Annotated in this window: 188 protein-coding genes, 1 tRNA gene, 1 other RNA gene, 5 pseudogenes, 2 riboswitches and 1 other annotated feature; of the genes and pseudogenes, 142 read left to right on the top strand and 53 right to left on the bottom strand. The window is 37.7% G+C overall.

Annotated features, from left to right (window positions below):
- The first annotated feature begins 454 nt into the window (after window positions 1-454).
- From H0173_RS18455 to hisIE, 8 genes are all read left to right on the top strand, one after another.
- Window positions 455-1,639, top strand: a complete 1,185-nt coding sequence (locus H0173_RS18455) for an ATP phosphoribosyltransferase regulatory subunit (RefSeq protein ID WP_260631254.1) — start codon at window positions 455-457, stop codon at window positions 1,637-1,639.
- Window positions 1,636-2,283 carry an ATP phosphoribosyltransferase gene (gene hisG / locus H0173_RS18450; protein WP_221848096.1) on the top strand — a complete coding sequence of 216 codons (648 nt, stop codon included), beginning with the start codon at window positions 1,636-1,638 and terminating at the stop codon, window positions 2,281-2,283. Before H0173_RS18455 ends, hisG begins: the two co-directional genes overlap by 4 nt.
- 12 nt (window positions 2,284-2,295) lie before the next feature.
- The gene (gene hisD, locus H0173_RS18445) at window positions 2,296-3,567 is read left to right on the top strand and encodes a histidinol dehydrogenase (RefSeq protein ID WP_221848094.1); all 1,272 of its coding nucleotides are present in this window, start codon (window positions 2,296-2,298) and stop codon (window positions 3,565-3,567) included.
- Window positions 3,568-3,675: 108 nt separating this feature from the next.
- Window positions 3,676-4,260, top strand: coding sequence for an imidazoleglycerol-phosphate dehydratase HisB (gene hisB / locus H0173_RS18440; RefSeq protein ID WP_221848092.1), 585 nt, complete (start codon window positions 3,676-3,678; stop codon window positions 4,258-4,260).
- Entirely contained in the window at window positions 4,261-4,899 is a 639-nt protein-coding gene (hisH, locus tag H0173_RS18435) for an imidazole glycerol phosphate synthase subunit HisH (RefSeq protein WP_221848089.1), read from the top strand.
- Window positions 4,896-5,633: a 1-(5-phosphoribosyl)-5-[(5-phosphoribosylamino)methylideneamino]imidazole-4-carboxamide isomerase gene (gene hisA / locus H0173_RS18430; protein ID WP_221848087.1), complete on the top strand. Its 738-nt coding sequence runs from the start codon at window positions 4,896-4,898 to the stop codon at window positions 5,631-5,633. Before hisH ends, hisA begins: the two co-directional genes overlap by 4 nt.
- Window positions 5,627-6,385 (top strand): imidazole glycerol phosphate synthase subunit HisF, encoded by a 759-nt coding sequence (gene hisF / locus H0173_RS18425; RefSeq protein WP_221848085.1) that lies wholly within the window; start codon window positions 5,627-5,629, stop codon window positions 6,383-6,385. Before hisA ends, hisF begins: the two co-directional genes overlap by 7 nt.
- Window positions 6,382-7,023 carry a bifunctional phosphoribosyl-AMP cyclohydrolase/phosphoribosyl-ATP diphosphatase HisIE gene (hisIE, locus tag H0173_RS18420; protein WP_221848083.1) on the top strand — a complete coding sequence of 214 codons (642 nt, stop codon included), beginning with the start codon at window positions 6,382-6,384 and terminating at the stop codon, window positions 7,021-7,023. The genes hisF and hisIE overlap by 4 nt, the downstream gene beginning before the upstream one ends.
- 463 nt (window positions 7,024-7,486) lie before the next feature.
- Here hisIE and H0173_RS18415 read toward each other — a convergent pair whose 3' ends face one another.
- The 7 genes from H0173_RS18415 to H0173_RS18385 form a co-directional block, all read right to left on the bottom strand.
- On the bottom strand, window positions 7,487-8,968 hold the full coding sequence (locus H0173_RS18415) for an amino acid permease (protein ID WP_221848118.1): 1,482 nt from the start codon (window positions 8,966-8,968) through the stop codon (window positions 7,487-7,489).
- Window positions 8,969-9,041: 73 nt separating this feature from the next.
- Window positions 9,042-9,217, bottom strand: a riboswitch (Lysine riboswitch).
- 94 nt (window positions 9,218-9,311) lie between these two features.
- The gene (locus tag H0173_RS18410; protein WP_221848081.1) at window positions 9,312-10,448 is read right to left on the bottom strand and encodes a hypothetical protein; all 1,137 of its coding nucleotides are present in this window, start codon (window positions 10,446-10,448) and stop codon (window positions 9,312-9,314) included.
- Window positions 10,445-11,773: a F390 synthetase-related protein gene (locus H0173_RS18405; protein ID WP_221848079.1), complete on the bottom strand. Its 1,329-nt coding sequence runs from the start codon at window positions 11,771-11,773 to the stop codon at window positions 10,445-10,447. Before H0173_RS18405 ends, H0173_RS18410 begins: the two co-directional genes overlap by 4 nt.
- Window positions 11,766-12,617 (bottom strand): MBL fold metallo-hydrolase, encoded by an 852-nt coding sequence (locus H0173_RS18400; protein ID WP_221848076.1) that lies wholly within the window; start codon window positions 12,615-12,617, stop codon window positions 11,766-11,768. The genes H0173_RS18405 and H0173_RS18400 overlap by 8 nt, the downstream gene beginning before the upstream one ends.
- On the bottom strand, window positions 12,607-13,599 hold the full coding sequence (locus H0173_RS18395; protein WP_221848074.1) for an NAD-dependent epimerase/dehydratase family protein: 993 nt from the start codon (window positions 13,597-13,599) through the stop codon (window positions 12,607-12,609). The genes H0173_RS18400 and H0173_RS18395 overlap by 11 nt, the downstream gene beginning before the upstream one ends.
- A complete protein-coding gene (locus H0173_RS18390; protein WP_221848072.1) occupies window positions 13,596-14,732 on the bottom strand; it encodes an ATP-grasp domain-containing protein in 1,137 nt (378 codons plus the stop codon). Before H0173_RS18390 ends, H0173_RS18395 begins: the two co-directional genes overlap by 4 nt.
- Window positions 14,722-15,711, bottom strand: coding sequence for a beta-ketoacyl-ACP synthase III (locus tag H0173_RS18385; protein ID WP_221848070.1), 990 nt, complete (start codon window positions 15,709-15,711; stop codon window positions 14,722-14,724). The genes H0173_RS18390 and H0173_RS18385 overlap by 11 nt, the downstream gene beginning before the upstream one ends.
- 257 nt (window positions 15,712-15,968) lie before the next feature.
- On the opposite strand from H0173_RS18385, the gene H0173_RS18380 reads away from it, so the two are divergent.
- From H0173_RS18380 to H0173_RS18350, 7 genes are all read left to right on the top strand, one after another.
- Complete coding sequence (locus H0173_RS18380) at window positions 15,969-17,462, top strand: tetratricopeptide repeat protein (protein WP_221848068.1); 1,494 nt, start codon at window positions 15,969-15,971, stop codon at window positions 17,460-17,462.
- Window positions 17,463-17,596: 134 nt separating this feature from the next.
- Window positions 17,597-18,547, top strand: coding sequence for a thioredoxin-disulfide reductase (gene trxB, locus H0173_RS18375; protein WP_221848066.1), 951 nt, complete (start codon window positions 17,597-17,599; stop codon window positions 18,545-18,547).
- A 392-nt stretch (window positions 18,548-18,939) separates the two neighbouring features.
- Window positions 18,940-19,398, top strand: a complete 459-nt coding sequence (locus tag H0173_RS18370; RefSeq protein ID WP_221848065.1) for an NUDIX hydrolase — start codon at window positions 18,940-18,942, stop codon at window positions 19,396-19,398.
- Between the two features lie 26 nt (window positions 19,399-19,424).
- Window positions 19,425-20,318 (top strand): RNase adapter RapZ, encoded by an 894-nt coding sequence (gene rapZ / locus H0173_RS18365; RefSeq protein ID WP_221848063.1) that lies wholly within the window; start codon window positions 19,425-19,427, stop codon window positions 20,316-20,318.
- Window positions 20,315-21,298: a gluconeogenesis factor YvcK family protein gene (locus H0173_RS18360; protein ID WP_313770670.1), complete on the top strand. Its 984-nt coding sequence runs from the start codon at window positions 20,315-20,317 to the stop codon at window positions 21,296-21,298. Before rapZ ends, H0173_RS18360 begins: the two co-directional genes overlap by 4 nt.
- A 68-nt stretch (window positions 21,299-21,366) precedes the next feature.
- Window positions 21,367-22,308, top strand: coding sequence for a DNA-binding protein WhiA (gene whiA / locus H0173_RS18355; protein ID WP_221848059.1), 942 nt, complete (start codon window positions 21,367-21,369; stop codon window positions 22,306-22,308).
- A gap of 38 nt (window positions 22,309-22,346) precedes the next feature.
- Window positions 22,347-22,604, top strand: a complete 258-nt coding sequence (locus H0173_RS18350; RefSeq protein ID WP_221848056.1) for an HPr family phosphocarrier protein — start codon at window positions 22,347-22,349, stop codon at window positions 22,602-22,604.
- Between the two features lie 53 nt (window positions 22,605-22,657).
- Here H0173_RS18350 and clpP read toward each other — a convergent pair whose 3' ends face one another.
- Window positions 22,658-23,257 carry an ATP-dependent Clp endopeptidase proteolytic subunit ClpP gene (gene clpP, locus H0173_RS18345; protein ID WP_221848054.1) on the bottom strand — a complete coding sequence of 200 codons (600 nt, stop codon included), beginning with the start codon at window positions 23,255-23,257 and terminating at the stop codon, window positions 22,658-22,660.
- Between the two features lie 276 nt (window positions 23,258-23,533).
- On the opposite strand from clpP, the gene H0173_RS18340 reads away from it, so the two are divergent.
- The 9 genes from H0173_RS18340 (at window position 23,534) to eno (ending at window position 32,842) form a co-directional block, all read left to right on the top strand.
- A tRNA-Arg gene (locus H0173_RS18340) sits at window positions 23,534-23,605 on the top strand.
- A gap of 244 nt (window positions 23,606-23,849) precedes the next feature.
- Entirely contained in the window at window positions 23,850-25,187 is a 1,338-nt protein-coding gene (gene rpoN, locus H0173_RS18335; protein WP_221848052.1) for an RNA polymerase factor sigma-54, read from the top strand.
- 19 nt (window positions 25,188-25,206) lie between these two features.
- Window positions 25,207-25,452: a glutaredoxin family protein gene (locus H0173_RS18330; RefSeq protein ID WP_221848050.1), complete on the top strand. Its 246-nt coding sequence runs from the start codon at window positions 25,207-25,209 to the stop codon at window positions 25,450-25,452.
- A 136-nt stretch (window positions 25,453-25,588) separates the two neighbouring features.
- Window positions 25,589-26,611, top strand: a complete 1,023-nt coding sequence (locus H0173_RS18325) for a sugar-binding transcriptional regulator (protein ID WP_221848049.1) — start codon at window positions 25,589-25,591, stop codon at window positions 26,609-26,611.
- Window positions 26,612-26,649: 38 nt separating this feature from the next.
- Complete coding sequence (gap, locus tag H0173_RS18320; protein WP_221848047.1) at window positions 26,650-27,657, top strand: type I glyceraldehyde-3-phosphate dehydrogenase; 1,008 nt, start codon at window positions 26,650-26,652, stop codon at window positions 27,655-27,657.
- Between the two features lie 288 nt (window positions 27,658-27,945).
- Window positions 27,946-29,130 carry a phosphoglycerate kinase gene (locus H0173_RS18315; protein WP_221848045.1) on the top strand — a complete coding sequence of 395 codons (1,185 nt, stop codon included), beginning with the start codon at window positions 27,946-27,948 and terminating at the stop codon, window positions 29,128-29,130.
- Between the two features lie 49 nt (window positions 29,131-29,179).
- Complete coding sequence (gene tpiA / locus H0173_RS18310) at window positions 29,180-29,926, top strand: triose-phosphate isomerase (protein WP_221848043.1); 747 nt, start codon at window positions 29,180-29,182, stop codon at window positions 29,924-29,926.
- Window positions 29,923-31,458, top strand: coding sequence for a 2,3-bisphosphoglycerate-independent phosphoglycerate mutase (gene gpmI, locus H0173_RS18305; RefSeq protein WP_221848041.1), 1,536 nt, complete (start codon window positions 29,923-29,925; stop codon window positions 31,456-31,458). The genes tpiA and gpmI overlap by 4 nt, the downstream gene beginning before the upstream one ends.
- An 88-nt stretch (window positions 31,459-31,546) precedes the next feature.
- Entirely contained in the window at window positions 31,547-32,842 is a 1,296-nt protein-coding gene (eno, locus tag H0173_RS18300) for a phosphopyruvate hydratase (RefSeq protein ID WP_221848039.1), read from the top strand.
- A 71-nt stretch (window positions 32,843-32,913) separates the two neighbouring features.
- Here the strand turns inward: eno and H0173_RS18295 are convergent, their stop codons facing one another.
- Window positions 32,914-33,822 (bottom strand): selenium metabolism-associated LysR family transcriptional regulator, encoded by a 909-nt coding sequence (locus tag H0173_RS18295; RefSeq protein WP_221848037.1) that lies wholly within the window; start codon window positions 33,820-33,822, stop codon window positions 32,914-32,916.
- A gap of 461 nt (window positions 33,823-34,283) precedes the next feature.
- Between H0173_RS18295 and H0173_RS18290 the strand changes: the two genes are divergently transcribed.
- The 5 genes from H0173_RS18290 (at window position 34,284) to H0173_RS18270 (ending at window position 39,334) form a co-directional block, all read left to right on the top strand.
- Window positions 34,284-35,639 carry an amino acid permease gene (locus H0173_RS18290; protein ID WP_396021271.1) on the top strand — a complete coding sequence of 452 codons (1,356 nt, stop codon included), beginning with the start codon at window positions 34,284-34,286 and terminating at the stop codon, window positions 35,637-35,639.
- Between the two features lie 125 nt (window positions 35,640-35,764).
- Window positions 35,765-36,346 carry a YitT family protein gene (locus H0173_RS18285; protein WP_260631261.1) on the top strand — a complete coding sequence of 194 codons (582 nt, stop codon included), beginning with the start codon at window positions 35,765-35,767 and terminating at the stop codon, window positions 36,344-36,346.
- A gap of 261 nt (window positions 36,347-36,607) precedes the next feature.
- Window positions 36,608-37,468: an ABC transporter permease gene (locus tag H0173_RS18280; RefSeq protein ID WP_260631252.1), complete on the top strand. Its 861-nt coding sequence runs from the start codon at window positions 36,608-36,610 to the stop codon at window positions 37,466-37,468.
- Between the two features lie 18 nt (window positions 37,469-37,486).
- On the top strand, window positions 37,487-38,515 hold the full coding sequence (locus tag H0173_RS18275) for a taurine ABC transporter substrate-binding protein (RefSeq protein ID WP_221848031.1): 1,029 nt from the start codon (window positions 37,487-37,489) through the stop codon (window positions 38,513-38,515).
- Window positions 38,516-38,518: 3 nt separating this feature from the next.
- A complete protein-coding gene (locus H0173_RS18270) occupies window positions 38,519-39,334 on the top strand; it encodes an ABC transporter ATP-binding protein (RefSeq protein WP_221848029.1) in 816 nt (271 codons plus the stop codon).
- A gap of 164 nt (window positions 39,335-39,498) precedes the next feature.
- On the opposite strand, the gene H0173_RS18265 is transcribed toward H0173_RS18270, so the two are convergent.
- Window positions 39,499-40,479 carry an NERD domain-containing protein gene (locus H0173_RS18265; RefSeq protein WP_221848028.1) on the bottom strand — a complete coding sequence of 327 codons (981 nt, stop codon included), beginning with the start codon at window positions 40,477-40,479 and terminating at the stop codon, window positions 39,499-39,501.
- Between the two features lie 157 nt (window positions 40,480-40,636).
- On the opposite strand from H0173_RS18265, the gene secG reads away from it, so the two are divergent.
- From secG to ssrA, 6 genes are all read left to right on the top strand, one after another.
- The gene (gene secG / locus H0173_RS18260; protein WP_221848026.1) at window positions 40,637-40,870 is read left to right on the top strand and encodes a preprotein translocase subunit SecG; all 234 of its coding nucleotides are present in this window, start codon (window positions 40,637-40,639) and stop codon (window positions 40,868-40,870) included.
- A gap of 142 nt (window positions 40,871-41,012) precedes the next feature.
- Window positions 41,013-41,759: an alpha/beta hydrolase gene (locus H0173_RS18255; protein ID WP_221848025.1), complete on the top strand. Its 747-nt coding sequence runs from the start codon at window positions 41,013-41,015 to the stop codon at window positions 41,757-41,759.
- Between the two features lie 33 nt (window positions 41,760-41,792).
- Window positions 41,793-44,135, top strand: a complete 2,343-nt coding sequence (gene rnr, locus H0173_RS18250; protein WP_221848023.1) for a ribonuclease R — start codon at window positions 41,793-41,795, stop codon at window positions 44,133-44,135.
- A 277-nt stretch (window positions 44,136-44,412) separates the two neighbouring features.
- Window positions 44,413-46,386 (top strand): methyl-accepting chemotaxis protein, encoded by a 1,974-nt coding sequence (locus tag H0173_RS18245; RefSeq protein WP_313770669.1) that lies wholly within the window; start codon window positions 44,413-44,415, stop codon window positions 46,384-46,386.
- A 188-nt stretch (window positions 46,387-46,574) separates the two neighbouring features.
- On the top strand, window positions 46,575-47,042 hold the full coding sequence (smpB, locus tag H0173_RS18240) for an SsrA-binding protein SmpB (RefSeq protein WP_221848021.1): 468 nt from the start codon (window positions 46,575-46,577) through the stop codon (window positions 47,040-47,042).
- A 264-nt stretch (window positions 47,043-47,306) separates the two neighbouring features.
- Window positions 47,307-47,665: a transfer-messenger RNA gene (gene ssrA, locus H0173_RS18235) on the top strand.
- 308 nt (window positions 47,666-47,973) lie between these two features.
- Here the strand turns inward: ssrA and H0173_RS18230 are convergent.
- Window positions 47,974-48,975 (bottom strand): DUF3231 family protein, encoded by a 1,002-nt coding sequence (locus tag H0173_RS18230; protein ID WP_221848019.1) that lies wholly within the window; start codon window positions 48,973-48,975, stop codon window positions 47,974-47,976.
- A 903-nt stretch (window positions 48,976-49,878) separates the two neighbouring features.
- On the opposite strand from H0173_RS18230, the pseudogene H0173_RS18225 reads away from it, so the two are divergent.
- Window positions 49,879-50,490 (top strand): annotated as a pseudogene (locus tag H0173_RS18225) (DUF2785 domain-containing protein); the annotation flags it as partial.
- 636 nt (window positions 50,491-51,126) lie between these two features.
- Window positions 51,127-51,288, top strand: a complete 162-nt coding sequence (locus H0173_RS18220; protein WP_221848017.1) for a DUF3934 family protein — start codon at window positions 51,127-51,129, stop codon at window positions 51,286-51,288.
- Window positions 51,289-51,444: 156 nt separating this feature from the next.
- Here the strand turns inward: H0173_RS18220 and H0173_RS18215 are convergent, their stop codons facing one another.
- Window positions 51,445-51,885 (bottom strand): YaiI/YqxD family protein, encoded by a 441-nt coding sequence (locus H0173_RS18215; protein WP_221848016.1) that lies wholly within the window; start codon window positions 51,883-51,885, stop codon window positions 51,445-51,447.
- 179 nt (window positions 51,886-52,064) lie between these two features.
- Entirely contained in the window at window positions 52,065-52,442 is a 378-nt protein-coding gene (locus H0173_RS18210; RefSeq protein WP_221848113.1) for an SET domain-containing protein, read from the bottom strand.
- Window positions 52,443-52,811: 369 nt separating this feature from the next.
- Here H0173_RS18210 and H0173_RS18205 point away from each other — a divergent pair, with 369 nt between their 5' ends.
- Complete coding sequence (locus H0173_RS18205; protein WP_026574136.1) at window positions 52,812-53,012, top strand: cold-shock protein; 201 nt, start codon at window positions 52,812-52,814, stop codon at window positions 53,010-53,012.
- A gap of 263 nt (window positions 53,013-53,275) precedes the next feature.
- On the opposite strand, the gene H0173_RS22840 is transcribed toward H0173_RS18205, so the two are convergent.
- Together H0173_RS22840 and H0173_RS22835 are read right to left on the bottom strand one after the other, a co-directional pair.
- On the bottom strand, window positions 53,276-53,668 hold the full coding sequence (locus H0173_RS22840) for a methyl-accepting chemotaxis protein (RefSeq protein ID WP_260631259.1): 393 nt from the start codon (window positions 53,666-53,668) through the stop codon (window positions 53,276-53,278).
- Between the two features lie 33 nt (window positions 53,669-53,701).
- Window positions 53,702-54,034: pseudogene (locus H0173_RS22835) on the bottom strand (PAS domain-containing protein); the annotation flags it as partial.
- A gap of 77 nt (window positions 54,035-54,111) precedes the next feature.
- A riboswitch (cyclic di-GMP riboswitch) is annotated at window positions 54,112-54,197 on the bottom strand.
- A 218-nt stretch (window positions 54,198-54,415) separates the two neighbouring features.
- On the opposite strand from H0173_RS22835, the gene H0173_RS18195 reads away from it, so the two are divergent.
- A complete protein-coding gene (locus H0173_RS18195; protein WP_221848012.1) occupies window positions 54,416-55,282 on the top strand; it encodes a hypothetical protein in 867 nt (288 codons plus the stop codon).
- A gap of 380 nt (window positions 55,283-55,662) precedes the next feature.
- Here H0173_RS18195 and H0173_RS18190 read toward each other — a convergent pair.
- A pseudogene (locus tag H0173_RS18190) lies at window positions 55,663-56,291 on the bottom strand (YczE/YyaS/YitT family protein).
- Between the two features lie 115 nt (window positions 56,292-56,406).
- On the opposite strand from H0173_RS18190, the gene H0173_RS18185 reads away from it, so the two are divergent.
- The 8 genes from H0173_RS18185 to H0173_RS18150 all read left to right on the top strand — a co-directional run bounded on the left by H0173_RS18185 (window position 56,407) and on the right by H0173_RS18150 (window position 62,538).
- Entirely contained in the window at window positions 56,407-56,859 is a 453-nt protein-coding gene (locus H0173_RS18185) for a MarR family winged helix-turn-helix transcriptional regulator (RefSeq protein ID WP_221848010.1), read from the top strand.
- A gap of 25 nt (window positions 56,860-56,884) precedes the next feature.
- Window positions 56,885-57,397, top strand: coding sequence for a spermidine/spermine N(1)-acetyltransferase (gene paiA, locus H0173_RS18180; protein WP_221848008.1), 513 nt, complete (start codon window positions 56,885-56,887; stop codon window positions 57,395-57,397).
- A 206-nt stretch (window positions 57,398-57,603) separates the two neighbouring features.
- Complete coding sequence (locus H0173_RS18175) at window positions 57,604-57,825, top strand: hypothetical protein (protein WP_221848007.1); 222 nt, start codon at window positions 57,604-57,606, stop codon at window positions 57,823-57,825.
- 182 nt (window positions 57,826-58,007) lie between these two features.
- Entirely contained in the window at window positions 58,008-58,379 is a 372-nt protein-coding gene (locus H0173_RS18170) for a YciI family protein (RefSeq protein ID WP_221848005.1), read from the top strand.
- Window positions 58,380-58,525: 146 nt separating this feature from the next.
- A complete protein-coding gene (locus H0173_RS18165; protein ID WP_221848003.1) occupies window positions 58,526-58,993 on the top strand; it encodes a hypothetical protein in 468 nt (155 codons plus the stop codon).
- A gap of 364 nt (window positions 58,994-59,357) precedes the next feature.
- Entirely contained in the window at window positions 59,358-60,644 is a 1,287-nt protein-coding gene (locus H0173_RS18160; protein ID WP_313770668.1) for a histidine--tRNA ligase, read from the top strand.
- A gap of 235 nt (window positions 60,645-60,879) precedes the next feature.
- Window positions 60,880-61,434: a MarR family winged helix-turn-helix transcriptional regulator gene (locus H0173_RS18155; protein ID WP_221848001.1), complete on the top strand. Its 555-nt coding sequence runs from the start codon at window positions 60,880-60,882 to the stop codon at window positions 61,432-61,434.
- 75 nt (window positions 61,435-61,509) lie between these two features.
- Window positions 61,510-62,538 (top strand): serine hydrolase domain-containing protein, encoded by a 1,029-nt coding sequence (locus tag H0173_RS18150; RefSeq protein ID WP_221848000.1) that lies wholly within the window; start codon window positions 61,510-61,512, stop codon window positions 62,536-62,538.
- A gap of 258 nt (window positions 62,539-62,796) precedes the next feature.
- Here H0173_RS18150 and H0173_RS18145 read toward each other — a convergent pair whose 3' ends face one another.
- Window positions 62,797-63,246, bottom strand: coding sequence for an NUDIX hydrolase (locus H0173_RS18145; RefSeq protein ID WP_221847998.1), 450 nt, complete (start codon window positions 63,244-63,246; stop codon window positions 62,797-62,799).
- Between the two features lie 318 nt (window positions 63,247-63,564).
- Between H0173_RS18145 and H0173_RS18140 the strand changes: the two genes are divergently transcribed.
- The 4 genes from H0173_RS18140 to argS all read left to right on the top strand — a co-directional run bounded on the left by H0173_RS18140 (window position 63,565) and on the right by argS (window position 67,515).
- On the top strand, window positions 63,565-64,254 hold the full coding sequence (locus H0173_RS18140; RefSeq protein WP_221847996.1) for a hypothetical protein: 690 nt from the start codon (window positions 63,565-63,567) through the stop codon (window positions 64,252-64,254).
- Between the two features lie 149 nt (window positions 64,255-64,403).
- Window positions 64,404-64,916: a GNAT family N-acetyltransferase gene (locus tag H0173_RS18135; RefSeq protein WP_221847994.1), complete on the top strand. Its 513-nt coding sequence runs from the start codon at window positions 64,404-64,406 to the stop codon at window positions 64,914-64,916.
- Window positions 64,917-64,973: 57 nt separating this feature from the next.
- Entirely contained in the window at window positions 64,974-65,486 is a 513-nt protein-coding gene (locus tag H0173_RS18130) for a DinB family protein (RefSeq protein ID WP_221847992.1), read from the top strand.
- A gap of 97 nt (window positions 65,487-65,583) precedes the next feature.
- Window positions 65,584-65,801: a binding site (T-box leader), on the top strand.
- A gap of 37 nt (window positions 65,802-65,838) precedes the next feature.
- The gene (argS, locus tag H0173_RS18125; protein ID WP_221847990.1) at window positions 65,839-67,515 is read left to right on the top strand and encodes an arginine--tRNA ligase; all 1,677 of its coding nucleotides are present in this window, start codon (window positions 65,839-65,841) and stop codon (window positions 67,513-67,515) included.
- Window positions 67,516-67,631: 116 nt separating this feature from the next.
- Here argS and H0173_RS18120 read toward each other — a convergent pair whose 3' ends face one another.
- Window positions 67,632-68,798, bottom strand: coding sequence for a serine hydrolase domain-containing protein (locus tag H0173_RS18120; RefSeq protein WP_221847988.1), 1,167 nt, complete (start codon window positions 68,796-68,798; stop codon window positions 67,632-67,634).
- 350 nt (window positions 68,799-69,148) lie between these two features.
- Between H0173_RS18120 and H0173_RS18115 the strand changes: the two genes are divergently transcribed.
- The gene (locus tag H0173_RS18115; RefSeq protein ID WP_221847986.1) at window positions 69,149-69,589 is read left to right on the top strand and encodes an SRPBCC family protein; all 441 of its coding nucleotides are present in this window, start codon (window positions 69,149-69,151) and stop codon (window positions 69,587-69,589) included.
- Window positions 69,590-69,741: 152 nt separating this feature from the next.
- Here the strand turns inward: H0173_RS18115 and H0173_RS18110 are convergent, their stop codons facing one another.
- Complete coding sequence (locus H0173_RS18110; protein ID WP_221847984.1) at window positions 69,742-70,182, bottom strand: YybH family protein; 441 nt, start codon at window positions 70,180-70,182, stop codon at window positions 69,742-69,744.
- A gap of 105 nt (window positions 70,183-70,287) precedes the next feature.
- Here H0173_RS18110 and H0173_RS18105 point away from each other — a divergent pair.
- From H0173_RS18105 to H0173_RS18095, 3 genes and pseudogenes are all read left to right on the top strand, one after another.
- Window positions 70,288-70,644 (top strand): annotated as a pseudogene (locus tag H0173_RS18105) (DinB family protein); the annotation flags it as partial.
- Between the two features lie 114 nt (window positions 70,645-70,758).
- Entirely contained in the window at window positions 70,759-71,448 is a 690-nt protein-coding gene (locus H0173_RS18100) for a nucleoside deaminase (RefSeq protein WP_221847982.1), read from the top strand.
- A 268-nt stretch (window positions 71,449-71,716) separates the two neighbouring features.
- Complete coding sequence (locus tag H0173_RS18095) at window positions 71,717-73,390, top strand: ribonuclease J (protein WP_221847980.1); 1,674 nt, start codon at window positions 71,717-71,719, stop codon at window positions 73,388-73,390.
- Between the two features lie 112 nt (window positions 73,391-73,502).
- On the opposite strand, the gene H0173_RS18090 is transcribed toward H0173_RS18095, so the two are convergent.
- The 3 genes from H0173_RS18090 to H0173_RS18080 all read right to left on the bottom strand — a co-directional run bounded on the left by H0173_RS18090 (window position 73,503) and on the right by H0173_RS18080 (window position 75,743).
- Window positions 73,503-73,994: a GNAT family N-acetyltransferase gene (locus H0173_RS18090; protein ID WP_221847978.1), complete on the bottom strand. Its 492-nt coding sequence runs from the start codon at window positions 73,992-73,994 to the stop codon at window positions 73,503-73,505.
- A gap of 227 nt (window positions 73,995-74,221) precedes the next feature.
- Complete coding sequence (locus H0173_RS18085) at window positions 74,222-74,767, bottom strand: hypothetical protein (protein WP_221847976.1); 546 nt, start codon at window positions 74,765-74,767, stop codon at window positions 74,222-74,224.
- 142 nt (window positions 74,768-74,909) lie between these two features.
- Window positions 74,910-75,743: a MerR family transcriptional regulator gene (locus H0173_RS18080; RefSeq protein WP_221847974.1), complete on the bottom strand. Its 834-nt coding sequence runs from the start codon at window positions 75,741-75,743 to the stop codon at window positions 74,910-74,912.
- A 119-nt stretch (window positions 75,744-75,862) separates the two neighbouring features.
- On the opposite strand from H0173_RS18080, the gene norA reads away from it, so the two are divergent.
- On the top strand, window positions 75,863-77,056 hold the full coding sequence (norA, locus tag H0173_RS18075) for a multidrug efflux MFS transporter NorA (RefSeq protein WP_221847972.1): 1,194 nt from the start codon (window positions 75,863-75,865) through the stop codon (window positions 77,054-77,056).
- A gap of 224 nt (window positions 77,057-77,280) precedes the next feature.
- Here the strand turns inward: norA and H0173_RS18070 are convergent, their stop codons facing one another.
- Window positions 77,281-78,003 carry a DUF421 domain-containing protein gene (locus tag H0173_RS18070; protein ID WP_221847970.1) on the bottom strand — a complete coding sequence of 241 codons (723 nt, stop codon included), beginning with the start codon at window positions 78,001-78,003 and terminating at the stop codon, window positions 77,281-77,283.
- 807 nt (window positions 78,004-78,810) lie between these two features.
- Between H0173_RS18070 and H0173_RS18065 the strand changes: the two genes are divergently transcribed.
- The 7 genes from H0173_RS18065 to uptA all read left to right on the top strand — a co-directional run bounded on the left by H0173_RS18065 (window position 78,811) and on the right by uptA (window position 83,698).
- Window positions 78,811-79,374, top strand: coding sequence for a hypothetical protein (locus tag H0173_RS18065; RefSeq protein WP_221847968.1), 564 nt, complete (start codon window positions 78,811-78,813; stop codon window positions 79,372-79,374).
- A 96-nt stretch (window positions 79,375-79,470) separates the two neighbouring features.
- Window positions 79,471-79,974 carry a DinB family protein gene (locus H0173_RS18060; RefSeq protein ID WP_221847966.1) on the top strand — a complete coding sequence of 168 codons (504 nt, stop codon included), beginning with the start codon at window positions 79,471-79,473 and terminating at the stop codon, window positions 79,972-79,974.
- 394 nt (window positions 79,975-80,368) lie between these two features.
- Window positions 80,369-80,899: a YusW family protein gene (locus H0173_RS18055; RefSeq protein ID WP_221847964.1), complete on the top strand. Its 531-nt coding sequence runs from the start codon at window positions 80,369-80,371 to the stop codon at window positions 80,897-80,899.
- 323 nt (window positions 80,900-81,222) lie between these two features.
- On the top strand, window positions 81,223-81,930 hold the full coding sequence (locus H0173_RS18050) for a DNA alkylation repair protein (RefSeq protein WP_221847963.1): 708 nt from the start codon (window positions 81,223-81,225) through the stop codon (window positions 81,928-81,930).
- A gap of 188 nt (window positions 81,931-82,118) precedes the next feature.
- A complete protein-coding gene (locus H0173_RS18045; RefSeq protein WP_221847961.1) occupies window positions 82,119-82,517 on the top strand; it encodes a VOC family protein in 399 nt (132 codons plus the stop codon).
- Window positions 82,518-82,628: 111 nt separating this feature from the next.
- On the top strand, window positions 82,629-82,979 hold the full coding sequence (locus tag H0173_RS18040) for a VOC family protein (protein ID WP_221847959.1): 351 nt from the start codon (window positions 82,629-82,631) through the stop codon (window positions 82,977-82,979).
- Between the two features lie 122 nt (window positions 82,980-83,101).
- Complete coding sequence (gene uptA, locus H0173_RS18035; RefSeq protein WP_221847957.1) at window positions 83,102-83,698, top strand: undecaprenyl phosphate transporter UptA; 597 nt, start codon at window positions 83,102-83,104, stop codon at window positions 83,696-83,698.
- Between the two features lie 106 nt (window positions 83,699-83,804).
- Here the strand turns inward: uptA and H0173_RS18030 are convergent, their stop codons facing one another.
- On the bottom strand, window positions 83,805-84,797 hold the full coding sequence (locus H0173_RS18030) for an HAAS signaling domain-containing protein (RefSeq protein WP_221847955.1): 993 nt from the start codon (window positions 84,795-84,797) through the stop codon (window positions 83,805-83,807).
- Window positions 84,794-85,132 (bottom strand): PadR family transcriptional regulator, encoded by a 339-nt coding sequence (locus H0173_RS18025; protein ID WP_221847953.1) that lies wholly within the window; start codon window positions 85,130-85,132, stop codon window positions 84,794-84,796. The genes H0173_RS18030 and H0173_RS18025 overlap by 4 nt, the downstream gene beginning before the upstream one ends.
- Window positions 85,133-85,449: 317 nt before the next feature.
- On the opposite strand from H0173_RS18025, the gene H0173_RS18020 reads away from it, so the two are divergent.
- The 4 genes from H0173_RS18020 to H0173_RS18005 all read left to right on the top strand — a co-directional run bounded on the left by H0173_RS18020 (window position 85,450) and on the right by H0173_RS18005 (window position 92,310).
- Window positions 85,450-88,620 carry an ATP-binding cassette domain-containing protein gene (locus H0173_RS18020; protein WP_221847951.1) on the top strand — a complete coding sequence of 1,057 codons (3,171 nt, stop codon included), beginning with the start codon at window positions 85,450-85,452 and terminating at the stop codon, window positions 88,618-88,620.
- A 608-nt stretch (window positions 88,621-89,228) separates the two neighbouring features.
- Complete coding sequence (locus H0173_RS18015; RefSeq protein ID WP_221847949.1) at window positions 89,229-89,804, top strand: DeoR family transcriptional regulator; 576 nt, start codon at window positions 89,229-89,231, stop codon at window positions 89,802-89,804.
- 70 nt (window positions 89,805-89,874) lie between these two features.
- The gene (locus H0173_RS18010; protein ID WP_221847947.1) at window positions 89,875-91,233 is read left to right on the top strand and encodes a PepSY-associated TM helix domain-containing protein; all 1,359 of its coding nucleotides are present in this window, start codon (window positions 89,875-89,877) and stop codon (window positions 91,231-91,233) included.
- A 375-nt stretch (window positions 91,234-91,608) separates the two neighbouring features.
- Complete coding sequence (locus tag H0173_RS18005; protein ID WP_221848107.1) at window positions 91,609-92,310, top strand: ZIP family metal transporter; 702 nt, start codon at window positions 91,609-91,611, stop codon at window positions 92,308-92,310.
- A gap of 131 nt (window positions 92,311-92,441) precedes the next feature.
- Here the strand turns inward: H0173_RS18005 and H0173_RS18000 are convergent, their stop codons facing one another.
- From H0173_RS18000 to H0173_RS17980, 5 genes are read right to left on the bottom strand one after another with little or no spacing between them, the layout of a single operon-like run.
- Window positions 92,442-92,675 carry a hypothetical protein gene (locus H0173_RS18000; RefSeq protein WP_221847945.1) on the bottom strand — a complete coding sequence of 78 codons (234 nt, stop codon included), beginning with the start codon at window positions 92,673-92,675 and terminating at the stop codon, window positions 92,442-92,444.
- Window positions 92,676-92,706: 31 nt separating this feature from the next.
- A complete protein-coding gene (locus H0173_RS17995; RefSeq protein WP_221847943.1) occupies window positions 92,707-93,279 on the bottom strand; it encodes an HMA2 domain-containing protein in 573 nt (190 codons plus the stop codon).
- Entirely contained in the window at window positions 93,239-95,383 is a 2,145-nt protein-coding gene (locus H0173_RS17990; protein WP_221847941.1) for a heavy metal translocating P-type ATPase, read from the bottom strand. The genes H0173_RS17995 and H0173_RS17990 overlap by 41 nt, the downstream gene beginning before the upstream one ends.
- Complete coding sequence (locus tag H0173_RS17985; protein WP_221847939.1) at window positions 95,373-95,912, bottom strand: HMA2 domain-containing protein; 540 nt, start codon at window positions 95,910-95,912, stop codon at window positions 95,373-95,375. Before H0173_RS17985 ends, H0173_RS17990 begins: the two co-directional genes overlap by 11 nt.
- 16 nt (window positions 95,913-95,928) lie before the next feature.
- Window positions 95,929-96,237 carry an HMA2 domain-containing protein gene (locus H0173_RS17980; RefSeq protein ID WP_221847937.1) on the bottom strand — a complete coding sequence of 103 codons (309 nt, stop codon included), beginning with the start codon at window positions 96,235-96,237 and terminating at the stop codon, window positions 95,929-95,931.
- A gap of 333 nt (window positions 96,238-96,570) precedes the next feature.
- On the opposite strand from H0173_RS17980, the gene tatC reads away from it, so the two are divergent.
- The 7 genes from tatC (at window position 96,571) to H0173_RS17945 (ending at window position 103,809) form a co-directional block, all read left to right on the top strand.
- On the top strand, window positions 96,571-97,323 hold the full coding sequence (tatC, locus tag H0173_RS17975; protein WP_221847936.1) for a twin-arginine translocase subunit TatC: 753 nt from the start codon (window positions 96,571-96,573) through the stop codon (window positions 97,321-97,323).
- Window positions 97,324-97,680: 357 nt separating this feature from the next.
- Entirely contained in the window at window positions 97,681-98,835 is a 1,155-nt protein-coding gene (gene ftsW / locus H0173_RS17970) for a putative lipid II flippase FtsW (RefSeq protein WP_221847934.1), read from the top strand.
- A 105-nt stretch (window positions 98,836-98,940) separates the two neighbouring features.
- On the top strand, window positions 98,941-100,272 hold the full coding sequence (gene mgtE, locus H0173_RS17965) for a magnesium transporter (protein ID WP_396021269.1): 1,332 nt from the start codon (window positions 98,941-98,943) through the stop codon (window positions 100,270-100,272).
- A gap of 199 nt (window positions 100,273-100,471) precedes the next feature.
- The gene (ytaF, locus tag H0173_RS17960; protein WP_221847930.1) at window positions 100,472-101,104 is read left to right on the top strand and encodes a sporulation membrane protein YtaF; all 633 of its coding nucleotides are present in this window, start codon (window positions 100,472-100,474) and stop codon (window positions 101,102-101,104) included.
- A gap of 161 nt (window positions 101,105-101,265) precedes the next feature.
- Window positions 101,266-101,916, top strand: a complete 651-nt coding sequence (locus tag H0173_RS17955) for a DUF1232 domain-containing protein (RefSeq protein WP_396021268.1) — start codon at window positions 101,266-101,268, stop codon at window positions 101,914-101,916.
- A 78-nt stretch (window positions 101,917-101,994) separates the two neighbouring features.
- Window positions 101,995-102,591, top strand: coding sequence for an undecaprenyl-diphosphatase (locus H0173_RS17950; RefSeq protein ID WP_221847926.1), 597 nt, complete (start codon window positions 101,995-101,997; stop codon window positions 102,589-102,591).
- 24 nt (window positions 102,592-102,615) lie between these two features.
- Window positions 102,616-103,809 carry an FtsW/RodA/SpoVE family cell cycle protein gene (locus H0173_RS17945; RefSeq protein ID WP_221847925.1) on the top strand — a complete coding sequence of 398 codons (1,194 nt, stop codon included), beginning with the start codon at window positions 102,616-102,618 and terminating at the stop codon, window positions 103,807-103,809.
- 168 nt (window positions 103,810-103,977) lie between these two features.
- Here H0173_RS17945 and H0173_RS22430 read toward each other — a convergent pair.
- Window positions 103,978-104,073: pseudogene (locus H0173_RS22430) on the bottom strand (YjcZ family sporulation protein); the annotation flags it as partial.
- A 131-nt stretch (window positions 104,074-104,204) separates the two neighbouring features.
- Window positions 104,205-104,453, bottom strand: a complete 249-nt coding sequence (locus H0173_RS17935) for a hypothetical protein (protein WP_221847920.1) — start codon at window positions 104,451-104,453, stop codon at window positions 104,205-104,207.
- A 221-nt stretch (window positions 104,454-104,674) separates the two neighbouring features.
- On the opposite strand from H0173_RS17935, the gene H0173_RS17930 reads away from it, so the two are divergent.
- Window positions 104,675-104,884, top strand: coding sequence for a hypothetical protein (locus H0173_RS17930; protein WP_221847918.1), 210 nt, complete (start codon window positions 104,675-104,677; stop codon window positions 104,882-104,884).
- Between the two features lie 68 nt (window positions 104,885-104,952).
- Here H0173_RS17930 and H0173_RS17925 read toward each other — a convergent pair whose 3' ends face one another.
- A complete protein-coding gene (locus H0173_RS17925; RefSeq protein ID WP_221847916.1) occupies window positions 104,953-105,732 on the bottom strand; it encodes a DUF2268 domain-containing putative Zn-dependent protease in 780 nt (259 codons plus the stop codon).
- Window positions 105,733-105,883: 151 nt separating this feature from the next.
- On the opposite strand from H0173_RS17925, the gene H0173_RS17920 reads away from it, so the two are divergent.
- The 7 genes from H0173_RS17920 to H0173_RS17890 all read left to right on the top strand — a co-directional run bounded on the left by H0173_RS17920 (window position 105,884) and on the right by H0173_RS17890 (window position 112,062).
- Window positions 105,884-106,597: a class I SAM-dependent methyltransferase gene (locus H0173_RS17920; protein ID WP_221847914.1), complete on the top strand. Its 714-nt coding sequence runs from the start codon at window positions 105,884-105,886 to the stop codon at window positions 106,595-106,597.
- A 19-nt stretch (window positions 106,598-106,616) separates the two neighbouring features.
- Window positions 106,617-107,054 carry a GNAT family N-acetyltransferase gene (locus H0173_RS17915; protein ID WP_221847912.1) on the top strand — a complete coding sequence of 146 codons (438 nt, stop codon included), beginning with the start codon at window positions 106,617-106,619 and terminating at the stop codon, window positions 107,052-107,054.
- Between the two features lie 120 nt (window positions 107,055-107,174).
- A complete protein-coding gene (locus H0173_RS17910) occupies window positions 107,175-108,260 on the top strand; it encodes an AI-2E family transporter (protein WP_221847909.1) in 1,086 nt (361 codons plus the stop codon).
- Between the two features lie 187 nt (window positions 108,261-108,447).
- Entirely contained in the window at window positions 108,448-109,761 is a 1,314-nt protein-coding gene (locus H0173_RS17905; RefSeq protein ID WP_221847908.1) for a hemolysin family protein, read from the top strand.
- Window positions 109,762-109,943: 182 nt separating this feature from the next.
- Window positions 109,944-110,675 (top strand): SDR family NAD(P)-dependent oxidoreductase, encoded by a 732-nt coding sequence (locus tag H0173_RS17900; RefSeq protein ID WP_221847906.1) that lies wholly within the window; start codon window positions 109,944-109,946, stop codon window positions 110,673-110,675.
- Entirely contained in the window at window positions 110,675-111,709 is a 1,035-nt protein-coding gene (locus H0173_RS17895; protein WP_221847904.1) for an S-adenosylmethionine:tRNA ribosyltransferase-isomerase, read from the top strand. Before H0173_RS17900 ends, H0173_RS17895 begins: the two co-directional genes overlap by 1 nt.
- The gene (locus tag H0173_RS17890; protein WP_221847902.1) at window positions 111,706-112,062 is read left to right on the top strand and encodes a VOC family protein; all 357 of its coding nucleotides are present in this window, start codon (window positions 111,706-111,708) and stop codon (window positions 112,060-112,062) included. The genes H0173_RS17895 and H0173_RS17890 overlap by 4 nt, the downstream gene beginning before the upstream one ends.
- A 63-nt stretch (window positions 112,063-112,125) precedes the next feature.
- Here H0173_RS17890 and H0173_RS17885 read toward each other — a convergent pair whose 3' ends face one another.
- The 3 genes from H0173_RS17885 to H0173_RS17875 form a co-directional block, all read right to left on the bottom strand.
- Window positions 112,126-112,323: a hypothetical protein gene (locus H0173_RS17885; RefSeq protein WP_221847900.1), complete on the bottom strand. Its 198-nt coding sequence runs from the start codon at window positions 112,321-112,323 to the stop codon at window positions 112,126-112,128.
- A 126-nt stretch (window positions 112,324-112,449) separates the two neighbouring features.
- A complete protein-coding gene (locus H0173_RS17880) occupies window positions 112,450-113,043 on the bottom strand; it encodes a DUF421 domain-containing protein (protein ID WP_221847898.1) in 594 nt (197 codons plus the stop codon).
- A 79-nt stretch (window positions 113,044-113,122) separates the two neighbouring features.
- A complete protein-coding gene (locus H0173_RS17875; protein ID WP_221847896.1) occupies window positions 113,123-113,833 on the bottom strand; it encodes a DUF421 domain-containing protein in 711 nt (236 codons plus the stop codon).
- Between the two features lie 181 nt (window positions 113,834-114,014).
- Between H0173_RS17875 and H0173_RS17870 the strand changes: the two genes are divergently transcribed.
- From H0173_RS17870 to H0173_RS17760, 23 genes are all read left to right on the top strand, one after another.
- Window positions 114,015-114,335: a PadR family transcriptional regulator gene (locus H0173_RS17870; protein ID WP_221847894.1), complete on the top strand. Its 321-nt coding sequence runs from the start codon at window positions 114,015-114,017 to the stop codon at window positions 114,333-114,335.
- Window positions 114,328-114,927 (top strand): DUF1700 domain-containing protein, encoded by a 600-nt coding sequence (locus tag H0173_RS17865; RefSeq protein WP_221847892.1) that lies wholly within the window; start codon window positions 114,328-114,330, stop codon window positions 114,925-114,927. The genes H0173_RS17870 and H0173_RS17865 overlap by 8 nt, the downstream gene beginning before the upstream one ends.
- Window positions 114,928-115,890, top strand: a complete 963-nt coding sequence (locus tag H0173_RS17860; protein WP_221847890.1) for a DUF4097 family beta strand repeat-containing protein — start codon at window positions 114,928-114,930, stop codon at window positions 115,888-115,890.
- A 138-nt stretch (window positions 115,891-116,028) separates the two neighbouring features.
- Window positions 116,029-117,360, top strand: coding sequence for an aminotransferase family protein (locus tag H0173_RS17855; RefSeq protein WP_221847888.1), 1,332 nt, complete (start codon window positions 116,029-116,031; stop codon window positions 117,358-117,360).
- Window positions 117,361-117,398: 38 nt separating this feature from the next.
- On the top strand, window positions 117,399-118,820 hold the full coding sequence (locus tag H0173_RS17850; protein WP_260631251.1) for an aldehyde dehydrogenase family protein: 1,422 nt from the start codon (window positions 117,399-117,401) through the stop codon (window positions 118,818-118,820).
- Between the two features lie 519 nt (window positions 118,821-119,339).
- On the top strand, window positions 119,340-120,209 hold the full coding sequence (locus H0173_RS17845; RefSeq protein WP_221847884.1) for a 5-oxoprolinase subunit B family protein: 870 nt from the start codon (window positions 119,340-119,342) through the stop codon (window positions 120,207-120,209).
- Window positions 120,206-121,204 carry a 5-oxoprolinase subunit C family protein gene (locus H0173_RS17840; RefSeq protein ID WP_221847882.1) on the top strand — a complete coding sequence of 333 codons (999 nt, stop codon included), beginning with the start codon at window positions 120,206-120,208 and terminating at the stop codon, window positions 121,202-121,204. The genes H0173_RS17845 and H0173_RS17840 overlap by 4 nt, the downstream gene beginning before the upstream one ends.
- Window positions 121,197-121,445 (top strand): acetyl-CoA carboxylase, encoded by a 249-nt coding sequence (locus H0173_RS17835; RefSeq protein WP_221847880.1) that lies wholly within the window; start codon window positions 121,197-121,199, stop codon window positions 121,443-121,445. Before H0173_RS17840 ends, H0173_RS17835 begins: the two co-directional genes overlap by 8 nt.
- A gap of 30 nt (window positions 121,446-121,475) precedes the next feature.
- The gene (locus tag H0173_RS17830) at window positions 121,476-122,831 is read left to right on the top strand and encodes an acetyl-CoA carboxylase biotin carboxylase subunit (RefSeq protein WP_221847878.1); all 1,356 of its coding nucleotides are present in this window, start codon (window positions 121,476-121,478) and stop codon (window positions 122,829-122,831) included.
- 4 nt (window positions 122,832-122,835) lie between these two features.
- Entirely contained in the window at window positions 122,836-123,600 is a 765-nt protein-coding gene (locus H0173_RS17825) for a LamB/YcsF family protein (protein ID WP_221847877.1), read from the top strand.
- Window positions 123,601-123,723: 123 nt separating this feature from the next.
- Window positions 123,724-124,179: an SRPBCC family protein gene (locus H0173_RS17820; protein ID WP_313770667.1), complete on the top strand. Its 456-nt coding sequence runs from the start codon at window positions 123,724-123,726 to the stop codon at window positions 124,177-124,179.
- Between the two features lie 31 nt (window positions 124,180-124,210).
- The gene (locus H0173_RS17815) at window positions 124,211-124,726 is read left to right on the top strand and encodes a (2Fe-2S)-binding protein (protein WP_260631250.1); all 516 of its coding nucleotides are present in this window, start codon (window positions 124,211-124,213) and stop codon (window positions 124,724-124,726) included.
- Complete coding sequence (locus tag H0173_RS17810; protein ID WP_221847872.1) at window positions 124,723-127,068, top strand: xanthine dehydrogenase family protein molybdopterin-binding subunit; 2,346 nt, start codon at window positions 124,723-124,725, stop codon at window positions 127,066-127,068. Before H0173_RS17815 ends, H0173_RS17810 begins: the two co-directional genes overlap by 4 nt.
- 1 nt (window position 127,069) lies before the next feature.
- Window positions 127,070-127,927, top strand: coding sequence for an FAD binding domain-containing protein (locus H0173_RS17805; RefSeq protein ID WP_221847870.1), 858 nt, complete (start codon window positions 127,070-127,072; stop codon window positions 127,925-127,927).
- A gap of 78 nt (window positions 127,928-128,005) precedes the next feature.
- Window positions 128,006-128,338, top strand: a complete 333-nt coding sequence (locus tag H0173_RS17800; RefSeq protein ID WP_221847869.1) for an XdhC family protein — start codon at window positions 128,006-128,008, stop codon at window positions 128,336-128,338.
- Window positions 128,339-128,364: 26 nt separating this feature from the next.
- Window positions 128,365-129,186 carry an XdhC family protein gene (locus tag H0173_RS17795; protein WP_221847867.1) on the top strand — a complete coding sequence of 274 codons (822 nt, stop codon included), beginning with the start codon at window positions 128,365-128,367 and terminating at the stop codon, window positions 129,184-129,186.
- Window positions 129,183-129,812, top strand: a complete 630-nt coding sequence (locus tag H0173_RS17790) for a nucleotidyltransferase family protein (protein WP_221847865.1) — start codon at window positions 129,183-129,185, stop codon at window positions 129,810-129,812. Before H0173_RS17795 ends, H0173_RS17790 begins: the two co-directional genes overlap by 4 nt.
- 89 nt (window positions 129,813-129,901) lie before the next feature.
- Complete coding sequence (locus H0173_RS17785) at window positions 129,902-131,953, top strand: sigma 54-interacting transcriptional regulator (protein ID WP_260631249.1); 2,052 nt, start codon at window positions 129,902-129,904, stop codon at window positions 131,951-131,953.
- 17 nt (window positions 131,954-131,970) lie between these two features.
- Window positions 131,971-132,855 (top strand): 5-oxoprolinase subunit B family protein, encoded by an 885-nt coding sequence (locus tag H0173_RS17780; RefSeq protein ID WP_221847863.1) that lies wholly within the window; start codon window positions 131,971-131,973, stop codon window positions 132,853-132,855.
- Window positions 132,856-133,839 carry a 5-oxoprolinase subunit C family protein gene (locus H0173_RS17775; protein ID WP_221847862.1) on the top strand — a complete coding sequence of 328 codons (984 nt, stop codon included), beginning with the start codon at window positions 132,856-132,858 and terminating at the stop codon, window positions 133,837-133,839.
- Between the two features lie 67 nt (window positions 133,840-133,906).
- Complete coding sequence (locus H0173_RS17770; RefSeq protein WP_221847860.1) at window positions 133,907-134,254, top strand: PadR family transcriptional regulator; 348 nt, start codon at window positions 133,907-133,909, stop codon at window positions 134,252-134,254.
- Entirely contained in the window at window positions 134,235-134,873 is a 639-nt protein-coding gene (locus tag H0173_RS17765) for an HAAS signaling domain-containing protein (RefSeq protein WP_221847858.1), read from the top strand. The genes H0173_RS17770 and H0173_RS17765 overlap by 20 nt, the downstream gene beginning before the upstream one ends.
- A gap of 69 nt (window positions 134,874-134,942) precedes the next feature.
- A complete protein-coding gene (locus H0173_RS17760) occupies window positions 134,943-136,400 on the top strand; it encodes a DUF4153 domain-containing protein (protein ID WP_221847856.1) in 1,458 nt (485 codons plus the stop codon).
- 28 nt (window positions 136,401-136,428) lie between these two features.
- Here the strand turns inward: H0173_RS17760 and H0173_RS17755 are convergent, their stop codons facing one another.
- Window positions 136,429-136,989: a TVP38/TMEM64 family protein gene (locus H0173_RS17755; RefSeq protein ID WP_221847855.1), complete on the bottom strand. Its 561-nt coding sequence runs from the start codon at window positions 136,987-136,989 to the stop codon at window positions 136,429-136,431.
- Between the two features lie 211 nt (window positions 136,990-137,200).
- Between H0173_RS17755 and H0173_RS17750 the strand changes: the two genes are divergently transcribed.
- From H0173_RS17750 to H0173_RS17715, 9 genes are all read left to right on the top strand, one after another.
- On the top strand, window positions 137,201-137,548 hold the full coding sequence (locus H0173_RS17750) for a metal-sensitive transcriptional regulator (protein ID WP_260631248.1): 348 nt from the start codon (window positions 137,201-137,203) through the stop codon (window positions 137,546-137,548).
- Window positions 137,549-137,562: 14 nt separating this feature from the next.
- Window positions 137,563-137,769, top strand: coding sequence for a copper chaperone CopZ (gene copZ, locus H0173_RS17745; RefSeq protein ID WP_221847854.1), 207 nt, complete (start codon window positions 137,563-137,565; stop codon window positions 137,767-137,769).
- A gap of 77 nt (window positions 137,770-137,846) precedes the next feature.
- Window positions 137,847-140,060 carry a heavy metal translocating P-type ATPase gene (locus tag H0173_RS17740; RefSeq protein ID WP_221847853.1) on the top strand — a complete coding sequence of 738 codons (2,214 nt, stop codon included), beginning with the start codon at window positions 137,847-137,849 and terminating at the stop codon, window positions 140,058-140,060.
- A 438-nt stretch (window positions 140,061-140,498) separates the two neighbouring features.
- Entirely contained in the window at window positions 140,499-142,193 is a 1,695-nt protein-coding gene (locus tag H0173_RS22565; RefSeq protein WP_221847852.1) for a methyl-accepting chemotaxis protein, read from the top strand.
- Window positions 142,194-142,846: 653 nt separating this feature from the next.
- Window positions 142,847-143,443: a cell wall hydrolase gene (locus H0173_RS17730; protein WP_221847851.1), complete on the top strand. Its 597-nt coding sequence runs from the start codon at window positions 142,847-142,849 to the stop codon at window positions 143,441-143,443.
- 274 nt (window positions 143,444-143,717) lie between these two features.
- Window positions 143,718-144,422, top strand: a complete 705-nt coding sequence (locus H0173_RS17725; RefSeq protein ID WP_221847850.1) for a DUF421 domain-containing protein — start codon at window positions 143,718-143,720, stop codon at window positions 144,420-144,422.
- A 94-nt stretch (window positions 144,423-144,516) separates the two neighbouring features.
- A complete protein-coding gene (locus H0173_RS22415; protein WP_260631247.1) occupies window positions 144,517-144,651 on the top strand; it encodes an RAxF-45 family protein in 135 nt (44 codons plus the stop codon).
- A 205-nt stretch (window positions 144,652-144,856) separates the two neighbouring features.
- Complete coding sequence (gene abc-f, locus H0173_RS17720) at window positions 144,857-146,734, top strand: ribosomal protection-like ABC-F family protein (RefSeq protein ID WP_221847849.1); 1,878 nt, start codon at window positions 144,857-144,859, stop codon at window positions 146,732-146,734.
- 152 nt (window positions 146,735-146,886) lie between these two features.
- On the top strand, window positions 146,887-147,444 hold the full coding sequence (locus tag H0173_RS17715) for a YkoP family protein (RefSeq protein WP_221847848.1): 558 nt from the start codon (window positions 146,887-146,889) through the stop codon (window positions 147,442-147,444).
- A gap of 63 nt (window positions 147,445-147,507) precedes the next feature.
- Here the strand turns inward: H0173_RS17715 and H0173_RS17710 are convergent, their stop codons facing one another.
- The 4 genes from H0173_RS17710 to H0173_RS17695 form a co-directional block, all read right to left on the bottom strand.
- Complete coding sequence (locus tag H0173_RS17710; RefSeq protein WP_396021266.1) at window positions 147,508-148,359, bottom strand: metallophosphoesterase; 852 nt, start codon at window positions 148,357-148,359, stop codon at window positions 147,508-147,510.
- Between the two features lie 100 nt (window positions 148,360-148,459).
- Window positions 148,460-149,089 (bottom strand): TVP38/TMEM64 family protein, encoded by a 630-nt coding sequence (locus H0173_RS17705; protein ID WP_221847847.1) that lies wholly within the window; start codon window positions 149,087-149,089, stop codon window positions 148,460-148,462.
- 138 nt (window positions 149,090-149,227) lie between these two features.
- Window positions 149,228-150,208, bottom strand: a complete 981-nt coding sequence (locus tag H0173_RS17700) for a TIGR03943 family putative permease subunit (protein ID WP_221847846.1) — start codon at window positions 150,206-150,208, stop codon at window positions 149,228-149,230.
- Between the two features lie 16 nt (window positions 150,209-150,224).
- Window positions 150,225-151,220, bottom strand: a complete 996-nt coding sequence (locus H0173_RS17695) for a permease (RefSeq protein ID WP_221847845.1) — start codon at window positions 151,218-151,220, stop codon at window positions 150,225-150,227.
- A 243-nt stretch (window positions 151,221-151,463) separates the two neighbouring features.
- On the opposite strand from H0173_RS17695, the gene H0173_RS17690 reads away from it, so the two are divergent.
- Both H0173_RS17690 and rpmG read left to right on the top strand, forming a co-directional pair.
- Window positions 151,464-152,645: a GTP-binding protein gene (locus H0173_RS17690; RefSeq protein ID WP_221847844.1), complete on the top strand. Its 1,182-nt coding sequence runs from the start codon at window positions 151,464-151,466 to the stop codon at window positions 152,643-152,645.
- Window positions 152,646-152,670: 25 nt separating this feature from the next.
- Window positions 152,671-152,820, top strand: a complete 150-nt coding sequence (gene rpmG, locus H0173_RS17685) for a 50S ribosomal protein L33 (protein WP_221847843.1) — start codon at window positions 152,671-152,673, stop codon at window positions 152,818-152,820.
- Window positions 152,821-152,872: 52 nt separating this feature from the next.
- On the opposite strand, the gene H0173_RS17680 is transcribed toward rpmG, so the two are convergent.
- The 3 genes from H0173_RS17680 to H0173_RS17670 all read right to left on the bottom strand — a co-directional run bounded on the left by H0173_RS17680 (window position 152,873) and on the right by H0173_RS17670 (window position 156,674).
- Window positions 152,873-154,987, bottom strand: a complete 2,115-nt coding sequence (locus H0173_RS17680; protein WP_221847842.1) for an MMPL family transporter — start codon at window positions 154,985-154,987, stop codon at window positions 152,873-152,875.
- A gap of 119 nt (window positions 154,988-155,106) precedes the next feature.
- Window positions 155,107-155,682 carry a TetR/AcrR family transcriptional regulator gene (locus H0173_RS17675; RefSeq protein WP_221847841.1) on the bottom strand — a complete coding sequence of 192 codons (576 nt, stop codon included), beginning with the start codon at window positions 155,680-155,682 and terminating at the stop codon, window positions 155,107-155,109.
- 71 nt (window positions 155,683-155,753) lie between these two features.
- Window positions 155,754-156,674, bottom strand: coding sequence for a LysR family transcriptional regulator (locus H0173_RS17670; RefSeq protein ID WP_221847840.1), 921 nt, complete (start codon window positions 156,672-156,674; stop codon window positions 155,754-155,756).
- Window positions 156,675-156,794: 120 nt separating this feature from the next.
- Between H0173_RS17670 and H0173_RS17665 the strand changes: the two genes are divergently transcribed.
- The 15 genes from H0173_RS17665 to H0173_RS17595 all read left to right on the top strand — a co-directional run bounded on the left by H0173_RS17665 (window position 156,795) and on the right by H0173_RS17595 (window position 170,017).
- Complete coding sequence (locus H0173_RS17665; protein ID WP_221847839.1) at window positions 156,795-157,841, top strand: YeiH family protein; 1,047 nt, start codon at window positions 156,795-156,797, stop codon at window positions 157,839-157,841.
- A gap of 749 nt (window positions 157,842-158,590) precedes the next feature.
- A complete protein-coding gene (locus H0173_RS17660) occupies window positions 158,591-158,851 on the top strand; it encodes a metal-sensitive transcriptional regulator (protein WP_221847838.1) in 261 nt (86 codons plus the stop codon).
- Window positions 158,852-158,935: 84 nt separating this feature from the next.
- Window positions 158,936-159,415, top strand: coding sequence for a DsrE/DsrF/DrsH-like family protein (locus H0173_RS17655; RefSeq protein WP_221847837.1), 480 nt, complete (start codon window positions 158,936-158,938; stop codon window positions 159,413-159,415).
- Between the two features lie 38 nt (window positions 159,416-159,453).
- Entirely contained in the window at window positions 159,454-159,750 is a 297-nt protein-coding gene (locus H0173_RS17650) for a rhodanese-like domain-containing protein (RefSeq protein ID WP_221847836.1), read from the top strand.
- Between the two features lie 50 nt (window positions 159,751-159,800).
- Window positions 159,801-160,379 carry a sulfurtransferase TusA family protein gene (locus H0173_RS17645; protein ID WP_221847835.1) on the top strand — a complete coding sequence of 193 codons (579 nt, stop codon included), beginning with the start codon at window positions 159,801-159,803 and terminating at the stop codon, window positions 160,377-160,379.
- 14 nt (window positions 160,380-160,393) lie between these two features.
- Window positions 160,394-160,627 (top strand): glutaredoxin family protein, encoded by a 234-nt coding sequence (locus tag H0173_RS17640; protein WP_221847834.1) that lies wholly within the window; start codon window positions 160,394-160,396, stop codon window positions 160,625-160,627.
- Between the two features lie 364 nt (window positions 160,628-160,991).
- Window positions 160,992-162,119, top strand: coding sequence for an MBL fold metallo-hydrolase (locus H0173_RS17635; RefSeq protein WP_221847833.1), 1,128 nt, complete (start codon window positions 160,992-160,994; stop codon window positions 162,117-162,119).
- 42 nt (window positions 162,120-162,161) lie between these two features.
- Window positions 162,162-162,395: a sulfurtransferase TusA family protein gene (locus H0173_RS17630; protein ID WP_221847832.1), complete on the top strand. Its 234-nt coding sequence runs from the start codon at window positions 162,162-162,164 to the stop codon at window positions 162,393-162,395.
- A gap of 48 nt (window positions 162,396-162,443) precedes the next feature.
- Window positions 162,444-163,220, top strand: coding sequence for a sulfite exporter TauE/SafE family protein (locus H0173_RS17625; RefSeq protein ID WP_221847831.1), 777 nt, complete (start codon window positions 162,444-162,446; stop codon window positions 163,218-163,220).
- Window positions 163,221-163,625: 405 nt separating this feature from the next.
- Window positions 163,626-164,921 (top strand): sensor histidine kinase, encoded by a 1,296-nt coding sequence (locus H0173_RS17620; protein ID WP_221847830.1) that lies wholly within the window; start codon window positions 163,626-163,628, stop codon window positions 164,919-164,921.
- A 201-nt stretch (window positions 164,922-165,122) separates the two neighbouring features.
- Window positions 165,123-166,634: an MDR family MFS transporter gene (locus tag H0173_RS17615; protein ID WP_221847829.1), complete on the top strand. Its 1,512-nt coding sequence runs from the start codon at window positions 165,123-165,125 to the stop codon at window positions 166,632-166,634.
- A gap of 162 nt (window positions 166,635-166,796) precedes the next feature.
- The gene (locus tag H0173_RS17610; RefSeq protein WP_396021267.1) at window positions 166,797-167,651 is read left to right on the top strand and encodes an ABC transporter ATP-binding protein; all 855 of its coding nucleotides are present in this window, start codon (window positions 166,797-166,799) and stop codon (window positions 167,649-167,651) included.
- A gap of 13 nt (window positions 167,652-167,664) precedes the next feature.
- On the top strand, window positions 167,665-168,465 hold the full coding sequence (locus tag H0173_RS17605; RefSeq protein WP_260631246.1) for an ABC transporter permease subunit: 801 nt from the start codon (window positions 167,665-167,667) through the stop codon (window positions 168,463-168,465).
- A 23-nt stretch (window positions 168,466-168,488) separates the two neighbouring features.
- Window positions 168,489-169,142: a TetR/AcrR family transcriptional regulator gene (locus H0173_RS17600; protein WP_221847827.1), complete on the top strand. Its 654-nt coding sequence runs from the start codon at window positions 168,489-168,491 to the stop codon at window positions 169,140-169,142.
- Between the two features lie 107 nt (window positions 169,143-169,249).
- Window positions 169,250-170,017: a MerR family transcriptional regulator gene (locus H0173_RS17595; protein ID WP_221847826.1), complete on the top strand. Its 768-nt coding sequence runs from the start codon at window positions 169,250-169,252 to the stop codon at window positions 170,015-170,017.
- Window positions 170,018-170,067: 50 nt separating this feature from the next.
- Here the strand turns inward: H0173_RS17595 and H0173_RS17590 are convergent, their stop codons facing one another.
- From H0173_RS17590 to H0173_RS17580, 3 genes are all read right to left on the bottom strand, one after another.
- Window positions 170,068-170,985 (bottom strand): stalk domain-containing protein, encoded by a 918-nt coding sequence (locus tag H0173_RS17590; RefSeq protein ID WP_221847825.1) that lies wholly within the window; start codon window positions 170,983-170,985, stop codon window positions 170,068-170,070.
- 124 nt (window positions 170,986-171,109) lie between these two features.
- Window positions 171,110-171,439, bottom strand: coding sequence for an ArsR/SmtB family transcription factor (locus H0173_RS17585; protein WP_221847824.1), 330 nt, complete (start codon window positions 171,437-171,439; stop codon window positions 171,110-171,112).
- On the bottom strand, window positions 171,439-171,861 hold the full coding sequence (locus H0173_RS17580) for an SRPBCC family protein (RefSeq protein ID WP_221847823.1): 423 nt from the start codon (window positions 171,859-171,861) through the stop codon (window positions 171,439-171,441). Before H0173_RS17580 ends, H0173_RS17585 begins: the two co-directional genes overlap by 1 nt.
- A 360-nt stretch (window positions 171,862-172,221) precedes the next feature.
- On the opposite strand from H0173_RS17580, the gene H0173_RS17575 reads away from it, so the two are divergent.
- Window positions 172,222-173,502 carry an MFS transporter gene (locus tag H0173_RS17575; RefSeq protein WP_260631245.1) on the top strand — a complete coding sequence of 427 codons (1,281 nt, stop codon included), beginning with the start codon at window positions 172,222-172,224 and terminating at the stop codon, window positions 173,500-173,502.
- Window positions 173,503-173,675: 173 nt separating this feature from the next.
- Here H0173_RS17575 and H0173_RS17570 read toward each other — a convergent pair whose 3' ends face one another.
- Complete coding sequence (locus H0173_RS17570; RefSeq protein WP_221847821.1) at window positions 173,676-174,635, bottom strand: EamA family transporter; 960 nt, start codon at window positions 174,633-174,635, stop codon at window positions 173,676-173,678.
- 309 nt (window positions 174,636-174,944) lie between these two features.
- Here H0173_RS17570 and H0173_RS17565 point away from each other — a divergent pair, with 309 nt between their 5' ends.
- The 9 genes from H0173_RS17565 to H0173_RS17525 all read left to right on the top strand — a co-directional run bounded on the left by H0173_RS17565 (window position 174,945) and on the right by H0173_RS17525 (window position 187,826).
- The gene (locus tag H0173_RS17565) at window positions 174,945-175,430 is read left to right on the top strand and encodes a MarR family winged helix-turn-helix transcriptional regulator (protein ID WP_221847820.1); all 486 of its coding nucleotides are present in this window, start codon (window positions 174,945-174,947) and stop codon (window positions 175,428-175,430) included.
- On the top strand, window positions 175,423-177,147 hold the full coding sequence (locus H0173_RS17560) for an ABC transporter ATP-binding protein (RefSeq protein WP_221847819.1): 1,725 nt from the start codon (window positions 175,423-175,425) through the stop codon (window positions 177,145-177,147). Before H0173_RS17565 ends, H0173_RS17560 begins: the two co-directional genes overlap by 8 nt.
- Window positions 177,144-179,000, top strand: a complete 1,857-nt coding sequence (locus tag H0173_RS17555; RefSeq protein ID WP_221847818.1) for an ABC transporter ATP-binding protein — start codon at window positions 177,144-177,146, stop codon at window positions 178,998-179,000. Before H0173_RS17560 ends, H0173_RS17555 begins: the two co-directional genes overlap by 4 nt.
- Window positions 179,001-179,467: 467 nt before the next feature.
- Window positions 179,468-180,487 (top strand): C40 family peptidase, encoded by a 1,020-nt coding sequence (locus H0173_RS17550; RefSeq protein ID WP_221847817.1) that lies wholly within the window; start codon window positions 179,468-179,470, stop codon window positions 180,485-180,487.
- A gap of 158 nt (window positions 180,488-180,645) precedes the next feature.
- A complete protein-coding gene (locus H0173_RS17545; protein WP_221847816.1) occupies window positions 180,646-181,107 on the top strand; it encodes a MarR family winged helix-turn-helix transcriptional regulator in 462 nt (153 codons plus the stop codon).
- A gap of 3 nt (window positions 181,108-181,110) precedes the next feature.
- Complete coding sequence (locus tag H0173_RS17540) at window positions 181,111-184,239, top strand: MMPL family transporter (RefSeq protein ID WP_221847815.1); 3,129 nt, start codon at window positions 181,111-181,113, stop codon at window positions 184,237-184,239.
- Window positions 184,240-184,411: 172 nt separating this feature from the next.
- Window positions 184,412-185,494 carry a Fe(3+) ABC transporter substrate-binding protein gene (locus H0173_RS17535; RefSeq protein ID WP_221847814.1) on the top strand — a complete coding sequence of 361 codons (1,083 nt, stop codon included), beginning with the start codon at window positions 184,412-184,414 and terminating at the stop codon, window positions 185,492-185,494.
- A 2-nt stretch (window positions 185,495-185,496) separates the two neighbouring features.
- On the top strand, window positions 185,497-187,143 hold the full coding sequence (locus tag H0173_RS17530) for an ABC transporter permease (protein WP_221847813.1): 1,647 nt from the start codon (window positions 185,497-185,499) through the stop codon (window positions 187,141-187,143).
- Entirely contained in the window at window positions 187,140-187,826 is a 687-nt protein-coding gene (locus tag H0173_RS17525) for an ABC transporter ATP-binding protein (RefSeq protein ID WP_221847812.1), read from the top strand. Before H0173_RS17530 ends, H0173_RS17525 begins: the two co-directional genes overlap by 4 nt.
- Window positions 187,827-187,863: 37 nt before the next feature.
- Here the strand turns inward: H0173_RS17525 and liaG are convergent, their stop codons facing one another.
- From liaG to spoIIP, 5 genes are all read right to left on the bottom strand, one after another.
- Window positions 187,864-188,721 carry a LiaG family protein gene (gene liaG / locus H0173_RS17520; protein WP_221847811.1) on the bottom strand — a complete coding sequence of 286 codons (858 nt, stop codon included), beginning with the start codon at window positions 188,719-188,721 and terminating at the stop codon, window positions 187,864-187,866.
- A gap of 296 nt (window positions 188,722-189,017) precedes the next feature.
- On the bottom strand, window positions 189,018-189,146 hold the full coding sequence (locus H0173_RS22410; protein WP_260631244.1) for a hypothetical protein: 129 nt from the start codon (window positions 189,144-189,146) through the stop codon (window positions 189,018-189,020).
- Between the two features lie 592 nt (window positions 189,147-189,738).
- Window positions 189,739-190,485, bottom strand: coding sequence for a (S)-benzoin forming benzil reductase (locus H0173_RS17515; RefSeq protein WP_221847810.1), 747 nt, complete (start codon window positions 190,483-190,485; stop codon window positions 189,739-189,741).
- A gap of 62 nt (window positions 190,486-190,547) precedes the next feature.
- Window positions 190,548-190,733, bottom strand: coding sequence for a hypothetical protein (locus tag H0173_RS17510; RefSeq protein WP_221847809.1), 186 nt, complete (start codon window positions 190,731-190,733; stop codon window positions 190,548-190,550).
- A complete protein-coding gene (gene spoIIP / locus H0173_RS17505) occupies window positions 190,717-191,859 on the bottom strand; it encodes a stage II sporulation protein P (protein WP_221847808.1) in 1,143 nt (380 codons plus the stop codon). Before spoIIP ends, H0173_RS17510 begins: the two co-directional genes overlap by 17 nt.
- A 258-nt stretch (window positions 191,860-192,117) precedes the next feature.
- On the opposite strand from spoIIP, the gene H0173_RS22560 reads away from it, so the two are divergent.
- The gene (locus tag H0173_RS22560; RefSeq protein WP_221847807.1) at window positions 192,118-192,864 is read left to right on the top strand and encodes a FixH family protein; all 747 of its coding nucleotides are present in this window, start codon (window positions 192,118-192,120) and stop codon (window positions 192,862-192,864) included.
- Window positions 192,865-192,916 lie beyond the last annotated feature (52 nt).

Raw genomic sequence — 192,916 nt, 5'->3', positions numbered from 1 at the left:
AATCTGTCTACCTAATGGGGAGCATATCAAAAAGCTAACGGGGCTTTTTTTATTTTTGTCAGTGTTAAAGCAGTCAGTTGATATTTGCGCTTGTTGATTGGAGCGGAAGGTGCGAGACTCCTCCAAAATGCATGCGCATTTTCTCGTGCGGTGTAAATTCAAGGAAGTTTATTCAATGTCCTGCGGGAAAAGCGTGTCCAAGGGAGACCCCACAGGAGCGCTAGCGACGAGGAGGCTCCCGGGCCGCCTGCGGAAAGCGAGTGCCTGCAGCGGAAATCAACAACAACGTTTAAAAGAGCTTGTTTATAAAAAGCAGCCCGAAAAGTTCAGAACACTCCGAAATAATTTGGTTGACGAATACCTAAATTAGGGGTAAAATTACATACAACTTTATCTTACTACCATATTAGCGAACTAAAGGATTTTGTTGATATAGAATTTGAGGTGAACGGAATTGAGCCGCTTGTTTATGTTTGAGAAGCCGTTAGGAATGAGAGATACATTACCTGATTTGTACAATCGAAAGCGCAAAGTCAGAGCATTAATTGAAGAAGAAATGGAGCGCTGGGGTTACCAGTTTATTGAAACTCCAACACTAGAATACTATGAAACGGTAGGAACTGCTTCTGCGATATTAGATCAGCAATTATTCAAACTTCTGGATCAGCAGGGACACACACTGGTGCTGCGCCCAGATATGACAGCCCCAATCGCAAGGGTTGCGGCTTCGCGTTTGTTAAAAAATGATTTGCCGATCCGTCTTGCTTATTCGGCCAATGTGTTTCGTGCCCAGCAAAGAGAGGGAGGCCGGCCAGCCGAATTCCAACAGATTGGGGTAGAGTGCATCGGAGATTATACGATTAGTGCAGATGCTGAAGGGATTGCTCTAATTATTAACTCTCTCCAGGAAGCTGGGCTCGGAGACTTTCAGCTTTCTGTTGGCCATATCGGATTTGCCCGCAAGCTTTTTCTGCAAATTTTAGGGACAGAAGAACGAGTTGATGCGCTAACAAGATATCTATATGAGAAAAATTATGTTGGCTATCGCGAGCATGTCAAATGGCTGGCTCTCTCCTCCATTGATAAACAGCGGCTGCTCGACTTTTTAAAGCTGAGAGGCGGGAATGAGGTCATAGAAATGGCTTTTGACTTGCTTGAGAATGACTCGGGCAGAGAAGATGTTCTACAGCTTCAGCAGCTTTTTGAAATGATCGGTGACTACGGACTCCAGGAGAAAGTGAAGTTTGATTTAACGCTCGTAAGTCATATGAGCTACTATACAGGGATTCTTTTTGAAGTGTACGCAGGAAATGTCGGTTTTCCAATTGCAAATGGAGGCAGATATGATCTGCTTCTGCAAAAATTCGGAAAAATAACAGGGGCAACGGGCTTTGCTATCCGATTAGATCGATTATTAGAAGCATTAAATGATGAAGAAGTAAGCGTACCATCAGCATGTATTTTATTTAGCCAGGAGCGGCGGAAGGAAGCTTTTCAAACTGCTAGGGACCTAAGAAAGCTTGGAAATAGGGTGGTCCTTCAGGATATTAGCGGTGTGAAGGATATTGATCAATGCACGAATTCATATGACGATATTATCTTTTTAGTCGGTAAAGCGGGGAGGGAGACTGACGTATGAAAGATGTTTTAACGATTGCAATGCCGAAAGGGAGAATTTTCGAGGATGCGGTTGAGCTGCTTCGGCAGGCAGGCTTTCGTCTCCCTCCTGAATTTGATGACTCAAGAAAGCTGATTATTGATGTGCCGGAGGAAAGCTTTCGTTTTATTTTAGCCAAGCCGATGGATGTTCCGACTTATGTGGAGCATGGTGTCGCAGACCTTGGGATTGCCGGTAAGGATGTCATGCTGGAGGAAGAGCGGGATGTGTATGAGCTGCTCGATTTGAAAATTAGTGCATGCTATCTTGCAGTGGCAGGCTTGCCAAATACAAAGATGAATAACGTAGCTCCAAAGGTGGCGACGAAATATCCGAATGTGGCAGCCGCTTATTTCCGCGAACAAGGGGAGCAGGTTGAAATTATTAAGTTAAACGGTTCGATTGAGCTTGCACCACTTATTGGCCTTGCTGACAGAATCGTCGATATTGTCTCAACGGGACGAACTTTAAAGGAAAACGGCTTGGTTGAATACCAACGGTTCGTCGACATTACCTCCAGACTGATTGTGAATCCAGCGAGCTTCCGAATGAAGGATGAACGGATTAGCGAGCTTGTCGAGCGCTTAAGTGAAGTAACGAAATTGCAGAACCTTGATGCCCTCTAAGGAGTGAAAGAAATGCGGATATTAAAAATTGAAGATGGAGTATCGATTAAACGATCTGTTGATAGCGGAACTGAGGAACAGCGGTCGATTGTGAGGGGCATTATTGAACAGGTTCGTGCGGATGGGGATGCTGCTCTAAAAGCATTTACGGAAAAATTCGATGGAATCAGCTTAACAGAACTGACTGTTACTGAAGAAGAAAAACGGGAAGCCTATGAACAAATTGATGATGAAGTTCTATCCATCATAAGAGAGGCAGCGGAAAATATTCGCTCTTTTCACGAGAAGCAGCTCCGTCCGTCATGGATGACAACAGATGAAAATGGAACGATTCTTGGACAAAAAGTTACCCCGCTTGATTCAGTTGGTTTATATGTGCCAGGGGGAACAGCCGCATATCCATCGTCGGTCCTTATGAATGTACTGCCTGCTAAAGTAGCTGGTGTGAAACGAATTGTAATCACATCCCCTCCTGATAAAAAAACAGGAAAGCTGCCGCCGTCGGTTCTTGTTGCGGCTCAAGAGGCAGGAGCGGAAGAAATATATAAGGTTGGCGGAGCACAAGCGATTGCAGCTCTAGCTTATGGAACGGAAAGCATTTCTCCTGTCGATAAAATTACCGGTCCTGGCAATATCTTTGTCGCCCTGGCGAAGCGAGAGGTGTATGGAGATGTTGATATCGATATGATTGCCGGTCCAAGTGAAATTGCTGTTTTGGCAGACTATACAGCGAGACCGGATGAAGTGGCAGCAGATCTATTATCACAAGCCGAGCATGACGCTTTTTCCTGCAGTGTTCTCGTCACACCTTCGGAATCACTAGCCAAAGCTGTCTCCACTGAAGTGGATAAGCAATTAGCTGCTCTGCCTCGTAAAGAAATCGCTTCGCAGTCTATTGAAAACTTCGGAGCCATTTACGTAACCGAAACAATGGAAGAAGCGGTTGAAACGATCAATAGCTTGGCGCCAGAGCATTTGGAAATTGTAACAGAAAACCCAATGGAGCTTCTAGGGAAAATTAGACATGCTGGAGCGATCTTTTTAGGGCGTTACAGTCCCGAACCAGTCGGCGATTACTTTGCTGGCCCGAATCACGTACTGCCAACAAACGGAACAGCCCGCTTCTCCAGCCCGCTTAACGTCGAAGACTTCCAGAAAAAGTCCAGCATCGTCTTCTACAGCGAAAAAGCCCTAAAAGCAAACGGCGAAAAAATTTCAGCATTTGCAAGGTTAGAGGGACTCGAAGCCCATGCCCGCGCAATTGACATACGGTTGAAGAAGTAGGGACATCTTAGGGACACCGGGACGGTTCCTGTGTCCCACTAAGGGACATTAGAACCGTCCCCATGTCCCACTTGAACCCGATCCTAAGTACCAGGAGGAGAGATTAAGATGAGAACGTCTGAAGTGAAACGGAAAACGAATGAGACTGATATATATTTAGCTTTTAATATTGATGGGCAAGGTGAGAGCAAGCTGGAAACGGGGGTTCCGTTTTTGACGCATATGCTTGATTTGTTTACAAAGCACGGTGGATTTGATTTAACGGTGGATGCAAAAGGTGATATTGAGGTCGATGATCACCATACAACAGAGGACATTGGTATTTGCCTTGGACAAGTGCTAAGGGAGGCGCTTGGTGATAAAAAAGGAATTAAGCGCTATGGAAATGCGTTTGTCCCAATGGATGAAGCCTTAGCGCAAGTTGTGATTGACTTAAGCAATCGGCCTCATCTTGAAATGCGAGCGGAGTTTCCAAGCCAAAAGGTAGGCAGCTTTGATACGGAGCTTGTGCATGAATTTTTATGGAAGCTTGCACTTGAAGCAAGAATGAATTTGCATGTGATCGTGCACTATGGCCAAAACACGCATCATATAGTTGAAGCCATTTTTAAAGCATTAGGACGAGCATTGAATGAGGCAACAACGATTGACCCTAACATTAAAGGAGTGCCATCAACGAAAGGGCTGTTGTAAATGATTGGGATTATTGATTACGGAATGGGCAATCTTTTCAGTGTCAGTAAAGCACTTGAAAGACTTGGTGCTCCTTACTTTATTTCTGATAAAAGAGAAGAATTGCTGAAGGCGGATGGACTTATTCTTCCGGGAGTTGGCTCCTTTAAGGATGCGATGGAGCTGTTAAACCGTTTAGAATTAACTAATATGATTAAAGACTATGTTGAGCTCGGAAAGCCGCTGCTTGGAATCTGTCTAGGCATGCAGCTACTATTCGATGAAAGCGAAGAGAACGGATTAACGAAAGGACTTCAATTGCTTCCGGGATCTGTCAAACGATTTCCTGGCGTAACAGCTGAGGGAACTCAATATAAAGTGCCTCACATGGGCTGGAATAGCTTGCGCCTTGTTCAGTCGTCGCCAATCCTTCAATCTATCGAAGAAGGTTATGTATATTTCGTCCATTCTTATTATGTTGAAACAGGAGATCAAGAAGTAGTAATTGCCGAGTGCAGCTATGATGTAAAGGTGCCTGCTGTTGTCGGGAGAGGGAATGTATTTGGAATGCAATTTCATCCAGAGAAAAGCGGTGCATTAGGCATGAAGCTGCTAGGCAATTTTACGGAAATTGTACGGGAAGGGATGACCGGAATATGAGTTTTACCATTTATCCAGCAATTGATATGAGAGGCGGAAAATGTGTCCGACTGCTGCAGGGAGATTATAATCAGGAAACCGTTTATGGAGATTCTCCTTACGATATGGCGAAAAAGTTTGCTGATGAAGGGGCAAGCTGGATACATATGGTTGACCTGGATGGAGCAAAGGACGGGAAAAGAGTTAATGACGACTCTGTAATTAAAGCGGCACAAAATCTTAACGCTAAAATCCAAATTGGCGGAGGTATTCGGACGGAAACAGATATTGCGCACTATCTAGAAAATGGCGTTGCACGTGTCATTATTGGAAGTATTGCTGTATCGAAGCCCGATTTTGCTATCGAAATGATTCGAAAATATGGCAGCCAAATTGCTGTCGGACTTGATGCTAAAAACGGCTTTGTTGCCACACATGGCTGGCTAAATACATCCCAAGTAAAAGCAGTTGAGCTAGGGAAGCGGTTCGCGGATGCTGGGGCAGAAACTTTTATTTTTACCGATATTGCTACAGACGGTATGCTTTCCGGTCCGAATATTGAGGCAGTTCGATTGCTGGCAAAGGAGACTGGTCAAAGTGTCATTGCCTCTGGCGGAGTTAGTGGGCTAACTGATTTAGCTAGTTTAAAAGAGTTTTATGGAGACGGAGTGACCGGTGCAATTGTCGGAAAAGCCATCTATGAAGGGCGTTTTACAGTGAAGGAAGCGCTAGAAGAGGTGAAGGGGTCATGCTAACGAAGCGAATTATTCCATGTTTGGATGTAAAAGAAGGACGCGTTGTAAAAGGAATTCAATTTGTTCAGCTTCGTGATGCAGGAGATCCTGTAGAACTTGCAAGGTTTTATGATGAGCAAGGGGCAGATGAGCTTGTGTTTCTAGACATTTCTGCATCGGTTGAAGGCCGAAAAACGATGGTTGAGGTTGTTCGCTCGGTAGCCTCTGAACTTGCGATTCCATTTACAGTTGGAGGCGGAATTAACTCGCTGGAAGACATGAAAAGAATACTCCGAGCCGGTGCAGATAAGGTTTCTCTAAACACAGCTGCTGTAAACAATCCCCGTTTAATTGAGGATGGAGCGAAGTTTTTCGGCTCTCAATGCATCGTTGTGGCAATTGACGCTAAATATGATTCAGAAATTGGGACGTGGCGTGTATACACTCATGGAGGCAGAACGCCGACAGATTGGAAAGTGATCGAGTGGGCAAAGGAAGCAGCGGAGCTTGGGACCGGAGAAATCCTGTTAACAAGCATGGACTCGGATGGAGAGAAGAACGGGTTTGATCTCCTTTTAACAAAAGCAGTCAGTGAAGCGGTAACGATTCCCGTCATTGCTTCTGGAGGAGCAGGAAATGCCCAGCATTTTGCCGATGCCTTCATGGAAGGGAAAGCAGATGCTGCCCTAGCCGCGTCCATTTTTCACTATAAAGAAACATCCGTAACCGAAGTGAAGGCTTATTTGAAGGAAAAAGGAGTGCCTGTCCGATGAATATCGCAGAATTAACATTTGATGAAAAAGGCCTCATCCCGGCAATCGTTCAGGATGCGACAACAAAAGAAGTACTAACGCTTGCGTATATGAATAAGGAATCTCTTGAAAAATCGATCGAATCTGGCGAGACATGGTTTTTTAGCCGATCCAGACAAGAGCTGTGGCATAAAGGGGCAACGAGCGGGAACACACAAAAAATCGTTGAAATGAAATTTGATTGTGACAAAGATGCAATTGTTGTTTTAGTAGAGCCTGCAGGGCCGGCTTGTCATACTGGGGCAGTAAGCTGTTTTGAGGAAAGTTTCTATGAGTCAGGCGAATCCTCTGGCAGCCTATCCGACTACAGTATTCTGCTATCTTTGGAAAAGGTCATTAAAGAACGGGAAAAAGAAATGCCAGAAGGTGCCTACACAACGTACCTATTTGAAAAAGGCGTCGATAAAATCCTAAAAAAGGTTGGGGAAGAAGCAGCAGAAGTGATAATCGCTGCGAAAAACCGCGACAAAGAAGAATTGAAATGGGAAGCTGCTGACTTATTATATCATTTGCTCGTTTTATTGAGAGAACAAGATCTTCCGTTTAAGGAAGTACTGAGTGTTCTCGATAAAAGGCATGTGAAGAAATCAGAAGAATAATAACCAAGCTTTTCTAATTGGGGAATAGCTGTGAAAGACCATACTTTAAATAAGAAGTCGCTGATATATTTGGTAAGTGGCGGATATATCAGGGAAGTTGGCGGATATATCTGGGAAGTGGCGGATAAATTCGGGAAGTAGCGGATAAATTCGGAAAGTAGCGGATATATCCGGAAAGTAGCGGATATATCTGAGAAGTGGCGGATATATCTAGGAAGTAGCGGATATATTCAGAAAGTAGCGGATATATCAGGAAAGTGGCGGATATATTCGGAAAATCGCTGATATTTTGAGAATACCACAGATATTTCTAGTGCAAAACGTTGAAGAATGGCTGTTTTTTTAGAAAAGTTATAAAATTAGTAACAAAAAAGGGCGTCCAACTGCAAATCTGACTAGTTGGACGCCCTTTTTTATGTTTTAACTTTTCCTGGAGAAATTAAGCAATGCAAACATACTTCTCTCAATCAACCTTCTCAAAATCACAATCTTCCAAAGGAACTAGCTTCGTTTTATGCTTCATTTTATAGCCAAGCCAAACCACTAGAAAAAGTGGAATTCCAATATAGGCAGCAAATAAGCCCTGCCAATCAATTTTTCCGTCAGTGAAGGCTTGAAAGTTCTGTCCCAAAATAATAATCGTACATAGAGCTAATGCAAACAATGGACCGAACGGGAAGAATTTTGCCCGATATGGTAGTTCATTCATGTCGCGGCCTTGAGCAATATAAGCCTTGCGGAAACGGTAATGACTAATCGCAATCCCAAGCCATGTGACAAATCCAGCCATACCTGAAGCGTTTAATAACCAAATATACACCTGACCATCACCAAAGAAAGTAGATAAAAAGGCAAGAGAACCGACTAGAGTAGTAGCGATTAATGCATTAACAGGTACGCCTCGCTTATTTAACTTTCCTAAAAATTTAGGAGCGTTTCCTTCTCGTGCAAGATCCCAAAGCATTCGAGTTGAGGCATACATACCGGAATTACCCGCAGATAGTACCGCTGTCAAAATAACAGCATTCATAACCGATGCAGCAAAAGCAAGTCCGGCTCTTTCGAAAACAAGCGTGAAAGGACTTACGGAAACTGCTTCACTTAATAATCGTTCGTCTGTATAAGGAATGATCGCCCCAATGACAAAAATAGCAAAAATATAGAAAAGAAGAATTCGCCAAAATACCGTGTTAATGGCCTTTGGAATTGTTTTTTCAGGATTTTCACTTTCTCCAGCAGCTACGCCGAGTAATTCTGTTCCTTGGAAGGAGAAGCCCGCCGCCATAAATACGCCTAAAATCGCAAAGAATCCGCCATTAAAAGGAGCATCCTCAATAGTGAAATTAGTTAAACCAATGGCATCGCCGTTCATAATTCCAAAAATCATAAAAAATCCAGTAATAATAAAGATAAGAACCGTGACAATTTTTATAAGTGCGAACCAGAATTCAGCCTCGCCAAATCCTTTAACTGACAAGTAATTGAAGCCGAACATAAGGAGGAGGGAAAGTCCGCTCCAAATAAATGAAGGACTTTCTGGAAACCAGAATTTCATGATCAATACAACAGCAGCAAGCTCCGCCGCAATCGTAATGGCCCAGTTATACCAATAATTCCAGCCAATCGCAAAGCCAAAGGAAGGATCGACGAACTTCGTTGCATATACTTTGAATGATCCCGCAACGGGCATATATGCTGCCATTTCAGCAAGGCTCGTCATAAGGAAGTAAACCATAATAGCGACTGCCGCATAGGCAAGTAACGCCCCGCCAGGCCCAGCAGTATGAATCGCTCCGCCACTAGCTAAGAAAATACCAGTCCCGATCGATCCTCCGAGCGAAATCATTGTAAGGTGGCGCGCTTTAAGTGTTCTCTTTAATTGAGTTGGGTTCGATGATGTAGATGTTTTTGCCAACCTTAACACGTCCTTTTTTATATTATTCATAAGTATTTCCTTTTTAAAAAATAAAAACAGCCATCGAAAAAGATCGACGGCTGTTAAAAGTCCGATAAATCCTTCCGAAGATAGCTCGCCACGATTAACGTGACAGTGAAGTCCCTGTTCGGAAACTTCCCCAGCATAGACAAACAATGATTTATCTATACTTCGGCGGATTATCCTTTTAAGTGGAGTCAAAAATCTCATTGAATCTCGTCCACTCTACTCATATAAACCGCAACCTCTACCCCATCGGTGAATGGGAATATTTTTTTAATATAAAGAATTATAGACCATGCCCATCCTTATTGCAATGGATAATTCTGACTAGAAAGGATAGGGACGACGCTTAAAACCTCATCTTTCTCGCCATCGGTTCTACAACACTGTCCATCAAGCGCTTCAAAAAAGACCAAATCCATCGTGATCGGAAAGGTAAATGCTTATTATAGAAAAACGTATATTCAATTTCCTGAAGTGCTCCGCGGTTTCTTTTAAAATTACCCGCACCTGCACTGAAATGACCGATATAATCCTTTTCAAGAACTTCGCTCGCTATTAAATACGATAGAATCCGGTACAGACCATTAGTCTGACCCTTTTCCATTTCGTAGCCGAAAATGGGAGTAGTCAAAATGCCATCACGGTAAAAATAACCGATTACCCCATCATAGGAGTCATTCTGCTTTAGCAGTTTAAATTCCATTAATTGATGATCAAGCAAATTTTTAAAGAAGTCCAAAGTAAACTGCGGATTATGCTCAGAATATTTTTCAATATAGAGCTGTTCATAGTGACTTTTAATCCAGGGGATCATTTCTTCTGTCCCTTCAACAACCTTATACGGACTGTTCTCTAGCAGTGCTTGGTCACGGTAAAAATCCCTTTTCCGCTTTTTGCTAATTTCGCGAAAACGCTCAGGAAGGAAAAGATAGACAGACCGCGACATGATGCGCTGATACGAATTCCTTTCAAATCCTTCAAACATTTCTGGATACAATGCTTTCGAAATCGAACGAAATTGAATTGTATGCTTTGGAAATCGTTCCGTCAAAAACGCCGTTATACGCTGGATTTGTTTCGAACTCAACGGAAAATATAGATTTGTAGAAAGAAACCAATTATTCACGGAAACAATTTTATTAATTGAAGTTTGCCGAAAAATAAACCCAATCCCATCAATCACTTTAGATAAAGGCTTTTCTATCCGCGGCATGTTTAGCTCCCAAAGCTCCTCTTTGGCATAGGAAATATAATGCGTATAAGGGGAGCAAACATAGGAAGTGTCAAACTCCTTGTCATTTACCGTCACGGGTATAACAAGATTATCTATCTCTAATAAATACACTTCAGCACGAACATTTTTTATATAATGTTCAACCCCATTTCGTAAAATCGGGGAAAAATAATCCCGGACATAAGCTCCATCTCTTTTACTGTCCCAATCTATTTGCTCTAACGTGCTTTTATCATGAAGCCGAATCATAAATTCACAGGACCCTTCATCCCATTTTCAATCCGTTTCATTTTTTTATCGGATGGAAGAATATCATAGGGCGTAAAATTCACATGGGGAATCAGTAAGCCTTTCTCATCCCAAAGCTTTGTTAGCTCACGCACAATATCCTTCTGAACTCTTTCTTCATTCCCGCTAACCTTCACCTTAACCTCAAGCTGCTCTAGACTCTTCTGAATCACTTTATATTCCAAAATCTCTTCAGAGGAAAACATAATCGCCCGCCTTATAAAGTCAGGAAATAGAGGATGGAGTTCACCGTTTTCCGCATGCTTCCCGTAAAAAATATCGTCACAGCGTCCATCAATTCTGTCAAGAGCTAAAAAGTGAGACCCACAAGGACAAGGTTCCATCCTTTCAACTAAAATATCATTCAATCGATATCGAATAATCGGCTGAGTCGACCGGCTAAAATCAGTAATAATCGGAACAAAAACGCCCTCATCCAAGTATTCCTTTTCAATGGCAACAAGATCCTCATTGATATGCAATGTTCCATGTGAACAGGTCGCTGCTAAAAATCCCTCCGTACACTGATATACTTGGTGAAGAGTCTGCTGGAATACCGATTCTATATAAGTCCGATCGATATCTTCTAAAACCTCAGCAACAGAAACGATTTTCTTAGGCTGAATTCGAATTTCTCCGCTAGCCTGCCAGTCCGCCACTTTTCGTAAAATAGAAGGGGGGCCAATGACAATCGAAGGCTGTACCTTATTTAACTTGCGAATATGCTCTTCAAAATCATCCAATAAATCAAAAAAGTGAAAAGCAATCCGCCCATTTTGCGTCGACGTATAAAGGTTATTATTTGCTCTTAAGAAAAACGCAATTCCATGCTTTCCGAAAATACTGCCAGGCAAAAGCTTCGCTAAAACGGTTCCTGCCCACAGTGCACTCTCCTGTTCAGAAATAAGAAAAGCCCCGCGGTTTCCGCTCGTACCAGACGAGAGACCAACAGAGATTTCGCCAATCTTAGGTGTGAAATTTCTCGATGTCTCCGCCTCAAATGCAACCTGAAGGGCATCTTCTTTTTTGATCCCAACCGTGTTAAATGTATCAAAGTGATCCATCATGATCGACTTGTCAATCATCGGCAGCTCATTCCAGCGGTTTTCCCGTAACGCTTCTTCATACTCTTTGAAAAATTCCCGATAAAAAGGGGAGTGCTCCAAAACATACGCCAGATGCTGCTTAATTTTCCGATTTTGAAAATCTTCTAACGATTGTCTGGATGAAAATTTCCGTCCGAACTTTGTAACAGCATATTGCTTTAAGATGGCCATTTTATTCATAAACAAAACCCCTCTTGGCTTTTTCCCATGTAACGGAGCAATGAGTTGGCAAAATATCAATCTGGGGACGAGCTTTTGCTAATTCATGAAGCTTCATAATGTTACTTCTATATTTCGCTTTGTCCGCAATAAGCAAATTAGCAATACTATGGGGATAAATCAGCTCTTCAAAGGCTTCGCTCACCCAAACCGCATCTGCGCATAGGAAGACACGCTTCCCGCTAATTAACTTTATAAAAATCCCAAATTGCCCGATCGCATGTCCCGTTAAATCAACAGCAATAACAGAATCATCGCCAAAAACAGAGAAACCTTCCTGGAACTCTCCGAAGCTTTCATCTAAAGCAATCGGCGAGAACCGATCAAGAAAGGTAAACCTTTCTTCTAAATCCGCCGGCAGCAAATCCTTTAAGCATCCTTTTGTCAACGCCTTAAATTTGCTATCCTCCTGAATATCCTTATAAGCAGCTTCAAAAGTATAAACCTTTGCCCGAGGAAAATCGTGCAGCCCGGCCGTATGATCTCCATGGAAATGTGAAAGCAGAATGATACCGATTTGATCAGGTGATATCCCATCCGCCAATAATTGATTTTTAATCGATTTTTCCTCAGAAAAATAAACAGGGGTCAGCTTCGCATAAACCGAATAGGGGAATTTTCTTGTCGCCTTGAGAAAATGTGAAGCATACCCTGTATCAAATAGAATATATCCGAGCTCAGAATGCTCCAGTAATCCAACGATAGCCGGAAAAGCGATCGATTTAAACCCCCTATTCGGGTTGACAATTTTTTCAGGATGCGTGCAATAGCCGCATTCGTACAGCTTTAACATCTTAATGCTCATTTGATTTCCACCAATCTACAAAATGCTGTATTCCTTCTTCGATGCTAACTCGATGTTCATAGCCCAATTCTTTTTTTGCCCTTTCAATATTTAAAGTTTGTGATTTTGACAGGACACTTACGGTGTAGCGAGTAAGAATAGGTTCCTTTCCACCAAGAAATACTGTTGAGAAATACTCAAGCACTTTGGCGATAAAGAAAGCCTTTCGAAAGGAAATGCTTTTGTAAGAAAACGATTTTCCTAGCCTACTCATGACATCTTCAATCATTTCATACAAATTCACACGCACACCGTTTGTAATGTTGTATTTTTGCCCAAGCGTATGCTCACCGGAGTTCATGCAAAGGATTAAAGCGTCAACGACATTCTCCACATACGTAATATCCACTTCTACAGAACCGTTGCCGATCTTCGGAAACATGCCTTTTTCACAAACCTTCACTAATCGAGGCAGGATCGCATTGTCTCCAGGTCCAAAGATTGCCCTTGGTCGAATGGTCACAACAGGTAGACCATCTCGAAACGCCTGGTCAATTTCTTGTTCAGCCAAATGCTTTGTTCTGGCATAGTGATTGACGAATGTTTCGGGCAGCGGATCGGATTCCTTTACATCTAATCTTTCATCATAATGAAAATATAAGCTTGGGGTTGATACGTGAATTAGACGCTTCACATTCGCACTCTTGCAGCCTTCAATTATATTTCGCGTCCCAATCACATTAGATTTATAAAAATCTTCATATTTCCCCCATGGAGAAGAGAGGGCACCGCTATGAAACACGAAGTCCTGTCCCTGACAAAGAGCCAAAATACTGTCCCTATCCTCAAGTGAACAGGGAATAAATCGAACTCCTTGCTCTTTCAGTCCTTTCCCAATCGCTTGGTTTCTCCCGATGGCTGTCACATCATAGCCGATATTTTTCAGACGCAAAGCAAGCTTTTGACCTAAAAAACCGGTTCCGCCTGTTACTAAAACCTTCATATTCTATCATCATCCCAACTAATATCTGATGTTGATTGCCCAATCATACTTCTTTCGTTCCTCCTGCTTTCCTTCCAAAGTGAAAACATACTAAAGAATTGATAGAAAAAAGGACGAACATCATGGAAACTCCATATAATATCCCGGTATGTAAACAAGGTGCGCAGCCATTTAGAAAAAGGCTGTCGCTTCCAATTATCTAATCCGTATGCAACCATAGCTAGGCTGATCGCCATTTTCGTTTCCTTATCCGGATACAAAGTGCCTCCGGGATCGCCGAAAAAACTCTCTGCAATCTGATGATCAAACAGATGAAGTCCGCTCGTAGATCGGGGATTACATTCTATTGGAAAAGCCTGATCCTCTCTATTGACGATAAAATCAAACGAAATTTGTCCGGTAAATTTCAAATCCTTAACAACCGCCCTAACAAAGAGCTCAATATCCTTTCGCTCTGTATAGCTAAAAGCAATCGTTGCCCCAATACCTGCCGTAAAGGAAGTTTCATAGACAGAATGGGCAAGCAGCTTTCCATCTCTTGCTATCGCATAAGAGCAGTACTGTACGCCATCAATTTTTTCCTGAGCAATCCAAGAAGAGTCAAAAGAACCAGGTTCATAGTCATTACTATGAAGAAACACGACATGATCTGAAAATCGTGAATATATTCTTTTTAAAACAATCTCTCCATCAAAGATTTGCTGCACATTGTCAGCACTGCACTGGATCGTTTTGGGCGTATGGAACCCAAGCTCCTTCACATATTGGATAAAGTCAAACTTATGATGAAGCAGCATCATTTTGTCAAAATCACCTACAAAAACCTCGCAGTAAAGAGACAGCTTTTCTTTATACTTCGAAATGTAAAAGCTCTCTTCACATGTTGGAATTAAGAGATCGATTTTTCGAGCTTGAATGTAATCTATTAGTGAAGAGATAAAATTCTCAGTCTGAAACTTAGGAGAAGGAAAGAGAAAAAAATCCTTGATTGTATTAGATGCTTTCGTTAAAGCATATGAGACACTATCCGACGCATAAACCTCGTGCCCGCTTTCGTGAAGAACTCTGCATAAATGCAAAGTTACGGGGGCGCGTGCTCCTGTAATCAGTATTTTTCTCCTTTTAATACTCAAGGATCATTCCTCCAATAGATAAGCCAGCAGATGTACCTAATAACAACAAACGGTCACCACGCTGTATTTTTCCTTGTTTAATAGCTTCGTATAAAGCTAAAGGAATGGAAGCTGCAATCATATTTCCGTAGTTTTCAATAATGGACATGAAACGGCTATCAGGTACATTTAATTTTTTTCTAATAATTTTCATCGCAGCCGCACTTGCTTGATGAGGAATGACCATATCGATATCCTCCATCGACAAATCGGTTTGCCCGAATAATTGTTCAATAAAGCCAGGAATTAATTTCGACGACATTTTAAAAATAGCACGGCCATCCATATAGAATAAAAAGTCCTGCTTCGTTGCTTCACTATGCTCTCTAGGATGGATTTTCGTTCCGCCGCCGCGGATTTCAGATAAATGCGCCCCGGCACTGTATGTTTCCATGTGAGATGCTAAAATTCCTGAAGAACAATCTGATCGCGATAAAACAACGGCAACTGCCCCGTCTCCAAATAGAATACTGCTTTCATCCTGCTTCCAGTTGATGCCGACCGAAGAAATTTCACTCGATATTAAAAGAACGCGCTCATATCTTCCGGCTTCCATCACATATGAAATCATATCTAAAGCGGTCACAAAGCTTAAACATGTTGAATTCACGTCAAAGCAGGGGATACCGGAATGCTGCAAGCCCAGCTGTTCTTGAATTAAGGAAGCATTGCTTGGAATGGCTTGCTCCATCGTTCCGCTTCCGCTTATGATGCAATCAATTTGGGAAAGAGTTAATCCTGCGTCCTGAACAGCCAGCTTCGCTGCTTCCGCTCCCATATATGAAGCTGTTTCGTCTGTAACGAAGTGCCGCTGCTTGACTCCGGACTTTGACTCCGACCAGCCTTCTTTTGCGCCAATCATACTATCAATTTCTGAAGCAGTTACAATTCTTTTTGGCAAATAAGAACCAATTCCTTGTATCTTTACATTTCGTTTCATGCTGTCACACCTCATGTTTTGTTCATATAAAAATAAAATAACAGATAAGAATAAAAATTACTTTAATTTACAAAAAAAATACCGTTTTCCAAAATCCCCCTACCAGCTGCGTTATTGCCATTTGTATGCACGGGTTCTCTTTGTTGTACCAGTAAATTACGGTGAGTACTTTAGAACACGTAAAATACTCCAATCCCTTCTCCAACAGCTTGGTATTATGATATACTACTTGAGTTACTACGAAGGTGGAGGATTTCATGAGTAAAGACTCTAAAGCAAGAAAAACTAAAGGAAAAGTACTATTATTTAACCCGACAGGTGAGTACTATTTTGCAAAAGGCTTAAAGGCTTACCATAAAAGGGATTTATATAAAGCAAAGAAATATTTACAGCGTGCCATGCAGCTAGAGCCTGATGAGCCAATGATTGTATGCCAGCTGGCAGTGATTTGTTCCGAAATGGGCGATTATCAGCATGCAAATAGCTTGCTGCACAAAATTCTTGAAGAGCTTGATGAGGATATGGTGGAATGCCACTATTTTCTCGCTAATAATTACGCCTATTTAGGCTTCTTTAAGGATGCTTATCATCATGCTAATTTATATTTAGAATTAGATGAGGATGGCGAATTTGCTGATGAAACGATTGATCTTCTCGATTTGCTGACAATCGAAGCTGAGGAGATGGATGAAGAGCTTTATGAACAGGATGATCTCATTACGAAGCAGGAGCAGGCGCGAGAATTACTCGAATCTGGTCATTTTCCAAAAGCGGTCGAAATCCTTAATTCAGTTATAGATGAATATCCTGAATACTGGTCAGCTTATAACAACTTAGCCCTAGCTTATTTTTATCTAGGAGAAGTTCAAAAAGCAGCCGATATTCTGGAAAAAGTATTTGAAGAGAATCCCGGAAACTTACATGCACTATGCAATAAGCTTGTTTTCGCCTTTTACGAGCGTGACTATAAAGAAGTGAAGGCGCTTAAAGAAGTGCTGAAGAAAATCAATCCATTATTGATTGAGCACCAGTTTAAGCTTGGAGCAACCTTTGCATTAATTGGTGAATATGAGGCTGCTTTCACATGGCTTCGAAAGCTTCAGAAGAAAGGCTTTGACGGAGACGGTGCTTTTTATTATTGGCTCTCTTATGCCGCTTATTATACGGGGAGAGAAAAGATTGCTCAATCAGCCTGGGAAAAAGCGGTTGAATATAATCCTGATAAAGCTGGCTTTGAACCTTGGAATGAGGAAAAAACAACGATTAACGGATTTGAGAATCACAATGCTTCTATATTAAAAAAATTAGACAGTGATCATATTGAGGAACGACTTTTTGCTCTTTTCCTAACGGCTATGTCCGACGGTAAAGAAGACATTCTTGCTTCTAAGGAAATGAATCAAAACATCAAATTCTCACATTTAGAGCGGGAATACTTAGCTTCTATCCGTAAGGGACATGAACAATCTGTTCCGGTTCATGATATTGCTGCTATTTTATACAATACGTATCATCCGATCGGCACGGTTGAGGCAGGCTTATTTTTGTTATGGTTTGCAATATTTGTAGAAGCCGTTAACCAAAATCAACCTATAAAAAATAATGAAGCATGGGCAGCGGCAGTTGAATATACATGGCTCAAATTGAGACAAGGGAAAATATCACAGCAGGAAATAGCAGATAAATATGGAATTTCTACTTCTACATTAAGCAAGTATGTGAAGCTCTTAAAAGCACTTCCTTCATCATGAGCAGATATTTAGACATCCACCGGTAATTTTTATAGGATGATGGTAGAAAGGCCATAATAATACTGATTTGACTGGGAAAAGTTAATCACAACAATCGCCAGATGTGGTTACTGTTAATGAAGGAGTGAAACAACGTGTCTGAAGAAAAAATTTATGACGTTATTATTATCGGAGCGGGTCCTGCTGGGATGACTGCTGCTGTATATACATCAAGGGGAAGCCTATCCACTCTCATGATTGAACGTGGAGTTCCGGGCGGACAAATGGCAAATACAGAGGAAGTTGAAAACTATCCGGGATTTGACCATATTTTAGGACCAGATCTATCAACAAAAATGTTCGAGCACGCTAAAAAATTTGGTGCCGAATACGCTTATGGTGATATTAAAGAAATCATTGATGGTGAAGAATATAAAACAGTCATAGCAGGCTCTAAGGAATATAAGGCTCGTGCTATTATTATTTCAACAGGCGCTGAATACAAAAAGCTTGGTGCACCAGGCGAGAAGGAACTAAGCGGCCGCGGTGTTTCCTATTGTGCGGTATGTGACGGTGCTTTCTTTAAAGGAAGAGAGCTTGTTGTGGTTGGTGGCGGAGATTCCGCTGTTGAAGAGGGTGTATACTTGACTCGCTTCGCTACTAAAGTCACGATTGTTCACCGTCGTAACGAGCTTCGTGCGCAAAAAATTCTGCAACAGCGTGCCTTCGATAATGAAAAAATCGAATTTGTCTGGAACCATACAGTTAAGGAAATTAACGAAAAGGATGGCAAAGTCGGCAGCGTGACATTAGCTTCAACAGAAACTGGTGAAGAGCAAGAGCTGAAAACAGACGGTGTATTCGTGTATGTTGGTATGCTTCCGTTATCTAAACCATTTAAAAATCTAGGTATTACTAACGAAAACGGCTATATCGAAACAAATGAAAAAATGGAAACAAAGATCCCAGGTATCTTTGCTGCTGGAGATATCCGCGAAAAGCATCTTCGTCAAATCGTCACAGCGACTGGCGACGGAAGCATCGCTGCTCAAACAGCTCAGCACTATATCGAGGAATTAAGAGAAAAACTAAAAGTAAAAGCGTAATGAAAAAGGCCGCTATTGTGCGGCTTTTTGCTTTGTAGATAGAAACAAAAACAAATGCCAAGGGGGCAAGAAATAACTTTACAAAACGTAACTGCGTTTTAATTCTCCTGTAACAGAAGTGAAATAAAAATCAGGTATCATATAAATAGAAATTGACCCCCTTTTAAAGATATAACCCTTGTTTAAGCACAGATTCGTCTGTGCTCTTTTTTTTGTGATTATAAATTGTTAGAATATTCCTTTAGAGAATGCGATTGCTTTTGAAACCTGCACTTTATCCAAATGTTGAAACTTTCAATTCGTTGTTACCGTATAACAAAAATAGTATAATGAAGTGACATATGCAGACCTATAAAAATATGGAAGTTAGACCGAAAAAATGAGGTGAAATGATGCAGCGAGTCACCAACTGTGTTTTATTAAAGGATAATCAAGTGCTATTATTACAAAAACCAAGACGGGGCTGGTGGGTAGCACCGGGAGGCAAGATGGAGCCGGGAGAATCGGTGCGGGACTCCTGTATTCGTGAATTTAGAGAGGAAACAGGCATTTACTTGCGCAACCCGAATATTAAAGGGATTTTTACCTTTATTATGAAGGAAGGCGACAAGGTTCTTTCGGAATGGATGATGTTTACCTTTCTTGCCACGGAAGCGGATGGCTTAAATCTGGATGAATCAGAAGAGGGAAAACTCCGCTGGCACCCTTTTGAGGAAATAAAGAACCTGCCGATGGCTGCAGGGGATTATCATATTCTGGACTATATGGTTCAAGGCAAAGGCATTATTTATGGGACCTTCACATATACACCAAATTTTGAGCTAATTAGTTATCGATTAGATCCTAGTTAAGTTCGTAAGTGTCAGGGGGAAATAGAATGAGTACGGGTGCTGTGAATGAAACGCAAATCGTTATTATTACAGGGATGTCAGGTGCAGGAAAAACAGTAGCCATCCAAAGCTTTGAGGATCTTGGCTTTTTCTGTGTCGATAATCTGCCGCCGACGCTGCTGCCAAAATTCCTTGAACTTATGAGAGATTCAGGGAATAAAATGAATAAGGTAGCATTGGTTATGGATTTACGGGGACGAGAATTCTTTGATCACCTGTTTAAAGCACTCGATGATCTATCCGAAACTTCTTGGGTTACCCCGCAAATTCTGTTTCTAGATGCGGAAGATTCGACACTAGTCCGAAGATACAAAGAAACACGGAGATTTCATCCGCTTGCTCCTTCAGGACTCCCTCTAGAAGGAATCAAGCTTGAACGTGAACTATTGGAGGAGTTAAAAGGGAGAGCGCAAATTATTTATAACACAACCCAGTTAAAGCCTAGAGAGCTTCGTGAAAAAATTCTAACGGAATTCTCTATTAATAAAACGACGATGTTCACTGTCAATGTAATGTCATTTGGATTTAAGCATGGCATCCCAATTGATGCTGATCTCGTATTTGATGTCCGATTCTTGCCGAATCCTCACTATATTGAACATATGCGCCCAAAGACGGGACTTGACGAAGAGGTATATAATTATGTTCATAAATGGTCAGAAACAACAAAGTTTCTAGAGAAGGTAACTGACCTGCTGGGATTCATGCTTCCTCATTATAAGCGGGAAGGAAAGGCGCAGCTCGTTATTGCGATCGGATGTACCGGTGGACAGCATCGCTCTGTTGCTTTAACTGAGTACATTGCAAACTATTTTAAAGATGACTATCATACGCGAATTACGCATCGTGATATTCAGGGGAGAAAGGATAAAGGGGAATGAAAATGAACCGACAGCCGAGAGTTGTCATCATTGGCGGAGGGACAGGGCTGCCTGTATTGCTTCGGGGATTAAAGAAATATCCGGTAGACATCACAGCGATCGTGACCGTAGCCGATGATGGAGGAAGCTCCGGTCGGCTGAGAAGTGACTTGCATATTCCTCCTCCAGGTGATATTCGCAACGTATTAGCAGCTCTATCAGATGTAGAGCCGCTCATTGAAGAGATGTTTCAGCACCGTTTTACTACTTCGAACGAATTATCGGGACATTCGCTCGGTAATTTAATTCTTGCAGCGATGACTTCCATTACAGGTAATTTTGTTCATGCGATTCAGGAAATGAGCAAAGTGTTAAATGTAAGAGGGAAAGTATTGCCCGCTGCTAATCAAAGTGTTGTGCTGCATGCTGAAATGGAAGATGGCACAGTCGTTTCTGGCGAATCCAAAATTCCATACTCTGGGAAAAAAATAAAAAAGGTTTTCCTTACACCTAAACATATTAAACCGCTTCCCGAAACGATTTCAGCGATTCGAAAAGCGGATTTAATCATCATCGGTCCAGGCAGCTTATATACAAGTATTTTGCCAAATCTCCTCGTTCCAAAGCTTGGAGCGGAAGTTTGCCGAGCTAAGGCCAAAAAGGTATATATTTGTAATTTAATGACACAAGCTGGAGAAACCTATAATTATTCAGCAAGTGATCATGTTCAGGCGATTTACGACCATATGAACTGTTCTTTTATTAATACGATTCTTGTGAATAATGAGGATATTCCCGCTGAGGTTCGGGAGCGTTATAATGAAGAAATGGCTCAGCCAGTTATTTTTGATATAGACCGTCTTCATGCCCTAGGGCTAGAAGTTATTCATGGAGAAATTGTCAGCCTGAAAGATGGGGCAATTCGTCATGATACTAAAGAGGTGGCTTTAATGCTATACTCTATTCTAATGGACGAAATGGAAAAACAGTATAAAAAATAATGAAGGATTAGCGCCAATGAACTTATTAAAAGTGAAAGGTGCTGCCCGCTTTAGAAGGGGTGAAGGAATTGTCTTTCGCTTCAGAAACGAAAAAGGAGTTAACGAATCTGGAAGTCAAGGATTGCTGCGGAAAGTCTGAACTATCAGCGCTCATCCGGATGAATGGTTCGCTCTCCTTTTCCAACAGAAAGTTAATTGTGGACATCCAAACTGAAAATGCAGCGATAGCAAGAAGAATCTATGTCTTGATAAAAAAGAACTTTCATGTTCAAGTAGAGCTTCTTGTTCGCAAAAAAATGAGACTGAAGAAAAATAACGTCTATATAGTCCGATTATCAGAGCAAGCAAGAGAAATATTAGATGAGTTAAAAATCCTCAGCGATGGATTCGTGTTTACACATAATATTTCTGAAGAGCTGATCAAAAAGAAATGTTGTAAACGATCTTATTTACGTGGAGCCTTTTTGGCAGGCGGTTCGGTCAATAATCCAGAGACCTCATCTTATCACCTTGAAATTTTTTCACTATATAAAGAACATAATGATTCTCTTTGTGAATTGATGAATACTTTTGACCTAAATAGTAAAACACTAGAAAGAAAAAAAGGATTTATCACATACTTAAAGGAAGCTGAAAAGATTACTGATTTCTTAGGTGTAATTGGGGCTCATAATGCGCTTCTTAAATTCGAGGATATTCGAATCGTACGCGATATGCGTAATTCGGTCAATCGTCTCGTAAATTGTGAAACAGCGAACTTAAATAAAACAATCGGTGCCGCTCTGCGTCAAGTGGAGAACATTCGATTCATTGACGAAACGGTCGGCCTTCATATATTACCAGATAAATTAAGAGAAATTGCAGAGCTACGTGTAACATACCAAGATGTTACATTGAAAGAGCTCGGTGAAATGGTTTCAGGCGGTAACATTAGTAAATCAGGAATCAATCATCGGTTGAGGAAAATAGACGAGATAGCTGAAAAATTGAGAGCAGGAGAATCGATTTAACCATTAATGAAGGTTCTTATAGGGGAGGAAAGAGAAAAATGCTAGAAAAACAAGTAGAAGTTAAATTAAAAACAGGATTACAGGCAAGACCAGCAGCATTATTCGTTCAGGAGGCAAATCGTTTTTCATCAGATGTTTTCCTTGAAAAGGACGGCAAAAAAGTAAATGCAAAAAGTATAATGGGCTTAATGAGCCTGGCTGTAAGCTCAGGTTCTGTTATTACATTAATTTGTGATGGAAGGGATGAAGCCCAAGCCATCGAAGAGCTTGCGGAATATATCCAACAAGAGCATTAACAAAAAAACAACTCGCACTAAATTGAAACTTGGCGAGTTGTTTTTTTATGTTCTTATTTATCTTTCTTTTCATCTAAACGAGTAATAATTTTGTCAACTAAACCATACTCAAGAGCTTTTTCAGCTGTCATGAAGTTGTCGCGGTCTGTGTCGCGTGCAATGACTTCAAGCGGCTGGCCAGTGCGGTCTGCAAGAATTTGGTTTAACTTGTCGCGAAGGAATAAAATACGCTTAGCAGCGATTTCGATTTCAGTCGCTTGACCTTGAGCTCCGCCAAGTGGCTGGTGAATCATTACTTCACTGTTTGGAAGCACATAGCGCTTGCCTTTTTCACCTGCAGCCAGAAGGAATGCACCCATTGAAGCAGCCATACCGATACATACTGTTGATACATCTGCTTTAATGTATTGCATTGTATCATAGATCGCCATACCTGCTGTAATGCTTCCACCGGGGCTGTTAATGTACAATGTAATATCCTTTTCAGGGTTTTCCGCTTCAAGGAAAAGCAATTGAGCAACAATGGAGTTTGACACATGATCATCGATTGCACTTCCAAGCATAATGATACGGTCTTTTAGAAGACGGGAGTAAATGTCATAAGCACGCTCTCCCCTATTTGTTTGTTCAATAACTGTAGGGATTAAATTCATTTGTAAATTCCTCCTTTAAAGTAAGATAAACATTCAAAGTCTGTTAGACGAAAGATGTTTTTTCTTTATGTAATTTTATGATACACTGATGGTCAATAAAGGTCAAACAATTCACTTTTGATGGACAAAGTAATCGTTCGACACTGTTTGCTTGAAAATTCTCTCGTTTCCATCATACCCGCCTCACCAGATTTTAAACAAAGGTCAGCTTGCAAACTGTGAAAAAATATTATATAATATGTAATCGTAGCATAAAAAATACCTTATCCTATATTTGCCCTCGTGGTGCAACGGATAGCACGTGAGATTCCGGTTCTTAAGATGTGGGTTCGATTCCTGCCGAGGGCGCTAAGCAAAAACTCCTGTTCATTTTTGAGCAAGAGTTTTTTTGTGTGAATATGCCTATAACTAATAAGAAAAAAAGAAATTTCTTCTCCCTATCGAGGTCGGAAAATAAAAAATATTCTAGACCTATCAATGGTTTGGCCAGTTATGGCTTCACTTTTTCCGGTTAAAGCAGTAACTATGCCAGTATATTCCCATTCACCATTTGTTCTCCTTCATGTAAAATGGATGAGAGGGGGGATATGAGATGAAGTTACAGGCTGGATTATGGCAGCAGCAAACATTAAAGCTAACAATGACTCAAGAGCTGACTCAGGCGATTGCATTGTTACAATATAATGCGCAGGAGCTTTCTGAATTCCTTGAGAATAAAGCATTGGAAAATCCTTTATTGCAAATTGAATCCGGGAACGTTCAAGCGATGGACCCCCGCTTTGACCGAGCAAAGCCAACCAAGAAAAAAGTTGAAAAAGACAAACAAAATTGGATTGAGCAAATCGGAAAAATAGAGCCCTACTTAGATGAGCATATTAAGTCTCAGCTTGACTTTAAGCTCATACATTCCATTGTGAACGGGGAAAAGGTTCTTGATTATTTAATTCATTGCATTGATGAAAACGGTTACTTGCATGGGGAACCATCTGAGGTGGCTGCTCGTTTTCAAATTCCGTCCGAAGAAGTGGAGAAAGCCATCAAGCAAATACAGGGGGCGGAACCAGCCGGAATAGGTGCAAGAAATTTGCAGGAATGCATCCTTTTGCAATTGCAAAGGCTGGAGAATAGAAATAATTTAGCTGAAGAAATAATAGAAAAACATTTTGAACGCTTTGCGGACAAGAAGTGGAGGGAAATCTCAAAGGACCTAGGTATAAAACTGCCTGAAATCCAAGAGGTTTTTGATTTAATTCAAACATTAAATCCTCGGCCGGCCTCTTCCTTTCAGCATGAAAGATCTGCATATATTGTTCCGGATGTGATTATAGATTGGGATGGTACCTCATTCTCTGTGAGTGTCTTTGATGAAGCCTTACCGAAAATTAGTTTTAATGATGATTATTTTAAAAAGTTTTCTTCTCATAAAGATAAGCAGGTCAAACGGTTTTTGCAGGAAAACCAGCAGGACTATTATTGGATCATGAAAAGTATTGAGCAGAGAAAAGAAACACTGTCAAAGGTAGCATTAAAAATTGTAGAGAAGCAGCAGGAATTTTTCATGAAAGGTCCGACTTACTTAAAGCCGATGATCATGAAAGAGATCGCTGATGAGCTTGATATTCACGAGTCTACGGTTAGCCGGGCTGTAAGGGAGAAGTACGCCCAAACACCATTTGGCACCTTTGAATTAAGATCTTTCTTTTCAAGCACAATCAAAACGACTTCTGAAGAAAACACGTCTTCAACACAAGTTAAAACATTAATAACGAAACTGATTGAAGGCGAGAATAAACAGAAGCCTTTGTCAGATCAGGATTTAGTTGAGATGCTGAAAGACCAGGAGGGTATGGTTGTATCAAGGAGAACGATTGCAAAGTATCGTGATCAGCTAGGCATCCCATCTTCCTCTAAACGCAAACGATACGATTGATAATAAAGGAGAAATAGCATTGAACGAACGTACGCTTGTGCTTTATACACGTAATCGCTGTCCATTATGTGATAAAGCGAAAACGATTGTAATGGACCTTCAAGAAGAATTCGATTTTAATTATAGAGAAATAGATATTGATACTAGTGACGAACTGACAGAAAAATATGGACTGATGATCCCGGTTGTTGAAATTGACGGGAAAGAGGTTCAATACGGGCAAATTGATACCGTTACTCTAGAAGAAGAATTCAGAAAAAAATAAAAGCTTAATAGTTGTACTCTTAAATGACTCCTGTTAAAATAAATTTGAGCAGGGGTGATTTTTTTTACCCTTTATGGGACACAATATGACTACGAGGGACATATAATGTCCATATAAGACTAAAGGGGCAGAAGAAATGTACTCACTTATCGATATTCAAAAAAGATTATTACCTGATTTGCTTGCTGTTATGCAAAAACGGCATCAAATCCTCCATTACATAGGGTTAATGGAGCCTGTAGGAAGAAGGAGCTTAGCGGTTAGTTTAAATCTGACCGAAAGAGTGCTCAGAAGTGAAGTGGAGTTCTTAAAAAATCAAAACCTTTTAACGGTAACGAGTGCTGGAATGAGTTTAACTGAAGATGGTAAAAATCTTCTTGAAGAGCTCAGAGAAGCGATGCGAGATATAGCAGGTATTCATGCTTTAGAGGATAAGCTTCAAAGAAAGCTTGGGATTCAAAAGGTAATTATTGTACCTGGTAACAGCGATGAATTTCCATGGGTTAAAAATGAGCTAGGGCGAGCAGCAGCTGCATACATGAAATTGAAGGTAAACAGGAAAGATACGATTGCTGTTACTGGAGGCTCCACAATGGCTGCAATTGCTAATATGCTAACCCCTGATTTTTCAGAATTTGACTTACTATTCCTTCCGGCAAGAGGCGGGATCGGCGAGGATGTGAAAAATCAGGCAAATACAATATGTGCTGCGATGGCAGATGGAACAAAATCTAAACATAAAGTTCTCTACGTTCCGGATCAGGTCAGTCGAGATATGTACAACTCCATCGTAAAGGAACCGGAGATTAAAGAAGTTTTATGTTTGATTAAGTCAGCTAGCATGGTTTTGCATGGAATTGGGGACGCTATGACAATGGCAGAGCGTCGTAAATCAAGGGAAGAAGACCTGAATATCATTATGGATGAGGAAGCTGAAGGAGAAGCATTTGGGTATTACTTCAATAAGGCTGGCAAGGTAGTTCATAAAGTACAAACTATTGGACTTCAGCTGGAGGATTTGGCGAATATCCCGAATATTATTGCTGCAGCAGGAGGCGCTTCAAAGGCAAAAGCGATCGCTTCTTACATGAAACAGGCTCCAGCAGCAACGGTTCTGATTACCGATGAAGGAGCAGCTAACGAGTTATTAAATCAATAATTAACATATAAAATATAAAGGATTTGGGAGGAATTATCATGGCAGTAAAAGTTGGTATTAATGGGTTTGGAAGAATTGGTCGAGTTGTTTTTCGTGCAGCATTAAATAATCCGAATGTAGAAATCGTGGCAGTAAATGACTTAACGGATGCGAATATGCTTGCCCATCTTTTAAAATACGATTCTGTACATGGCACTTTAAATGAAGAAGTAACAGTAGATGGTGAATACCTGATTGTAGGAGGACATAAAGTTAAGGTTATCGCTGAACGTGATCCTGCTAAGCTTGGATGGGGTGATCTAGGTGTTGATGTAGTTGTTGAATCAACTGGCCGTTTTACAAAACGCGAGGATGCTGCGAAGCATTTAGAAGCTGGGGCAAAAAAGGTTATAATCTCTGCACCTGCATCAAATGAAGACATAACAATTGTTATGGGAGTTAACCATGACAAATACGATCCGGCAAATCACCACGTTATTTCGAATGCGTCTTGTACGACTAACTGCTTAGCACCATTTGCAAAAGTGCTGAATGATAAATTCGGAATAAGACGCGGAATGATGACAACCATTCACTCATATACAAACGATCAGCAAATTTTAGATTTGCCTCATAAGGATTATCGCCGTGCACGTGCAGCTGCAGAAAGCATGATTCCGACAACAACAGGAGCTGCAAAAGCTGTATCTCTTGTATTGCCTGAATTAAAAGGCAAACTTAACGGAGGAGCTGTTCGTGTTCCAACGCCAAACGTATCACTAGTTGATTTAGTTGCAGAGCTTGAAAAGGAAGTAACAGCTGATGAAGTAAATGCAGCGCTAAAAGAAGCAGCAGAAGGCCCATTAAAGGGAATTTTAAGCTACAGTGAACTTCCGCTAGTTTCTAGAGATTATAATGGCGACCCAAGCTCATCTACGATTGATGCCCTTTCAACAATGGTATTAGAAGGGAATATGGTAAAGGTTATTTCATGGTATGACAATGAAACAGGCTATTCAAACCGTGTAGTCGACTTAGTTGATTTCATTGCACAAAAAGGAATTTAAAAAACAGAAATTTCCTCTTGATTTTATTCATAAAAAAGATTTAAACCTATTGGAATTTAAAACAGTAAACGTCTATAATGATAGAGGGAAAAAGAGGAGCTGGGGTTCAACCACTCTTCTTTTTGTTGTAGGCGTTTTTTTGTGAATGATTTTGCTGGATACATAACATGCTTTACCTATAGGAGTTTAAGGCTTTTGTTACATAATCTCCTAAAAGCGCAGAATAAAATCATTGCCTATACAAAATAGAAGCCAGCTTATTAGGAAAATTAGGAGGATTCATTTTCTATGAACAAAAAAAGTGTTAAAGATGTGGAGCTAAAAGGGAAACGCGTTTTTTGCCGTGTCGACTTTAACGTGCCAATGGAAGATGGAAAAGTAACAGACGAAACACGTATTCGTGCAGCCCTTCCAACGATTAAATATTTAATCGAGCAAGGCGCTAAAGTTATTTTAGCCAGTCATCTTGGCCGTCCAAAAGGAAAAGTGGTTGAAGAATTACGCCTAACTCCAGTGGCTAGCCGTTTATCCGAGTTACTTGGTAAAGAAGTGAAAAAAGCGGATGAGGCTTATGGAGATACAGTAAAGGATATAATTTCAGCATTAGGAGAAGGAGATGTGCTTCTTCTTGAAAACGTCCGCTTCTATCCTGGTGAAGAAAAGAATGATCCGGAATTAGCGCAAGCGTTTGCCCAACTTGCAGACATCTATGTGAATGATGCATTTGGTGCTGCACACCGCGCCCATGCTTCTACAGAAGGAATTGCACACTATTTACCAGCTGTATCCGGCCTTTTAATGGAAAAGGAACTGAGTGTTCTTGGAAAAGCACTATCTAATCCTGAGCGTCCTTTCACAGCTATTATCGGTGGAGCAAAGGTTAAGGATAAAATTGATGTAATCGAAAACCTTCTCGATAAAGTAGATAATCTAATTATCGGCGGCGGACTTGCTTTTACATTCGTGAAAGCAAAAGGCTATGAGATCGGGAATTCTCTATTAGAGGAAGACAAAATTGAATTAGCAAAATCCTTTATGCAAAAGGCTGAAGAAAAAGGCGTGAAATTCTATATGCCAATTGATGCCGTTGTAGCTGATGAATTTTCACAAAATGCAAATGCTAAAACAGTAGAGATTAATGAAATTCCTGAAGGCTGGATGGCACTAGACATCGGTCCAAAAACAGCTGATCTATACAGCGATGTTATTCATGGCTCAAAGCTAGTGATTTGGAATGGACCAATGGGCGTATTTGAATGGTCTAAATTTGCTAATGGAACTAGAACAGTTGCGGAAACCTTAGCGGAAGCGAACGAAGCTTATTCTGTCATCGGTGGTGGAGACTCAGCAGCAGCCGTTGAAAAGTTCTTCCTTGCTGATCGCATGGATCATATTTCAACAGGTGGCGGAGCTTCTCTAGAGTTCATGGAAGGAAAGGCTTTACCGGGTGTTGTTGCTTTAAATGATAAATAAAATAGAATCATGGGATTCACCATTTTTCTAACAAAAAGGATGTGCCAGCATGCGTAAACCAATTATTGCAGGAAACTGGAAAATGCATAAGACCTTTTCAGAGGCGAAAGCATTTTTTGAAGAAATTGACGGTTCAATTCCGGATCAGGACAAAGTAGAAACAGTCGTATGTGCTCCGGCTTTGTTTCTTGAAGCACTAGTTGGGTATGGGATCGGAATTGGTGCTCAAAATATGCATTTTGAGGAAAGCGGTGCTTTTACAGGAGAAATTAGCCCTGTGGCTCTTGAAGATATCGGCGTAACATATGTGATTCTCGGACATTCAGAACGCCGTGAAATGTTTAATGAAACCGATGAAGCCGTGAATAAAAAGACATTGGCTGCTTTTAAATACAATCTAACTCCGATTGTCTGTGTTGGTGAAACTTTAGAACAGCGTGAAAATGGCGAAACGAATGCATTTGTTGGCTCACAGGTTGAAAATGCGTTAAACGGGTTATCTGAAGAGCAAGTGAAGAAGACTGTTATTGCCTACGAACCAATTTGGGCAATCGGCACGGGAAAATCATCTTCAGCCCAGGATGCGAATGAAGTTTGTGCCCATATTCGCCAAGTAGTGAAGGAACAGTTCTCACAAGCTGCTGCGGATGCGATTCGCATTCAATATGGCGGCAGTGTGAAGCCTGCGAATATTAAAGAATATATGGCTCAGCCTGATATTGATGGAGCCTTAGTAGGTGGAGCAAGCCTTGAACCACAATCCTTCTTGCAATTATTGGAGGGTGCGAGAGTATGAGTAAATCTCCAGTAGCTTTAATCATTCTTGACGGATTTGGCTTAAGAGGAGAGCATAAAGGAAATGCGGTGTACCAGGCGAAAAAGCCGAACTATGAGCGCTTTTGGAATACTTACCCGCATTCAACCTTAACTGCATGCGGAGAAGCAGTTGGTCTCCCGGAAGGACAAATGGGCAACTCAGAGGTCGGTCATTTGAATATTGGAGCTGGCCGGATTGTTTACCAAAGTCTCACTAGAGTGAATGTGGCCATTCGCGAAGGCAAGTTTGAAAAAAATGAAACCTTTTTAAAAGCGATGGATCATGTGAAAAAGAATGGGACTAATCTACATATTATGGGCTTGCTATCAGATGGGGGCGTTCATAGCCATATTCAACATCTGTATGCACTGCTTCATTTAGCTGCAGAAGAGGGAGTTAAGAACGTATATGTTCACGGTTTCCTAGACGGACGCGATGTTGGCCCACAAACAGCAGAAGGCTATATTAAAGAAGCGGAAGAAAAAATGAAAGAATATGGCGTTGGAAAGTTTGCGACAATTTCTGGCCGTTATTACTCGATGGACCGTGACAAGCGCTGGGAACGCGTGGAGAAATCTTATCGTTCCATGGTGTACGGAGAGGGTCCAACTTACACCAATGCGTTTGATTTAGTAGAAGACAACTACAGTCATGGAATCTATGATGAGTTCGTCATTCCTTCTGTCATTACAGAGGAAAACGGGGAACCAGTTGCGACGATTAAAGATAATGATGCAGTCATTTTTTATAATTTCCGTCCTGACCGGGCGATTCAAATTTCGAATACCTTTACGAATAAGGATTTCCGTTCATTTGATCGCGGACCTAAGCATCCCGAGAATCTATTCTTCGTGTGCTTAACCCATTTCAGCGAAACGGTTGATGGATATGTTGCTTTTGAACCTACGAACTTAGATAATACTCTTGGAGAGGTTATTTCTCAAAATGGGTTGAAGCAGCTACGCATTGCGGAAACTGAAAAATATCCTCATGTTACGTTCTTTATGAGCGGCGGGCGTGAGGCTGAGTTTCCAGGCGAGGAACGGATCTTAATTAATTCGCCGAAGGTTGCAACATATGACTTAAAGCCAGAAATGAGTGCGTATGAAGTAACGGATGCGCTTTTAAAAGAAATTGAAGCGGATAAATTCGATGCGATTATTTTGAACTTTGCCAATCCGGACATGGTTGGTCACTCCGGTATGCTGGAGCCAACGATTAAAGCGGTTGAAACGGTTGATGAGTGTTTAGGAAAAGTAGTTGATTCCATTATTGAAAAAGGCGGTAAAGTCATTATTACCGCAGACCATGGAAATGCAGATGAAGTTATAACCCTTGAAGGAAAGCCGATGACGGCTCATACGACAAATCCGGTGCCAGTGATTGTGACAGAAAAGGGTATTGAGCTTCGCGAAGGCGGCATTCTCGGTGATTTGGCACCAACTATGCTAGATTTGCTTGGACTTAAGCAGCCGAAAGAAATGACAGGAAAAACATTGCTTTTAAAATAGGTTATTGATAAATCGAAGTGAAAGTCGAGATTTAGCCTGTAGTCGAAATCCAAAATATAAAAGGTCTATTTAAAAGGAGAGAATGTAAATGCCATATATTCAACATGTATACGCTCGTGAAGTATTAGACTCACGCGGAAATCCAACAGTAGAAGTAGAAGTAATGACAGAGTCTGGTTTCTTCGGACGTGCAATTGTTCCATCTGGTGCATCAACTGGTGAATACGAAGCAGTTGAGCTTCGTGACGGCGACAAATCACGTTACCTTGGAAAAGGTGTTCAAAAAGCAGTAAATAATGTAAACAATCTGATTGAAGAAGCGTTAATCGGCATGGATGTAACAGATCAAGTGGGCATTGACCGCACAATGATCGAATTAGACGGAACTGAAAATAAAGGAAAGCTAGGCGCTAATGCGATTTTAGGCGTATCGATGGCTGTTGCTCATGCAGCTGCTGAGTCTGTGGGTCTTCCTTTATATCGTTACCTTGGCGGCTTCAACGCGAAGCAGCTTCCAACACCAATGATGAACATCATTAACGGCGGATCTCACGCTGACAACAACGTAGACTTCCAAGAGTTCATGATCATGCCTGTTGGCGCACCTACTTTTAAAGAAGCAATCCGCATGGGCGCTGAAGTTTTCCATGAATTAAAGAAGGTTTTATCTGGAAAAGGCTTAAACACAGCTGTTGGTGATGAAGGCGGTTTTGCACCAAACCTAGGATCAAACCGTGAAGCATTAGAAGTTATCATCGAAGCGATCCGCAACGCAGGCTATGAGGCAGGAAAAGACATTCTGCTTGCAATGGATGTAGCTTCATCTGAATTCTATAATAAAGAAACTGGCAAATACGATTTAGCTGGCGAAGGACGTACCGGCTTAACGTCTGAAGATATGGTTAACTTCTATGAAGAGCTTGTAAACGAATTCCCAATCATCTCAATCGAAGACGGTTTAGACGAAAATGACTGGGATGGCCATAAGTTATTAACTGAGCGCATCGGAAGCAAAGTACAGTTAGTTGGAGACGATCTATTCGTTACAAATACGAAAAAGCTTGCTCAAGGAATCGAGCAAGGCGTTGGCAACTCCATCCTAATCAAAGTAAACCAAATCGGTACGTTAACTGAAACTTTCGACGCAATCGAAATGGCGAAGCGCGCAGGCTACACAGCTGTTGTTTCTCACCGCTCTGGTGAAACAGAAGACGCAACAATCGCAGACATCGCTGTTGCTACTAACGCTGGCCAAATCAAAACAGGCTCAATGTCTCGTACAGACCGTATTGCGAAGTACAACCAACTTCTTCGCATCGAAGACGAGCTTGGCGATTTAGCAGTATATGATGGTTTGAAGAGTTTTTATAATTTGAAGAAGTAACTAGTTGGAGGTGACTGCACAAGGGCAGTCACCTTTTCTTAGTTTTTAAGCAGTAAATTCTTTCAAACTTTCTAGTGAACATTCTCTTTCACAGAAGTAATAAACAACTCCTTAAACGCATCGCTGGCTGGGGACAGGACTTGCTTTCTATTGATTAAATAAAAATTACGTTTTAACGAAATGCCTTTAATTCTTGTTTGTTTCAATAGCCCTAGGTCAAGTTCTTTTTGTATGGTTGTTTTGGAAATAATGGAAACCCCTAAACCAGATTCGACTGCAGATTTAATTGATTCGGTATGCCCAAGCTCCATAATAATATTTAATTGATCCAGTTCTAGCTGATGCTTTAATAAATTGGATTCCAATACCTGCCTGGTGCCTGACCCTTGTTCTCTGGCGATGATTGGCAGTGAAAACAGTAACTCCGGTTGAATTGTATCTTCTGCAAGATCAGGATGGGGGTGCCTGACAGATGAAATGATGACAAGTTCATCCTCTAAAAATGGTAGACTATCAATTTCTTTTCGGGGTATTGCCACCTCAATGAATCCTAAATCAATTTTTCCATCCAGCAGTTTTTCAATAATCTGATTGGAATTGTCTACTAGCAGACTTAAATGAACATTAGGATATTGCTTGATAAAATCGCCAAGAAAGTAAGGTAGTAAATATTCACCAATGGTTAGACTTGCACCTAAACGAAGGTCGCCGTGGATGCTGTCAGATAGAAGAGAAATATCTTTTTCCAGTTGATTAACAAGCTGGATTATTTGTTCTACAAAACTGAACAAGATGGTTCCGGCATGTGTCAGCTCCATTTTTTTCGTGGAACGGTCAAATAATGTTGTATTTAAATATTGCTCTAAATGTTTGATATGTAAACTGACAGATGGTTGTGAAAGGTGAAGGACTTTCGCTGCCTCTGAAAAATTCTTTTTTGTTGCGGCCATGTAAAAAACCTTAAGGTGTTCTAAATTCATTTATATCCCACCTAATCTTCTAAATTTATTCCCTATTATAAAAGAAACTAATGATAATCGCGACATAAATTAGTTGCATATATACCACTAATCTCTTATTTGGAAAATTAAGGGTGTAGAAAAGGAGTTTAAATCCAAAAAGTAGGATGGGCTCGGCAGCCAAAGTAAACGGCAGGCTGAAATAGAACTATTAATAATATTAATAAACGGTTTTTAAATACTAAATATTATTTATAGTTTGAATTTATTGAAAATTAAAGTTGTCTATGATTAAATTTTATTAAGGTTCTTGTTATCCAAACTGGTACGGATGATCTGATGTCCTGAATTCAATGTTTGGTGAAAGCGTTGTCATCCTAATAGGCTATATAGTATAAAACTAAAAAAATAGAAAGCTGGTGGATATGTTGGAGCAGCAAACCGAGAAGCTAAAGGCCGGACTTAAACAAAGACATTTGTCTATGATCTCCCTAAGTGGTGTAATTGGCGCTGGATTATTCGTAGGAAGCGGAATTATTATTGGAAAAACAGGTCCAGGGGCAATTTTATCTTACGCAATTGCTGGCTTAATCGTTGTTCTCGTTATGCGGATGCTTGGGGAAATGGCAACTGTTAATCCTAATACAGGATCTTTTGCTGTATATGCAAGAGACGGCATTGGCGAGTGGGCAGGCTATACGACAGGATGGTTATATTGGTTCTTCTGGGTTATTGTCATTGCGCTTGAAGCAGTAGCAGGGGCTGCAATTATCCATGAATGGTTCCCATCAATTCCAGTCTGGTTGATTGGTCTCGGATTAATTGTTTTATTAACAATGACCAATATTTATTCAGTTAAATCATTTGGAGAATTTGAATATTGGTTTTCCATTATTAAAATAGCTAGTATTATTCTATTTTTAGGCTTGGGATTAGCGATCATTTTTGGACTAGTACCAAGTATCAAATCTCCGGGCCTTTCTAATCTGACAAACTTCGGAGGTTTTATACCGAACGGAGTAGGTTCGGTGGTTGTTGGTATTGCAATTGTTTTTCATGCTTTCGTAGGTGTGGAAATACCGGCGATTGCAGCTGGTGAAACCTCAGATCCGGTGAACTCTGTAAGACGTGCATTAAATAGTGTAGTATGGCGGATTCTGATTTTTTATATCGGTTCAATTGCTATTCTTGTCACCCTTCTACCCTGGAATTCAGCATCATTATTAAAAAGTCCATTTGTTTCAGTTCTTGAAATGATAGGGATTCCTTCTGCAGCTTTACTTATGAATATAGTGGTCTTAACAGCACTGCTTTCATGCCTAAATTCAGGACTCTATACGAGCTCTCGTATGCTATTTTCTCTCGCACAAAAAGGTGATGCCCCAAAAATTTTATCAAAGTTAAGCAAAAATGGGGTTCCTGTTATTGCTGTAATCGCTAGTACCCTTTTTGCCTTTATCAGCACGATTTTCAGTTATGTTTCCCCAGATAAAATATTTTTCTTCTTAGTAAACTCTTCAGGTGGGGTTGGAATTCTTGTTTACTTAGCCATTGCGATTTCACATCTTCGTCTAAGAAAAAGAATGGAAAAGGAAAATTCAGACAAATTTAAAATAAAAATGTGGTTTTTCCCGTATCTAACCTATGCTACCATTTTCGCCATGATTTTTGTGTTAATACTAATGGCATTTATTGATTCACAGCGTCCACAGTTTATTTTTACATCGTTGTTTAGCACAATCGTTATTGCATCCTACTTTATAAATCGGCGGAGAAAAGAGAGTGATCAATTATCTATGAATTCTCCAATTTTAAATACCGATAAACAAAAGATTTAATAATACTTCAAAAGATAGGAAGGAAAATCCATAAAGTAAAAAGCTTATATTATGAAAATATAAGCTTTTTACTTTTTTATCCTAATAGAAAGGAAACAAAAACTGTGCATAATCTGTTGAAAATAATGATAGGAAACATTCTTATAACCATCGCTTATGCTATTTTAGTCGTCCCAAATGAAATAATAAATGGCGGGGTTACCAGTTTAGCGTTAATAGTAAATGCTTTAACTGGGGGCGGAATAGCTATGCTTGCAAATATAGTGACATTACTTTTATTAGTGTTATGCTTAATTTTCCTTGGGAAGGAATATTTTTTAAATTCTATTTTTAGTAGTTTATTTTACATTGTCTTCTTTAATTTTTTTTACTCATTTCATATGACAATAGATTTAAACATCATTGCTTCTATAATATTAGCTTCCATATTAATAGCCATTGGGTATTACTTATGTATATCTTCTCATTCAACAACTGTAGGGGTTGATGTTATTGCCCTTATTCTACATCATCGAAATAATAAAATTAATATAGCTATTGCAATAAGGTGTATTAATTTTATTGTGTTAAGTTTCGGATTCTCGTTTTTTGGTTGGACTTCAATTATGAAAGGAGTAGTATTTACTTTTGTCTATTCATTTGTACTAAAAAAACTATTGGCAAGAAATCAAGCAACTGTCAAAGGGACGATTAAAAAACTTGTATAAAGAATTGCAGTGCCATCAATAATTTAATCATTACTAATTGTACTTATAAAGTTTACTCATAGTTCCTATTTAAATTTAGAATAATCGTAATATTCACAAAACATTGACCACCTATTTTTCATCTAATATAATTCAAATTACATTCAATGCTTTTTTTAAACTCTATGGAAGCGGTTTCTATAGGTCAAAAGGATTGAATCAATGATGTAGAGAAAACCAAAAACAATTTAGATTATTGTATGGGAGAGTGAAGCACATTTTATGAATGGAAATATGAATAATAAAGTGGAACAAAATGGATTTCAACTTACACCACTAGAGAAACCGGCTATCATACGAAAAAAGAGAAAGTGGAAAATCATGCAAGAAACCGGCATCATGTGGAGTTCAGTTGTTTTCATATTTTTGCTATGGTATACAGTCACCAAACTTAATATTTTCTCCGAAGTCTTTATCCCATCTCCAGCAAAAACTTGGGCTGCCTTTACCGATTTACTTGTTAATGGTTATAAAGGGAATAGCTTACCATATCATCTGCTTGATAGTTTATACAGATTATCTGTTGCCTTCTTCTTCGCATTAATTACAGCAGTTCCTTTAGGATTAATTAGTGGTTATTCATCAAAAGTAAGAGCTGCATTAGACCCCATCCTAGAATTTTATCGTCCCTTGCCCCCTCTGTCATACTACACATTATTAATTTTATGGTTTGGAATAGGAGATCTTTCAAAAGTTGCTTTACTATATCTTGCCGCATTTGCTCCTATGTATATTGCCGCAGTATCCGGCGTAAAAGGTGTTTTGGAAGACCGGATCCATTCAGCTGCTTGTTTAGGTGCAAATAAATGGCAAACGTTCCGCTACGTTATTTTCCCGTCCTGTTTACCGGAAATATTTACGGGAATGCGAACAGCGATTGGATTTGCTTATACAACGCTAGTTGCCTCTGAAATGGTTGCTGCTGTTTCGGGTATTGGTTGGTTAGTGCTTGATGCAAGTAAATATTTACGCAGTGACATTATGTATGTTGGCATTATTTTGATGGGGGTAACTGGAATCCTGCTTGATCGAATTCTTCGTAAAATTGAAGTGAGAGCGATTCCATGGAAAGGAAAAGATTAAATAACTGGGGGTAATAGGATGAAGAATAGAACAAGCAAATGGTTTATGTGTTTGATGGTTGTTGTCGCACTATTTATGATTAGCGCCTGTGGAAACAAATCAACATCAAAATCCGCTGATGGTACTGTAGAGTTTCGAATTGGCTATCAAGTCATTCCAAATGCGGAGTTGTTAGCAAAAGCAACGAAAATGTTTGAGGAGAAATTCGAGGGTGTAAAGGTGAAATTGGTTCAGTTTGAGGCGGCTGTTGATGTGAATACGGCCATGGCTGCAGGGGAAATTGATGCAGGCTTAATCGGTTCTAGTTCAGTTGCATCAGGGGTAGCGCAAAACTTACCATACAAAGTCATTTGGCTTCACGATGTAATTGGTGATAATGAGGCATTAGTTGTAAAAAAAGACAGTGGAATTAAATCACTTCAAGATGTTGTTGGTAAAAAAATTGCCGTCTCTTTCGGTTCTACAACACATTACAGTTTGTTATCCGCCCTAAAATTAAAAGGAATTGATCAAAATAAAATAACTATATTAGACATGAAGCCAGCTGACATGTTAGCTGCGTGGAAACAAGGACAAATTGATGGCGGATATGTCTGGTATCCAACATTAGGGGAAATGGTGGCAGATGGAGACATCCTATTAACAAGCCGTGATCTTGCACAAGATGGCATTTTAACCGCTGATGTAGGGATTGCGACAAAGGACTTTATAGAGAATCATCCAGATGTATTAAAACAATATATCAAAATATTAGATGAAGCCGTCCAATTATATCGTTCATCAACAGACGAAGCGGCTGAAGCGATGAAAAATGAGTTAAATGTATCGAAGGATGAGACAACATTTTTCATGGATCAATTGATTTGGTTAGATGCCAAAGAACAGGCTTCGGAAGATTATCTTGGAACGAGCGATAAAAAAGGAGCTTTTGCCAAAGCATTAAAAGACACTGCAGAATTTTTAAAAACGCAAAAAGCAATAAATACTGTTCCTGATCTTAAGGTATATGAAGACGCCATTGAACCAAAGTTTCTCCAAAAAGATTAAGAGGTGAGTCCCATTAACAATAGGAATGCTCTTGCAGAAAACACATCCACATCTACAGTTATTCAAATAAATAATGTAGGATTAACTTATCAAACAGATAAACAAGTCGTTACGGCATTGCAAAATATAAATTTACAAATAAAAGAAGGTAGTTTCGTCTGTGTTTTAGGTCCTTCCGGATGTGGAAAAACAACATTATTACGTATTTTAGCAGGCTTCCATCAAGCTACATCAGGAGAGGTACTCCTCGATAACGAGCCCATTTCACCTAAACCTGATAGACATCGTGGAGTTGTGTTCCAGCAACAAATGCTGTATCCATGGTTGAATATTGAAGAAAATGTTGGCTTTGGGTTAAAAATGAGAAAAGTTCCACAGAAAGAAAGACAAGAAATTGTGGATCATTATTTAGAAATGGTAGGTCTTTCACAGTTTAAGAAATCGAAATCCTATGAGCTCTCTGGGGGTATGAAGCAAAGAGCCTCTATTGCTCGCGTGTTAGCAAATGATCCGCGCATTGTATTGATGGATGAACCATTTGGTGCATTAGATGCGATGACGAAGGAGCAAATGCAAGATAATATTAGGAAAATATGGAAAGAGACGCATAAAACGATTTTCTTTATTACACATGATGTGGAGGAGGCATTATTGTTAGGAACGCATATTATTGTCCTATCATCAAGGCCAGGTCGGATTCTTAAAGAAATGTACAGCGATTTACCCTATGAAATCGAAGAAGGGAAAAGCCGAATGTATCGGACAGAACTGGACTTCGTGAAAAGACGTGAAGACATCCTTAGTCTTATTTCTTCATAATCTTCTAATTTTGTTTATAAGTGCATATCAGATTGAGGGTGGCTGCTTTGGGGCAGTCACCTTTTTATTGTATTATGATGAACTGGCGGATATATTCAAAAAGTAGCGGATATCGTGTAGGAACTGGCGGATATAATGAAAAAGTAGCGGATATATTAGCAAAACTAGAGGATATCTTGAAATAAACCTATATCTAAGTAGTAAACTCTTCCTTTATTTTCCCCGGAATGAGGTAATTCCATCGATTTTAATAGTTTTTGACTGATATCTTCATTAGAAAGCTGCAAAAAACTACGAAATTGTTGATTACTTATCTTATTACCTAACAATAGATAGTAATCTAACAACGCTCTTTTATGTGCACCTCGTTCCTTATGCCCACAAACAGTACATTGCCAGCTGCCATAAATACGTTTCATCCTAGCCTCTTTGCATTTTGTGCATTGAACGCCGGTCACAAGGCTATTGGCGGAAATTTTATAATGATTCAGGACGTCAAAAGTCTCGGGGGTATGACTTTTAAATAAAGTTTTGGTGAGCTTATTCATTTCTCTTTTTGTTAATACCTCTTTTTTATAAGATGCTTTTATTTTTCCTACTCGTTCAGTCATTCCATGGGCGTGAAGCACATTTTTAAAAGCGAAATAATTTTGGGAGTCACTTTTGATGACAGTAGAGGGATTACTAATCACCACTAGAAACTCAATAGGAATCGAAACGTTATAGCGAAGGAGCCAGCTCAATAATTCCCTTTTCTGCCTATCAGCTTGGGAGATTGGATTCAAAAAGCCATCCTCACTATCATTTCTATAACGAATGAGCTGCTTAAATTTTGAGTCGAAAAATAAAGTGCCGGAAATGTTTTTTATTTCGAGAATGAGTGCAAATGTAGGGGAAATGATGAGTGTATCAATTTGGAAGTAGTCTTGCCCATTAGAAAGGCGAAGGTCATGGAGAATCGTGAATTCTTTTTTGGGGAGTTTGTGAACATAGTAATCAGTCGCAACTTCTCCGCGAAAGCCGGCTTTTCGTTTGGCCAAATCTTTTTCAATGAGTGGTCTCATCACAAAATCTGCGGGAAGCCTTCTCAATAACGCCTCACTGGCTAGAATTTTAATAGGTATCGTTCGTTCCTTAGCAATCAAAATTTCCACTCCTTATTTTAGTTTACATATGATTTCGTTACAATTTAGAAAATTCCTCTTTTATACATGTAAATCACTTGCCAATCCTATTGTACATCTTACGAAAATATGATAAATTTAAAATATTGTAGCTGTGCGTTTTCAGGAGGTGGCCTTCATGCATACAGTATTAATCGTATTATTAGCGATTGTTTCTATCGGACTCATTCTTGTAGTGCTTCTTCAATCTGGTAAAAGTGCTGGTCTTTCCGGTGCCATTTCAGGTGGAGCGGAGCAGCTTTTTGGAAAACAAAAAGCACGCGGTTTAGATTTAATCTTACACCGCATTACAGTTGTTCTTGCTGTACTATTCTTTGTTCTAACTATTTTAGTATCTTATGTTGCGCTATAAAAAACAGCCTGGCCTTATGAAGGTCAGGTTTTTTTTCGTCTACATAAAAGCTTTTCATTGGATTGTTCCCGGCAGGTTTGCTAAAAATAGAAATGAAATTATTTAAACAAACGATTGATTAATAAAAAGGAGTTTTACATAGATGAAAATTGTGACACCGAAGCCATTTACATTTGGCAGTGGAAAGAGAGCTGTTTTATTACTTCATGGATTTACTGGAACAACAGCAGATGTCCGGATGCTAGGCCGTTTTCTTGAAGGAAAAGGCTATACATGCCATGCACCTCTTTATAAAGGGCATGGCGTTCCGCCGGAAGAGCTTGTCCATACTGGGCCAGATGATTGGTGGAAAAATGTTGTGGATGGCTACGAGTTTTTAAAAAATAAAGGTCATCAGGAAATTGCTGTTTGTGGTCTTTCCCTAGGCGGCGTATTTTCACTAAAATTGGGATACACTGTACCTATAAAGGGAATTGTGACAATGTGTTCGCCCATGTATATAAAAAGCGAAGAAGTGATGTATGAAGGAATTTTGCAATATGCGCGGGAATATAAAAGACTGGAAGGAAAAAGTGACGAGACGATCCAGCAGGAAATGGCAGAGTTTCAAAAAACACCAATGAAAACGTTAAAAGCTCTGCAAAACTTAATTACAGATGTGCGCAACCATGTTGATACCGTGTATTCACCGGCCTTCGTTGTCCAGGCGCGTCACGATCATATGATTAATACGGATAGTGCCAATATTATTTATAACGCGGTTGAAACTGATTTAAAGCAGATAAAATGGTACGAGGAATCTGGACACGTGATTACATTTGATAAAGAAAAAGAAATGCTCCATGAAGACATCTATCAGTTTTTAGAACAGCTCGATTGGGAAGAATAATAGAAACAAACCTCAAAAGGGAGGGAAAAGTAAATGGAAAATATTCAACAAATTATAGATAAAGTCCTCTATTATATGAAGGATGAGGCTTACAAGCCGTTAACCGTGCAGGAGATGGAGGAGGCTTTCGAAATTAAGGATTCATCTGAATTCAAGGATTTCGTCAAAGCCTTAGTGAAAATGGAAGAAAAGGGGCTAGTCGTCAGAACAAGAAGCAATCGCTACGGCCTGCCTGAAAAAATGAACCTCGTTCGCGGGAAGCTAACAGGGCATGCAAAGGGATTCGCATTTGTTATTCCTGAAGAGCCTGGCATGGATGATATTTTCATTCCGCCAACAGAAACAAATAATGCGATGCATGGTGATATTGTACTGGCTCGCGTCAGCTCAGAAACGTCAGGTCAAAGAAGAGAAGGAACGATTGTCCGCATTTTAGAGCGGGGCATTCAGCAAATTGTTGGAACGTATACGGAAAGCAAGCATTTTGGCTTTGTTATCCCAGATGACAAGAAGTTCACGAGTGATATTTTCATTCCGAAAAGTGCTTCTTTAGGTGCTGTTGAAGGACATAAGGTTGTCGTGAAGCTAACAACATATCCTGAAGGACGAAAAAGTGCAGAAGGGGAAGTTGTGCAAATTTTAGGTCATAAAAATGACCCAGGCGTTGACATCCTGTCGATCATACATAAGCATAGCCTGCCAATGGCATTTCCGGATGAAGTGATGGATCAGGCAAACCAAACACCAGAAACAATTGCAGAAAGTGACCTTGAAAATCGCCGTGATTTAAGAAACGAGACCATTGTTACGATTGATGGTGCAGATGCGAAGGATTTAGATGATGCGGTAACAGTTACGAAATTGGAAAACGGCAACTACAAGCTTGGTGTCCATATTGCTGATGTCACTCATTATGTGACAGAGGACTCTCCAATCGACAGGGAAGCGGCTGATCGTGGAACTAGTGTCTACTTAGTAGATAGAGTGATTCCGATGATTCCGCACCGTCTGTCAAATGGAATTTGCTCCTTAAATCCGAAAGTAGATCGACTGACGTTATCATGTGAAATGGAAATCACTCCAAGCGGAGAGGTCGTTTCCCATGAGATCTTCCAGAGCGTCATTAAGACAACGGAAAGAATGACGTATTCAGATGTAAATCGTATTCTAGAGGATCAGGATGAAGAGCTGCTGAAGCGTTATGAGCCGCTCATTCCAATGTTCAGGTTAATGGGTGAGCTTGCGCAAATTTTAAGGGAAAAGCGGATGAAACGCGGTGCTATTGACTTTGATTTCAAAGAAGCAAAGGTACTTGTAGAAGATGATGGAAAACCAACCGATGTTGTATTGCGTGAGCGTTCTACAGCGGAAAGGCTGATTGAAGAATTTATGCTTGCTGCTAACGAAACAGTTGCAGAGCATTTCCACTGGCTGGAAGTTCCATTTATCTATCGTATTCATGAGGATCCGAAAGAGGATAAGCTCAGAAGATTTTTCGAGTTTATTACGAACTTCGGCTATTTAGTAAGAGGGACAGCCAATTCGGTACATCCGCGTGCGCTGCAGGAGATTATTGAAGAAGTGCAAGGAAAGCCGGAGGAAATGGTTATCTCAACAGTCATGCTCCGTTCCATGCAGCAGGCGAAATACTATCCTGAAAGTTTGGGACACTTTGGGTTATCAACAGAGTTTTACACACATTTTACTTCGCCAATCCGCCGTTATCCGGACTTAATTGTGCATCGGTTAATCCGCACCTATTTAATCCAAGGGAAGCTGGATGCACCAACACGTGAAAAATGGAATGCCCTTCTTCCTGATATTGCTGAGCATTCCTCTAATATGGAGCGAAGAGCGGTTGATGCAGAGCGAGAAACCGACGAGCTGAAAAAAGCAGAATACATGGAAGATAAGATTGGCCAGGAATACGATGGCATCATTAGCTCGGTTACGAATTTTGGCATGTTTGTCGAGCTTCCAAATACGATTGAAGGCTTAATCCATGTTAGCTATATGACAGATGATTATTATCGCTATGACGAGCGCCAACTTGCGATGATTGGTGAGCGAACAGGAAACGTCTTCCGAATTGGGGATGAAATTACGGTTCGTGTAATTAAAGTCAATAAAGATGAGCGTTCCATTGATTTTGAAATTGTCGGCATGAAAGGAACTCCTCGCAGACGGGAATCGCGCGAAATGCCTAAGATTATCCGTACTGGCAGCAGTGAGCGAAAGGCGCGCAAAGGCAAGTCAGACCAAGGCCAAGGTCAAGGGAAAAATAAAAATGGGAACGGCTCAGGTAAAAGTCCCCGCAAGAAAAGAAAGTTTTATGAAAATGCGCCTAAAGCAACGAGAAAGAGTAAAAAACGTTAAGATGGCTATCGTTTCTATAGCTTATTAGAGTGCCCAAATGGGTGCTCTTTTTTTATGGTGAAATTTGTGGAAAAATGTAACAAATTGTAGAAGTGTGTTGATTACTAAAAAATTCTGATTTATAATTCGTTATTGTAAAATAATACCTCAGATGTTCCTTGTTAGAAATGATGTTTAATTATACTAAGTGAGTAAAAATCCAAATTGATTATGATTTTTTAAATGATCAATTTTTTCGACATAAATGAATAATTAAGTGTAGAAAGAGGTCCTGAGAGTGAAAAAAGGCAACAAGATGTTCAGTAATCTAAGAACCAAATTAATTTTGGCTTTTGCCACAATACTTATTATTCCTACAATTTCGATTGGTCTAATTTCGTATAGTTCAGCAAAAGATGCGGTTATACAAGCAAAATTAGACGGCTTTGCAGAAAATATAAAATTGTTAAACTCATCCATCGATAGTGCTATTCAGCCGATCGTTCATGATATGGATATAATTTCTGGAGGAGTACTTCGAGAACAGTATCAAAATGATGGCAATCCTTATTTAAGATCGCAATTATATCAGTACAAGCAATTTCATCCAGAAACTATATCAATGTATGTAGGAACTGAGGATGGGGAGCTAATAGAAGAACCAAAGTCTCCAATTCCGGAAGGCTATGATCCACGCAAAAGAGAATGGTACAATAACGCAATGGCGAATAAGGGTAAGGCAGTTATATCTGAGCCTTATATTTCCACTTCCGGTGAAATGGTTATAGCCATTTCCCAAGCGGCTAAGGATGGATCAGGGGTAGTGGGAATTGATATATCATTAGGGTATATTCAAGAATTAATGAATCAAGTAAAAATCGGGAAAAGTGGATATGCCGGACTACTCGACAAAAATCGAAAATACATTTCCCATCCAGCCTATAAACCTGGCACTGAAGTAAAGGAAGCATTTTTCGATAAAGTATATGCGCAAGATAATGGGAAATTTAAATACAATATTAGTGGAACTGATAAAATAATGTCCTTTGCAACGAACACATTAACAGGATGGAAGATAGCAGGTGCAGTTGATCTTTCTGATGTTAGTGATGCGGCTTCACCGATTTTACGAACAACTCTAGTTGTTATCATTGCTGCCTTTATTCTTGGAGCCATCGCTGTATTATTTATCATTAAATCGATTATTAAACCGATTAGAAATCTTAAGGAAAAAGCAATAACAGTAAGCAAAGGGGACTTAACAGAATTAATAGAAGTGAAGTCCAATGATGAAGTTGGACAACTTGGTCATGCATTTAATGATATGCAGATTAGCTTAAAAACAGTCATTCAGCAAATTGAACAGCATGCTGAACAGGTTGCTGCATCTTCTGAGGAACTGACAGCAAGTGCTGAGCAGACTTCAAGTGCAACAGAAGAAGTGGCATCCTCTATTCAAGAGATGGCTGGAAATGCAGAGAAACAAACTTATAGCCTAGAACAAAATGCACAATCAATAGAGGAAGTTTCTAAAGATGTAGTACATATTGCGGAATTATCTGCTGAAATTTCGGATTTAGCGAATCATACGACGAAACAAGCTGAAATAGGCGGAAAAGCTGTTGAAGATACAATGAGCCAGATGAATTCCATTTCTGAGGCTGTAAAGGAATCGAATGAAACAATTAAGTCCTTGTATGACCGATCAAAAGAAGTTAGCTCAATTTTAGATGTCATTACGGGTATTGCGGAACAAACGAATTTGCTCTCATTAAATGCAGCCATCGAAGCAGCAAGAGCAGGTGAACACGGAAAAGGATTTGCTGTTGTTGCCGGTGAGGTCCGCAGCCTTGCCGAGCAATCCAGTACCTCCGCAAAAGAAATATACAATATTGTCCAAGGAATTCAGCGGGATACTGAAAGATCAGTTCATGTAATGGCACGTGTCACAAATGATGTACAAGCGGGGGTAAAGGTGTCAAAAGAGGCAATAGAGAAATTTAATGAAATCCTCCAGAGTACAAAAGAAGTGACTCCAAGGATGGAAGAGGTTTCTGAATTCACCCAAGAAATTGCCTCAAGCATAGCGGACATTTCAGAAATTGCAAAAGAGCTTACGACGATCGCTCAAGCTAATGCAGCAACTTCTGAGGAAGTTGCGGCAACAACAGAAGAACAGTTGGCTTCGATGGAGGAAGTCTCGAATTCAGCAAAAGCACTGACGAAGATGGCAGAAGAATTGAATGAATTAATTACGAAATTTAAATACTAAATAAATATACAAACATCTAGCAGGCAGGTATGTGGCTGCTGGATGTTTGTCATTTGCCCAACCGTTGAGGATACTGAAGAATTTTGCTAAAATAGACTTTAGCTTAATTACAGTTTTTTTTCTGCCGGTTAGCCTCCTTAGCTAAACGACATTTACCGACAGTAAAAAAAGATAAAGGGGGAAATGTCATGCCAAAGGGCGCAGGGAAAATGGTGGCTCAGAATAAAAAAGCCTATCATGATTTTTCAATAGAAGAAACATACGAAGCAGGAATTGTCCTTCAAGGAACAGAAATCAAATCAATTCGTGCAGGCAAAGTGAACCTGAAGGATTCATATGCAAGAATCGAAAAGGGGGAAGTTTACCTAATCGGCATGCATATCAGCCCTTATGAACAGGGAAATCGTTATAACCATGATCCACTCCGTACAAGAAAGCTGCTTCTTAATCGCAAAGAAATCAACAAATTGATTGGTGATACAAAGGAAATCGGCTATTCACTCGTACCATTGAAAATGTATTTAAAAAATGGTTTTGCCAAGGTTTTAATTGGGCTTGCCAAAGGGAAGAAGAAATACGATAAGCGCGAAGACTTGAAGAAGAAAGAAGCTAAGCGTGAAGTTGAACGTGCTTTCCGTGATAGACAGAAGATGTAGGATTGTTTTACAAAAACTTACATTATGAAATTGCAGTATCGTGTGCTATAATAATAACTGTCACGAGGACGTGACAATACTTTAGCTCAAGCTTCCTTGAGCATTCCGGAAGTGGACAGTATGAATAATACTTCACTTCATTGGAAAAAAAGCGGCAAGAAGGTCAAGGAAACGATCAAGGAGGTACCGGAACGTACGTAGTTGGTACGTGAGGATACCGACGAGTGAGTTGACGCAGAGATTCGCCGCCGATTTTTTTACAATGGGGACGCTACGGATTCGACAGGGATAGTTCGAGCTTAGGTCGCGAGTCGAGGGGATCGGCCTCGTTAAAACGTCAAAGCCAATAACTGGCAAACAACAAAACAACTTCGCTTTAGCTGCTTAATAGCGCTTAGCGGTTCCTCCCTCCATTGCCCATGTGGTAGGGTAAGGGACTCACTTTAAGTGGGCTACGCCGGATTCCACCGTCTGAGGATGAAGGAAGAGAACAACCAGACTAGCTGACCGGACGCCTGTCGATAGGCAGAAGGATCAGCGAAGCGCGAATATATCGACTACACTCGTAGAAGCTTAAGTGCCGATATTTCTGGACGAGGGTTCGACTCCCTCCGTCTCCACCAAATACATATTTGGTGGTTTTTTATTTATTGTGTGACGTAAAGCATAAGATTTCCGTTTGGAAAGCTTATGCTTTATTTTATTTTAGGAAATTTTATGCTTTATTGGTACCACCAACTTGGGCGGAATTATAAACAAAAGCAATGTTGATTAATTGAACTTATTGTACTACCGGGCAGTTTAGTGTAAGAAGGAGTAGAAATAAAGTGTGTAAGATAAACGAACCCCTAATCAATATTTTTATAAGTAAAATAATAAAGCTCTCCTAATAGTAAGGAGAGCTTGTATTATTTTAGTAATTGCATATTGTTTATTTAGTTAATTGATTCCTATCCTGCATTTGTGGAGGCTCTTCAAGCCAACCATTTTTCGCCATGAGTTTCCCACCCTCCTGCCCATAAGTTAATATGTCTTTTGCTTCACTAATCATTTTTAATGGGAGGTCACTTCGCAAACTAAATGCTGTTCCTAAAGCATTACTTCCTAAACCAAAACTGCAAAAAAGACTGGTACAATACATCATCAGTTTATCTGAAAAAGGGGCTACCTTAGAGTCCGTTGCATTTGCCCCCCATGTTGAAGGTGGTTGAATATCACTTTGAAGAAATAATTGAGTATTGTCAGTCACAATTTTTTTCGCTAATTCTTTTCCCTTTATGAAGTATTTTTTTACTTCTGGTTCATTTGCTACTTGTGCGAAGCCCGTAATTAATTGCATTCCAATAATATTTGATTCAATTGCGTGATATAAATGTGCTACTTCAATCGTATTCAAAGCACGTTTTTCAGAAAATAAATTAAAACCACTCATATAATTCGTTCCCTCTACAAACTCCACAGACTTTGGCATAGTTACAGCAGGAGGTCGTGGTAAAACATCTTTCTCTTGCAAATAGTCCACACATTGATCGTAAACGCCTTGAGTAAATGAAGTTAAATCCTTATAAAGAAGAACGACATCTTTGCGATATGCCATATTAATATGGAGCGTATGTAATCCCATGTTTATTTCTTTGAGAAGACGAAGGAACATAATGTCAAACCTGTTATCATATAGCTTAGGAACACCAATATTAACATCTTGTTCTGTAAATCCGACAGGAATGACAGCACCTTCATTTATGAAGATGTTTTTAATATTCTCTACATAGTTAATAATTTTATGATGAGAATTTTGCATAATTTCTTTAGCTTGAGTGTCATCTGCTTGTGCTATAAAATATTCAAGCATTCTCAGGATCATTGTTTTTGATTGATAGGTCATCCATAATGTTCCTAATTCACTTGAAGTTAAAGGATGTTGTTGAGTCATAATATAAGCCTCCGTTTATTTTATAATCACTGTTGTTAAACCTTAATACACATTAAGATACCCCTTACAAAGTACCCTACCAATAAGCCTGGAATTAAAGACAAAATTGGAAGCCATACAGGCCCAAGTAATATTTCCCCTAATTTAAATGAGGGAGAATACATAAGTCCAATTGTTATAAAATATGCTCCAAATACAAATGGAAGATATGAATAGGTTTGTGTTTCTCCTTCAGCATCTTTATAAGCATCCCACATAGCAAACATATATAGACAGGGATAGGACATTAGCCATAGGTAATTTGTTGCTTCGATTGCTCCCCTAATATCTCCTTGAAAGTTATATAAAATCGCCATGTTAAAACGACTATTAACATTAATAATGAACTCTAAAAAATTAAAACTATTACTAAAATTAGTATTTCCCAAGGGAGTTAAATTATGTGATAGAGGAAGTTATGTTTATTTGATTTTTCAATTAACAGGTAGCTTTAGTAAAGAAGAAATAATTGATTTTATGATTGAGATAATATTAAGGTATTCTATTAATGGCGCCATTCATTAATATGAATGAGCGTCCTTATTATATCTGAAACAGATACTTGAAGAAGGTATTTAGGTTAATGATAAAGAATTATGTTTCTTGGGAGAGGATGTAAAATGATTAAGGCTGTCTTATTTGATTTGATGGAACTTTATTAGAGTACGGAAGTATCTGTTCTTCCTGGTGAAGTGTTTAAGCTTCCTGGACATTTCAGTGTTGGATTTGGCCTTCATCCTGATAAGTTCCCCGGTGCAATGAATTGAAGTCTAAATTTAATGCATCCAAGGCATGGGAGTAGGAATAAGTAGAGTTTCCACTGACTCATGATCTCGGAGAGGCGAATGAACGAATGATGAGAGGGATGAGAACCATTTGTTCTATAATATTGGCAGTGAAGATGATCAGTCAGTTTTTACAAGAACGTTCTCTGCCTTGCCTATCGCTTTGATTGTGCAACGCCACAGACAGAATCCATTTTTAAATCAAGCGGATATTGAGCAATTAATGCATTCTATGCTCCGTTATTATAAAGAGGAGAAGGATATGCGAGGTTACCTTACAGTAGGAGGCTGGGCTCACAGCGTGTCTCACGGTGCGGATGTTTTTGTCGAACTGGTGCAGTGCAAGGAGAGGAGCGTCGCAATGCTGCACGAGGTTCTTGTTGCTATTTCTGGCATGCTTCATAATGGTAAACATATTTTTAGCGATGAGGATGATGAGCGTTTGGTCAACATCGTGGATACGATGATTGACAAAGAGTTACTTCCGCATCAAGAAATCGCAAATTGGATTAGCGGCTTAGCTCAATGCTGCAATTTGCCGAGAAGTCGCAGTCAGGTGATTGCTCGCGTGAACAGCAAGAACTTTTTACGCAGCCTCTATTTCAGAAGGGGATAAGAGAGCCGAGGGAATTTGCTTAACAATGTCATGCTTGGTACTGAGGCAAAATTGAACAGGTTTTCTATCAGTTAATGGATTAGAGGTACTGTCCCAAAACCCTAAAAATTGGCTGAGGGATTGCCCTTTTGTATGTCAAGAAAAACAAAAAGAAACCATCCTTTGGTAAATGGAAGTACCACCCACCACGAACATAAGTAGAGGCAAGTATTCCAGATTTACAAAAATTCCGGTGAGGGTTTGAACATATAGATTACCTGACAGTAATGATTGAACTAATTAAAAACAGCAAATTAATTTGCGTTAAACTGACTTTGCTAAGCTTGGATCAAATATAATTAAATGGGGAAGGCGAACTAGTCTTATATAAATAGAAGATATTTCTTTAAGCAATATTTGCTTGTAGTTAATATACGGATAGCAAACAAAGTGACACCAGAAATATTAGTTGAAATCGCTAATTCAATTGATTATTAAACTAACGTTAGCTATTCTTCAATAAGGAGAATGGCTTTTTCTTATTGAAGTAACAGTCAGGTTAGTGAAAAAAGGGAAATTCCGTGCAGTCGATATTAGTTTAGTTTTTCTATACAATAGTATGGGTGACTGAAAAGTTGTTATTTATTGCAATATGCTTGGTTAATAACCGAGTTAAAAGACTAAAACTAACTAGATAGGGAACTCAACCTAGAATAATAATGGAGTGATTTTATGAGTAAGGCTAAAGGAAAAGGTGGAACAGGGAGAGGAACAGGCAAGAAGGGATGGAATCGTTGGCAAGCTAGTGCAAATAAAAAAAAGAGTGCAAAACCTTATGTTAGTAAAGGTACCAAAAAAACGAATGTTGAAAATGAGTCCAAGAGTAATAGTTGAAGTTTCTTACCGAAAAATAGTGAATACAATTATATTACTGCCTAACGTGTGCGAGCTCCTTTAAAGGAGTTTGCTTTTTTCTTTATCAGCAAATGGGTTAGGTTAGTTTAATATTTGTTTGTTACTAGGTTTTTCTTAAAAATGCACAGTTCTTTTTTAGTGTGAAATTGCTCTTTTAAAAAGCTCCTTAAACTTCTCTCTATCTTCTGAAGTAAATGGTTTTGGTCCCTTTGTACGCTTTCCGCTTTTTCGAGCCATGGCACTCAAATAACGTGTTTGTAATAATTGGTCAATGTTTTCATTTGTATAGCTAGAGCCATTATGGTGAAGGACCGTACACCCTTTTGCTAAACCTAGCGAAGCAAGACCATAGTCTTGTGTTACAATTAAATCGCCTTTTTTTGCTAACTTCATAATCCGATAATCAGCAGCATCTGCTCCAGAATCAACATAAATGGTTTCTACTCCTGATGGTTGTTTCGCATTCGAAAAATGAGAAAAGCTAGAAACGAGGATAACAGGAATTTGTGCATTCGTACCTTCAGAGATAATGATATCTTTTACTGGACAAGCATCTGCATCAACATAAATTTTCATCTTTACCTCTCCCCGTAAATAATTTTAAGTTCATGATAATGGCGAATTTAACCTTATTCAAACGATAAAAATCAAAAAATAGATGAACAGGAAATAGAGTTAAATTTGTAAGTACAATTGTAAGTATCATATTTATAAGTCTAATTTCCTGTCGTCAACTATTAATCATTACTTAAAATTTAGTCTTTATCGAACCATAGCGGTTCCTTATCATCAACATCTCCATTATAGTTGATCAGGATTTCTTCCCCGGCTTTTATATCAGTGTAGGCATAGAAGTCAAACGTATGATTTTGAAAGTTAATCACATAAGTGGCATTAGGCTCATACGAATGATTAAAAAGCATTCCGTATCCGAGCAAAATAGCTGTATGATTTTGTCCATACTCGAACACATAATCTGCTAGCAAAGTTTTTTCAATGAATTCATGCTCTTTATTAGGATATGGTAGGACTGGGGCTTCATGGATCAGCTCACCTTTCACTATATCAACGGTTGCAAATACGCCTCGATTAAATTCTCCATCACTTAACGTAGATGTCTTAATTTCTAATATGTTAATCACCTGCAATCTCTTTGATGTTTATTATCTTTATTATCTTAACAGTTTTTTATATCAAAGTTAATAAAAAGGATAATTGAAATTGTTGCGAGAATCTCAACGCTTTGGATTGGATAATGTAATTGTTTCCACAAAAAATGTGGTTTTGACCTGCTTTATGGGGAGTATGCTATCAAATCAGCTATAGGATGCATTTATTAATGAATCAGGTTCCTTGCAAACAAATTAAAAAAATGCTATTCTAAAAAGGAATTATTTTTGTTCGGTGTAAAGGATAGTATAAGTAAAACTTTTCGTCTTGATGATCACTGAGAGCAAGGATAGTAATACAATGTGTGTTTTGCACACGAGGAGGCAACAACAATGGAAAATGGTAAAGTAAAATGGTTTAACAGCGAAAAAGGTTTCGGATTCATCGAGCGTGAAGGTGGAGAAGACGTATTCGTTCATTTCTCAGCTATCCAAGGCGAAGGTTTCAAAACTTTAGAAGAAGGTCAAGCAGTGACTTTCGATGTTGAGCAAGGCCAACGTGGAGCTCAAGCAGCTAACGTTCGTAAAGCTTAATAATAAAACCAAGGCAGGCTCTTTATAGAGTCTGTTTTTTTTTATTTATCTTAAAAAAAGGAAACCCTACTCACGAATGAGTAGGGCACATATAAACAGTAAATCAAATGGTAAACAAAGTGTATCACATAATCACGAATTCTCCTAATTACATTTAAATAAACAATTTAAAATCCTTTTGTAGAGTATTATCTTTACCCGGAATCTAGCGTTTTGAAATGGGCTAGTTATTAAATGATCAGTTGATCAAAAGTTTTCATTCATTATTTTGCAACGTTCTCAAACTCTTCTATGATTTTATTAAATGCAGACTGGGTGTCTAATATTTTTTTTTGTAAGTCATTTGTTATTTTACTAACTCTTTCTACTTCTGTTGAAATGATTTCTACATTGGTATTTACACTTTTTATTGCATGATCGACATTACCAGCCAATATTCGTACTTCATCAGCTACCACCTTGAAACCTTTTCCATGTTCTCCTACACGGGCAGCTTCAATTGCTGCGTTTAGCGCTAGCATATTTGTTTGTGATGAAATTCTACGTATTGTTTTAGATATTTCTCTTATGAGCTCAGTTTGCTTATTAAGTGAATCAATAGCTTGTATTTTTTCTGTAGTATTTGCGACAACGATATTGACTAATTCTGCAGGCATATCTTTTAATTGAGAAATAATTTTTCTTGTATTATTTTCATGTTCTGTTATATTTGTTGCGATTTTTAGAACGGCATTCACCTTTCCCTCTTCGTTACGAACTGGAATATATATAGCTTCAAGCCAAAGGAGATTATTCTCTTTACCAACTCTTTCGATCTTTTCTTGGAATTTTACTCCCTTACCAAGATCAGCCCATAATTCTTCATACCTTTTACTATTTCTAAATTCCTGCGTGCAAAATTGCTGATGCGACATCTTTAGCATTTCATTAACAGAATAACCTAATGTCTTTGCGAAATTTTCATTTACCCATATGACTCTTCTGTTTAAGTTGAATTCTATCATTGCTAAGTTGGACTCCATCGCAGATAAAACCGATGTTTCATCTAATACTTGAGTATTTTTGTTTATATAACTCATTCGTTCTATCCCTCTCATTTAGAGGCAACCCAGCCGTCCTAATCAATTGATTTTAGACCCGTCGGCTTTGCGTCCTAGTCTTTCAACTAGTTTGCTTTTCACCTTTTTGTAAATATTGGTTATATTATAGCTTTTAAGTTATGATTTTCCAATTGTTTCTATTAAAAATGTGATAGCTGAGATTTTAGGAAGTGTGTTTCATTAACCCTTTTTGGTAGGTTTTCCCTCAAAAGAGAGATTGTGGAGTAACATTACTAAGGAATATGATACTCTAATCACATAAGTAAATAATAAATTAATTAGAGGTAAACATGGGGTGGTAGAATGAGAAAACACGGTGGGATCATAATCATTACTTTTAGTTTGATACTAGCCTTAAGCTGTGCTATCTACTATCAGGAGGATATTATTATTGCCAATCTAATGTTTTGGATGATTAGTCTTCCTCTTTTTATCAGTGGTCTAATAATCAGAACTTCAAAGTATGAATTTAAGCACCGAGGAAAACGTTGGGTATCCATCTACATATTTTTCTTTTTTATTCTTCCTCTATTAATCTATTTACAAGCAAATTATGATGATTTTAAGAGACATACATTTGTAGATGAACACTTTATTGTTTATGAACCCGCATCGGGTATTCTAGGCGATTTGTCTCTTGGTGTGTTTATAATTCTTATCGCCCTATTTGCTTGTCGATTTCTTAATCCAGAATTAAAACGAAATAGGCTATTAAATATTATGATTATTGGAACCATTATTCTTTTAATTGGATTCAATTATCTCATGTTCTCAGATTATAGAGGAATACATGAAGAAAAGGGATTAGTATCAAGTAACTGGAAGGGCGAAAAGCATATTATTCCATATGAAGAGATAGACAGTGTCTATGTGGAACCTTATGTCCATTATGCAGGTTTATCTAATACCACCGATGAGACAAGGTTTGTTTGGAAAGTGACCTTTCAACCCAGTAATCAAAAAAATAAAGTAGTTTATCATTTTCCAATGATGTTAGAGTCTAATTTAGAGCAGACTATTGAAATCAAGAGAATTGCAATGGAAAACGATATACCTTTTATTATTGAAAAAATGAGTCAAAAAACATTGAAGTGGTTTGATTTTGATTTGGAATTAGAAGGCCTAGATAAAGAACGTTATTATGAGCTTTTTCAAGTAAATAATAAATAAAATAGAACTAGTATGACTGCTTTTCAAACTTTCTAACAGGAAAGTAAAAGACTAGCATAAAGAATAGTTCAGTTTTGGGAGATATGCAGAAAACAGGAATGAGTATATTTATTCGGCTATTCAATTAGTGTAAATATCAATATTTTTACTTTCGATGTTTACGACTGACTTTTTTGGATTGTTTGGATGATAAAAAATTCAAGTTCGAAAGCAATTCTCCAGCAAGAATTCAAGGGCTAATAACAGCAACGCTGCCAACAAAAATAGGCGGGGATGCAAATGTGTTGCAGGAGTAATCCTTTAGAATTATCGGGCGCAATTCACATTAAGAATTACGCTCTTTCTTTATGTAAGGGTCTTTAAATTAAATGTACACCCCTTTAAGCAGAATGAGTCTTGTCTTTATCACCAGCAGTTATTCTATTAGTCTTAATAAATTTAGTAACCAATGGCATAAAGAAATTTAGAATTGGTCCGCCCGTACAAACGGTAAAGATAGTCCCAATACCAATGGGTCCATTAAATAAGAAAGCCATTGCCAGGAAAAGTAAATAAATCAACGTTTTAGAGAACATAATGCTTATTCCAGTTAATTCTCGAATTATTAGCATTAAATGGTCAACAGGAATTGGTGCAAAATTGGCATGTAAATAGATGGCAGTTCCTAACCCTATGATGATCAATCCTATCCCTAAGAAAATAAATTTAGTGAAAAAATGTTCAGGTTCTATCAAATCATTAACTAAATAAAGCCACAAATCAATACCAATCCCCGTTATAAATGCTGTTAGCAACCCCAAAACTTCTGGTCTTTGTCTTTTTAACATAGAATTACAACCTATTAATATGAAGCTATTATGATTTCCCAGCTTCCTACAGTAAGCCCCACATTTTTAGACAGTCCTACTAAAAGTGCATCAAAAGGGGAAGTTCCAAGGTCTGATTGTATTGTGAATGAAATACCAAAGGTTAATATTAAAATTCCTAATACATAGGTAGCATATTTCACTTTAATCGACCTCATAAACGTAAATTTTTGTTGTAAATACAACAAAGTTAGGTTAAATTAAATATATATTGTTTTTATTGCATTTGCAACAAAATAATGTTTTAAGGAGTTAATTATGAAGGAAATTCTTCGAGAAATTGGAATGATAGCAAGGGCATTAGATTCAATAAGTAATATTGAATTTAAGGAATATGACTTGACAAAAGGGCAGTATTTGTACCTTGTAAGAATATGTGAAAACCCTGGAATCATTCAAGAAAAGTTGGCTGAAATGATAAAGGTAGATCGAACAACAGCAGCCCGTGCTATAAAAAAACTTGAAATGAATGGCTTTATTGAAAAAAGAGATGATCCACACAATCAAAAAATTAAAAAGCTCTTTCCAATAGAGAAGGGAAAAAATGTTTATCCTTTCATTAGAAGAGAAAATGATTATTCCAATAAAGTTGCCTTAGCTGGATTTTCCGATGAGGAAATGGAAACCATTTTTCATCTTCTTCAAAGAGTGAGAAAAAATATAGAAATAGACTGGGACTTTGTCAAAAAGGGAAACAAGAGAAACTATTGATTATATAAAGGAGCGCTATTTAAAAATGAAAATAAAAAAGTGTACGGTTGAAGATTTACAACTACTTCAAGAAATTAGCTGTGAAACATTTTATGAGACGTTTAAGGATCAGAATTCGCCCGAAAATATGAATACTTATTTAGAGAACGCGTTTAACTTAAAACAATTAGAAAAAGAATTATCCAATATTTCTTCTGGATTCTTTTTTGTCTTTTTTAATAATGAAGTCGCCGGATATTTAAAGGTCAACACAGAGGATGCCCAGTCTGAAGATATGGGTGATGAGGCACTTGAAATTGAGAGAATTTATATAAAGCATAAATTTCAAAAACACGGGCTTGGTAAGTATCTGTTTAATAAAGCTATGGAAATGGCGATGGAACGTAATAAAAAGAAAATCTGGTTAGGCGTATGGGAAAAAAATGAAAATGCGATTGGCTTTTATAAAAAGTTGGGGTTTGTTCAAACTGGAGCCCACTCTTTTTATATGGGCGATGAAGAACAAGTAGACTTTATAATGACTAAGTTACTCAATTAATTTTTTTGATGTGGATTATTATGTAGATCAAAAATGAAGTGGGCTCTTTTTATGTTTCAGGGCCAAATTGTAGTAAAGGTATCAATTATATGGAATTTTCATTGAAACTTTTTTTGGAATTTTCCGTATTAACAAATGTAAATATGTTACCAAAGAAATTAAGTGAAATAGCATTAAAATGTTAGTGGATCAAGGGAGGAAATCAATTGGATCGTAATAAGAAAGAAAAATTAACGATTTGGATTATCATTGTAATGATAGTCACTCTTGTAGGTTCTTTCGTATTATTTTTCTTAGGGAAATATACTCTTAGTTTTGCGGTTGGTGGAGTTTTTATGATTATAGCTTCCTTTTTAGGACAGTGGTCCTCCAACAAAAATAGAGATTATGTACACAGAAATATACATAAAAGCAATAATAAGTGGTAAATGCGTTTGGATATTATTCCAAGCGTTTTTTTTCGGGCGCAATTCAGCAAGTATTATGGATGGATTGAAATTGGGGCAGACATCCTCTATGCAGAAAATCTTGAGGATACCGGTTCAATGTATTTATAATTAGTTCAATTAGGGGATTTGATTTGCCTCTAAAAAAGAAGGGGGAAATTATTATGCTATTCATGATCATTGTCAAAGCCTCGAAGAATGCGGAAGCCGGAAATCTTCCAAGCCTGGAGCTTAGGGAAGCCATGACGAAGTACAATGAGGAATTAGAGAAGGCAGGCGTGCGAATTATGGCTAAAGGACTTCATCCAAGTTCAAATGGGATTCGCCTTTCGTACCCGAAACAAGGGGAAAAGCCGGTGGTCACGGATGGCCCATTTACGGAAACGAATGAATTGATTGCCGGGTTCATTCTAATTGATGTGAAGTCGAGGGAAGAAGCCATCGAGTGGGCCATGCGGATGCCGGATCCACAAGGACATGGTGAAGGTCAAATTGAGCTGCGGCAAGTATTTGAGTTTCCTGAACAAACTAATTAACAGTAATGACATTATTTAAGTCAAATTTGCTAACGGGCGCTATCCTTGAAAATTAAGGATAAGCGCTCATTATCATTATTGGGCCAGTGTGGCTGAATATTTGTAAGGATGAATAGAAAAGCTATGTTAAAAAGAGGAATTATGTGATGATTGGGCTTATTTTTGCAGTTATCCTTTTTAACCTAATAGCATTTGTGACAAATAAACTTTTGAATAAGAATCAACTGGTACATATTTGGACATTTACTGTAGCCTTACAAGTAATAACGGATACATATATTGATGGAAAGTATCATGGCTATTGGTACTTTGAAAAGGAAATTGATCTCAAGTCGATTCCTGCATTAATCTTATTAATTCCCCCTGTGAATATAATCTTTTTAAATTGGTATCCTTTTGAACGATCCCTTTATAAGCGCATTCTTTATATGTTCTATTGGGTAATCGCGATTACCCTTTATGAAGCCGTCACAATGTTACCAGAACCATGGGGGTACTTTAACCACGGCTGGTGGAAATTGTGGTATTCCGCAGTCGTCAATCCTTTTTTGCTGCTTATTATCTTATTTTATTATAAATGGATCTGTAAAATTGAATATTCAATTCCAAAGTGAGGGTTCCAAGAATGATTACTGATCCTCAACTAAAGGGCGCCTATCCGAAAAATAAGGACTAGTGTTCTTTTTTCACGAGAGAACCAAATTGGTGAATACTTCAATTCGGAAGAACTGGATTATTATATTGAAAATTGCTTTACCGTATAGTATATTAATGGAAATTAGAGGTGGGTAGAATGCGTCCTTTTGAAATTATTATTTCGTTCTCACAATTACATCATCACATCATGTAGCCTTGCTATTCGATTTTAAAAATCGTCAATTAGGAAGGCTATTTATCATGAAACCGTATTTGATTAAGTTCAACACTTTAATCAGGTGCGGTTTTTTTATGTATAAAAAAAATTGGAGGTAAAGGTATATGAAGAAAATGGATTATCAAAACGTGAAGGGTACACAAGATTATTTACCAAATGAAGAAATAGTTCGAAGAAATATTAGAAGAACTTTAGAAGATGTTTTTATCCAATACGGGTATAACCCCTTGGAAACCCCTATTTTAAATTACACTGAATTGCTTGCTTCAAAATATGGAGGAGGTGCTGAAATTTTAGAAGAAATGTACACATTAACGGATAGAGGTGAAAGGGATCTAGCTTTACGATATGACCTTACTATTCCTTTTGCAAAAGTTGTTGCTATGAATCCAACATTGAGAATGCCGTTTAAGAGATATGAAATCGGTAAAGTATTCAGAGATGGTCCAATCAAGGCAGGACGTTTTCGTGAATTTACTCAATGCGATGTGGATATTGCGGGAGTGAAATCACAAATTGCTGAAGCAGAATTAATGATGATGGCATTAGATATATTCCGTAAACTTGGATTAAAGGTAATGATTCAATATAACAATCGGAAATTATTAATGGGTATGTTAGAAGTGTTTAATACAGAGGATGACAAAATAAATAAAGTTGTTTTAATTCTCGATAAACTTGAAAAAGTAGGATTAGAAGCGGTAACATCGGAGCTGAATGAACAAGGTCTTTCAGCTTCCAGTATCCAATCCATTAAACAGTTTTTGAACGATAAAAATAATAACAATTATAGTTATTTTGAGCCTTTTGCAAAACAAAATAAACAAGTCCAACAAGGATTGGAAGAATTGAAAGAACTGGAAACTTATTTAGCTTTCCTAGGTGTGAATGGCCAATGTGTATTTAATCCATTCTTAGCAAGAGGGCTAGAGATTTATACTGGCACTATTTATGAAGTTTTTTTAACAGACAAAATCATCAAGTCAAGCATTGGCAGTGGTGGAAGATACGACAATGCAATTGGTGGACTCATGGGTACAAATGAGAAATTCTCGACAGTGGGGATATCATTTGGTTTAGATGTCATTTATACTGCTATACAATTATCGAAGGGTAACACACTAGAAAAATCGAATGTCGATTTTTACATTATACCAATTAATACTCAAAAGGAATCATTATTAGCAGCATGTTATTTAAGAGAACAAGGGTATACGGTGGAATTGGAAATGGGGAACAAGAAGTTAGGTAAAGCCTTAGATAAAGCAAATAAAGAGAAAGTACGTAACGTTATCATAATTGGAGAGGAAGAAGTAAGAAATAATCAATTAAAAATTAAAGATATGTTAACTGGCGATGAAAAAATTGAAGGTTTTCTATTTAAGAAGTAATTTTTCTGCTGAAAAATAACGTTTAGTTATAGCGAAATTGAATGATTTTAAGTTCATTTCCATAGCTTGATTATTAAATGTAAAGGAGTAATTCTGCAGCAGGAATTACTTCTTAATTTATTTTTAAGGGACAAATGAACCGTTTTTTTACGAAAAAAATAGACAGTATATTGACTAAAATCCAAAATATGATAATCTTATTTAGACAGTATAATGTCTAAAGTGGAGGGCAGAAATGGATATCTATAGAGAGCTTTTTTTAATGCAGCAAACTTACGCCACTTTATTTTCACTTGCAAATAAAATTCAGGTAAAAGGTGATAAATTCCTTGAACCATTAACATCAAGACAGTACATGGCAATGGTGGCAATTGCGCACTTACCTGAAGATGAAACGACGTTAAATAATATTGCTAGAAAATTAGGTATTACAAAACAGAGTGTAAAACAGATCATAACAATTTTAGAAAATAAGGAATACGTTAACGTAGTTCCTAGTAAGAAAGATAAACGTGCCATTAATGTGAAAATTACTGATATCGGAAAAAAGGTAATGCTTGTTGTTACAGAAAAGGGGATCTTCCTTTTAGAAGATCTGTTTAAAAAGTTATCAACTAAAGAATTAGAAATAATGTGGGATCTTCTAAAGAAACTTTATAGTTTCGACGGTGAAGAACAAGATGGATTTGAAGAAGAAGGTAACTTAAAAATGGATGAGGATACAAGTGAAATAGAATTGAGAGTAATGAAGGAGTTTGAGAGACGAAGAACTCAAGCCATTAATAAATGAAATCGGATAGTCTAATAAAATATATGTCAATCCTTTGAAATATTTTTAATTGAAGGATAAGGGAGAGCAAACATTATGTTTGAAATCAGCGATGAAACATTACAATTAATTAAAAATGCCTGTAGAGGAAAAAAACATTTAAAATTAACTGTTGGCTATTTAATAGACAATAATTCTGTCATAAAAATTTATAATGAAAATGGTGAACTCCATTCATCCCAAACATATCATTATGAAATTGGGTCTATTACAAAGACTTTTACCTCATCTTTGCTATCAAAATATGTATCCGAAAACAAGGTCTCATTAAACGATTCCATACAAAAATATGTAGAAGGACTTAAGAAAGATGAGTATTACCCCACATTACTCCGTCTTGCTACTCATTCTTCCGGATATTCTCAAACATTGCCGTTGAATAATAGGGAATATTTAAGCATCATTTTAGGCTTGATGATAGGCGGTGGTGATTTAAGTAAAACTAATCCGTTACAAATGGACTTAAACAAAATGAAAATGCTGATTGAAAAAAGTAAAGTGAAAGATAAGGATTACTCATGGAAATATTCAAATTTCGGTATGTCCCTTATTGGAGATGTATTAGGTAGTGTTTCAGGCAGGGGATATTGGGATACGATGAATGAGTTTCTGCAAAATGAATTGGGATTAAAAGATACCTATTTAGGAACATCAAATAATAATTTACCTGGCTATGACAGAAAAAATAATGATTGCGGAAATTGGAAATGGGACAAAGACAATCTTTTATCACCCGCAGGGGCAATCAGTTCAACTGCTGATGATTTACTAAAATATGCAAAAATAAATATGGACGAAGATAAACCATATTTGTCTCTTTGTCATAAAAAACATGGAAATGGAGATAAAAAGCATGATATGGGTCTTGGATGGCAGCTTTTAAAGAAAAACAATCATGTTATTTTTCATGGCGGTGGAACAGGGTGCTTTAGTTCATTTTTAGGGATTGATAAAGAAAAGAAAGTTGCCTCCGTAGTTCTGGCCAATTATAGATTAGGTGGAAATGCTGATGAAAAAATAGGAATGTCCTTATTAGAAAGTCTACAGAGATCAAAAGATATATAAGAATTGTCTGTAGTGGTGAGTTTGTTAAAGATAGATAGTAAAATAAAGAAGTTAAAGAAAAATGATACCTCGAGGGCAGTAAAAACTAACTGAGTTTAATAGAGGATAATTAAAAGCCATTTTCCTATGAAGATGGCTTTACTTGAGTAGTTTTTTTAAAAAAGATTGATCATAAAACCAAAGGTCAATTATGTAAAAGTACATAAGTTCAACTTTAACATTTGTAGCTGTTTTATTATCAAACTAAAGCCTAGTTATTTAAGTATATTTTTTTATATATTGTTTTATAAACCCTCTATACTTATCAGTTAATTCATTGGGTAAATTATTCATTGAAAAATACTGCATTTTTTCTGAGTCGCTATAATCAATCACCATTTCTCCACTTACGTCCCTGGTAAAATAGACAGCTGTTCCTGAATATAATTCGTCTCCATTTGGGACTTTTAAGTAATATTCGGAACCGGAGAATACATTAAGTAATTTTAAGTTTTCAACTACTAATCCAGTTTCTTCAAAAACCTCTCTTTTTGCTACTTCCTCAAAACTTTCTCCTATATCCATTAAGCCTCCTGGTAATCCCCAATATCCATCGTGTCTTTTTTGCAATAACACTTCATTTTGTTCATTTAAAATGATAACAACAGAACCAGGTAAAATAATGGGTCTATGCCCTACAAACTGTCTCAGATATTTATAGTATTCCATTTATTACTTCTCCTTCGTTACGGGTTTATTAATAAGTGATTTGCTTCAATTTAATTAATCTGTAATTAACAATCATTTTATTTAAAATTTTTGATATATTCAAATTATAATGGTTTGAGAATCAGAAAGAGGTGTCGTATTAATTACTATTCGTAACATAAAAGAAATAGTTTCTATATACAGAACTCCTGATTCGCATAGCTTATGGTTATGTGAAGGATCTCCACACTGCGGAGGACATTGTACTGGAAGTATTTATCCGTGGAAGGGAACTATTAAGAGATCAATTGAGTGGGATACAATGGGAGGTGTTTTTAAATGAATAAGTATTTTTATAGAGAAGTGAGAAAATTAATTGAAAGTAAAAAGCGTGTTATGAACAATGTCATGCATGAGCTTACACACACATCAAAGACACCTAAACATAAACGGAGTTATGTCGTGTTAACCCTTGTTTTGGCAATAAGCATAATGTTTTTAGTCCTATATAAAATATTGATTGAAAATGAACAAATTACTGCAACAGAACAACAATCTCAAATAGAAATGCATTCAATTTTGAAAAAAACCACATTCTTTTTAAAGCAAGGTAATTTATATATTCATGGAATTGCTTTAGGCGACTCACAAGAAAGTGTAATAGAGCTTTTAGGAGAAAAATATTCTATAGAGCAAGAGGATGGCAGCGGAGCGGACTTTGTCATGGATTATGATGGGGTTGCGAGGTATTATTTAAGAGAAGATAAATTATTCCAAATAGTATTAATGAAAGTAGACAAAAAGTACTTTTACCATTTATTTGCTGATTATGAAGGATTTAAATTCCCATCTTCACATTCATTAAAAAATCCAGATGATGACCGTTTTATTTACTCGAAGGAGACGAATCAAATTTTAAAGGCAACAACGAACGTTCCGAACCGAGATCTTTATTTATACCTAGGATTTGCTGGTCCAGAACTCATGGAAAATCCAGATTTCATTGAGATGGAACAAAGTTTGAAATAGATCCAAACCTATGTATGGAGAAAATGAGAATAAGAAATGTCCTCCTAAAATATTCGGCGATTATTGATCAGAAATTTGTTTTTGTAGAGGTTATTGTTAACTTTAAATCAAATATATAAGGGAAGTATTTTTGATGGGGGTTTTGTTTAATGCACATTAAAACAAAAAGGTTATTGATACGAGAATTTGAATTCAAGGATTGGCAAGCTGTATATGAGTATACGTCAGATATTAATGTTATGAAGTATATACCTGAAGAGGTTTTTACTGAAGAAGATGCAAAAGAATTTGTAAATAAAAACAAAGGTGATAACGCTGAAAAATTCCCTGTAGTATTAATAGATGAAGATATTCTTATAGGGCACATTGTTTTTTATAAGTATTTTGGTGAGCATACTTATGAGATTGGATGGGTTTTTAATCCGAAGTATCAGAACAGAGGGTATGCTTCTGAAGCAGCAAAAGCCATTTTGAAATATGGTTTTAAAGAAATGAACTTACATAGGATTATAGCTACGTGTCAGCCAGAGAATATTCCATCATACCGAGTTATGGAGAAGATTGGAATGAGAAGGGAAGGCTTTTTTAAAAAATGTATTCCAAAAGGTAATGAATGGTGGGATGAATATTATTACGCTATTTTAGATGAGGAGTTCAAATGAACAATGAAGAAATTTCAAGGATGTACGTAAGCACTATCTGATAAAGGGGGAAATTTCATGAATAAATTAGTAAATGATAATCTGTATGAAACGAGAAATAATTTAGTAAAGGAAATTACTTTATTAAGTGATACTGAACTTAATCGTAAGCCTGATATGAATATGTGGAGTATAGCACAAGTTTGCCATCATCTAGTTTTAGTGGAAGAGGCATCTATAAAGGCTATTGCATGGGGATTAAAAGACAATGATCGTACTAGCAAAGAACGTAAAAATATTCACTTAATATTGGATAGAACAAAAAAGATTAAAGCTCCTAAAATCGTTGAACCAGATGAAAAATTATTTGAAGTTCCGCAAATTATTGATTTGTTAAACGAATCGAGGAATAAATTGATGGCTTTTCTTAGTACTATAGAAGATAAAGCCATATTGGAAGAAAAATCAGTGAAGCACCCTGCCTTAGGTGAATTACCTCTTGATCAATGGATCGAACAGATATATTTACATGAACAGCGACATATAGAACAAATAAAAGAGATAAAATTACTTATAGATGTGAAGCACTAAATTAACTCTTTGTATGTAGTTTAATAAAAAGGATAGGCTACTATATAATGTTGACACGTATATTTAAATTGTGTACTATGAATAAAATTACAATATTGGAAATTCAATGATGAAGAGAGTAGTTCATTTGAAATGGAAAGCGAGTTAGGGTTGGTGTGAGCCTAATGCAGGAAGAATGAATGAAACGCACTTCTGAGAAATTTCTTGAAGCATTTAGTAGAGAACATCGGGGAGTCACCTCGTTAACAATAGAAAGTGGCTACAATTTGTGGCAACCAGAGTGGTACCACGGGAATCTATGCTCTCGTCTCTTATTTAGAGACGGGAGCTTTTTATTTTGGAGGGAAAAGTGATGATAAATAAATCAATCGCAGCCTTGATTTCAATTGCTTTAAATAATGAACTATCTGCAAGTGAAATCGAAAAATTACTTGAAAAGCCAAAAAACATAGATTTAGGTGATGTAGCGTTTCCTTGCTTTACGCTAGCTAAAAAGCTAAAAAAATCACCTCAATTGATTGCGTCTGAAATATCCATCCAATTAAAAAGTGAGTGGATCCAAAAAGTAAACGTAGTGGGAGCTTATGTTAATATTTTCATCAATCAACAAATGGTGACCGAAAGTGTATTGCAAACCATTTTATCTGAAAAGGATAAATATGGTTCGAAGCAGCCCGTAAAAGAGAATGTTGTCATCGACTATTCATCTCCGAATATTGCAAAGCCATTTTCTATGGGGCACTTACGTTCAACAGTTATTGGGAATGCATTAGCAAATACTGCCCAAAAAAATGGATACAATGCAGTACGTATTAATCATCTAGGGGATTGGGGCACTCAATTTGGTAAATTGATTGTCGCATATAAGCTTTGGGGAGACAAAGAGGCAATCGAAGCTTCGCCAATTCAAGAGTTATTAAAAATCTATGTGAAGTTTCATGAAATGGCTGAAACAAATGAGTCTTTAAACGAACAAGCACGTGCTAGCTTTAAATCGCTTGAAGATGGAGACGAAGAATCTCTTACACTTTGGAGATGGTTCCGAGATGCGTCACTAAAGGAATTTAATTCCATTTATAACTTATTAGGTATTTGTTTTGATTCCTACTCTGGCGAAGCGTTTTATAATGACAAAATGGACGTTGTTATTGAGGAGCTAAAAGAAAAAGGCTTACTCACTTTATCAGATGGTGCCTATGTTGTGGAGTTAGAAGATTTGCCTCCTTGTCTCATTACGAAAACGGACGGGGCAACTCTTTATGCCACACGTGATTTAGCTGCAGCAATGTATCGTAAAAAACAGTATAATGCGAAAAAAATATATTACGTTGTAGGAAATGAGCAATCACTTCACTTCAAACAACTGTTTAAAGTCATTGAAAAAATGGGATATGATTGGTCAAAAGACTTACATCACGTTCCATTTGGCATGATGTTAAAAGACGGTAGGAAAATGTCGACACGTAAAGGAAAAGTCGTGCTGCTTGCAGATGTATTAGCAGAAGCAATTCAAACAGCAAAGCGTAATATTGAAGAAAAAAATCCAGCACTTGAACAGAAAGAATTGGTTGCGAAACTGGTCGGAGTTGGAGCAGTCATTTTTAATGATTTAAAAAATGATCGATTAAATGATATTGAATTTTCTTTAGAACAAATGATGAACTTTGAGGGAGAAACAGGTCCATATGTGCAGTACACATTTGTGCGAATATCATCGCTACTTGAAAAAGGTGAATTTATAGAGAAGAAACTTCAATTTGAGAATTTAGGTGAATATGCGTGGCCAGTAATTCAGCTGCTTGAACAGTACCCAGTCATTGTTCAGAAATCATATGAACAAGCCGATCCATCACAAATCGCGAAATACAGCTTGCTGTTGGCGCGTGCATTTAATAAGTATTATGCACATACAAAAATTTTAGTCAATGATGAGTGGAAACAAATGAAGCTCTCATTCGCTTTTTGCGTAGCCATTGTATTAAAAGATGCTCTAAGTTTATTAGGTATTTCTGCACCAAATAAAATGTAAAGTTAAATTAACGAATGCGTCTTTTTTTTCATGAAAACTAAACCGATTCAAGATTATTTCTTGAATCGGCTCTTTGGAGTTTATCATAAATGAAATATTATTTAACTTAATTTATTTTATAAATCAGCTTCTTCTACAATTCTCTTGATCATATAATATATATTTATCGTTTGTAATTTTAATCCCATTTGTTGGTTCATAAATATGACCAAACCGTTCTTTTTTTCCGGATTATAGAGTCCTATTGAAAACTCACCAGGATCTGAGCCTGTATGGCCAACGATACTTCCGTTATTTAATTTTTTCATGAAAATGTCATCTAAAGATGAATAACTCCAGCCTAAGGTTTGGTTTCCATCATTTGATTGGGGACTTAGCATTTCTTTAATTGTTTCTGGTTTTAATATGGTCTTGCTTTCATCCGACAAGCTTACTAAGAATTTGCTGAAATCTACTACGTTTGTTTTCAATGTACCATCAGGGTAGGTTGGGAAAGAATATCTAGGCAGCTCTTTTTGGTTATCATAAGGTGATGCGAAGTTTTCGGTTGTCACATCTTTGTGCAGCCATTCTGTCTCTGACATTCCCAGTGGTAGAAAAATGTTGTTTTTTGTATATTGATTGAACGGCATATCGCTAACTTGCTCTACAATATAGCCCAAAAGTCCGAATCCTACATTACTATAATCGAACGTTGCTCCAGGTTTATTTTCTGTGAAATTTTTTTCTGCGGAATACCACTTTCCACTTACCCCTAAATATTCTTTAGAAAATTCACCAATCGAAATTTTGGAGTCGCCGCCCCCACTATCTATCGTATAAAGACTGTCGATTACATCCCAATTGTCTTGGATTCCAGAAGTATGGTCGAGTAGCATTTTTATTGTAATGGGTTCATTTGGAAAGTTTGGATTCGTAACTGAAAATGGAAGATACTTGTTTATATCATCATCGAGATTTAATTTCTCCTTTTCATACAATTGCATAATAGCGGTAGCTGTAACTACTTTTGAAAGTGAGGCAATTTGAAATACCGTATCTTGATTGACTTTTTTCCCTTCGGCAATATTCGCATAGCCATAACTGATATATCTATCAACTTTATTATCTTTTATAATAGCAATCGAAACGCCAGGTACATTTGTTTTATTCATTTTGTTCTGTACAAATTTTTCTAAGTCTGCTGGATTTGAAAAATCTACTTTTAAGGCTATTATGATACTTGCAATGATAAGAATAGACAAGATCATAACTCCTAATATTTTAGTAGCTTTCTTAATCATAAAAACACTCCTTAATTAATATACGCACATATTCAAATATACCATTTTTTGAAGTGTTTCTCATAAAGGTTTTATTTTTCCAATAGGAGAGCATTGAAGATTATTAATTTGTTATCATGTGATTAAGATAATATTTTATTATGGGCTAAATTCGAGAATAGAAGATGCGCTCTTTTTATATAGATAGAGCCAGGTTTTGGAGGTTTAGAAGATTTGATTTTTAAAATAGTAAAATTATTAGAAGAAAGCTATGTATAATTAGTGATGTAAGTTTATTTCTTTTATGTAATAATTATTATTTGTAGAAATAATAAATTTACAATTCATACATAGTGAAAGTGGGAATCATAATGGCAACGGGAACACATACAGTAGAAATTCCAGTAGATGTACAATCAGTTTGGGATTATGTCAGTGATCTTGAAAAATGGGCAACAACAGTACCAGCCTATAAAGAACATGAAATCATTAATGACAAGCAATCTATTTGGTCATTTGAAGGTAATGTGAAAGGTATTAAAAAAACAATAAAAGCGCAGGTAGATATTACCGAATGGAATGAACCTTCAAATATTAAGTTTGAACTAAAAGGTTTATCAGATAATTTTACAGGAAGCGGTCACTTTACTGCAGAAGATGTTAATGGTAAAACAATTATGACTTGTACGGTGGAAGTCCATGCAGGCGGACTATCGGGTGCGGTGTTAACACCAATTATTAAATGGGCTGTTCCCAAAGTAGCATCGCGTTTAACAGAATCGATAGCACGTAAAATCGCAGTATTTTCATAGGTTTCAAAGGTTGATATTACTTCAAATTGGAGATACCTCCTCTAAAGCAAAGATGTAACATGATAAAGAGTTTTACTAGAAATTTAATTAGCTGAATGGGGGCTGTCCAACAATGGGCAGCCCCCATATTTAAACTATTTTATTCATGTTTCTTACTTTAAATTAAATATAGCCTTTCCAGTTTCCATATTTATTGGTAATGATGAATGTTCGTGAGTTATAAGCCAGGAATCATTTACTTTTCTTAAACCGAACGTGAAACGATTTGTCATTTGGCGTAGTTTTTCTCCTGATTCAACATTTTGAGCAGCAAAAGTAACGGAACAATAAACAAATGCAAGATTCATGTTTTCTTCAACAACTAAGTCATTGAAATCAACATTAAGTAAAACACCATCAACCTTCAACCCATTAAACCACTCTTCCACATTTGCCCTCAAATGAGAAATCCCCTTACACTCCCAGTTACTCCAGCAATCATAAATATGGATATCGGAGGCATAAATGGTTAGGAATCTTTCAACATCTTTTTCGTAAATCGAAGACTTGTAATTTTCAAGCACGTCCTGAACTTTGATAAAATTAAATCCCATCAAATCTTCCCCTTTAAGTACTTTTGATTTTAGGCTTCTATTTGAATTCTACAACCATCAATTTTTTCCTTCTTCAACCCCATTAGTTTAACTAAGGCTACCAATACCCTTTTTCATATTGCTGATGTGGAATATAGTTGGCTTCGTGGTATTCAAGGAAAGGAAGATGTGGTAGTACGGTTTGCTGATTATAATTCACTTGAAAAAGTTAAATATCTTTCTGATACATTCCGAAAAGAAATAGCTGAATTTTTAAAAGCAAATTTAGATGATTTAAAAGAGGAGGTTGTAAGTGTTCCTTGGGATGAAGATAAATACACTGTAGATGAAATACTGCACCATGTTATTGCACACGAAATCCATCACATTGGTCAGCTCTCAGTTTGGTCGAGGGAATTGGAACAACAACCTATCTCTGCTAATTTTATTGGCAGAGTGTTAAAATCTGTCCATTCTTATTGAAGTAACGAGGCGATTCTTCAATAACGAGAAATCGCTTTTTCAATAGAAGTAAAGGGTATGTTTAGTTAAATGATGAGAAGGATTAAGTAGAGCTCTGTCGAATTACTACGAATAATGGTGATAGAGGAAATATATATTTATTTTTTTGGGGTGATTAGAATAAATTGGAGTGAATTTACGAACGAATGGAAAGAATGTTTTCAAGCAGCATGGGAGTCTTTTCAAGAAGGGTCTCGACCTGTTGGAGCCATTGTAATTGATGATAAGGGTAATTTAATTTCAACAGGTAAAAGTGCTACATTTCGACAATTATCTGATATGGTAATATCCAACAATGAATTAGCACATGCGGAGGTTAATGCTTTATTAAAATTAGATAATCGAATACATAAAAACGTAAATTCGTATGTTCTTTATTCAACTTTGGAACCTTGTCCCCTTTGTTTTAGTGCTTTTTACATGAGTGGAATCCGTAATCTTAAGTATGCCGCAAAAGATAAATATGGCGGCAGTACAAATTTAAGGGGTACTACACCGTATCTCAATAAAAAACCAATAGTTATAGAGGGACCAATAAAATACTTAGAGCAGTTATCCATTCTTCTAACGGTTTATTTTGATCTTAGTATTAATTATGAAAAAGGGAAACCTGTGCATGAGTTAATGTCAGAGGATTATCCTTTAATAATTGAAATAGCTAAAGAATGGGTTGCGTCAGCTAAACTAAAGAATCCTCAAAGCCTAAAAATAGAGGATGTATATAATATGTTAATAAAAGACCTTCAAAAAGTAATAAGCGCATAAAGCTTAATGTTACAAACGGAGGCGATAGTTTAACAAGGCATAAAGACATGTACTTATGATCTTTCAACAATAGGGCGCTATCCTCGTACAAGGATAAGCGCTCATATCTATTTAATTGTATAACACTGAGCAGATATAAATTTTACTTCATAGATATTTTAAAGAATGTGCTTAAAGTTTTTAAAAGAAACTCGGGCATTCTCCCCGCTGATAAAGGGAAAACCTAAAGGGCATAATAAGGTTATATTTAAAGTGGGAGGGTGTAAATTTGAGTACAAAAGAAAATGCGTTATCTATCTTCGCTTTGGGCGGCTTGAATGAAATCGGGAAAAATATGTATGCAATCGAATATTCAAACGATATCGTGATTATCGACTGTGGAAATAAGTTTCCAGATGAAAGTTTATTAGGAATTGATTTGATTATTCCCGATATAGCCTATTTAGTAGAGAATAAAGATAAAGTTAGGGCTTTAATTGTTACTCATGGACATGAAGATCATATCGGAGGGATCCCGTTCTTCTTAAAAAAATTAAATGTGCCTATTTATGCTACGCGCTTCACATTAGGTTTAATTGAAATTAAATTAAAGGAACATAAACTTCTTAGAGAAAGTGAACTTGTTGAAATCAACCCAAACTCAAAATTGAAAATCGGAGAACTAAGTGTAAGCTTTTTCAAAGTAATTCATAGTATCCCGGATTGCTTAGGAATCGTTTTTCACACACCAGAAGGAAATATTGTACATACGGGGGACTTCAAGTTCGATTTAACCCCAGAGAATAATGAACATGCGGATATTCATAAAATGGCTGAAATCGGCAAAGAAGGCGTCTTACTTCTGCTGTCTGAGAGTACCAATGCTGAGCGTCCCGGTTTGACCCCATCTGAACAAATGGTAGGTGACCATGTGGAAGCAGCTTTCATGAAAGCCGAGCGCAAAGTGATTGTTTCTACCTTTGCTTCAAATATTAGCCGTGTTCAACAAGTTGTAAATGCAGCACGTAAAACAAATCGAAAACTTGCGTTACTTGGGCGAAGTATGGTTAATGTTGTAGAGGTTGCGATGGACCGTGGTTATTTAACCGTTCCTGATGGAATGTTAATTGCCCCGCATGAGATCAATGAATTGGCTCCTGAAAAGGTGGCTATTTTATGCACGGGGAGTCAAGGAGAACCATTGGCTGCTCTTGCCCGCCTTTCCACTGGAAACTTTCGCGGTGTCGATATTTTTCCTGAAGACACGGTTATCCTTGCGGCAGGTCCCATACCTGGGAATGAACGTAATGTCACGAGTATCGTAGATAACTTATTTGCACTTGGAGCTAAAGTGATTTATGGAACTGGAAGTACATCGGGCATGCATGTTTCCGGCCATGGTTATCAAGAAGATTTAAAACTGATGCTTACATTAATGAAACCAAAATATTTTATTCCCATTCACGGTGAATTTAGAATGCTCCATCATCACCGTTTGTTAGCTGAATCCGTTGGAGTAGAGGAAGGAAACACGTTTATCATTAATAATGGCGATGTGGTCGAGATTGAAGGTGGCATTGCGAGCCAAACACGGACCGTACCAGTTGGAAATACATACGTAGACGGCGGGGATGTCGGTAATATTGGGGAATATGTATTACGGGACAGAAAACAGCTTTCTGAGGACGGAATGTTCATGATTATTGTAACGATTAGCAAATCGGATAGAAAGCTGATGGCTGAACCCGAAACGATTTCTCGCGGATTTACAGATCATCGAGACTTTTCAGAGCTGCGTAAAAACGTAAATGAACTCACTATAAAAACGGTTAACGAGCTACAAGAAGCCAATAGAAACTCAAGGAATGCAATGAAAAAACAACTGAAAAAATCAATTCGAGAATACGTTTATACACAAACTAAGAAAAATCCAATGATCGTTCCAATACTTATTGAAATTTAATAGCGGGGAGATCTTCAACGAACTGGCGCTTTTCTAAAAAAGGAAAGCGCCTTTCTTCATGAAAAGGGCCAAAATGTTGATGAACTTTGTAGACTCATAAAGTCTCTCTTGATTAGACTCTCATATGCAAAATATGTTGAGGGCCTTTTGGGCCTTCATAAAATTCGTTTTCGTCTACAAACCCTGTTTTTAAATAAAGATTATAAGCAGGCGTATTTCTCTGATTGACACCGAGGACAATTTCGTCAGTTCCAGGAAGATTATTTCTAACGAACTCAGGTAATAGCTGAAGACCGATCTTTGCTAATCCTTTTCCTTGATTTTTTGAATCAATTGAGAACGCTGTCAGCAAACGAGCATTAATATTATTACTGTACTTTAAAAGCTTATCGCCATCTTCTAAAGCAAAATAACCTACAGGAATACCGTTTTCAAGAATTAAAACATGCTTAGCGTTGTTAGAAACATTAGGATTGTTGATTTTTTCCAAAGGCATGCTGGTAAATTGAAGTTGCTCTTTAGGTAAGTGGAAGTTGGATAGTTGTTCATCGAATGTATCGTTGTACTCAACTAGTACAATTGAAGAATTTAAAGTTTCAGACATTATTATCTTTACCCCCCCAATATATGTATATGATTTAAGTATAGTCTTTTGATCTTTGATGTACAAGAAAAATAGAACATATATTCTATTTAGGGTTTGTAATGACAATTTGAGCAGAACTCCGATTAAAATTCAAAACTTATTTTATTTTGTTGCGAGAAAAAGGAAGGAGGAAAGTTCCACAGTCATTGTTCCATTTCAATTATTAGGTTCTTAAATTGTATAATTTAAATCATTTGATTTGCGATATTGATTAACTCCTTTCGAGAATTCTCATCATCAGGCAAACCAAAAATATGAATATGATATTCAATATTATCTATTTGAAAATAAAGATTTGTTGACGAGTATTTACCAATAACACCATTTTTTAATTTCACTTCATCATAATATTTGGGTTGGGGTGGGAACATATTGAAATTGTATACTCTTATTTTAAAAATTATCGGATGATCCGGATTCTCTTCTTTCGAATAAGCACGAAAAGTGACCAATAACTTTTCTCCGTCATTTTCTAAATCATCTATAATAGTAGGTTTATAACCATCGGTTTCAAAAGGTAGCGTCTGGGGTAATTTTATTTTAAACGGCAGCGCTTCTATACCATCACTTACAGTTGGTGTTTCATATTGGATGTATGTTTCATTCCCCTGTTCATCCCAAGCAGTATTTATTACATTTAATTTAGATGGGTCAAAAGCTGTTTCTTTATAGCCTTTGCAACCAAAGAGAAGTGATAAAAGGAGAACTGAAATAAATATCAATTTTTTCACAAAATATCACTCCTTAATTATTTACATTACGTAATGAAAGGTATAAAAAATCCATAATATTATTTATTTTATTGTAACATGAAAAATATCCAAAATTCGCCAACTTAGCTAACTTAAATATTAGACACGGCACTAAGTATGATTATCTCTTATTATTTATTACCTCTACCATAATCTTTGTAACGTAATGTTCCTTTTTGTTCTTTACAACAGTATCATAAATATACTCTTCAAAAACAAAATCTCCTAAAGTTAAATCTAAGCGATCCATTTCAGAAAAAAGTCTCTTATATGTATGATGTATTGTTTTATCATCCCCAATATGATACCCAATGAGAAAATCACCCTTTACAGCCTGGAAATACGGATATCCCTCTTTTGGATGTGGCTGCTCAATGTATAAATAACTATATTTAGAGAATTCCCCTTTTAAAATTTGCTCCCGTTTTGTTATTCCTCCAATTGGATATCCAGTATCGAGCTGAAACTCGTTCAATTCTCCAATAAATTCTGAAATCACCTCTAAAAATTCCTCATCATTAATATTTTCAATGTTTCTGCTTAGATAAAGTGTGGCTTCTGGCAGATGTTTAAGCGTAACTTGATGAAAGTCAAGTTGAGAGGCCTCTTCCATTAATGTTATTTTTGTTTCGATAAGTTTTTCCTTTAATTGAATTTCCTGCCGCTTTTTCGCAATCTCTTCTTTCTTTTGATACATTAAAGTTAAAAAACTTTCAGGAGATTTATTTTGCGTGTATTGTTGAATATCATTTAGCGACATACCCAGATCTTTTAATAAATCTATAACAAAGAATAAATCTATTTGGTTGATTGAATAAAAACGATAGCCTTTTTCATTTTTATATACTGGGGACAGAAGACCAATTTGATCGTAGTAAAAGAGTGTTTGTTTGTTAACCTTGCAAAGCTTTGCAAATTCACCTGTGGTTAAATATTTCATGTTTTTTTTATTCATTTTTCACATCACCACTCTTGACTATATAGTTACTATATACACTAGGATAAAGCTGTAAATAAATCAAATTAATACGTTCGGTTTTTGATAAATTGAGTTTTGTAAGGAGAATAAATAAAATGAAGACTTATAAAATGACTTTAGGATTATTATTATTGAATTTATTTATAGCCTTTTTGGGAATTGGTCTTATCATTCCAGTCTTACCTACACTGATGAATGAATTGGGGATAAACGGAAAAACGGTAGGCTATCTAACAGCTGCTTTCGCGATTGCACAATTGATTGTTTCGCCATTTGCAGGAAAAGCTGTAGATAAATTGGGTAGAAAAATTATGATTGTATTAGGATTATTTATTTTCGGCTTATCAGAGGTATTATTTGGACTTGGTAAAGAAATCGATATGTTATTTATTTCTCGTATTTTAGGTGGAGTAAGTGCTGCGTTTATTATGCCAGGTGTTACTGCTTTTATCGCTGATATTACAAATTTGGAAACTCGCCCCAAAGCATTAGGTTATATGTCAGCTGCAATTAGTACAGGATTTATTATTGGTCCAGGTATCGGTGGATTTTTAGCGGAATTTGGAACACGTATACCATTCTTCTTTGCAGGAGCACTTGGTACAATAGCTGCAATACTAACGATTATATTTATATCTGAGCCAGATCGTGAAACAGAAATTTATGAAGAGACCTCAGGAAGTAGGGATGGTTTCAGACGCATGATTGAGCCGAAATATTTTGTCGCGTTTATTTTAATTTTTATTGCTTCATTTGGCTTAGCAGCTTTTGAATCGTTCTTTAGTTTATTTGTGGACCATAAATTTCAATTTAAACCATCCGATATAGCTATTGTTATTACTGGCGGTGCAATTTTTGGTGCTTTTTCACAAGTCATATTGTTTGATCGGCTTACAAGAATTTGGGGTGAAATTAAACTGATTCGATATAGCTTAATATTATCAGGATTACTTGTCTATTTAATGACTGTTGTTCATTCATATTTTTCTATTTTACTTGTTACATTTATTGTTTTTGTAGGATTCGATTTATTCAGACCAGCAGTTACTTCATACCTCTCAAATATAGCTGGGAACGAACAAGGATTCGTTGGTGGAATGAACTCTATGTTTACAAGTTTAGCGAACATTAGTGGTCCAATTCTAGGAGGAATACTATTTGATTTAGATATTAACTATCCTTACTACTTTGCGACGATAATATTATCTCTGGGAATAGTTATTACATTGTTCTGGAGTAAGCAAGCAATTAACGAAGTGAAGACTACTGTGGCTAATCTGTCGAATTGAAGTATAGACGATAATTGTTAAATATTTCACCTTAAACTCAAGGGTGCTTTGTGAAAGAAGAAATAATTGATTTTATAGTTGAAATCATATTTATAAATTAATGCATTAAAGGGCGCTATCCTTCAAAAAGGATAAGTGCCTGTTTTCATTTTTGGCTATTTAACTTGGCACCTCCTTTATATGTTATTTCATTTTTTTCTTCATGACCATCAAGCTAAGACGAATCATTCAATGCCATATTTCCCGTGGGTTTCTTTGCTGGTACTGTGTTTTTTAGATACATATAGTTTTTTAGTATTGTCTAATCCAGCATAAAAAACCTCTGAACAATCTTTGATTTTTTGTTTATTAAGCTCAGATATTAGCCATACTTTATCCAATCCAGCACTTGTTAAATTTTCCTCCATTATCGCTCCATCAATGATTATATCCTTTTCAATACCTGAACTTGTTGTTTTTATATTCATATGATAAGGGGTAAGTGGTTTTTTGTCTGATTTTGGTAATACAGATACGTTTCCATCTGTTTCCATTAAGGCGAATTCCACATCGGCTACATTGAAGACATTTTTTTCTCTTAATTTCATCTTTAATTCACTTATGGTCAACTTTATTTTCTTCATATTTTCGTCTACAATAGTTCCATTTTCAACTAAAGTAATCGGTTCAGAATTAAATAACTTCCTTAATCTGATATTTTTCAAACTTAAGTAACCAGTGAATATAGTCAAAATGGCAAGTAATATTAAGGCAGTAGTGGCGGATAGTGTTGCAAATTCCTTATCAATAATGGCATTTGCGACTATTGAACCCATTGAAACACTCATAACAAAATCAAAAAAGGTCATTTTTGATATAAGTTTTGTACCTATTTTTCGGGATAAAAATAATGCTAATATGTACAAACAAATACCTTTTATTATTGTAATGAAGATAACATTTCCCATATATGTTCTACCTCTCTTATATTTTTAACATTTACATAGGTAGTATTGGATGGAAAATAACTGGTTATTCATTTTAAATGGGAAAGTATAAAACTAAACAGTGAACCGTTCCTTTCCGCGGGGAGGAAGTCGAACCTCCTCGCCGTACCTTCTGCGGGGTCTCGACCTTTCCTCTACTTCCCGCAGTACATTGATTAAACATCGTTGGATTAACACCGATGTCTTTTTTGAGTAACCAGAGATAATTAAAATAAGAGGAAATTTTCCGGCTATACAGCAGGATAGAGCTCGGTTCGGGGGATATAAGCGGAATTTTTCCGATTAAGCAAAGCAATCTTACTCATTATCTCGTTTTTCGAGTAAATAGTCGGAATCTTTCCGTCTATTAAGTTGTTTTTGGTACTATTTTCTAACTTAAGGGAAATTTCTTCGCTTATTTAACACACTCGCTTTAGCGGCTAATGAACAACTTCTCCTTTAAATATAATCCCAAGCTTTTCTGTTCTATTTATACTGTTATTTACTTGTTCCATCAATGCTACGAAATCTTATGTTATTTGTGCAGCGATTATAGATTTTCTCCACGTTAGAAAAGCCTTTTTAAATAAGTAAAAGTGAAAATGCCAGCAATCATACTGGCTTTTTCTTAGAAGGAAAATGATATAAGTAATCAATTCAACAATCGCGTGTGGGGGACAAATTCCTCATTTGTATTTATCAAGAACAGGGAGGGGAGAAAAAATCACCCTCCCTTCCTTTATTAGCTTTCATTATTATTAAGCTATAAATAGTGATGGAGGGTTTTTGATGAACAACAAAGCATCGGTGAACTTTATAATAAAAACGGTGATTTCTCTTACTTGTTTCCTAGGTATACTGATTTGTATCATTTGTAATCTTTCGGTTAAAGGTAAACTAACTTGGTCTCTATATCCAATTACAAGCATATTATTTTTATGGCTTATTATTATTCCTTTATTTCAGTTTAAAAGGAATAAAGTAAGAAAGGCTCTTGTTTCTTTAAGCATTTTTATAATTCCATTTTTATTGATCCTAAATCATATAATAGGTGGGACAAAATTAATGCTACCCATTGGAATTCCTATATCACTAATTGGTATTTTTTATATGTGGATGATATATTTTTTATTTTTAACAATGAAGACTGGGAAATGGATTACAGTTTCTGTTTCAATTATGTTAGGGATTCCTGTTGGTATTATAGTAAGTGCAATGATCTCAAAGTTTATTAATCACCCAATTATTGATACTTGGGATATATTGTCATATGGAATAATGATAATGATATCAATTATAACTTTTTTCATTGGAAGAACTCGAAAACACTTATGTTTAGAAAATGGTGGATGATGGGGTAAGCGGAAGATTACGTTTTTGTTGACTTAACAGGTAATTTTTGAAAAATGGAGAATATATTTTAAAAGTATTTAAGTGAGGAGGATGATTATGTTTCAAACACTAGATGGTTTCCTTAAATTATGGAACTTTGAAGCGGATGCCACTCAGAAAATTCTTAATCAACTTACAGACGAATCCTTATCCCAAGAAGTAACACCGGAAAATTGGACATTAGGAAGAATAGCTTGGCATACTGTAACAGCAATTAATGTTATAGCAACTCAAACAGACCTTACCTTTGACTCTCCTAATCAAGATTATCCTGTCCCAACCTCAGCAAAGTTCATCTCTGACAGCTATCAAAAAGCAAGAACTGCTTTGTTTCAAGCTGTAAAAAATCAATGGACTGATAGTAGTCTTGGCGAAATAAAGGATTTTTTTGGTCAGAAAATGTCAAATTCAGAACTTTTATTTTTTATGATTCAACATCAAATTCACCATAGAGGACAAATGACCATTCTTATGCGTCAAGCAGGTTTAACTATCCCGGGTCTTTATGGTCCATCAAAAGAGGAATGGGCTATGATAGGTATGGCAGCTCCTAAAATGTAATTAATATTATTGAGTTAAAAGAGAAATGCGGAATGTAGATAAGGGTGGCTGGTGATTTTTTGCAAAGGGGCACTATCCTGAAAAAGGGGAGGTGCTCTTTTTCTATTTTAGGGCCAATTAAATTATTTTCTGTAAGAAGGATTGCGTGCTTTTTTACATGTAAATGCTAATTTCTGTGATAAACACGAATGGATAACTAAAAGAGAAGTAAAAAAGTTGATGAAATGATTCGTTAGTCATTTTTTCCTAGTATTTTGGACATCCTCTTAATGTGTAAATTAATTTTGCAAAGAAGGAAAGACGATGACGGAGGGGATGAGTTTATTTTTATTCACTAGATAGTTATTTTTCTGTCTATTTTCAGATTACATAGTACTTGGAATGGAGGCAACAAATGAAACGAATTTTATTTATCTTCTCATCTGTATTTTGTATTACGTTATTAATCGCTTGTGGCGGGCAAACAAATGAAACCGATAATAAAACAAATCAAAATAATGCTACTCAGAATAATAATAATAATAATAATAATAATGGTAAAGCAACCAATATAAATAATTCTTATCTACAAAATACTCAGGACCAAAATGAAATGAAGTCAAAAATGAAAAGTTTGAATTTTAGTGAATTTGATTTAGAAGTATCATACGCGGAGCAGAAAGACTATGAAGTTGAGATTAATCACGACAACTCAGGTTTGATTGGAGGGCAAGTTGATGATGATTTAAATAATGTACACTTACGGGGTAAAGATGCATTCGACAGAATTTATTCAAAAGTAGAAAAACTGACTATTTCTAAAGACACGAATAAAAAGGATGCTATCGATCAAATTCTAAAGACATTTGACCTCCCGGCAAACTATATTAAATTTGAGTTGGAAATCATCTTCAATGATGGAACTTCTATGGAATATAATGATTAAAAATAGACAGCTGAGGAATAAGTTCCTTGGCTGTTTTTTTAATAGGCTTCAGACCTTCCAAAGATCTAAATTAATGATAGCTTATCCTAAATAATATTCCTTCAAGGAAAGTGCCCTTTTCTGTAAAAAGGATCAGCGCATATTTTTCTTTAGGGCTATATAATTATTTTTCGAGATTGTGAAAGTATGTTTTAAGGTAGTGGAGCAGGATACTTGAATAGGATTAATGGTAAAATTGAGAGAGATAGAAGATTTGAAAAAAGATGCAAATTAGGTTTTTACAATTAAATAGGTATTAATATTAAGGAAGGAAGTGCGAAAATTTGGATTTTGAAACAGTGATGGCAGAACTTGAAGCCCTCGGCAAGGAACGAACGAAAAAAATGTACATATCTAATGGTGCACATGAGCCGCTCTTTGGTGTGGCTACAGGTGCGATGAAACCAATTGCTAAGAAAATAAAAATAAATCAACTTTTAGCAGAAGAGCTTTATGCAACAGGTAATTATGATGCGATGTACTTTGCTGGCATTATCGCAGACCCAAAAGCCATGACTGACTCGGATTTTGAACGTTGGATAGAGGCAGCTTATTATTATATGCTGTCCGATTATGTAGTGGCAGTAACTTTATCAGAGTCGGATATTGCACAAGATGTTGCGGATAAATGGATTGCTAGCGGTGATGAACTGAGAATGTCAGCTGGCTGGAGCTGCTACTGCTGGCTTTTAGGAAATCGAAAAGACAATGAATTTTCCGAGAGCAAGATTGCTCATATGCTTGATATGGTGAAAAATACGATTCATGATTCGCCAGAACGAACGAAATCCTCGATGAATAATTTTCTATACACTGTGGGGATATCATATTTGCCGCTACATGAAAAGGCGATTGAGACTTCAAAGGAAGTAGGTATAGTTGAAGTCAAACGAGACAAGAAAAAAAGCAGTTTCCTAAATGCTTATGAAAGTATTCAAAAAGAAATTGATAGAGGGAGGGTTGGTTTCAAACGAAAATATGTAAGATGTTAATAATGGCTTCGTATGAGGTCCAAGAAGGGTTGAAGCCCTTTAAACCCTTACCGAACTAAAAGGGGGCCACAGGTTGGAAAAAGGTTTTTAGGATGACCTTTTCTCCTTGTGTAAAAGGAGCAGTTTAATTCATAGACAAAATATACTATATTAAATTTAGTACATATTTAATTGGAAGGTGGATAAAAATGTCAAAAATTACACCGTTTTTAATGTTTCAAGATGGCAAGGCGGAAGAAGCAATGAATTTCTATACCTCTCTTATTGAGGATTCTCAAATTATTAATATTATTCGGTATGGGGCTAATCAAGCTGGTGACGAAGGAACAGTGATGAAAGCTTATTTTACCTTAAAAGGTCAGGAATTTATGTGTATCGACAGTAATGTAAAACATCAGTTTTCCTTCACACCTTCATTTTCAATCTATGTTACTTGTGATACAGAGGAGGAAATTGACAATCTTTATCAAAAATTGATTGCTGATGGAGAAGCCCTTATGCCAATTGGCGATTATGGTTTCAGTAAGAAGTTTGGCTGGCTAAATGATCGTTTTGGGGTGTCTTGGCAGCTTAATCTTCCTAAATAATAAATAAGAATTCCAAATAATGGGGTGCTAATTTTAAGGAATGTTTCGAACAACTTCGTTTTTATTCAAGTAAACACTGCAAAATTAAATATACTGATTGGGGGTAAGACTTTGAAAGTTAAAGGTTTCGGTGGGGTTTTTTGGAGATCAAGAGATGTTGCTTCATTAAAAAATTGGTATAAGGAAGCACTAGGAATTTCGATGGAAGATTGGAATGGTGCGGTCATCAAACCAGATACTGATAATGAAACGATTTTTTCTCTTTTTAAAGAAGATAGTGATTATTTCCCAGTTGAGCAAAGTGTGATGCTAAATTTTCAAGTTGAAAATATCGAAGCTTGGATGGAACATTTCGAAAAACTTGGAATACCCCTTCTAAAAAATCCTGAAAAAAGTGAGTTTGGAACATTTCTTTGGATTTCTGATCCAGAAGGAAGATGGATTGAAATTTGGGAGAAATAATTTAAAATTAACCTACTAATAAAAGTAACGTGAACTGTAATAAAATTCCTGACGAGTAAGTGTGGTATTCCTTTCAAAGGACAGGCTATAATTTTTAAGAGAATAGGTAGGATTCAACTTTTATGTCACATTTCATTCAAACGATATTTGATTTGCTTTCTAATTTAGGATATTTAGGAATTGCATTAGGTTTAATGGTTGAGGTCATTCCAAGTGAGATCGTATTAGCATATGGCGGATACTTGGTTTCAATAGGGAAAATATCATTTGCAGGGGCTGTTGTAGCAGGTACGATTGGCGGTGTTATTGCACAATGGTTTCTTTATTGGATCGGAAAATATGGAGGAAGACCTTTTCTTGATAAATATGGGAAGTACCTCCTTATCAAGCCTTCCCATATTGATGTCGCACAAAATTGGTTTAGTAAATATGGTTCGGGTGTTATTTTTACTGCACGTTTTATTCCTGTTGTCAGACATGCGATTTCCATTCCAGCAGGTATTGCAAAAATGTCATTTTCGAAATTTAGCTTTTACACAGTTCTAGCGATTATTCCATGGTCGATTTTATTCCTTTACCTTGGAATGAAATTAGGTTCGAAATGGGACCAAATTAATAATGTAGCTAAACCCTATGTGACACCGGCTATTATTATTGCCATCATTCTTGCTCTAATTTACTTTATTATTAAATGGAGAAATTCGAAAAGAAAGAGATAAAGTAACCACCCCTCTTAGAAAAATTAAAAATAAAGAAAGCAGTTTGATTCTATAAATATGAGATCAGACTGCTTTCTTTTTGAATAGAATCAAATCTCCATATTCATTATTCCTTTTCCGTTGTTCTAGCTTTACGGAAACCGTTAACGGCATTAATCACTGCAAAAATAATAAAGATAATGATGATTACGGCGATAAGCCATGTATCAAAATATATAAAACTGGCTTTGTAAGCTACAAATTCTGGAGTCAGTATGTTAGGGGTTAGTAAAATAATGGTGAGGGTCACAGTTACGATTAATTCATGTATAGCATTTATAATTGCTAATCTTTTAGTCCATTGACCATTAATGAATTTATATAGTGTTAATGCAATCTCAAATACTATTATAGCTGCAACTATTGGCCAATATTGAAGTAATATTTCTTGGTTGAATGCAGGTGCAGCAAGTGTTAATCCGTCTTTTCCACCTTCATAGATACCGATTAATTGGTTAGCATAGAAGTACAGTGTAGCCCATATGGCAGTCCACATTAAGCAGAAAAACATTTCATATTTTGATATTGCTTTTTGCTTTGGAATATAAGAGATGTTTTTTAAATCATCAGGTGTCCATTTTTTAAATGCTGCAGATAATGGCAGGCTATCTTTGTCTTTATCAACTCGTTCAATAACAGCCAAAACAATCGTAAACCAGAAAAATGTCTGAATCCCTACTTCAATGATTCTCCAAATCCCAAATCCTATTATGTCTAGAACGACATTAATAATTGCTTCTTCATCATTAAAGCCACTTATATATTCGGCAATTACTGAGATGAAAGCAACCACAGCTGCAATAGGTAAAATCATTTTTAATAATGAAACATATATATCAAAATAACGTGGGCCAATTAAATGCATTGGCTGATCTCGATACCCGCTTGCTAGAACAACAGGGTCACCCATTTTTTGAAGAGCAGATTTTACGTCTTCTTCACTATAATGATCAGGCAACATCTCCTCAATGGTTGAGCGTAATTCAAGTGCAATATCCTCACGATTTTTCTCAGGGAGTCTTCGAGTCACTTCCTGAATATACACATCAATCAGATTCATTCATTTTCCTCTCCTTTTAACAACTCATAGAGCTCTTTTGAATTTTGTAGCCATTCTTTTTTTAATTGTGTAAAAATCTCTAATCCAAATTCACTTAAAACATAATACTTTCGTGGCCTACTCTCAGAAGTGTCCCAGCTGCTCGTAACGAGTCCTTGTTTTTCTAAACGGCGAAGCAGGGGATATAAGGTGCTTTGATCAATGTTAATACTTGAATTTTCCAATATCTGTACAAGTGAATATCCATATTGTGGAGTGCGCAATTGACTTAGTACAGCTAATGTCAACGTCCCTCTTCTAAGCTCCGTCAATAAGGAAGTCAGTAAATTATTCATCATACACCTCGTTTCACATACTACTGTATGATATACACTATATAGTCTATGCTATGCGACATACACTATTGTTGTTACAACAGCAATATAAATATTAATATTTGAAATGAAAAATAGAAAAGGGGGTTAAACGCATTGGTGACTGGGGTACTCAATGCCAAATATCTGAATTGTAGTATTAGGCTTACGTATAGGAAAAGCAAACAGCTCGGTATTAGACTGAGCCGTTTGCTTTTATAGTACAAATATTGTTACAAATTTATTTGAAGCTATGCTAACATGGCAATACTAGATATAAAGGATTGGAGAGGATATAGATGAAAATAAATCAACTAATTGCCAACAATATTAACCGTTTAGATGCCATTTTGCCGGAAGATCAGACGCTCGGAATTGCTGGTTTGTCCGGATCTGGGAAAACCACGTTTTGTCAAACGATTGGGGAAGAGTCCAAGAAGCGCCTCGTTTCTTTATTGCCAAAGGCTGAATATCAATATCTGTTTCCTAATATAATGGAAACGAATTTTAGTGCCATCAAGATGGAAGAGATGCCATTAGTCCTTTTTCTCGGGAGATCATCCATTTCTTCCAATCCGCGTTCAACGATTGGCACCCATACCGGCGTTTTTACAGAAATTCGTGAGCGGCTAGCTGAAAAATTTCATCTTTCGCCAGAAGTTTTCTCCTTTAATAATGAATTAGGCTGGTGTCCTGCTTGTAAAGGACGCGGTACGACGAAAAATATTGAATGTAAAAAGTGTGAGGGCAGGCGCTATAGTCCAGAGGTTGAGCAACACACAATCGAATTGTTTGAAAAACCACATAGTATTTCCGATATCAATGAATTAAGCATTGAATCGATTCTTACCCTTTCAGAGGAATTACATATTAGTGAAGCGAAACAACTTATTCTTAAACACATAATCAATATGAATATTGGTTACTTAACATTAAATCGCATTATGGGAACATTATCTGGCGGAGAATTAACTCGGCTTTACTTGGCGGAATTCATGGCAGCAAGTGAAAATACCGTGATTATTATTGATGAAATCTCTGTTGGTCTTGACCACGAAACTCTAGTGAAAATTTTAGAGCAGATTAAACAATTAGGATGCAAGAATCAAATTTGGCTTATTGATCATTCAGACACAGTGCTCGATATTACGGATGAGCAATTGTTTTTTGGACCTGGCAGCGGGAAATACGGCGGAAAAATTGTCGAAGAATCACCTCGTCCAAAGCCTGTTTTATTGGATCGAAATCAGGAAGTGCCAACTGAATACTATCAATTTCATGATCTTTACTGCCGTAATATTCAAATGGATGAAATTCAGATTCCTAAAAATAGACTAGTTACCTTTACAGGTGAGTCCGGCTGTGGGAAATCAACACTAGTTAATGAGTGTATCTCCAAAGATTTTCTAAATCGATATCCAAAAGATAAGCTGGTCATGGTAGGTCAGGATCGAAACCAATCGATTACAAGCCGATCAACTGTTGCGACATTTCTAGATATTAAAAAGAAGCTCACAAAATATAGTGAAGATATTGATGATATTTTTCAGCGCTCAATTGAAGATATTATTGATGAACTGCCAAATGAAGACATCGCTCATAAACGCTTGAGCTTATTGATTAAATTGGGACTTGGTTATTTGACGCTGGAAAGAAAAACTCAGTCCTTATCGACGGGGGAATTTCAATGTGTTCATTTAGTTTCAGAACTGTTTTCGAACACAAGAAATCCCCATACGCTGTTTATTTTTGATGAACCTTCAAAAGGGTTATCACAAAATATATTAAACCAATTTATTGATAGTATCAGGGGCATTCTGCAGGATGAATCTGTCTCCATCGTCATGATTGAACATAATGCCTATATGCTGGAAAGCTCTGATTTTATTATTGATTTTGGTAAAAGACAGCTTGAGCCTGTACGACATCTTGATGTGATCAGTCATGATGATTATTATCGTCTTAATAATAGGGAGGAAATTGCTGCTCCATCGCCTATTTCATCAACTCTAAAGGCACAAAATGGTATTCACTACTTAAAAGAAAACCATATTGCTTACTTCAAAAATGCAGAAAACATCTATAAAGGCGGCATTTTAAAAAGCTTATCATCAATGGCCCGTTTGATTTATGGTGAATATGAATCTGATACTATCGCACCTGTCATCGCTATTGATCTTGAAAGACACTTGTACAGTCAGTATAGTTTTCTTTATGAAATGGGTGGCCTGATTAACCATATTGTAGCTGCTCATCCGACTAACAAAGATACAAGAAGCTTTGATTTCTATCATCAAGAAAATCATTGCCCATACTGTTCAGGTCGCCGGGTTGTTGAAAAATTTGATTTTGATGTTGTCATTAAAGACAAAACCGTACCATTCTGGGATGGCTTATTACATGAAGACGTGATGAAAGTATTAAAAGTTTATCAATATCCGAAATTACAATTCCTTTTCGACGAAATTAAGAATGAACTTGGACAAGATATCACTAAAAGCTACAATGAAATGACAGAAGCAGAAAAGCATACCTTTTTATATGGGTATTGGGAAAAATCATTCTATGATAAGGCAGGCAAGACACGGAGGACATGGGATGGCTTTAATAAGATCATTGGGATGTATATCGTCATTTCCAAATCGATTATTAAAGAGCATATAAAAGAATCGAAAGAGAAGATTACCTGTCCGATTTGTGAAGGAACAGTGTTAAACCACCATAAAAAACTTACATTTGGAGACACGGATATTCGAGAAATTATCGGAAAACCGCTCGATCAAGTGATAAAAATTGTAGGGAAGTTACCGGAACTGGAAAAATTGAAAGCGATTGTCGGCGGCGATATGGTACTTACGGAAGATGTATCCTTACTTCCTAGGGAAACACAAGTCGCGCTAAAAATGTTTGAATTGGAATTAGCAAGCTTTGTCGGTTTTGAAATGGTCTTACAAAATGTCTTACCATTCTGGGGCAGTATTAAAGGCAATATCGAAGAGATTAGCAGCAAAAATCGGATCACAATTTGTGATTTTGCCGGTATTGACGAAACGAGAGAAACCATTATTGATAAGTATTTCACCAATGGAAAATACAAAAAACTAACGTATGTGTATGAAGCGTTTGGCTATAAGAAAATCGTGACCCAAATTAATAAAATTAAAGCAAGTCATCCATGTCCATTCTGTAAAGGGAAAAAAGTCATTTCCGAAGATAATCTCCATGATGGCGTGTTTAAATTATCAGTTCCATGTGTTAGCTGTTATGCAAGCGGCATCAATGAGGAAGGACGTAAGGAAATTGTCGACGGCATAGACGTACAAACATGGTTAACTGGTAAAGTAAGTGATGTTGTTGATAATAGATCAAATCTTGAGGCTGTTGAAGAAATTCCTATTTTCAATCGTATTCGTGAGTTGAATAAACGAGAGATGATGGCAGTCTATCATTACCTTGAGCAAAATAATTAAGGATTAAACAAATAATATTAATTCCATTTGTAGGTTTTTTGTCTATTTTAGTAATTATTTCATTATTGCGTTTTCCTATCATAGGAAAGCGCTTTTTGTATTGGATGGACTCAAGAAGATCATCAGCTTTATGTAAATCACTATGAATATGTGAGAAAACACCTACGAAACTGGTTAATAAAGGTTTATCACCTCCTTATTAATGTTTGATCATGAAAAAAACTAGAGCAGCGGGGAACATGCCCCACTGCTTTTTTCGATATTTCGATTAAATTTATTCAGCCTAGTTTCAACATTCACTGGGGATGAAGACAGATTAAATATGTGACGTCCTGTTACAACGTCTGCACTATCACGACCTGTGCGTCGAAAAACCCCCACTGAATGAAGATTCACTTTATTATTGAAAAATTAAATTAGGATTTTCAATAATATTTCATTCTTTTCTCATAATTGAGTGTTATAAATAATTATTGTTAGTTTTGTTATCGTTCAACATTTTTTCACATTTTTTATCACAAAACGACTTCTTTTTATAAAAAAATACTATATTATTAATGTTTAGTGATAGAAAGAATCAAACAAGTGCAACTTGGAGGTGGGATACATTGTTACCTGTTGAACGACAGCAACAAATTTTAACATGGTTAGAACAAGAAGAAACATTACGTGTTTCAGATATCAGTAAAAGATTTAAAGTGTCAGAAATGACAGTATACCGTGATTTAAAACCTTTAATTGATCAGAAAAAAGTCTATAAAACATCAAATGGTATTACTCTTATTGCTCAAAACTATATTTCTTCTAATCTATGTTGCTATTGCCATAAAGACTCTATGACAAGAATGTCTGTGCAATTAATTAGAAAGAATCAACAAGTAGAACAAACATGTTGTCCTCATTGTGGTCTACTTCGATTTCAAGCAATAGAAGATACTGTTTCACAAATAATTTGCCGTGATTTCTTAAAAGATACAACAATAAGTGCGAAAACAGCGACCTTTCTCCTATATGCCGATATTGATTTAAATTGTTGCCAACCACAAGTGATTGCCTTTGAATCGATGAAACAAGCTAAGCAATTCCAATTAGGATTTGGCGGTAAAATATATAATTTTACAGAAGCAATTCAGGCAATAACGATTGATATGAATAATGCAGGCTGCTGCCATTCGCATAAGTAAAATCGGGAAATCACAACATCCAACACACTATATAATTCGACTGCATTAGACTCAAATTGGAGGTTTCGTAATGAAAAAAAGCAATTATAATCGTTTTTGGCGTTGGCATTTCTATGCAGCATTATTTATTACACCACTGCTAATTACGTTAACATTAAGTGGGATTGGCTATCTATTTTATACAAATGTAGAAAATCAGGCATACGATCATTTATTTTTTGGAAAAAGTAACAAAACAGAACAATTAACGATCGATGAAGGGATTGAAAAAGCAACTGAGCATTACAAAGGCTATACCGTCTCGAAGGTTATTGTACTGGATAAACCGTATAATACTCGCTTAACGATGACAAATAATGATGGCGACCAGAAATATGTATTTTTAGATAAAAACTATCAAATCATAGGCAGTCAAAATGCGAAATATACATTTTCAAATGTCATGAGAGAAGTTCATAGTCAACTATTTGTAGGTGGCACTTTTGTCAATTATTTAGTTGAATTAGCCTCATGCTGGGCAATCTTCTTAATGTTTTCTGGTATTTATATGACACTCAAGGGAAGGGCATTGAAGAAAAAACAGAACCCGACGAAGCGACAAAAAAATAAAAAATGGCATGCATTATTGGGAACGGTTATTACCATTCCTATGATTGTTATTATTTTTACCGGCTTGCCTTGGTCAGTATTTATGGGTAATTTTATATATTCAGCGGCTCAAGAGCATCCTTCTATTGGATTCCCAACATTATCACAACAGCCGCCAACTTCAAACATGAGTGAGATTCCTTGGGCTACTCGTAAAAATGAAGCACCAACATCTGATCAAACTCACTCACATCATGGAGATATGGCTAATATGCCAGGAATATCAGACAACAGCATAAGCGTCCAACAGTTAATGAAAGAGATTGAGTCGGAGCATATTTCTAAACCATATTCAATTATTTACCCTTCAACTGAAGACGGTGTATACACAGTATCGAAAGGCAGTAATACAGGGGTAACTGGCCTAGATGTTAGCCCATATGATGAAATTACTACTTATTTTGATCAATATAGCGGAAAATTAATTTCTAAAGTAGGCTATGATCAATATGGTATTCTAGCGAAATGGTTTACATGGGGAATTCCATTGCATGAAGGACATTTATTTGGCTGGCCAAATAAAATACTAAACTTAGCTATTTGTCTTTCTTTCTTACTCGTCATTTTTTGGGGATTTAAAACGTGGTTATCTCGAAAAAAAGAGAGTTCATTATCAGCACCGCCAAAAGTATCAAGCAAGATTACACTTAGCTTCATTGTTTTCGTGGTGATATTAGGAGTTGTTATGCCACTATTTGGGATTTCCTTGCTCGTGGTACTAATCATTGAAGGTATGATTTTCTATATCAATAAAAGAAATAGTGGGGAAATAGCATGGTAATCTATTTGTTTGTCAAATGTTAGACATTAAAAGTGAAGCGCAATTAGGCTTCACTTTTTTATTAAAAAAATACTTTATTCATAGGATAAGAGGCATTAGAGAATCGACGGCAGGTTATGTTTGAAATTTTATAAAAGTTTATATTCAGTTCATATAAGTGGTTTATTATCTCTACATATTCAACTACAGATATGAGGGAGGAATAACATTGAGTCAAATAAAGGGCAAAAGAATTTTTGAATATGATGTGGGGAATTTTCAAACACAAAATCCCTCTGTTAAAATACCAGTCTTTTTTACAGAACTTGTACATATAATCCATTAATACTCTTCTGTAAAAGGTGGTTTGTTGTGGGAATTCATTTCGGGATCGTTATGAGTGCTTTTGGTACCATTTTGGGGGCATTGCCTGCATTGCTATTAAGCAATGTATCACATCGTGTGAAGGATAATTTATTAGCATTCAGTGCAGGAATTATGGTATCAGCTTCAACTTATGCTCTCATTCCATCAACCTTAAAGCTTTCGAATATGTTTGTTTTAACGATTGGCATTTTACTAGGGACAGTTACACTGACCTTTTTAGAAGCGAGTCTTCCGCATATTGAACTAGAACATGTTAATCATTCATCTTATCAAGCAAGACCGCTTCTTTTAATTGCTGCTATGGCTATACATAATATTCCAGAGGGGTTTTCGGTAGGGATTAGCTATGCCAGTCAGTATGAGGATTTAGGGTCTTTAGTTTCGTTTTCCATCGGTTTGCAAAATATCCCAGAGGGTTTTTTAGTTTGCCTGTTCTTAGTTGCCAATCATGTTCCAAAGCTAAAGGCTCTAATGTATACAGCTTTTACAGGCTTTATTGAACTTTTTGCTTCTTTTATTGGCTTACAGCTTACAGATTCATACATGGCCTTGATTCCATACGGATTAGCTTTTGCAGCAGGGGCTATGCTATTTGTAGTATATAAGGAGTTAATTCCAGAAAGCCACGGAGATGGAAATGAGCGATCAGCGACTTTTTGTTTTGTCATTGGCTTATTAACGATGATTTTTCTTACGGAGCTGTCGATGTGATTTTGATTTATTTTCAAAGGCAAATGAGTTGTAAAAAAGCACTGACAAGGATTGTAATATCTCCTAGTCAGTGCTTTTTTATTAAGCCAGAAAGAGCAACCATTAAGAGGATGCTCTATGTATTGCTTCGCTTATCTTACAGCGGTTGCTTTTTTCTCAGCAATTAAATCTTCTAATCTTTCTTTTTGACTAACTAAATCTTCGATTGTAAGATCTGCTTTAGGTGACTGAAAACTTAAGGTTGGGACATTGTTTTGAACTAAACTTCTTAGCTGCCCATTGTTTTGTTCGTATAAACGATAACCAACGGCTCCAACTACAGTACCCGATACAAACCCCATTAAAAAATCTCTGTTAAAAGCCATAAGAATTCCTCCTAAGTATTTAAATTTATATTTAAAGAAGTCTTTGACTTCTTCTCATATCATTGAAAATTTCAAGAACGTTTACTGCCCATGTAACCATAGCAACCTTTAGTATGTTTTGTGGTCCTAAAGAGAACATGCTTATAATTCCTGTTATTACATCTGGATGTCTCATTTTGTTTTCTCCATGGGACAAAACCGTGTAGGCTGTGGAAATTACGGCTGCATAGTCAAAAAAATCTGGTACTGGACTAATTCCTTTACGTAAATAAGCTATTAATATTAAACAACCTGCCCCTAGCGATCGAAGAAAGTCCTTTCTTATATCAGGTGTTACTTGCACCATTAAGCGATCAAGGGGGTCAAACTGTGTTTGGCGAAAAAATAGGGAGATGTACCGTAAAATCACATTTCTGCTTATGGAATGTGGTTCATACTCGATAACCATTGAGTGAATAATTGGTTCAATTCTTACTTTCTTGATTCCGTTTAATGCGGAAAACATGTGTTCAATATTCAAATAATCATTTTTATCGGAAAGCGCTGGGATGATTAATCGTAGTCTACCAGGAATACTGTGAGCGATTCGATATTTTATTTCCACTCCGTTTTCCTCCTAATAGAATTATTTTTCCACTATTTAACACAACTGCGATTGTTGCTGCGTTATGTATCGCAGCTCCAATGACTGGTGATATATAACCGATCGTCCCTAAAAGAATGGCCCCGCTGTTTACTAATATCGTAACAACAAGGTTTTGATAGATTAATTTCATGGTTTTTTGAGACATTTTTATTACTTCTGCTAAGGCAAGCGGGTCATCGGATGTAATAATTACATCGGCCGACTCTACCGCAATATCTGTTCGTTTTGTCCCAAGTGTAATTCCGACATTGGAATAGGCCAAAGCAGGAGCATCGTTTACACCATCACCAACCATCATTAAATGATCGGTTTTGTTTTTATAGTTCATGACAAAATTTGCTTTGTCTTCAGGAAGCGCCTCTGCTATAAATGCATCCATTCCAAGTTCATCTGCAATTTTTTTGGCAGGGTGGAAGCGATCCCCTGTTAACATAATCACCTCGTCTACTCCGTGTCTTCTTAACTGATTGATGGCTTTTTTCATCCCATCTCTGATCTGATCTTCTAGTATAATAATTCCAATCAGTTCAGTATCATAAGAAACATAAACGATATTTTCATCAGGGTTCACTAGGCTTTTTATGTTATTTAGAGGCTCTAAAGAAATATTCCAATTGGATAGAAATACTTTACTCCCAACTAATACAAGTTTATTTTCAATAATCGCTTTGATTCCTCTTCCGACAATCATTTCAATTTCTTCGTGCATTGGAATGGATAGGTTTCGTTCTTTTGCTTTGTTGCAAATGGCCTCGGCGATGGGGTGTGAAGAATGCTCTTCTGCCGAAGCGGCAATACTCAATACTTCATCCTCTGTCATTTCTGATAAAGGAATAACCTTTGTCACATTAGGTCTTCCCTCTGTGATCGTTCCTGTCTTATCGAGAATAACTGTGTCAATTTGGGCAAGCTTTTCGATGGTTTGACCGCCTTTTAATAGAATGCCGTTTTTGGCGGCAACACCAATGGAGGATGAAATGGCTGTTGCCGTAGAAAGCTTCAAACCACAAACATAGTCAATGACTAGCATATTCAATACTTTATTCCAATCTCTTGTTATGAGATAAATTAAGCCTGCTAGAATAAAAGAAACAGGAACCAGCTTTTCGGACAGACGATTGGCTATCGATTGAATAGGGGCTTGCTTTGTTTGTGCCTCTTCTATAAGATGAATCATTCGGGAAATCGCTGTATCGTCCCCAGCTTTTTCTACAAGAATCCTTATACTTCCTTCTATAGCAACACTCCCAGCATAAACGCGATCACCATTCGTCAGTTCTTTGGGAATGTATTCACCGGTAATCGATGATTCATCAATTGTTGCAATCCCGTCAAGTATCGTGCCATCAACAACTACCTTCTCTCCTTGAAACACAGCTACATGATCGCCAGCTTTCACTTGTTCAATAGGAACCTTTACTTCGTTACCTGATTCATCTACTTTCCATACAGAATCAACGTTAACATTTAACATTTCTTTTACGTAATTTCTTGTTTTGTAAGCTGTAAACTCTGTAAGCCATTCACTTATGGTGGACATTAAATAAATAATCAGTGCTGATTTTGGGTTTCCTTTCACAATTGATGCAAGCAATGCTGCAGAGGTCAGAGTGTCTGCATTCGGGCGGCTATTAGTAAAAATTGCGGAAATCCCATTTCTTAGAATTTTATATGATGATAATAAAACTGCAATTGATGATGGTCTTGCAAGATTATTAATTCCTTGAATGGAAGCGGGTGATACTTTAACCATTTCAAACACAAATGCACTTAAGGACACAAGAACTTCAATGATTGGGAATTTCGATTTTTCCTGTACCTCACTTTGCGCACTTGCAGACGGGGTGGGAACTATAGAAAGTGTTCGATCGATATCTTTCCATAAATATTGGTCATCATGGTATAGCAGCAATGATCCAGTTTCAACCGTATAGGAGGCTGAATAAACGGAAGGAATAGCCCGAAATAAAGCTTCGATTTCCTTGCCCTTTTCCAATTCTGTCCCTATATTTAGTCGTGTTCTTCCAGGAATGGAATGGATTAATGATAGCTTAAGGTACATGGTTTTTTCCTTTCTCTTTCGTAATAATCGTATAGGACCAATATAATAGACTGCTTGAGAAAGCGGGATTAGCAGAAAAACCTGAAATGCCAAAAATTAATAAAAATAAAGAAAGCAGAGAATCAACATCTGCTTTTCCAGATGTTCTTTTCTTTATTAGTCCATCAACTGTCGATACGGTATTTTTCATGGTTTTCATCAGTTGAGCATCTACATAAGGAAAAGCATTTACCGAGGTGTTGACAGCTAGTTTTAGAAGTTCATCAAATTCTTGAGGACTAAGAGCAGGTACTACAAACTCAATTAGTAGACTTCCAGTAATCGGTGAAGCACTAACATGCTTAACGATTTCAAGCTGTTCAAATGTTGTTTCCAGATGTTTAGCAACAATTTCATTCTTCCATTGATCGCATTTGAGCCGAACCCTTCCTGGCATCGCGTGAACAACTTCAACCTTTTGATCATTAATATATGAAAATATTTTGGGAGCTAATAGCGATGCACCCAGTCCCACTAATGAAGAAATCATGTTCTCTCTCCCTTTACTATCTAACTTTTTGTGAAAGCCACTCAATTTGTTCCATCCATGCCTCTAACTGCTTCATATGATCAATCGGACTACTATCATAGGTTATTAGTAAACTTCCAGTTTCCGCAGTGTAACTAATGGAGTAAATGGCAGGATCATTTTCAAAGTGCTTGATTAATTTATTTACTAATTCAGTATTGCTTTTCCAGAAAACGGACCGAAGCCGGATTCTACCGGGAATATTATGTATAACTTCAATTGAATGTTTTTTAAGGATTTTATTCATACGATTAAAAAGCTGTAATTCTTTTACTTTATTCAGCATCTTTCTACTCCTATAGAAATAAATTCCGCTTAATTTATATATGATTTACTTAACTTTAAAATGACCTTTCTTTTTCCTATTATTAGTAATTTTTAAGTTTAATAATAGTATAAAAATAATTGTAAGTAAATGGATTTAATTGAAAATATATACTTATACCTATTGGAAGTTAAAATATATATTACCTAATCATGAGTTTTGATAATAATGTTCAGAAAAATTGTGATGTGGTTATCAGCTCAATGTTGTTATATAATTTTAAAGTAAAAATAAATGCTTATTTCTGGATTCCAACAACTTAAGATTCAATCATAAATAGGAAGGTGTGATATTTTGAATGGCCAGGAATTAAATGTAGTTGATCATCTTGAAGAATTAAGGAAAAGAATCATTATTTCGGCAGTGGCTTTTTTTGTATTTCTTATTATCGGATTCGTATTTGTGAAGGATATTTTTCTCTTTTTCATGGGGAATCTGGATTACAAACTGATTGTCTTAGGGCCGAGTGATATTATGTGGATTTACTTCCATATCGCATCGGTGATAGCAGTAGCTGGTACGATTCCTGTTACCGCATGGCAATTATGGCTATTTGTTAAACCAGGTTTAAAACCTTTCGAACGAAAAATTGCCTTAATGTATATCCCACCTATGTTTTTACTTTTTCTTGGCGGATTAGCATTTGGCTATTTCTTTATTTTTCCTAACATCATGACATTTCTTCTTAGTCTCGGAAAAGATTTAATGACGACTACTTTTACAGCTGATAAATATATCAATTTTTTAATTTACATGACTTTGCCTTTTGGTATCGCCTTTGAATTACCGCTTGTTTCAATGTTTTTAACAACATTAGGATTCTTAAATCCTTTTAAAATTGTCAAAATCAGAAAGTATGCTTATTTTATCTTGGTAATCATTGCTTCTATGATTTCACCGCCTGAATTTATTTCGCATATTTCAGTGGCTATCCCGCTTATTCTCTTATTTGAAATCAGTATTTTCTTATCTAAGATTGTCTTTAATCGCAAGAAAAAGTTGGAAAAGGATCAGTTGGAAGATCAGGATGAACTTACTAGTTATTAAATTGTGCTTCCTTGATTATATTGATAAAATGCTGAAAAAATATGCAATTGTGTTGACAAAATGACAACATCATCTTAATATGAAACTGCGATAATGGGAAATTCATTAAGGTGAGATCTAAACGCTAAATAGCGTGATATAATGAAGCCTTTATTCTCTCCTTGATGAGAAATAAAGGCTTTTATTTTAAAAATTAATTATTAGAGTTTGAGAAATGTCCAGCTTTTGGCGCCATCGGTTTGAGGTCACAAGTCAATTTATCCAAAAGATTTAAGAACAATCTTTCGGTCAGCTCGACTTGTGCTTGTCGCCGATAAATGGGCGCCTTGCGTTTTTCTTAAAGAAAAGGTGATAAAGATGGCTTTGAGCCGTTTGAAAAAGTATGATTATTTATTGGTGCTTGCCATTGTCTTACTTTGTTTATTTGGACTAACGATGGTTTTTAGTGCAAGTTATCCTCTAGCCATGCTAGAACATCATCCCCCTCGATTCTTCCTTATCAAACAAATGCAATCTTTGGGAATAGGTTTAGTATTTTTTGTCATCACTGCTATACTTCCGTATCGTATCTATGGAAAGCTAAGCCCGATTTTTGTTGTTATCTCAATATTCCTTTTGATCGCTGTTTTGATTCCAGGAATAGGGGTGGAACGAAATTATTCGCAAAGATGGCTGAAAATAGGCTCATTCATCATTCAGCCAACTGAGGCGGTCAAGCTCGCGATGATTGTTTATTTTGCCTATATTTATGCGAAAAAGCAGGAGTACATTCATCATTTTTGGAAGGGTGTTATGCCTCCGCTGTTTATTTTAGGGATTGTTTTTACGCTGATCTTAAAACAGCCGGATTTAGGGACTGCTACCGCAATCCTTATCCCTTGCGGATTCATCCTTTCTTGTTCAGGGCCGCGGAAGATTCATATAATTTTCCTAGGCGTTGTGGCTTTATGTGGAATTGCTACTTTGGCCATGACAGCTTCTTATCGGTTAGAAAGACTTCTTTCTTATCTTAATCCATTTGGAGATCCTGATGGGAATGGCTATCAATTAGTTAACTCCTATTTTGCTTTATCTTCTGGTGGGCTATGGGGACGCGGGCTGGGAAACAGCATTCAAAAACTCGGTTATCTTCCAGAGGCACATACTGATTTTATTATGTCAATTATTGTTGAAGAGCTTGGTGTAATAGGCTTGTTATTCGTAATCGGTTCTTACCTATTTATCATGTATCGAGGGATGCGCATTGCCCAGAGGTCCACTGAATCATTTCCTAAATTACTGGCAATCGGTCTAACATTCCAAATCATGATACAAGCCATATTTAATTTAGGAGCAGTCAGCGGCCTTCTCCCGATAACAGGAGTTCCGCTTCCATTTATCAGTTATGGTGGTTCCTCGTTAATCATCATGCTGATATCTTCTGGAATCTTAGTAAATCTTTCTTATCATGCTAATCGAGCTATCGAAAAGAAAGAACAAAGAAATATTGACGCTATAGACACAAAAAACTGAAATACTTGCCTGAAGGTAGAGAATACTAAAGCGTGTAATCTTTTTTCTTAATGATAAAAGCATGTTTATCTTCTTAAGATTGGAGGGAGTGAAATGGAAAAAATCATTGAAAAGGAATTAAGATCACTCCTTAATCAACATAGCCAATCCGAAATAATGGATTTTTTATCGCAATATCAGCCTTTTGATATTGCTGAAGTAATGGATGAATTAGATCAAAATGAACAATTATTACTGTTTTCCTTTGTTCAACGTTCATTAGGGGCAGAGACTCTAGAATATTTAGAACCAGAGCTACAATATAAAATTCTACATCGATTGGAAGACGAGTTTGCCTCAGAAATATTAAATGAGATGTCGAGTGACACGATTGTTAATTTGCTTTTAGCTGTTCATCCTCATCAAGCTAAAAAGCTTTTAAACTATTTGCCAGATGATTATCGTATAAAAATTAATACGCTTATAAGCTATGAACCAAATACGGCGGGAAGATTAGCGACAGTTGATTATATTGCGGCACGTATAAATTGGACAGTGGACCATACTCTTGAGCATGTTCGAAGAGTAGGTGAACACGCTGAAATTGTCTCCTATATTTATGTTTTAGGCGTTCATGGAAATCTCGTAGGTGTTGTTTCTCTTAAGGAAATCATTCTTGCTAAATCAGGTACGAAACTTGAAGAGATTATTCAGGGAGAGCCAATATCTGTGCCCGTTGATATGCATCAGCAGGAAGCTGCTTCTGTCTTATCAAACTATGATCTTGTCGCCATACCGGTTGTTACGCATGATTTAAGAATGATTGGAATCCTGACTGTTGACGATTTAATTGATGTCATTCATAAAGAAGCAACAGAAGATTTCCAGAAGCTTGGCGGGAGCCAGCCTTTATTGGAGCCGTATTTCAAAAACTCCATTTGGACCCTTTTCAGAAAGAGAATTGGCTGGCTGTTAATCTTGTTTTTGGCAGAAGCTTACACAGGCACGGTGCTTCGCCATTATGAAGACACCCTTTCGAAGCAAATTGCTCTATCTTTCTTTGTCCCTTTGCTTATTGGAACAGGCGGAAATACAGGCTCTCAAACAGTCACAACGTTAGTCCGTGCTTTAGCAGTAGGGGAAGTTGAATTTAAAGATATGTTTAAGGTCTTTAGAAAGGAAGTTTCTACGGGGATCTTTCTGGGCTGTACGATGGGAGCCGTTGCATTAGTTCGCGCCTTCTTCCTGGGCGTCAATTGGAATATCGGAGCTGTTGTGGCTATATCAGCTGTTTTCATTGTCATTTGGGCATCGATGGTAGCGGCCGTTTTGCCAATGATCCTGCATAAATTAAAAGTAGATCCAGCCATTGTTTCCGGCCCTTTTATTACAACCTTAGTTGATGGCACAGGATTAATTTTGTATTTTACGATGGCTAAGATTATTTTGCATATTTAAATGCTTCTGTTAATCTTTTCAATTGCTAGGACATTTGGGAGGCTGGGGTTTTATTCGTGTCAGCCCCCTTTTTTGTTTCTGGATGGAAAAATTTTTGTTATTATTAATGTTGTTGATTTATTGTCAATGTTTTTGAGGTAGACAAACAATATTTATCCATCTGTCTAATACAATGTAAAAAAATTAGAGGTGATATACATTGTATTGGCTAATCATTTTGGCATTCGCAGCTTCTTCTAGTATAGATAATTTAGGAATTGGCATTTCATATGGTGTGCGAAAAATACAAATTGGTATAACTGCTAACCTATTGATAGCAGCCATTTGTTATGTCATGAGCCTAGCGGGAATTACATTTGGACTATGGATTTCGAAGACGATTCCAGGTGAATATCCCATTTTTATCGGTGCTTTTTTACTTTTAATTATTGGCATAAGAATTATTCTATTAGCAGCGCCACGGAAAAAAGTGAAAGTTACTGACAATGAGGGGCTTGAAAAATCATATGCAGGCACACAGAAAACAATAGATACTGAAAAACTAGCAGACTTAGACCGATTAAAAAAAATCGGCTGGGGGGAAGCAGCCTTTCTTGGTATTGCTTTATCTTCAAATGCTCTTACTAATAGTTTGGGTGCAGGGTTACTCCGTTTATCACCGCAGGCGATTTCTTTAACGGCTGCAATAGGAAGTTTTTTCAGTATTCTGATAGGCGTAAAGTTAGGATACAAGCTGTCTGCAGTTCGCATTGGCTCTTATTCTTTAGGCCAATTTGGCACAATTATAAGCGGAATCATTCTAGTTATTATTGCGGCGACTGTCTTCTTCTAAATCTATAATGCAGGTTTTGCAAGAATGGTTGAAATGAAATTGACATAATGTCAATGTCGGTTTATAGTGCATAAATAATGATTATATGATAATACTCGATTTACTTCATAGCTAGTTCAATTTTGTACGTAGGATATTTATAAATGAGAGGAAAGTGGAGTATGTTTGAAGGTGAGAATAATACTAGTATTGGTTCGGTTCTGAAAAACCTATTGAAAAATAGAGCCTTGTCCATGAGAAAGCTTAGTGAGCTAACGGATATTGATACAGCAACAATTTCACGAATTATTAACGGTAAACGGAAAGCAACTCCAGAGCATCTGCAAAAATTCGCCAAATGCCTTAAAGTTTCGAGTACTACGTTGTTTTCAGCAGCAGGATATCTTCAGGAACAATCACAGGAAAAAGCGTATTCAGATGATATTCATTTGTCGGCTGAGAGCATTCAAAGTATTCTCGAATCTACAAATATATTAAATGAAAAATTCTCGATAGAGAGTGTTGAAAACCAATTAGAAACGTATCAGCAATTTTCACAGACAGCAGAAGGGAAAGAAACCATTCTGAATGGGTTCGAGGAAAAGGTAAAGAGGTTAGGCAGTGTGGGACCATTTATTAGTCAATTGCAGGAGATGTATGACAAATTCCGGTTTATGAAAGTGGCACCGCAGCATTTAGCCATGCTTGGAAGTGCACTGCTGTATTTCATTCTGCCAGTCGATGTGATTCCTGATTATCTTCTTCCTATTGGTTATTTAGATGATGCCATCGCGGTAAAGCTTGTGTTACAAGGGGGGATGAGGAAGGTTTAATAAATGGGGACGCATTAAAAATAGCGGGATAATTCAACTTCCTAGTAGAATAAACACATAAAGAGATGAGGATTTAACATGAATTATGAAATCTTTCAAGCTATTAATAACTTAGCAGGGCATCATCCGCTACTAGACCCGATGATGGTTTTTGTAACCGAAAAGGCACTGCTTATCTTTGCTTTCGTATTGTTTGTCATGTGGGTTTTAGGAAATGACAAATTTAAATATACAGTTATCTATGCTGCTCTTACAGGAGCACTCGGATTGTTAATCAATTTTATCATTGGTCACATTTATTTTGAACCGCGTCCGTTTGTCACGCATCATGTTCATATGCTGATTCCTCATGCAGCGGATGCTTCTTTTCCAAGTGACCACACAACAGGTGCCTTCGCATTGGCCATTGCCATCCTGCTACGCCATCGAAAACTTGGTATTTTCATAGTTATATTTGCGGCTCTAACGGGCATATCCCGTATATATGTAGGGCATCATTATCCATTTGATGTACTTGGAAGTATTGTTGTCGGAATCTTAACGAGTATAGTGGTGTATAAACTTTCACCGATGCTGGAGCCGATCCCCCGGACCGTTATTGATATTTATAACAAAATTCCTTTAGTCCCAAAAAATAAACCGCGTCAACGTAGCAAGACGGTTAAGATTCGGTAAATAAAACAAATAGCGGTGGAAAAAATGAATGAAGAAACAAATTGGTATAGACGATTAGACGGTACAATCCTATTAATTATTATTTTATTTTCTGTATTAAGTATCATTTTTATATATAGCAGCCAACAAACAGGTCAGTATGGATCTCAAAATTTTGCTATGAAACAAGTGATTAATTATTTGATAGGATTTACTCTGCTAATCTTAGTTGCCAAGCTCGATGTTGATCAAATTGAGAAGATGGCTTGGCCATTGTATATTGCGTTATTTATGTCGATTGTCATATTGCGATTTTCACCTGAATCCATAGCTTATCCTATTTTAGGTGCAAAGAGATGGTTTATTATTCCTTTCATAGGTTCTTTACAGCCGTCTGAATTTTTTAAAATTGCTTTGATCATTGTTAGTGCTAAGCTAATTTCCAAACATAATTCTCAAAATGAGGATCGAACAACGAAGTCCGATTTACTGCTAATAGGAAAGCTAATGTTAGTGACCATTCCACCTTCCTTATTTGTCTATCAGCAGCCGGATACAGGGATGGTTTTCTTATATTTCATTGCGATCGGAAGCATGCTGTTTCTGTCAGGAATAAAAAAAAGAATCATTACTTTTTTTATTGTTTCGGTTCTCTTAGTTTTAGGAATACTCGTCTATTTGTATGTCTATCAAACTGATGTCATTTATAAGCAGTTAATCCCGTTGCTTAAGCCACATCAGCAGGAGCGTATTATCGGATGGCTAGATCCTGGTGGAAACAGTGATCAGTCATACCAAGCTGATCGTTCTATTTTAGCTGTCGGAAGTGGAGAAATGTTTGGGAAGGGGCTGCTGCAGGGAAATGTGTATATACCGGAAAAACATACGGACTTTATCTTTGCAACGATTGCAGAGGAGGGGGGATTTGTTTTAGCCTCCATCGTAGTGACTATGTTCTTTCTGCTCATTTACAAAGTTGTGATTATTGGGCATTCATCAGATACCCCATTTGGAAGCTATATATGCGCTGGAGTTGCCTTTAGTCTAACAGCCCAAATATTCCAAAACATTGGAATGGTTATTGGCATTATGCCTGTTAAGGGGATTTCACTTCCTTTCTTAACATCAGGGGGAAGCTCCCTGTTCTCTAATATGATAATTATGGGAATCATTTTATCCATTAGAAAAACCTTTGGGCTTTATATGTTTTCGAATGAAAGTAAATACACTGAGGAATAACAAAGGTATGTAGTTGTTTAAAAAATGATTAGGTTTACTCCCCTAATAGAGAACCACGAATTTAGGGGAGTAAAGTAATCTTTTAGATCATTTTCGAATTACCATCTAATCTTACCACCAACCGCCATAACCACCGTAACCACCATATCCGCCGCCGTAGCCTCCATAACCACCGCCGATAAAAGCAGATCCGACAATAATGAGCAGGATAAACAACACAACGATTAGAGCAAAACCGCTGCCACAACCTGTAGCATTAGACATAAATCTCCCCCCTTTCAGTAAGCTACTTATAAAGTATGTTAGAAAAAAACTTTATGAGAGGGCGTTAAGTCCAATTTTAAACAAGTTTCTGTCCCTTATTTTTCAAAAAACTGGATGGGCTTGTATTGCTTTTACCACCAGAAGAAAGGCAGTACAGCGAATGCAGCAATGGCACCTAAAGCAATTCCAGCCCCGAACCCCCAGCCCCAGCCCCAGCGAAATCCGCCTAAGTTTCTTCTGCGGCCAAGTGGTTGAAGATACACCCTGCCTCCGTGAACACGGTGAATAATCCCCCTGTGAATTCTTCCATCATGAGTTCTGATTTCAACTGCTCTTCCTATATGCCTGTGGCACATTGAATGATAATATCCAACTGACATTGTTTATCCCTCCATTCTTAAGAGTATATGACATCATATGTAACTGTCGGATAAACATAAAGGACAAATCTACTAGGACAAACATGGAAGTCTAAGTAATCTGAAGAAATGGCACTCTAAAAAGCTAGGTATTTATTTTAGGGAAACTTTCTTAAACGCCTATACAATTTAGATTTGAATGAATACGATATAGCACAGTTATAAAGAAAGGGAGGACTACAGTGGAGGAACGAAAGAAAAAAATTAGGGTAAAGGATTTAGTCATTTATGCCGATAATGTACAAATTATAAATCAAGATAGACATCATGGGCATGGGCATGAGCATGGTCATGAGCATGAGCATGAGCATAGGGAGAATCAAAACCAAGACATAAATGAACCAAATAGAAGGGGGCCATGGGACTGGTTTTGGTCAGGTAATCGAGAATAACCAATGTTTAAACCTAATATTTTTTAAAGGCCGAAATAGGAAGTTATTTCGGCCTTTAACTTTAAGACTTAGTTGTGAATGCGAGCAATTTTAGCAGGTTCCATCGGCATTAGATCTTTAGTAGTCAGGTTTTTTTCTACTAAAAATTGCTTCACTAAGTAATATCCTACACAGTACCCTAGCAATTCTGGGTAATTTCCTATTCCATATAAAAGCTGCTCGTGTTTTGGATGGTTTTTTTGAATATTCCTATTTGGAAGCACGAAGGTTTTCCATAAGTTTTCGAGTTCCTCATCTGAATAATTATTTGTCCATTTTGAAATAAAATCTTCCCCAAATCTTTCTCTAACTGCATTTTCCGCTATTCCTTCCAAAATAATCGTATCTAATAAAACATAATTATCCTCATGTTTTTGAAATTTAGATAATCGGCAAACATGGTTGTATTCATGTGTAAATAATGATTTAATTTCCTTTTCACTATTATGGCCAGCGATAAATAAAAATAATTTGTCATGATAGGCTAAACCTGCCTTCCCGTTAAATACCCGATTAAATTCCGGGTCGGCTGTATGGGATGGAAAAATGAATATAGGAATGTTCGGTCCGTCCCACTCTTTCTGCAGTTTTCGTTTTTCCTCTTCGACTACTTCCCACACTCGATTTTGTTTTAAAGTTTGTATCACTTTTTTTCCGTTCTCTAATGGATGATACATCCCACTCATTGATAAATACTCATATATTTCAGATGCGGAAGCACCTTCAAAGTAATCTTCTAGCTTTTTGCACATTTCTATCGGCCGGTCATATGATTTTATTAGCCATTTATCAGTGCTTATTATGCTCATCTCGGATACCCTTCCCTTACATCGTTATGTAAATACGATATGCAATTATTAGATGCCAAGTTCCGGTGTCATTAATTAAGTAAGATAATTATTCAGATTATTTAAATGGGAAGGGAATTTGCTTTTTAAAAAAATTAGGGAGGGAGTAGGTTTGGAACATACCTATCTCGATTGTTTAGCGTTATTTGGTGTTGGCGGTGCTCATCCTGGGGGACTTCATTTAACGAAAAACATATTATCAGAAGAAAAGATTGATGAAACAACGAAAATTCTTGATGCCGGGTGTGGAACTGGTCAAACTTCTGCTTACATGGCCAAACAATACCAGTGTGATATCACTGCTTTAGATTTCAGTCAAATCATGCTAGAAAAGGCAAGTAAAAGATTTACTGATCTGCAGCTTCCGGTTACGCTTAAGCAGGGAAGTACAGAGAATTTACCTTTCGATGACGAAACCTTTGATATCGTACTTTCAGAATCAGTTATAGCTTTTACAAATATTTTATTATCACTATCAGAATTTAAAAGAGTGTTAAAGCCAAACGGGAAATTATTAGCGATTGAAATGGTACTCGATCAATCGGCTTCTGAAGAAAAATTAAATTCAATAAAAGAGTTTTATGGATTTTCCAATATGATGACGGAGGACGAATGGTATCAGCTTTTTAGAACCGCTGGCTTTAAAGAGATAAGCGTGAAAAGGTTTGAACTAGATCGAGAAATACAAAATTTAGATGATGCCACAGACTTTTCTATTTCGGAATATATCGATGAACCGTTTTATGAAATTTTAGAAAGGCATTTTCACTATTCAACGACGTACAAAGAGATATTAGGGTATCGCGTATTTAAGTGTCTAGTTTAATCATAGAGGAGCAGAAAGCATGATAATCAGAAAAGCGACTGAGTATGAGACGCAAAAAATATTAAGTCATTCACTCGAAGTTACGAAGGAAGCTACTGTTGGATATGTTGATGCGACTCCAGGAAAAGCACATCAGATCGTTTCTCAATTTTTAATGGATGGCGGTTACTATCTTATTTATACGAATAACAATGTCATTTATGGCTGGATTGGGATAGGGAAGAATTTCGATTATTATACAGATGAAATGGTTGGATTTATTACAGAACTCTATGTATTACCGCAGTACAGAGGGCAGGGAATAGGAGAAAAATTATGCCATGCTGCCTTAAAGCAATTGAAGTATGAACGGTATAGAAGAGTGCAGTTAAACGTATTTAATGGAAACCGCGCTAAGCAGCTCTATCGAAATCTTGGCTTTCAGGAAGTATCTTCAATCATGGAGAGAAGCTTATAAGCAGTTACAGTTAGAGCCTGTGGGCTCTTTTTTGTTGTGGCTTATTCTTGGAATTTCTATAAATAAATTATAATATTCAAGAGAGAGAAAAAATTGTCCAACTGTAGGAAGTGAGAATGTATGACGATGTTTGATAAAAAATGGTTTAGATATATGATGGCCATTATCTTATTTTTACTGATTGTATTTCTATTAAGTAAAAATCAGTTTCTATTAACTCCATTTCTTATCGTAATTAAAACGATATTTTTGCCTTTTGTTGTAGCAGGCATATTATATTACATATGCCGCCCTTTAGTAGCTTGGCTGGAAAATAAAAAAGCGCCAAGATGGCTGGCGATTTTAGCTGCTTACGCTGCCATCGTTTTATTTGTTTTCGGAGTCATAAAATTAGTGGGACCGGTTATTAATGATCAGTTAGAACACTTTGTCGCTAATCTGCCTGCAATGGCTTCAGCGACAACGGATGCGATTAAATATGTGCAGGAGAATTGGACGACCTTTCCAAACTTTGTTCAAGATGCATTGATAAAGGCTAATGCAGAATTAGAATCCCGAATTCATTCCAATGCAGGAAATATCGCAAATGGAATTTTTGGGGTATTTGGGATTATTGGCGGTTTTATAAATACGCTATTCTACCTTGTACTTGTTCCTTTTATCTTATTTTACATGCTTAAAGATGGTCATCGACTTGCACCGAATGTCGTTTCCTTCTTTTCGCAATCCAAAAAAGAACATGTTAAGAAAATCTTACATGAAATTGACAAAACCATATCTACTTATATTCAAGGGCAAATTCTTGTCAGTGTTATAGTTGGGGTGCTGTTATACATAGGTTATTTAATTATTGGCTTAAATTATTCTCTTGTATTAGCGGTATTTGGAATGTTCACAAACGTCATTCCGTTCCTAGGACCTTATATTGCAGTTGTTCCTGCATTCTTTGTCGCTTTATTTCAAGATCCAATCATGGCCCTCTATGTAGCTATTGTCATGTTTGTCGCTCAGCAAATAGAAGGGAATATCGTTTCGCCTAATATTATGGGAAAAACGTTAAACATTCATCCATTAACGATCATTGTATTGATTTTATCAGCTGGAAATCTTATGGGTATCATTGGGATTATATTTGTAATACCGGCTTATTCCATTGTTAAGGTTCTCGTTTTAAATTTTGTACGTATTGTTAAATTAAATAATTGAAATTTAGGCTAGCTGAAGGATATTTTGAGCTAGCCTTCTTTCTTCCATCCTTTCGTGGAACTATGCAAAATGATTGGCGAATGAATAATGGATAGATATAATTACTTATTAACAGGAAAATCAATCTAGAAAAGAAGTTTATACAACCTTGGGAGGTGTACGTCTTACTTCAATGTAAGACTACTCATTGATTACTTTAAATCTATTATTAATTGCTCTTTTAATTGCCATAACAGCTTTTTTCGTAGCAACAGAATTTGCGATAGTGAAAATTCGAGTCTCTAGAATTGATCAGCTTATAGCAGAAGGCCGAAAAGGAGCAGCAGCAGCTAAAAAAGTCGTTTCTCATTTAGATGAATATTTATCAGCCTGCCAGTTAGGGATCACGGTGACTGCATTAGGATTAGGGTGGCTTGGTGAACCGACAATTGAAAGGCTATTGCACCCAATATTTGCGTATTTTCAATTAAATGGATCACTTAGCCATATATTATCATTCGGGTTTGCGTTTACTCTTGTAACATTTCTGCATGTTGTCATTGGTGAACTTGCTCCCAAAACTGTAGCGATACAAAAAGCAGAAGCCATAACATTGGCTACTGCTGTGCCTATTATTTGGTTTTACAAAGTCATGTATCCATTCATTTGGTTTTTAAATGGTTCATCCCGTTTTCTTGCTGGCTTATTTGGTTTGAAGCCCGCTTCGGAGCATGAAATGGCACATTCCGAGGAAGAGCTTCGCATTCTTTTGTCCGAAAGCTATAAAAGCGGTGAGATTAATAAGAATGAATTAAAGTATATGAATAATATTTTTGAATTCGATGAAAGAATCGCAAAGGAAATTATGGTGCCTCGAACAGAAATTGTTACAATTTCTATTAACGATTCTTTTAAGGAAATCATGCATATCATCCAGACAGAAAATTACACAAGATACCCTGTTATTGATGGAGATAAGGATACAATCCGTGGATTTATGAATGTTAAAGAGTTTCTGACAGCTAGTTTACAAGGGAAAATCAGTTATGAGGAATTGAAATTGGAGGAGTTCATTAATCCAGTTATTCACGTCATTGAAACAATCCCTGTACATGATTTACTTGTAAAAATGCAGCAGAAACGGACACATATCGCTATTTTGATGGACGAATACGGAGGCACTTCAGGCTTAGTAACAGTTGAGGATATTATTGAAGAAATTGTAGGCGAAATTCGAGATGAATTTGATGAAGATGAAGTTCCAGAGATTAGAAAATTAAATGAAGGTCATTATATACTCGACTCTAAGCTGCTTGTTGAAGATGTTAATCAATTATTAGGAACCGATTTATCTCATGAAGATGTGGATACGATTGGCGGCTGGTTCCTGACACAAAACATGGACCCAGAGGTAGGAACTGAAATCGAGGCAGAAGGATACACATTTAGAGTGATTGAGACAGACGGACATCAGCTGCATTATTTAGAAGTTGTCAAAACGAAAAGCTTAGTAAAAAGTTAGGTTACGCCCCCTTGAGTGGATTTTTAAAAGTCTGCCAAGGGGGTTTTTGTTTGACTCATCCAAAAGTCGTAGATTTCTCTCAATCCATTTCTGTAAAAGTCTTCATCCAACCTTCCGATGCCGCCAGCGCTTTCTTTTTCTAAAATAAAAGCAAGATAACAAAAAGAAAGCGAGAGATTCATATGAACAAAAATACAGTTGTAATGATAACAGGAGCGTCTAAAGGTTTAGGAAGAGCATTGACATTAGCATTTGCTAAACAGGGAGTTCGTCTTGCTCTATGCGCGAGAGGCGAAGAAGGACTTCGAAAAGTAGAACAGGAAGTAAGAGAACTAGGTGCAGAGGTTGTTGCTGTGAGTGCAGATACAACGAATGTTAAGGATATTAATCGGTTCGTATCGATCGTCGAGGAAGCCTTTGGAGGAGTAGATATTCTAATCAATAACGCCTCCATTTTTGGACCGGGTCCGGCGTTGTTGGCTGATTATCCGGATCATGAATTTAAAGAAGTGCTTTTTGCTAATGTTATGAACCCATTTCTTGTCACAAAGCGTGTACTGCCCGGCATGTTAATCAGAAATTCAGGGAGGATCCTTAACGTAACGTCAGAAGCAGGAAAAACAGGATATGCGGAATGGGGTGCCTACGGGATTTCCAAATTTGCAGTGGAAGGCTTAACGCAAACATGGGGTGATGAACTACAGGATACAGGTGTTAGCATCGCAATGGTTGACCCTGGTGAAATGGATACAGAGATGCATGCCATTGCAGTGCCGGATTGTGATTACGAGCTTGCTGACCCGCATGAAGTAGCCAATGTATTTGTATACCTTGCATTAAATGAATCATTGGAAGTGAACGGAAAAAGATTTGAGGCTCAGTCTATTTTTCAGGAATTAAGGGAGGAATTATAATGCTTGCAGCACGTCCTTTCAAGGTTCATGATGATTTAAATGCGAATGCTCCAGCTGAATTCAGAGGAATTCAGCGAGACGGAGTCCGTTTAATGACGCTAGATTCAATAACCGGAGAGAGCCACCATCAATTCTTTTACGATCTCGATTCCTTTCTTCGAGCAGGAGACTTGCTAGTTTTAAACAATAGCCGCACTATCCCGGCGGTATTAAAAGGGAAACGGGGAAAGCAAACGATTGAAATCAGATTATCTCGGAAAATATCCGATCATGAGTGGGAAGCTCTAATTGCGGAAGGGCTATGTAAAGTTGGGGAAAAGATTACATTGCCTGAAGGTTTAACAGCTACAATAACAGGATTAGGAGCGGAGGCGCCATTAGTCAATCTTGCTTTTTCCAAGAGTGGTATTGAGTTATACGAAGTATTCTATCAATATGGAGAGCCACTTCACTATGAATATATAGTAACACCTTGGCCTATTGAGATGTACCAGACTGTGTATGCTTCAGCTCCGGGATCTGTTGAAATGCCTTCTGCCGGCAGAGCCTTTACATGGAAGCTGTTAAATAAGCTGAAAGAAAAGGGTGTGAACATTGCTTTCCTTCAGCTTCATACAGGATTAAGCTACTACGGAAATGACCGTTGGCCAAATCCAAGTAATCATATAGAAGAGTATTGTATACCTAAGGAAACGGCAGAAGCAGTTATCCGGACAAGAACGAATGGAGGTCGCGTTATAGCTGTAGGAACAACTGTTGTTCGGGCACTCGAAACAGCTGTTAATGAGGAAGGGATAGTGGAAGCAAAGGCAGGGTTTACGAATCTTTATATTCGAAAAGGTTACAAGCTTAAATCAGTTGATGGATTGATCACAGGATTTCATGAGCCGGAAGCGAGTCATTTAGATATGCTAACAGCCTTTATCGAAGAACCGCTATTAATGAAGGCATACAATGAGGCATTAGCAAGCGGATATTTATGGCATGAGTTCGGCGATATGAATATAATTCTGCCGATGGGAAAAAAACAATGAAGTGGCATCATGCAGGCATTTTAGTACAAAATATAGATGAAGCCATCTCATTCTATGAGGATATCTTTGAATTCAAAGCAGAACAATGTTTAACACTGCCAGGGGAAAAAATAATGTTTCTCAAAAAGGGAGACGTTAGAATTGAATTAATCGAACCGGAAGAAGAATTTCAACGTTTTAGTTCTATTCATCTTTCATGGCAGGTTAAGGGTGTGGGGGACTGGATCGAAAAATTAGAGAAGTATGGTTACCTTCCTTCAGAAGGACCGCTGGAATTAGACAATGGCTGGACCACTGTTTTCTTTGAAGGGCCAAACCAAGAGGTCATTGAATTAATTGAAATAAGCAGGTAAAAATGAAAAGCATTCAGGGTCCCCTTGAATGCTTCTTTCCTTGTTTTTAGGTTTTGTTGGCTCCTAGACGCCCATTTTTCTGCGGGTATTACTCGTTTTCTTTGTTTGCTGGCTTTTTAGCTTTTTCGTTGCTTGGTCGCCATTCATTATTCCTTTACCTGCTCCTGCTGCCTGGCTCTTTTTCTTTTCAAGCTGCTGCTTCATTGCTTCCTGCAAGCTAATTTTCTTTTTAGGTGCTTCCGGCTGCTGATTTTCTGTCATGGGAAAATCCTCCTTTTGATTAGGTAGTTAGTTCAGTATAATCTATTTTTTCTCGATGGGAAAGTATATGATAAAAAGAAACAAGAGCCAATCATTTTTGATTTGCTCTTGTATGATACTGTCTTTTTATTGTAAATAATCTGGCGGATGAGACTCATCTGTATTAATGATTTCATTAAAAATATTATGTTTTGGGGATTTGTCTATATTGCTTGAGAGATTCCCGGTTTGAATCAATTGTATTAGCATTTGAATATCTTCCTTTGTGGCGGGCTGTTTTTCTCTCTTCAATGCATATCCTAATTCTCCGCTTGATTCAACGGTAGCTAACTCTACATCAGTGATTGCTGTAATACCGGTTTGACGAAGACGTGCCTCTAATTTATCAACAGGCAGTCTCAGCTTCTGTAAGTTTTTCTCATTTATTGTGCCGTTTTCAATAACGAGGACAGCTTTCCCTGAGATGGCTGTCTCGGCTCCATCGAATTTTAATTGGATGTACTCTGTGAAAATTAAGCAAAGAACCAGTATGCCCCCAACGACAAAGGTTGTCCAGAATCCTTTTCCTGTTACTGGCTGAATGAGCAAAGTCCCAATTGCAATCATAATGACAGTTTGAGGAATGGTCATTTGAGAAATGGATCTTCTTCCGCCAATTCGCAAAATGAAAGTTCCTAATGCAAAAATGACTATGGTTTGCCATATCAAGTTTATATCCATATACGCTCTCCTTATTGGTTTCCATCTGCTTTTAATCCTTTTTGTTAATGCTTAGAAAAAATACCTTTTCATTCTGCAGCTACTCTATATCAGAAGGCGAAACAAGATGATCGTCAAATAAATCAATAAAGAGAGCTCCGTTGGAGGAGATGACTGCATATTGGATATCTTGTACTTGAAGATGTCTTTTTTTTATTTCATGATGGAGCCATTCGTCTGTGTATTGAGTGGTAAAGTTTTTCCCAATTACTTTTCCATCCATTATCAGCTCTCTTGGAAGGTTTACTGTTTTATTTTGAATTATCGGGTTTATATCTTGTTTCATTGCATTTTGATACCTTGTTTTCTTCATAACAGACATTTTGCCGCTTACTTCTAAAACGGCAAATTCTACTTCATTGAGATCAAAGATTTCCTTTTCACGTAGCTGCTGATTCAGATCATCTAAATTATATTTAACTTTCTTCATATTTTGATCAAGAATTTTCCCATTTTCAATAATGACGGTCGGTTGACCTGATAGCCACTTTCTTAATCGCCTATTCTTTGAAGTAATGACCAATACGAAATAGTAGACAGCAATAAGTGAAAGAAAGGCGGCTGTCATTGGAATAAACTTTAAATATGTATCAAACCCCATGTTGGCAATAAAGGAACCAATCGTAACAGAGAGTGCAAAATTATAATGGTTAATATGTGAATTAATATGTTTTCCAATCCATACCGAGGCAATCAGTAATATCAAGAAAGAAACGAAAGTTCGAAGGATAACAATGAGAACAAGATCCAATTTTTTTCATCCTTTTAAGCTATTTTTACATGTTCATTGTTCCCAACAAACTTAATATCAATCCCGATAAAATTTAATGTTTGTTGACACACTATATTATACGCCATATAATATAGCTAACACTAATATTATATGCCGTATAATATAGGCTAAAATATAATATACAATTGGAGGTGCATTTATGTCATTCCAACTTGGATCCGCGCTGCTTGATGCCTGTGTGCTTGCCATATTAGCTAAAGAAGACGCATATGGCTATTCACTAACTCAGGAGGTTCGGGAGGTAATGGATATTTCAGAATCCACGCTCTATCCGGTACTGCGCAGATTGCAGAAGGCTGAGTATTTAACGACTTATGATCAGCCATTCCAGGGGAGAAACCGGAGATATTATCGAATTACAGAAAGCGGCCGGGCTAAATATAATGAGTTATTAGAGGATTGGATGGTTTATAAACAAAAAATTGATACGGTTTTACTAGGGGGATTGAACAGTGAATAAAGAGACGTATTTAAAGGCGTTGAATCGGAAATTAAAAAAACTGCCGGAGGATGAAAGAGAAGCCGCATTAGATTATTACAATGAGTATTTTGATGAAGCGGGAGAGGAAAATATTCAGCTTGTGATAAAAAAATTAGGATCCCCATCTCATGTGACCTCTCAAATATTAGCTGATTTTGCAGTAAAGGGTTTAGAGAATGGCGATGAATCCACCAAAAAGGGGATATCTGCGATTTGGTTTATTATCCTTGCGATTCTTGCTTCGCCGATTGCTTTGCCATTACTGATTGCAGTGGTTGCTTTAATTTTTTCTTTAGTTATTCTTTGCGGATCCTTTATCCTAACATTTTTTATACTCGTGCTGGCTTTAAGCCTTTCGGGTATTGTCAGTATTATAGGCGGGCTTTCGGTATTTGCTCAGCATTGGCCAACAGCTCTTTTCTTTATTGGGAGCGGTCTGATTGTCTCAGGAATTGGCATTCTACTATTCTCGCCGCTTGTATCGGTAACGAAAAGTACGAGTGCTGCTTTGGCAAAATGGATCAAAAAACTTTTTGACAAGATGATTAAAAGACGTAAGGAGGCGATCTAATTGAAGAAGCATGCAAAAATGCTGACAATGATTGCAAGCTGTATGATCGTCATTGGAATCGTTCTGGCAACGATTGGCGTCGCTTCAGGTGCAAAGTTTGCTATTACAAATACGAAGGATGGCTTTAAGGTACTAAGTTCCGAGGATACTATTTCTGAAGAGTTTTCTTTAACTGCTTTTACAAAGATCGATACAAATCTTAATGATATAGATATTGAAATTATCCCTTCTAATGAATATAAATTGCAAATCAAGCGGCCAAAGGACATGGAAATTAAACATAAGGTTGATAATCATGAACTTTCTATTGAAGAAGTAGAGCAGAAGGATAAAGCAAAGTTTTTCGTTAATTTAACACTTACAAGCCTTCCGCATACGGTTATCAGAATCTATGTACCAAAGGATGTTCCATTCGAAAACATAACGCTAAATAATAAATTTGGCGATATTGATATGGACGAAATCTCTAGTGAAAAGATCAGTATCGATTCAAACGATGGTGATATCACTTTCAATAAGGTTAAAACGAATGAGCTCACGATTGTTTCTCAATTTGGCGATATTACAGGAAATGATGTATCAGCTAAGGAACTATCTATTGATACGAAGGATGGAGATGTCATTTTAGATACTATTGATGCAAATTCAACCCTCATTAATAATCAGTTTGGCGATATGACTTTCCGAAACTTTACAAGTGAAGGACTTTCCATAAAAAGTAATGATGGCGATCTTCAATTTCATGGTTTACTTTTAGGCAGCTCAGAGATTCATTCAAATTTTGGGGATATTGAGGTTCAACTGCTAAATAAAGAATCTGAAATAAACTATAATATTGAAAGTAATTTTGGAGATATAACGGTCAACCAAAATGAGTATGAGAAAAAGGCTGCCCATAATGTGAATTCAAGCAATCATCTCATAATTAAGGCCAAAGATGGCGATGTGGATGTGAATTTTTAATAACTGTGATCCGAGTCTAAATAGGGCTCGGATTTTTTTATAGAGTTTTCGATTATAAAAGTTAATAGCATGTTGGCATAAAATTTGCATTTAATCTTTATAAGGGCGTTTTATATATTTTCTAGGAGGAATGAAATCATGATTAAAGATATGAATATCATTCAAGAATTAATGGATTTGGATAAGAAGCATTTTCTGCATCCAACCTCACCAATTAAACAGCAGCAGGAACAGGGGCCATCGTTTATTTTCACAGAAGGAAAGGGGGTTCATCTCAAAGATATGGCAGGGCATACCTTTATTGATGGAATGTCTTCCCTTTGGAATGTGAATGTTGGGCATGGAAGGGAGGAACTAGGGAAAGCAGCAATGGAACAAATGTCAAAGCTAGCCTTTTCTTCGTGCTTTGCTACCTTTAGCAATGAGCCGGCCATTCGTTTGGCAGCGAAACTTGCTGAGATTGCTCCTGGGGATTTAAGCGCAACATTTTTTACTTCCGGCGGTTCAGAAGCAAATGACACAGCATACAAGCTTGCCCGTCATTATTGGATTTTAAAAGGACAGCCGAATCGAAAAAAGATTATTTCGCGTACGAAATCCTATCATGGGGTAGCGATGGGATCAACAAGTGCAACAGGATTGAAGCCATTTCGTGATTTTACGAACTCCTTTGATCCTGATTTCTGCTACGCCGATCATTTTTCAGCAGAGGATTTGCGTAATGTTATTGAAGCGGAAGGTCCGGAGACGATTGCAGCATTTATTGCGGAGCCAGTGCAGGGGGCAGGAGGGCTGCATGTAGCCCCTGAAGGTTATTTTAAAGAAGTCAGAAGTATTTGTGATGAGTATGGCATTTTGTTTATTACAGATGAAGTGATTACCGGATTTGGCCGGACAGGGAAATACTTCGGAATTGAGCATTACGGTGTAGTGCCAGATATGATGTGTTTTGCGAAGGGAGTTACAAGCGGATATGCCCAGCTAGGCGGTGTCATGCTTTCGGAAAAAATTCATCAAGACTTTACTGAGCTATCAACTGGCACACTGCTTCATGGCTATACGTATAGCGGGCATCCAATGGCCTGTGCGGTCGCTTTGAAAAATATCGATATCATTGAAAGTGAAAACTTAATAAAAAATGCAGAATTAATGGGAAATGAGATGTTAAAAGGGTTTAAATGGATTCAAGGAGAGATACGGATTGTTGGAAAGGTAAAAGGTCTTGGATTAATGGGAGGAATTGAAATCGTGAAGGATCAGGTAACAAATGAAAGATTTTCAACTCCGTTAGCTCCAATGATTGTTACAGAAGCAGCAAAACGAGGGCTCATCTGCAGATCAGTCGTGTTCGATAACCAGGACACGCTTGTCTTTGCACCGCCGCTGACAATAAATAAAGAGGAGATGGGCAGACTGATTGAAATTATTCACGATGCCATTGGTGTAATAGAGAAGGAAGTTTCAAAATAGAATAGAGCTGAAGAATGAGAGAAAAAGGAGAGGTAAGAATGAAGAAAAAATTATTCATGAACGGAGAATGGATTGAGGCAAGTCACTATGTACAGCTGAGCTCTCCTTATAGCGGAAAGGAAATAGCTGAGATTCCTGCTGCAACAGTTGAAGAGGTAGATATGGGCTTAGAAGCCGCATTTAATGCAAGAAAAACGATGGCGGTCATGCCAAGTCATCAGAGGGCGCAAATTCTAGAAAAAGTTGTATTTTTGCTAGAAAAGCGGGCAGATGAAGCTGCTGAAATTATTGCCACAGAGGCTGCTAAGCCCATTTCGGCTGCAAAGGCAGAAGTAGCGAGAACGATTCAAACATATAAATTTGCTGCGGAGGAAGCGAAACGGATTCATGGAGAGACGATCCCGCTTGATGCGGCACCTGGCGGCGAGGGAAGACTGGCTTATACCGTTAGGGAACCAATTGGCGTGATTGTGGCGATTACCCCTTTTAACTTCCCAATGAATCTAGTTGCTCATAAAGTAGGTCCCGCAATTGCTTCAGGTAACACAGTCATTTTAAAGCCAGCAGGTCAAACCCCTTTATCTGCATTTTTCATTGCTGAATTATTCCAGGAGGCAGGACTGCCGGCGGGTGCTTTAAATGTAGTAACCGGCAGTGGCTCGGTGATTGGAGAAAAGCTTGTGAAGGATGATCGCGTTCAAAAAATTTCTTTCACAGGAAGTCCTGCAGTTGGGATTGGAATACGTAATAAGGCTGGACTGAAGCGAGTTACATTAGAGCTTGGATCTAATTCAGCTGTTATCATTGATAAAGGAATTGATGTAGATAAGATCATTGCTCGCTGTGTAGCAGGAGCATTTGGATTCCAGGGACAGGTTTGCATTTCTTTGCAGCGGGTTTATATCCTTGAAGAGTTATATGAAGTTTTTGTTGAAAAATTTGTTGAGGCAACAAAGGCGCTGAAAGTCGGCGATCCGCTTGATCCGAAGACAGATGTTTCTGCGCTAATTACACGGAACGATGTGCAGCGGGCTCTTGATTGGATAAAAGAAGCGGAGCGGCAGGGGGCGAAGGTGGCTTGCGGTGGAACATCAGAGGGGAATGTATTGATGCCAACTGTTCTATTGGAGGCTGATCCGAGTTTGAAGGTTTCCTGTCAGGAAGTATTTGCGCCAATTGTGCTGATTAATAAAGTGAAATCAGTAGAGGAGGCAATTGAACTTGTGAACGATTCCCGATATGGGCTACAGGCAGGAATTTATACGGATAATATTCATCTTGCTTTAACTGCAGCTCAGGACCTGCATGTAGGGGGCGTTATGATTAATGATATTCCAACCTTCCGAGTCGATCACATGCCATATGGAGGAGTGAAAGAAAGCGGAGTCGGCCGAGAAGGGATAAAATATGCAATTGAAGAAATGACGGAGCAGAAGTTAGTCGTTTTTAATAGAAATTAAAGGGTAGGACTGCACATCTTAATTAGATGGGGCAGTCTTTTTTTGATTGATTTTTAGATTATTGCTAGTTTCACAGTATTTTAGGCCAAAGTTTGAAAAAAGCGGCTGCTTTTGAAGAGAAATCGGTTGGATTTTAAAAATATGAGTCCATTTTGAAAGTGAATGGGCTCTAATTTGACCGGATATCCGCCAGATACAGAATATATCCGCCAGATTCGGAATATATCCGCGAGTTCCAGAATATATCCGCCAGATTCGGAATATATCCGCGAGTTCCAGAATATATCCGCCAGTTCCGGATTATATCCGCCGCCTCCAGTACATATCGATAAAATCAAATGGGATATCGAAAAATACCATCCAATCGATTTCAAAACTGAAACACAATCTTTCAATTTTGAAAGATTTCACCTCCCCCATCATCGTCAACCACCCAATAATCTCAAAACCTACAAAAAAATAAATTGGCATGGAATTTGCAAGATTAGCAGATAAATACATTCAGTGAGGTGAAGTCCATTGACCCGTTATGAATATGGCGGCGATGAGTTTATATTTGTTGAGCTTTCAGAAGCAATGAGCTTGGAAACGAATTTTCAAGCAATGGCGATTACGAAGACGTTAAGAGAGGAAAATCTGCCGGGAATTTTAGATATTTGTCCTTCCAATGCATCCTACATGATTCGATTTAACCCAGATGTTATTCACCCCGATGAGCTAATTTCAAAATTGAAAGAATTGGAGCAAGCGGTTTCCTTAGAGAGCTTTGAAATTACAGCACGAGCTGTGGATGTTCCAATCCTGTTCGAAGATCCTTGGACACATGAGGCGCTCATGCGCTTTCGAGACCGCCATCAAGATCCAAACGCCACAGACCTAGAATATGTGGCTCGAACAAACGGCTTCACATCCAAAGAAGAATTAATCAAATCCATTACGGACAGTCCTTATCTTGTATCGATGATTGGCTTTGTGCCTGGTCTGCCATGGTGCTATCAAATGGTGCCTCGTGAACAGCAAATTGAAGCACCGAAATATGTTCGTCCAAGAACCTACACACCAGAAAGGGCATTTGGATTTGGCGGAGCCTTTGCGGTTATTTACCCAGTGCAAGGAGCAGGAGGCTATCAATTATTTGGAATTGCGGCCGCACCGATTTTTGAAAAAGAATCAAAGTTACATGACTTTAAGGATTCAATGACTTTCCCTAGACAGGGGGATGTTTTCAGATACCGAAGTGTCAGTTTGGAAGAATATAACGACATTCGCAAACGAGTAGAAAGCGGAGAATTTCGTTATTTAACAAAGGAAATTACGTTTAAGCCTCAAGAAGTACTTGAAAATCCAAAAGCATTTTCAGATTCAGTTTTAAGGAGGTTATATGCATGATTAAAGTAATCAATCCCGGGCTTCAAACGACCGTTCAAGATTCAGGGAGAATTGGCCATTATGAAGTAGGGATGCCTCCATCAGGCGCAATGGATAAATATTCTTATACAGCGAGCAATTTACTCGTTGGCAATAAAGAAAGTGCTGCTGTTCTTGAAATTACCTATATGGGACCGGTTTTAGAATTCCAGCAAAATGTAACCGTTGCCATCACAGGAGGGGAGATGCCGCCAAAAATTAATGGCGAGCCGGTTCCGATGTGGGAAACGCTTGAAGTGAACGCTGGAGATGTACTTTCCTTTGATTTTATTAAACAAGGCGCTCGTGTTTATTTAGCTGTTGCAGGCGGAATCGATGTTCCCCTAATCATGGAATCCCGCGCCACTTATACATTATGCGGGATTGGGGGCTACGAGGGCCGTGCTCTTCAAGCAGGAGATGAATTGAAGATTGGGAATGAGAAGGAAACATCAATCCCAGCTGGAACCCGTATTAATGATGAACTCATTCCAACCTTTTCAAAAACAAATGAAATCCGTGTTGTCCTCGGTCTTTGCAGTTATCGTTTGACAGAGGAAAGTAAGGATCGCTTTTTCTCTATCGAATGGACAGTAACTCCAGAAGCAAACCGGGTTGGCTATCGTTTTAAAGGTGAACGCTTGAATTTCGTTGAACGTGAACAGCCTTTTGGGGCAGGCAGCAATCCGTCAAATGTGGTGGATTTAGGCTATCCGATTGGATCCATTCAAGTTCCAGACGGCATCGAGCCGATTGCCCTATTGAACGATGCCGTAACAGGCGGAGGATATGCGACGATTTGTACGATTATCAGTACGGACCTTAATAAAATGGCACAAATCAAAACAAATGAAAAAGTTCGGTTTAAAGCAGTCGATATTCATGAGGCACTTCAAATTCGAAAAGATTATCAAAATAAACTCAATAAAATGAAGCAGGAAGTATTAGGAAATGTAGGAGGGATTAAAAATGGCTGAACAAAAAACCGTATTGACACCAATTCCAGGGGTGTTTTATCGCAAACCCGCTCCTGATAAAGATGTGTATATAAAAGAAGGAGCTCACGTAAAAGCCGGCGATGTTATTGGTCTTGTTGAAGTAATGAAAAATTTCTATGAAATTAAAGCAGAGAGTGAGGGAGTATTAGCTCAATTCTTTGTTGAAGATGAAGACCTTCTCGATGCAGGACAAGAGATAGCCGTCATTATTGAACAGTGAATTTGTTGAAAAGAGGAGGAGAAGGAGAAAATGGCCTATTTTAAAAAGGTGCTGATTGCAAACAGAGGAGAAATTGCGGGGAGAATTATTCGCACCTGTAAAAGGCTCGGCATTGATACAGTTGCGGTTTATTCTGAGGCAGATGCAGAGGCCCCTCATGTGAGTGAAGCTACTGAAGCAGTGTGCATCGGACCAGCCCAGGCGAAGAAAAGTTATCTGAACGTTGAAAAAATCATTCAGGCAGCAAAAGAAACAAATGCCGATGCGATTCACCCGGGATATGGATTCCTATCAGAAAATCCCGAATTTGTACGGCGCTGTGAGGAAGAGAATATTGTCTTTATTGGGCCAGCGGCAGAAACGATTCGCCTGATGGGGAGTAAGCTTGAAGCACGTATTCAAATGCAAAAAGCAGGCGTGAAAGTTGTGCCGGGTACAGATAAAAGCATTGAATCCATTGACGAGGCTGTTCAGATAGCGAACGAGCTTGGCTATCCGCTTATGCTAAAAGCAAGTGCTGGCGGCGGTGGCATTGGCATGCAGCTTATTCATGATGAAGCTGAGCTAATAAAGGGCTTCGATTCAACCAAACAGAAAGCGAGTTCCTTCTTTAATGATGGCACGGTTTTTCTAGAAAAGTGGATTTCAAAGCCGCGCCATATTGAAGTTCAGGTAATTGCCGATGACTATGGAAATGTCATGCATTTATTTGAAAGGGAATGTTCGGTTCAAAGAAGGAATCAAAAAGTAATAGAAGAAAGCCCTTCTCCATTTTTAGATGATAAGCTTCGAAATGAATTGCTGGACGCAGCTATTCGCGGTGTTAAGCAAATCAATTATAGAAATGTAGGTACAATGGAATTTATTTTTGATGAGCATAAAAACTTCTATTTTCTTGAAATGAATACACGCCTGCAGGTTGAGCATCCGGTAACGGAAAAAATAACCGGATTGGATCTAGTTGAGCTTCAGCTTATGATTGCGGCTAAAGAACAGTTGCCTTTTACACAGGAGCAGATTGATAAAAAAGGCCATGCGATTGAATGCCGAGTATATGCCGAGGATCCAGTAACCTTTTTCCCAAGTCCAGGCGTTATTTCTAAATTAGAATTGCCTGAAGATGAAGCGAGATATGATTTCGGATTTATGAACGGCAGTACAGTCACTCCTTTTTATGACCCAATGATTGGAAAGGTTATCGTGCATGGGATTTCTCGTGACCATGCCATAGCTAAAATGCAGAAAGTCCTTGAAGAGATCGAGATAGAAGGAATCAAAACAAATCTCCCGCTGCTTGAGGAGATCATGAAAAATCGCCAATTTATAAGCGGGGACTATACAACTGAATTTCTAGCAGAACAAAAAGCAGAACTGCTTAAGGGGTGAAGCGATGTTTAAGGTCGATTTAAACTGTGATATGGGAGAAAGCTTCGGTCTTTATGAGTTAGGCAATGATGAAGAAATGATGAAATACATTACTTCTGCTAACATAGCATGCGGCTTTCATGCCGGAGATCCGCATGTGATGAAGAAGACGGTAGAGCTTGCGAAAAAATATGATGTAGGAATTGGAGCACACCCGGGATTTCCGGATCTTTTAGGATTTGGCCGCCGCCACATGACTTGTACGCCATCTGAAATTAAAGATTATGTTATGTATCAAGTTGGTGCCTTAAGAGAATTCTGTTCTGCAGCAAAAGTTAGCATCCAGCATTGTAAGCCACATGGTGCGCTATTTATGAAAGCAGCAGAAGATAAAGAATTAGCACGTGCCATATTAGAAACTCTGCATGAAATGGATCCGCAGATGATTATTTTTGCTCTTAATCAGTCTGAATTGCTTGAGGAAGCAATAAAAATGGGCGTCCCGGTAGCGAAAGAAGTTTATGCTGATCGGGAGCATACGGAAAGCGGATCGATTGTCCTAACAAGAAGAGGAACTGAAATCAGTGATTATGACACTATGGCACAGCGGGTTGTCCGAATGGTAAAAGAAGAGAGAGTGATCACCTACGACGGGAAGGATGCTTCTATTAAAGCAGAAACGATTTGTATTCACGGAGATACTCCAGGTGCTCCTCTTTTAGCAAAAAAGATTGTGGAAGCCCTTAAAGAGAGCGGAGTGGAGATTGTTTCAATAAAAAACATAATTTAAAAACTACTATCTTTATACAGTTATAGTTTCCCTTCCTTTTATAGGAAGGGCTAATGCTGTGAAGGTACAGAATTAATTTCCCGAATATTTAATAAAATCAGGTATCAAAATGGTTTTAAAGGAGTGATCGCTTTGAAAATTGAGCATTCATATACATTCAAGAGTATTCCTAGAGAAGTGCTTTGGAGAACGATTCAAGATAAGGAGGTGTTGAAAAGATCGCTGCCAGGCTGTAAGTCATTTGTAGAAGTGGAGGACAACGTTTTTGAATCCGAGCTAGGCATTAGTATTGGTCCAGTAAAAGGAGTTTTCACAGGAGATGTTCGTCAAGTTGATCGAATAGAGCCTGAATCATACCGGCTGCTTGTTACTGGAAAAGGCAAGCCAGGTGAGATTGACGCTGATGCAGAAATGTCTTTAGCAGAAACAGAAGAGGGAACGGTTCTTCATTGCAGTGCAGAAGTAAAATTGACAGGCATTCTAGCGTCTGTTGGTCAGAGAGTGATGAGTGGCGTTGCAAAAGTAGTGATTGGCCAATTTTTTAAAGAGATTGATAAAGAGGCGAAACAGGCAGTCTAGTAGTCAAGCAATCAATTGGGAGGTGCAATGAATGGCGATTGAAAATGTAAACGTAAAGGTGAAAATCAATGGTGTTGAAAGATGTGCGGAGGTTGAGCCGAGAACGCTGCTTGTGCATTATATCCGTGATGATCTTGGGTTAACAGGTACTCATATTGGCTGCGATACGAGTCAATGTGGGGCATGCTCGGTAATGGTGGATGGAGATGTTGTGAAATCATGTACAATGCTTGCTGTTCAGGCTGACGGCTCTGAGATTACGACAGTTGAAGGATTAGGGAAAGTTGATAACCTCCATCCGATTCAGCAAAGCTTTTGGGAAAAACATGGCTTGCAGTGCGGCTACTGTACACCAGGTGTCATGATTGCAGCGGTTGGTCTTTTAAAGCAAAATCCTAATCCGACCGATGAAGAAATCCGTGTTGGTCTTGAAGGAGTTATTTGCCGCTGTACCGGATACCAATTCATTGTGGAAGCTGTTAAACATGCAGCACAGCTTATGAGAGAATCGGAAGTTCAATTAGTAGGAGAGGAGCATTCGTCATGACAAAGGTAATTGGTGCTCGGCTAAAAAGAAAAGAAGATCCTAAGCTGATAACAGGCAACGGTTATTTTTCAGATGATATCCAGCTCCCTGGCATGCTGCATGCTGCTATTCTAAGGAGCCCTCATGCTCATGCCATGATTAAAAGCATCAATGTCGAAGAAGCATTAAAGGCACCCGGCGTTGTGGCTATTTATACGGGAAAAGATTTAGAAGGTAAGATTGGCCGTGTTCCTTCATCTTGGCTCGTGCCGGGCTGTGATTTAAAAGAAGCACCGCAATATCCGCTTGCCATTGACCGTGTTCGCTACGTTGGTGATGGAGTTGCCCTTATTATTGCGGAAGGGCGCTATGCGGTTCGAGATGCTATGTATTTAATTGACGTCGAATATGAAACTCTTGCACCGGCTGTCGGGCAGAAGCAATCCGTGCAAGCCAATGCTCCCCTCGTTCATGATGATATTGAAAATAATATTGCGTTCCATTGGAAAGTTGGAGCGGTGCCTGAAGAGGTTTGCGAAAATGCCGAAGTGTCTATTAAACAAAGCTTTTATATTCAGCGGGTGGCACCGAGTCCGATTGAAACACGTGCAGCCATCGGCCAGTACAATCCAGGAAGCGGAGAATTGAAGCTTTGGTGCACCTCCCAAAACCCTCATATTCACCGCATGGTTTTATCAGAAGTACTGGGGATCTCTGAAGCTAAGCTCCATGTCATTGCTCCAGATATGGGAGGCGGCTTTGGCGGAAAAATTGGTGTTTATCCGGATGAAGCTCTTGTCGGCTATGCGGCTCGTGATTTAGGTCGTCCAGTCAAGTGGATTGAGGAAAGAAATGAGCATTTCATGGCTTCCAACTATGGACGCGATGAAGTGATTGATGTGGAGCTTTATGGTAATAAGGATGGCACGCTAACGGCTGTCCGTGTAAAGAATACCCATAATGTTGGAGCGTACTTATCAACAATGGGGCCAGGGGTTTCAACAATTGATTTTGGATTAATGTTAACAGGGCCATATAAAATTCAATATGCGTCTTGCGAAACTTTCGGTGTATATACAAATACAACGCCGACAGACGCCTACCGAGGAGCAGGTAAGCCTGAGGCGACGTATCAAATTGAACGGGCTATCGATTTATTCGCAAAAGAAATTGGAATGGATCCATTAGAAATTAGAAGAAAGAATTTTGTCCAAAAAGAAGAGTTTCCTTTCACAAACGCTATGGGGCTTCTATATGACAGCGGAGATTATGAAAAGCCGCTGGCAAAAGCGTTAGAAATGCTTGATTATAAAAAGTTCCGGGAAGAGCAGGAGGAACTGCGCAAGAAAGGAAAGCTCATTGGCATTGGGTTCTCCACGTATGTTGAATTATGCGGATTCGGGCCATCTAAAGTAGCAGGGGCAATTGGCTTCCAAGGTGGCGTTTGGGAAAACTCAACCGTTCGCGTCCATCCTTCTGGAAAAGTAACAGTCTATTGCGGAACCTCTCCACATGGTCAAGGACATGCAACGACCTTTGGTCAAGTTGTTTCGGAAAAATTGGGCATTCCGATGGATGATATTGAACTTGTATTTGGTGATACGAAGGCGATTTCAATGGGATGGGGGACATACGGTTCCCGTTCGGTAGCTGTAGGGGGTACCGCCGTATCGATGGCGACTGACCGCGTTATTGAAAAAGCAAAGAAAATTGCTGCCCATGAACTTGAAGTATCCGTTGAAGAGGTCACATTTGAAAATGGAATCTTCTCTGCCAATGGTGCTCCAGGCTTTCAGAGAACGTTCCAAGAAATAGCTAAATCAGCAAATATGGCATGGAATCTTCCGGAAGGATTAGAGCCTTCACTTGAAGCACAAGCCTTTTTTGACCCTGAAAACTTCGTTTATCCATTTGGTACACATATTGCGGTTGTGGAGGTTGACAAAGAAACAGGTCAAATTGAAATCAAACGTTATATTGCAGTAGATGACGTTGGCCGTGTGATTAACCCGCTTACAGCTGAAGGTCAAGTTCATGGTGGTATCGCTCAGGGGATTGGCCAGGCGCTTTGGGAAGGGACAGTTTATAACGAGGATGGTCAGCTTTTAACAGGTACATTGATGGATTATGCATTGCCTAAGGCACGTTTCTTCCCTGAAATTGAAACAGCGTTTACAGAAACGCTATCTCCGGTGAATCCGCTTGGTGCAAAAGGAATTGGGGAGACGGGTACGACTGCATCGACTCCTGCGATTATGAACGCTGTTATGGATGCTTTAGAGCAATATGGGATTAAAGATATTGAAATGCCGCTTACACCTGAAAAAGTATGGCGAGCCATTTCAGAAAGTGAGGGGAAATGAAATGATACCTTCTAAATTTGATTATGTTCGCGTACATTCCATTGATGAGGCTGTTCAGAAGCTGCACGAATTCAATGGAGAAGGGAAGCTCATTGCCGGTGGACATAGCTTAGTTCCACTCTTGAAATTTCGACTATCAGAACCTGGAGCCCTAATCGATATTAGCCGTATTGCGGAGTTGAAAGAAATTCACAAGGATGGCAATCGCGTCGTAGTCGGTGCACTAGCCACTCATTTTCAAGTTGCGAATGATCCGATTGTAAAAGAACATATCCCTGTATTATCCCAAATTGTAAGTGTAATTGGCGATTTACAGGTTCGAAACCGAGGTACAATTGGCGGCAATATCGCACATGCCGATCCAGCTGCTGATTTGCCGGCTGCCGCTTACGTATTAGAGGCTGAAGTAGCTTTTCAAGGGGAAGCCGGTTCTGAAACGATGAGCATCGATAGTTTTATCGTAGGGCCGCTTATTACAATGCTGCCTGAAAATAGTGTCCTAACTAGTATCTCATTCGCTATTCCTCCAGCCCATACAAAATCTTCCTATCATAAATTCTTCCATCCTGCTTCGGGCTATCCAGTCATTGGAGTTGCTGTGGTTGCGGGAGTAGGAGAAAACGATGTCATTGACTACATTAAGATTGCCATTACAGGTGTCGGGGATGTGCCATTCCGGGCAACATCAGTAGAAGATAAGCTATTAGGTCAAACTTTATCAGAAGCATTGATCAAAGACGCAGCACAATTAGCAGCTGTCGACGGTGAAATGGCAAGTGATTTATTTTCCTCTGAAGAATATAGAAGGAACCTTTGTAAGGTTTACACTGAAAGAGCGCTAAAGTCAGTCTTTTATTAAAAAATAGCTTAATAGAATAAGGGGCGCATCTTAAATAAGAAACGCCCCTTTTATATTTCAAATACAGGAGGGAAAAGGATGACAGATCATGAATTAATTATGGAAGCGATTAACGTAGTGCGGAATTCAGGGAGAAAGTCCGCATTAGCGACGGTTGTAAGTGTTAGAGGTTCAGCGTATAGAAGAGAAGGGGCAAAAATGCTTGTGGATGAGAACAATAATAGGGTGGGGATGATATCCGGGGGCTGTCTTGAAGCCGATGTGGCGGAAGTGGCGAAATCTGTTATGGATTCGGGAGCGCCTATATTGAAAACGTATGATCTTGATGAAGATTTAGTATGGGGGCTTGGACTTGGATGCCCTGGTACAGTAAAAATCTTTATTGAACCGATTAAGCCTTTAACACCATAGTCAAATAATATTGACGGAGGGATAGCATGTTAAATCGATCACCATTTGAAGCATGGTTAAAGAGTTTTGAAGATGAGCAGGAGAGTGTCCTGGCGACAGTTTTGCCAGTTGGTTATACCCCATCAAGGGATGAACCTAGCAGATTATTTATTTCGGGAGAACATTCTGTGATTGGTGATCTTGGAGATGAAGACATCAACCAGCGTGTAATTGAAATTGCAAGAAGGAAGTTAAATGAGTCAAATCCGAAGTCAGAGACACGTGTGTTTACTTTGCCGAATGGAGGGAACATCCATGTATTTATTGATGTGTACATTCCTCCTGCAGAGCTGATGATTTTCGGTGCGGGACATGATGCAATTCCAGTGGCGAAATACGCCGTTTCACTTGGATTCAAAACAACAGTAGTTGATCAGAGGGAGTTTTATAATACTGAGGAGCGTTTCCCTGGTACGAATAGACTTATTGTTAAAACAAACGAGTTTCCTGAAAAAGTTACGATCGGCAGGAGAACGTATATTGTTGTTATGAATCATCATATTGAAAGGGACCAGGAAACATTGAAGTTTGTTTTGCGTTCTAACTCTCCTTATATTGGGGTACTTGGCCCGCGCTCCCGCCGTATTAAAATGCTAAACGCGCTTGAGGAAGACGGTGTCGTTTTTGAAAAGCATGAGCTTGATCGAATGTTTAGCCCGATTGGGTTAGATATTGGTGCTGTGTCGCCGGAAGAGATTGCTCTAAGTATATTAGGGGAAGTTGTGGCTAGGAAGAATGGCCATGAGGGAGGATTCCTGAAAGACTCTGATTATATTCATAAATCTGTAGCAGAAAAGGCAACTGTATGACGGACAATCAGATGAATCCATCGATTTGTGCAATCATACTTGCTGCAGGGACTTCTTCAAGAATGGGAATGCCAAAGCAGCTGCTGCAATTAAATGGGAAGCCGCTTTTAGAACATGCTATTGGAATGGCAGTTTCGGCGGAATTCTCTGAGATTATAACAGTAGTTGGCTGTGAAGCTACTAATATACAAAGAGCTATTACAGTAAACGATCCGCGTTTTCGCTGGGTAGTGAACGAGGAATATTTATCTGGTCAGGGATCTTCGTTAAAAACTGGCATTTCACAAGTGGGAGAGCAGCATTCAGGAATGATGGTGTTTCTCGGAGACCTGCCTTTTATAGAGAACAGGACAATACAATCAATTTACCAAGCAGGTAAAGAAATGCTAAAGGAATATGACACGAGCTTTGTTATTCAGCCCGAATATAATGGAATAACGGGTCATCCTGTATTTTTTGGCCATCCAGATAAGAAGGTTTTTATGGAGTTGAAAGGAGATCGCGGTGCAAAGATAATTATGAATAAAATATCTATGAGGCAATCCATACCTGTGGACGACAGCGGTATTTTATTCGATATTGATACACCTGATGTCTATCATGAAGCGATAAGTCTGAATAAATAGAAAAATTTATATATTTCAACTAATTATTTCCTATCTGAGGCTGGAATCAGTATAATGGGCATATATGAGGCTCGTTTTAACAGGAGGGGTTGAAAAGATTGATTATTTGGAAGGATATTTTAAAACCGATTTCAATCTTTGTTGATGTTCACAGTACAATCGATGCTGTAATTCACCTTTTCTCAATTCAGGATGCAGACATTATTTTTGTAACTGATAAAGGCTCTTTAGTCGGATATTGTACAAAAGAGCTGCTATTAAATCAAATTGCCCAAACTACTGATTTAACACAATTAATCCATTATCGAAATGATATTTTAAAAGTTCCTCAATTTTCACCAGTTGAATTTTATCATAATGTTTCATTAATCATTGGGGTTCATACAAATGATGAAATTGTTGGTTATACGACGATAGAGCAGGCAAGACATCATATGAACGAGCTCCGATTAAAGGATATAAATCTGCTATTGCATGGAGCTGGCGTTGGTATTGTCCGGACCAATACGAGCTATCAAATCGAATTTATTAATGAAACGGCAGAAAATATCCTAGGTATTTCAAGTTCGTTCCTATTATTTCGAAACTATAAAACTCTTTTAACAAATGATAAGGATTTGGATAAGGTTATAGAGGGAGAGACGCTTGTAAGTGTAAATTCTTCGGTAAATTTCAAACAAATTAGCGGTAATTTCTATCCATTGCAGGTAGAAGGGAAAATAACAGGGCTTGTCCATGTTTTTTTCGAGAGAAAGGTTTTTGAGGAGGCAGTTCAGGAATTAGATTTTGTTCGGAACTTGAATTCTGATTTGCAGGCGGTTTATGCATCTTCACAAGAACAAATACTTGTAATTGATGGGAACGGAAAAATAATCCGAGTAGCCGGTATGTTCCTGAAGGATTTTTGGAAAGCGGATACCCCTGATCAAATTATCGGAAAAAATATCACGGATTTTTCGAAAAGAAAAATATTTCAGCCCAATGTGTTTGATCTGTGTAAGAAGCAAAAGAAAAAGGTAACGGCTATTCAAGATTCCGATGGCAGTATTAGGGTCTGGTCAGTAGCCACACCTGTTTATCACGAAGGGAAATTAGAAAAGGTTGTCGTACTTTCTAGGGATATTACCCAACAAAGCAGCTCTCTTCAACAGGAGGAGGGTGCAGATCAAACCTTACATAATCGTCATGAAAAAAGCAATGAAGAAAAGAGGCTAGTTTATCGTTCTAAAAAAATTGAACAGCTCGTTACAGAAATAAAACGAGTAGCCCAATTCAATTCAACGATTCTGCTAGAAGGTGAATCCGGAGTTGGAAAAGAAGTATTTGCCCAAAAAATTCATACAGCCAGTCCACGGAATAATCAGCCCTTTATTCGAATTAACTGTGGAGCCATTCCGGAAAATCTAATAGAAAGTGAACTGTTTGGGTATGAGAAAGGATCATTTACTGGAGCAGATAAAAATGGAAAGCCAGGGCTATTTGAGCTGGCCAATAATGGTACACTTTTCCTCGATGAAATTGGCGAACTCCCTTTGAATATGCAGGTGAAACTATTAAGAGTGCTTCAGGAGAGAGAAGTAACAAGAATCGGCGGTACACGTCCGATTCCAATTAATGTGCGAATCATTACTGCGACCAATAAGGACTTGCGTGAGATGGTGAATCAAGGAGATTTCAGGGAGGATTTATATTATCGATTATATGTCATTCCATTTCGCATCCCTGCCCTTAGTGAACGGAAAGAAGATATATTCCCTCTGACTATTCATTTTCTAGAGAAATTTAAAAGAATGTATGATATAAAAAAAAGCTTTACTCCAGAAGCCATTGAAGTGTTAGAAACCTATGCATGGCCTGGTAATGTGAGGGAGCTCCAAAATATTGTGGAACGGTTAATTCTGCTGACAGAAGGGGAGTGGATTCAGCGGGAACATATCCTTAAAGTTCTGTACGGAGATGTGAAAAAGAAGAAAAAGCAGCTGTTTGTATTAGAACTCATGCCCCTGAAAGAAGCAGTAGAGGAGCTGGAAGCCCAGTTAATCGAACAGGGAATGCAAAAGTATCGCACAGCTGATAAATTATCGAAAGTGCTGGGAGTTAGTCCTGCAACCATTAGCAGAAGGATTAAAAAGCTAAAATAATAAAAGGAGCGGCCGCTATGTTTAATCTGCCTGAGACTCATTTTAATTTTGGCGGGGATGAATACATATATGCTGAAATATCCCGTGATATGAGAATTGAAAGTAATTTTAAAGCCCTCGCTGTAACAGATGAACTGAGAAAGAGGGACATACCAGGAATTATTGATATTGTTTCCTCAAATTCATCCTATTTAGTCCGATATAATCCTGACATTATTTCAGCAAGAGATTTACTAGACTACTTGAAAGACATAGATTTAACGAAAAGCGATCCGACAAAGCTCCACTTTTCAGTGCGTATTGTAGAGATACCGGCGTGGTATGACGATCCCATGTCGGAGGAATTTTCTTACCGCTTTCGCAACAGACACCCGGCGCCTGAATTATCAAATTTCGAATTTGTCATGAAGGTAAATGGCTTTTCAGACAAAGAGGCATTTATTAAAGCACATTCTGATACCCCTTACTTAATAACGATGGTCGGCTTCCTTCCGGGAACGGCCTGGCATTTTCCTCTAGGATTACAGCCTCAAGAAATTATTCAAGCTCCTAAATACAATAGTCCACGCACAGAGACGCCCGAAAGAGGGATAGGGCTGGGAGGGGCTTTTAATGTCATTTATCCTGTAAGCGGTCCTGGCAGCTATCAGCTTATTGGCAGATCGGCTGTTCCCGTATTTGATCAAAATAAGCAGCTGGAGGATTTAAAAGAGACATCCTTTTTAGCTAGACCAGGAGATATTTGGAAGTACCGTCCGATCAATGAATCCGAGTATACCCATATTACAAATGAAGTAAAAATGGGGAAATATCGCTTTAAAATGAAAGAAATTGAGCTATCCCCACTCGAATATGCTGAAAAAGGAAAGCAATACATTCAGGAGTTAATGGAGGACTTTTAAATGATTGAAATAAGGGATCCCGGATTATGGACAACAGTGCAGGATATGGGACGGATGGGGAAATATCATTTAGGCGTTCCTCCATCAGGAGCTGCTGATAAATATTCGTTTATTATAGGGAATCTTCTTGTTGGAAATCCTGAAGACTACGCAGCTCTTGAAATGACGTTGATTGGCGGGGAATTTGTTTTTCATAAAAATTACATTATCGCTTTAACTGGTGCACCAATGGAAACATATTTAAATGATCAGCCTCTTTCCTTTTGGCATACTCATCAAGTAAAGGAAGGGGATGTGCTGAAATTAAAAGCATGTCCGATAGGGGTCAAAAGTTATTTATGCATTTCTGGAGGAGTGAACGTTCCTGATGTCCTCGGTAGTAAATCTACATATGAATTAAGCCGGATTGGAGGATTTGAAGGAAGAAGATTAACAGCAGGAGATAACATTGAAATAAATGAAACATTACCTGGAGCACTTAAACAGGTTGGCAAATCGCTGCCATTAGAATTTATCCCATCCTTTAGTGATTTTCAAGAATTAAGAGTGATGATGGGGATCACTGGATATTTAATGAATGATCTGGCATTAAAAACATTTCTTAATTCTGAATGGACAGTCTCTCATGAATCTAACCGGGTTGCCTACCGTTATAAAGGACCAAAGGTGTCATTTACTGAGCAGCATCCCCCTTTTGGTGCCGGGAATAGTTTTTCTAATGTTGTTGATATTGCCTATCCAATAGGATCAGTTTTATTTACGAACGAAGAAGAATTGATTGTTTTGCAGAATGATGCCACTACAGGAGGCGGGTTTATTACAATAGGGACTGTCATTAGTCAGGACCTTGATTTAATAGCCCAATCTAGACCTTTATCCAAATGCCGATTTATTACCGTCACGATTGATCAAGCCATTCAAGCAAGAGGTGAAAGGAAAAAAAAGCTGCAAACATTAATGGAAATGTTAAAAAATAATTTTTAGTGCTTTACATTTAACTTTTCAACAAGTAGAATTTCTATATACCTAAAAATTCTAGGTAGGTGAAAAGATGTTTAATCGTGAATTAGTAAAAGGAAGTTCATCACTGTTGCTGCTGCAAATGTTAGACGAGCGGGACATGTATGGGTACGAGATAGTGAAGGAATTGGAAAAACGCAGCGGAAATGAGTTTTCCTTTAAAGAAGGCACGCTGTATCCGGCTCTTCATAAGCTTGAAAAACAAGAATACATTGAATGCTATTGGCAGGAGCAGGAGAAGGGACCGGCTAGAAAGTACTATCGTATTACTGAAGCCGGCAGAGAAATGCTTCTTGAAAAAACACAAGAGTGGAATGACTTTGTTTCTGTTATGAACAAGGTAATGGGGAGAAAAAAGCATGGATCGGCTGAAGGCTGAGTTTTTAACCGAGCTTGAAAAGCGTCTTGGAAATCATCAGGAGAAAAAAATGATCTTAACAGAGTATGAGGATCATCTAGATGAGCTCCTATTGGAACTGATTAACCTTAACGATGAAGAAGCGCTTAGGGAACAGGTATATACAAGGTTTGGTACACCAGAAGAAATAGCAGCAATGTGGCAGGAAGAGCTTTCTGTAACACCAAGCAATATGAGATGGCTATTTATTGGGGTGAATATTTTCTTCTTTGTCGGAGGCTCTATTCTTACTGTTGCGCATAATCTGCTAAGTTGGAGATGGCTTACTGGCTTATGGAATCAATTGACTTCCTTCCCGATATTAATTGCACTAATCTATATGCTTTTCTGGGCACTGCTTGGGTATGAAATTGGCAGAGGCTTTGGCCATAAAGGCAGGAAGCTAATGAGAAGAACTTTTTTGCTAGCCCTTATTCCAAATCTATCTCTTATGGTGTTAACCGTTTTCCATATCATTCCACGTGAATGGTTTAGCCCGTTATTGACAGAAACCTTTATAGGAATTTGCATCTTCTTAACATTACTTTTATACCCGCTTTGCCTAATTAGCTATCGGTGGGGAAAAAAAGCTTCTGTGTGAGCTTTTTTTTACCTATATACATAGAATATCTATGTATATAGAAAATCTTTATATAAGGAGGATTACAACATGGATTTTAAAGTTGAAAGAGGAGACTGGCTGTTCTTTTTCCTCTGCTTTTTAACAGCAATTGTTGCGGAGGAGGCATTTTTCAATGACCAAATCGGAGTTTCCTATTTCGTGTTTATTACTGTTTTCTATTTGATGGTTTTCTGGAGGTTTAGAAAATATTCTTTTTCACATCAACGGTTCGGATATTTAATACTAATTGTGATCTGGCTTTTAGCGGTGAGTTATTATTTGTATGATGCGGGTGTTTTTTATGCATTGAATATACTCATTATTCCAGCTCTAGTGATTTTTCACTTAGTTTTGATTACTGCCCCGAAAAAGCTTGAATGGAGCAGGCTGGTTTTTATATTATACATTTTTAAACGGCTAATTGATGGGATTCGTTATAGTGCGATTTTTATAAAATTCGCAAGTAAATTAGGCCAGCGGAACAGTGATAAAGAGCGAAATGAGGTTTGGAAAAAGGTTCTGATTGGGGTACTCCTTTCTGTTCCGATTTTGTTTGTTATCCTGAATTTGCTGATTTCAGCTGATACACAATTTGAGCGGCTTTTAAGCAAGATTCCTGATTTGTTCAACTTTAAAGGTGAGTATCTTTTCCGCTTTATTGTTATTCTCATCTATACATTTGGTTTCTTTGGGTTTCTGCAAGTTCTTCTCAAGAAAAATATAATCATGATCCAAAAGGAATCTGACCTAAAGCCAATTCGTATGGATGGCGTCATTACTTTGACCGTTTTGATCCTTCTAGATTTAGTGTATATCCTGTTTGTTGCTGTCCAATTTAAGTATTTCTTTAGCGGCACGCTGGATGACGGGTACACATATGCGGAATATGCACGCCGAGGTTTCTTTGAACTGCTTTTTGTGACCTTAATCAATTTATCGGTCGTTACAGCTGTTATTCATTTAACAAAACATGCAACTGGCTATTTGAAAAAGACAATCAGCCTTGCCCTCACCATTCTTGTTCTATCGAGCGGGGTTATGCTGACGTCAGCCTTCATGAGATTGACCATGTATGAGGACGCTTACGGCTTTACCTTTACACGGGTACTGGCACATTCCTTCATGCTCTTCTTAATGGTCATCTTTGCCTATACACTTGTAAGAATCTGGCTTGAAAAGCTTTCCTTGTTCAGGTTTTATTTCCTGGCTGCGCTTATTTATTACGCCGGCATTAATATGATTAATATCGATAGGATCGTTGTCGATCAAAATATTGCCCGTTATGAGACAACAGGAAAAATAGATATCCAGTATTTAAATAGTTTATCTTCAACAGGACTCATTGGGCTAATTGAGATTTATGAAAGGAAGCCAGATATTCCAGGATTAAAAACTTTGTTACAACAGCAGAAAATGGAAAAAGAGTATTTGAAGAGCAAGTCTTGGCAGTCGCATAATTTTACAAGGGGAAAAGCATATAAAATGCTTGAGGAATTGGAACTTTAGATATACCTTTTTCAAGCTTAGGATTGGTTTATTTACCAATCCTAATTTTTTTTATTAAATAATATAAAGCCACACTAACAAAAAGAAAAAGAATAATACTTAGCTGAATTTCCCATGTGAATGCAAGGAATTGGCTAACTGAGTATGCTTCAATCAAGAGAGAAGGAATTTTCCCTAATGTGCTTGCAATACTAAAGGAAAGTAAGCTCATTTTGCTGTAAGCTGCAGCTAATGTTACAGCCCCTGATGGGATAAAAGGGAGAATTCTTAAGATAATCACAAGGAATACGGCTTCGGAACCGGTAGTATTTTTTAATTTGAGCAATTGCTTTGATTTTGGTTCTTTAAATCGAGATGCTAGCTTTAATAACCCTTTACGGTATAGCTGGAAACTGACAACTGCACCAGCCGCTTCACCTGCAATTGAAACAGCTACACCCCAGTAGAAACCAAAAATCACAATATTAGCGGCTGTCATGAAAGCACTAGGCAATACACCTGATACGGCAATGAGGATATTTAAAAGAATACTAAACATAAAAGCTATAAATGGAGTAGAAGGAATCCATTCCAATAAATTATCAGCCATTGCATGTTCCTTTCCGGATCACAAGTACATTTAAATTTTCTTTATCTAATTATCACAAGTTTATTCAATTTCATTCCTTTTTTAAATAGGATTATTAGATTTGTATTCAAATGATTAGTTTTTCGGTTAATGAATTTTTGCATAAAATTGTATTTTTTCTCTTTACATACTATACGGGGGTATAATATAATTTGGATTAAGGAGGGATCCTATGGAATCCAATCTAGATGAAGAACTGTTTTGTTCGGATGAAGAAAGCTGTTGCTCAACACAAAGTGAAAGAAAAAGTCACCATTCAGATAAGGTTAAGAAAAATTTAGTTACTCGCTTGAACCGAATTGAAGGACAAATCCGCGGGATAAAGGGATTGATCGAAAGAGACACTTATTGTGATGATGTCATCACTCAAATTTCTGCGACTCAATCTGCTCTAAACAGTGTGGCAAAGATTCTCCTTGAGGGCCATTTAAAGGGCTGTGTCGTGGATCGTCTTCAAGAAGGGGATATGGAAGTGTTAGATGAAGTACTCGTAACCATACAAAAATTAATGAAAAAATAAGGAGCTGTTGAATAATGGAAAAAGTAACATTACAAGTAGCTGGCATGTCTTGCGGTCATTGTGTGAAAGCTGTAGAAGGTGCAGTCGGAGAACTAGCTGGAGTGGAAAATGTGAAAGTGGACCTTGCAAACGGAACAGTTGACGTTGAATATAATGCAAACAAAGCTACTTTAGATCAAATTAAAGAAGCCATTGACGATCAAGGCTATGATGTAAAATAAAGAAGAATCGTGCTAGCAATAGCACGTTCTCTTTTCAATAAAATATACCCCTTATAGGTATAAGGAGAACGGATGAGATGAGTGAAAAAATACAAGAAAGTCAATTTCAAATTACAGGTATGACATGTGCAGCCTGTTCAACAAGGCTAGAAAAGAGTCTTAATAAAATGGACGGAGTGCTTCACGCAACTGTCAACCTTGCTCTTGAAAAGGCAACCATCAAATATAATCCAGCTATAGTTACAACAAAAGATTTTATTACAAGAGTGGATAAGCTTGGCTATGGAGCTAGCGTTAAAAGTGCAAAAAATGAAAAAGAAACAGTCGATCACAGGCTGAAAGAAATTAAAACACAGCAACGGAAATTTATTATTTCTTTAATCTTATCGGTTCCTCTTCTATGGGCAATGGCTGGGCATTTCAGTTTTACATCCTTCTTATATGTGCCAGAGGCATTTATGAACCCTTGGATCCAAATGGCATTAGCCACACCTGTACAATTTTTCATAGGTAAGCAGTTTTATGTTGGGGCTTATAAAGCTTTAAGAAATAAGAGCGCAAATATGGATGTATTAGTCGCACTTGGAACGTCCGCTGCCTATTTTTACAGTGTGTATTTGGCAATTGGGACAATTGGGGGCAATGGAGAAGTAGAAGGACTTTACTTCGAAACAAGTGCTGTCCTAATTACACTTATCATTTTAGGAAAGCTGTTTGAAGCAAAAGCGAAAGGCCGTTCTTCAGAAGCGATTAAAAAGCTGATGGGATTGCAGGCAAAAACGGCTATCGTTGAGAGAGACGGTCAAGAGAAAGAAATTCCTCTCGAAGACGTAGTAGCTGGGGATATTATTTTAGTAAAACCAGGCGAAAAAATTCCAGTGGACGGGGAAATTATTGAGGGACAATCTGCTCTTGATGAATCGATGATTACAGGAGAAAGTGTCCCGGTTGATAAAACGGTTGGCGATTCTGTTATTGGGGCAACCATCAATAAGAATGGCTTTTTGAAAATGCGGGCAACGAAGGTCGGGAAAGATACGGCCTTGGCACAAATTATTAAAGTCGTAGAGGATGCACAAGGCTCTAAAGCACCGATTCAGCGTTTAGCAGACACGATTTCAGGTATTTTTGTACCGATTGTTGTAGGAATTGCAATACTGACCTTTTTAGTGTGGTATTTCTTCGTTGCACCAGGGGATTTTGCAGAAGCACTTGAAAAATTAATTGCTGTTCTCGTCATTGCTTGTCCTTGTGCTTTAGGATTGGCAACTCCGACATCGATTATGGCTGGTTCCGGGCGGGCTGCTGAATTCGGCATACTATTTAAAGGCGGAGAGCATCTGGAAATGACTCACCAAATTAATACCGTCATTCTTGATAAAACCGGAACCATTACAAACGGTGATCCAGTATTAACAGATGTAATAACTGAAATTGATAATCATGAGTTTTTAACTTTAGTAGGTTCCGCCGAAAAGCAATCTGAACACCCGTTAGCTCAGGCAATTGTATCGGGAATTAAAGAGAGAAATATCAATCTGGTGGATGTACAGGATTTCGAGGCAATTCCTGGCTATGGAATTAAAGCAAAAGTGAATGGAAAAGACCTTCTAGTCGGTACGCGACGATTAATGAAAAAATTCAACATTGATATTGAGCATGTTTTAGAAGAGATGAGTTCCCTTGAAAAACAAGGAAAAACAGCGATGCTCGCTGCCATCGATGGTGGCTATGCCGGAATTGTGGCAGTGGCTGACACGATTAAAGAGACATCCCCTCAGGCTATTAGCCGCTTAAAAGGTTTGGGGCTGGACATCATTATGATCACGGGGGATAACGAGCAGACTGCACAAGCTATTGCGAAGCAGGCCGGAGTGGATATGGTAATCGCTGAAGTACTCCCAGAAGGAAAAGCTGAAGAAGTAAAGAAGCTTCAAGCACAAGGCAAAAAAGTAGCGATGGTCGGGGATGGAATCAATGACGCACCTGCCTTAGCCATTGCAGATATTGGCATGGCGATCGGGACCGGGACAGATGTTGCGATGGAAGCAGCTGATATTACGCTAATTCGTGGAGACCTTAACAGTATTGCTGATGCTATTTTCATGAGTAAGAAAACAATCCGGAATATAAGACAAAACCTTTTCTGGGCATTTGCGTATAATACACTTGGAATTCCAGTTGCGGCACTAGGTTTTTTAGCACCTTGGCTCGCTGGAGCAGCGATGGCATTTAGTTCAGTATCCGTTGTCTTAAATGCACTTCGTCTTCAAAAAGTAAATTTGCGGTAATTTTTAGATACCCTTTTAATGAAGGGTATTTTTTGTTTTCCATTAATTTAAAAATATTTGGGTATAAAGAACGAAATTTCAGAAAACGTGTAGAAAAATGTTGAATTTTGTTGAAAATTTGGGAAAAAAGGAATATATTTATTATTAGATTAAAGTAATTATAAATTAGTAAAATGTAGGAAAATGTCTATAAAACTGTACAGAAAATTAAGTCTAAGGGTCTAAGTCGATAAAACAACATTTCTATTACTATGGTTAACTAGTAACTTAAACCCTTGGTTATTCTATTTCACTAGAATAATCATTTTTTTGATTTTTTTCAAAGTGGATATTGGCAGCAAAAAATATTATGGTGCCATTTCATATTAGGGATATACCTGATAGAAAGCGAATATTTAATGCTTTCATCTAAAAAATATTTTAAATGGAGTGTTTATTGTGAAATTAACCATTGGTAAAAAGTTAATTGGATCATTTTTACTAATTGCCATTTTATTAGGAATTACAAGCGTCATCTCCTCATATTACTTAAAAATGGTAGATGAAGCTTACTCTGATTTAATTGGAAGAAGAGCAGTCATATTATCGAATGTACAAAAATTACAGATTGCCATTTCAAAAGAAAATAGTAATTTGCGTGGATATATGCTTACAAAGGATAAGGATTTTTTGGATCGTTTAACTGCTGCCTATGACAGTACAAATAATATATTGAATGATACTTTAAAATTAACTAAAATTAAGGAATTTGAAGAAGAATTAAAAGAAGTAGAAAAAATGAATAATGATTATAAGAAGAATTATGATCAAATGATATTGATGATTCAGAATAATAAGCCTGCAGAGGAAGTAACTGATTATTATATGACCAAGGTATTGCCTTCAGGAAGGCAGCTTGATCCGGCAATAGAAAAGCTGGCTAATGAGCAATCGTCATCAATGGATACTGCGAGTATGGAGAACTCGAAAATAGTTAATGGTGCCATTTCGAATACTACTATCCTTAGCATAATTGCTTTTATATTAGCTATTGTGATTGGCATTATTATTTCGAGAATGATATCTAAGCCTGTCGTAGCAATGGCAGCTGCAGCAAAGAGAATTGCACAGGGTGATTTAACAGCTGAGAATATTCGTGTGAAGAATAAAGATGAAGTTGGGGAGATGGCTCAATCATTTAATCAAATGACTGGAAATCTCCGACAATTGGTAGAGCAAATTAGCATAAGTTCAGCACATGTTGCATCCTCAGCAGAAGAATTGACAGCAAGTGCTGATCAATCAAGTCAAGCTACTGAAACGATTACGCAAACGATTCAGGAGGTAACAGCTAGTGCTGAACTTCAATCAAGAAATGTTAATGAAAGTGTTGTGGCAATAAATGAAATGTCATCCGGTGTGCAGCAAATTGCTTCAAGCGCTCAGGTAACATCAAGTCTTTCCGTACAAACCTCGCAAAAGGCATTAGAGGGAAATCATGCTATCCAATCAACTGTTCATCAGATGGATATGATCCAAAAGACAATGGAAAACTTGTCCAAATCGGTAACGGAAATGGATCAGCGATCACGGGAAATCGAGAGTATTGTTGAAGTCATAACAGATATTTCATCCCAGACAAATCTTCTTGCCCTAAATGCAGCTATTGAAGCAGCAAGAGCAGGTGAAGCTGGCCGCGGGTTTGCGGTTGTGGCAGATGAAGTTCGTAAGCTGGCTGAGCAGTCTACTCAATCGGCTGGACAAATTGCGCAATTGGTTTTAACAATAAAAAATAATACAGATTCAGTTGTGGAATCTATGGAAATTGGTGTTAATGAGGTAGACGAAGGAATTCGTGTTGTTCATACGGCTGGACAATTATTTGAAGAAATTAAGCAAAATATTGACCAGGTTTCCAGCCAAGTTCAAGAGATTTCTGCAGCCTCAGAACAAATTTCCGCAAGTACAGAACAAGTTGTTACGTCAATTGAAAGTATTTCTGAAGGATCTAAAACAGTTGCAGATGAATCACAAAATGTAGCGGCTTCAACTGAAGAACAGCTGGCATCCATGGAGGAAATTGTTTCATCAGCCTCTTCTCTAACCAAGATGGCGGAAGAACTGCAGAAAGAAGTTGGAAAGTTCTCTTTGTAATTATGGAGAAAATTAAAAGAATGGCCTGATAGAGTAAAAAAATTGCTGATATTTTCTGGGGGTTGATGGTGTATTTTGAAAGTCGCGGATATATCGGGAAAGTCGCGGATATAATCCGGAAGCCGCGGATATAATCCGGAAGTCGCGGATATATCCGGAAAGTCGCGGATATAATCCGGAAGCCGCGGATATATCTGGAAAGTGGCGGATATAATCCGGAAGTCGCGGATATATCCGGAAAGCCGCGGATATAATCCGGAAGTCGCGGATATAATCCGGAAGTCGCGGATATAATCCGGAAAGTCGCGGATATATCCCGAAATCTCCTATATATATCATAGAATCTAGTGTTCTATGAGCTTTTACATTCAAATAGTAATGCTTTTCTTTGCTAATTATGTAGTATTTAAGTAAAAGTACTTACTGTTACGGATTTGAAATATGAATGTCATATTTAGTCCATATGATGGATACGCAGTGAGAAAAATCTTATTATAGCATTTAGCTATTTTTTACCACCGATCAGTCTATCCTATGTGCCATAGGGGGATAAATGGCCCTCTTCTTTAGTGCCACATTTTGGACAAGGATTCACTATGTTACATATGCTAGCCTTTTATTAGATAGCTTTTTACGTAATAGGAGGTACTAGCATGAAAAAAATGAAAAAATTATTAATAGCAGGAGTCCTGTCTCTATCACTCTTTGGATTTTCAGGACAATCGGATGCAGCAGTTAATACACATAATGTGAAACAAGGGGAGACTTACTGGACAATTGCTCATCAATATGGAGTGTCTGTGCTTGGTTTAAAGAATGCAAATAACAAAACAACAGATCTGCTTTATGCGGGAGAGCAAATTCGTATTCCTAATACTCAAATTTCAGCTGCGGATAAAGAGTTGCTTGCTCGTCTTGTGCATGCTGAAGCGAAGGGCGAGCCTTATGCTGGTAAGGTAGCCGTTGCGACCGTCGTATTAAATCGCTTAGACAGCCCGCTTTTTCCGGATACAGTTTCAGGAGTTATTTATCAAAAAGTAAGTGGCTACTACGCCTTTACACCGGTTCAAAATGGAGCTATTAATAGTGCACCTGACCAATCTTCTAAAAAAGCAGTAGACGAAGCGATAGCCTTTAGAGGTCAAGGAAATGGATCGTTATATTTCTTTAATCCAAAAACATCAACAAGCAAATGGGTCTTTTCTCGCCAAACGACTGTAATGATTGGAAAGCATAGATTTGCAAAATAAACTCAGAAAACACCGTCCTTGGTGTTTTCTTTTTTTGGGTGTTCCCAGAGCAAAGTCGCCTGATTATATATGTAGGTCCTTAGCAGATTTAGTCGGAATGCGGTGGCCTATATCAATAAACCATCTTTCTCTGAGTGAAGTAATTGAAATCAAATATAGTATGGTTCAACATGCATTTTTTCATCCATGCTAGTCGAAGTCTACTAGTAATTACCCTTTTATTTTTCGGGCATGTTATCAATAGCAAATATATAAATGTCCGGAGGAGAAGGGTATGGACTTTTTTTATAGTCAAGAAACATTGACTACGATGCAATGGATATTAAGATCTGTTGTCACGTATGGTTTTTTGATCATTATCGTAAAAGTTATGGGACGCCGCTCCATTTCGCAGCTAAATTTCCTTGATTTTGCCATAGCGATTGTCATTGGCAATATTATTGCCCATCCACTGTCTGACGAAAAATTAGGGCTAAAAGGGTCCATGACGACTATGACTGCACTTGTTATTTTATATATAGTAAGTGTTTTCCTTACATTAAAATCAGTGAGAATCAGAAAATTTGTTTCACCTGACCCGCTGCCTCTAGTTAGAAATGGACAATTTCTTTACAAATACTTAAAGAAAGCAAGATTATCAGTAGATTACATATTATCCGAGGCAAGAAAGGAAAAAATCGATGATCTAAAAAAAGTCTCCTTGGCATTATGGGAGCCTGATGGGACCATTTCATTTTTTGTAAGTCCTAACAACCAAACGGTTACTAGAGGAGACTTAAATATTATAACGGACCCTTTTGATTTTCCCATAACCGTTGTGAAGGATGGGAATATTGAAATGCCTGTTTTGAAACAGATAGAAAAAGACGAAAACTGGCTGATCTCAGCATTAAAAGCAAATCATAATGTAGAGCTTCAGGATGTATTATTAGCGACAATTGATAAGAAAAATGAATTAAAGATTTTTCTGTATAAGTAAACAAGTATTATACTGTTTTGTCATTTTTTACTTGAAAATGTTTCTTTTTCAGATTAAACTGAAATTAATAATAGTGAAACGGAGGTGGGGAAGAATGAGTCAAGCTGTTTGTACGCGCGGATTTTGGATGGAATTCATTTACATTTACCGTGCGATTTTTGCTTGTATTGCTGTTAACGGGATCAGTCTGCCCTTTTTTAGCAACTTAATAGCAAATATTAAACAGTGAACTCATCTCTAACCCACATTTTAAATGACGGAATTAGGAGGGCGTTTCATGCTCTCCTTTTTTTGATCGATATCGGTTTGTGCAAGCCATGGGGGAAGTGTCGTCCTATGGCTTTTTTTGTTGTTCGAAAATGAATGATTGTATCGAAGTCACTTGCGAATTGTCAGTTGGGTTGGAGAGGAGCTGAATATTAGGAGGAAACAAAATGATAGCATGCAGTGTAAATCAAATTGGAAAAATGTATGGTGGAAATACAGTATTTGAGAATATTTCTTTTGAAATTCATGATAGAGACCGAATTGGATTAGTGGGAAGAAACGGCAGTGGAAAAACGACATTGTTTAGAATGTTAGCAGGAAGCGAGTTGCCGGATTCAGGTCAAATTCATTGGAAAAAAGGAACAGAAATTGGTTATCTGGCACAAATTCCAGTCTATTCAAATCATATTACTGCTAGAGGCGTTTTACTAAGTGCATTTTCTTCACTCACAGAAATTGAGAAGAGGATGAAGGAACTCGAAGAGGAAATGGGAATGGAGCCGAACCCTGACCAGCTTGAAAAATTAGTGGAAAAGTATGGCGATCTGCAAGATCAATTTATATTAAATGGCGGATATGAAATGGAAGCAAACATAGAGCGGGTGGCTAATGGCCTTAATATCAGCCCTTTATTAGAAAAGCCTTTTGGAAAATTAAGCGGAGGAGAAAAAACGAAGGTGGGACTTGCTTTTATTTTGCTTAAGCAGCCTGACTTATTATTGTTAGATGAACCAACAAACCACCTGGATTTAATGGCTGTCGAGTGGTTAAGCGGATACTTAAAAGAATATAGCGGGACCATCGTTGTTGTTTCTCATGATCGTTATTTTTTAGATGAAGTGGTGAACAAAATATATGATTTAGAGGATGGAGAAATTCACTGTTACCAGACGAATTTCACTGGATTTGTAAAGGAAAAGGAAGAAAGGCTGCTTATTGAATTTCAAGCCTACGAAGAGCAACAGAAAAAAATAAAGAAAATGAAAGAGGCTATTAAAAGGCTGCGAGAGTGGGCTAATCGTGCGAACCCTCCAAATGAGGGGCTTCATAAACGGGCTCGTAATATGGAAAGAGCGCTTGAAAGAATGGAGAAACTAGATCGGCCTCAATTAAACCGCAAAAAAATGGGGCTTGAAATCGAAGCGAGTGACCGTAGCGGTAAAGACGTGGTATTCATGAAGAATGTTTCAAAATCCTTCGGTGACCAGCTCCTGTTCCAATCAGTTCAAATGCACATTACCTACCGGGAACGTGTGGCAATAGTTGGAGAGAATGGATCAGGGAAATCGACATTATTAAAGCTGATTCTCCAGGAACTGAAAGCAGATCATGGAGAGGTGAAGGTAGGCAGTAATGTGAAAATCGGCTACCTATCTCAGCAGGTTTTTATGGAGATGAAAGATGAAACCGTTATAGAAGCTTTTCGTAACGAAGTACAAGTTACAGAAGGGGAAGCTCGTCATATTTTGGCCCGCTTTTTATTCTACGGTTACCAAGTGTTTCAAAAGGTTTCCAAGCTAAGCGGGGGAGAACGAATGAGGCTTCGCTTAGCGCAATTAATGTATCAAGAAATCAATCTGTTAATTCTTGATGAACCAACGAATCATCTGGACATTGAATCAAGGGAAGTATTGGAGGAAGTCCTCGAAGACTTTAAGGGCACAATTTTAGCGGTGGCTCATGATCGATATTTCCTTAATCGGCTGTTTGATAAAATTTATTGGATTGAGCGAAAAGCAGTTTACGGATTTGATGGGAATTATGATTGGGCGAGAGAAAAGATTAAGAATGTACAGGACATCCAGCTTCACCCCAAAGTTACTGAAAAAATGAAAAGTAGTCCTCCTTTAAAAGAAGACAATGTTCATCGAAAGATTGATCAGCTTGAAGAAGAAATAGAAAAAGTTGAGGACCGGCTGTCTGAGCTGGATAAGCAATTAAACCAGGAGTCGGACTTGCAAAAAATGCAGGATCTCTTTCATGACATGAAGCAGCTTGAAGTGAGACGGAATGAGCTTTATAAACAATTAGAACTAACCGAATAGCAGAATGAAAAGCCTTTGTCTAATTGAAGCAGGACAAAGGCTTTTCTATTTTCTGATTGCCAATCGCAAGCGGATTTTTCCACAAATAATATTGCCTTTTCAGATGAAAAATAACATTAGCAGGAAAAATCAAAAAAGGAGTGTCAAGAAGTATGAGAAGTTACGTTCTGTCCATTTGGAATATGCTTGATCCCATTTATTTTTCCTTTACTCGGCTTAAAAACATTTCGTATGAAGGGGCAGACAGTAATATTTTCAGAATTCGGATTACAAAATATAAAGGAAGAGCTACCGTACTTTCTGATGGTACAAAAATAAATAAAAATGATACTCTAGTCAAAATCCATCTTCATAACGTCAAATTACTGAAGGAATTGAAGGACATCAAAAGTGAACTTAAAAAAGCAAAAATTATCTACCGTCACGTACAAAAAGCATTGCCAGAACTAGAAAAATACGTTCGAAACAATTGTCATTATTCAAAGATAAAGGGGGTTGTGGGAATTACCTTTTTAAACAAAGGCTGTGAACGGCTTGGTTTTGAAGTAGTAAATATTTCTAATCCTATTTATAAATGGTTTAAATGGGCAGCATTTTTACCGATAGAGCTTTTATCAAATCCAAATTTTTCTTGGTGCATGATAAAGAGCAGAAAGCCCAATTACCTATTTATGTCCACTGAAAAATTAATCAAACTGTACAGAAATTAAAAAGAACTTGGCTGGAGCCAAGCTCTTTTACACGTTATTTTTTTTACGGCAAGCTAAGAACTTCTATACAGCTTTAATGGCTTGAGAAACATTTGCAGGTATTGTTACTTCATGAAACGTAATTTCCGGACGGCTTCCTACACGGATATTAATGCCCGTTTGCCCAAGCCCCTCGCTAATATAATAAGGCTTTCCATCTTGTACATGAAATCCTTTCACGATATTCATTCTCGCAAGCTTGCCCATTTTCACAAGGTGATAGGCTTTAGGATAGCAAATTTGACCGCCGTGAAAATGCCCGGCAAGTAAATAATCGAAATGATAATTCTTCATATGGAGAACAATATTTGGATCATGTGTTAAAACTAAATTAGTTCCTTCAGCAATTCCTTTATAGGAATTACTTAAATCGCTTCGTTTTGTACTGAAATCATCGATGCCAATAAGGTTAACCCGATGACCATTAACTATGATCGAGTCATTTTCATTTTTCATAACCTTGCAATTATATTCTTCAAGTGTATTGATTAGTTTTTTAAGATTTTGATTCCGTAAAACATAATCGTGGTTCCCTAGTACAGCATACATTCCGTATTTTGCTTGCAATTGATTTAATACTTTTAAATATGGAATAAGCTTAGGAATTGTACGTTTACGGTCAAGAAAATCACCGGTTAAAGCAATTAAATCTATAGACTCATTTTTTACTTTTTCATAAAGTTGTTCAGGAGAAATTGAAATGTTTTCTAGATGTAAATCAGAAAGGTGAAGAATATGGAGCTTTGGATGCTGTTGATTCTGTAAATCTTTATGAACAGATATTTTATTTATCACAATATCCTTTGTGTTTTTATTAGCCTTTTTAAAAAGATAAAAAAGGAAGAACGCTAATCCAGCAGAAAGTAATATCATCAAATTGTATCACTCCTTCCATGACTCGAATTATACATGAAAAACTTCGCCACTATTACAAGTAATAGATGGCAGAAGAGCCATGGAGAGAGTTACCAAGAAATTAATTCTGCTTAGAGCTTTGGGCAAACCACTGTCTGTAGATCAACACGATAAAAATAAGAAATAATAAGTATAGTAGTACCCCTATGAATAGATGAAAAATAGAGGTGAAAATCTGCTCTCCGCTGAAAGCTATCATGAACATTGGGGGGATGAGCCCAAATGCAGTAGCCAATAAGAAAGTACGGAATGGAATCGTGCTGATTCCTGTATATGTATTCACGATTGGTGGCGGAAAGATAGCAATTAACCTCATAAGGAGAATGGCAATAAAGGCATTTCTTTCAAGCATCGTATGAAGTCTTTGAATTCCTCTTACACGTTCCACGTAGCCCATGAAAAAATTCCGAAAAAAAATCCTTGATAAAAAGAAATAAAGAACCGCGGCTGTTACACCACCAGTCCAATTGATAAGAGTCCCTATTACGACACCATATTTAGCCCCCATTAAACCAGCAAAAATAGTAAAAGGAATAAAAGGGATGGCGGCTAATAGGAAAGAGAGTACGAACATGACGGGGAGATCCGAGGAATCACTCTTGTGAACCCAATCTAAAATGAAATTTTTATAGTACAGTCCAGCTGCTACTATAAAAATATAGAACAGTAAAATCCACCATTTTTTATTCATAATTGTCCTCGTTCATATGAATTGATTTTATTATTTTTATCCGAAAATTCCTTTGTCATTCATATGATATTTTTTGTTAAGAACTATCAAAAAAGCCGAAAAAACAATCATAAGTGTTTTTTCGGCATGAGGACGTAATTAAAAAAGTCTCACATTTATCGGATAAATATAAGGTTTTTGAGGATCGGGTATCTCTTTCCAACTTGTTATCTTTATCAGAGGGAGCTCAATTCCATCGTATGTAGTTACATCTAGTATACCCTTTGCTTCTATCCATGTGTCTGTTTTCATGGAGGAAGCATCAGGATGCTCAGAAAGAAAACCGACAATGCTCGCATCTGCGACACAATGAGTGATTAAAAACCTGGCAAGGACCACCTGATCTTGTTCAAAATCATCTTCTTTATACACAAATCCCGTTAATTCAATCTGTTTGCCTTTATACTTCTGGATATCCATATGAATATCCTCATAATATGTTGAAAAAACCGACTCCTCCATCACCACATTCGGCTTTTCTGATAATGTTTTGCGCAATTCTTCATAATCATCCTCTGACATTTCCTCCTGGCTTGCTAAGAAAGGATCCAATAAATGTTCTTGAGCGAGAGAATTTTCAGAAGGATTTTTAGGTTCGGGTATTTCAGATGGCTCAGTTAATTCTTCCTCATTTTTTTCACTGATTCCTTTATTTTCAGATGCTTCCTTTTGATTCGTGATAATCGCCATTCCGCCTTTTTTATTGGCGATAGAGGCATCAAGCACCTTTGGCGGAAGCAGGAAACCTGTCAATAAAGGAAAAACAATGATCATATAGGAAACAAGCTTTTTGAAATTGAATGGTGTCTCGCCATGATCATGATGGCAGGCATGATCTTGATGATGACAGCAGTCGTCTTCATGGTGGGAGTGCTTGTGATGAATATGTTTTTCAGACCAAATTCTGGTCAGTTGAATGAAAAACAAAACGATAAAAATAATAGCCGCCGTCAGACTTAACCCTAAGTATTTAGGATTAATATATTTCGTCATCTCACCAGTATAATGAAGCTTTAATATGAAAATTGAAAAGGTCAGTAGAATGAATGCTCTAATGGTCTGCTGAAAATTAAAATTCATGAAAGCCTACCTCCTCCTAAACAAAGCTGGACATTAAGAATATTGTAATAAAGACAATGAGCGTGATAATGACTACTACAGCCATTACAAATTTAAAACGGAAAACACTCAGCATCATGAGTGTATTTTTTAAATCCATCATCGGTCCATAAATTAAGAAGGCCAAAATAGATGAGGTTGGAAAAATGCTGCTAAAGGATGCGCCAATAAATGCGTCAGCCTCAGAACAAAGGGACAATACATAGGCTAGTCCCATCATAACGGCAATGGATGAGAGGGGACCGTTTCCTGCTTCCAACAGTGTTTTTGCCGGCAAGTAGGTTTGAACAAAAGCAGCTAAAAAGGCTCCCATGATTAAATATTTCGCCATATCAAAAAACTCATCAATGGAATGAGTAAGCATAGCCCATAATTTAGCTAAAAAATCATTTTTCTCTGTTGTATAGGAGTGAAGGGTTTGAACAGATGATTTGAATTGATTTCCTTTGAAAAAAAGACTAACTGCAAAAGCTACTATCACGGCAATTATAAATCCTAGTCCCATGCGCAATCCTGCAATTTCAGCATTATTACCAAAGGCCATATAGGTGGAGGCGATGACAATCGGGTTAATAAGGGGTCCAGTCAGCATAAAACCGATGCCTGCATATATAGGTACACCTTTTCCTATGAGCCTTCGAACGATGGGCACAATTCCACATTCACAGGCAGGGAATAATGCCCCGATGATACAACTCATCATGACCGCTAAAGTCTTATTCTTTGGAATGCATTTTCTAATATGCTCTTCTGTAACGAAAATCTGAATAATTCCTGCAATTAGAACGCCTATTAATACAAAGGGCAAGGCCTCTATTAAAATACTAATAAAAATGGTATTAAGGTTTAAGATCGATGAAGAAAACGAAAGCGAATCTTTAAAGCTCGAACCAAATGATATCAGATAGAGGGCAAAGGCGATGATTAATATTCCAGTCAAATCAATAATATGAGAACGAAAAAGCCGAGGCATAATAAACTCCTTTTCTAAGTTTTTGATAGGGATGCAATAACATTTGTTAATCGTAATAATTACGCTTTATATTTTACAGTAATTGTATGAAAAATTAAATAGAAATATGAAATATTCAATTACCTTTTTATTTCTCCTGAAAACAATAAAAAAATTTTTCAATTACAAGTTGCATAATTAAAAACAATGTACTATTATTTAAATCGTAATCATTACGATTAATAATGAAAACGAGGTGAAGGTATGAAGGATAAAATACCAGTAACTGTTCTTAGCGGATATTTGGGTTCCGGGAAAACGACTTTGTTAAACCACATTCTATGCAATCGGGAGAATAAAAAGATTGCGGTTATTGTGAATGATATGAGTGAGATCAATATAGATGCAACGATGATTAAACAAGGCGGATTCTCAAGAACCAATGAAAAATTAGTAGAGCTTCAAAATGGATGTATTTGTTGCACTCTTAGAGAGGATTTAATAATAGAAGTTGAAAAGCTTGTGCAAGCAGGAGATATTGATTACATATTAATTGAATCAACTGGCATTTCAGAGCCAATTCCAGTTGCCCAAACTTTTACGTATGTAGATGATGAGCTGGGTATTAATTTATCTCAATTTTGCACACTAGATACAATGGTAACAGTCGTGGATGCCAACAGATTTTGGCATGACTTTTCTTCAGGAGAAAGCTTGCTGGATCGTAAGCAGGCTATGGATCAATTTGATACACGTGAGGTTGTGGACCTGTTAATTGATCAAATAGAGTTTGCTAATGTCATCCTCCTTAATAAAATCGATTTAGTAGATGCAGAGAGTGTTCAAGAGCTTAAGGCCGTTCTTAATAAGCTGAATCCAGAAGCCAAGATAATTGATAGCATTTTTGGATGCGTGGAATTAAATGAGATTCTAGATACTAACCTGTTTGATTTTGAAGAGGCTAGTCAAGGAGCTGGCTGGATGAAGGAATTAAATGAAGAGCATATTCCTGAAACAGAGGAGTATGGCATATCATCTTTCGTGTATCGGAGGAGAAGACCATTTCATCCTGAGAGATTTACAGAATGGCTGGAAAACTGGCCAGAAGACATCGTTCGGGCTAAAGGATTTTTCTGGTTAGCTACTCGAAATAATATGACCGGGTTATTGTCACAGGCTGGACCATCCATCATCCTTCAAGGTGCAGGAGAATGGCTGGCAGCATATCCTGAATCAGAGCGGGAACAGATTTTAAAAGAGGAGCCTGAGCTGCTAGAGAAATGGGATGACCAATTTGGTGATAGAATGATTGAATTAGTTTTTATCGGGGTTGAAATGAATCGGGAAGAAATTGAAGCTTCCTTAGATAAATGTTTACTAACAAATAGTGAGATGCACATAGACTGGAATGAATTGCGGGATCCACTTCCGCCTTTTATCGCTTAATATTAATTTGAAGGAGATATAGAAAATGAGAGTAAAGATTACATTAGCATGCACAGAAACAGGAGATCGGAATTATATTACTGTGAAAAATAAAAGAAATAATCCAGATAGAATTGAGTTAATGAAATATTCTCCTCGTTTGAAAAGACATACCCTCCATCGTGAGACGAAATAATTAGATCCAAGAAAAGGAAGCAGATGACCAGCTCTGCTTCCTTTAAAAACTATTATGATGCCGTGTTTTTCTTAACAGATTTCTCTTTCTCAAACAAAACAATTAATCCGGGAAGTAAAATGCCTCTAATTAAAAAAGTATCTAATAAGATCCCGACCGCAACAATAAACCCAAAAACAAATAGCAGTTGTATTGGTTGTGTCATTAAAACCGCAAAAGTAGCTGCCAAGATTAAACCAGCAGAAGAAATTACCCCTCCGGTATTAGCAACAGCAATTTCCACCGCTTCTTTAACAGAATGCTTTCTTCTCTCCTCTTGATATCTAGATATTAAAATAATATTATAATCAATTCCAAGCGCAACTAAGAAAACAAAGGAGTAGAGCGGAACACGGTCACTGATCGTACTAATATCAAAGAATAGACTCGTAAGGAACATTCCTAATCCTAAAGCTGCCAGGAAGGAAATTAAAATTGTTCCCATCATGTAAATAGACATCTTAACGGATTTTGTTAAGATAACAAGCATGCCAAGAATGAGAAGGGTCTCAAGCACGACAATAAGAATTAAATCCCGATTATTAATAGATCGTTCATCGACTTTAGATGCGGTTTCACCAGCAAAGTAAATTTTACCTTCGACCTTGCTATCTGCCGTAATTTTGTCAGCTCTTTCAATCATATCCTTTAAGGCATCTATCGTTTCGACATCATATGGTCCTTGCTCAAAAGTAAGGCTATAGTTAATTACCTTTTTGTTCTCTGTAATGCCATTGACACGAATATTACTTACTAAAGGCTGGGCTTCCAGCGTTTTTTGCAATGCTTCTTGCTGTTCAGATGTGACAGGCTCTTCACTCTCAAATAATAAAGTCGTTGGTGCAAGATCACCTTTTTGGAAGTTCTTTTCAAGGATTTCATATCCTTGTCTAGATGGCATATCCTTAGGGAAGGATTTCATTGTGTCGAACTCATATTGCATATTAAACATATTGCCGGCTGAGACAAGCAGGAGAATTCCGATAACAGCAACAGAAAGTCCAGGTTTTCTTACAACAAACTTTCCAATACGGCTCCAGGTGGAATTTTGTTTAATTACAGGATCGCCAACACGCGGAATTTTTGGCCAGAAGGATTTTCTGCCGAACAGCGTAAATAAAGCTGGAACAAGCGTAATAGATGCGATCATAATAATTACCATTGTCGTTCCAAAGGTTGGAGCAAAATTTCTGTAATCACCAAATTGGGCAAAGAATAAAACAAGCATAGCTGCTAAAACGGTACCGCCAGAAAAGAAAACAGGCATTCCCGTTTCACGCATAGCCGCTCTCATCGCATCAAATTTACTTTCATGGCCTTTAAGCTCTTCACGGTAACGTGAGAATACAAATAGAGAATAATCAATTACTGCTGCAAATAATAAAATCGACATGATCGATAATGTCTGGTTACTAATGACTAGTCCAGCAGCACCCATTAAGCCAAGCGTCTGCATCACAACCTCATAGACAAAACCGGCTGCAAGGAGTGGAATTAACGCTAATAAAGGCGAGCGGTAAATAATCACGAGCAGAACTAGAATTAATCCAACTGTTGAAAGAATCAGCACAACATCTGCTCTAGAGAATAAATCAAGCGTATCAATCCCAATACCAGCAGGACCAGTCACATATAACGTAAAATCTGACTCGGCCTTCACAATCTTTTCGATTTGTTCTACAGACGTCCTAATCTCTTTAATCTCTAAAGAGGAATCAAAGCTCAACGGAATAACAGCTGTGCTCTTGTCTTCTGAGAAGAATCCGGCAGCCGCTTGGGGAGGCAGAGCAGATAAAGGGATGATTTGCTTCAATCCATTAATATCTTCCTGCTTGATCCTATCTAGTAGGGCGGCAAGCTCCTGCAGCCCGATCTCCCCATTCTTAGATTGAAAAACTAATATGGCTGGAAGGCCATCATTGTTTTTAAAATACTTATCTACTTTTTCCTTAGCAATAACCGATTGAGCATCTTTTGGAAGTGCATCAATGGAAGATACTTCATATTCCTTTGCGCTAGGAGCAAATACAGCTAAAACCATCGCCAGAATGAACCAGGCAGCAAGGGTAATCCACATCCCTTTTTTTGTGGTTACACGGTCAGTAATGAATCGCAAAAAGGTTTTCATGCTTTCATTCCTTTCTAGTTAAGTTTTTTTGAAAAAGGTGACACAACTGTCACATTGGAGAAAAATAAAATGACACCATTGTCATCTTTATTATGATTTAAAGGTGACAAAAGTGTCAATTAGTTTTTTGAGAACATTCCATGACTAATGATTTCCTTAATAGAGTTCACCCATTCAGAATGAGGAATGCCAAAATGATTAGGAATGGCAATCGTTTGAAAAATAAAGCCAAGAATTAAGCCGTCTGCGATATGCGGCTTTAACTTTTTTTCTTCCCGTCCTAAATTAATAAAACCTTGCAGATGCTTGTACATATCAAGATGCATCACATCGAGCTTTGACTTATTCAATTTCACTTTTTCCGTGATGTTAGCGGGTATTTGTAAAGCAATAATAATGATTTTATGAATGTCTGCATGTTCAAAGATAAGCTCAATTAATTGATTGAATTGCCCTTCGAATCCCTCATGCCACTCAATTTTTTGTAGCTTTAACAGGAATTGATCCATTTCATCAAGCATGTAGTCTGTAATAAGCTCTTCTTTATTTTCGTAGTATTTATACAAGGTTCCTCTTGAAACCTCTAACCGGTCTGCCAAAATGCTGAAGGTAAAGCCTTCATACCCATGAAGAAGCAGCAGTTCCTTTGTTGTTTTATAAAGCTCATCTATTGAAAATTTCCGTTCACGTGCCACGATGCTCACCTCACCTTTATTATAGAGAAAATTGCTAGATTAACAATGGGGGGAATCTCTGAACCTTAGCCCTAAAGCTTGTAAGACTGTCCACTAAATAAATCATTGTCCATTTTTGTATTTTCTCTGATCATTTCCAGCAAGACCTGTAACGCTTTTGTCTGAAATGGAGAGCTGAGAACGGTTGAAAATTCACGAGTAATGGACTGGCCCTTTACCTTTACTATTTTTAATGTGCCAAGGGAAACCTCTTTGCGAATGGTCCAATCCGATAACAAGCTGATGCCCAGCCCGGCTTCTACGGATTCTTTAATAATTTGTGTACTGCCGAATACTAAGAGCTTCTTAGGTTTGATATGATAGGCAGAAAACATTTTTTCAGCTGCTTCACGTGTGCCTGAGCCGTTTTCGCGACATATCCACGATTCATTTTCTAGATGGGAAGGCAGCAATTCTCCTTCAGCTAGTGCCAATTTATTATTGGGGGAAGCGACAATACTCATTGTATCAATTGCAAATGGCTCGATAACTAAACTATTGTTTTTATATTCTCCTTCAACAATTCCAATATCTAATTGGTGTCCAAGCACTAATTCAGCAATTTCCTTTGTATTCCCAATCGTAATGGACGGATTAATTAACGGATATTTTTTTTGCATGTAAGCAATTAAATGAGGCAAAATATATTCACCAAATGAGTAGCTTGCACCAATAGATAGCGCGCCGCTTGGATTATTCGTCAGGTCATCAATCAAATAATGCATTTTGGAATAAAGCCCGATAATTTCCTTTGCGTGGTGATAAACAATTTCACCTGCTTTCGTTAGCCGTACATATTTATTACTGCGCTCTAATAAAGTTGTTCCCATGGAACGTTCTAATGCTTGAATATATTGACTGACTGCTGGCTGAGTCATATGCAATTCTTCAGCGGCACGAGAAAAGTTCTTTTTTTCTGCGACCATGACGAAAACCGATAAATGCTGATCCATGTTCATCCCGCCATTTTCTATTATATTGATTTACTTATTATCGTTATTATAAATCATTATTTTCCTTATAGTATAAAAAGTATTATGCTTAAGTTACAAAATTATTATGGTGGTGATCACATGGGAGCTCATGCAAGGGCATTAACGGAAGAGAAAGAGCCGATTCAGCCCAAAAAGAAATCATCAGGATTTGGAAAATGGGCAGGTGGAATTGCCTTTACATTTTTTATCGCCTTTTTGGGATTTTTGTTAGCAAAAGCGCCTGGATTTGACCACGTTGGGCAGCTGGCGTCCGCCATTGTTATTGCGGTTCTATACAGAAATATTTTAGGTTATCCAGAAATGTTTCGATCAGGCATTACGTTTTCATCTAAGAAATTATTACGCTTTGCGATCATTTTGTATGGTTTAAAATTAAATATCGGCACTGTGCTAAGTGATGGACTTGGCTTGATGGTTAAGGATGCTGGCGTGATTATTTTTGCAATTTTATTAACTGTATGGCTTGCTCGGTTATTGAAGGCAGATAAAAATATTTCCTTGCTTGTTGGTGTAGGGACGGGGGTATGTGGAGCTGCGGCGATTGCAGCTATCGCTCCAATCATTAAATCAAAGGATGAGGAAACAGCAATTGGAGTAGGAATTATTGCTCTAGTCGGGACCATTTTTGCTATTATTTATACGGTTTTGCGTCCTATTTTGCCAATGACTGATATTCAATATGGCATTTGGTCTGGCATTAGCTTACATGAAATCGCGCATGTAGCATTGGCAGCAGCACCTGGCGGCCAAGACGCACTGGCAATCGGATTACTAGCAAAACTCGGCAGGGTATTCTTGCTTGTGCCGCTTTGCTTTATTTTCATGTATATTATGAAAAACAAAAACGGTGGAGAAAACAATGCAAAAATAGAATTTCCATGGTTCTTAATTGGGTTTATCATTATGAGTGTAATCGGCAGCTATGTACTCGGTACACATATTCCAGTTTCCGACGGGTTTATGAATGGAGTGGCAAGCTTAACAACTTGGTGCTTAACTGCAGCCATGGTTGGTCTAGGGTTAAATGTCAGCCTTCGTGACTTGAGGACAAAAGCCTTAAAGCCGCTGATTGCGATGGGAATCACATCTATTGCTTTATCGATTATTGCGTATTTTATCGCTTAATTTGGAAAAGTCCATGATTTCATGGGCTTTTTTTAGTTGGCTTTCATAATGTAGGGAAGTGGCGGATATATGGTGAAAGTAGCGGAAATATATGGAAAGTGGCGGATATATGGTGAAAGTAGCGGATATATACGGAAAGTGGCGGATATATGGTGAAAAGTCGCGGATATATCCAGAAAGTCACCACTATGTCCTCCATGTCTTACTCAAAAAGGCAAAAATAAAGAGAATGTTCGGATGGATTAGCGCCAACCCCAAATAAATCGTGCCAAAAACTCCTCCTATTCCCTAAGAAGTATTGGAAAAACTAGTAATGTTGACAATATACCTACCAGGGTATAAAATAAAACTTGTTAATCCAAACAAAAAGAAGGTTAAACATGTTAATGCTATTTATTATTATTTGCATCATACTAGCAAGTTTATATATTAAGATATTACCCAGTAGGAAATGTTAAGTGTACAAATACACTTAATCATAATATAGATACGATAGAAATTGTGGATGTTAGGGATTATAATCAATCATATAGAGATCCTGTACCTGGTGCGATTAACATTCCCTATGCTTATATGAAAAGGAGTTATTCAGATATATCTCGGAAAAATATTCACGTAGTCGCTTCAGATTATTTGGAAAGAAATATGAGCATTCGCTTTTTAAGAAAAAGAGGGTTTAAAATCGTAGGATACTCATTAACGGGCTGTGATTGTAAATAGAATGCACCTTTTAGAAAGGAGAATACCTAATGAACTATAATGATCAAATGAAAAATAGAATTAAGCGCATTGAAGGACAGCTTCGTGGTATTTTAAAAATGATGGAAGAAGGAAAAGACTGTAAAGATGTCATTACACAGCTTTCTGCTTCAAGATCGGCTATTGATCGTACTATTGGGGTAATTGTCAGTTCCAATTTAGTTGAATGTGTACGAAATGCAGAACAAGCAGGTGAAAATACAGAGGAATTAGTGAAAGAAGCTGTAAATCTACTTGTTAAAAGTCGGTGAATAAAAAAAGGGTTGACACTCTTTTTTATTTTTAATAACATTATACCCATAGGGGTAATGGTAATTACAAAAAGGAGGATTACAATGACTGATAAAAAAACAACAAATATTATCCTGTTTAGCGGGGATTATGATAAAGCAATGGCAGCGTACATTATCGCAAATGGAGCAGCTGCATATGATCATGAAGTAACCATTTTTCATACATTTTGGGGTTTGAATGCTTTACGTAAAGATGAAGATATGATGATTAAAAAGGGCTTTATTGAAAAAATGTTTGCAAAGATGATGCCGAGAGGGGCCGATAAAATGGGGCTCTCCAAAATGAACTTTGCTGGCTTTGGTCCTAAAATGATAAAGAATGTCATAAAGAAGCATAATGCGATGACTTTGCCGCAGCTTATCGAAATGGCTCAAGAACAAGATATTAAGCTTGTTGCATGTACGATGACAATGGATCTTCTTGGACTTAAGGCAGAAGAGCTGCTTAATAATGTGGAATATGCAGGCGTTGCAGCTTATCTGGCAGATGCAGAAAACGGCAATGTAAATCTATTTATCTAAAGGGAGTCCGAAAATGGGAAATAAAAGGAGTGACTGTGATGGAACAGCTATCTGCGAAAGAAATCAAAGAATTAATTGAAAAGGGCCAGTCATTAAATCTTATTGATGTCCGTGAAGTGGATGAAGTCGCAATGGGAAAAATCCCTGGCGCTTTGAATATTCCACTGGGATTACTTGAATTCCGAATGCATGAGCTTGATAAATCGAAAGAGTATGTACTGGTATGCCGTTCAGGAGGGAGAAGCGGTCGTGCTTGTCAATTCCTTGAAAGCCAAGGGTTTAAAGTAATCAATATGGCAGGTGGAATGCTCGATTGGGAAGAAGAAAAAGAATAAATTTTTTTAAGATAATTGATACCCCTACGGGTAAAAAAGGGGGCTTTAATGTGAATGAAATCAAAATAGATTTTGTATTAGATGCGAAAGGCCTTGCTTGCCCTATGCCAATTGTAAGAACAAAGAAGGCAATCAAAACCATCGAGGCTGGTGGAGTGCTAGAGGTTCAGGCAACAGATAAGGGATCCAAAGCTGATATTCAGGCATGGGCAAAAAGTGCTGGTCATCAATATTTAGGAACGATTGTGAATGGCGATGTTCTAAAACATTATTTAAGAAAGTCATCTGGCGAAGAATTAGCGATAAGAAAACATCCTTACGTTGTTTCGAATGAGGAGCTTCAACATAATCTGAATAAGAGTGAGAACTTAGTAATTTTAGATGTCAGAGAGTCTGTTGAATATTCTTTTAGCCATATCCCAGAGGCCATCTCTATTCCTTTAGGTGAATTGGAAGAACATATAGCAGAATTAAATCAAGACAGTGAAATATTTGTAGTTTGCCGAACAGGAAACCGCAGTGATTTAGCGGCACAAAAGCTTGCTGAAAAAGGGTTTAGTAAAGTATTTAATGTTGTGCCAGGGATGAGTGAATGGTCTGGTCAAACTGCAGGAATCGAAAACAAATAAAGGGGTGCTGAAAAATGAATGGCATTACTGTTTATACAACAACAAGATGTCCCTATTGTGTGATGATCAAAAACTTTTTAAACCAACAAAACCTTCCTTTTAAAGAGGTAAATGTTGAACAAAATCCACTTATGATGCAAGAGCTTATGAGAATCACTGGTCAAATGGGAGTACCGCAAACAGAAATTAATGGCAAGTGGGTAATTGGATACGATCCTGAACAAATTATGAAGGCCTTACAAAACTAATAAAAATGCAGACGTCAGGGGGAAAAGAGGCGTAAAGCCCCTTGGCTGCTGCAGTTACTTTCCCAAAGATGCTGATGTCACATTAACGTTTTAATTTTTTTGGCTGTTTTCTAAAAGATTGTTGATTTTTTGACAATATTTAAAACACATAGTGGATTGGAGCGGAAGGCACTTGACTCCTGTGGGAAATAGAGGAAAGGTCGAGACCCCGCAGACGGGACGGCGAGGAGGCTCGACTTCCTCCCCGCGGAAAGCAAGTGCCTGAAGCGGAAAGGAACGGTTCACTATTTAGTGTAAAAACAACAAAGTTTAGGAAAAAAGCCTTTTTTAAAAACTAAAATAATACCATAGGGGGTAAATTGAGATGGCTGTAAATGTTATGACTTCAAAAGAGGTTACGAAGAAGATCTTTATTAAAGAAGAATTGTTTATTTTAGATGTACGCAATCCCGAGGATTTTCAAGATTGGAAAATTGAAGGTGAGAAATTTGAACACTTAAATATTCCTTACTTTGATTTGCTTGATGGAGTAGAAGATATTCTTGATAAGGTTCCATCTAATATAGATATTTTAGTCGTGTGTGCAAAAGAAGGCTCATCTATTTTCGTAGCAGAAATGCTTTCAGAAGCTGGCTTAACTGTTTCTTATTTAGAGGGTGGCATGAAAGCATGGAGTGAACATTTGGAACCAGTAAAAATTGGTGATCTGAAAGATGGCGGAGAAATTTATCAATTTGTCCGTATTGGAAAAGGCTGCTTATCTTATATGGTTGTATCCAATGGAGAAGCAATTGTAATTGATGCAACAAGAATGACGGATGTTTTCCTTGATTTCGCAAAAAGTTTGAACGCTTCAATCTCCCATGTTTTCGATACTCACCTTCATGCAGACCATATCTCTGGGGGCCGCATAATTGCAGAAAAATCTAATGCAGTTTACTGGCTTCCTCCAAAGGATGCAACTGAAGTGACGTTTGAATATAAACCGCTTGAAGATGGCGATGTTGTGACTATCGGAAGAACAAATATCAATGTTCATGCATTGTACACACCTGGCCACACTATCGGTTCAAAATCCTTTGTAGTCGATGGAAAATATTTGCTCTCGGGAGATATTCTATTCATTGACTCAATCGGAAGACCTGATTTAGCGGGGCTTGCGGAGGACTGGGTAGGAGATTTACGTAAAAGCTTGTATAAGCGCTATCGAGAACTATCTGAAGAGCTAGTCGTTCTGCCTGCCCATTTCATGATCATTGATGAAATAAATGAAGACGGCAGTGTCGCAGAAAAGCTTGGCACACTATTCGCGAAAAACCATGGCTTAAATATTGCAGATGAAGTTGAATTCAGAAAGCTAGTAACTGAAAACCTACCACCGCAGCCAAACGCATATCAAGAAATTCGCAAAACGAATATGGGGAAAATCACTCCATCAGAAGAAGAGCAGCGTGAAATGGAAATCGGTCCAAACCGTTGTGCTGTCAGATAATCTAAACACTAATACACTCAACCAAAATTAGGGGGAATGACAATGGAAACTTCAAAGTTTTTAGATGCAAAAGGATTAGCGTGCCCAATGCCAATCGTAAGAACAAAAAAGGCGATGAATGAGCTGGAAGCTGGTCAAATCCTAGAAGTTCATACAACTGATAAAGGTTCGGTCAATGATATTTCAGCTTGGACAAAATCAGGCGGCCATGAATTAGTTAAGCAAGAAGAGGAAAACGGCGTGTTTAAGTTCTGGATTAAAAAGGGGAATAACTAAACTGAAGAGGGAGCCATAGAGGTTCCCTTTTCTTAAGGGGTGTTACAAATGGATTTTGCATTTATCATAACAATCTTTCTAATTGGATTCATAGGATCTTATATTTCCGGGATGCTGGGAATAGGAGGTTCGATTATAAAATACCCGATGCTCTTATACATCCCGCCTTTATTTGGGATTGCTGCCTTCAGTGCCCACGAAGTTTCAGGCATCAGTGCTGTACAAGTGTTCTTTGCAACCATCGGTGGAGTATGGGCTTACCGGAAAGGCGGTTACTTAAATAAAACGTTAATTGGCTATATGGGTGTTAGTATACTAATAGGAAGCTTTATTGGCGGATTTGGATCAAAGCTCATGTCAGAAGGCGGAATAAATGTCATTTATGGAATTCTGGCTTTAATTGCTGCTGTAATGATGTTTATTCCGAGGAAGAGTATTGACGACATTCCGTTGGATCAGGTGAAATTTAATAAGTGGCTGGCTGCTGTGCTTGCTCTTATTGTTGGGCTTGGAGCAGGTATTGTTGGGGCGGCAGGCGCCTTTTTGTTAGTTCCAATTATGCTTGTTGTGTTAAAAATCCCAACTCGAATGACGATTGCTTCCTCACTGGCGATTACGTTTATATCTTCGATTGGGGCGACAGTAGGAAAAATTACAACGGGCCAGGTAGATTATATCCCCGCACTAATTATGGTCGTTGCTAGTTTAATAGCTTCTCCATTAGGTGCAATGGCAGGGAAAAAAGTGAATACAAAAATTTTACAGGTCATATTAGCATTACTCATCTTAGCAACTGCAGTTAAGATCTGGCTGGATATCTTATAAGGAAGTGCTATTCTATGACGAAAAACCAAAATCATTGGTAATCTGGTTTTTGAGGACTGAATAGACAAGCCCCAAATGAGAAGGGAAAGTTTCCTCCTCCCATATGACCTGGGGCTTGGGTTTGGCTCCTGACAGGGGTCATTGCACTGATTTATAAATTTCTTTAAACTCAAAAATACCGGATCTCCGGTATTTTTTTCCTATATAAGTTATTAAAAATCCTCTTAATTTCTTCAATTTAATAGTTTATTAAATTCAAACTTATTCATAAATATTTTATAGGCATTTTTTTCTATGTATGTTATTATTTTTATAATAAAAATTGATTTCTCCTACTTTTTCCCTTTTTAGATCATTCGTGGATCAAGCATTACAGACAAACATTATTGGGGAGGAATGAGTGTAATGATTGATGAAAGCAGCAACTTACTTTTAAATTTATTAGTTATTTTGATTACCCTTGCGATTCATCAATTTTGGGTGGAAAGTAAACCTAATAGTCCTTTTGTCCGTAAATATGCTATTTTATTTACATCTGCAGCAGCAATCCTCCTATGTATGGTCTTTTCCTTCTATAATAAGAATGGAATGCAGTTTGATCTAAGAAGAATTCCATTATGGTTTGGAACCATTTATGGCGGTCCTCTTGTGGGAATTATTCTTTCATTGGAAACGATTTTTATTAGATTTTTTCACGGTGGAACTAATGGATTATTAATAACAGCTACAACTACTCCTCTATTTACAGTATTAACGATTTTGATAAGACCTTATTATTTTCGATTGAGGACACATAATAAAGTGCTTCTAGCATCTTTTGTTATCACTCTATTTTCCACTGTCATTTTATTAAGTGTCGCCCTCCTGCAAAATAAATCACTTCCTTTTGATCTTTGGTGGAGCTTCTTATTAACAAATCTTATAGGGATTATAATTGTAAACCTTTCATTTGAAGCCATTAAAAGAAATTACTTAATCAGGATGAGAATTTTATATGCTGATAAGATTGATATTGTTGGCCATTTAGCAGCATCTGTTAATCATGAGATAAAAAATCCTCTAACGACTGTAAGGGGAATGATGCATTTGCTGAAAGAGGAGCAGTCCCTTCCAGATGAAAAAAGAGAAGCTTATTTTGACATTGCAGCGGAAGAGATTAATAGAATCGATAAGATTATTACAGACTATCTCACTTTTGCAAAGCCATATCCTGATACTATAGAACAAATATCAATTGAAAAGGTGTTAACGGAATCAGTGAACATTGTAAAGCCGTTTGCTGAGCAGTCAAAAATGAAGCTAGAAATCAGCAGTTGTTATCCTTGTCATGTTTCTGGAGACTATTCTAAATTTGTACAGGCTGTCGTAAATATTTTGAAAAATAGCATAGATGCTTCTGAAATTGGAGGACTAATTAAGGTAAAGGCTGAGAGAAAGGATTATATATGCAAAATCACGATCATTGATTATGGAACAGGAATGAGCGAGGAGACCTTAAGTAAATTAGGAGAACCTTATTTTTCAACGACCAGTAACGGTACAGGACTAGGGATGATGGTAGTTTTTAGAATTATCGAGTGCATGAAAGGGAAAATAAATATTAAGAGTATACAAGGGGTCGGGACAGAGGTCGTTATTGACCTTCCAATGGATAGAGCTGAGAGTGGGCAAAGGAAGAAGATTCTCCTGCTTCAGCATTAACCGGCCTTATGATAGCGAAATAATAATGAGAACAGGTCTATAATATGACTATGTTCTTTTTTTATCGCATAAAGTTACATAAACTACTTTGAAAATTAGGATAGAAAAAAGAAAAGCTTTCAATTATAATAGGCAAGAAACTAAAAAATATTTTGGTAAAAAATAGGAAAAGTAAAACTATAAGTCGAAGGGAGAGCTCCTATGATTTCACAGGAAAGCAATATTAAATTTGTCGTGGCTGGTTTGCTGCTTGGTATTCTAATGTCCGCGATGGATAATACGATTGTCGCAACGGCAATGGGGACAATTGTTTCAGATCTTGGTGACTTTGATAAATTTGTCTGGGTAACTTCCGCTTATATGGTTGCAGTTATGGCAGGGATGCCGATTTTCGGAAAGCTATCAGATATGTTCGGACGTAAACGATTTTTTATCTTTGGTTTAACCGTCTTTTTAATAGGCTCAGCTCTATGTGGAATTGCCCAAACGATGGTTCAATTAAGTGTTTATCGTGCGATTCAAGGGATCGGGGGAGGGGCATTAATGCCGATTGCCTTTACGATCGTGTTCGATATTTTCCCTCCTGAAAAACGTGGGAAAATGACAGGATTACTTGGTGCTGTATTTGGCGCTTCCAGTGTGCTTGGCCCATTATTAGGAGCCTATATTACAGAATATATTAGCTGGCATTGGGTATTTTATGTCAATGTTCCGATTGGAATTCTCTCATTCATTCTTATTGTTCGCTATTATAAAGAATCCTCTCAATTAAAAGATCAGAAAATCGACTGGGGAGGGGCGATTACTCTCGTTGCGGCAATCATTTGTTTAATGTTTGCTTTAGAACTGGGCGGAAAGAAATATGCTTGGGATTCCGTTGAAGTGATTGGTTTATTTAGCGGTTTCGTTCTATGTTTTATTGCATTTTTCATTTTCGAGCTAAAGGCGAAGGAACCGATATTGCCATTTTGGCTTTTCAAGAGGCGCTTATTTGCTACTTCACAAATTTTAGCCTTTTTATACGGCGGTACTTTTATTATCTTAACCGTTTTTATTCCGATCTTCGTTCAAGCAGTATATGGAGGGTCAGCAACTAATGCAGGATTAATTTTAATGCCAATGATGTTAGGCTCAGTAGCTGGCAGTGCCATCGGAGGGATCTTCCAAACGAAAACAAGTTTTCGCAATTTAATGATCATCTCCGTCATTTCTTATTTTGCAGGGATGTACTTCCTTAGCACGTTAACGCCTGATACATCTAGATTGTTGTTAACTGTTTATATGATTATTGTCGGTTTTGGAATGGGCTTTTCATTTTCCCTGCTGCCAACAGCTTCTGTTCACAATTTGGAGCCGCATTTCAGAGGAACAGCCAATTCAACTAATTCCTTCTTACGTTCGTTTGGAATGACGATTGGGATTACCATTTTCGGCACCATTCAAAATAAAGTTTTTACACAGAAATTAGCTGATGCTTTCAAAGGAATGGGCGGGGGCGGCAATCAATTTGGAGATATCGGGGATTCACGTCAATTGTTTGAAGCGAGTGAACGTGCAAAAATTCCTAGCTTTGTTTTAGATAAGATTATTGATTCACTGTCAACTTCTATTACATTTACATTCTTATTGGCCCTTATTCCAATCATAATATCAGCGATTGTTGTTTTCTTAATGGGCAAGGACCGTGTCGAAGTAGCAAAAAAAGAGGCATAACGATTAAAGAGTTATTGTAAGAGCGATGAGCTTTTATGATAGCTCTTTTTTTGTTCTCCTAAACAAGTTGACTAACTGGTCAACTGGGATTAAAATGAAATTGACTAGTTAGTCAATTGGGTTGTACTCAAGGGAGGGCTTGGATTGGCGATTGTAGAGTTGATGAACTTAACGAAATCCTATAACAAAAATAGGGGGATTATGGATGTTTCTTTTTCGATTGATGAAGGGGAGATTTTCGGCTTTATTGGTCCAAACGGGGCCGGGAAAAGCACAACAATTAGAACTCTATTAAATTTCATTTATCCAACAAGCGGAAGTGCATCTATTTTTGGCAAGGATATTATTAAATATTCGCAGGAAATTAGGCAAGATGTAGGGTATTTGCCTTCAGAGGTTCACTATTATGATGATATGAAGGCAATAGATTTATTAAAATATTCTGCGCGATTTCATAAAAATTTGAACATGACGAGAATGAAGGATTTAGCTTCGCGATTAGATCTGGATCTTAATCGGAAAATTGAGGATTTGTCTTTTGGAAATCGCAAAAAGGTCGGAATCGTTCAGGCTCTGCTGCATGTACCAAAGCTTATTATCCTGGATGAGCCAACGAGCGGGCTTGATCCTTTAATACAAAATCACTTTTTCGATTTACTTGCTGAAGAAAGAAATAAGGGAGCAACGATTTTTTTCTCCTCCCATATATTGAGTGAAGTTCAAAAAATGTGTGACCGTGTTGCAATCATCAAGGAAGGAAAACTAGTAACGGTTGAGACCATTGAGCATTTAACGAAAAATAAAGTTAAGAATATTACCATTACAGTGGAACAGCCTGAACAGCTTCAGTTTGATCTAGAAGGGATCATCAAAAGAGAAGTGAACGGGAATGACATGAAGCTGCTATATGGTGGAGACATAAAAGCGCTTCTTTATCATTTAATTGATTTGCCAGTTCAAGATGTACTGATAGAAGAGCCAACATTAGAAGAAGTGTTTATGCACTATTATGAATAGGAGGGGAGAGGTTATGATGATTTTCAGAAGAGAATTTAGACGCGGACAAAAATCACTGATTATATGGAGTCTAGTGCTAGCTGGTTTAGTTATTTGGCTGCTAAGTATTTTCCCTCAATTTGCAAAGAGCCAAAATTCACTAGAAAGTTTGTTAGATGCTTATCCCCAATCGATGAAGCAAATGTTTGGCATGGACCAGCTAAATTTAGGTACACTAATCGGTTTTTACGGCATCGAGGTTTACATGATGACAACTCTCTTAGGGAGCATTTATGCTGCAATGCTCGCTTCAAACATTCTCGCAAAAGAAGAAAATGAAAAAACAATTGAATTTCTATTATCGAAGCCAGTATCAAGAAGCCAGATTGTAGGAGAAAAACTGTTTGCCGTGATTGTCAATATCGTGATTTTAAATATTGTATCTACGGGAGCAAGCATCATTGGTTTTCAATTTAGCGAAGGGGAATCCGTGCCATGGAGAACCTTTGCCCTATTATCAATTGCTACCATGTTATTACACTTAACGTTTGCAACTATTGCTTTTTTGTTATCCTCGGTGATGAGAAAAACGCGTAACGTGCTATCATTATCATTAGCGATTGTCATCATATCTTACTTTTTAAATATCATGTCAGGATTATCCGATGATTTGGATATTCTTAAATTTTTCAGTCCGTTCAAATATGTTGATGCCGCCAATATTATTAATGATAATGTATTAGAGACAATGTATATTGTGATCATGATTGGAATCATCAGTCTAAGTATAATCGCTTCCTTTATCATATACCGAAAAAAGGATATTGCAGTATAGAGAACGAAATAGGAGGGTCCTGATTGTATTCAGTTTTTGAAAAGCAGCCCCAGGAGAAAAAAGAGCTGATTATAAATGTAGCCATCGAAGAATTTGTTAAAAATGGCTATGATAAAACCTCTACAGATACGATTACTGGCAGAGCGGGAATTTCAAAGGGAATTCTGTTTCACTATTTTAAAAGCAAGAAAAACCTTTATCTGTATCTTGTTAATTGTGCTATTGATGTGCTGACAGAAGAAACAATGAAGGCCTTAAGAGAATTGAGTTCAAACGATTTTTTTGAACGTGTAAAAGAGATCTATCTTTTGAAACGTCAAATCACAGGTCAGTGGATTCGGGAGACACAGCTCGTAACAGATGCTTTTTTTAATCCGCCTGTTGCGGTTAAAGCCGAGCTGGAAAAATTAATGCAAAAGCATCTGGAACTATATCAAAGGGAATTTATGCTAGAGCATATTTATTTAAAGGAGCTCATTGAAACTGAGCGGCTTCGAGAGGGTGTGGCTGCCGAAACAGTTGTCAATATGACGATGTTTATTGTAGAGCAGTTAGGGAATAAGTATCGGGCTCTTCAAAAGGCTAACCAATATAATTTTCTTGATGAACCCGACCCGCTTGTTCAGGAATTGAATGATTATCTGAAGATTATTAAGAACGGTGTATATAAAGGCTGACTCTTGCCTAGAGTCGGCCTCTCCATTTTTTATTTGCAATTTTTTTAAAAAAGGGTGTTGACCTTTACGCTGCGTTAATGTGTAGAGTTGAATTAGGAGGTGAGCGAGTGGAATATACAGTGCAGGGATTAGCGAAATTAGCGGGGGTGAGTACTCGGACTTTAAGGTATTATGATGAGATTGGTATTCTGAAGCCGGCCAGAGTCAACTCATCGGGATACCGGATTTACGGGAAAGCGGAGGTCGACCGATTGCAGCAAATTCTTTTTTATAGAGAACTCGATGTTAGCTTAGACAATATAAAAAAGATCGTCACCTCACCATCATTTGATAAAACTGAAGCGCTTAAAGAGCATCGCGAAAAACTCCTGGAAAAAAGAAATCAGCTAGATTTGCTGATTACGAACGTGGAAAAATCTATTGAGCAAACAGAAGGGAGAATTATTATGTCTGATCAAGAGAAATTTACAGGATTTAAAAAGAAAATGATTGAAGATAATGAGGCGAAATACGGAAAGGAAATACGCGAAAAATACGGTGACGACAAGGTTGAACAATCCAATGCCAAGCTCATGAATATGAGTGAAGAGGATTATAAAAAGGTCACTAATTTAGCGAATCAAATTACTGAAACTTTAGCAGCAGCTTTTGCTACAGGTGATCCTTCAGGCGAGCTAGCTCAAAATGCAGCAGACTTGCATAAGCAATGGCTATGTTACTATTGGAAGGAATACAGCAAAGAGGCTCATGCTGGTCTCGCGCAAATGTATGTGGATGATGAAAGATTTACAGCTTACTATGATAAAGATCAGCCGGGGACTGCCGAATTTCTAAGAGATGCTATTCTTATTTACACGGGAATGACTAGCAATTAAAAGAGGGGGGCCAGCTTTTTTGTAAAGCAGGCTCCAACTCATTAGTTAGCTTATTTTAATAACTCTTCAACAAATTCATCGGAAACATAGGTTTTACCATTTTTCATTTCTGGTGCTGTCCGTAGTTGCCCTATGCTGCGATTATATCCGTAGACTTTATCTCCAATTGATAATTGAAACGTGCTGTTTTGTAATTTCAAGTAAATTTGATTCTTCTTCTTTTCTACCTTGTAGCCAAGGTGCTCTGCAGCCTTTCTTAGAGGAATCATTTTAATGTCCCCTTTAAAATAATGATCTTCATCGATGATCTGATGTATCTCTTTTAACCTTTCATCAGTAAATTGGAGCGCAATAATTTTTTTAGGCATCGTTTGCGCTGGAATGCTTCTTGTTGTTTCCGAATAGAAGACAATTAATTCCTTTCCTGCAAGCTCGTCCTTAACAAGAGTTTCACCCTTTTCGTTCATAAGCGGCGTATCATCTGAAATATGTAATTTCAGCTCATTGTCTAAGCTAATAAACTTGTCATCAAACTTAGCGACTTTTACAAATCCTAAGTTTTCGCTTTGAACCATTATGAAGTCAGGGGTAATCGTTGCAGGATATATAAGCGGCATAGGTTTATTTTTATCGTAAAAAACATCTACCTTTGTGCCTTCCTTTATCGCTGATGCTTCAAGCCTGTCCCCATTGGCACTATTGAAAAAAAGGACTTCATCTTTTACAGGGAAAATCATTTCTAGTCCTTCCTGATCATTTTTAACATGAAACCTCGTTGTTTTTCCATCGATTTCAATTTTTTCTACTGCACCAGAAAATATGATGAATTGTGTGCTTTCCATTTCTTTCGGCTGCTCGTCATTGGCAATCTGGCTCAATTCCACCGGTTTATCGAGAGCAAGTCCTGTATGACTTATTGCAAAACTGGATATTAAAATTCCTGCTGCCACTACACCTATCTTTTTCATGAAGTATCTTCTCCTTTGTATTAGGTCTCGTTCAATAAGACGAAAAAAAATAAAGGAGGTTACACTTTCCTAAAAAACAACTATTTTCCAAGGGAAAAAGAGGATTCGAATTTGAATCCTCTTTCTAACTATTATTTTCAGTTTGTTCAACCATGTATTTCAGCATCGACAGCTTATTATCCCAGAACTGGTCGAAATAGGCGAGCCACTGCTTTAATTCTGTAAACGATTCAGGCTGCAGGCGATATCGCTTTTCTCTGCCTACCTTTTCGCTCTTTACTAACTCAGCATCTGATAAGACATGAAGATGCTTAGCAATTGCTGTGCGGCTCATGGGAAAATGGGAGGTAATCTCCGAAATGGCTCTTTCCTTTTCGGCAAGCAATTTAAGTACCTCTCTCCGTGTTGGGTCAGCAATCGCCTGAAAAACGTCGTATTTTTGAAGAGCTGACATTACCCTTCAACAACTTTACGAAGTCTTTGGTTAACAAGTCCTTCCCAGCCGCCGTTCATTGTATCGCGAACTTCGGAAGCACTTCTTCCTGCTTTAGGAACAATGTGATCCGCTTGTTTCCAGCCGCCATGCACCATTGTGAATTCTGTTCTATTCCCTAGATCTTTTAAATCAAACGAAACAAACCAGCCGTCTGTGTCCCAAGAAAAAGATAAATGGTGAGGCTCTTCAATTTTTAACACTTTACATGGGGACGGACCGAAAGGCGATTGAATATGAAACTCGTATCCCACTTCTGCTTGAAAGTCATTAGGCATAAACCAGGATGCAATGCCTTCTGATGACGATACAGCTTTCCAAACCTTTTCAATTGGTGCGTCAAATACTACAGTTTTTTTAATATCTTGTAATGTATTTTCCATGTTATTCATCCTTCTTTCGTTAAAATAAGACCATTTGGTTTCGCTTTCTGAATTATATAAAACCATTTGGTTTCATGTCAAGTGCTGAAAATAAACAAAATACAATTTCACTTTTTTTGGTAAATAGTAAATTATAGCTTGAAACAGCAAAAAAAATTGTGTAAGATAGTAACACTATTACACGAGAGGGTGACCATAGGGCGATGATCTACTAATCCCGTTTTCAATGTACATTCGTAAATAAACGAAGGTCTTATTTGAATGGGATTAGTCTATACTTTTTTAGAAAAATGATCATTGTATTAGTACTTTGCTGTACTATGTCTTTTTCTATGGTTTAGATGAACTCCTATCCAGATAATGGCGGATAGGGGTTTTTTGCGTTTGCATAACCCTAGTGTAACCGATATAGAAAAGAGGAATGTTATGTCACAATTATTCAAAAATCGTTTTGTTCAAGCGATCTTTCTTTCGGCCTTGTTTCTTCAAATAGGAATATGGGTTCGAAATTTTGCAGTATTATTATTTGTCATGGATAAAACAAACGGAGATGCCTTTGCTGTTTCGATGATTTCGGTAGCCGAATTTGCTCCGATCTTTATTTTCTCCTTTATTGGCGGGACATTCGCTGACCGCTGGCGTCCAAAAAGGACAATGATTTGGTGTGATATTCTAAGCGCGGTTTCTGTTTTTGCCGTTTTAGTCACACTTGTATTTGGTTCTTGGAAGGTTATTTTCTTCGCTACTTTAATTTCTGCGATATTATCCCAGTTCTCTCAGCCGTCAGGGATGAAATTATTTAAGATGCACTTAAGTGAAGAATTGATTCAATCGGCCATGTCTATTTACCAAACCATTTTTGCTGTATTTATGGTATTTGGTCCTGTACTTGGAACATTCGTTTTCCAGCAGTTCGGCATAGACGTTTCTATTGCGATAACTGGTGTTGCATTCCTTCTTTCAGCGGCTATGCTTGCTATTATTCCAGCTGACCATCAAATGGATACTGAAAAGAAAGAGTCTACTATACTAGAGGAAATGAAAAGCGGAATTCGATATGTTTTAGGAAAAAAGGAACTGAAGCTGCTAGGACTTTGCTTTATGGCAGCCGGACTTGCCATCGGATTAATTCATCCATTAGCCATTTTCTTAGTAACAGAGCGTCTGGAATTAGCTAAGGAAAGTCTGCAATGGCTGTTAATGGCAAATGGAATTGGGATGATCGTCGGAGGAGCGGTTTCTGTTCTATTCGCGAAATCAGTAGCGCCTCAAAGACTTTTAGTTATAGGGATGCTTGCGAATGCAATCGGAATGAGTGTAATCGGATTTTCAACGGTATTGCCAATTACACTTGCAGCTGAGTTTTTAAATGGTTTATTTTTCCCTTGCATTCAAATTGGAATTAACACGATGATTCTTCAAAATACAAAAGGAGAATTTATCGGAAGGGTAAATGGAACGCTCAGTCCACTTTTCACAGGCTCCATGGTATTGACGATGAGTCTATCTGGAGTATTAAAAGAAATAACTTCCATTGTCACGATGTTTGAGTTTGCTGCTATTCTTTTCATAATCGGTCTTGTTGTCATACTGCCAATTTATAATATGAAAGCACCTAATCAAATGCTGGCTAAAGAATAAAGTATATGAGAAACCATCTGAATTTAAACATTCCGATGGTTTCTTTTTTTTGTCCAATTATACAACTTAATAATTCGGCAAAAAAAGAAAGATAAACAAATAGGTCATCTATGTAAGAGAAAGGTGGAATATTTCATGGAGACCGCCATAATATTACTGGCGGCTGATCCTTTTCATTGATTAATATTCATTTTCACATGATTACTTGTCTGAACAGATTGTTTTTCTTTCTTCACGGATAGCAGGGCAATCGTGCTTAAAATACATATTGTTCCTAGCCACTCGGCCATTCCGAAAGTGACATGAAGCCAAATAATGGCTAAAAATGCTGCTGTTAAAGGCTCAGCACAGGCTAACAAGCTAGCGTCAGAAGCACTAATGTATTTAAGGCTTTCCAAATAACAGAAGAAGGCAATAATCGTACCAAAGATCACAATGAAAATAACTGCAAAGATGGCGGGAAGTGACCATTGGCCGACAAAAATCCATGGTGGATGAATAAAACAAAAGAAAATGCCGCCAATCAGCATGCCCCAGCCGACAACAATCGCTGAGCCCCAATTAGCAAGAAGCTTAAGTGGCTGCAGTGTATAAAAGGCTAATGCAATAGCGGATGTCAGTCCCCAAAATAAAGCTAGACCTGAGATAGAAAGCGTATGGAAGCTTCCTTGTGTGACGAGCAAAAATGTACCGGATATCGCCAAAATTAATGCAAGCCCTTCTATTATGGTAGGCATTCGTTTTGAACGGAAAGCAGAATAGCACATGATAAGGACTGGTGCTAAATACTGTAAAACGGTCGCCGTTGCAGCATTTCCATGTTTTATTGCGGCAAAAAATGTATATTGAACAGCCAGCATGCCAAGAATTCCAAAGAGAATAATGCTAAAGCTGTCATGCTTTACTTTCCAAATTGCCCAAACTCTCTTTTTTTCTTTTTTATAGGCAATCAAGAGTAAAATCGTACCGGAAATTAAGAGACGAACTACTACTAACCACTCCGGACTAAATCCCTGATGCTGAAAAAGGAACTGAGCAACCGTTCCAGATACTCCCCACATGAGGGCACCGACTAGAACTAGAAAGATTCCTTTTTTTCTTGAATTTATTAATGCTGCACTACTGGAACTCATGATTTTTCCCCACAATCATTAACTGGTTAAACAGTTATATCTATTTATTTTTTATTATGTAAAAGTTTGAATTTTTAGATGTATATTACATGGAGCGTCTTATTAAGTCAATAACAACTAAGCAATCTATGTTTCCCTCTATCGATCATTGTCAAAGGAGAAGGTTAAATTTCATACTTGAAACAGCCAATTTGGGGTCGCCTTTTTTATAAACTTTATTGATTGACTATCGGTAAAAACAGGAGTATATTTATAACATTCTAGAACAGTTCATTTATGAACAATCCAAAAATGAATGGAGTTATGTAAATGAAATCTGATCAACATTCTTCTAAGCGCTCCAGTGAGCTTTTCCATAATTTTTGGCGTGTGAATGTAAGCTTAAAGAAGGTTGTGCAAAAAACAGCTATCAAAAATAATCTGACGGTTCCGCAATATGCAGTATTTATGACCTTTGCTTCGCGTGGGGAAATGACGCAAAAAGAGGTTGGTCAGATTATGCAGTTTCCAAAGAGCACACTAAGCCAAGCGGTAGATGGACTAGTTCAAGCGGGCTATATTGATCGTCATCCCGTTAAAGAGAATCGAAGAGAAATGCAGTTAATTCTTAGTGAAGAAGGAAAAAAGCTATACAATCACTTGAAGACAGAGGAGGGGAGTATGACGCAGGCATTTAAAGCAGCGGCAGATACCCTTTCTGATCAGCAATATAACGAATTAATGGCTTCTCTCAATCAGATTGCCAATTTTCTAGAGGAAATGACTTTAGAACAAGGAGAAGGATCCAATGATTAAACTACTGAAAAATCTTACCTTTTATAAGTGGATTGTCCTGGCTGTGTTTGGTCTTGTATTTATCCAGTCGATGGCTGATCTTTATTTACCAACATTAATGTCAGATATTATCGATAAGGGAGTTGTATTGGGCGACAAGCCTTATATATGGAAGATTGGCGGATTCATGCTTTTAATAGCCGCAATCGGAATGCTTGCCTCCGCTGCAGCAAGTTATTTCTCATCTAAAGCTGCAATGGGGCTTGGACGGGATTTGCGCAGGAAAGTATTTACTCATGTAGAAAATTTCTCTCTTCAGGAATTTGACCAGATTGGCACAGCATCTCTAATTACGAGAACGACCAATGATATTACTCAAATTCAGCAGGTCGTTATCATGATGTTAAGAATGGTCGTCAGTGCGCCGATTATGTTTGTCGGCGGCGTTATTATGGCGGTTTCCAAAGATGCTAAATTATCACTTGTCATTGTAGCAATTATCCCCATTCTTGTTGGAACAATTCTTCTTATTATGAGAAAAGGGATTCCACTTTTTAAACTAGTTCAAAAACGTTTGGATCAATTGAACTTAGTATTGCGTGAAAATTTGACAGGCATTCGGGTTATCCGTGCTTTTAACCAGGAAAACCAAGAGCAGGTCCGTTTGCAAAAAGCTAATAAAGATATTACAGAAGTTTCGATTAAAGTAAATAAAGTAATGGCTGCCATGATGCCAGTCATGATGCTTGTTATGAATTTAACGATTGTTGCGATTATTTGGTTTGGCGGAATTCGCATTGACAATGGCAGTATGCATATTGGTGATTTAATGGCGTTTATTCAATATGTGATGCAGATCATGTTTGCCCTTGTTATGGCATCGATGATGTTTGTGATGGTTCCTCGTGCTGCTGTTTCAGCAAAACGGATTAATGAGGTGCTTGAAATGAAGCCGACTTTAATCAATGAAGGAAAGGAAACAGCTAATAAGGAGCGTGGAACATTAGAGTTTGAGAATGTAACATTCCATTATCCCGGAGCAGAGGAACCGGCTTTAGCTGATATTAGCTTCAAAGCTCAACCTGGGGAGGTCACTGCTATTATTGGCGGTACAGGAGCGGGAAAAACAACGCTAGTAAACTTAATTCCGCGTTTCTATGATACGACAAGCGGAGTTGTTCGAATCAATGGTGTAAATGTGAAAGAGGCAGCTCACGAAGAAGTTCGTTCAAAAATCGGCTTCGTACCGCAGAAGGCTTTGTTATTTTCCGGAACGATAGCAGAAAATATCCGCTTCGGAAAAGAAGATGCCACACAGGAAGAAATTGAGCATGCGGCTAAGATTGCTCAGGCTGAAGAGTTTATTAATAAAATGGAAAATCGCTATGATTCGATGATTTCGCAAGGAGGATCCAACGTATCCGGTGGGCAAAAGCAGCGCTTATCGATTGCGAGAGCACTTGTGAGAAAACCAGATCTTTATATTTTCGATGACAGCTTCTCAGCTCTAGATTACAAAACAGATGCAAAATTGCGCCATGCCTTAATAGATGAAACCCAAAATTCTACGGTCATTATCGTAGCACAGCGGGTTAGCTCTGTTATGGATGCAGATCGGATCATTGTGTTAGATAAAGGGAAAATGGTCGGCATGGGAACGCACAAAGAGCTGTTAGAAAACAATAAAGTGTACCGTGAAATTGTTGAGTCCCAGCTCTCAGAGGAGGAAATCGCATGAGTTCACAAATGAAGCATCAACCTCGTCACGGCGGCGGTCCAATGGGACATGGAAATATGATGATGGCTGGTCAGAAAGCAAAGGACTTTAAAGGAACATTCCGACGTTTGATCGGCTACTTAAAACCGAGACGCAACCAATTACTAGCTGTATTTTTGGCTGCTATTATGAGCACTGTTTTCATGATTGCCGGACCGAAGATTATGGGAAATGCCATAACGGAGCTATTTGAAGGGATATATGGAAAATTAAAGGGTGTGCCAGGTGCCGGAATTGATTTTACAACGATTCGAAATTTGCTGCTGCTTTTAGCAGGATTGTATGTAACAAGCAGTCTGTTCAGCTATATTCAGCAATTCATTATGTCGAGTGTAGCCCAAAAAACGGTTTATGACTTAAGGGAGGACGTTAATAAAAAGCTTGAAAAACTGCCGCTTAAATATTTTGACGGACGTCCAAACGGTGAGATACTTAGCCGAGTCACAAATGATATTGATACAATTGGCAGTACACTTCAGCAAAGTTTGACGCAATTTATTACATCCGTGGTTACTATTGTAGGAATCATTATTATGATGTTAACCATCAGCCCGCTGCTGACATTAATCTCGATTGTCAGTTTGCCGCTTTCAATCTTTGTTATTGGACCGATTTTAAAAAGATCACAGAAGCATTTTGCTAATCAGCAGAAGTCACTAGGTCAATTAAACGGCCATATTGAAGAAATGTATACAGGTCATCAGGTTGTTAAAGCCTTTGGCCATGAGGAAAAAGCGATAGCAGAATTTGATGAAGTTAATGAAAAATTGTATGATGCCGGTCGAAGAGCACAATTTATCTCAGGTATCATCATGCCGATGATGTCCTTTATTGGCAACCTAAGCTATGTGCTAATCTGTATTGTCGGGGGAATTCTTGTTACAAAACGGGCGATTTCAATTGGAGATATTCAAGCATTCATCACCTACTCCCGTCAGTTTACTCAGCCGATTATGCAAACAGCTAATATCGCGAACATCATTCAGTCAACAGTGGCAGCAGCAGAACGCGTCTTCGAATTGCTTGACGAAGAGGAAGAAGTCAAGGAAGTGAAAACGGCTAAGCTTGAGCGCCCTAAAGGGGAGGTTGCATTCGAGCATGTGGATTTCGGCTATGCGGAAGAGTTATTAATTGAGGATATGAATCTTCATGTTCAGCCTGGCCAGACCGTTGCCATCGTCGGACCAACCGGTGCTGGAAAAACAACCTTAATCAACCTGCTCATGAGGTTTTACGAACTGAATGGCGGAAAGATTACGATAGATGGTTTTGATACTCGTGAAATGGCACGGGGGGATTTGCGCTCCACATTTGGCATGGTTCTACAAGACACATGGCTCTTTAATGGAACTATTAAGGAAAACCTTCGTTATGGAAAGAGAGACGCTACCGATGAGGAAATCCTTGCAGCAGCGAAAACAGCGTATGCTGATCATTTTATCCGTACTCTGCCAGAGGGATATGATACTGTCCTAAATGAGGAAGCATCAAATATTTCTCAGGGTCAAAAGCAGCTTCTCACGATTGCTCGCGCCGTATTGGCTGATCCGCCTATTATGATTCTCGATGAAGCCACCTCTAGTGTCGATACCCGTACAGAAGCCTTAATTCAGCAAGCGATGAACCGTTTAATGGAAGGAAGAACAAGCTTTGTCATTGCTCATCGCCTATCAACTATTCGCGATGCGGATTTGATTTTAGTCATGGATCAAGGAAAAGTCATCGAGCAGGGCACTCATCAAGAACTGCTCGAAGCAAATGGTTTCTACGCAGACCTTTACAATAGCCAGTTCGAGAAAGACATAGCCGTATAATTGGATTTATTGCCTGATTCCGCTTAGGGATCAGGCTTTTTTGCGATTACTTTTTGATCTATGGTCATAGCAACAAAAGGTATTCTCCCTGTCGTATAACTTTAAGAGAATCGCTTATTGGACAAGAACTCTAGTAAAGTCCCCGAACCTGTCCGATAAACCAGTTTATTGGACAAGAACTCTAGTAAAACCTCAAAACCTGTCCAATAAACCATTTTATTGGACAAGAACTCTAGTAAAATCCCAAAAGCTGTCCGATAACCCTATTTATTGGACAAAAATCCTAATGAAATCCCAAAGGCTGTCCGATAAATCTACTTTTAAAAAGAGTCCTGCTTATTCAAATATCCGGCGCAAACACTAAAAAACTTACTGGCAATTTCCTTCAAAAATTTTTTCTCAAAACACAAATACAATTCTACTAAAAAATGGTATTCTATATTAAATAACATCATAGGAGGATTAACTTGAAAAAGTATGTAACAGGGATTCTATTAACCTTAATTCTAGTTTTTCTACATACACAAACGACATTTGCCTCCCCTGCTGATAATGGAATCTGCTATAAACCAGCTCAAACAAAGAAGTATGTTGTCAATGTGGCTGTAACCACTCTATGGAAGGAACCAAATATGACAAGGGCGATTGATCAGCCTGTCATTTCTGCTCCAGTGGATCTTGCCAATTGGACAAAAAATATGACGAAACAGCAGAAGCTTTGGCTACTAGGAAAAATTGAATCTCAAGCTCTATATGGGCAAGAGGTGACCATTTTAAAAAACAGTGGAAATTGGTACAAAATTGCGGTTAATGATCAAGAGACATCAAAAAATAAAAGCGGCTATCCAGGGTGGGTCCCTAAATCCCATATATCCGAATATGACCTAAACAACCAAGATTGTTCCATTGCCCTCGTATCCGTAAACAAGGCAAACCTATACAATGAAGCCTCGACAAAGAGCAAATTCATGGAAATCAGTTTTAATACTATACTGCCGATTGTGAAGGAAGAAAAGGATTGGCTTCAGGTACTTACTCCTAAAAAAGAAATAAAGTATTTTCAAAAACAGAACATCAAGCAATTCCATAATTATGAGAGTATCCCAAAGCCTTCCCAAAAGGACTTAGTAGATACGGGTAAAAAGTTTTTAGATATTCCTTATCTTTGGGCAGGTAATTCAGCATATGGATTTGACTGTTCAGGCTTTACTTATAGTATCTATAAACAGCATGGTATTTTGATTCCAAGAGACTCATCTGAACAGGCGAAGCAGGGAATAGCTGTAGAAAAGAAAAATCTGCAGCCTGGTGATCTAATGTTCTTTGCACATAATAAGGGAAAAGGGGCAGTTCACCACGTATCGATGTACATAGGAAACGGAAAAATGATACACTCGCCAAATTTCTCAAGATCAGTTGAAATCATCTCCATAAATGTAGAACCATATAAATCTGAATTTTCCGGTGCAAGAAGATATCTTAAATAAGAATAAAAAGCCTGCAGGAGCTTCCCTGCAGGTTTTTTTATTCTAAAAAAGAAAATAATTGACAATCACTATACAGGACATTAAAGTTAAATACGTTAATAGTTAAACAGTTGAACAATTAAACAGTAGAATTAATAGATGGGGGTGTAATCAATTTCATGACAGATAAAATAATTAAAGAGCTCATTAATAAATATATAGAGCTGTCATTCTCAGTCCAAAGAAAGGCTGAGTGCCTCGTAAAGGAGCAAATTGGCAGTGATTTAACGAATGATCAGCACTACACATTACGGTATATCAGTAATGTTGGATCCTGCACGTCATCACAACTAGCGGAGCAGTTCAATGTACAAAAAAGTGCGATAACCGCTATCATTACCCGTCTATTTGAAAAGGGGCTGATTCAGCGAACACGAGATGAGAATGATCGACGTGTTGTTTATTTAACGCTAACAGATAAAGGTAATGAGCTGTTCAATCAAACGGAAGAACGCATTTATAAGCTTGTCGAGTCTTTTATTACCCAGTTCGACCAAGAGGAAATTACTCAATTTATAAAAACCTATGAAAAGCTGAATCAAATTTTAATAGAAAGTAAGAATCCACAGGTGGAGGAATAAACCGTGAATGGAATCATAAAAAATAAATGGCTAGTGATGATTGCTTGGATAGTTATTGTAGCAGGCATGCTTTTTGCTGCCCCTAATATGGCAGATTTAGTTCGGGATAAAGGGCAGATTACAGTGCCTGATGAATATTCATCTTCTCTTGCCGGAAAAATTATGGACGATGTTCGCAAGCAGGAGGGCGGCGGTGATGAAACGAGCGTAGCTCTCGTTTTCCATAATGATAAAAAGCTTTCCAAAGAAGATATTCAAGAAGCAGAAAAGGCCATTAACCTTTTAAAAGAAAAAGAAAAGGAGCTTGGCATTACTGAGATACTTACTCATTTTTATGAGGCAAGCCTGAAAGACCAGCTAGTGTCAAAGGACGGAAAATCTATCCTTGCATCAGTTACAATAAGCTGGAATGACCGAGAGCCGAAAGAATTGCGAAAGGCTCTTTACGACACGTTAAAAGATATAAAAGTAGAACATTATTATACGAGTCAATGGCTGATCAATGAAGATCTAATGACGAGCTCACAAGAAGGGTTAAAGAAAACAGAAGGAATTACAGTTGCATTTATTCTGATTGTGCTTTTGCTTGTATTTAGATCCGTTGTTGCGCCGATTATTCCATTATTAACAGTTGGATTTACTTATTTAGCTTCACAGTCAATTGTCGGATTTCTAGTAGATAAATTTGATTTTCCATTATCCAACTATACGCAGATCTTCCTTGTTGCGGTTCTCTTTGGAATTGGAACAGATTATTGTATCCTCCTTCTAAGCCGATTTAAAGAAGAACTTTCACAGAAGGAGAGCATAGCTGAAGCGATTGTAGAGACATACCGTAATGCGGGCCGTACTGTATTTTTCAGCGGAATTGCCGTGATGATCGGTTTCGCAGCGATTGGATTTTCACAATTTATTCTTTACCAATCAGCCGCGGCTGTTGCGATTGGTGTAGCGATTCTAATTATTGCTTTATTTACGATTGTGCCGTTCTTCATGGCCGTTTTAGGACGGAAAATATTCTGGCCATCTAAGAAAACAGCCGATCATGGGGAAAGCAAGCTTTGGGGGGCAGTTGGGAAGTTTTCATTGGCACGTCCTTTTCTGGCCTTAATTATTGTGGCAGCCATCTGTGTTCCATTTCTCGTAACCTATGATGGGGAATTATCCTATAACTCTCTCGAAGAAATTAGCGGCGATGTGAATTCGATAAAGGCCTTCAACAGGATTGCAGACAGCTTTGGTCCTGGAGAATCAATGCCAACTAAGGTCGTATTGAAAAATGATGAAAGAATGGATTCAACCGAATATATTGGTCTAGCAGAGCGTATCAGCAAAGAACTTGAAAAGGTTGATCTTGTCGATACGGTCCGTTCTGTCACACGTCCTACTGGTGAACCTCTTGAGGATTTCTTCGTTGCCAAGCAAGCTGAAACCCTTGAGAAAGGCCTTGGGGACGGTAAAGATGGACTTGATAAAATTAGCAAAGGCTTAAGTGAAGCAGGCAGTGAATTAGCTAAATCAGAGCCGAAATTAAAAGAAGCAACAAACGGAATACAAGGATTAATTTCCGGAACAAATGAGATCCAGACAGGACTTCAAGCTATTCATACAAATCTTGCGAAGATTGAAAATGGCATCCGTCAAGGAACAGCAGGCTCTGACCAAATAAAAGCAGGCTTAGAACAATCAAAAACAGGAGCAGAGGATTTGCTTAAAGCCTACCAGGAATTGCTTGGCGGTTATAAAGAATTACAAGGCAATTTAAATGGCCTTACAGAAAATTATCAAAAGGGTGGTACAGGATTAGCAGGCTTAGCTGATGGCATGACGCAAGCAAATACTGCCATGTACGGCTATTTAGAGCAGAAATATACAGACTTAGAAGCAGACCAGCAGTATCAGACGATGAAACAAACGATTACTGGTCTTCAGCAGCAATTAACAGGTCTTTCTGCAAATATGAATGAAATGAATGCGGGATTAACAAAAATTAATGCCGGCATGGCGGGAGCAAATAGCGGTTTTGAAAAAGCAGTTTCTGGCCAAGGAGATCTTGCGGCAGGCTTGGGAAAATTAATTGCAGGCATTGAAGCGCAGCAAGCAGGATTCCAACAATTAGCGGATGGCCAAGGACAAATTGTCAGCAATGTACCAAAGCTGACAAATGGATTAGGCAGCATTAACGATGGACAAAAGCAACTTCTTACAGGGTTCGGAGATTTAGGCGGCCAAATTGGTCAATTAACAGACGGATTAGACCAGAGTGCAGATGGCTTAAATCAAGTATCTGAAGGACTTGGCTCCGCGCAAAATTATTTATCCGGATTATCTAGCATTGGAACTCAAGATGGATTTTACTTGCCTGAAGATGTTATGAATAATGAAGAATTTGCACGTGTTCTAGATGTTTATATGTCTAAAGATCGTAAAGTTATGACAATGGATGTCATCTTTAAAGAGAATCCATATTCCAATGGAGCCATTAACAAAATCGATGATATTAAGTCTGCAGTGAAAAGAGCGACAAAAGGTACAAAATTAGAAAATGCAATAGTGGCAGTTGGCGGCGTAACAAGTACGAATGCTGATTTAAACACTATGTCTGAACAGGATTACTCGCGCACGGTCATTTTAATGTTAGCCGGAATTTCGATCATTTTAGTCTTTTTATTCCGTTCAATCATTATGCCAGCCTATATCATTGGTTCACTCATATTAACGTATTTTACATCTATGGCTATTAATGAGGCCATTTTCGTCAACATATTCGGCTATTCCGGCATTAGCTGGGCCGTACCGTTTTTCGGCTTTGTCATTCTCATTGCATTAGGAGTCGATTATAGTATTTTCTTAATGGACCGATTCAATGAATATAAAAATCTATCAGTGGCAGAAGCGATGCTGCTTTCAATGAGAAAAATGGGAACTGTCATTATCTCAGCAGCGGTTATCCTAGGTGGAACGTTTGCAGCTATGATGCCTTCAGGAATGCTTTCATTACTTCAGATTGCAGCTATTATCATTGTTGGATTGTTCTTATATGCAGTTGTTATGCTGCCGCTGTTTATTCCTGTTATGGTGAAAAACTTTGGAGAAGCAAATTGGTGGCCATTTAAGAGGAGCACGAATTAATGTTTAAAAGCAGCCTTAGGGCTGCTTTTTTTTATGCTATCAAATTCATAAATCTTACAAATTAAGAAAATAGTTATTGACCAGGAAGTGAATCACTAGTAAAATGAGGTCGTAGTAGTGATAATAATTCTCATTATCACTAAAAAGAAAAAAACAAAAGGTGGACACAGGAATGAAATTTTCGAAATTACTCAAGCCTTTCTTAGCAAGTGCTCTTCTAACTGTTGGTTTAGCAGGATGTGGGGCAAGTGATAATGGTTCTGAAGGTGAGAAAACAGCTAAAGAGCCTAAAAAAGCGGAAGATGGAGTAGTTAATATTTATACAGCAAGACATTACGAGGCTGATAATGAAGTGTATAAGCGATTCACTGAAGAAACTGGCATTAAAGTGAATGTCGTTAAAGGTGAAGCGGAAGAACTGATCGAACGCTTAAAGCGAGAAGGTGAAAGCACTCAGGCTGATTTATTTATAACTGTTGATGGTGGAGTATTAGCTAATGCGAAGAATAACGATGTTCTTCAGCCTGTACACTCTGACATTATTGATAAAAATGTCCCTGCAAACCTAAGGGATAAAGATGATAACTGGATTGGTATGTCAACAAGAGCACGTGTTATTGTGTACTCAAAAGACCGTGTTTCTCCAGATGAGCTTTCTACATACGAAGCTTTAACGGATGCAAAATGGAAAGGGAAAGTGTTAGCTCGTTCGTCAACTAGCTTATATAACCAATCTTTACTTGCTTCCTTCATTGAGTTGAATGGAGAAGAAAAGGCTGAACAGTGGGCACAAGGAATTGTAAACAACTTTGCTCGTCAGCCAGACGGCGGTGACCGTGACCAGGCAAAAGCTATCGCAGCAGGTACCGGTGATGTAGCAATCATGAACACATATTATGTGGGCCTGCTTGTGAACTCTGAGGATCCAGAAGAGAAAAAGGTAGGAGAGAGCATTGGTGTATTCTTCCCGAGCCAAGAAACAAATGGAACTCATGTTAATATTAGCGGTATTGGATTAACGAAGCATAGTAAACACCCTGAAAATGCAACAAAATTAATTGAATATATGACAGGTGTTGAAGCACAGGAATATTTATCAGCAAATAACTATGAATTCCCTGTTAACCCTAATGCTAAGAAACCTGAACTGCTTCAATCATGGGGTGATTTTAAGATGCAAGAGCTTAACTTTGATACTTTAGGAGAACATAATCATAAAGCCATCGAGATCTTTAATAAAACAGGTTGGAAATAATAATGGGTATAAACCAATTCAAACGATTACTACAAAAAGATTTTAATAGCTGGTGGGTCATCAGTATTTTGGGGGCGGCGGTCATACTGCTGCCCATCCTGTTTATCTTTTTTTCATTATTTCAGGAGCCAAATCAAAACTGGTTTCAGATTCGCAGGTATTTATTAACAACATATGTAGCAAACACGATAATCCTTGTAGTTTTGACAGGGATTTTTACTGCGTTTTTGGGGGTTACGCTTGCGTGGCTAACGTCAGCCTATAACTTTCCACTTAAGCGTTTTTTTCGCTGGGGCTTGCTATTGCCGCTTGCGATTCCCCCTTATATCGCAGCCTATACGTATCGAACGATGTTCAGCTATACGGGAGTGATTCAGTCCACGTTCCGTAATCATTTTAATTATCAGATTGATCCAGAACTTTTATCATTCTCCTCCTTGCGTGGGGCCATTTTCATTTTTACGTTCTTCCTTTTTCCATATGTTTATATTATGACGAGAGCTTTTCTTGAAAGCCAAAGTGCTTCTTTTTTCGAAAACGCAAGACTGCTAGGAAGAAAGCCGTTAGCCATCTTTATACAGGTAGTACTCCCGCTATCCAGGCCAGCTATTGTAGCGGGGGCAGTATTAGTGGTTTATGAGGTGCTAAGTGATTATGGAGTAACAAGCTATTTCGGCATCCATACGATTTCTACGGCTATTTTTCAAACATGGTTCGGTATGTATGATATAGATTCGGCCATGAGGCTTGCAGCTTGGTTGATGGTTATAATTGTTGGTTTGTTCATTTTGGAAAGATTGTTGAGACAAAGACGGCGATACAATATTAATAATAAATCAAGACCGCTTGTACCGATGAGGCTCAAGGGATTTAAGGCAGCTGCAGCTTTTACTTACTGCAGCATTGTGTTTTTGCTCGGATTTTTAATTCCATTAATCCAGTTAATCTCATGGGCGCAATTGACATTTCACAAGGTGTGGAATGAAACATTCTATATGCTCTTTTTTCAAACCGTCTATGTGGCTTCGATTGCAACGTTCATTATTTTGATTCTGGCTGTTGTGGTTGCGAATGTAAGCCGCGGAAATAAGACGGGGTCCTATATTTTAGCTAAGCTCGTAACGACTGGCTATTCTATTCCTGGAGCCATTATTGCGATTGGGGTGCTGGCGATGTTTATAACGCTAGATAAATGGCTTGCCCCTGTTTATTCATTTATGGGATTAGGAGCTGCTCCATTAATATTAAGTCTATCTCTAGTTATGCTCATTGTTGGTTATGCGATTCGTTTTATGGCAACCGGCTTTAACGCTATTGAAGTAGGATTTGAAAAAATCGGCACGAAATATTCTGAAGCATCGAGAATGCTGGGCCATGGCATAACGAAAACCTTTTTCAAAGTGGATTTTCCATTAATTAAGGGAGCACTCGTCAGCGGCTTTATTTTAACATTTGTTGAAATTTGCAAGGAGCTTCCTTTAGCCTTATTATTAAGACCATTTAACTTTGACACGCTGGCAACAAAAACATTTCAGTATGCGAAGGATGAACAAATATACGAAGCTTCCATCTCTTCGTTGATGATTATTGGGATTAGCGTTTTGTCTGTAGTTGTTTTTCAAATGATTGATAAGAAGGTGCAGCGATGAAGGTAATGGACATTCAAAAATTAAGCTTTGGCTACTCTCGATCAAGTACACCGATTATTGACGATTTTTCATTTTCAATGAATAAAGGAGAAATTGTCGGGGTGTTAGGACAGAGTGGAAGCGGGAAAAGTACATTATTGCGATTAATAGCTGGCTTAGAAATGCCTCGGAGCGGAATCATTCAGATTGCAGACAAAACAGTAGTGAATGATCGTATATTTGTTCAGCCAGAGGATCGAGGAGTTGGGATGGTTTTTCAAGACTACGCCCTTTTTCCTCACATGTCAGTTAAGGAAAATATTTTATTTGGTTTATCACGAATAGCAAGAAAGGATAGAAGGCATCGGGTAGAGGAGATGCTTGAGCTTGTCCATTTGGAGGACTTTGGTGATCGCTATCCTCATGAGCTTAGCGGGGGACAGCAGCAAAGGGTAGCGCTGGCAAGAGCACTTGCGCCAAAGCCGAAAATTTTATTAATGGATGAACCATTCAGTAACCTAGATGCCGATTTGAAAGAATCAATACGGGAAGAACTGCTGCGTATTTTAAAAAAGGCAAAAATGACTTGTATGATCGTCACCCATGATCGAAATGATGTTGAAGCGATTTGCGATTACAGCATTACTATGTGTCCGCTTATAGCTGAACAGGGATCGGCGGGAGAGAAATTTCAAACATTATAACAGCAAAAACTGGATGAGCGCTCATCCAGTTTTTCTTTTAATGAATATTGACCAATCCGCTTGAAACAGAAACCTTTACTTGATATTTCCCAGTGCCTGACTGTCCGCTAATTTTATTCTTATCTTGTATTTTGTCTTTAAGAGGAATATCGGATTTAATTAGACCGCTGCTTACTTTTCCTTTTAGTGTGAAATCAGCGTCCTCTGGAAGATCAAGCTTCAAATGACCGGAACTTACTTCTGCATCAATATCGTCTGTTATTTTGTCCATTTGTACATCTAATTGTCCTGAAGAAATATCTGCTTTAAGCTTTCCTTCGTAGCTGCGAATTTTTACGATCCCTGAGTTTACATCAATAGTGCCTTCTTTCGTTTTCAGAGAATGGATGGTAACCATTCCTGAAGAAACATCATTGCGGAATTCCCCGATGTTTAAATTTTTTAAATCAATTTTTCCTGAACCAAGATTAATATCAAGCTCTTTAAGGTTCATCGGTTTGCTAGCTGATTTACCTTCAAAAATTAAATATCCTGATCCAACATTAATATTCATTCTGCGGTCAAAGTCTTCAGGAATATAAATGTTCAAAACAGTATTTTTATTAAAAAAGGAGAATCCTTCAAAAAAAGCTCTTTTGTACTTTACTTGAATACTGTTCCCGCTTTTATTAACAGACACTTCTCCTTTTCCTTCAAGTTCTGCATGAATATCACTTCTCTTCTCCGGCAGGATAACGGTTTTGATTGAAGATGCATCAATCTCCACTGAATCGATATTTTTGGTCACTTTCTCCTCGGCTTCACTTTTTCCAAATGAAAATAGATTCATGATATTCGAGTTAAATAATACATAAACCCCAATCAAAATTAAAAAAATAACTAATATTCTTTTCAAAGAAAATCCCTGCTTTCTTATTAATTCCTTCTCTTATACTCATATTACGAAATGATCAGCAAGAAATCATTGATCCCTAGAATTAATTATATCTAAGACTTAAGGCTTATTGTTGGATAAAATAGGAACAAAAGTGAAATTTTTTAACGGATTCGAATGTATGTGGGATGAGGGAAGAATAATGATGATGGATGTTGTGGTTTTAAAAAAAAAGCCAAATAGGTCATTAGGTTCATAGTCTAATGATCGTATTTGGCTTCATAATCATAATGTGTTTCTAACTAATTAAACTGTTTTTAATTGTTTTTACTTTGCTGATCTTTATTCCGTTTATTCCCTTTGCTGTTGTCACCGCTCACAATGTCCGCCTGATTAGCAGTCGGCGCATTTTGATTGTTGCTTCCTTTGTTATACTTTTTCGTCATGATTTTGCCCCTTTAATCGATTATTTAAGTCCCTTTTTGGGAGATACATTGTTATTGTGTCTTATGGGGGCTTTTTTTATGTGTTTTTTACGAGTAAAGCAATAGTTAAATGGAGGATTACGGATCAAGCTGGTTATTGGACAGGTTTTATAAGGAAGTCCCAAGATAAAATGAGTTATTGGACAGGTTTCATAGAAAAGTCCCAAAACATGTCCGATAAAATGAGTTATTGGACAGGTTTCATAGAAAAGTCCCAAAACATGTCCGATAAAATGAGTTATTGGACAAGTTTTATAGAAAAGTTTCAAAACGTGTCCAATAAAATGAGTTATTGGACAGGTTTCATAGAAAAGTTTCAAAACGTGTCCAATAAAATGAGTTATTGGACAAGCCTAACAGAAAAACCCCAATCGTGTCCGATATAGCTCTTAAAACTGCATTACACTCAAAATCCCAAACAGTTCCCTCATCTCCAGAAGAAAAGTCACAAAAAAAATGCCTCCAATAAGGAAGCAATAAATAAGGGGGAAATACACTTTGTAGCTTTAGTATTGTCCACTCTAGCAATTTTTATTCATATTTTCTAATCTTTTTAAAGTAAATCATTCACATGATAGACTTTTCCATTTTCGATCTCTTCTCTTAATAGCAGGCTGACTAACGCATTGCCAACTGTTTCGGCAGGACGGAGCATGCCTGCTTCTTTATATTCCTTGAATTTCTCCAAATCATGAAAGGCTTCTTTGGAAGAGGAGCGAATGGTTCCTTGCATATCTGTATCCATTATTCCGGGGCTAAAAGCAATCATTTCATGCGGCGCTCCAGCTGTTGCTTGCTCCACTGCAGCTGTTGCAGTGAACATATTTAGCCCTGCTTTTGTACTGCAGTATGCACTCCAGCCTTGAATAGGCCTTTCCGCAGCTCCAGAGGATACATTAGCAATACGTAACTTAGCGGCTGCCTTACTCAATAGAATATTCGTAATCATCATTGGTGCAACTAGGTTAACCGTCACATTCTGGATTAAAGCTTGATGATTAAGAGATCCTGCTGTTGCGATGGGTTCAATGACACCAGCATTATTGATCACATAGACCAACTCTGGCTTTTCAGAATCTAACAATGATAATATAGTTTGAAAGGTTGCTTCGATTTCATCAGTCACAGCGAGATTACAAGGGAAGTGACGATAGAAAACTTGATTAGCAGAAGCTTTCTCCTTTAAGCCTTCATTTTCTGTTCTAGAGACCGTAATAATTCCAATTTTTTCGCTTATCATTCTTTCCGCAATGGAGGCACCAAGACCCTTTGAGGCACCTGTAATAATGGCCAATTTCATCTAATCACTCCAATATAGGTTTCTATTATCTATTAAAGCAGAAACAGGGTCACGAATACCAGTTATTCCCCATTCATTCTTTCGTGCTTTTTCATTTCGTCCTCGACAAAATTAATGATTGACAAAATAATTCCTGAACTAAAGCAAACAATTGTTAACAGAGATAGCCCAAATAATAGATAGAATAGAAGTGTTGAACCGAGTGTCCAAAGCAAGCAATAGAATGAAGCATTAAGAACCTTTGCCATTTACCATCTCTGCCTTCCAGTAAAATTCACTGAAAACATCTGCAAACACATCAATTGAATTATATAGTTCCGTTAAGTCGTTATCGACTCCGCCAATTTCAATTAATAAGGCACGGTCTGATAAATCCTGGTTATAAATGCCATTTCCTTCGCTTTTTCCTTTCTTAAATACTCCTCTGCTAATACCCGGGTATTTCGCTTCTAGGCTTTTGTGAAGCTCAGTGGCAATCTGTAAATTTTTCTGATAGTTTTTATGTTCCTTCCCTACAACGAAGAACATCCGTGCATACTTTTTTCCATTCAGCTCTTTTGTTGTTACTTCACGTCCTAGGGAATCTCGATGGATATCAATCAAAAACTTTAAGTCCTTATTCGAAGCCATTGCTGATTGAGCGACCTCTCGAGAAAGGAGATACGATTGGTTATAATTCCAATTCTTTTGGCTCAGCAGTGAAGCCATATTTGATTTAACATGCTCTACGCCTATTCCTTTTTCAGTTAATTTTTCACTTAGTTTCCTTCCAACGGCAATTACATTTACTCGTTCATTGGAGCTAACCGCCTCGTCAGGGGTTGTTACTCCTTTTAATAATGGTGTGAATGACTCCCAGCTGTGTGAATGATAGATTAATACGCTTTTCTTACCATCGATAGGAGGTGGGGCATCTGACGTATCCTCCTCAGGGAGATTTTCACTGGCAATTTCTTTTTCTTTTAAAAGAAAATCAATTGGCGGAGCAGATTCGAACGGCAGATTTGTATAGTCAGTCCCCTCCCCAGCTATCTCAATCCCCGTATCAAAAATCGAATAACCAGGAAGCTCTCTTCCCAGAAAGGTGCGAATATCAGTCGGCTTTATATTGGTGGCGAGCCTGAAGGCATTTTGGGATAAATGTGAAAGACTTAAAGATGAATCTTCCGGATAAAAATAATGATTCTCTGATTTAAGCAAATGGATAAAGAGCTGGTCTGCCTTAATATTTTTTAATAGTGAATTCACATGTTCAGAGGTAAAGGATGCAGGGTTTGATGTTACGATGCCGACTAAAATAAAGATAAATAATATACTCAATATCCATCCTTGTACATAAATAAAAACTGTTTGTGCTGCTGATTTATTTCTCATCACGATCCCCCCATCTGTCAAATGTATGCTCGTACAAATAGGAATAGAAGGAAGGATTTCGGATAGAAAATATGAAAAAGGGAAAACTTCTTTTACAACATTTATTGAATTTTTTTGCTATGATAAAAGTGTTCCTATACTATAGAGTTCTTTTTATATAGAGTTTTCTTTATTTACGAGAAAATTTCATTATTTCATCACAATTAACATCTATTGTTTTGGATAGAAGGAATTATTTATATGAAAGAGGGATAATGCGTGAAAAAATGGATAGCGATTATATGTGCGGGTTTATTATTACTAGCAGGCTGTGGTACAAACAGCAAAAAAGATGATGGAAAAGAGGCGGAGCTTCCTGCCATTATAGAAGCTGATTTAACCCTACCTGAAAAAGCGAATCCAGGGGAAGAGGTTCCTTTAGCTGTTACAGTTAAGCAAGGGGAAGAATTTGTAGAGGATGCGAAAGAAGTAAAGTTTGAAATTTGGAAGGAAGGCGAAAAGGATTCCAGTAAGCTGGTAGAAGCAAAGCATGAAGAAAAGGGAAAATATGTTGCGACTTATTCGTTTCCTGAAAATGGATTGTATCATGTTCAATCACACGTAACCGCAAGGGATATGCACACGATGCCAACAAAGCAGATTCAGATTGGACAAGTAGAAGAGGATCATCATGAGGAACATGGTGAAGGCACAGAAGGAGACCATCACCATCACGGAGATGTTTCCATTCACCTGCAAACACCAGATACAATAAAAGCAAATGAGCAAATAGCATTAGCAGTACATTTGCAAAAAGAAAATGAGCCGCTTGTAAAAGCGAATGTAAGACTTGAAATTTTTCAAAAAGGATCTAATCCGGATTGGGTTAATATGACAGAAGGCACTAACGGGGAATACAAAACTGACTATGCTTTCAAGGCAAGTGGAGATTACATCGTGAGAGTTCATGTGGAGAATGATGAAGGTCTTCATGAACATACAGAGGTAGAAGTATCCGTACAATAATTAAAAACGTGTAGCCCTTAATTAAAATGTACCCTATAGAGTAGACACTTAA

The sequence above is a fragment of the Bacillus sp. S/N-304-OC-R1 genome, from assembly GCF_019749375.1.
GTDB lineage: Bacteria > Bacillota > Bacilli > Bacillales > Cytobacillaceae > Cytobacillus.
The sequence above is the reverse complement of the archived record's forward strand: the minus strand, read 5'-3'. Positions and strand labels throughout refer to the sequence as shown.

Excerpts from the sequence above, each read along its gene's own strand:
- hisG (WP_221848096.1), top strand. The coding sequence starts at position 1,636 with ATGAAAGATGTTTTAACGATTGCAATGCCGAAAGGGAGAATTTTCGAG.
- hisD (WP_221848094.1), top strand. The coding sequence starts at position 2,296 with ATGCGGATATTAAAAATTGAAGATGGAGTATCGATTAAACGATCTGTT.
- hisB (WP_221848092.1), top strand. The coding sequence starts at position 3,676 with ATGAGAACGTCTGAAGTGAAACGGAAAACGAATGAGACTGATATATAT.
- hisH (WP_221848089.1), top strand. The coding sequence starts at position 4,261 with ATGATTGGGATTATTGATTACGGAATGGGCAATCTTTTCAGTGTCAGT.
- hisA (WP_221848087.1), top strand. The coding sequence starts at position 4,896 with ATGAGTTTTACCATTTATCCAGCAATTGATATGAGAGGCGGAAAATGT.
- hisF (WP_221848085.1), top strand. The coding sequence starts at position 5,627 with ATGCTAACGAAGCGAATTATTCCATGTTTGGATGTAAAAGAAGGACGC.
- hisIE (WP_221848083.1), top strand. The coding sequence starts at position 6,382 with ATGAATATCGCAGAATTAACATTTGATGAAAAAGGCCTCATCCCGGCA.
- H0173_RS18415 (WP_221848118.1), bottom strand. The coding sequence starts at position 8,968 with ATGAATAATATAAAAAAGGACGTGTTAAGGTTGGCAAAAACATCTACA.
- H0173_RS18410 (WP_221848081.1), bottom strand. The coding sequence starts at position 10,448 with ATGATTCGGCTTCATGATAAAAGCACGTTAGAGCAAATAGATTGGGAC.
- H0173_RS18405 (WP_221848079.1), bottom strand. The coding sequence starts at position 11,773 with ATGAATAAAATGGCCATCTTAAAGCAATATGCTGTTACAAAGTTCGGA.
- H0173_RS18400 (WP_221848076.1), bottom strand. The coding sequence starts at position 12,617 with ATGAGCATTAAGATGTTAAAGCTGTACGAATGCGGCTATTGCACGCAT.
- H0173_RS18395 (WP_221848074.1), bottom strand. The coding sequence starts at position 13,599 with ATGAAGGTTTTAGTAACAGGCGGAACCGGTTTTTTAGGTCAAAAGCTT.
- H0173_RS18385 (WP_221848070.1), bottom strand. The coding sequence starts at position 15,711 with ATGAAACGAAATGTAAAGATACAAGGAATTGGTTCTTATTTGCCAAAA.
- H0173_RS18380 (WP_221848068.1), top strand. The coding sequence starts at position 15,969 with ATGAGTAAAGACTCTAAAGCAAGAAAAACTAAAGGAAAAGTACTATTA.
- H0173_RS18370 (WP_221848065.1), top strand. The coding sequence starts at position 18,940 with ATGCAGCGAGTCACCAACTGTGTTTTATTAAAGGATAATCAAGTGCTA.
- rapZ (WP_221848063.1), top strand. The coding sequence starts at position 19,425 with ATGAGTACGGGTGCTGTGAATGAAACGCAAATCGTTATTATTACAGGG.
- H0173_RS18360 (WP_313770670.1), top strand. The coding sequence starts at position 20,315 with ATGAAAATGAACCGACAGCCGAGAGTTGTCATCATTGGCGGAGGGACA.
- H0173_RS18350 (WP_221848056.1), top strand. The coding sequence starts at position 22,347 with ATGCTAGAAAAACAAGTAGAAGTTAAATTAAAAACAGGATTACAGGCA.
- clpP (WP_221848054.1), bottom strand. The coding sequence starts at position 23,257 with ATGAATTTAATCCCTACAGTTATTGAACAAACAAATAGGGGAGAGCGT.
- rpoN (WP_221848052.1), top strand. The coding sequence starts at position 23,850 with ATGAAGTTACAGGCTGGATTATGGCAGCAGCAAACATTAAAGCTAACA.
- H0173_RS18325 (WP_221848049.1), top strand. The coding sequence starts at position 25,589 with ATGTACTCACTTATCGATATTCAAAAAAGATTATTACCTGATTTGCTT.
- gap (WP_221848047.1), top strand. The coding sequence starts at position 26,650 with ATGGCAGTAAAAGTTGGTATTAATGGGTTTGGAAGAATTGGTCGAGTT.
- H0173_RS18315 (WP_221848045.1), top strand. The coding sequence starts at position 27,946 with ATGAACAAAAAAAGTGTTAAAGATGTGGAGCTAAAAGGGAAACGCGTT.
- tpiA (WP_221848043.1), top strand. The coding sequence starts at position 29,180 with ATGCGTAAACCAATTATTGCAGGAAACTGGAAAATGCATAAGACCTTT.
- gpmI (WP_221848041.1), top strand. The coding sequence starts at position 29,923 with ATGAGTAAATCTCCAGTAGCTTTAATCATTCTTGACGGATTTGGCTTA.
- eno (WP_221848039.1), top strand. The coding sequence starts at position 31,547 with ATGCCATATATTCAACATGTATACGCTCGTGAAGTATTAGACTCACGC.
- H0173_RS18295 (WP_221848037.1), bottom strand. The coding sequence starts at position 33,822 with ATGAATTTAGAACACCTTAAGGTTTTTTACATGGCCGCAACAAAAAAG.
- H0173_RS18290 (WP_396021271.1), top strand. The coding sequence starts at position 34,284 with ATGATCTCCCTAAGTGGTGTAATTGGCGCTGGATTATTCGTAGGAAGC.
- H0173_RS18285 (WP_260631261.1), top strand. The coding sequence starts at position 35,765 with ATGATAGGAAACATTCTTATAACCATCGCTTATGCTATTTTAGTCGTC.
- H0173_RS18280 (WP_260631252.1), top strand. The coding sequence starts at position 36,608 with ATGAATGGAAATATGAATAATAAAGTGGAACAAAATGGATTTCAACTT.
- H0173_RS18275 (WP_221848031.1), top strand. The coding sequence starts at position 37,487 with ATGAAGAATAGAACAAGCAAATGGTTTATGTGTTTGATGGTTGTTGTC.
- secG (WP_221848026.1), top strand. The coding sequence starts at position 40,637 with ATGCATACAGTATTAATCGTATTATTAGCGATTGTTTCTATCGGACTC.
- H0173_RS18255 (WP_221848025.1), top strand. The coding sequence starts at position 41,013 with ATGAAAATTGTGACACCGAAGCCATTTACATTTGGCAGTGGAAAGAGA.
- rnr (WP_221848023.1), top strand. The coding sequence starts at position 41,793 with ATGGAAAATATTCAACAAATTATAGATAAAGTCCTCTATTATATGAAG.
- smpB (WP_221848021.1), top strand. The coding sequence starts at position 46,575 with ATGCCAAAGGGCGCAGGGAAAATGGTGGCTCAGAATAAAAAAGCCTAT.
- H0173_RS18230 (WP_221848019.1), bottom strand. The coding sequence starts at position 48,975 with ATGACTCAACAACATCCTTTAACTTCAAGTGAATTAGGAACATTATGG.
- H0173_RS18220 (WP_221848017.1), top strand. The coding sequence starts at position 51,127 with ATGAGTAAGGCTAAAGGAAAAGGTGGAACAGGGAGAGGAACAGGCAAG.
- H0173_RS18215 (WP_221848016.1), bottom strand. The coding sequence starts at position 51,885 with ATGAAAATTTATGTTGATGCAGATGCTTGTCCAGTAAAAGATATCATT.
- H0173_RS18205 (WP_026574136.1), top strand. The coding sequence starts at position 52,812 with ATGGAAAATGGTAAAGTAAAATGGTTTAACAGCGAAAAAGGTTTCGGA.
- H0173_RS22840 (WP_260631259.1), bottom strand. The coding sequence starts at position 53,668 with ATGCCTGCAGAATTAGTCAATATCGTTGTCGCAAATACTACAGAAAAA.
- H0173_RS18195 (WP_221848012.1), top strand. The coding sequence starts at position 54,416 with ATGAGAAAACACGGTGGGATCATAATCATTACTTTTAGTTTGATACTA.
- H0173_RS18185 (WP_221848010.1), top strand. The coding sequence starts at position 56,407 with ATGAAGGAAATTCTTCGAGAAATTGGAATGATAGCAAGGGCATTAGAT.
- paiA (WP_221848008.1), top strand. The coding sequence starts at position 56,885 with ATGAAAATAAAAAAGTGTACGGTTGAAGATTTACAACTACTTCAAGAA.
- H0173_RS18170 (WP_221848005.1), top strand. The coding sequence starts at position 58,008 with ATGCTATTCATGATCATTGTCAAAGCCTCGAAGAATGCGGAAGCCGGA.
- H0173_RS18165 (WP_221848003.1), top strand. The coding sequence starts at position 58,526 with ATGATTGGGCTTATTTTTGCAGTTATCCTTTTTAACCTAATAGCATTT.
- H0173_RS18160 (WP_313770668.1), top strand. The coding sequence starts at position 59,358 with ATGAAGAAAATGGATTATCAAAACGTGAAGGGTACACAAGATTATTTA.
- H0173_RS18155 (WP_221848001.1), top strand. The coding sequence starts at position 60,880 with ATGGATATCTATAGAGAGCTTTTTTTAATGCAGCAAACTTACGCCACT.
- H0173_RS18150 (WP_221848000.1), top strand. The coding sequence starts at position 61,510 with ATGTTTGAAATCAGCGATGAAACATTACAATTAATTAAAAATGCCTGT.
- H0173_RS18145 (WP_221847998.1), bottom strand. The coding sequence starts at position 63,246 with ATGGAATACTATAAATATCTGAGACAGTTTGTAGGGCATAGACCCATT.
- H0173_RS18140 (WP_221847996.1), top strand. The coding sequence starts at position 63,565 with ATGAATAAGTATTTTTATAGAGAAGTGAGAAAATTAATTGAAAGTAAA.
- H0173_RS18135 (WP_221847994.1), top strand. The coding sequence starts at position 64,404 with ATGCACATTAAAACAAAAAGGTTATTGATACGAGAATTTGAATTCAAG.
- H0173_RS18130 (WP_221847992.1), top strand. The coding sequence starts at position 64,974 with ATGAATAAATTAGTAAATGATAATCTGTATGAAACGAGAAATAATTTA.
- argS (WP_221847990.1), top strand. The coding sequence starts at position 65,839 with ATGATAAATAAATCAATCGCAGCCTTGATTTCAATTGCTTTAAATAAT.
- H0173_RS18120 (WP_221847988.1), bottom strand. The coding sequence starts at position 68,798 with ATGATTAAGAAAGCTACTAAAATATTAGGAGTTATGATCTTGTCTATT.
- H0173_RS18115 (WP_221847986.1), top strand. The coding sequence starts at position 69,149 with ATGGCAACGGGAACACATACAGTAGAAATTCCAGTAGATGTACAATCA.
- H0173_RS18110 (WP_221847984.1), bottom strand. The coding sequence starts at position 70,182 with ATGGGATTTAATTTTATCAAAGTTCAGGACGTGCTTGAAAATTACAAG.
- H0173_RS18100 (WP_221847982.1), top strand. The coding sequence starts at position 70,759 with ATGGTGATAGAGGAAATATATATTTATTTTTTTGGGGTGATTAGAATA.
- H0173_RS18090 (WP_221847978.1), bottom strand. The coding sequence starts at position 73,994 with ATGTCTGAAACTTTAAATTCTTCAATTGTACTAGTTGAGTACAACGAT.
- H0173_RS18080 (WP_221847974.1), bottom strand. The coding sequence starts at position 75,743 with ATGAATAAAAAAAACATGAAATATTTAACCACAGGTGAATTTGCAAAG.
- norA (WP_221847972.1), top strand. The coding sequence starts at position 75,863 with ATGAAGACTTATAAAATGACTTTAGGATTATTATTATTGAATTTATTT.
- H0173_RS18070 (WP_221847970.1), bottom strand. The coding sequence starts at position 78,003 with ATGGGAAATGTTATCTTCATTACAATAATAAAAGGTATTTGTTTGTAC.
- H0173_RS18065 (WP_221847968.1), top strand. The coding sequence starts at position 78,811 with ATGAACAACAAAGCATCGGTGAACTTTATAATAAAAACGGTGATTTCT.
- H0173_RS18060 (WP_221847966.1), top strand. The coding sequence starts at position 79,471 with ATGTTTCAAACACTAGATGGTTTCCTTAAATTATGGAACTTTGAAGCG.
- H0173_RS18055 (WP_221847964.1), top strand. The coding sequence starts at position 80,369 with ATGAAACGAATTTTATTTATCTTCTCATCTGTATTTTGTATTACGTTA.
- H0173_RS18045 (WP_221847961.1), top strand. The coding sequence starts at position 82,119 with ATGTCAAAAATTACACCGTTTTTAATGTTTCAAGATGGCAAGGCGGAA.
- uptA (WP_221847957.1), top strand. The coding sequence starts at position 83,102 with ATGTCACATTTCATTCAAACGATATTTGATTTGCTTTCTAATTTAGGA.
- H0173_RS18030 (WP_221847955.1), bottom strand. The coding sequence starts at position 84,797 with ATGAATCTGATTGATGTGTATATTCAGGAAGTGACTCGAAGACTCCCT.
- H0173_RS18025 (WP_221847953.1), bottom strand. The coding sequence starts at position 85,132 with ATGAATAATTTACTGACTTCCTTATTGACGGAGCTTAGAAGAGGGACG.
- H0173_RS18020 (WP_221847951.1), top strand. The coding sequence starts at position 85,450 with ATGAAAATAAATCAACTAATTGCCAACAATATTAACCGTTTAGATGCC.
- H0173_RS18010 (WP_221847947.1), top strand. The coding sequence starts at position 89,875 with ATGAAAAAAAGCAATTATAATCGTTTTTGGCGTTGGCATTTCTATGCA.
- H0173_RS18005 (WP_221848107.1), top strand. The coding sequence starts at position 91,609 with ATGAGTGCTTTTGGTACCATTTTGGGGGCATTGCCTGCATTGCTATTA.
- H0173_RS18000 (WP_221847945.1), bottom strand. The coding sequence starts at position 92,675 with ATGGCTTTTAACAGAGATTTTTTAATGGGGTTTGTATCGGGTACTGTA.
- H0173_RS17990 (WP_221847941.1), bottom strand. The coding sequence starts at position 95,383 with ATGTACCTTAAGCTATCATTAATCCATTCCATTCCTGGAAGAACACGA.
- H0173_RS17985 (WP_221847939.1), bottom strand. The coding sequence starts at position 95,912 with ATGATTTCTTCATTAGTGGGACTGGGTGCATCGCTATTAGCTCCCAAA.
- H0173_RS17980 (WP_221847937.1), bottom strand. The coding sequence starts at position 96,237 with ATGCTGAATAAAGTAAAAGAATTACAGCTTTTTAATCGTATGAATAAA.
- ftsW (WP_221847934.1), top strand. The coding sequence starts at position 97,681 with ATGGCTTTGAGCCGTTTGAAAAAGTATGATTATTTATTGGTGCTTGCC.
- H0173_RS17955 (WP_396021268.1), top strand. The coding sequence starts at position 101,266 with ATGTTTGAAGGTGAGAATAATACTAGTATTGGTTCGGTTCTGAAAAAC.
- H0173_RS17950 (WP_221847926.1), top strand. The coding sequence starts at position 101,995 with ATGAATTATGAAATCTTTCAAGCTATTAATAACTTAGCAGGGCATCAT.
- H0173_RS17945 (WP_221847925.1), top strand. The coding sequence starts at position 102,616 with ATGAATGAAGAAACAAATTGGTATAGACGATTAGACGGTACAATCCTA.
- H0173_RS17935 (WP_221847920.1), bottom strand. The coding sequence starts at position 104,453 with ATGTCAGTTGGATATTATCATTCAATGTGCCACAGGCATATAGGAAGA.
- H0173_RS17925 (WP_221847916.1), bottom strand. The coding sequence starts at position 105,732 with ATGAGCATAATAAGCACTGATAAATGGCTAATAAAATCATATGACCGG.
- H0173_RS17915 (WP_221847912.1), top strand. The coding sequence starts at position 106,617 with ATGATAATCAGAAAAGCGACTGAGTATGAGACGCAAAAAATATTAAGT.
- H0173_RS17910 (WP_221847909.1), top strand. The coding sequence starts at position 107,175 with ATGACGATGTTTGATAAAAAATGGTTTAGATATATGATGGCCATTATC.
- H0173_RS17900 (WP_221847906.1), top strand. The coding sequence starts at position 109,944 with ATGAACAAAAATACAGTTGTAATGATAACAGGAGCGTCTAAAGGTTTA.
- H0173_RS17895 (WP_221847904.1), top strand. The coding sequence starts at position 110,675 with ATGCTTGCAGCACGTCCTTTCAAGGTTCATGATGATTTAAATGCGAAT.
- H0173_RS17890 (WP_221847902.1), top strand. The coding sequence starts at position 111,706 with ATGAAGTGGCATCATGCAGGCATTTTAGTACAAAATATAGATGAAGCC.
- H0173_RS17885 (WP_221847900.1), bottom strand. The coding sequence starts at position 112,323 with ATGACAGAAAATCAGCAGCCGGAAGCACCTAAAAAGAAAATTAGCTTG.
- H0173_RS17880 (WP_221847898.1), bottom strand. The coding sequence starts at position 113,043 with ATGGATATAAACTTGATATGGCAAACCATAGTCATTTTTGCATTAGGA.
- H0173_RS17870 (WP_221847894.1), top strand. The coding sequence starts at position 114,015 with ATGTCATTCCAACTTGGATCCGCGCTGCTTGATGCCTGTGTGCTTGCC.
- H0173_RS17855 (WP_221847888.1), top strand. The coding sequence starts at position 116,029 with ATGATTAAAGATATGAATATCATTCAAGAATTAATGGATTTGGATAAG.
- H0173_RS17850 (WP_260631251.1), top strand. The coding sequence starts at position 117,399 with ATGAAGAAAAAATTATTCATGAACGGAGAATGGATTGAGGCAAGTCAC.
- H0173_RS17840 (WP_221847882.1), top strand. The coding sequence starts at position 120,206 with ATGATTAAAGTAATCAATCCCGGGCTTCAAACGACCGTTCAAGATTCA.
- H0173_RS17835 (WP_221847880.1), top strand. The coding sequence starts at position 121,197 with ATGGCTGAACAAAAAACCGTATTGACACCAATTCCAGGGGTGTTTTAT.
- H0173_RS17830 (WP_221847878.1), top strand. The coding sequence starts at position 121,476 with ATGGCCTATTTTAAAAAGGTGCTGATTGCAAACAGAGGAGAAATTGCG.
- H0173_RS17825 (WP_221847877.1), top strand. The coding sequence starts at position 122,836 with ATGTTTAAGGTCGATTTAAACTGTGATATGGGAGAAAGCTTCGGTCTT.
- H0173_RS17815 (WP_260631250.1), top strand. The coding sequence starts at position 124,211 with ATGGCGATTGAAAATGTAAACGTAAAGGTGAAAATCAATGGTGTTGAA.
- H0173_RS17810 (WP_221847872.1), top strand. The coding sequence starts at position 124,723 with ATGACAAAGGTAATTGGTGCTCGGCTAAAAAGAAAAGAAGATCCTAAG.
- H0173_RS17805 (WP_221847870.1), top strand. The coding sequence starts at position 127,070 with ATGATACCTTCTAAATTTGATTATGTTCGCGTACATTCCATTGATGAG.
- H0173_RS17800 (WP_221847869.1), top strand. The coding sequence starts at position 128,006 with ATGACAGATCATGAATTAATTATGGAAGCGATTAACGTAGTGCGGAAT.
- H0173_RS17795 (WP_221847867.1), top strand. The coding sequence starts at position 128,365 with ATGTTAAATCGATCACCATTTGAAGCATGGTTAAAGAGTTTTGAAGAT.
- H0173_RS17790 (WP_221847865.1), top strand. The coding sequence starts at position 129,183 with ATGACGGACAATCAGATGAATCCATCGATTTGTGCAATCATACTTGCT.
- H0173_RS17780 (WP_221847863.1), top strand. The coding sequence starts at position 131,971 with ATGTTTAATCTGCCTGAGACTCATTTTAATTTTGGCGGGGATGAATAC.
- H0173_RS17775 (WP_221847862.1), top strand. The coding sequence starts at position 132,856 with ATGATTGAAATAAGGGATCCCGGATTATGGACAACAGTGCAGGATATG.
- H0173_RS17770 (WP_221847860.1), top strand. The coding sequence starts at position 133,907 with ATGTTTAATCGTGAATTAGTAAAAGGAAGTTCATCACTGTTGCTGCTG.
- H0173_RS17765 (WP_221847858.1), top strand. The coding sequence starts at position 134,235 with ATGGATCGGCTGAAGGCTGAGTTTTTAACCGAGCTTGAAAAGCGTCTT.
- H0173_RS17760 (WP_221847856.1), top strand. The coding sequence starts at position 134,943 with ATGGATTTTAAAGTTGAAAGAGGAGACTGGCTGTTCTTTTTCCTCTGC.
- H0173_RS17755 (WP_221847855.1), bottom strand. The coding sequence starts at position 136,989 with ATGGCTGATAATTTATTGGAATGGATTCCTTCTACTCCATTTATAGCT.
- H0173_RS17750 (WP_260631248.1), top strand. The coding sequence starts at position 137,201 with ATGGAATCCAATCTAGATGAAGAACTGTTTTGTTCGGATGAAGAAAGC.
- copZ (WP_221847854.1), top strand. The coding sequence starts at position 137,563 with ATGGAAAAAGTAACATTACAAGTAGCTGGCATGTCTTGCGGTCATTGT.
- H0173_RS17740 (WP_221847853.1), top strand. The coding sequence starts at position 137,847 with ATGAGTGAAAAAATACAAGAAAGTCAATTTCAAATTACAGGTATGACA.
- H0173_RS17730 (WP_221847851.1), top strand. The coding sequence starts at position 142,847 with ATGAAAAAAATGAAAAAATTATTAATAGCAGGAGTCCTGTCTCTATCA.
- H0173_RS17725 (WP_221847850.1), top strand. The coding sequence starts at position 143,718 with ATGGACTTTTTTTATAGTCAAGAAACATTGACTACGATGCAATGGATA.
- H0173_RS22415 (WP_260631247.1), top strand. The coding sequence starts at position 144,517 with ATGAGTCAAGCTGTTTGTACGCGCGGATTTTGGATGGAATTCATTTAC.
- abc-f (WP_221847849.1), top strand. The coding sequence starts at position 144,857 with ATGATAGCATGCAGTGTAAATCAAATTGGAAAAATGTATGGTGGAAAT.
- H0173_RS17715 (WP_221847848.1), top strand. The coding sequence starts at position 146,887 with ATGAGAAGTTACGTTCTGTCCATTTGGAATATGCTTGATCCCATTTAT.
- H0173_RS17705 (WP_221847847.1), bottom strand. The coding sequence starts at position 149,089 with ATGAATAAAAAATGGTGGATTTTACTGTTCTATATTTTTATAGTAGCA.
- H0173_RS17700 (WP_221847846.1), bottom strand. The coding sequence starts at position 150,208 with ATGAATTTTAATTTTCAGCAGACCATTAGAGCATTCATTCTACTGACC.
- H0173_RS17695 (WP_221847845.1), bottom strand. The coding sequence starts at position 151,220 with ATGCCTCGGCTTTTTCGTTCTCATATTATTGATTTGACTGGAATATTA.
- H0173_RS17690 (WP_221847844.1), top strand. The coding sequence starts at position 151,464 with ATGAAGGATAAAATACCAGTAACTGTTCTTAGCGGATATTTGGGTTCC.
- rpmG (WP_221847843.1), top strand. The coding sequence starts at position 152,671 with ATGAGAGTAAAGATTACATTAGCATGCACAGAAACAGGAGATCGGAAT.
- H0173_RS17680 (WP_221847842.1), bottom strand. The coding sequence starts at position 154,987 with ATGAAAACCTTTTTGCGATTCATTACTGACCGTGTAACCACAAAAAAA.
- H0173_RS17670 (WP_221847840.1), bottom strand. The coding sequence starts at position 156,674 with ATGGATCAGCATTTATCGGTTTTCGTCATGGTCGCAGAAAAAAAGAAC.
- H0173_RS17665 (WP_221847839.1), top strand. The coding sequence starts at position 156,795 with ATGGGAGCTCATGCAAGGGCATTAACGGAAGAGAAAGAGCCGATTCAG.
- H0173_RS17660 (WP_221847838.1), top strand. The coding sequence starts at position 158,591 with ATGAACTATAATGATCAAATGAAAAATAGAATTAAGCGCATTGAAGGA.
- H0173_RS17655 (WP_221847837.1), top strand. The coding sequence starts at position 158,936 with ATGACTGATAAAAAAACAACAAATATTATCCTGTTTAGCGGGGATTAT.
- H0173_RS17650 (WP_221847836.1), top strand. The coding sequence starts at position 159,454 with ATGGAACAGCTATCTGCGAAAGAAATCAAAGAATTAATTGAAAAGGGC.
- H0173_RS17640 (WP_221847834.1), top strand. The coding sequence starts at position 160,394 with ATGAATGGCATTACTGTTTATACAACAACAAGATGTCCCTATTGTGTG.
- H0173_RS17635 (WP_221847833.1), top strand. The coding sequence starts at position 160,992 with ATGGCTGTAAATGTTATGACTTCAAAAGAGGTTACGAAGAAGATCTTT.
- H0173_RS17630 (WP_221847832.1), top strand. The coding sequence starts at position 162,162 with ATGGAAACTTCAAAGTTTTTAGATGCAAAAGGATTAGCGTGCCCAATG.
- H0173_RS17625 (WP_221847831.1), top strand. The coding sequence starts at position 162,444 with ATGGATTTTGCATTTATCATAACAATCTTTCTAATTGGATTCATAGGA.
- H0173_RS17620 (WP_221847830.1), top strand. The coding sequence starts at position 163,626 with ATGATTGATGAAAGCAGCAACTTACTTTTAAATTTATTAGTTATTTTG.
- H0173_RS17615 (WP_221847829.1), top strand. The coding sequence starts at position 165,123 with ATGATTTCACAGGAAAGCAATATTAAATTTGTCGTGGCTGGTTTGCTG.
- H0173_RS17610 (WP_396021267.1), top strand. The coding sequence starts at position 166,797 with ATGAACTTAACGAAATCCTATAACAAAAATAGGGGGATTATGGATGTT.
- H0173_RS17605 (WP_260631246.1), top strand. The coding sequence starts at position 167,665 with ATGATGATTTTCAGAAGAGAATTTAGACGCGGACAAAAATCACTGATT.
- H0173_RS17590 (WP_221847825.1), bottom strand. The coding sequence starts at position 170,985 with ATGAAAAAGATAGGTGTAGTGGCAGCAGGAATTTTAATATCCAGTTTT.
- H0173_RS17585 (WP_221847824.1), bottom strand. The coding sequence starts at position 171,439 with ATGTCAGCTCTTCAAAAATACGACGTTTTTCAGGCGATTGCTGACCCA.
- H0173_RS17580 (WP_221847823.1), bottom strand. The coding sequence starts at position 171,861 with ATGGAAAATACATTACAAGATATTAAAAAAACTGTAGTATTTGACGCA.
- H0173_RS17575 (WP_260631245.1), top strand. The coding sequence starts at position 172,222 with ATGGCGGATAGGGGTTTTTTGCGTTTGCATAACCCTAGTGTAACCGAT.
- H0173_RS17570 (WP_221847821.1), bottom strand. The coding sequence starts at position 174,635 with ATGAGTTCCAGTAGTGCAGCATTAATAAATTCAAGAAAAAAAGGAATC.
- H0173_RS17565 (WP_221847820.1), top strand. The coding sequence starts at position 174,945 with ATGAAATCTGATCAACATTCTTCTAAGCGCTCCAGTGAGCTTTTCCAT.
- H0173_RS17560 (WP_221847819.1), top strand. The coding sequence starts at position 175,423 with ATGATTAAACTACTGAAAAATCTTACCTTTTATAAGTGGATTGTCCTG.
- H0173_RS17555 (WP_221847818.1), top strand. The coding sequence starts at position 177,144 with ATGAGTTCACAAATGAAGCATCAACCTCGTCACGGCGGCGGTCCAATG.
- H0173_RS17545 (WP_221847816.1), top strand. The coding sequence starts at position 180,646 with ATGACAGATAAAATAATTAAAGAGCTCATTAATAAATATATAGAGCTG.
- H0173_RS17535 (WP_221847814.1), top strand. The coding sequence starts at position 184,412 with ATGAAATTTTCGAAATTACTCAAGCCTTTCTTAGCAAGTGCTCTTCTA.
- H0173_RS17530 (WP_221847813.1), top strand. The coding sequence starts at position 185,497 with ATGGGTATAAACCAATTCAAACGATTACTACAAAAAGATTTTAATAGC.
- H0173_RS17525 (WP_221847812.1), top strand. The coding sequence starts at position 187,140 with ATGAAGGTAATGGACATTCAAAAATTAAGCTTTGGCTACTCTCGATCA.
- H0173_RS22410 (WP_260631244.1), bottom strand. The coding sequence starts at position 189,146 with ATGACGAAAAAGTATAACAAAGGAAGCAACAATCAAAATGCGCCGACT.
- H0173_RS17515 (WP_221847810.1), bottom strand. The coding sequence starts at position 190,485 with ATGAAATTGGCCATTATTACAGGTGCCTCAAAGGGTCTTGGTGCCTCC.
- H0173_RS17510 (WP_221847809.1), bottom strand. The coding sequence starts at position 190,733 with ATGGCAAAGGTTCTTAATGCTTCATTCTATTGCTTGCTTTGGACACTC.
- spoIIP (WP_221847808.1), bottom strand. The coding sequence starts at position 191,859 with ATGAGAAATAAATCAGCAGCACAAACAGTTTTTATTTATGTACAAGGA.